Source organism: Streptomyces naganishii JCM 4654 (assembly GCF_014650575.1).
In the GTDB taxonomy this organism is placed as follows: domain Bacteria; phylum Actinomycetota; class Actinomycetes; order Streptomycetales; family Streptomycetaceae; genus Streptomyces; species Streptomyces naganishii.
The window spans coordinates 284,565-513,315 of record NZ_BMVF01000002.1; the positions used below are offsets into that span (position 1 = coordinate 284,565).

The window sequence follows — 228,751 nt, forward strand, 5'->3', positions numbered from 1 at the left end:
GGGTCGCGCGCCAGGTCGGCGCGCAGGGTCTTCACCGCCACGGTGCGGCCGAGCCGGGTGTCGTGCGCGAGGTACACCTCCGCCATGCCACCACGGCCGAGCACCTGGCCCAGCTCGTACCGGCCGCCGAGGCGACGCGGCTCTTCCATAGCTACCTACCAGCCCTCTCCGTCGGTCCCGACCGGCACCACCTGAGTGCCGTCGGAGCTGCCGTCCGGGCCTACCGTACCCGGCTCGCTCTGTGTGACCTGGCCAAGCCCGTCACCCGATACAGGACCGGTATCGCAACGTGCACCGATGTGAAGGGGACGTGAGCGGGGTCACTTCTTGGAGTTGATGACCGCCTCCATCACGCTCTTGGCGATGGGCGCCGCGAGGCCGCCGCCGGAGATGTCGTCGCGGTTGGCGTTCTCGTCCTCGACCACCACCGCCACCGCGACCGGCGAGCTGCCGTCGGGGAGCTTGGCGTAGGAGATGAACCAGGCGTAGGGGTTCGCGCTGTTGGCGACACCGTGCTGGGCGGTACCGGTCTTGCCGCCCACGGTGACGTTCGGGATCTGCGCGTTCTTGCCGGTTCCGTCCTTGACGACGGTCTCCATCATCGACTGCAGGATCTGAGCGTTCTGCGCCGACAGCGGCCGGCTCAGCTCCTGCGGCTCGGTCTTCTCCAGCGGGTCGAGGTTCGGCGTCTGGAGCATGTCGACCATGTAGGGCTTCATCAGCTTGCCGTCGTTGGCGACGGCGGAGGCCACCATGGCCATCTGCAGCGGGGTCGCCGCGGTCTCGAACTGGCCGATGGAGCTGAGCGCGGTCGAGGGCCGGTTCATCTCCTCGGGGAAGTTGGAGGACGCCGTGCGCACCGGCGTGTACTGCTCGGCGTCGAAGCCGAACTTCTTCGCCTCCGTGAGCATCTTGTCCTTGCCGAGGTCGGCGCCGATCTTGCCGAAGACGGTGTTGCAGGACACCCGCAGCGCCTCACGCATGGTGGCGTTCTTGCAGGGGATGTCGCCCTCGTTCTTCAGCTCGGTGTGCGTGTCCGGCAGCGTGTACGGCAGCGGGGAGTCGGTCGCCTCGTCAGCGGACTTGTAGAGCCCGTTCTCCAGCGCGGCCGCCGCGGTGACCACCTTGAACGTGGAGCCGGGCGGGTACGTCTCGCGCAGCGCCCGGTTCAGCATCGGGTCGGCCGGGTTGGCGTTCTTCTGGAGCTTCTTCCAGGCCTCGGCGTCCGTGTTGGAGGCGCCGGCGAAGGACGACGGGTCGTAGGAGGGGTAGGAGGCGAGCGCGAGGATCTTGCCGGTGGAGGGGTCCAGCGCGACCGCCGCGCCCTTGCCGCCGGTCTCCTTCAGACCGTTGTACGCCGCCTTCTGCGCGGCCGCGTTCAGCGTGGTGACCACGTTGCCGCCCTGCTTGGGCTTGCCGGTGATCATGTCCAGGGTGTTGCGGAAGAACAGCCGGTCGTCGTTGCCGGTGAGGATGCCGTCCTCGATGTTCTCCAGCTGGTTGGCGCCGAAGGCCTGCGAGGCGTAGCCGGTGACGGGCGCCCACATGGGACCGTCCTTGTACGTCCGCTTGTACTTGAGGTCGTTGAGGCCGTTGCTCTTGGTCTCGGTCGACCCCGTGACCGGGCTGCCGCCGACGATGATGTCGCCGCGCGGGGTGGAGTAGCGGGCGATGGTGACGCGGCGGTTCTTGTCGTCGTTCTTGAGGCTGTCCGCCTTGACGTACTGGAGCCAGTTGTCGCGGATCAGCAGGGTGAGGACCAACAGGCCGCAGAAGATCGCGATCCGGCGCAGGGGCTTGTTCACGGGCGGACCACCTGGGTCATCTCGGCGTCGGGGTTGGAGGCGGGGGCGGGCGCCGGGCGGCGCGCGGTGTCGCTGATCCGGATGAGGATGCCGACGAGCGCCCAGTTGGCGATCACCGACGAACCGCCGTACGCGACGAAGGGCATCGTCATACCGGTGAGCGGGATGAGGCCCATCACACCGCCGGAGACCACGAACACCTGGAGCGCGAAGGCGCCCGACAGGCCGATGGCCAGCAGCTTGCCGAACGGGTCGCGGGCCGCCAGCGCGGTGCGCACACCCCGCTCCACGATCAGGCCGTAGATCAGCAGCAGCGCCATGATCCCGGCCAGGCCCAGCTCCTCGCCGAACGTGGCGAGGATGAAGTCGGAGTTGGCCGCGAACCGGATGAGGTCGGAGTGGCCCTGCCCGAGGCCGGAGCCGAGGGTGCCGCCGGAGCCGAAGGCCCACAGCGCCTGCATCGACTGCTCGGAGTGGCCGCCGACGCCCGCCTGGCTGAGCGTGTACTCCTTCATCGGGTCCAGCCACGCCTGGACGCGCATCTTCACGTGCGGTTCGAAGCTCGCCACGCCGACGGCGCCGGCCGCGGACATCAGCAGACCGAAGACGATCCAGCTGGTCCGCTCGGTGGCGACGTACAGCATGATGACGAACATCCCGAAGAACAGCAGCGAGGTGCCGAGGTCCGTCTCGAAGACCAGGATGAGGATCGAGATGAACCAGACCACCAGGATCGGGCCGAGGTCACGGCCGCGCGGCAGGTACAGGCCCATGAAGCGGCGGCTGGCCAGGGCGAGCGCGTCCCGCTTCACCATCAGGTAGCCCGCGAAGAAGATCGCGAGCACGATCTTGGCGAACTCGCCCGGCTGGATGGAGAAACCGGCGACCGAGATCCAGATCTTGGCGCCGTAGATGTTGGCGCCCAGGCCCGGCACCAGCGGCAGCAGCAGCAGGACCAGCGCGCCGACCATGGAGATGTACGTGTAGCGCTGCAGGACCCTGTGGTCCTTGAGGAAGATCAGCACCACGATGAACAGGGCGATGCCCATCGCCGTGTAGAGCAGCTGCCGGGGCGCGGCCGTGCCCGCCTGCTTGATGGACTGCAGCAGCTTGGACTGGTCCAGACGCCAGATGACGACCAGGCCGAGCCCGTTGAGCAGGGTGGCCAGCGGCAGCAGCAGCGGGTCCGCGTACGGCGCGAACTTGCGCACGACGAGGTGGGCGACGCCGGCCAGCAGACCCAGGCCCAGGCCGTAGCTCAGCAGCCCCGAGGGCACCTGGTTGTTGATGGCCAGGCCCACGTTGGCGTAGGCGAACACCGGGATGACGACCGCGAAGACCAGCAGCGCCAGCTCGGTGTTGCGCCGGCTGGGCGCGCCGATGGCGCCGATCGTGGACGTGTGGTGCGTCGACGGATTGGTAGTACTGCTCATCGTGTGACAGGGCCTCTCACGGCTTGCCTACTGCTTACCGCACAGCGAGACGACCTTCTGCTCTTCCTCCGAGAGAGTGGGGCCGGGGCTGGGAGTGGGCGCGGTCGCGGACTTGGACGGAGACGTGGACGGGGACGGGGACTTGGCCGACGCCGACGGGTTGGGCGTCGGCGTCGCCTTGGACGTGAAGGCGGTGCGGGTGGTTCCCGTGGTGGCGCCGGCGCCGGTGGTGCCCTTGGCCCTGCCCTGGGCCGTCCTGGAGCTGTTCTGGGACTCGGCGGTGCGCCGCTCGGCCTCCTTCTTGCAGGCGGAGGCCTGCACGGACAGCTCGTCGACCTTCTTGCGGGCCTCGTCCAGACCGCCCTCGGCGATCGTGGCCTTCACCTGCTTCTGCTGGTAGGGCGGCAGGTACTTGAGTTCGATCTCGGGGTGGTCCTTCTGTACCTCGGACAGCTTCACCCAGGCCAGGTCCTGGCTGATGCCCCGGTACAGCGCCACGTGCTCGTCGTTGGCGCCGACGAAGTACTGCGTCTGCGTCCAGCGGTAGCCGCCGTAGAGCCCGCCGCCGATCACGGCGAGCGCGAGGACGCCGTAGAAGGATCTCTTGAGCCACCTGCGGCCCTTCCTCGGCTTGACGAAGTCCTCGTCGTCGTAGCCGCCGAAGCCGGCGGCCGGGACGTAGCCGGTGGTGTCGCCGGAGCCGGGCGGGCCGAACTCGCCGCCCCCGCCGCCCTGTCCGGGCAGCCGGCGGCCGAGGCCGGAGGCGCGGCCGGCCGGGGTCTGCATGATGCCGTTGTCGTGCAGGTGGTTCTGGTTCTCGGCGACCGCGCCGACCACGACCGGGGTGTCGGACAGCTGCCCGGCGAGGGTGTCGCCGGTGTCCAGGTCCAGCACGTCGGCGACGATCACGGTGATGTTGTCCGGGCCGCCGCCGCGCAGCGCGAGCTGGATCAGCTCCTGCACGGTCTCCTGCGGGCCCTGGTAGCTGGCGAGGGTCTCCTCCATCGTCTGGTGGGAGACGACGCCGGACAGGCCGTCGGAGCAGATCAGGTAGCGGTCGCCGGCGCGGACCTCGCGGACGGACAGGTCGGGCTCGACGTGCTCGCCGCTGCCGAGGGCGCGCATCAGCAGGGCGCGCTGCGGGTGGGTGCTGGCCTCCTCCTCGGTGATGCGTCCCTCGTCGACGAGGCGCTGCACCCAGGTGTGGTCCTGCGTGATCTGTGTGAGCACGCCGTCGCGCAGCAGGTAGGCGCGCGAGTCGCCGACGTGCACGAGGCCGAGCCGCTGGCCGGTCCACAGCAGGGCGGTGAGCGTGGTGCCCATGCCCTCGAGCTGGGGGTCCTCCTCGACCATGGTGCGCAGCTGGTCGTTGGCGCGCTGCACGGCCTGGCCGAGCGAGGTGAGCAGGTCGGAGCCCGGGATGTCGTCGTCGAGGGCGACGATGGTGGAGATCACCTCGGAGGAGGCGACCTCGCCGGCGGCCTGGCCGCCCATGCCGTCGGCGATCGCGAGCAGGCGCGGGCCGGCGTAACCGGAGTCCTCGTTGCCCTCGCGGATCATGCCTTTGTGCGATCCGGCGGCGAAGCGCAGTGACAGACTCATGCGCACCTCGCCCGTCGGCTCCGGGTACATCCGCACGGTGCCCACCCTCCGGTCGGGAGCGCGCCGGGGCCCGGGGTGCCGGCCACCGCTGCGTGCTCGCTCCGCTCGCACTCTTTCATGACGTAGTACTACTTCCGCAGCTCGATGACGGTCTTGCCGATGCGGATCGGCGCGCCCAGCGGGATCGGCGTGGGAGTCGTCAGCCGGGACCGGTCCAGGTACGTGCCGTTGGTGGATCCGAGGTCCTCGACGATCCACTGGCCGTCGCGGTCCGGGTAGATCCTGGCATGCCTGCTGGAGGCGTAGTCGTCGTCCAGCACGATCGTGGAGTCGTGCGCGCGGCCCAGGGTGATGGTCTGGCCCTGCAGCGCGACGGTGGTGCCGGTGAGTGTGCCCTCGGTCACCACGAGCTTGGTCGGGGCGTTGCGGCGCTGCCGGCCGCCGCCGCCGGACTGCTGTCCGCGCTGCTGCGGGGGCGCGGCGGCCTGGCGGGCGGCCTGCTGCGGCCGGGCCGCCTCGCGGCGGGCGCCGCGCTGGGTGACGCGCGTACCGAACAGGTCGCTGCGGATGACCTGCACGGCCACGATCACGAACAGCCACAGTACGGCCAGGAAACCCAGCCGCATGACCGTGAGGGTCAGCTCTGACATTGCCCCCGCTTCACCCTTCGGCTTGCCTATAGATAACGGTGGTGCTGCCCACGACGATCCGCGAGCCGTCGCGGAGCGTAGCGCGGGTGGTGTGCTGCCCGTCCACCACGATGCCGTTGGTGGAGCCGAGATCCTGGATCGTCGAGGGCGTTCCGGTCCGGATCTCGCAGTGCCGACGGGAGACGCCGGGGTCGTCGATCCGCACGTCGGCGTCGGTGCTGCGGCCCAGCACCAGCGTCGGGCGGGAGATCTGATGGCGGTTGCCGTTGATCTCGATCCAGTAGCGGGTGCGGCCGCCGGCGCTCGCGCCGGGGGCCTGCGTGGGCCGCTGGGAAGCGGGCTGCGGGTAGCCGTAGCCGCCGGGGCGGCCGGGCGGCGGCGCGGCCGGCATGGGCGGCGCGGCGGCGGGGCCGGCGGCGGGCGGGTAGCCGTAGCCCCCGGGGGCGCCGGGACGGCCGGACGGGCCCGCGGCGGGCCCCTGGGGGGCCTGCTGGCTGCTGGAGGAGGCGAGCGTGCGGCTGCGCACCCGGTACAGGCCGGTGTCGAGGTCCTCCGCCTTCTCCAGGTGGACCTTGATCGGGCCCATGAAGGTGTAGCGCTGCTGCTTGGCGTAGTCGCGCACCATGCCGGCGAGCTCGTCGCCGAGCTGGCCGGAGTACGGGCTCAGGCGCTCGTAGTCGGGCGCGCTGAGTTCGACGATGAAGTCGTTGGGCACGACCGTGCGGTCGCGGTTCCAGATGGTCGCGTTGTTGTCGCACTCGCGCTGGAGCGCGCCCGCGATCTCCACCGGCTGGACCTCGGACTTGAAGACCTTGGCGAAGGTGCCGTTGACCAGACCTTCGAGACGTTGCTCGAACTTCTTCAGGACTCCCATGGGGCACCTCCTCCGTCGTTGCCGTCGTGTTGCGTCCTGCTTACCCGGTACTGCTTACTGATCGTATCCACGCGCCGGTAAATCGGCTGGTTCCCCCTGTCGGCCCCGCCGACCGGTGTCGGCGCCTGCTCCCGCCGTGCTTCTCGCCGTACCTCTGCCCAGGATCGTAGAGGCGGCTGCAGACCAGTGTCCCGCACCCGGCCGTGGACCTCGCCCGCCTCCCGGGACCACCGGTGCTACCGGTACGAGGTTGATACGTGAACAGGCACAGGCTGATACGGAGCGGGGGCCTCCAGGGGAGTGGGCGGGGCCGGTCCTCGCGAGGCCGGCGCGGGTGCTCGGGGTGGCGCATGCCCGGGGGAAAGGGATGTGAACCCACCCCGGACGGCGTGCTAATGTTCTGGATGTCGGAAGGCGCCGGGCCCCAAGGGGCAGGAGCCGGAGGACACACCCAATGCGCGGGTGGCGGAATAGGCAGACGCGCTGGATTCAGGTTCCAGTGCCCGCAAGGGCGTGGGGGTTCAACTCCCCCCTCGCGCACCAGGGAGCACCGATGAGGGTGCTCCGATTGCACCGACGGAACGGGCGGCATCGATCATGATGCCGCCCGTTCCGGTGTTGTGGGCAGAAACACATGGACCGCCGACGGCTGAGGGCCGTCGGCGGTCCGTTCTGTTCAGGCGTCGATCTTCGGTTGCTCTGCTGCGGGCTGCTGTTCGGCCGTGGGCTACGGGTGGCTTGTGAGCAAGGTCTCAGGGCGTTCCGCAGTACCGGTCGGCTACGGGTGGGCGGGATCGCGGTGCGGGGCCGTCCGTTGGACGTTGGCGTGGTCGAGGGCTGTCAGGACGCTGCGGTGGCTGATCCAGCCGATCAGCTGGGTGCGGTCCTCGTCGAGGACGGGCAGGGCTTGGCTGTCGGCGCCGGCGAGAGAACGCAGGGCTCGGTCGAGGGCGGTGGCGGGGGTGACGGCGGCCGGCAGGTGGGCGATCGTGCCGACGGAGGAGGCGGCGTGGGTGTCGTCGGCGAGGGTTTCGGCGACGGTGCGGGCGGTGGCGACACCGCGGTAGGTGCCGTCGGCGGCCAGGACGGGCAGGGCGCCGTGGGGTGATCGGGCGAGCGCGTCGGCGGCCTGGGCGAGCGTGGTGGTCTCCGAGAGGGTGGCGGGGGTGGGTTCCATCGCGTCGCGAACGGTCAGCGCGGCGGCTGGGGTGCCGGGGGCGGGGGAGTCGATGTCGACGCCGCGGCGACGGAGTTTGGCGGTGTAGATGGTCTCGCCGGTCAGCACGCGGCTGACGCCGGTGGCGAGCACGACCGCGGCCATCAGGGGGAGGATGATCGTGTACTCGCCCGTGAGCTCGAACAGGATGATGACCGCGGTGATGGGGGCGCGGGCGGCCCCGGCGAAGACCGCGCCCATGCCGACCAGCCCGTAGGCGCCGGCTGGGCCCGCCAGGTGGGGCAGCAGGTCGCCGGCGGCGCGGCCGAAGAAGGAACCGAGCATAGCGCCGATGAACAGGCTGGGTGCGAAAACGCCCCCGGAGCCGCCGATCCCGATGGTGAGTGAGGTGGCGGCCATCTTCCCCACCAGCAGTGCCAGCAGGAACAGCAGGGCGTAGCGGCCGGCCAGGGCGTCCTGCAGGACGGGATAGCCGACGCCGTACATCTGGGGCAGCACCAGCAGCAGGCCGCCCAGCAGCACGCCACCCGCCGCGGGGCGCGCCCACTCCGGTCCCCGCCAGAACGCGTCGCAGGCGTCTTCGACGCGGTAGAGCACCTTGCTGAACGTCACGCCGACCACTCCGGCGAGCAGGCCGAGCAGCGCGAACAGCCCGTACTGGGCCAGGTGCTGGACATGGAAGGGGGGCAGGTGGAGGAAGGGAGTGTTGCCGAAGGAGGCGCGTCCGATGACGCTGGCGGTGACCGAGGCGAGGACGACCATGCCGAAGGCTTCGGCGGTGAAGTCGCGCAGGATCAGCTCCATGGCGAAGAACACGCCGGCCAGCGGGGCGTTGAAGGTGGCCGCGATGCCGCCGGCCGCGCCGCAGGCCACCAGCACGCGCAGCCGGTCTTCTGCGACCTTGACCCAGGTGCCCAGGGTGGAGCCGAGTGCGGAGCCGATCTGCACGATCGGCCCTTCACGGCCGACCGAGCCGCCGCCGCCGATGCACAGCGCCGAGGCGAGCGCCTTGACGGCCGCGACCTGGGGCGCGATGCGGCCTCCGCGCCGGGCGACCGCGTACATCACCTCGGGCACGCCGTGACCGCGGGCTTCCCGGGCGAAGCGGTGGACCAGCGGGCCGTAGACCAGCCCGGCCAGCACGGGGGCAGCGAGCACGAAGTAACGGCCCAGCCAGGGCGCATGCGGGTTGGCCGCATGGCCGGCGGCCGAGTAGTCGCCGTGGCCGGACAGCCACAGCGTGAAGGTCTCGATGAGCCATCGGAAGACCAGCGCACCGCCTCCGGCTCCTGCTCCGACCAGCAAGGACAGGACAAGCAGGCCGCCTTTGGACTCGCGCAGCGCACTCCAGCCGCGCCGCAGGCCGCGCTGGGCCGTCAGGGGCCCGACCGGTGCACCCGGACCGACGACAGGGGCGGGGAGGGCAGGGGACGCGGTGTCAGTCATAACATGCATTATGCAAAATTTGCCTGGTGCGGGGAAATGAGGCCGGGCCCGGCCGCCCCACCCGACCGGGTAGAACTGGACTCATGTCCGAAGCGAAACCGGCCCCCGCACCCGCCGGAGTCACCGAGATGGTCGCCGCCGTCGTCACCGCATCCCGGGCTCTCGTCGCCGTTTCGGCCCGCTCGCTGGCAGCCGTGGGGGAAGCACTGACCGTGCCGCAGTTCCGCATGCTGGTGGTGCTGGAGGCCGGGGGGCCGGTCAATCTCTCCCGGCTGGCCGAGCACCTGGCGGTCAACCCCTCCACCGCCATGCGCATGGCGGATCGGCTCATCGCCGCCGGCATGGTCGAGCGCACCACCGACCCGGCGGACCGCCGCGCCGCGAAGCTCGCCCTCACCTCCGTCGGGCAGCGCGTGGTGCACCAGGTGACCCGACGCCGCCAAGAGGAGATCACCCGCATCGTGGGGGCCATGCCCGCCGAGCGCCGCAGCGCGATGGTGGAGGCACTGCAGGCGTTCGCCGACGCCGCCGGAGAACCACAGGTCGACCCCGGAACCTACGGAGAGCTGCTGCTGCCCGGCTGGAACTGACTCACCCACCGCTCCGGCTTCCGCGTCAGGGGTGGGTTCCGGGGGTCCGAGTCGGCGCGGCCGCCCGAGCGGTCGGCAGCGCCAGGCCCGGCGACACCTCCTCCGTTGGGCTGTGAGGAAGGTCTCAAGGCCGTCCGGTGTCCGGCGCCGGGTCGAGCCGGTGTGCGGGCGGGCGCCTCCCTGTACGGTCGGGGCGCGTCGGTCCGGCGTGGACATGAGGGGGAGGGCGGTCGGGATGACCGAGGTCACGGCTACGGCCGAAGGCGACGGCGGCGGGCACCCAAGGCGGGTGCCGGCGGTGGCGGGGTTCGCGCGGTGGCCCGCGGACGGCTCGCCCAAGGCGGAGGGCAAGGCGCTGCGGCAGCGCGTCGCGCGGTCCGCGCACGCCGCGTTCGAGGCGGACGCCGGCCGGCCCGGCGCCGTGGCCGCCGTCGAGGAGTCCAACCGGGGCCGCATACCCGAGCTGACGCCGATCCGGGTGGGCAGGATGGCGGCGACCCCGTTCGCGTTCCTGCGCGGTTCGGCGGGCCTGATGGCGTACGACCTGGCGCGCACCCCCGTGACCGGGATCGGCGCGCAGATCTGCGGTGACGCCCACGGGGCCAACTTCGGCCTCTACGGCGACGCCCGCGGCGCACTGGTCATCGACCTCAACGACTTCGACGAGACGGTCCACGGCCCCTGGGAGTGGGACCTCAAGCGGCTCGCCGCCTCGCTGGTCCTCGCCGGGCGGGAGGCGGGCTGCGACGAGGACAGCTGCCGCCGGGCCGCGCAGGACGCCGCCGGGGCCTACCGGCGCACCATGCGGCTGCTGGCCCGCCTCCCCGTCCTGGACGCCTGGAACGCCATCGCCGACGAGGAGCTCGTCTCCCACACCGACGCCCACGACCTGCTCGGCACGCTGGAGCGGGTCTCGGAGAAGGCGCGGGCCAACACCAGCGGACGGTTCGCGGCCCGGTCGACCGAGCCGGCCGAGGACGGCGGGCGCCGCTTCGTGGACGCCCCGCCGGTGCTGCGCCGGGTGCCGGACGCCGAGGCCGCGGCGGTGGCCGCCTCGCTGGAGGCGTACCTCACCACGCTGTCGGAGGACCGGCTGCCCCTGCTGGCCCGGTACGCCGTGCACGACGTGGCCTTCCGGGTGGTCGGCACGGGCAGCGTGGGCACCCGGTCCTACGTGGTGCTGCTCCTGGACCACCGGGGCGAGCCGCTGGTGCTCCAGGTCAAGGAGGCCCGGCCCTCGGCGCTCGTACCGCATCTGGAGGCCACCGGTCTGCGGACCGCCGAGGTGGACCACGAGGGCCGGCGGGTGGTGCTCGGGCAGAAGCGCATGCAGGTGGTCAGCGACATCCTGCTGGGCTGGACGACCGTCGACGGGCGGCCCTTCCAGGTACGGCAGTTCCGCAACCGCAAGGGCAGCGTGGACCCGGCGGCGCTGTCCGCCGACCAGATCGACGACTACGGCCGGATGACCGGCGCGCTGCTGGCCCGCGCCCACGCGCACAGCGCCGACCCGCGCCTGATCTCGGGCTACTGCGGCAAGAACGAGGAGCTCGACGAGGCCGTCGCCGCGTTCGCCGTCGCCTACGCCGACCGCACCGAGGCCGACCACGCCGACCTGGTGGCGGCGGTGCGGTCGGGGAGGGTGGCGGCGGAGCTCGGGGTGTGAGGCGGGGCCGGGGGCCGGGGCGAGGCTGTGGTGCACGGTTCGGCCGGTGGGGCCGGGGTGGGGCTGTGGTGTGGGTTCGGCCGGTGGGGCCGGGGGCGGGTGTGGCGTGGCCTACGCTGGTCGGGTGACGACCCCGGAAGCTGAGCAGGGCGGCGTCGCCGGAGCGGATCGGGCGACGTCCGAGGGCGCTGCGGCACGCCCCGAGGAGCGGCTTGAGCGGGCCGTGCGGGCCGCCGAGCAGGCACTCATCGATTACGAGATCGCGGTGGAGACCTTCCGGGTGGAGGTCGAGAACTTCTCCCGGCTGCACGAGCAGCGCCTCGGCCCCCTCTACGCCCGGCTCGAGGAGCTGGACGTGAGGATCGCCGAGGCCAGGGCCGCGCGCACCGGCGACCCCGAGGACCTGCGCCGGGCGCGCGAGGCGCGGGCGGATCTGCAGCCGATCCCCGGTGTGGAGGAGCTGCTGCACGGCTGGATGGACGGCGAGGGCCTGTTCCCGGAGGCCGGCGCGATGCTCACCGACCAGCCGGTGCGGCCCCCGCAGCGGGTGCGGCCCAGCGAGGAGGCCCGCCGGCTCTACCGCGAACTGGCCCGCAAGGCCCACCCCGACCTGGCCCAGGAGGCCGACGAGCGCGAGCGGCGCGAGGAGTTCATCACCCGCGTCAACGCCGCCTACGCCCGCGGCGCCGAGGACGAGCTGCGGGAGCTGGCCGAGGAATGGGCCGCTGGCCCCAGGCCGCCGGAGCAGCGGCCGAGCGCCGCCGAGGAGCTCTACGCCCGTCTGGAGTGGCTCGCGCAGCGCAAGGAGCTGCTGACGCACGTCGCCAAGCAGCTGGAGGACAGCGCGATCGCGGCGATGCTCCGGCTGGCCCCCGACGACCCCGACCGGCTCCTGGAGGAGATCGCCGAGCAGCTGCGCGGGGACGTGGCCGGCCGCGAGGCCCAACTGGCGTCGCTGCTCGCCGAGGAGTGAGGCCGCTCGGGGCCATCGCGCCGGGTGGTGTCGGGTAGCGTCGGACCATGCATTTCGGAGCTGGTGTACCCACGGTCGAGGTCGGCGACCTCAAGGACGGCGACTTCCTGCTGGACGTGCGCGAGGACGACGAGTGGCGGGCCGGTCACGCCGAGGGGGCGCTGCACATCCCCGTCAGCGAGTTCGTCGCCCGTTACGGCGAACTGACCGAGGCGGCTCCCCAGGACGGGCGGATCCATGTCATCTGCCGTTCCGGCGGCCGCTCGGCCCAGGTCGCGATGTACCTGGCGCAGCAGGGCGTCGACGCGGTGAACGTGGACGGCGGCATGCAGGTGTGGGCGGCCTCGGGCCGTCCCGTCGTGACGGACGAGGGCAAGCCCGGCCACGTGCTGTAGCGGTACGTGCCCAGCTACGTGCTGTAGCGGTCCGAGCCAGCGCGGCCGGGCGTTGTAGCGGGTACCTGTGCGGTGAGGACCGCTCGGGCCGCTCTCGTGCGTCCCGCCGCCTTGCCGCCGGGTCAGTTCGCCGCGTGCGCCGCCAGGAGGTCGCCCAGGGCCTCCTCGTGGGCCGCCGCCGGGCCGAGCGAGAGTTCCAGGTGCTTGGCCCAGGCGTGATAGCGGTGCAGCGGGTAGTCGGTGTCGGCGCCGAACCCTCCGTGCAGGTGCTGCGCGGTCTGGACGACCCTCCGTACGCCCTCCGCCGCCCAGATCTTGGCCACGGTCACGTCCGCGGCGGCGGGCAGCGCACCGGGCGCCCCCGACGAGATCCGCCACGCGGCCTGCCAGAGCGTGGCCTCCATCGCGCTCAGGTCGATGTAACGGTCGGCGGCCTGCATCGCGACGGCCTGGAACGTCGCGATCGGATGCCCGAACTGCTCCCGCCGGCCGGTGTAGTCGGCGGTCATGCGCAGCACCCGGGTGCCGAGCCCGAGCGCCAGCGCGCACGTCCCGGTGGTGAGCAGCTCGCGCAGCCACTCCCAGGCGCCGTCGGCCTCGATCACGTGGTGGGCGGGGATGCGCGCGTTCTCCAGCCGCAGTTCGCCGAGGCGCTCACCGGTGGTGGAGATCTGCTCGGCGAGCCCGGCGCCCTCATGGCCCCGGGGGACCAGCGCGAGGACGCTGCGGTCCGCCGGTTCGCCGGGGGACTCGGCGCCGGTGCCGCCGCTGCCGTCGGTGCCTGCCGCGTCGCCTGCGCCGGTGTGCGCGGGGACGAGGATGGCGTCCGCGCCGTACGCCCAGGCCACCGCCGTCTGCACCCCGTCCAGCACCCAGGCGTCCCCGTCCCGCCTCGCGGTGACGGCGAGTTCGGCGGGGTCGTGGCCGGTGCGGCCGTGCGCGGCGACGGTGAGCACCGTCTCGCCCCGGCCGGCCGCGGGAAGCAGCTCGGACGCCAACTCCTTGGCCCCGTAGGCCTGTACGGCCGCCGCAGCCGCGCTGTGCTCCAGCAGCGGCACCCGTGCCAGCACCCCGGCCGACTCGCGCAGCACCAGGCACAGCGCGACGGCGTCCAGGCCGGCCCCGCCCAACTCCCCGGAGAGCAGCAGGCTCAGCAGATCCGCGTCCGCCAGCCGCGCCCACAGCGCCCGGTCGAAGTCCTCGGCCACGGCGCCGCTGGTGCGCGACGGGCTGGGCACGGCGTCCGGCGCGACCGAGGCGAGGACGCCCTTCGCCGCCTCGGCCGCCGCCTGCTGCTCCTCGGTGAAGGTGAAGTCCACGGTCCCTGCCCTCCCGTGCGCCGCCACTGATCTGACGGGGCGCAAGGTAGAACAGGTTCTAGGAGAAGGGAAGGGCCGTCACGGGCTGCCGGCCGCTAGGGTCTTTCTTCCGGATCAGGCCGGCCCCGAGTCACCTCACCTCTTGGCCGACTCGAGCGGGGTCTGGTGCGTGCAGATGCAAGGCGGAGGAGGGAGCCGACGCGATGGGGGTCCCCCCTTGCTCGTCAAGAGCTTGGGGGAGTCGGCGAGTGACGACAACGCCGCTGGGGGTCCCCCCTGCTCGAAGAGCTTGGGGGAGTGCGTGCCAGCCCCCGCGACCGGCGGCAAGATCCGGAAGAGAGGCCCTAGCGGTCGAAGTCCAGCTCCACCTTCTCCGTGGCCGGGTGGGACTGGCATGCCAGTACGTACCCTGCCTCCGTCTCCTCCGGCTCCAGCGCGAAGTTGCGGTCCATGCGGACCTCGCCCTCGACCAGGAAGGCCCGGCAGGTGCCGCAGACACCGCCCTTGCAGGCGTAGGGCGCGTCGGGGCGGTTGCGCAGGACCGTCTCCAGCAGGGTCTCCCCCTCCTGGACCGGCCAGGTCCCGCCGCGGCCGTCGAGCCGGACGGTCACCGTGCTGTGCGCGGGGGCCGCGACCGCCGGGCCGGGGTCCTTGCCGCCGTCCACGTGGAAGATCTCCTGGTGGATCCGGGCCCGGGCCACCCCGAGGCCCCGCAGCGCCCGCTCGGCGCCCTGCACCAGCCCGTAGGGCCCGCACAGGAACCATCCCGCCACGTCCGCCACCGGCAGCAGCGCCGGCAACAGCCCCTCGAGCCGCTCCTGGTCGAGCCGCCCGGACGGCAGGCCGGCCTGCTGCTCCTCCCGGGAGAGCACCGTGACCAGGTGCAGCCGGTCGGGGTAGCGGTCCTTCAGGTCGGCGACCTCCTCCAGGAACATCGTCGAGGCGGTGGTCCGGTCGCTGCGTATCAGGCAGAAGCGGGCCCGGGGCTCGCGGGCCAGCAGGGTCGAGGCGATGGACAGCACCGGGGTGATGCCGCTGCCGCCGACGACCGCCGCGTACAGACCGGGCGCGGGCTGGAGGGTGAAGCGGCCCGCCGGGGTCATGACCTCCACCCGGTCGCCGAGGTCGATCTCCTTGAGCGCGTAGGTGGAGAACGCGCCGCCGTCCACCAGCCGCACCCCCACCCGCAGGCTGCTGGGCCCCTCGCCGTCGGGGTCCGGGGCCGCCGAGCAGATCGAGTACGTCCGCCGTATCTCCGCCCCGTCGGACACCCGGCGCAGTGCGAGGTGCTGGCCCGGCGCGTGCCGGTACTCCTCGCGCAGCTCCGGGGGCACCGCGAAGGTGAGCGCGACGGAGTCGTCGGTGAGCCGGTCGACCGCCGTCACCTCGAGCGGGTGGAAGCGGGCCATCACACCTCCTTGAAGTGGTCGAAGGGTTCCCGGCAGGCCAGGCAGCGGCGCAGCGCCTTGCACGCCGTGGAGGAGAAGCGGCTGAGCAGCTCGGTGTCGTCCGAACCGCAGTGCGGGCAGGGGACGGGCCCGGAGCCGGGGGCGTGACCGGCGGGGGCGGCGGTCCGCTCCCCGTCCGCCGCGAGCGTGCGCGTGGCGCCGAGCTCCAGCGGGACGGGACCGGAGGCCGCGCGTACGCGCGGGGGAGCTATGCCGAACTCCCGCAGCTTGCGCCGCCCTTCGTCGGTGATGTCGTCGGTGGACCAGGCGGGGGAGAGCACGGTGCGCACGGTGACCTCCCGCATGCCGTGCTCGCGCAGCACGCGCTCGATGTCCAGGGACATCGCCTCGATCGCCGGGCAGCCGGTGTAGGTCGGGGTCATCTCCACCTCGACCGCGTCCGCGCCGCGCAGGTGAACCGAGCGGACCACGCCCAGCTCCAGGAGGGTGAGCACGGGCAGCTCGGGGTCGGGCACCGAACCCGCGAGCCGCAGCAGCTCGCTCTCCAGCGGGGTCGCGGCCGTGGCGGTCACCATGACGCTCCCGGGTGGCTGCGGTGCAGGTGCTGCATCTCGGCGAGCATCCGCCCGAACGGTTCGGTGTGCAGGCCCTGGCGGCCGGCGCCCGCCGCCCACGCCCCGGAGCGGGGGCCCTCGGGCACGGTCAGGGTGGCCCGGCGCAGCACGTCGCTCACGGCGTCCAGCCAGGCGGCCTCCAGGCCCGGCCAGTCGACGTCGAGTCCCCGCACCGGCTGGAACATCTCGCCGGTGAACCGCCACAGCGCCTCGCACGCGCGCCGCATCCGCTCGTGGCTGACGTCGGTGCCGTCGCCGAGCCGCAGCGTCCACTGCTCGGCGTGGTCGCGGTGGTAGGCGACCTCCTTGACGGCCTTCGCCGCCAGCGGCGCGAACCTGCCGTCGCCCCGCGCCAGTTCGGCGTAGAGCAGGTGCTGGTAGGTGGAGAAGTACAGTTGGCGGGCGATGGTGTGGGCGAAGTCGCCGTTGGGCTGCTCGACCAGCTGGAGGTTGGTGAAGGCGCGCTCCTCGCGCAGGAAGGCCAGTTCGTCCTCGTCGCCCGCCATCGACAGCAGGACCCGGGCCTGGCCCAGCAGGTCGAGGGCGATGTTGGCGAGGGCGACCTCCTCCTCCAGTACGGGCGCGTGACCGGCCCACTCCCCCAGTCGGTGGGAGAGCACCAGGGCGTCGTCGCCGAGGGCGAGGGCGGCCGTCGTGGGGACGGGGACGGTGGCGGTCACAGGTGCTTCACCCCTTCCGGGATCTCGTAGAAGGTCGGGTGGCGGTAGGGCTTGTCGGCGGCCGGCTCGAAGAAGGGGTCCTTCTCGTCGGGCGAGGAGGCCGTGATCGCCGCGGAGGGCACGACCCAGATCGAGACGCCCTCGCCGCGCCGGGTGTAGAGGTCGCGCGCGTTGCGCAGGGCGAGCTCCGCGTCCGGGGCGTGCAGGCTGCCGGCGTGGGTGTGGGACAGCCCGCGCCGTGAGCGCACGAAGACCTCCCACAGAGGCCAGTCGCTGTTGGTCATGCCTGCTTCACTCCCGTCCGGCCGGCTACCGCGCCGGTGTGCTCGCCACTGTGCTTGGCCGCGTGGGCCGCGGCCGCCTCCCGTACCCACGCGCCCTCGTCGTGCGCCCGGCGGCGCTGGGTCAGGCGCTGTTCGTTGCACGGGCCGTTGCCCTTGAGGACGTCCCAGAACTCGGTCCAGTCGATGGCGCCGAAGTCGTGGTGCCCCCGCTCCTCGTTCCACTTCAGGTCCGGGTCGGGGAGGGTGAGGCCGAGGCTCTCGGCCTGGGGGACGCATATGTCGACGAAGCGCTGGCGCAGTTCGTCGTTGGAATGGCGCTTGATCTTCCAGGCCATCGACTGCGCGGAGTGCTGGGAGGCGTCGTCGGGCGGGCCGAACATCATCAGCGACGGCCACCACCAGCGGTTCACCGCGTCCTGGGCCATCGCGTGCTGCTCGGGCGTGCCCCGGCTGAGGGCCAGCAGCAGCTCGTATCCCTGGCGCTGGTGGAAGGACTCCTCCTTGCAGACGCGGACCATCGCGCGGGCGTAGGGGCCGTAGGAGCAGCGGCACAGGGGGACCTGGTTGGTGATCGCGGCGCCGTCCACCAGCCAGCCGATCGCGCCTACGTCGGCCCAGGTCAGCGTGGGGTAGTTGAAGATCGAGGAGTACTTCTGGCGGCCGCTGTGCAGCTTGTCCAGCAGTTCCTCGCGGCTGGTGCCCAGGGTCTCGGCCGCGCTGTAGAGATACAGCCCGTGGCCGGCCTCGTCCTGCACCTTGGCCATCAGGATGGCCTTGCGGCGCAGTGAGGGTGCGCGCGTGATCCAGTTGGCCTCCGGCTGCATGCCGATGATCTCGGAATGGGCGTGCTGGGCGATCTGCCGGACCAGCGTCGCGCGATAGGCGTCGGGCATCCAGTCCCGTGGCTCGATGCGCTCGTCGGCGGCCACGGCCGCATCGAAGGCGGCCTGGCGGGCGTCGGTGCCCGCGGCGGCGTCCGAGGCGTCGTGCGCCGGGGTGCCGGCCGTCCGGTGCGCGGCTGCTGTCGCCATTCGGTCCCCCTGACCTCGACTTCTCCATGTCTACCGACCGATCGTTCGGTCCGTCGAATTCAATGGTGCGGTCCGCCGCCGTAGGGTGTCAACCGCTGTGGACAACCGCCGGCGGCACCTGTGGACAAACCCCGCGGTCCCCGCGTGGACCGGTGCGCGGCGGGCGTGCCGCGTCGTCCGGGGGCCGGGGGTATGCCGGGCGGGCTCGCCTGAGTACCGTTCCGTGCGGCGCCGAAGGCGGCCGCCGGCCGTGGGACGGACCGGGAGCGGGAAGCGGGGAACGGGGAGGAATGGACGCGTACGACGAGGACCCGGGCGCGCCGCAGCGGCGGCGTGGGCCGGGATCGCCCGGCGGTCCGGACCGGCCGCCGGCGGACCCGGGCGGCCCCTCGCCCGCCACGGCGGCCGACGACGCCACACCGGAACCGGCCGCGGCCTCCGTCGCCGGGAGTCCGGCGTCAGGCGACGGTGCCGAACGCGGCGGTGAGCCCGCGCTCAGCGATGCGTCCGCGTCCGGCGAAGCGCCCGCACCTGGCTGCGGTCCCGTACCCGGGGGCGGTCCCGCGCTCAGCGATCCCCCCGAGTCCGGTGATGCCTCCGAGTCCGGCGATGACCCTGAGTCCCGTGATGCGCCTGAGTCCGGCGATGACCCTGAGGCCGACGGTGCCGCCGTGCCGGTCGATCGGGCCGCACCCGGCGTGGGGCCCGCGTCCGGCGACGGTCCTGCATCCGGCGACGACCCTGCATCCGGTGTCGGTCCCACACCCGGCGACGCGTCCGTACCCGGCGACGCGTCCGTACCCGGCGACGCGTCCGTACCCAGTGACGGTCCTGCACCTAGTGACGGTCCTGCACCCGGCTGCGGTCCCGTACCCGGCGACGGTCCCGCGCTCAGTGATGTCCCCGGCGTAGCGCCCGCGTCCGGTGAAGGCGCCGGGGCCGGGGGATCGGGCGCTCCCGCGCCGGATGTGCGGCCGGGTTCCGGCGTGGCCGCGCTGTCGCTGCCGTACCAAGTCGGTGCCGCCGCGGTGCTGGCGGTGGTCGCGGTGGTCGCCTGTGTCCATCTCGGCATGGTGTTCCTGCACGTCGCGCCGTCCAACACGCTGACCAGGCAGCACGGCAGGGCCGTGGACGAGTGGATCTACCCGGAGTTCGAACAGAACTGGAAGCTGTTCGCGCCGAACCCGCTCCAGCAGAACATCGCCGTCCAGGTGCGCGCCGAGATCCGCACGTCCGACGGGGCTAGCCGTACCACGGGCTGGTACGACCTGTCCGCCGAGGACGGCCGGGCCATCGACGGCAACCCGCTGCCCAGCCACACGCAGCAGAACGAACTGCGCCGGGCCTTCGACTTCTACGGCTCCTCGCACGACGCCGCAGGCCGGCCGATGGGTCTGCGCGGCGCCCTGGCGGAGCAGTACCTGCGCCGGATCGTCGTGCTGCGCCTGGGCCGGGACCACGCGGCCGGCCCCGGCGACGTCCTCGCGCGCGTGCAGGTGCGCAGCCTGATCACCAGCGTGCCCCCGCCCCGATGGAGTGGTGAGAAGGTGTCGGACAAGCCCGCGTACCGCCAGCTGCCCTGGTGGACCGTCCCGGCCGGCAAGGCAGCCGGAGGTGTGCGGTGAGCACGCTCGCCCAGTCGCTCTCCCGGGGGATCGGCAAGGTCACCGAATCGGCACTCGCCCCTTACCAGAGCGCCGTCATACGCATCGGCTTCTCCGGGACCTGGCTGTTGTTCCTGCTGCGCGAGTTCCCGCACCGCCAGGAGCTGTACGGCCCCGACGCGCCGTGGAACTGGGACCTGGCCCGGCAGCTGACCGAGAACAACGGGGCCTTCACCGTCCTGCTGTGGTTCCGGGGCCGGTTCTGGTTCGAGGCCGTCTACGTGCTGGCGTTGCTGGCGAGCGCGCTGCTGCTGCTGGGCTGGCGCACGCGCACGATGTCGGTGCTGTTCATGCTCGGCGTGCTCTCGCTGCAGAACCGCAGCGTCTTCGTGGGCGACGGCGGCGACAACGTCCTGCACCTGATGTCGGTGTACCTCGTCTTCACGCGCTGCGGCCAGGTCTGGTCGCTGGACGCGCGGCGCGCTGCGCGTGCCCGTGCGCTCCGCGCGCGCGGGCAGCGGCTGCCCGACCGGGCCGGTCCCGTGCTGTGGAGCGTGCTGGGGCTGGCGCTGGCCGCGGTGACCGCGGCGGGGCGGCTCCAGGGCGAGTGGTTCGTGCCGGCGCTGCTGTGGACCGTGTGGCTCGGCCAGGCACTGTGGTGGGCCGCCGGGCGGCGGGCCAGGTGGAACCAGCCGCGGATCCTGTTCGACGTCGTCGGGAGCGTCGTGCACAACGGCGCCCTGCTCGTGATCATGGCCGAGGCGTGCCTGATCTACGCCACCGCCGGCTGGTACAAGATCCAGGGCTCCCGCTGGCAGGACGGCACCGCCGTGTACTACCCGCTGCACCTGGACTACTTCTCGCCCTGGCCCGCGCTGGGCGACCTGATGTCCTCCAGCGGCACGATGGTGATGCTGGTGACCTACGGGACGGTGATGGCGCAGGTCGCCTTCCCGTTCACCCTGTTCAACCGGCGGGTCAAGAACGTCCTGCTGGCCGTGATGATGACCGAGCACGCCGCGATCGCCGTCGTCCTGGGGCTGCCGTTCTTCTCGCTGGCGATGATCACCGCGGACGCGGTGTTCCTGCCCACGCCGTTCCTGCGCCGGCTCGGCGAGGGTGCGGCACGCGCGCGTGCCCGGCTGAGGCGGCACCCGGAGAGCACCGCGCTGCCCGAGCCGCGCTCAGCGGGGGACAGCGAACCGGCGCGCGTAGGCTTCCCGGCATGACCGATCCCGTGGACGCCTGGCGCCGGCTCGCCGGGGCCTGTGTGCTGCTCGACGGCTTCCACGCCCTCAAGCACGCGGTCCGCTTCGGGGCCGAGGTGCCGGTCGCCGTCACCGCCGACCGGCGGGCGGCGCTCGCCCTGGCCGACGAGCTGGCCCCCGACGTGCGCGGGACGCTGGACGCCCTGCTGGCCGAGGTGCCGCCCGGGACGTACGCCTCCCTGGTGCCCCGGCCGCATCCCACCGCGGTGGCAGCGCTCGCCGTACGGCCCTCCAGGCAGGCCAATGTGCGCGCGCTCACCGACACGGCCCGCCGCGCGCCCGTCGTCGTCCTGGACGAGCCGCGCAACCTGGGCAACGCGGGAGCGGTGATCCGCCTGGCCGCCGGTTTCGGCGCCGCCGGGGTCGTCACCACCGGGACCCTGGACCCCTGGCATCCGACGGTGGTGCGAGGCGGGGCGGGGCTGCACTTCGCGACCGCCGTGGAGCGGCTGACGGTGGACGAACTCCCGCGCGGGCCGCTGTTCGCGCTCGACCCGGAGGGCGAGGACATCCGCGGGCTGAAGCTGCCCGACGACGCCGTCCTCGCCTTCGGCTCCGAGCGCAGCGGCCTCTCGGCCGGACTGCGCGTCCGCGCCGACCACCTGGTGGCGCTGCCGATGCGCCCCCAGGTCTCCAGCTACAACCTCGCCACCAGCGTGGCGATGACGCTGTACCACTGGAGCGCCACCGGGGGCGCGGTCCCGTCCTGACCGGTCCCGCTCAGGACCGGCCGCGGACGGTGGTGGACCGGCCGCGGACGGTGGTGGACCGGCCCCGGTCGGCGGTGGACCGGCCGGGGACGGCGGACCGGCCCCGGCCGTCCCGCAGGGCCTACTCCTCCCGCAGGGCCTACGCCTCCCGGCGGACCTCGACCACCCGGAAGCGGTTGGCCACGAACGCCCCGTCGCACAGGGCCGCGTTGGCCGCGGGGTTGCCGCCCGAGCCGTGGAAGTCGGAGAAGGCGGCGGTCTGGTTGACGTACACCCCGCCGGTGAGGTTGAGCGACAGCTGGGCGGCCTCCTCGAGGCACACCTCCTGCACCGCCTGCTCGACCTCCTCGTCGGTGGTGTAGGCGCCGACCGTCATGGCGCCCTTCTCGCGGACCGTGCGGCGCAGCAGCTCCACGGCGTCGGCGGCCGAGTCGACGGCGACGGCGAAGGAGACGGGGCCGAAGCACTCGCTCATGTAGGCGGCCTCGGCGTCGGGCTTCGCGCCGTCCAGCTTCACGATCACCGGCGTGCGCACGACCGCGTCCGGGAAGTCCGGGTTGGCGACCTCGCGGGAGGCCAGGGCGACCTCGCCGAGGGCCGCGGCGGCCTCCAGGCGGGCCTTGACGTCGGGGTTGACGATCGCGCCGAGAAGGGCGTTGGCCCGGGCGTCGTCGCCGAGCAGGGCGTCCACGGACCTGGCGAGGTCGGCGGTCACCTCGTCGAAGGACTTGTGGCCCTGGTCGGTGGCGATGCCGTCGCGGGGGATCAGCAGGTTCTGCGGGGTGGTGCACATCTGGCCGCTGTAGAGGGACAGCGAGAAGGCCAGGTTGGACAGCATGCCCTTGTAGTCGGCGGTGGAGTCCACGATCACCGTGTTGACGCCGGCCTTCTCGGTGTAGACCTGCGCCTGGCGGGCGTTGGCCTCCAGCCAGTCGCCGAAGGACGTCGAGCCGGTGTAGTCGATGATCCTGATCTCGGGTCGGGTGGCCAGCGTCTTGGCGATGCCCTCGCCGGGCCGCTCGGCGGCCAGCGCCACCAGGTTGGGGTCGAAGCCGGCCTCGGCGAGCACCTCGCGGGCCACCTGGACGGTCAGGGCGAGCGGCAGCACCGCGCGCGGGTGCGGCTTGACCAGGACGGCGTTGCCGGTGGCGAGGGAGGCGAACAGGCCCGGGTAGCCGTTCCACGTCGGGAAGGTGTTGCAGCCGATCAGCAGCGCGATCCCGCGCGGGACCGGCGTGAACTGCTTGGTGAGGACGAGCGGGTCGCGTTTGCCCTGCGGCTTGGTCCACTCGGCGGTGTCGGGGGTGCGCACCTGCTCCACGTACGCGTAGGCCACGGCTTCCAGGCCGCGGTCCTGGGCGTGCGGGCCGCCCGCCTGGAACGCCATCATGAAGGCCTGGCCGGAGGTGTGCATGACCGCGTGGGCGAACTCGTGCGTCCGGTCGCTGATGCGCTTGAGGATCTCCAGGCACACCATCGCGCGCGTCTCCGCGCCCGCGTCACGCCAGGCGCGCTGCCCGGCCTTCATGGCGGGCAGCAGCACGTCGATGTCGGCGTGCGGGTAGGTCACGCCCAGTTCGACGCCGTACGGCGAGACCTCGCCGCCGACCCAGTCGTCCGTGCCGGGCTGGCCGAGGTCGATGCGGGTACCGAGGACGGCGTCGAAGGCGGCCTTGCCGGCGCCGGCGTCCAGGCTGCCGTTCTCCCCGTAGGCCTTGGGGTGCTCGGGGTGGGGCGACCAGTACGCGCGCGTGCGGATCGCCTCCAGGGCCTGGTCCAGGGTGGGCCGGTGCCTGGCGATCAGCTCGTGCGGGGTCAGTTCGGCGGCCATACGGGACCAACTCCTCGTCTCGAGGGCTCCTCGTCGAGCCCTGACCTGGGCGGAACCATGGTCACAACCATGGGCAGGAACAGGCGGTCAGGGTTAGAGTAACCGAACGATCGGTCGGGACAAGGGGGTCCGCCGCATCCGTGGACAACGCCGTGCGGGAGGATCGCGCACATGACAGCACTCGACCTCAGCAGCCCCGTGGCCGTCGTCGGCACCGGCACCATGGGCCAGGGAATAGCCCAGGTCGCGCTGGTCGCCGGTCATCCCGTACGCCTGTACGACTCCGTGCCCGGGCGGGCACGGGAGGCGGCCGACGCGATCGGCGCCCGGCTCGACCGGCTCGTCGCCAAGGACCGGCTCACCGGCGCCGACCGGGACGCCGCCCGCGCCCGTCTGAAGCCCGCCGGGAGCCTGGACGAGCTCGCGGACTGCTCCCTGGTCGTCGAGGCCGTACTGGAGCGGCTCGACGTCAAGCAGGAGCTGCTGCGCGCGCTCGAGGACATCGTCACCGACGACTGCCTGCTCGCCACCAACACCTCCTCCCTGTCGGTGACCGCCATCGGCGGGGCGCTGCGCCACCCGGGCCGCTTCGTGGGCCTGCACTTCTTCAACCCGGCCCCGCTGATGCCGCTGGTGGAGGTCGTCTCCGGGTTCGCCACCGACGTCACGTCGGCCACGCGCGCGTACGAGACGGCCCGCGCCTGGGGCAAGACGCCGGTCGCCTGCGCGGACACCCCCGGCTTCATCGTCAACCGCATCGCCCGCCCCTTCTACGCCGAGGCGTTCGCGGTCTACGAGGCGCAGGCCGCCGACCCCGCCACCATCGACGCGGTCCTGCGCGAGTCCGGCGGCTTCCGGATGGGCGCCTTCGAACTGACCGACCTCATCGGCCAGGACGTCAACGAGTCCGTCACCCATTCGGTGTGGCAGTCCTTCTTCCAGGACGTGCGCTTCACCCCCTCGCTCGCCCAGCGGCGCCTGGTCGAGTCCGGCCGGCTCGGCCGCAAGAGCGGACACGGCTGGTACGACCACTCCGACGGCGCCGACCGGCCCGAGCCGCACACCGCCGAGAAGGCGCGGCCGCCCGCGTACGTGGTCGCCGAGGGCGACCTGGGGCCGGCCTCGGAGCTGCTCGCGCTGATCCGCGAGGCGGGCATCCCGGTGCGCGAGGAGGACGAGGACCACGGCACCCGGCTGGTGCTGCCGAGCGGGGGACAGCTGGTCCTCGCCGACGGGCAGACGTCCGTGGAGTTCCGGGACGTCGTCTACTTCGACCTCGCGCTCGACTACCGCCGCGCCACCCGTGTGGCCCTGTCCTCGTCCCAGGACACCGCCGCGCAGACCCTCGCCGAGGCCATCGGCCTCTTCCAGGCGCTCGGCAAGGACGTCAGCGTCATCGGCGACGTCCCCGGCATGATCGTCGCCCGCACGGTCGCGCGGATCGTCGACCTCGCGCTGGACGCCGTGGCCAAGGGCGTGGCCACCGAGGAGGACATCGACACCGCGATGCGCCTCGGGGTCAACTACCCCCTCGGCCCCTTCGAATGGAGCCGCCGGCTCGGCCGGACCTGGGCCTACGACCTCCTGGACGACCTGCATCTGCGCGACCCGTCCGGACGGTACGCCCCGTCGCTGGCGCTGTACCGGCACGCGTACGCCACGGAGAAGCGGGAGGGCGCCTCGTGACCACCGCCAGACGCGACACGTACACGCCCGAGACGCTGCTGTCGGTCGCGGTGCGCGTCTTCAACGAGCGCGGCTACGACGGCACCTCCATGGAGCACCTGTCCCGCGCGGCCGGCATCTCCAAGTCGTCGATCTACCACCACGTGGCCGGCAAGGAGGAGCTGCTGCGGCGCGCGGTGAGCCGGGCGCTGGACGGCCTGTTCGGGATCCTCGACGAGGAGCACGCGCGCGTGGGGCGTGCCGCCGGGCGACTGGAGTACGTCGTGCGGCGCATGGTCGAGGTGCTCATCGCAGAACTGCCCTACGTCACGCTGCTGCTGCGGGTGCGCGGCAACACCGCGACCGAGCGGTGGGCGCTGGAGCGGCGCCGGGAGTTCGACCACCGGGTGGCCGCGCTGCTCGAGGCGGCGGCCGAGGACGGGGACGTGCGCGACGACATCGAGGGGCGCCTGGCGACCCGGCTGGTGTTCGGGATGATCAACTCCATCGTGGAGTGGTACCGGCCCGACGGGCGCGGCGCGGGCGAGCGCGAAGTCGCCGACGCGGTCGCGCGGCTGGTCTTCGGGGGGCTGCGCAAGGACGGCTGAGGGGGCGTGCGCAAGGACGGCTGAGGGAGACTGCGCAAGGACGGCTGAGGGGGCCGCGCGAGCTGTCATCCCTGGGGCTGGGTCAGCCCTGGGGCTCCAGGTCCTCCTCCTCGAAGACCAGCAGGGTGCGGGTGCTGAGGACCTCCGGGATCGCCTGGAGGCGGGTCAGCACCAGCTCCCGCAGCGCGCGGTTGTCCGGCGTGTGGACCAGGAGCAGCACGTCGAAGTCCCCGCCCACCAGGGCGATGTGGGAGGCGCCGGGGAGCTGCCGCAGCTCCTCGCGCACGGTGCGCCAGGAGTTCTGCACGATCTTCAGGGTGATGTACGCGGACGTGCCCTGCCCCGCGCGCTCGTGGTCGACGCGTGCGCCGAAGCCGCGGATGACGCCGTCCTCGATGAGCCGGTTGATACGGGCGTAGGCGTTGGCGCGCGAGACGTGCACCCGCTCGGCGACCGACCGTATCGAGGCGCGGCCGTCCGTCTGGAGCATCTGGAGGATGTCCTGGTCCACCGCGTCCAGCGGGCGCGCCGGCGGAAGGACTGCGCCGTCCGGGCTCTCGGCCATTTGTTCAGGTGCCATGTCCCCCCGCCTCTCCGCCGTGGACGTACTGCGTCCATCCCATGCTGTGGAGAACCGTTTGTCCACAGCCTGAGGCCGCATGTAGCCAAACTGTGCCGACGACCGAACAATCGGTAGGTGAGGCGCCTCACAGCCGACGCGCCTCCCGTAGCCACTCCCATGAGGAGGTGCCGTCATGACGGTCATGGAGCAGCGGGGTGCGTACCGGCCATCGCCGCCGCCCGCCTGGCAGCCCCGTACCGACCCCGCGCCGCTGCTGCCCGACGCGGAGCCGTACCGCGTCCTGGGTACGGAGGCGGCCGCGAAGGCCGACCCGGAGCTGCTGCGCCGTCTGTACGCGCACGTGGTGCGCGGCCGCCGGTACAACGCGCAGGCCACCGCCCTGACCAAGCAGGGCCGTCTGGCCGTCTACCCGTCCAGCACCGGCCAGGAGGCCTGCGAGGTCGCCGCCGCGCTGGTCCTTCAGGAGCGCGACTGGCTCTTCCCCAGCTACCGCGACACGCTCGCCGCCGTGGCCCGCGGGGTGGACCCCGTCGAGGCCCTCACGCTGCTGCGCGGCGACTGGCACACCGGCTACGACCCCTACGAGCACCGGGTGGCCCCGCTGTCCACCCCGCTCGCCACCCAGCTGCCGCACGCGGTGGGCCTCGCGCACGCCGCCCGCCTCAAGGGCGACGACGTGGTCGCACTCGCGATGGTCGGCGACGGCGGGACCAGCGAGGGCGACTTCCACGAGGCGCTGAACTTCGCCGCCGTGTGGCAGGCCCCCGTGGTCTTCCTGGTGCAGAACAACGGCTTCGCGATCTCCGTGCCGCTCGCCAAGCAGACCGCCGCCCCCTCCCTGGCCCACAAGGCCGTCGGGTACGGCATGCCGGGCCGCCTGGTCGACGGCAACGACGCGGCCGCCGTGCACGAGGTGCTCGCCGACGCCGTGCGGCACGCCCGCGCGGGAGGCGGCCCGACCCTCGTCGAGGCCGTGACCTACCGCATCGACGCCCACACCAACGCCGACGACGCCACCCGCTACCGCGGCGACGCCGAGGTCGAGGCCTGGCGCGACCACGACCCGGTCCAGCTGCTGGAGCGGGAGCTGACCGGGCGCGGCCTGCTCGACGAGGCCGGCGTCGCGGCCGCCCGCGAGGACGCGGAGGCGATGGCCGCGCGGCTGCGCGAGCGCATGAACCAGGACCCGCAGCTCGACCCCGCGGACCTGTTCGCCCATGTCTACGCCGAGCCCACGCCCCAACTGCGCGAGCAGCGGGCCCTGCTGGAGGCCGAGCTGGCCGCCGAGAACGAGTCGCGGGAGGGCACTGCCCGATGACCACCGTCGCCCTCAAGCCGGCCACCATGGCCCAGGCCCTCACGCGCGCGATGCGCGACGCGATGGCCGCCGACCCCGCCGTCCACGTCATGGGCGAGGATGTCGGCACCCTCGGCGGTGTCTTCCGTGTCACCGACGGCCTCGCCAAGGAGTTCGGCGAGGACCGCTGCACCGACACCCCGCTGGCCGAGGCCGGCATCCTCGGCGCCGCGGTCGGCATGGCCATGTACGGGCTGCGCCCGGTCGTGGAGATGCAGTTCGACGCCTTCGCCTACCCCGCGTTCGAACAGCTCGTCAGCCATGTGGCCAAGACGCGCAACCGCACGCGCGGGAAGATGTCCCTGCCGATCACCATCCGCGTGCCCTACGGCGGCGGCATCGGCGGGGTGGAGCACCACAGCGACTCCTCCGAGGCGTACTACATGGCGACCCCCGGGCTCCACGTCGTCACGCCCGCGACCGTCGCCGACGCCTACGGGCTGCTGCGCGCCGCGATCGCCTCCGACGACCCGGTCGTCTTCCTCGAGCCCAAGCGGCTGTACTGGTCGAAGGATTCCTGGAACCCCGAGGAGCCGCAGACCGTTGAACCGATCGGCCGCGCGGTGGTGCGGCGCACCGGCCGGAGCGCCACGCTGATCACCTACGGCCCGTCCGTGCCCGTGTGCCTCGAAGCCGCCGAGGCGGCCCGGGCCGAGGGCTGGGACCTGGAGGTCGTCGACCTGCGCTCGCTGGTGCCGTTCGACGACGAGACGGTCTGCGCGTCGGTGCGGCGCACCGGACGCGCGGTCGTCGTGCACGAGTCGGGCGGGTACGGCGGCCCGGGCGGGGAGATCGCCGCCCGTGTCACCGAGCGCTGCTTCCACCACCTGGAGGCGCCGGTGCTGCGTGTGGCCGGGTTCGACATCCCCTACCCGCCGCCGATGCTGGAGCGGCACCACCTGCCCGGCGTCGACCGGATCCTGGACGCGGTCGCGCGTCTGCAGTGGGAGGCCGAGAGCTGATGGCACAGGTGCTGGAGTTCAAGCTCCCCGACCTCGGGGAGGGGCTCACCGAGGCGGAGATCGTCCGCTGGCTGGTCGAGGTGGGCGAGGTGGTCGCCGTCGACCAGCCGGTCGTGGAGGTGGAGACGGCCAAGGCGATGGTCGAGGTGCCCTGCCCCTACGGCGGCGTGGTCACCGCCCGCTTCGGCGAGGAGGGTACGGAACTGCCCGTCGGCGCGCCCCTGCTGACGGTGGCGGTCGGCGAACCGGCCGACGGCGGCGAGCCCGAGGGCTCCGGCAACGTCCTGGTCGGCTACGGCACGGCGGCGCCCCCGGCGCGGCGCCGCAGGGTCCGCCAGGCCCCCGCAGTACGGCAGGCGGCGCACGAGCCGTCGCCCGCGGGGCCCGTGAACGGGTCCCCGGGGTCCTCGCACGCGGGCGCCGACCGGGCGCCGGCCACCGGGCACGCCGAGCGTGCCGTCGGGCACGCCGAGCCCGCCGTCGGGCACGCCGAGCCCGCCACAGGGCGCGGCATACGGGCCGCCGAGCCCGCCCCCTTCGCCGGGCGGCCGGTGGACGGGCCCGTTCCGGTGATCTCGCCGCTGGTCCGCAGGCTCGCGCGGGAGAACGGCCTGGATCTGCGCCGGCTGGCCGGCTCCGGGCCGGACGGGCTGATCCTGCGCGCGGACGTCGAGGACGCGCTCAGGGCGGGCGCCACGGCCGTGTCCGAGCCGTTCCGCGCGGATGACCCGCACGCGCCCGTCCAGGGCAACGCGGCCCGAGCCGGCACGGCCCAGGCCATCGCGTCCCAGGCCACCGCGTCCCGGGCCTCCGGCACCCGCGTGCCGCTCAAGGGCGTTCGCGGGGCCGTCGCCGACAAGCTGTCCCGCAGCCGCCGCGAGATACCGGACGCGACCTGCTGGGTCGACGCCGACGCGACCGAGCTGATGCGCGCCCGCGCAGCCATGAACGCGGCCGGGGGACCGAAGATCTCCCTGCTCGCGCTCCTCGCCCGCGTCTGCACGGCCGCGCTCGCCCGGTACCCGGAGCTGAACTCGACCGTCGACACGGAGGCCAGGGAGATCGTCCGGCTGGACGCGGTGCACCTCGGCTTCGCGGCCCAGACCGAGCGCGGCCTGGTCGTCCCGGTCGTACGGGACGCGCACGCGCGGGACGCCGAGTCGCTGACCGCCGAGTTCGCGCGGCTCACCGAGGCGGCCCGCACCGGCACCCTCACGCCCGGCGAGCTGACCGGCGGCACCTTCACGCTGAACAACTACGGGGTGTTCGGGGTCGACGGCTCCACGCCGATCATCAACCACCCCGAGGCCGCCATGCTCGGCGTCGGCCGCATCGTCCCCAAACCCTGGGTGCACGAGGGCGAGCTGGCGGTACGACAGGTCGTGCAGCTCTCGCTCACCTTCGACCACCGGGTGTGCGACGGCGGCACGGCGGGCGGTTTCCTCCGGTACGTGGCGGACTGCGTGGAGCAGCCCGCGGTGCTGTTGCGCACAGTGTGAGCACAGGGCCCGCCCTCGTTTCCCCGTGGTCGAGGGCGGGACGCATACTCGGGGGGTGACCTCCTACGAGCGGCCCGGCGCCCCCGACGCCGACGACTCGCGGGCCTACGACGCCGTCGTCCTCGCCGGAGGGGCCGCCCGGCGGCTCGGCGGCGCGGACAAGCCCGGCCTGCGGGTCGGCGGCCGCGCCCTGCTCGACCGCGTGCTCGACGCCTGCGCCGACGCCCGCACCACGGTGGTGGTGGCCGGCCCCAGGCCCACCGCCCGGCCCGTTCGGTGGGCACGCGAGGAGCCGCCCGGCGGCGGCCCGGTCGCCGCGCTCGACGCCGGGCTGCGCCGCACCACGGCCGAGGACGTCGTCGTGCTCTCCGCCGACCTGCCGTTCCTCGAGCCGGCCACCGTACGGCGGCTGCTGGACGCCCTGCGCGCCGGGCGTGCCGACGGCGCGCTGCTCACCGACGCCGAGGGCCGGGACCAGCCGCTCGTCGCCGCCTACCGCGCCCAGGCGCTCCGCCGTGAACTGGCCGCGCTCACCGAAGCGGCCCCCGCCGACCGCGCGCCCGCGGATGGCCAAGCGCCCGCGGACCGCCGCGCCCCCGCGGACCGCCTCGCACGGGCGGCCGGTGCGCTCGCGGGGCTCCCGCTGCGCAGGCTGACCGGCGCGCTCGACCTCACTCGCGTCCCCGACCACGTCGCGTCCTTCGACTGCGACACCTGGGACGACATCGCCACCGCCAGGGCACGCATCAGGGAGCATGGGCACGTGTTGGATGAATGGATTTCCGCAGTCAAGGACGAACTGGGCATCGACCTGGACGTCGACACCGGCGTACTGCTCGACCTCGCCCGTGACGCCGCCCACGGCGTGGCCCGGCCCGCGGCGCCCCTGACCACCTTCCTCGTCGGCTACGCGGCAGCGCGGGCCGAGGGCGGCCCCGAGGCGGTCGCCGAGGCCGCCCGCAAGGCCGCCGCGCTCGCCCTGCGCTGGGCGGACGAGGACACCGTCGGGGCCGGGGCCGACGTGGCCCCCGACGCCACGCCCGACACCCGCCCGGACGCGGGATGACCGCCCGAGGCGTGCGGACCGGCGAGGACGCCGAGGACCAGGACTTCGACGTGGAGGAGGCCCTGGCCCTCGTGAAGGGCCCCGAGAGCGCCGCCCCGGGCCACGGCCCGGCCGGCCACGCACCGGCGCCCGGCACCGCCCACGGCGCCCCGCACCCCCGTGAGGGCGCCCGCACGCCGGACGGCGCCCAGCCGTCCGCCGCGCACTCCCCCGACGCCCGCCACCACGCCACCCCCTGGCCGCAGGCGCGGGAGACCGCCGCCCGCGCCGCCCGGGCGGCCGCCCGCCGCGACGCCGTGGCGGTTCCCCTGGACGCGGCCCTCGGGCTCGTCCTGGCGGAGCCGCTGGCCGCCCTCACCGACCTGCCCTCCTTCGACACCTCCGCGATGGACGGCTGGGCGGTCGCCGGTCCCGGGCCGTGGGACGTACGCGACGAGGGCGTGCTGGCCGGGCACGCGCAGCCCGAGCCGCTGACCGACGGCGAGGCGGTCCGCATCGCCACCGGCGCCCGAGTTCCGCAGGACACCACCGCCGTGCTGCGCAGCGAGCACGGCCGCACGGACGCCAAGGACCGGCTGCATTCCACCCGCGAGGTCGAGCACGGCCAGGACATCCGCCCGCGCGGGCAGGAGTGCCGCAGCGGAGACCAGTTGCTGCCTGTCGGCACCCTGGTCACCCCCGCCGTGCTCGGACTCGCCGCCGCCGCCGGATACGACACCCTGACGGCGGTCCCCCGGCCCCGCGTCGACGTCTTCGTCCTGGGCGACGAACTGCTCACCGAGGGGCTGCCCCACGACGGCCGCATCCGGGACGCGCTCGGCCCCATGCTGCCGCCGTGGCTGCGCGCGCTGGGCGCCGAGGTGGCCACCGTGCGCCGGATCGGCGACGACGCCAAGGCGCTGCACAGGGCGATCAGCAGGTCCGAGGCCGACCTGATCGTCACCACCGGAGGCACCGCCGCCGGCCCCGTCGACCACGTCCACCCCACCCTGCGCCGCGTCGGCGCCGAACTGCTCGTCGACGGCGTCAAGGTGCGCCCGGGGCACCCCATGCTGCTGGCCCGTACCAAGGACAGGCAGCACCTGGTCGGGCTGCCCGGCAACCCGCTCGCCGCCGTCTCGGGCCTGCTCACGCTCGCCGAGCCGCTGCTGCGCACCCTGGCCGCGCGTCCCGCCCCGGAGCCGTACACGCTGCCGTTGAAGGACGCGGTGCACGGGCATCCGCACGACACCCGGCTGGTGCCGGTCGTGCTGCGCGGCGACCACGCGGCGGTGCTGCACTACAACGGCCCCGCCATGCTGCGCGGGGTGGCCGCGGCCGACGCTCTCGCCGTCGTACCGCCCGGTGGCGCCCGGCAGGGTCAGGAGACCGAACTCCTCGACCTGCCCTGGGCCGCCGCCGGGATCGGGGTGTGTTTCACGTGAAACTTCCGGGCCATGACGCGATCGCCCGCCAGGCGGACGAACATCTCGTGACCCAACGGGTGAAACTCCCGAGAAAAGTGGTGGAGCGGCCGCTGCGCCAGGTCGCCCAGCGGCTGGCGCTGGCCCTGCTGGTCCTGCTCGTGACCGTGGCGATCGTCTACGCCGACAGCGACGGCTACCACGACAGCGCGGACAGCTCGGTGAGCCTGCTCGACTCCGCGTACTACGCCACGGTGACCCTCTCCACGACCGGGTACGGCGACATCACGCCGGTCAGCGACAGCGCGCGGCTCACCAACATCTTGGTCATCACGCCGTTGCGTGTGCTCTTCCTGATCATCCTCGTCGGCACCACGCTGGAAGTCCTCACCGAGCGCACCCGTGAGGAGTGGCGCATCAACCGCTGGAGGTCCGCCTTGCGCGACCACACCGTCGTCGTCGGCTTCGGCACGAAGGGAAGGTCGGCGATCCAGACCGTCCTCGCGACCGGGCTGAACAAGCAGCAGGTCGTCGTGGTGGACCCCAGCGCCAAGGTGGTCGACGCGGCCACGGCCGACGGATACGCCGGGGTGGTCGGGGACGCGACCCGCAGCGAGGTGCTCAAGCGCGCCGAGGCAGACCGGGCGCGGCAGATCATCATCGCCACCCAGCGGGACGACACGGCCGTGCTGGTGACGCTGACCGCGCGGCAGCTCAACCGGGGGGCGAAGATCGTGGCCGCGGTGCGCGAGGAGGAGAACGCGCCGCTGCTCAGGCAGTCCGGCGCGGACGCCGTGATCACCAGCGCCAGCGCGGCAGGGCGGCTGCTCGGACTGTCGGTGCTCAGCCCGGCCGCCGGCATGGTGATGGAGGACCTCATCCAGCAGGGCACCGGCCTGGACCTGGTCGAGCGGCCCGTCATAAAGGCCGAGGTGGGCCGGAGCCCGAGGGAGACGGACGACCTCGTGGTGAGCGTCGTACGGGGTCACCGGGTTCTCGGGTACGACGATCCGTCGGTCGCGGAACTCCAGCTGACCGACCGTCTGATCACCATCGTGCGCGCCACGCCGGGGACCCGGGTCACCCCGGACATACGGCCGCTGCCGATGGAGTGACCGCCACGGCGTCCTCCGGCGGGGCGAGGGCCGAGGAGTAGCGTCGGCTCCATGCATGCGATCACGATTCCCGAACCCGGTGGGCCCGAGGCGTTGGTGTGGGACGAGGTGCCGGACCCGGTGCCCGGCGAGGGCGAGGTGCTGGTCGAGGTGGTGGCCAGCGCGGTCAACCGGGCCGACATCCTGCAGCGGCAGGGCTTCTACGACCCGCCGCCCGGCGCCTCCCGCTACCCCGGCCTGGAGTGCTCCGGACAGGTCGCCGCGCTCGGCCCCGGCGTGTCCGGCTGGGCGGTCGGCGACGAGGTGTGCGCGCTGCTCGCGGGCGGCGGTTACGCCGAGAAGGTCGTCGTCCCGGCCGGACAGCTGCTGCCGGTGCCCGAGGGTGTGGAGCTGCGGCAGGCCGCCGCGCTGCCCGAGGTGACGTGCACCGTGTGGTCCAACGTCTTCATGGTCGCCCACCTGCGCCCCGCCGAGACCCTGCTGGTGCACGGCGGTTCCAGCGGCATCGGCACGATGGCAATCCAGCTCGCCAAGGCGCTCGGCGCCAGGGTCGCCGTCACGGCCGGCACCAAGGAGAAGCTCGACTACTGCGCCGAGCTGGGCGCCGACATCCTGATCAACTACCGCGAGCAGGACTTCGTGGCGGAGATCGAGCGGGCCACGGACGGGGCGGGCGCCGACGTCATCCTCGACAACATGGGCGCCAAGTACCTGGACCGCAACGTGCAGGCCCTCGCCGTCAACGGCCGCCTGGCGATCATCGGGATGCAGGGCGGGGCCAAGGGCGAGCTGAACATCGGCACTCTGCTGAGCAAGCGGGCCGCGATCAGCGCCACCTCGCTGCGGGCCCGTCCGCTCGGCGAGAAGGCGGCGATCGTCGCGGCGGTGCGCGAGCACGTCTGGCCGCTGTTCGCCGACGGCCACGTCCGGCCGATCGTCGACCGCGAGCTGCCGATGAGCGACGCGGCGTCGGCGCACCGGGTCGTGGAGGAGAGCGGGCACATCGGCAAGGTGCTGCTGGTCGCGCCCTGATCCGTCCGGTCGCCCTCCCGCCGCGCCCGGGCCTGGGCCCGCGCCCGGGCCCGCACCCGCGCCCGGGCCCGCACCCGCGCCCGGGCCCGCACCCGCGCCCGGGCCCGCACCCGCACCCGCGCCCGGGCCGGGCCCGGTTCCGCGTCCGTGCCGGGGCCGGTCAACTCCGGCGCAGCCTGAGGGCGACGAACGCCAGTGCCAGGCCGAGTCCGATCAGGACCAGCCCGCCGCCCAGGGGCAGGATCCGCAGCATGCGCCCGGTGACCGGTTCGCTCTGTGTGACGGGCCGGGGGGTCGTGGTGGCGTCCGTGGGCCCGGCCGGCACCGTAGCGGCCTGCTCGGGCGAGCGGGAGGCGGCCGTCGCCTCCGGGGTGCCGGCCGTGGCCCCGGAGTCCTGGTCGCCGTCACTGTCGCCGTGCCCGTGGTGCGGCCTTCTGATGTCGTCGTCGCCCTCCACCTCCGAGTCCGGCCCCTGCGACCGCCCCGGCCGCTGCCGGCCCTCGCCCGCCAGGCTCCCGGCCCGCGAGGGCCCGGCGGAGACGGAGGCCGAGGCGGAGGGGGAGGCCGGTGACGACGCCGAGGAGGCCGGGGCCGACGGGGACCGGGCCGGCGGGTGGGGCGCCGAGTGCGAGGAGCCCCCGGCCGCGGGATGGGAGGCGGCCCCGGGGGACGTGGACGCGGCATCGGAGGAGGAGGCCGATCCGTCCGGCCCCGGCACCCGTCCCGGCCCCGCCGGCCTGCCACTCGCGCTGTGCCCCGTACTCGCGCCGTGCCCAGGACCCGTACCGCGCCCCGGCAACGCACCCGCACCACGCGCCGCGGAAGCCGACGAAGCCACCGGGGCCGAAGAGGCCGGATCCGGCCTGAGCGCCGACACGGACGCCAAGGCGGGCCCGGCCGGCAGGACGACCACGCCCGGCACGACCACGCCCAGCACGACCAGCAGTTCGCTCGCGCGCAGCGGCGCGCGCAGCCTTGGAGTCACGAGCGGGACCCCCTCACGGTGCCCGGGGTATTGGACCTTTGGAACAACACTCACATCACTGGCCCAATCCGGCATTCCAGGTTCGGCCGCCAGGTCGAATCCGCTGCACAATCCGGATATGTCGATACGTCACGGGCTGCTCGCGCTCCTGGAGCAGGGCCCCGCCCACGGCTCCCTCCTGAGCACCGCGTACGCGGCCCGCACGGGGGCGCCGCAGCCCGCCCTCGGCCGTGTCCACGCCGAGCTGGGCCGCCTCGAGCGCGACGGCATGGTCGTACGCGACGGCGTCGACGGGGCCGGCCGGTGCCGGTACGCGCTGACCGGGGCGGGCCGCGCCGAACTGCGCGACTGGTACGCACGGCCCGCACGGCGGGAGGGCCCGCCGTGCGACGAGTTCGCCCTCAAGCTGGTGCTGGCGGTGCGGGAGGTGCTGACGGCGGGGGCGGCCGCACCGGACGTCGACGTGCGGCGGATCGTCGAGACCCGGCGCCGGCAGGTGTCCGGGGCGCTGCACGACTACGTGCGGCAGCGGGCCGAGGTGCTGGCGCTGCCGCCCGAGCGCCCCGCCGAACTGGCCCGGCTGCTGGTCCTGGAGCAGTCGATCTCCCGCGCGGAGGCCGAGGCCCGCTGGCTCGACCACTGCGAGGCCCGGCTGCTGCGCCTGCACGTCACGGATGCCGCCGAAGGCCCGGCCGGCACGGTGGATCACCCCGCGAGGGGGGCACCGAGGAGGTGAGACTCGGGCGTGCGAGAGAATGGCCGCATGGAGATGCCGAGGAACGAACGGTCGCCGGAGAATCCGCAGATCCTGGTCGTGGGCCAGGACGGAATGGCGCTCGGCGGCGGTGGGGACGACGATCCCCGCGAGACCCCGGTGACGGAGCAGGTGGAGCAGCCCGCCAAGGTCATGCGCATCGGCAGCATGATCAAGCAGCTTCTCGAGGAGGTGCGCGCGGCTCCTCTGGACGAGGCCAGCCGGGCCCGGCTCAAGGAGATCCACGCGAGCTCGGTCAAGGAGCTCGAGGACGGCCTGGCGCCGGAGCTGGTGGAGGAACTGGAGCGGCTGTCCCTGCCGTTCACCGACGAGGGAACGCCGAGTGACGCGGAACTGCGCATCGCCCAGGCGCAGTTGGTGGGCTGGCTGGAGGGCCTCTTCCACGGCATCCAGACCACGCTGTTCGCCCAGCAGATGGCCGCGCGGGCCCAGTTGGAGCAGATGCGCCGCGCCCTGCCCCCGGGCATCGGCCACGAGGGCGGCGACGACCCGCGCACCGGCGGCCATTCGGGCGGCCCCTACCTGTAGTCAGGAGCCTCCCGACAGCCGTGGCGCGAGCCACGACGCGACCCGCACGACGAGGGCCCGGCAGCCTGGCTGCTGGGCCCCGCGCGTCGCCGGATCAGGACGACGGCGGGTTGCCGGTGGAGACGTAGAGCTGGATCTGCGGGACGTTCTTCGGGTCGACGTCCGTGCCGGCCGCGGGGTACTGGTTCATGACCGAGCCCTCGCCGTAGGTGTTCTCGTCGACGCTGATCTTCTTCAGATGCCAGCCCGCGGCCTGCAGGCACTCCTTGACCGAGCCGATGTACTTGAACTGGAAGTCCGGCAGCCGGACCTTCTTGGGGTCGTTGTACGACTCCTGCGGTTCGGTGCACTGGCTCTTGTCGATCACCTTCGACGTGTCCGGGCCGCGGTGGCCCGCGACCGCGGACCTGGAGGCGGCGCGGCTGCCGCTCCCGCCCTGGCCGCCGCCCCCGCCACCGCCGTTGTTGTCCAGTGCCAGGGCGATGATCAGCCCGAACACCGCGACGGCGGCGACGGCTATCGACCCGATCACCACCGGCTTGTTGCTGCGGGACCCGCCGCCCCGACCGGGCGCGGGGGTCTGGTGCTGGGGCGAGACCGTGTACGGCGGCGGGGTCGAGGACTGCTGGGCGTACGGCGACGGGCTGGGCGTCTGGTAGCCGGGCTGCTGCGGATAGCCGTAGGCGGGGGACGGCGCGGACGGGCCCGCGGGGGTCCGGGGACCGTACGGGTTGGGCGCCGGGGCCGGCTGGTAGGGCGTCTGCAGCTGGCCGGAGGGCGCCGGGGCCGCGTCGACCGGCGGGAACACCGCGGAGCCGACGCCCGCGCCGCTCGGGGTGTGCGCGCCGGGCACGATGCTCGGCGGGGCCGCCTGGAAGGAGGCGGCCACGCGCAGGCACTCGTCGCGCATGGCGACGGCGCTCGGGAAGCGCTCGTTCGGGTTCTTCTTCAGGGCGCGGGCGACCAGCGCGTCCACCGCCGGGGGCAGGGAGCGGTTGACCGAGGAGGGCGCGACCGGCTCCTCCTGGACGTGCGCGTAGGCGATGGCCAGCGGCGAGTCGGCGTCGAACGGCAGCCGCCCGGTGACCAGTTGGAACAGCATGATGCCGACCGAGTACAGGTCGGAGCGGGCGTCCACGCCGCGGCCGAGGGCCTGCTCGGGGGAGAGGTACTGAGGGGTGCCGACGACCATTCCGGTCTGGGTCATCGAGGTGACGCCGGACTGCATGGCACGCGCGATGCCGAAGTCCATCACCTTGACCACGCCGCGCTTGGTCATCATCACGTTGCCCGGCTTGATGTCGCGGTGGACCAGCCCCATCTCGTGGCTGATCTCCAGCGCGGCGAGCACGTCCGCGGTGACCTTCAGGGCCTTGTCGGCGGGCATCGCGCCCTGCTGCCGGACGTCCTCCTCGAGCACCGAGCCGAGCGGCCGTCCCTCGATGTACTCCATGACGATGTACGGGGTCGTCATGCCGTCGACGTCGTCCTCGCCGGTGTCGAAGACCGAGACGATGTTCGTGTGCGTGAGCTTCGCCACTGCCTGGGCCTCGCGGCGGAACCGCTCGCGGAAGGCCTGCTCCCGGCCCAGCTCGGTGTGCAGTGTCTTGATCGCCACCTGGCGGTCGAGCACGGAGTCGTAGGCCAGGTGCACCGAGGCCATGCCGCCCTCGCCGAGCAGGTCGCGCAGCTGGTAGCGCCCGCCGGCCAGTGCCCGCCCCGCGAACCGGCCCTGCGCGCCGTCCTGGCTCATGTTCTGCGTCCCCCATAGGCGCGGTGGCAGCGGCTGCCGCGCTCGCGCGATCGACTGTCCACTTGCCGGATACCGTTGTCCACTGGCCGGATCCCGTGACCGGATCGGCGATGATCGACCTGTCATTCCCGGCCAAGTCTGCCCCAGGGCACTGACACGTCAAGCTCGGTGCCCGTTCCGTGACCGTACGCGAAAGAAGCGTCGCGCAAGCGTTACAGCGGGCGTACGGCCGGTACACGGAATTTGCACGACCATACCCTTACGGGGTTTGATGGCCGGTCCGTCTCGGTCCGGTCCGCGCGGCGAACCCGGACCGGCGGCTCGCGCCGAGCCTGTAGCGTGGCCGACGGAAGACCGTGACAACACCGCGCACCGCGGGCAGAAACGACGGCGAGGACTGATGGCACAGACGCAGCGCGCCCAGGGCCCGTCCGACCCCGAGGCGACTGGCGGCGGCGGCATGTCGGACGCGCCGGAGATGTGGGGCAACGGCGGCCTGGTGGGCGACGGCCGGTACCGGCTGACGCGCAGGCTCGGCCGGGGCGGCATGGCCGAGGTGTTCGCCGCCGAGGACGTGCGCCTCGGGCGCACGGTCGCGGTCAAGCTGCTGCGCGCGGACCTCGCCGAGGACCCCGTCTCCAAGGCCCGCTTCACGCGCGAGGCCCAGTCGGTGGCCGGGCTCAACCACCACGCGATCGTCGCCGTGTACGACTCCGGCGAGGACTACGTGGGCGGCCAGTCGGTGCCGTACATCGTGATGGAGCTGGTCGAGGGCCGCACCATCCGCGACCTGCTGCTCAACGCCGAGGCGCCGGGCCCCGAGCAGGCGCTGATCATCGTCTCGGGCGTGCTGGAGGCGCTGGCCTACTCGCACCAGCACGGCATCGTGCACCGCGACATCAAGCCCGCCAACGTCATCATCACCGACAACGGCGCCGTGAAGGTGATGGACTTCGGCATCGCCCGCGCCCTGCACGGCGCGTCCACGACGATGACGCAGACCGGCATGGTCATGGGCACCCCGCAGTACCTCTCCCCGGAGCAGGCCCTCGGCAAGGCCGTCGACCACCGCTCCGACCTGTACGCGACGGGCTGCCTGCTGTACGAACTCCTCGCGCTGCGGCCCCCGTTCGTCGGCGAGACCCCGCTGTCGGTGGTCTACCAGCACGTCCAGGACCTGCCGGTGCCGCCGTCCCGCGTCTCCGAGGGCGCCTGCCCGCCGGAGCTGGACGGCCTGGTCATGCGGTCGCTGGCCAAGGAGCCCGACGACCGCTTCCAGACCGCCGAGGAGATGCGCGGGCTGGTCCAGTACGGCCTGCAGATGCTCTACGACCAGGGCGCCCACACCGGCACCTGGAACACCGGCCCGGTGGAGGTCCACGAGGGCCGGCACACCCCGGCCGCGGGCTTCGCCGGTACGACGGTGATGCCGCACCCGGGCGACGCGAGCCCGGGCACCACCCAGATCCCCGCCCCGATCCTGCCCGGCGGTTACGGCAACCGCGACGACGGCGGCTTCGAGGGGCACGGCAACCAGGGCAGCGGCCGCGGCAAGCTGTGGATCCTCGCCGTGCTCGCGGTGATCGCCGTCGCGGCGGGCGTCGCGCTGGCCCTCCAGAACGCCGGCGGCAACGGCGGCGGAGGCAGCACCGGCACCACCACGTCGCCCTCGGCCAGCCAGACCACGGGCGACCAGCAGCCGAGCTCCACGCCGAGCGACTCGGCCCAGAGCCGTCCCTCGGACACGCAGACGGACCACGGCACCGGCACGGGCGGTACCCGCGGGGACTGGACGCCCTCCACCCAGCCGTCGTTCACGCCCTCGCAGTCGGCGCCGGGCCAGCACTCCAACCAGCCGTCGAACACGCCCAGTTCCAAGCCGTCGGCGACGCCCTCGGGCAGCGGCGGCACGACGACCGGCGGCGGTACGACCACCGGCGGCGGTACGACCACCGGCGGTGGCACGACGACCGGCGGCGGTACGACCGACGGCACCTCGGCGGGCAACAGCGGCGGCGACAGCGCCGGCGGGCCCGCGGGGTCCCTCGCGGGCAACACGACCGGCTGAGCCGGGCCCAGGGCCCCGGGCACGTCCCGCTCAGCCCGTGAACGCCCCGCACACCGCCTCGTACTCCCCGGTCCACCACGACACGAGGGCCGAGGCGGCCGGGAACTGGGGATCCGCGCGGGTGTCGCCGCGCTCGTAGTGCCAGCGCAGCATCCAGAAGTCGTTCAGCCGCTCCCACCACACCCGGTGCACGGCCGCGGCCAGTTCCGCGCGCGTGGCCCCGGCGGCGCGCCGGTACGCGCGCGCGTACGCGCCGGCCTTGGCCAGGTCCAGGGTGCCTTCGGGCCGCAGGAAGAAGATCGCCGCGGCCCGGACCGCCTCCTCCGCGCGGGGCTGCACGCCGAGCCGGTCCCAGTCGACGATCGCGGCGGGCGCGTCTCCCCGGTAGAGCAGGTTGAAGGGGTGGAAGTCGCCGTGCACCCAGCCCACCGGGCCGCCCGGCGGCGGCCGCCGGTCCGCGTGCCGCTCCAGCAGGGAGCGGCGCTCCAGGAGGCGGTGCCGGGCCAGTTCGTCGAAGGCGTCGCGGGGGCGGTGGCGGCGGACGCGGGCGAGCAGGTCGTCGATCAGGGCGAAGGTGGCGGCCGGGTCGGCGCTGTGCACCGGGTGCGGTCCGGCGGCGGGACGGGTGCGGCCCTTGGGCGGCATCACCCGCTCCAGGCAGGCGTGCACGGCCCCCAGGAGGCCGCCCAGGCGGGTGCACTGCCCGGCGGTGAGCTGTCCGCCGTGCCGGTGCCCGCCGTCGACCCAGGGGTGCAGCGCGTAGGCGTGGCCGCCGACGACCGCGACCGTGCGCCCGTCGCGGCGGGGGAGCGCGGGCGCCACGGGCACGCCCAGGTCGGCCAGGCGCTGAGTGGCCCGGTGCTGCCGGGCGATCGCCGCCGGGTCGGCGGTGTCGGGGTCGAAGTGGTGCTTGAGGAAGTAGCGGCCGCGCGTGGTGCGCAGCCGGTAGCCGCGGTTCAGCAGCCCCTGCCCGACCGGCTCACAGGTGAGGGCGCTACCGGCGCTGTACTGGCGCAGCAAGGCGCTCAGAGGGGGCGCGTGGGGTACAGGGGGTGGTACACAAGAGCGCGGCACGCGCCAGATGCTAGGGCACCGCGCCTGGCCCTTGAGCTGGGCCTTGTCACACACAGTCGCCGATGATCGCTTTCGGTCACATGAGGTCGTACGGGCCCCGGACCCGCGCCGTACCCGTCCCCTACCGTCCGGTACGCCCGCCGCGCGGCCGCCGTTCCCCGCGAGGAGCAGCGGCACGCCCGAAGACGGCTCTTCCCGTGGCCGGAATCACGGGATAACGTGCCGGTGTTCCGGCCCCCTGCAAGGCTGTGACCAGCGGCTGGCCCCCATACCGTGCGAGGTACTTGGACGTCCAAGTGAAAGTACTTGGAAATCCAAGGAAAAACGCAGGTCAGAGAGGGTTTCACAGAAATGTGGAGCACTGGGTAACGTGGCTGTTGCAGGGCGCTCGCCGGGGCACCTGTCACGCCTGTTCCCGGCCGAGTGGCACCCACCCCGTGCCCGGTGGTCGAGCAACAGGTGAGCCTCCCCCCAGGCTCCACGAGCAGGGGGGACCCCCAGGCCCACCGGCGACCCCGGGGGCCGGACCGACGGAGGAGCACACGTGACCGTGGAGAGCACTGCCGCGCGCACACCGCGACGCAGCGCCGGGAGCAAGGCCGGAGCGACCGGCACCCAAGCAGCCGGCACCACCGGTACCAAGCGCACCACCCGCACGACCGCCAAGAAGGGCACCGGCGCCCGCAGCAGTGCCGACCCGGAGCTCGTGCAGCTGCTGACCCCCGAGGGGAAGCGCGTCAAGAACGCCGAGTACGACGGCTACGTCGCCGGGCTCACCCCCGAGGACCTGCGCGGCCTGTACCGCGACATGGTGCTCACCCGCCGCTTCGACGGCGAGGCCACCGCGCTCCAGCGCCAGGGCGAGCTGGGCCTGTGGGCCTCGCTGCTCGGCCAGGAGGCCGCCCAGATCGGCTCCGGCCGCGCGCTGCGGGACGACGACTACGTCTTCCCGACCTACCGCGAGCACGGCGTGGCCTGGTGCCGCGGGGTCGACCCGACCAACCTGCTCGGCATGTTCCGCGGTGTGAACAACGGCGGCTGGGACCCCAACGGCAACAACTTCCACCTCTACACGATCGTCATCGGCTCCCAGACCCTGCACGCCACCGGCTACGCGATGGGCGTGGCCAAGGACGGCGCGGACTCCGCGGTGATCGCCTACTTCGGCGACGGCGCCTCCAGTCAGGGCGACGTGGCCGAGTCCTTCACCTTCTCCGCGGTCTACAACGCCCCGGTCGTCTTCTTCTGCCAGAACAACCAGTGGGCGATCTCCGAGCCCACCGAGAAGCAGACCCGCGTCCCGCTCTACCAGCGCGCCCAGGGCTTCGGCTTCCCCGGCGTCCGCGTGGACGGCAACGACGTGCTGGCCTGCCTCGCGGTCACCAAGTGGGCGCTGGAGCGGGCCCGCAGCGGCGAGGGCCCCACCCTGGTCGAGGCGTACACGTACCGCATGGGCGCGCACACCACCTCCGACGACCCGACCCGCTACCGCCACGACGACGAGCGGGCCGCCTGGGAGGCCAAGGACCCGATCCTGCGCCTTCGCCGCCACCTGGAGGCATCGAACCACGCGGACGAGGGATTCTTCGCGGAACTCGAGGCCGAGAGCGAGGCGTTGGGCAAACGAGTGCGCGAAGCGGTCCGTGCCATGCCCGACCCGGACCACTTCGCCATCTTCGAGAACGTGTACGCGGACGGGCACGCGCTCGTCGACGAGGAGCGCGCCCAGTTCGCCGCCTACCAGGCGTCGTTCGCGGACGCAGAGGGGGTCTGAGCATGGCTGCGGAGAAGATGGCCCTGGCCAAGGCGATCAACGAGTCGCTGCGCCGCGCCCTGGACGCCGACCCGAAGGTCCTCGTCATGGGCGAGGACGTCGGCAAGCTCGGCGGTGTCTTCCGGGTGACGGACGGCCTCCAGAAGGACTTCGGCGAGAGCCGCGTCATCGACACCCCCCTCGCGGAGTCCGGCATCGTCGGCACCGCGATCGGCCTCGCCCTGCGCGGCTACCGCCCGGTCGTCGAGATCCAGTTCGACGGCTTCGTCTTCCCCGCGTACGACCAGATCGTCACGCAGCTCGCGAAGATGCACGCCCGCTCCCTGGGCAAGGTCAAGCTCCCCGTCGTCGTCCGCATCCCCTACGGCGGCGGCATCGGCGCGGTCGAGCACCACTCCGAGTCCCCCGAGGCACTCTTCGCGCACGTGGCGGGCCTGAAGATCGTCTCCCCCTCCAACGCGTCGGACGCGTACTGGATGATGCAGCAGGCCATCCAGAGCGACGACCCGGTGATCTACTTCGAGCCCAAGCGCCGCTACTGGGACAAGGGCGAGGTCAGCACCGAGGCCATCCCCGACCCGCTGCACAGGGCGAAGGTCGTCCGCGAGGGCACCGACCTGACGCTCGCCGCCTACGGCCCGATGGTCAAGCTCTGCCAGGAGGTCGCCGCCGCGGCCGCCGAGGAGGGCAAGTCCCTGGAGGTCCTGGACCTGCGCTCGGTCTCCCCGCTCGACTTCGACTCCATCCAGGCGTCCGTGGAGAAGACCCGCCGCCTCGTCGTCGTCCACGAGGCCCCGGTCTTCTTCGGCTCCGGCGCGGAGATCGCCGCCCGGATCACCGAGCGCTGCTTCTACCACCTGGAGGCCCCGGTGCTGCGGGTGGGCGGCTATCACGCGCCGTACCCGCCGGCCCGCCTGGAGGAGACCTACCTGCCGGACCTGGACCGCGTGCTCGACGCCGTCGACCGCTCGCTGGCGTACTGAGGGAGAGGTTCGTGACGACGATGACCGAAACGTCCGTGCGTGAGTTCAAGATGCCGGATGTCGGCGAGGGACTGACCGAGGCGGAGATCCTCAAGTGGTACGTCCAGGTCGGTGACACCGTCACCGACGGACAGGTGGTCTGCGAGGTCGAGACGGCCAAGGCCGCCGTCGAACTCCCCATCCCCTACGACGGCGTGGTCCACGCGCTGCACTTCCCCGAGGGCACCACCGTCGACGTGGGCACGCCCATCATCGCGGTGGGGGTCGCCGGCGCGGCCCCGGCCGAGGCGGAGGTCCCGGCCCAGGCGGCCCCCGCGGCCGAGCCGCAGCAGGCCGAGGAGGCCGAGCCGCAGGGACGCCAGCCGGTCCTGGTGGGGTACGGCGTCTCGACGTCCGCCACCAAGCGGCGCCCCCGCAAGGGCCAGGAGGTGACGGTCCCCCAGGCGGGCACGGCACTTCAGTCGGAGCTGAACGGCCACGCGGGAGCGGCAACCGCTACCGCGCCCGCCGCCCCGGCTCCCGAGCCGGCCGCTCCCGCCCCCGCCGCGCCCGAATCCAAGGAGCGCCCGCTGGCGAAGCCGCCGGTGCGCAAGCTGGCCAAGGACCTCGGGGTGGACCTGGCCACGGTGGTCCCGTCCGGCCCGGACGGCATCATCACGCGCGAGGACGTGCACGCGGCGGTGGCGGCGACGACCGCGCCGCAGGCACCGGAACCGGCGGCGGCCCAGCCCGCGCCCCAGCCCGCGCCCCAGCCGGCCCCGGCGCAGGCGCAGTCGTACGACACGGCCCGCGAGACCCGCGTCCCCGTCAAGGGCGTGCGCAAGGCGACCGCTGCGGCGATGGTCGGCTCGGCGTTCACGGCCCCGCACGTCACGGAGTTCGTGACGGTGGACGTGACGCGCACGATGCGCCTGGTCGAGGAGCTGAAGCAGGACAAGGAGTTCGCGGGCCTGCGCGTGAACCCCCTCCTGCTGATCGCCAAGGCCCTCCTGGTCGCCGTCAAGCGCAACCCGGACGTCAACGCGTCCTGGGACGAGGCCAACCAGGAGATCGTGCTCAAGCACTACGTCAACCTGGGCATCGCGGCGGCCACCCCGCGCGGGCTGATCGTCCCCAACATCAAGGACGCCCACGCCAAGACGCTCCCGCAACTCGCCGAGTCCCTGGGCGAGCTGGTCTCCACGGCACGCGAGGGCAGGACGTCCCCCGCCGCCATGCAGGGCGGCACGGTGACGATCACCAACGTCGGCGTCTTCGGCGTCGACACCGGCACGCCGATCCTCAACTCCGGCGAGTCCGCGATCCTCGCGGTCGGCGCGATCAAGCTCCAGCCGTGGGTCCACAAGGGCAAGGTCAAGCCCCGCCAGGTCACCACCTTGGCCCTCTCCTTCGACCACCGCCTGGTCGACGGCGAGCTGGGCTCCAAGGTCCTGGCGGACGTGGCGGCGATCCTGGAACAGCCGAAGCGACTGATCAGTTGGGCGTGAAGCCCCTGATTCGGTAGTTTGGGACCCCTGAAGGGGACGGCCGCAACTTCGTCTTGCGACCGTCCCCTTCGCTGCTGCCCGGCCTCGTGAGCCGCGGTCTCAGGGCTGATGGAGCACGTACACGGGAGCGCCGTCCGCGGCGCCGCCCCGCGACCGGATGCAGGCGTGCTTGCGCAGCAGCCGCAGACACTCGTTGACCCGGCGGACCGACAGCCCGGTCCGCGCGGCGATCGCCTCCAGCGGCTCCCGGAACTCGCCCTTCTCGACGAGCACGGGCGCGATCACCACCGCCACCGTCCACACGTCCTCCGTCACGGACAGCCGCTGCCGCCAGTCGGCCAGCACCGACTCCGTGGTGGGCCGCACGCCGGACGGGCCGCCGGGCACCGGCCGGCCCGGAGCCAGTACGTCGAGCCGGTCCGCGATACGTCCCATGGCCTCGGCGATGGCCTCCTGCGCGGCGAGCACGGCCCGCTGCGCGGCCAGCGACTCCCTCTGCAGCGCGAGCGATTCACGCTGTGCGACCGCAAGCTCCTGGTCCACCTGGAGGTTGTGCGCCTCGAGCCGGACGATGGCGTCGGCGACCTGTTCCGGCATGGCGTAGGCGACGGCAGCGCCGGGACCGGCCGGCTGCACCTCGGCCTGCTCCAGGCTGTAGGAACCCTCCCGCTGCACGGTCTCGATGACTTCGGCGACCCACTGCTTGAAGGGCGCGCAGGCCGGCTTGGTACAGGCGTTGACGAGCAGCACGAGACCTCGCAGAGAGATGACATTCAGGTCTCGGCGCCACTCTCTGCCTGCGGGAACGCTGAGACCGTAAGCTCCAGTTACGGTCTCGAGAATCTCTCGGTGCCCCTCCGGGACGTGATCGGCGAGCGCCTGCCGGGAGTTCGTGTGCCCGAGTTGCCTGCAGACGTCCACCGCCGGGAACCAGTGGGCCCCGTCCGGCATCGTGAGCCGTCGGACCCTGGCGCCGGTCGCCGCGTACACGAAGTCGCTGACGTCGATCGCCTCACGGGGCTTGCCCGCATCGGGCCGCTTGCTCGGTTCGTTCATGTGAACCACCTCCGCCGCGGAACGTAAAGCGGAGCGAAGTGCATATGCCAGCGCGCTCGGGAATGTTCACGATTGCGAGGGAAGATCATCAAAACCGCTGCCCGGCCGGCCCGGAATGTGCATCAGGCCGGCGGGCCGTAATCGGGTCGAGGGTCGCCGAGCCGGCGGGCGACGAGGGCGAGCCATCCGCTCGGGGAGAAGGGCGCGGGCGGGTCGACCTCCATGCCCAGCTCCGCGAGGGCGAGGGCGTAGTCGGACTCGCCGAGGTCGAGGGCGAGGAGCTCGTGGAGCTCGCCGGCGAGACGGGCGGCCAGCTGGGGGTCGGTGGCGGCGCGGTAGTCGTCGAGGGCCGCGTCGTGGTCGTCGAACTCGTCGGGCATGTCCTGGGAGAACCAGCCGCCGAGGAACTGGCCGAGTTCGGGGAAGCGGGCATGCCACTCCCAGTGGGTCGCGGGGGCGGCCGGGGGCGGGACCCGGCCCTCCTCGACGCTGCGCCTGACGTGGTCGGCGAGGCAGCGCAGCCACTGCTGGACCTGGGAGTCGGGCAGACCGACGTCGGGGACGGCGTAGAACTCGCCGAGGCGCAGGCGCAGCCGGCCCGGCGGGTTGTCGGCGTACTCGCGCAGCTGGCGTTCCGCGACGGCCAGGGCCCAGGGGCGGGTGTGCCAGGTGTGGCGGAGGTAGGCGGTGAGGGCCTCGCCGGGCCGCTCGGGGGTGTCGTCGGCGCTCCGCCCGGCGTAGGCGCGCATGACCTGGTCCAGCTCGCCGTAGCGGCGGTCGTGTTCGAGGGGGCTCAGGGGCACGGTGGTCAGCCTCTGCGGATCGGCGCCACGGGCGCTACAGGTGGATCGGGAAGGTGGCGTGCACGGTGAAGCCGTGGGCACGGGAGGGATCCCGCTTGAGGATCACCCGGGCCGCCCGCACGTCCATGGGCTCGCGGCCGGCCAGCATCATCGCCTGGAGCAGCACCCGCCCGACCGGCTCGGGCCGGGAGGGCCAGGACGCCTCGACGGTCAGCCGCGCACGCGTGGACTGCGCGAGCCAGCGGTGCACGACCTGCTCGTTGGCGGTGACGACCTGCTGCGTCGCCCACTGGGCGGTCTCACGGTCGGGGTAGGTGGCGGAACGGGTGCGCATGGTGGGTCGATCGTCTCCTGTCGTCTCCTGCTCGGTGCTGTCCCGGTGTTCCCGGTGCCTACGCGCGCGGCTCCCACAGCGGCGAGTGCGACTCCCGCAGGTGCTCGACGCACAGGCGCGCGAAGAGCGGGAAGAAGTCGGTGAAGTCCTCGGTGCCGGAACCGCCGGCCATGGCCGCCGAGCTGAAGAACCGGTCCATCTGGTGTTCCGTGTGGAAGACGGCCATGGCCTGGTGGCACTCCGCGACCACGCTCGGCAGGTCCCACGGGCACCGGGGATGGGTTTCCTCGATGTACATGCGGATGCCCTCCTCGGAGGTGGCGTCGTGCATGTCGTCGCTGATCGCGACACCGTCCTGACCGAAATAGATGGGCAGAATCTGACTGAAGCGCGGGAAGCGGAGACTCAACTCCCAGGTGTCCATGGGCCTTGCACAGAACGTCTCCAGGTCCGCGCCCCAGTTGTCGACGTAGTCGGCGATCTCCCGCCAGACGCCGGGTGTGCGCTCCTCGGTGGCCGCGCGGGGCAGGTTCTTCAGCGCCTTGTGCGAACCGTCGGGGAAGGCCTCGAAGAGGTCCGCGGCCAGCCGCAGTTCCGCGGAGATCTCGGCTGGATGGCGTGCGCCGTCGACGCTCGCGGTGCGCAGTCCGCGCACCAGAGTGAACAGGCGCTCCCGCCACTCGGCGGCGTTGTCGGGGATCCTCTTGCTCCACCCCTCGTACGGCGACAGAAGCGTACGGGCTCCGGCCAGTTGCCAGTACTCGACTTCTTTCCCGTGGGTGGGCGTCATACTAACTTCCTGCCTTCTGCGTCAGATTCTTCGGCATCGACGTCATGACGGTGAAAGGGGGATCGAGGTCGTCGTTGTAGACGAGCCGGGTCTCCACACCGTCCACGTATCTCGCTTCGCCGGCCGGGAACGGGTCATTCTGGATCTCGCTCTTGTCGATGCTGCGTCCGCTGTGGCCGTACGGTGTTTCCGAAACGCTCACGTCCAGCCGCGCGCCGTTCGCCGGCTTGCTCCTGATCCAGTCCGAGATCCTGTTGTCATTCTTGTCCAGATTGTATTGAGTCAGCTTCTGTGCGGACTCCATGTCCTGGAATGAGGAAGCCTCCGCGATTTTGGGCTGGCCGTACGGCCATGCGGTTCCCGGCCGGGGTGGTTTCTTCAGGTCGTCGCGCAGGCGCTGCGCCAGCTGGTCGTCGGTGAGGCCGACGTGCTTCGAGGCCGTGTGGGAGTTCTCCAGCCATTCGGTGGACGCCAGGTCCACCGTGTAGACGCCGTCGTCCGTGTCACCGGGCCGCGTCCACACGTGCCCCGGTTTGAAATCGGTCAGGGAACGCGCCCCGAACGCCTCCGCGCGGGCCTCCTCCGCCTCGTAGGTCGGCGCGCTGATGGCCGCCTCCCGGAGTTCGGGGAGCAGTTTGCGGAGTCTGTCCGCGCCCTCGTGGAATGCCTTGTGGCACGCTTCGACGGCCGCGTCGCATCCTGACTTGTCCATGTGCGAGCGGAACTTCAGGACTATTTCCGCGAAGGTCGCGTACGCCGACAGCTTCGTGAACTCCTCCCAGGAGAACCCGTCCGGCGTCATGTCCTTGACGGTCGCCTTCGCGGCCTGCGCCGCCAGACGCTCGGTGGTCCTGCGGCACTTCTCGGCGGCGTCCGCGGCGTCGTGGAAGATCTGCTTCATCTCGTTGCCGGTCTTCTGCAGCACCTCGATGACGGGCCGGCGCGCCGACGGCGCCTCTTTGGGATTCGTCCGCCAGTCACGGCCGCCCGGCCGGGACGGCGGCAGAGCCTCGTTGTCCGTGTCGCGCCGGCCGCCCCAGGCGGTGCTGCCCCAGATCGACTGGCAGAAGGCGTTCATCGCGCTCTGCCAGTCGCTGTCGCCGCCGTCCGTCAGGTACTCGATGCTCCCCGTGAAGGCGTCGGCCGACTTCTTGGCCGACTCCCCGGCGGCCGCCCAGGCGTCCCCGATGCCGCGCATGTCCCCGGTCTGCGCTCCCGGGGTGATCTCGTGGGTCTTGCCGAGCCGGAGACCCTCCTCGATGGCGGGCTTGATCAGGTCGGCCAGGAAGTCGGGGACGTCGCCGATGGCCCCCACGAAGGGCACGTCGGAGTCGTCCCCGGTGCCGGTCCACTTGATCGACGCGACCGGGCCGTAGGACGCCTTGCCGACGCCGACGGGGGGATCCCGGCGAGGGGGCGGTCCCTGGATGCCCCGGGAGGACCAGTCGGCGGCCTGGTAGTGGTTCGCGGTGACGGTCAGTCCGACCGACACGCCACCGATGCTGGCCACGCACCTTGACCAGGTCTCCAGGAACTCCTTGGCCACGTCGTCGTAGGCGGCGGCGAAGTCGTCGGCGCCGCTGCCCTTGCCGGCGGCCTGGCGGTGGTCGACGTCGTGCACGAGCCGCATCGCCCTCTTGTGGAAGTCGACCTGCTCGTCCCGGATCACCGCGGAGGTGTAGTAGACGTGGCCCGGCTTCACGTCGAAGCCGCCACCGCTGTCGGGGGGCGGCTGCTTCAGCTGGTCGCGCTCCCAGCGGCGGCGCGCGTCCGAGGGCAGGCCGTCGCGTTCGGTGGGGGGTGGGGGCGGTGGCTGGTGGTCGGGGTCCGGCGAAGGGCCGGGCTCGGGATCGGGCTCGGGCCGGGGCGACGGGTGACCGCCGCCTCCTGAGCCCGCTCCGGCCGGGGGACTCGCGGACGGGGCGGGCTGCGGGGCGGGCGGCGTGGCCATCAGGCGGCCCCCCACCCGCGCAGGACCGCCTTGTGCGCCGCCGCGTAGTTGGCGTGTCCCGTGGTGACGTACTCGTGGAGCCACTTCTGGGCCGCCTGGAGGTCCTGGGCGCAGTGGTCCCACTCGTCGAGCTTCTGCACGAAGACCTCGCGGGCCTCGCCCTTCCAGGACAGGACGACCGGCTCGACGCGCTCGTAGAGGTCGTCCAGCTTGCCGTTGAGCTTCTTGAGGATGTCCTCCAGCTCGGTGGCCAGCTCGTGGAGGGTGGCGAAGGAGACGGCTATGTGGTCGTCGGCGGCGGGCCCGGTCGACATGTTCCCCCTTGTGTCGATGGCGTGTTCGTCGTCCTCAGTAGGAGTCGAGGCTGCTGCGCGGCGGTGGCGGTGCGGAGGCCTCGCCGGGAGTGGACAGCCTGCCGGCCTCGCTGCCGACGTCCACCCGCACCGACCGCATCTGCTCCAGCACGTCCAGGTCGTGCCGGGAGAAGCCGTCCCGGCTCATCCGCACGGCCTGCTCCAGCAGTTTCATCACCTCGCGGATGCGGACGGCGTCCTCGGCCGCCGCGCGGTGGAACTCGCGGTACGCCGTCGCCGCCGGCCCCCGCCAGCCCGCCTCGATACGGTCCACCAGGCCGTCCATGCGCTTCACCTGCTTGTCCAGGTGGTCCTGCATGTCGTCCAGGTCGCCGGCGAGCTTCGTCAGATCCTTGCCGGAGACGTGCAGGTCGGGCCCACCGCCCCCACCGCTTCCCCGCGTACCCACGTCGGTCCCCGTCCCCGTCGCTTCAGCACTTCAACTACCGTGCGCCCGCGACGGATTCTACGTGCCGCCCGCCGCGATCTGCCGTTCCGCACGGCGAAGGGGCCCGCCGCCCGTGACGTGAGTCCGGGCGGCGGGCCCCTTTCAGGGTGATCGTGGGTCAGCCGAGCCTGGCGAAGCCGTAGTTCAGGAGCTTGGTGGCGTCCGTGGCCCGCTGGCTGATCGAGGACGAGGCCAGGACGGTGCCGATGACCGTCTTGTTGTTGCGGGTGGCGGCGAAGACGAGGCAGTACTTGGCCTCCGGGCCGGAGCCGGTCTTCACGCCGATGGCTCCCGCGTAGCTGCTGAGCAGCGTGTTGGTGTTGGTCCAGGGCGCCATCGTGCGGGTGCTGCCCGTCCTGGTGATGGTCTTGGCCGTGTACGACTTGGTCTTCACGATCGAGCGGAACGTGGAGTTCTTCATCGCACTGCTGGCGATCTTCGTCAGGTCGCGCGGCGTGGAGTAGTTGTTGCCGTTGCCGATGCCGTCGAACGAGTCGAAGTGCGTGTTCTTCAGGTTGAGGCTCTTGGCCGTGCTGTTCATCTTGCCGATGAAGGACTTCACGCGCGCGCTCATCGTGGAGCCCGTGCCGTACTTGTCGGCCAGCGCGTACGCCGCGTCGCAGCCCGAGGGCAGCATCAGCCCGTACAGCAGCTGACGGACGGTCACCTTGTCGCCCACGATCAGGTGGGCCTGGGAGGCGTTGTTCTTCACGACGTAGTCGCTGTACGCCTTCTGGATGGTGACCTTGGCGTCGAGGTTCAGGTTCGACTGCGACAGCACGACCTTGGCGGTCATGATCTTGGTGGTCGAGCCGGTGGAGAGCGGGGAGTCCGCCGCCTTGGTGTAAAGCGACGTTCCCGTGGCGTTGTTCATCGCGTAGCCGCCCTTGGCCACGATCGACGGCGCGGTCACGGCCTGTGCCGGGACGGCGGTGAGCGCTCCGGTGGCCAGCACGGCCCCCGTGGTCACGGCGATCGCGGTGGCTCTGCGGAGGCGGCGGGTGGCCTGGATGCCGGTTTTCAAGTGAGGTACCCCGATTACGTCGAATGCCCCTACGGTGCGGCCGGTTTGGGGGACGGATGGGTGCCCGCAAAGCGGGGCCGCATCTGTCTGACTCGTAACCGACGCAGATGGTTGTGCGGTTGCGGGGGTGGATTTCGCGGCGGCAGGTGGACGTCCGCATGCTGGACGCGACGGGGACATGTGTACGTGTTGTATCTATGCTGTCGGCATGAGCAGTCTGGCCGTGAAACAGTCCGTGAAGCAGCCGCCCGCCGCGGACCGCGTCTACGCCCACGTCAAGCAGGCCGTCCTGGAGCGCCGCTACGAGGGCGGCACCCTGCTGACCGAGGGCGAGCTGGCCGAGGCGGTGGGGGTCTCCCGCACCCCCGTGCGCGAGGCGCTGCTGCGGCTGGAGGCCGAGGGGCTCCTCAGGCTCTACCCGAAGAAGGGCGCCCTGGTCCTGCCGGTCTCCGCGCAGGAGATCGCGGACGTCGTCGAGACCCGGCAGCTGGTCGAGGAGCACGCCGCCAGGAAGGCCGTGCCGGCGCCCGCCGGGCTCATCGAGCGGCTGGAGGAACTGCTGGCGAAGCAGAAGGCGCAGGCCGCCGCCGGCGACTTCGCCGCGGCCGCCGTCACCGACCGCTGCTTCCACGCCGAGATCGTCCGCAGCGGCGGCAACGAGATCCTCTCCCGCCTCTACGACCAGCTGCGCGACCGCCAGCTGCGCATGGGCGTCGCCGTCATGCACTCCCACCCGGACCGCATCGCCAAGACGCTCGCCGAGCACGAGGAGATCCTCCAGGCGCTGCGCGCCCAGGACGCCGAGGCCGCCGTCGGCGCCGTGCACCGGCACGTCAGCTGGTTCTCCCACCTCGCCCGGGGTGAGGTCCGGTGAGCTCGGCCACGGGTTCCGCCGCCCCCGTCGCGCTCCCGGCCGACCCGCCCGGCGGACGCCGCGCGGTCGCCGTGTGGAGCATCGGCGTCGCGGTCTACTTCGTCGCGGTCATCTTCCGTACGTCCCTCGGCGTCGCCGGCCTCGACGCGGCCGCCCGCTTCCACGTGGGCGCCTCGGCGCTGTCCACCTTCTCGATCCTCCAGCTCCTCGTCTACGCCGGCATGCAGATACCCGTGGGCCTGCTGGTCGACCGGCTCGGCACCAAGAAGGTGCTGGGGCTCGGCGCGGTGCTCTTCACGGCCGGGCAACTCGGCTTCGCCTTCTCCCCTTCGTACGGCACCGCCCTCGCCTCGCGCGCGCTGCTCGGCTGCGGGGACGCGATGACGTTCATCAGCGTGCTGCGGCTGGGCACCCGGTGGTTCCCCGCCCGGCGCGGGCCGCTCGTCGCCCAGCTCGCCGGACTGGTGGGCATGGCGGGCAACCTCGTCTCCACGCTGGTGCTGGCCCGGCTGCTGCACGGGCTGGGCTGGACCGCGGCCTTCGCGGGCAGCGCGCTGGCGGGTGTGGTCGTACTGGCGCTGCTGCTGCTCTTCCTGAAGGACCACCCCGAGGGCTTCGAGCCGGCCGCGCCCGCCCACCAGGGTGCCGCCTACGTCCGCGGCCAGATCGCCGCGTCCTGGCGTGAACCGGGGACGCGGCTGGGCCTGTGGGTGCACTTCACCACGCAGTTCCCGGCGATGGTCTTCCTGCTGCTGTGGGGGATGCCGTTCCTGGTCCAGGCGCAGGGGCTGACGCGGGCCGCGGCCGGTGAACTGCTCACCCTGGTCGTGCTGTCCAACATGGCCTTCGGTCTCGTCTACGGCCAGATCGTCGCCCGCCGCCACGCGGCGCGGCTGCCGCTGGCGCTCGGCACGGTAGCGGCCACCGCCGTGATGTGGGCCGCGACCCTGGGGTATCCCGGCGGGCGGGCGCCGGTGTGGCTGCTCGTGGTGCTGTGCGTGGTGCTCGGCGCGTGCGGGCCGGGCTCGATGATCGGCTTCGACTTCGCCCGCCCGGCCAACCCGCCCGAGCGTCAGGGGACGGCCTCCGGCATCACCAACATGGGCGGTTTCATCGCCTCGATGACGACGCTGTTCGCCATCGGCGTGCTGCTGGACGCGACCGGGGACGACTACGTCGTCGCCTTCTCCGCGGTGTTCGTGCTCCAGGCGCTGGGAGTCGGCCAGATCCTGCGGCTGCGGAAGCGGGCGGCGCGGCGCGAACGGGAGCGGCTGGTGGCCAGCCGGGTGGAGACGGTGCACGTGCCGGCGTGAGGACCGCGCACGTGCCGGCGTGACGGCCGGTCACACACCCGTGTGACAGGGCAACGTGCCCGCGTGACGGAGCACGTGCCCTCGGCCGGTCTCGAATCGGGCGAACAACTTACGGAACCGTAACCCACGCCATCGGAACCTGCGTTGCCGTAACCAGGTGGGTCAGGGACGGGGGGTCAGCGCCGGAACGCCGGGGCGGCTTCTCGCGGTCGTCGGGCTGTGGCAGGATGCCGACGACGGACGCGGAGGAACTCCGGTGCGGGCCTCGACGGTCCAATTCCGGGGCGGGCCCGCCACTGTGACCGGGGAGCCGCCTCCCCCTGATGGCCACTGGCAGCCGGCGGGAGCCGGCGCTGGGAAGGCCGGGAGACGGCGTCGGCACTCAGCCCGCGGGGCCGGTGCCGGGATCCGGGAGCCAGGATATTCCGCCCGTCCCGCCGCCAGGCACGTCCAGCCCGGGCGCGGACCGACACGCGGCGGCGTGGAAAACCGCCGAATGCGGAAGGTTCTCCCGTGATGCCCTCGTCCGGCTCCGTCCCGGTTCGTCCGTCTTCTGATTTGTCTCCTGCTTCAGCCTCTGCTTCTGCCTCTGCCTCTGCTTCTGCCTTCGGGGATACGGCCGCTGCCGTCCCCGTCGTGGGCGCGCTGCTGGAGCGGACCCTGGCCGCAATCGAGCCGGCGGACCCCGCCGCCGTCGCGGCGGCTCGTGACCGCCAGAACCACCTGACCAAGCCGCCCGGATCGCTCGGCCGGCTGGAGGAGTTGTCGGTCCGGCTGGCGGGTCTGGCCGGGGTGTGTCCCCCGCCGGTGCCGGAACCGGCCGCCGTCGCCGTCTTCGCCGCCGACCACGGTGTCCACGCCCAGGGCGTCAGTGTCTGGCCGCAGGAGGTGACGGCCCAGATGGTGGCCAACTTCCTGGCCTCGGGCGCCGCCGTGAACGTCCTCGCGGCACAGACCGGAGCCCGGGTGGTCGCGGTGGACGTGGGCGTCGCGACCCCGCTGCCCGGCGAGGACGGCGACTCCGGGATCCTGCTGCGGCGCCGGGTCCGGGCCGGGACGGCGGACATGACCCGCGGGCCGGCGATGACCCGTCAGGAGGCCATCCGCGCCATCGAGATCGGCATCGGGGTGGCCGGGCAGCTCGCCGACGAGGGCTGCCGCTGCCTGCTGACCGGCGACATGGGCATCGCCAACACGACCGCTTCCGCCGCGCTGATCGCCGTGTTCACCGGTGCGCGGCCGGACGACGTCACCGGTCACGGAGCGGGCGTCGACGAGAAGACCCGGCGGCACAAGGCGGACGTGGTGCGCGGGGCGCTGGAGTTGCACCGGCCCGAACCGCGGGACCCCGTGGGGGCCGTCGCGGCGGTCGGCGGCCTGGAGCACGCCGCGCTCGCCGGCTTCGTCCTCGGCGCCGCCGCCCGCCGGATCCCGGTGATCCTCGACGGCGTGATCGCCTCGTCGGCGGCCCTGGTCGCGGCCGCCCTGGCCCCGGACGCCCTGGCCGCCTGCGTCGCCGGGCACCGCTCGGCCGAACCCGGACACACCGTCGCCCTCCGGCACCTCGGCCTGGAACCCCTGGTCGACCTGGGACTCCGCCTGGGCGAGGGCACGGGCGCGCTCCTGGCCCTGCCCCTGCTCCAGTCGGCGGCCCGCACGCTCAGGGACATGGCCACCTTCGACTCGGCCGGAGTCTCCGGCAAGCGGACCTGACCGGCGGACCGCGCCGGCCCGGACGACCGCGTGGTCCCGGCCGCGCGGTCCCGGGTGGCACCGCGCCAACCGCGCGGTGCCGCCGCCCGGCGTTGGTCGCGTGCCACCGCCCGGAGCAACCGCCGGGCGGCGGTTAGCCGCCCCGCGCACGGCGGGCCCTGACGGCGGTGCGCCTACGGGCCCCCGCCGCGTCGGCTCCGGGGGAGGGGATCGACGGGAGACCGCCGCCGGAACGTACGTGTCTCAGTGCGTCACCGCGAAGTTGTCAAGGATCGCTGACGTCAGCGACTGGTCGCCCTCCGCCTTCACGCGGTCCGCCGCCGCCTCCGGGGTCACACGGCCGCAGGCCAGGCGGACGTAGGTCTCCCAGTCGAGGGTGAGGGTCGCGGCGGGGCCGAGCGCGGGGGCCGTCTCGAGGGTGCCGCGGCCCTGGATGTCGACGCGGATCGTGCGCAGGAACTCCACCGGGCCGTGCACGTCGAAGACGATCGCCGAACTGCGCGGGGCCTGCGCCTTCTCCGCCACCACGCCCGGAAGCAGGGCGAGAAGGTGGTCGCGGGCGATGTGGGCGCCCGGCGAGTCCAGGTTGCCGGGCCGGCCGAGGGCCGCGCGCAGGTCCTGCTCGTGCACCCAGATGTCGAACGCGCGGTAGCGCATGGCCTCTTCGAGGGTGATCTCCGCGCCGAGCGGGCCCCGCACCTTGGTGCCCGGGTCACGGTTCTCGTTGCGCAGCTGGCGGTTGCGGCGGATGATCGTGTACTCCAGCTCGGAGGTCATCTCCGGCGCCGTGTGGTGCCGGCGGACGTCGACCTGCATCTCCATGTAGCGCTGGTGCTCGTTGGTGACGTGGAACAGGTCGCGGGGCAGCGAGTGGATGGGGCGCGGGTCGCCCAGCATCTCGCAGTCCATGCCGATGACATGCGAGACGAGGTCGCGGACCGACCAGCCGGGGCACGGCGTCCGCCGGTTCCACTCGCCCTCCACGAGGGGCTGTACCAGCTCGGATATCGCTTCGACGGAGTGGGTCCAGGCGTCGGCGTAGGGCTGGAGGGTGGGATGCAGACTCACGGAACGGGACCCCTCGGCGGTCGGTACACGGGCAGGTTGTGGCGGTATTGCCAGTGGGAGGTGGCGGCGGTCGGCGGGCGTCTTGGAACTCCCCCGAGCTCTCGCTCCGCTTCGAGCAGGGGGGACCCCCAAGTTACGCTGCTGTGAAGCACCCCGGCAGTGCTTTCATGTGACGATCGTAGGCCCGTGTGGACGACTCGAATGCCAGGACGGTGGTAGTGTGCGCGCCTCGCTGATCCAGATCGCCGTGGACGAGGGCGAACCGGTCGAATCCCGGCGGCGGCGAGCGGCCGCGCTGGTACGCGAGCAGGCCGGGGCCGACCTGGTCGTGCTGCCGGAGCTGTGGACGACCGGGGCGTTCGCCTTCGACCGGTTCGCGTCCGAGGCCGAGCCGCTGGAAGGCCCCACCTACGAGGCGATGGCCAAGGCGGCGAGCGACGCGGGCGTGTGGCTGCACGCCGGCTCCGTCCCCGAGCGCGATCCCGAGGGCCCCCTCTACAACACCTCCCTCCTGTTCACCCCGTCCGGCGAACTGGCCGCCGCCTACCGCAAGATCCACCGCTTCGGCTTCGACAAGGGCGAGGCCGTGCTGATGGGGGCGGGGCATGAGCTGGTGACGGTCCGTCTGCCGGACACCACCGTCGGCCTCGCCACCTGCTACGACCTCCGTTTCCCCGAACTCTTCCGCGGTCTGGTCGACGCCGGGGCCCAGACCCTGGTGCTCTGCGCGGGCTGGCCCGAACGCCGTCGTGAGCACTGGACGCTGCTGGCCCGGGCGCGGGCGGTGGAGGACCAGGCCTTCGTGCTCGCGTGTGGAACGGCCGGGACGCACGCCGGGGTTCCGCAGGCGGGTCACTCGATCGTGGTGGATCCGTGGGGCGAGGTGCTGGCGGAGGCGGGCGCCGGTGAGGAGGTCCTCACGGTCGACTTCGACCCGGCGCGGACCGAGGTCACGCGCGAGGAGTTCCCGGCCCTGAAGGACCGCGTCCTGGGCCTGGCCCCACCGCGCCCCTAGGCGGGGAAAGGGCCCGGAGCGGTCACGGCGGCAGCCGCCCCCCCCGCTCACTCCTCCCTCTCCTCCCGCTCCTTCTCCGCCAGGTGGATCACGCACACCGCCACCGCGATCAGCAGCGCCGGGTCGGCGTCGTCCCGTACGACGTCGACGCCGTAGGTCTCCACGACGCTCAGCCAGCGCCGCGAGATCACCGCGAGCAGTTCGCCGTCGTACTCGACGGCGAACTCCCGGTCGAGGATCTTGCCGCTGACGTCGAGCTCGGTGCCGTCGACCAGGGTCACCCGGTAGTGGTTGCGCAGCAGCGACAGCCGCTTGCGGCGGATCTTGGCCAGGGCCTCCCCGCCCCGCTCGATCACCATCGTGTCCCGCAGCGCGAGCATCTTCTGGTGGATGTCGATCAGGACCCGCCCCTGGGCGTCCTTCAGCTCGAAGGTGTCCCGCAGCCGCATGGCCTTGCCGTCGACGAGGAAGACCTTGTTGCCCCGCTCGTCCTCGATCCAGTAGTCGTCCCCGATGCCGAGGATCCGGTCCCGCACGAGAAATCTCATGCCCTCACCGCTTCCCCGGCCACGCCGTGCCGACGCCGCCGGTAGGCCGAGGGGCTGAGCCGGGTGGCCGCCTCGGCCGTTGTCGGTGGCGGGTGGCACCCTTGATCCATGAACGAATCGTCCCCGGCCCCCGCCACCCGACGCCCCCGCGTGCGCGCCCCCGAGCTGACCGGCGCGGGCGGCTGGCTGAACACGGGCGGCAAGCAGTACAGCCTCGCCGATCTGCGGGGACGCATCGTCATCCTCGATTTCTGGACGTTCTGCTGCGTCAACTGCCTGCACGTCCTGGACGAGCTCAGGGAGCTCGAGGAGAAGCACCGGGACACCGTGGTGATCATCGGGGTGCACTCGCCGAAGTTCGTGCACGAGACGGAGCACCGGGCGGTGGCCGACGCCGTGGAGCGGTACGGGGTGGAGCACCCGGTGCTGGACGATCCCGATCTCGCCACCTGGAAGCAGTACGCGGTACGGGCGTGGCCGACGCTCGTCGTGATCGACCCGGAGGGCTACGTCGTCGCGCAGCACGCCGGCGAGGGCCACGCGCACGCCATCGAGCGCCTGGTGGGGGAGCTGGAGGCCGAGCACGCGGCGAAGGGCACCCTGCGGCGGGGATGGGGGCACATCCCGGAGGGAGGGCCGTACGTGCCGCCGGAGCCGGAGCCGACCATCCTGCGCTTTCCCGGCAAGGCGCTGCTGCTGCCGTCAGGGAACTTCCTGGTCAGTGACACCACCCGGCACCAGCTGGTGGAGCTGGCCGCGGACGGGGAGACGGTCGTGCGGCGGATCGGGCAGGGCGGCCGGGGGCTGACCGACGGCCCGGCGGACCGCGCGCGGTTCCAGGAACCGCAGGGACTCGCGCTGCTGCCGGACGGGACCGTGGTCGTCGCGGACACGGTCAACCACGCGCTGCGGCGGTTCGACCCGGCCGGCGGTGGGACGACGACGCTCGCCGGGACCGGGCGCCAGTGGATGCAGGGCGAGGCCACGTCCGGGCCGGCCCGCGAGGTGAGCCTGTCCTCGCCCTGGGACGTGGCCTGGTGGGAGGGCCGGGTGTGGACTGCCATGGCGGGCGTGCACCAGCTGTGGGCGTACGACCCGGCGGACGGCACCGTGTCCGTGACCGCCGGCACCACCAACGAGGGGCTGGTCGACGGGCCCGGCGGTGAGGCCTGGTTCGCGCAGCCCTCCGGGCTCGCGGCCACGCCGGAGCGGCTGTGGGTCGCCGACTCGGAGACCTCCGCGCTGCGCTGGGTGGACCCGGAGGGGCACGTCCACACGGCCGTCGGCACCGGGCTGTTCGACTTCGGGCACCGCGACGGCGACGCCGGTCAGGCGCTGCTCCAGCACCCGCTCGGCGTGACCGCGCTGCCGGACGGCTCGGTCGCCGTCAGCGACACCTACAACCACGCCCTGCGCCGTTACGACCCGGCGACCGGCCAGGTCACCACGCTCGCCACCGATCTGCGCGAGCCGAGCGGCGCCGTGCTCGCGGGCGAGGACATCGTGGTCGTGGAGTCGGCGCGGCACCGGCTGACCCGGCTGCGGCTGCCCGAGGAGGCGGTACGGGTGGAGGCCGTGGCCCACCGCACCCAGAGAGCGGCCACGGAGGTCGCCCCCGGCCCGCTGGAGCTGGACGTGATCTTCCAGGCCCCGGCCGGACAGAAGCTGGACACGCGTTACGGGCCCTCGACCCGTCTGCTGGTCTCCGCGACCCCGCCGGAGCTGCTGCTGAGCGGTGAGGGCGCGGGCACCGATCTGTCCCGCGCCCTGGAGCTCAACCCCGCCGTCCCGGAGGGCGTCCTGCACGTCTCCGCCATGGCGGCCTCGTGCGACGACGACCCGGTGAACGAGTATCCCGCCTGCCATGTGCACCAGCAGGACTGGGGAGTCCCGGTCCGCCTGGCCGGGTCCGGCACGGACCGGCTGCCGCTGGTCCTCGCCGGAATGGACGCCCGGCCGGACGACGCCAGCTGACGTGGTGTCCGCTGACGACGTGTCCGCTGACGACGTGTCCGGTGACGGGGCGTCCGGTGACGGGGAGCGTGCTCACACGCCGTACCCGTCGGTGTAGCCGTCGCGCGTGTGGTGGTGGCGGTCCTCCTCGACCACCGTGGTCGTGGGCGGCACCATCACGCGGCGGCGCCGGGCGATGCTGCTGAAGGTGGTGACGCCGATCAGACCGACGATCATGAGGATGATGCCGACCAGGTCGAGGTTGACCCCTTGCATGTGCCAGTCGGTCGCGAACGTGAGGATGGCTCCCACGGCGATGAGGATGATGCACCCGCCGAGGCCCATGAGTGTCGCCTCCTAGTCCGGTGTCAGGTCCGGTGGTTCCGGCCTGTTCCGGTCCCTTCCGGTCAACTCCGGGTACCCGCTTGCGGGACGCGCATGCGGGCCGGGGAGGCGACTCGCCCACCGGGCGTGGAGCGCGGCGGTCAGCCCTGGAGGAACGCCACCAGAGCGTTCGCCAGCAGGAACGGGTCGTCGGCGGCGCACAGTTCGCGGGCGCTGTGCATGGAGAGGATCGCCACGCCGATGTCCACGGTGCGGATGCCGTGCCGGGCGGCGGTGATCGGGCCGATCGTGGTGCCGCACGGCATGGAGTTGTTGGAGACGAAGGACTGGAAGGGCACCCCGGCCTTCTCGCAGGCCGCCGCCCACACCGCGCGCCCCGAACCGTCCGTCGCGTAGCGGTTGTTGACGTTGACCTTGAGGATCGGGCCGCCGCCCGCGCGCGGGTGGTGGGTCGGGTCGTGGCGCTCGGCGTAGTTGGGGTGCACCGCGTGGCCCGTGTCGGACGACACGCAGACGGTGCCGGCGAAGGCGCGCGCCCGGTCCTCGTACGAGCCGCCGCGCGCGAACACCGAGCGCTCCAGCACACCGCCGAGCAGCGGGCCGTCGGCGCCGGTGTCCGACTGGGAGCCGTTCTCCTCGTGGTCGAAGGCGGCCAGGACCGGGATGTACGGCAGGCCGGCCGCTCCGTCCGCGCTCGCCACCGCCGCGAGGGCCGCCGTGCCGGCGTGCACGGACAGCAGGTTGTCCATGCGCGGGCCCGCCATCAGCTCGCGATCGCGGCCCAGGTAGGCGGGCGGCTCCACGGAGTGCGTCATCAGGTCCCAGCCGGCCACCTCACCCGCCGGCAGGCCCGCCTCCTGCGCCAGGAACGCGATCAGGTCGCCGTCGCGTACGTCGTCGCCGAGGCCCCACACCGGCTGGAGGTGCCGCTGCTTGTCGAGCTTGAGGCCGTCGGTGGAGACCGCGCGGTCCAGGTGGATGGCCAGCTGCGGCACGCGCAGCAGGGGGCGGTCCACGTTCACCAGCCGGGCCGAGCCGTCCCGGAGGGTCAGCCGGCCGGCCAGGCCCAGGTCGCGGTCGAGCCATGAGTTCAGCAGCGGGCCGCCGTAGATCTCCACGGCGACCTGGCGCCAGCCGTGCGCGCCGGTGTCGGGCAGCGGCTTGACGCGCAGGTTCGGGGAGTCGGTGTGCGCGCCGACGATGCGGAAGGGCGTGTGGGGCGCGGCGCCCTCGGGGACGTACCAGGCCACGATCGCGCCGCCGCGCAGCACGTACTTCCCGCCGCTCGTGCCGTCCCAGGCGTCGGTCTCGGCGACCTGGCGGAAACCGGCCTTCTCCAGTCGCCCGGCCGCGTTGGCGACGGCGTGGTACGGCGAGGGGCTGGCGGCCAGGAAGGACATCAGGTCGTCGGTGTGGCCGCGGTCGAAGATCCGGCTTGTACTCATGGGTTCACCTTAACGACGGGACGCGGCGAGGGTCCGCTCCCGGTGCGGGAGCGGACCCTCGTGACGACGTCGTACGCCTGACAGTGATCAGAACGCGGCTTCGTCGAGCTCCATCAGGTCCAGGTCGACGTTCTCCGCGACCTTGCGGGCCAGGGTGACGCCGGGCAGGACGTTGGCCGCGAAGAACTTCGCCGCCGCGATCTTGCCGGTGTAGAACGCCTTGTCCTTGGCGGAGGCGGTCTGAAGCTTCTCGGCGGCGACGGCGGCGCCCCGCAGCAGCAGGTAGCCGACGACCACGTCACCGGAGGCGAGCAGCAGACGGGTGCTGTTCAGGCCGACCTTGTAGATGTTCTTGACGTCCTGCTCGGTGGCCGCGAGGTCGGTGAGCATCAGGCCGACGATGGCCTCCAGCTCGACGGCCGCCTTGGCGAGGTGCTCGCGGGCGCCGGCCAGTTCCTCGCCGCCGGTGCCGAGGGCGAGGAACTTCTTGATGTCCTCGGCGAGCGAGTTCAGCGCCGCGCCCTGGTTGCGGACGATCTTGCGGAAGAAGAAGTCCTGGCCCTGGATCGCCGTGGTGCCCTCGTAGAGGGTGTCGATCTTGGCGTCGCGGATGTACTGCTCGATCGGGTACTCCTGCAGGAAGCCGGAGCCGCCGAAGGTCTGCAGCGACTGGGCGAGCTGCTCGTAGCCCTTCTCGGAGCCGTAGCCCTTGACGATCGGCAGGAGCAGGTCGTTGAGCGCGTGCTCGGCCTTGGCGTCCTCGCCGTTGGCCTCCTTCAGCGCGATGGTGTCCTGCACGGAGGCGGTGTGGAGGACGAGGGCGCGCATGCCCTCGGCGTACGCCTTCTGCAGCATCAGCGAGCGGCGCACGTCGGGGTGGTGGGTGATGGTGACCTTGGGCGCGGTCTTGTCCATGAAGTTCGCCAGGTCGGGGCCCTGGACGCGCTCCTTGGCGTACTCCAGGGCGTTGAGGTAGCCCGTGGAGAGGGTGGAGATCGCCTTCGTGCCGACCATCATGCGGGCGAACTCGATGATGCGGAACATCTGGCGGATGCCGTCGTGCCTGTCGCCGATCAGCCAGCCCTTGGCGGGGTGGCGGTCGCCGAAGGTCATCTCGCAGGTGTTGGAGGCCTTCAGGCCCATCTTGTGCTCGACGTTGGTGGCGTAGACGCCGTTGCGCTCGCCCAGCTCGCCGGTCTCGAAGTCGAAGAGGTACTTCGGGACGAGGAAGAGGGACAGGCCCTTGGTGCCGGGGCCGGCGCCCTCGGGGCGGGCGAGGACGTAGTGGAGGATGTTCTCCTCCATGTCGTGCTCACCGGAGGTGATGAAGCGCTTCACGCCCTCGATGTGCCAGGAGCCGTCCTCCTGCTGGACGGCCTTGGTGCGGCCGGCGCCCACGTCGGAGCCCGCGTCGGGCTCGGTGAGCACCATGGTGGAGCCCCAGGTCCTCTCGACCGCGATCCGCGCCCACTTCTTCTGCTCCTCGGTGCCCTCCTCGAAGAGGATGCGGGCGAAGGCCGGGCCGGAGGAGTACATCCAGATCGCCGGGTTGGAGCCGAGGATCAGCTCCGCGTAGGCCCAGATCAGGGAGGGCGGGGCGGTGGTGCCGCCGATCTCCTCGGGCAGGCCCAGGCGCCAGTACTCGGAGTCCATGAAGGCCTTGTAGCTCTTCTTGAAGCTCGCCGGGACCGGCGCGGTGTTGGTCTCGGGGTCGAAGACCGGGGGGTTGCGGTCGGCGTCCGCGAAGGACTCCGCCAGCTCGTTCTCCGCGAGGCGCGTCAGCTCCTCGAGGATCGACTTGGCGGTGTCGGTGTCCATCTCCTCGAACGGGCCGGTGCCGTACAGCTTGTCGCGGCCGAGCACTTCGAAGAGGTTGAACTCGATGTCGCGGAGGTTCGGCTTGTAGTGCCCCATGGCCACGGCTCCCGTTGAGGACTCGGCGAGGCACTGTCTCCTCGCATCTGGTTCACGTACCAACTAGTAGCTCAGATGATGCTACCCGTCGGTAATAAGACGCAACCCCGATCGGTCATCTGTGACGAGGCTCTACTCCGGGACCGGCGGCCGGCGGCCGGGGGTCGGTGGTCGGTGGCCGAGGGCCGGCGGCTTCTCGGGCGAGGGTCTCCCACGGGCCCGGCCGTTGACTAGTCTTGCGGTCATGTACGGCTACGACCAGAGCGCGGGCGCACAGCAGGGATACGTCCCCCCGCAGCAGCAGATGCCCGGCGGCGTCGGCGGGTACGGCCAGCAGGCGCCGCTCTATCCGGAGCCGTCGCCGCCCTCCCTCGCGGACGCGGTCCGGGCCTTCACCACGGGGCAGATCACCGCCGAGGACTTCCAGCAGACCTTCGCGACCTCCAAGGTCTACTGCCCGCGCGGCGACACCCCGGGCTTCCTGGCGCTGCACAACACGCAGCAGCCGGTGATCCCGATGTTCACCTCCCTCAAGGAGCTGCGCCGGTACGCCGGCAAGGAGTCGAAGTACTTCGTGATCACCGGCGCGGAGGTGATCGACCTGCTGCCGACCGGCTACGGTTTCGTGCTCGACATGGAGGGCGAGCACCGGATCGTCTTCGACGCGAAGTCGGTGGAGCAGATGGTCGATTTCGCCATGCGCCGGATGTACGGCTAGCGCTGCCTGTCACTGGCGGGAGCCCGGAGGGAATGCCCTCCGGGCTTTCTCTGTTGCGGGTGACAGAAAGTTCAACAGTCAACTAAAGTTGGCGCACAAGGAGGTACGGTCACGTACATCATCGACGGGATCTTCGACCACCAGGACTCCAACGGCGGTGGCGGCACCATCACCAACGGCGACACCCAGTGGATGACGGCGGGCGCGGGCCTGCTGCACATCGAGGCGCCGCCGGAGTCCCTGGTCGTGTCGGGCGGCCTCTTCCACGGCCTCCAGCTGTGGGTGAACCTCCCGGCCAAGGACAAGATGATGGCCCCGCGCTACCAGGACATCCGCGGCGGCAACGTCCAGCTGCTCACCTCCCCCGACGGCGGCGCGCTGCTGCGCGTCATCGCCGGTGAGCTGGACGGCCACGCCGGTCCGGGCATCACCCACACGCCGATCACGATGATCCACGCGACGCTCGCCCCCGGCGCGGAGCTGACCCTCCCGTGGCGCGAGGACTTCAACGGCCTGGCGTACGTGCTGGCCGGCCGCGGCGCGGTGGGCGCCGAGCACCGCCCGGTCCGCGCGGGCCAGACCGCCGTCTTCGGCGCGGGCTCCTCGCTGACCGTGCGCGCGGACGAGAAGCAGGACTCCCACACGCCGGACCTGGAGGTCGTCCTGCTGGGCGGGCAGCCGATCCGCGAGCCGATGGCGCACTACGGCCCCTTCGTGATGAACACGAAGGAAGAGCTGATGCAGGCCTTCGAGGACTTCCAGAAGGGCCGCCTGGGCACCGTCCCGGCGGTGCACGGGATGACGGAGGGCGGGCTGTAGGGCGCGTCCGGCCCGCAGAGCCGGCCAACGGAGGACGAGCCCGGTCCGGGAGCACCCGGACCGGGCTCGTCGCGTGTGCGGACGGTGCGGCCGGCGCCTCAGACGGTGGCCTCGGGGTCCGGGGGGCTCAGGTAGTGGACGGTGGTGCCTTCGGCGTGGGGGGCCAGGAGGTCCTGGAGTTCACCGGCGGCGAGTTCGAGGAGGCCGCCGTCGTGGGCGGCGCGCAGTGTTTCGAGGACGAAGGTCACGTGGGCGGAGTCCTCGGTGACGCGGGTGCGGTGGGCGTCGCGGTGGTTCCAGTGGCGGGTGAGGACGCCGGTGGTGTCGGCGTAGACGATCTCGCCGGGCCTGGGGTTCTCGGTGGTGTCCGGTTCGCCCAGCGGGGTGAAGGACTCGGTGCCGTCCGCGGGGCGGATGACGACGTCGCCGGTGACGTGGGCGAGGTCGAAGGCGCCGGCGGGCAGGGCGTGGCGGACCGAGACGGCGTTGCAGGAGTCGACGGCCGGGTTGATGCGCGGCAGGGCGCCCCGCTTGGCGAGGCGGCGGCCGAGGGCGTCGACGCTGGGCCGGACGCGGCGCGGGTTGGTCCCGAAGGAGCGGTAGGCGGTGTGCCAGGCCTCGACGCGGGGGTCGGTCTCGTCGGCGGGGCGCCAGCTGTCCTCGGCGAGCCGGCGCTCCAGGTCCTCCAGGGCGGCGGTGGCCGCCGGCCAGGGCTCGCGGCCGCGCAGGCCGGTGGCGGTGACCAGGGCGATGAGGGTGCCGGGGAAGGCGCCGGCGACGGCGGGGGCCAGGCGGAAGGCGGGCATGCTGCGGGTTTCCGTTTCCGGGGTGCGGTACGTGCGGCGGGGCGGGGTCAGGACTTCCACGGGCCGATGCGGTCCAGGCGGCGCCGCTGCTGGCGGGCGGTGCCGGCGTCGAGGTCCCGGTCGCGGGCGGTGAGCCGGTCGGCGACACGGGCGCGGTGCTCCACGGGCTTGTGGTCGTCGTACTTGAACTTGGCCCGTACGTCCGTGACCTCCAGACGCAGGCCGCGGATGCCGGACAGCATCCGCCCGTACGGCGGCCGGTCCACGGCCACGGGGGCGTGGTCGCCCTCGGGCTGGAAGTGGGCGAGCTGGCGGCGCAGGAGTTCGGCCTTGGCCTCGGGGTCGTCGACGACGTGGGCCCGGCAGGTGAACTGGACGGCCGCGTAGTAGCTGGTGGGGACTCCGTCGGTGGGCGGGACGCCGTCCGCGGCGCGCCAGGGGCCGGGGACGAAGGCGTAGTCGCCGATGACGGTGAGGACGACCGCCGGGTCGTGCTCGATCGCCTCCCAGACCGGGTTGGGCCGGGCCAGGTGGACGAGGAGCCGGTCCCCGTCGCGGCTGAAGTGGGTGGGGACGACCATGGGCGGACTGCCGGGCAGGCCGTTGACGGCCAGCTGCCCGAAGTCGTGGCCCTCGGCGAGCCACGTCTGCCACTCGTCCGCGTCCAGACCGGCGTCCCAGGGGTGTACCAGCATGTTCTCCCTCTCCGGCTCTTCCGCTCTCCGGCTCCGTTCCGTCGCCTACTATGCGGCAGGCGACGGAACGACTGAACAGTACAACGAAACGACTGCCAGGGGGCAGTAGAATGACCGTACGGTCGTTCTGCCACCCCCCACTGCGAGGATGGTGATCAGTGGCCGAGACAGCCGCGGCCCTGCGGACGATCGCGCACAACGTCCGGGCGGCCCGCACCCGCGCGGGCCTGTCCCTGGACGAGCTCGGCAGGCGCGCCCAGGTCAGCAAGGGCGCCCTGGTGGCGCTGGAGAAGGCGCAGGGCAACCCCAACCTGGCCACCCTGGTGCGGCTGGCCGACACCCTCGGCATCACGGTCTCCGCCCTGATGCAGGGCCCGCCCGAGGGCCGGGTCCGCGTGGTCGACGCCGACGCCGTGGCCCCGCTGTGGACCGGGGAGCGGGGCAGCGAGGCCCGGCTCGTGCTGACGACCGGCGGACCCGCGCCCGTGGAGGTGTGGCGCTGGCGGCTGGAGCCGGGCGAGGAGTACCCGAGCCACCCGCACCAGGCCGGTGTCGTGGAGACCGTGAGCGTGACCTCGGGCCGGATGACGCTGGTCGTCGACGGCGCCGAGCACACCGTCGAGGCCGGCCGCACCGCGACCTTCGACGGCGACACCCCGCACACCTACCGCGGCGCGGGCGACAGGCCCTGCCACCTGATCATGACCGTCCAGCTGCCGCCCGGGCCCGCCTGAGCTGCCGCCCGGGCCCGCCTGAGCCGCAGGGGAGCCGTCGCCCGGGCGGACCGGGGGTCACCCGGGCGGCCGGGCGTGCAGGACAGGGCGGCGGAGGCGTGGTGGGCTGGTGGGGTGTCCCTGGTGCCCGAGGCCGTTCGACGGCTAGCCGCCTGGTGTGCCGCCCTGCTCCTGGTGTCCGGGGTGGTGTGGATCGTGGTCCGGCTGTGCGTGGTGTTCCGGACCACGGTGACCCCGGTGCTGCTGGCGCTGCTCGGGACCGCGCTGCTGCGGCCCTTCTTCCGGCGGCTGGCGAGGGCGGGGGTCAACCGGTCGCTGGCCGCCGGGATCACCTGCGTCGCGGTCGTCGTGGTCGTCGGCGGGGCCGTCTGGATCGTGGTCACCGCGCTGATCGACAGCGGCGATCAGATCGTCAACTCGCTGCACATGGCCGCGAAGTGGGTCGCCGCGCGCTTCGGATCGGCCGGCACCTCGCTGGACGACCTGGCCACCAACGGCAGGCGGCTGCTGGAGAAGTTCGGCGGTACGGCCGTCTCCAACGTGATCAGCGGGGTCAGCGTGGTCGGCGAGTACATCGCCATGGCGGTGCTCGCCCTGCTGCTCGTCTTCTTCTTCCTGCGCGACTCCGACCGGGCCCTCGACGCCCTGCGCTCCGTCGCCCCCGGCGGCCGGGCCGACGCCGCCGAGGCCATGGCCCGCAGGGCCTTCGCGGCCGTCGAGGGCTTCATGCGCGGTACGACGCTCATCGCGCTGATCGACGCCGTGTGCATCACCGTCGGCCTGCTCCTACTGCGCGTGCCGGGCGCCATCGGACTGGGCGCGCTGGTCTTCGTCGGCGCCTACATCCCCTATCTCGGCGCGTTCATCTCCGGCGCCGTGGCCATCCTGGTCGCGCTCGCCGACCGGGGTTTCGTGATCGCGCTCTGGGCGCTCGGCGTGGTGGTCGCGGTGCAGTTGCTGGAGGGCCACGTCCTGCAACCGGTGATCCAGAGCCGTACCGTGCAGATGCACCCGGCCGTGGTCCTCCTGGCCATCACCGCGGGCGCCTCGGTGGCAGGAATCGTGGGGATGCTCCTGGCCGTCCCCCTCACGGCCGCCGCCACCGGAATCGGCCACCAGCTCCGCGAGCACCACGGCGCCGGGGCCGCCGACGAGGCCGACGAGGCCGACGAGGAACAGCCGTAGACCGGGGCGCCGCACCCTCCGGGAGGGTCAGCCGAGGCCGGCCGGAGGTTCGTAGAGCTCGAACCAGATGGTCTTGCCCTGGCCCCGGGGCACCACGCCCCAGGCGTCCGCCAGGAGTTCGACCAGCACGAGGCCGCGTCCGGAGGACGCCAGCTCGCCGGGACGGCGCTTGTGCGGGAGGTCGTCCCCGGCGTCGGTGACCTCCACCCGCATCCGCCGCTCGCCCTTCTCCCCGCCGACCTCCGCGATCAGCAGCGCGTCGGTGTCGGTGTGCACCAGGACGTTGGTCAGCATCTCCGACAGCAGCAGCACGGCCGTGTCGACCTGGTCCTCCGAGGACCAGTCGTGCAGCAGCTCCCGCAGCTGCTGCCGGGCCACCGCGACCCGCTCCGGCTCCGCCTGCGCGACCGTCAGCAGGGTGCGCCGGGTCTCCGGCGGCGCCGCCGCCTCACCGCCCGGCCTCTCGCGCCGCCGGCTCAGCAGCAGTACGGCGATGTCGTCCTCGCGGCGGTCGGCCAGCGGGCCCGTGGTGTGGTGCGAGGACGGGCCGTGCACGGCCTGGACCAGCGCGTCGGCGAGCGACTCGGTGTCGCCCTCGTGCTGCTCCAGGATCGTACGGATGCGCTGCCAGCCGGTGTCCAGGTCGTGGCCGCCGGTCTCGATCAGGCCGTCCGTGCAGATCATCATCGTCTCGCCCGGCTCCAGGGTGAACCGGGTGGTCGGGTAGTCGGCGTCCGGGTCGATGCCGAGCGGCAGGCCGCCCGCCGTCGGCCGCAGCAGCACGGTGCCGTCCGCCATGCGGATGACCGGGTCCGGGTGGCCCGCGCGGGCGAGCTCCAGTACGCCACTGCGTGGGTCGACCTCAGCGTACAGACAGGTCGCGAAGCGTATGTCGTCACTCTCGGCGCTGATCCCGTGCAGGAAGCGGGAGACGCGGGAGAGCACCGCGTCGGGGCGGTGACCCTCGGAGGCGTAGGCGCGCAGCGCGATGCGCAGCTGGCCCATGAGCCCCGCCGCCCGCACGTCGTGGCCCTGCACGTCTCCCATGACCAGGGCGAACCGCCCCGACCGCGCCCGGTCCCGGCTGCGCGAGGTGCCGCCGGGCAGCGGGATCATGTCGTACCAGTCGCCGCCGACCTGGAGGCCGCCGCCGGTGGGCACGTACCGGGCGGCGAGGTCCATGCCGGGGACCTCCGGGCCCAGCGTGGGCATCATCGACCGCTGGAGGCCCTCGCTCAGCTCCCGCTCGGTCTCCGCCGTCCCGGCGCGGGAGAGGGCCTGGGCGAGCATCCGGGCCACCGTCGTCAGCACGGACCGCTCGTCGGGCGTGAACGCGACCGGGTAGGAGAACGCGGCCATCCAGGCGCCCATCGTGCGGCCCTGCACGGTCAGCGGCAGGAACGCCCAGGAGCGGCGGTCGAAGCGCTGGGCGAGCGGCCAGGTGAGCGGGTAGCGGGCCTGGTACTGCTGCGGCGAGGACAGATACACGGCACGCCCGGTGCGGACCACCTCGGCGGCCGGGTAGTCCGTCTCCAGCGCCATGTGGACGAAGGGTCCCTCGTCGCCGGCCCGCTGCCCGTGGTGGCCGATGATCGTCAGCCGGTCGGCCTCCACCCCGAAGACGGCCAGCCCGTCCGGCGAGAACCCGGGCATCGACAGGCCCGCCGCCACCCGCAGCACCTCCGCCGTGGAGCGGGCCTCGGCCAGCGCGCGCCCGGCGTCGAGCAGGAACGCCTCGCGCGAGCGCCGCCAGTCGCCGGTGACCGCGCTGCGCCCGGCCGGGGAGCCCGGGGTCGGCTCGGTGACCTCCTGGAGCGTGCCGATCAGCTCGTAGGCCTTCTTGGTCCGGTCGTAGGAGGGGCGGGAGCGGCTGCGCACGACACGGATGATCCGGCCCCGCTCGTCCATGATCCGGATGCGCACCTCGGCGAGGGTGCCCTCGGCGGCGGCGAGCTGCACGACGCCGGTGATCTCGTTCCAGTCGACCGGGTGCAGGCGGGCGCGCACCTGGGCCTCGGTGAGGGTGGTCTGTGCCGCGGGCAGCCCGAGCAGCCGGGCCGCCTCGGCGTCGACCGCGACCAGTCCCGTGGAGGTGTCCCAGTGCCACATGCCGGTCGCGAGGGAGGCGAGGACGTCCCCGACGGCGGGCAGGGGGTCACCAGTGCGCATTGCCCCACTGTAAGAAGATGCGATCGGACACTGCCACCGATGGCGTACGCCCGGCCCCGCCCGTAATGGTGGGGAGGCGATCCTGGCCCGGCCGGTACGCTTGGTGGGTCCGGGCCCTGCCCGCCCGGTCGAGCCGGGGAGCCGCCCCGGCGATTCCACGATCAGCGAAGGCTGGATGAACGACGATGCATCGGTACAGGTCCCACACCTGCGGCGAGCTCCGCGCCTCTGACGTCGGCACCGGCGTCCGGCTGAGTGGCTGGCTGCACAATCGGCGCGACCTGGGCGGCATCCTCTTCATCGATCTGCGCGATCACTACGGCATCACGCAGCTCGTCGCCCGCCCCGGCACGCCCGCCTACGAGGCGCTGGACAAGCTGTCCAAGGAGACGGTCGTCCGCGTCGACGGCGAGGTTGTTTCACGTGGAACCGAGAACGTGAACCCCGAGCTGCCCACCGGCGAGATCGAGATCGAGGTCGGCGAGGTCGAGGTGCTCGGCGCCGCCGCCCCGCTCCCCTTCACGATCAACGCCGAGGACGGGGTCAACGAGGAGCGGCGCCTGGAGTACCGCTTCCTCGACCTGCGCCGCGAGCGCATGCACCGCAACATCATGCTGCGTACGGCGGTGATCTCCGCGATCCGCCACAAGATGGCCGCGCTCGGCTTCAACGAGATGGCGACGCCGATCCTGACCGCCACCTCCCCCGAGGGCGCCCGCGACTACGTCGTCCCCTCCCGGGTGCACGCGGGCAAGTTCTACGCGCTCCCGCAGGCCCCGCAGCAGTTCAAGCAGCTGCTGATGATCTCCGGCTTCGACCGCTACTTCCAGATCGCGCCCTGCTTCCGCGACGAGGACGCCCGCGCGGACCGCTCGCCGGGCGAGTTCTACCAGCTCGACGTCGAGATGAGCTTCGTGGAGCAGGAGGACGTCTTCCGGCCGATCGAGCAGCTGATGACCGAGCTGTTCGAGGAGTTCGGCGGCGGCCGCCACGTCACCTCGCCCTTCCCGCGCATCCCGTTCCGCGAGGCGATGCTGAAGTACGGCTCCGACAAGCCGGACCTGCGCGCCAAGCTGGAGCTCGTCGACATCACCGACGTCTTCGAGGGCTCGGCGTTCAAGGCGTTCGCCGGCAAGCACGTGCGCGCGCTGCCGGTGCCTGCGGTCCAGGACCAGCCGCGCAAGTTCTTCGACCAGCTGGGTGAGTACGCGGTGTCGCTGGGCGCCCAGGGCCTGGCGTGGGTGCGGGTCACCGAGGACGGCTCGCTGACCGGCCCGATCGCGAAGTTCCTCACCGAGGAGAACGTCGCCGAGCTGACCAAGCGGCTCTCCCTGGCCGCCGGCCACGCGGTGTTCTTCGGCGCGGGCGAGTTCGACGAGGTCTCCAAGATCATGGGCGCGGTGCGGGTCGAGGCCGCGCGCCGGGCCGGGCACTTCGAGGAGGACGTCTTCCGCTTCTGCTGGATCGTCGACTTCCCGATGTACGAGAAGGACGAGGAGACGGGGAAGATCGACTTCTCCCACAACCCCTTCTCGATGCCGCAGGGCGGCCTCGAGGCCCTGGAGAACCAGGACCCGCTGGACATCCTGGCCTGGCAGTACGACATCGTCTGCAACGGCGTGGAGCTGTCCTCCGGCGCCATCCGCAACCACGAGCCGGACATCATGCTCAAGGCCTTCGAGATCGCGGGCTACGACCACGAGACGGTGGAGCGCGAGTTCGCCGGCATGCTGCGCGCGTTCCGCTTCGGTGCCCCGCCGCACGGCGGCATCGCCCCGGGCGTGGACCGCATCGTCATGCTCCTCGCGGACGAGCCCAACATCCGCGAGACGATCGCCTTCCCGCTCAACGGCAACGCCCAGGACCTGATGATGGGCGCCCCCACGGAGCTGGACGAGTCGCGCCTGCGCGAGCTGCACCTGACGGTGCGCAAGCCGCAGCCGAAGTAGCGGCCGCCGAACCGACGGCAGCGCCCCGGAGCCCACCAGGACTCCGGGGCGCTGCCGTCGGTCGCCCGGGGCCCGGGAGCTACCTCAGGTGCCGGCGCCTTCGTCTGCTTGGCGCCAGGGCTGCGTGCCCCTTGTTCACGCACGGCGCATGACGTTGTTCTCCGGCGCGAGCAACCAGCGGAAGTGCTCGATCAGAGGTTCCACGAGCTTGGGATCCCGAAGCACCACACCGAGCTCGATGTTGTCGGACAAGGCACGGTCGGTGAGGTTGGCGCTGCCCAGCAGGGCCGTGTGCCGGTCGGCAACGATCAGTTTCGCGTGCAGCACGCCCGCCGCCCCCGCCCTGTGCCAGATGCGCACGCCCCTGGGCAGAGCTGCGAAGGCCGCCGTTGCCTGCGTGGACTCTTCGAGCAGGAGATCGACGTGCACGCCTCGATCGACGGCTCGCGCGATCTCTCCCACGACGTCCCGAGCGCCGTGGGCGGCGAAGCTGGCGATGAGCAGTGACGTGGTCGCCGAGCGGATCACCTCCACGACGACACCGCTCGTCAGCCTCGCCGGGACCGACGCACTCATGGGCCCACTGACGACAACCTGCGGTGGTCCGGGCCGTGGGGACGACTGGGCCGTGGCAAGAGCCAGAGCCAGTCCGGCCCCGGTCAAGGCGGGAGCCTCGGTGCGCCAGGCTCGCATGATCTCCAGGAGCTGCTGTGCCAGGCCGGCGGCGGTCTGGTCCGCGATGAAGCGGCTGACCGCCATGTCGTCCGGGCCGGCCGCCGTCTCGAGGACCTGCCTGACAGAGGCAAGGCGTTCGTCCGGCAAACGCTCGCACAGAGTGGCGAGGAGACCCGGGAGGCGGTGCGGCGGTGTGCCGCTCCGGGCCATCGGCACACCCACCGGGTGGGAGGAACACCCGCTCGGCCCCTCCCGGTCGGGCGTCCCACTCGTCCGGTTCACGGCCTGAACGCGCACTTGTCGTCCGCCAGTGTTTCCACCAGCAGCGCGCGGTCCAGGTAGTGGTTGCCCCGCTCACAGGATGTCTCCGCCGCGAACAGGCAGGCATGACAGGCCGCCCCGTGCAACCGGGCGTGGACGCGCGGGTCGTGCTCGGCGCACATCGGGTCCGAGCTGCACAGCCGTGCTTCCTCGAGGGCCTGGGCGATGGCCGGGCCGAGGCGGTCACGGCGTCCGAGCGAGACCAGCCCGCCCAGGGTTCCCTCGCTGTCGGGGGCCGCGGTGTAGAGCAGGATGCCGGACATGGGGTCGGAGCCGGAACGGGCGTAGATGCGTTCCGCTATGCCTGACGCGCCGTAACCGCACTCGAGCGCGAACTGGCGAATCAGCACATGGGCCAGGGTGTGCAGGAGTACGTACCTGATTCCGGGCCAGCGCGGTTCCACGCCGCGGGCCAGGCACCAGTCCCGGTGTGCGTCCTTGAGGATCCCCTCCCGGGTGAGTACGGCTTCCCGACGCTCCCATTCGGCGAGCTGCTGTTCCTTCAGAGCGAGAAATACGCCCTCGCCTCGCAGTTCGGCGCAGGGGACCCAGGTCGGGTCGTTGCGGCTCAGGGGTGCTCCGGGGCGAGTGCGCAGCTCCTCGTCCGGCAGCCATTCGGGAGCCTCGATCCGGGTGAAGCCGGTGAGTGCCGACACCTCGCGCAGGCGGTGGACCAGAACCACGCTGTCCAGCCACTCGGCCGTCCCGTCGGGCACACGCCGTTCCCGCGCTGTGGTGAAGTCCGGCAAAGCATGGTCGCGTGGATGAGTGAAGGCCCGCCACTCGGGCGTGATGAGGTCGAACTCCTCGTCTTCTTCTTCCGGTCCCCCCGCTCCCGCTTGCGCTTCCTTGGTGATGGCCGTCCAGACCGCGTCCGTCCCGTACTGCTCCAGTTCGGGCCAGCATGCCTGGGTGGGCAGCAGCATCTTCGCGGCCTCCGCGGGGACAGCGGCGAGCGGGGAGAGCAGGCTCCAGTGCTCCTTGACCGCCTGGGTGAGCGGCTCCTCGGCGCGCGGAATGCTGAACACTTTCAACTGGGAGGCGAACCAGCTGTTGGTGGCGCCCAGCACCATGGTCCGTGCGAACTCGCGGCAACCGCCCGGGACGAAGGTGCCGAGGTGCGGGTGGTGGCCGCGGCAGGCCGGCAGGTTGCTCTCCCCGGCCTGGCCGATGGCGTCCGCCATGGAGCGGATCGCGCCGCAGGCGCAGCGCACGAAGACATTGGCGGCTTCGCCGGTGGTGCCCGACTCGGTCAGGCTCAGAGTGGGGTTGTCGCATGCGTCGCTGCCCTTGTGGACGAAGTAGATCCACGGGAAGTCGTCCATGTGGCCGTCCTTGCAGGCGACCAGGAACCGGGCGGGCAGGGCCGTCGGCTGGCCCTTGCCCGGACCACCGCAGTTGGTGTGGACGTACTTGGTCTTCTCCGGCCGGTACAGGTTGGGCCGCAGCTGGAACAGGCCGCTGGAAGCGGGCGCCAACTGGTTGCACCGTTCCCGGGAGCAGCGCAGCCACCGGGGGAACAGGGCGACCGGCACGCCTGTCCTGGTCCAGTCGCCGTACGGGTCGGCCGGATTCTCCGGCAAGTGAGGCGGGGTGCGCAGCGCGGTGACCGAGCCGCCGAGGCGGCGGCGTACGGCTGCCAGGAGGCGGTCCTCGGTCAGGACCCGGGCCCGGACCGGGTCCCAGTCGTCGAGGCCCATCACCATGGTCGAGAGGTTGGGCAGGTCGGTGACGGCGCCGATGCCGTAGGTGTGCAGCAATTGGCTGGGCCGCAGTTCGCCCACGCGCAGTGCTTGGGTGGCGGGGCTGCTCATGTCCTCTCCCAGGGGTCATCGTCACCGTCCGCCGGGCCGGCGTGGTCGTCGTCCTGCGCACGGGGTCCGTAAGGCGGTTCCTCGTCGGGTTCCGGTCCTGTCGCGCCGGTGAAGATCAGTCGGATCGGCGGTTCCACCTCGCGCAGTGAGGTGGGGCAGGTCATGAGCCGCCACGGGCCGCTGTCCGGCTCCAGCAGCAGCGGGGCGACGTCGCCCTGACGCTTGGCCGCGCGGTATCCGAGGACGGCGCCGGGCGCCCGGCGCTTCTGCTCCCAGTAGTCGAGGCGGGCGTCGAGCCGGGTCCGCAGCTCGTTGACGACGTGCTCGTCGGCCAGGACGTCCCGGGCGCGCAGTTCCAGGGAGCGCACGGCATGGCTGACGACCTCGCCGCGGCGGTCCACCCACTGGGCGCCGCGGTTGGGGTTGTAGTCGGGCTTGAGATTGCGGACGAGGGAGGCGAGGACACCGGTCAGTCCCCGGTCCACGGCGCGGTCGGCGAACGGCGTGACAGACAGGGCCTCGACATGCCGGTAGATGCCGGCGTGGAAGGACTCGAAGGTCTCGTAGTGCGAGAGGTCGCGCGGCCGTGCCCAGTTGAGAACGGTGAAGACCAGACCGGGTGCGCGACGGCCTACGCGGCTGGTGGCCTGGATGTACTCGGCGGTCGACTTGGGCTGGTTGTTGACGACCATGACGCCGAGCCGCGAGACGTCGACTCCGACGGCGATCATGTTGGTGGCCAGCAGGACGTCGATGGGCCGGGGAGATCCCTTGGGCCGGCGGCCGAACGTGAGGTCGAGTTTCGCCAGGATGTCGGGGATGGCTTCGGAGGCCATGCGGCTGGTCAGCTCCGCGGGCTCTCCGATGCGGCGGGCGGCCAGCCCCCGGCGGTCGGCCCGCAGCAGCCTCGCCGACACGTCGTCCTCGACGAGCCGCCGCATGCCGCCGAGGTCCCGCAGGCTGTTGAAGTAGCCGACAAGCGTCATGTACGGGTCGGTCAGGTCGCTCGGACCGTAGGTTTCGTACAGGTACTGGGCCGCGGCGAGCTGGGCGACGAACACCCGGATCGCCACGGACTTCGTGCGCACACCCTGCGCGCAGATGCCCACGTAGCGTCGGCCGGGAGTCTCGGCGGTGTCGCGGCGCCGGGCGAAGAACGTGTCGTCGGCGTCGAGTCCGGACGGCGGGAAGACGGCCGTGCGGCGGGCGAAGAGATCGTGGATCTGCCGGTCCGCGCGCCGCACGGTCGCGGTGGAGGCGATGACCTTCGGCCGCACGCTGCGGCCCGGCTCGGGCTCCCAGGTGGACAGCAGGTCCACGGCTGTCTCGTAGAGCCCGGTGAGGGAGCCGAGCGGGCCGGAGATGAGGTGCAGCTCGTCCTGGACGATCAGATCCGGTGGGCGCACGCGCTGGGCGTCCACGGTGGAAGCGGCCTCATGGCCATTGCCCGGTGGATGGCTGGATGACTCCCAGTCGTTGTCGACGGCGGACGGTGTGACGTATCCGTGGCGCGTGCACAGGCGGGAAACCTGGCCGAACAGGGCCTGCGTCTCGCCCCGCCAGGGAAGTTGGGCGAACTTGTCGACCGTGGCGATGACGAGGCTCGGCGGGCGACGGTAGATCTCCTCGTCGACGACGAGGATCGGCAGTCCCCGCTCCTCGGGCGGCAGCCCGAAGGCCACGGCCCCGAAGGGACATTCGTAGGCGTCGGGGCAGGTGATGAGTGTCCGGCGCAGGGTGGGCTCCACGGCGATGTCGCGGCCCGCCTCCATTTTCGCCCCGCACCAGGGGCAGCTGGTGAGCTGGTGCGGTGACCCGGTGCGTCCGAAGCCGCTGAAGCCCTTGTCCTTCTTGCGTTCCTTGACCCACTCGGCGGCCTGGTCGGTGGTGTTGGGGGTGACGCGGCCACCGACCCACAGTCCGATGCGGAACGGGTTGTCGCCCCAGCGGGCCGGCTCCTCGCGGCGGATGACCTCGCAGGCGCAGATCAGTGCGGCGGCGCGCTGGAACTGCTGGATGGTGAGCAGGCGCAGCGTGTACCGCATGATCACAGCCACGCCGTGCTCGGCGTCGAGGCCGCCGAGGTGCGGCTTGCGCCTGCGGATGGCGAGGGTGAACGCGGTCAGGCCGAGGTAGGCCTCGGTCTTGCCGCCACCGGTGGGGAACCACAGCAGGTCGGCCAGCGCCCCGCGGTCGTCGGCGCGCTCCGGGTGGGCGGGGTCCGCGAGCGAGGGAAGGTTGAGCAGCAGGAACGCCAGCTGGAAGGGACGCCAGCTGCGGTTCTCCGGCAGGTCGACGGCCCGCACCGCCTCGTCCAGCGTCAGCGCGGGCGTACGGCGCCGGTCCGCGGCCGCGATGGTGTGCACACGCTGATGCCACATGGCGCGATTGGCGAACCGGAAGGCGTCGAGGGCGTCGGGGTCGTCCCGCAGCACGTCGATGCCGGCCTGGACGCGGTCGGCCGCCACACCGGCGAGCCGCAGGTTCTCCAGAGCCTCGGCCCGGTAGCCGTCGAGGCCGACAGCCGGATCGTCGACGGACCGCCGCTGACGCTCGATCCAGGCCCGGTAGCCGTCTACGAGGGGCTGCAGCGCGGCCCGCAGGGGAGCGGCCTCCAGCCGGCTCAGCTCGCGCATGTCCACTACCAGGTCCCGGAGTTCGGGCAGGTCCTCGTCCCGCGGGTCACGGCGGGGGTCGGGGACGTCGGTGTGCGGGATCTCGTACGACGGTGTGGCCGTCGTGGACAGGCGCACGGCGCGCCGGGGGTCGGCCGGGTCGGGCTCGGCGTGCACACCGGCGCCGTGGCCGACGGCGAACTCGGGGTGGAAGCGGTAGGTCATGGCGAGCGAGCGCCGCTCGTCGTGGTCGTCGCCGGGCAGTTCGACGGCCCGGCGCGGCAGGAACGGGGCGGTGCCGGGGGCGCCGGTCACGGCCATTGACGCCTGGAACATCCAGTGGGTGCAACCGGACTTGTTCTCCTGCCCGTTGACCAGGAACAGCGAGACCAGCCAGGAACCCTCGTGCAGTCGCGCCCGACCGCGCACCACGATGTGGGGGAAGTCCCGTGGGTGCACAGGCTGGGCGGCGAGTCCGCCCTCCGCCAGCTTCACGGTGACGGTGCCCGAACAGGGCACCCGGCGCCACACCCGCCGATGGTTCCCCTCGATCTCCGACTCGCCGCGCTCGTAGCGCGCCCAGGCACAGTCGACCTTCAGCTCCTGGGCGTCGCGCGCCACCCGCAGGGTCAGTCCCAGCGTCGACGGGTGCAGGCTGGGCATGGAGGGCGCGGACGGGTCGGGATCGCCGGCCTCGGGCTCCTGCTCGGGGACCATGCCCGGCTCCTCGAGCGTTTCGGGCTCGACGACCTTGCCGACGGTCTTCAGGTCGGAGTCGCCCTCCTGGCGCACACCACCGGGTGCCAGCCGCCCGATGATGTAGTGGTCCAGGGGGTTGCCCTCCGACAATTCCTCCGGCTCGTCCCCGGTGGGTCCCAGGAGATCGCGCACGACCAGCTCGGCGAGCTTGTCGCGCAGTTGCCGGTGCGTGGGCGCGGACAGCACGGGCGCGGCGGGGTCGGCGGTCGGCTCGGGATCGGAGCCGGAGAGAGGCAGCTGGGTCACGGGCTCAGAGTAGGCGCGGGCACTGACATCGGACACGGACCTCCCGTACCAGAGCCGGTCATCGGGCCGGCGGTCGGTTGTTCTCAGGCTGTTCGACGGACCCTGTGCGGCTTGATTCCGATCACGGCTGTTGGCCGAAGGTGTGACCTTCGTTACCGTGCGTCGCGCGAAGGGTACGCAAGCACATGAAGACGACGCGCGTTGCTGTGTGTGGTGTTCGGGGGTGAGCGGGGGCAGATGACGGACAGCACGACCGGTGGCATCCCGCACCAGCAGCCGAACGACCTGTTGAAGCGCCTGTTCGCCCCGAAACCCGCCGCGCCGAGCGGCCCCCCGCCTCCGCCCGCCTGGGTGCGGGGATCGCAGGGTTTCGGGGACAACGGCCATCGTGGCGCCTTCGGCGAGGAGTTCATCCGCATGCTGGCCACGGCGGCCAACCTCGACGTGACCCGCAAGGAGCGCGACCGGGTCGGTGTCGACTGGCAGTTGGGATATGCGGGACGCCGGGGAACCCGTAGATATCCGGCCATTGAGGCGCAGGTCAAGTGCACGTCGTCCCCGGACGTCCACGACGACCACATCCGCTACCCGCTCAAGGTGAAGAACTACAACCAGCTCGCCGGCAACGACTACGAGATGCCCCGCTTCCTGTTCCTCGTGCTGGCTCCGGCCGACCCCCACGCCTGGTCGCACGCCACAGAGGAGCGGTTACGCCTGAGCCACGCCGCGTACTGGTTGTGCCTGCACGACCAGAAGCCCCTCGCACGCGACAGCACATCGGGTTCGAGTACGCGCACGGTCCACGTCCCGCGTGCCAACCTGCTGACCGTCGACTCCTTGCACGACCTGTTCGCCGAGGACTACCGGGAGCTGGTGGGGGTGGCATGACGGTGATCACCGACGCGGAGTTCGAGCAGGCCGCGACCCTCGCGCCCGAGGTCGTCCGGCGCTACTTGAGCGGAAAGGGCTGGAACGCGGAGCGGGACCTGTCGGGCGCCGAGCTGTGGGAGTGGAAGCCGCGCGACGAGCCGGGCCCGCCCTACGAACTGCTGGTGCCGGTGCGGCGGCGCCGTGACTACGCCGGCCGGGTCGCCGACATTCTGGAGACGCTGGCCGTGGTGGAGGCGAGGCCCGCCGGCGACATCCTGCGGGAGATGCGGTTGCCGCCGGTGGACTGGCAGTTCCTGCGCCTGGTGCCGCCCGGCCCGTCGGGTACGGCTCCCCTGCTCGACCTGGTGTCGGCACTGACCGGTCTGAAGGACCTGCACACGGCGGCGGCGTCCTCGGCGCTGGGCCCTCGCGCGGTACAGCCCGCGCAGAAACCACAGCCGGTGAAGGACCATGTGGCGTCGGTACGGCTGGACCAGACGCGTGTCGGCAGTTACATCGTCGCCACTCACGTCCCCTTGCCGGAGGGTCCCTACGGCCGGCTCGACCGGAGCGGCCAGGGATCTCTTTTCGACGAGACCGAGCTGACCCGGCAGCGCAGCCTGGCGGCGCAGCGGTCCGAACCGTTCGCCCGCCGGGTGTCCCGGGTGCTGTACGCGGGTGTCACCTGCGCGCACGAGGCCGCCGAGCTGACCCTGGCCCAGGACTCCGTGCCGCACGTCGAGCACATGTCGGGTGCCGGCCTGTCCGCGAACCTGTGCGAGGCCCTGGTGAGGATCGCGGGTGAGGAGCGCCGTGACTTCTCCCTCTCCTTCGCGTGGTCGTCCGAGCGGCCGATGGAGCAGCCCTCGCCTCCGGTGGCGATCAGCCGGCGTCACGCGGTGGCGCTGGAGGCTGTGGCGCAGGACCTGCGCGAGCGGCTGGGCCGCGAGGAGGGCGCGGTCCTGCACGGGGTGGTGAAGAAGCTGCACCGGGATGTGCACCCGCGCGAGGCCACGATCTTCGGTTCCTTCCTCCACGACGACTACCGGCGCCAGCGCAGTGTCCGGGTGGAGCTGCGTGCCGAGGACATCGACCGGGCAGCGGATGCGTGGAGGTTCGGGTGGGAGGTGACGGTGACCGGAGACCTGGAGCCGCGGGGGACGGGCGTGCGGATGCGGGGGGTGCGGGAGTTCACGGCGCGGCCGGAGTAGAGGCCCTGCCCATTTCCTCGAGGAGGCGCGCAGCAGTCCCGGCGGTGGTCACCGTCTGCCCCGCTCAGTGCTGCTCGCCGGTCCTGTCCGCATAGCGAGGCAGACCGGCGGTGGAGATGGTCCAGTCGGCGATGGTGACGTCCTCGCCGTAGACGAAGTCCTTGCGGGTGGCGTAGCGGGGGCCGTCGGCGGTGATGTGGATGTCGGTGAGGACGGCGCCCTCGCCTGTGCGTGGGTCGAAGATCGCGTACACAGGGATGCCCATCAGGGGGTAGTCGCGCATCTTGGCGACCCAGTCGTTGTCCGGGTTGGAGCGGGAGACGATCTCGATGGCGGCGATGAGAGTACGGGGATCGAAGGAGCCCGGGACATCCATGTCCTCCATGGTGATCACCATGATGTCAGGGCGGCGCATGAGGCCCTGAGCCTCGTCCTCGACATCCGGTTCGCCCGTGTGAGCCACGATCTCCTCCGGCATCACCCTTTCCAGGCGCCTCCGCAGGTGCACGGTGGTCAGCTCATGAGGGCCGACAGGCGACATCATGTCGTGGACGATCCCTTCCTGGGTGATCTCGAACTTGCCGGGCAGGGTGTCGTCCGCCGACTGAACGAAATCCAGCATGGCCTGGTAGCGGTGCGAAGCGCCCTGTCGCGCGTTGTCCGGTGCGATGGTCATGGCGCTCGCTCCTCGTCTGTGCCCAGGGGCAAGGATCGTCACGTCCATGCTAGGCGGCCTCCGGGAAATCGGGTCGGCAGTCGCGGCAGCGGCCCGGGGCGGGGGCCCGGAAGGCGCGGTCGCAGCCGTCGCAGGTCTGGAGGGGGTGGCGGGGCTCCGGGGCCGGTGAGGCCGGTGGCCGGAACGGCGGTGGGGGCGGTAGCTGGGCGGTCAGGCGGTGGGCGAGGAGGGCGGCCGGGCGGATCAGGGGCTCGTTCGGCAGGTTCGCGGTCAGGGCGTGGCGTACGGCGGTGGGGGTGACCTCGCGTTCCAGCCAGGCGGCGACACCCGGGGCGAGGTGCTCGGCGTCGGTGGCGGACAGGAGCAGGCGGGGGTCGTGGCGGCGCAGGCCGGACAGGACGTCGAGGGCTGCCTGGAGGAGGGCAGCGGCGGGGAACGACGGCTGGGGCACTGCGGGCAGGCGGCGCTTGCGTGGCGCGGGCTCGTCGGGGGACGTGCGCGCGGTGGCCGACCTGCGGGCGGTCGTCTCCCGGGCGGCGTGGTGGCCGGGCCGGTTGCAGGAGACCGTACGGGTCACGATCCGGCCGGCGGGGGTGCGTTCGCGGGTGCGGCGCAGGTAGCCGTGCGCTTCCAGCTCCCGCAGGGCGCCCGCGATCCGGGTGGGGCCCTCGGGGAAGCGGGCGGCGAGGGTCTTGATGTCGACGGCGGTGCCCGGCCGGACGGACTGGATGTAGCAGGCCAGTCCGATGGCCAGCAGCGACAGTTCGGGGTGCTGGGCCAGGTCGTTGCCGATCACCGTGAAGTTCTCGGTGTGGCGGACGTGGTCGTGGGTGACGCCGGCGGGCCGGTGCGCGTCGGGGTGGTTTTTGCCCCGGATACGGGACTGGGCAGGCGTGGCCGCGCTAGGGTTTTCGGTGTCCATCGGGAAGGTCCTGCTTCCTCGGTGGTCAGGCCCTCGCACTGGGATGCCAGTCCCGGCGAGGGCCGTCGCATGTCTGGGATTGTGTGTACTGCTGGCGCTGAGCGTAGGGCAGGCAACGGGTCCAGAATCCAGCTCACTTGGGCATATTCACTCGCGGGGGTGAGTCTGCCCGGCGGGAGGGAGGGGTGGGGCTTGGCGGGGTGCTTTCTCCCCAGTGGGTAGTGCATAGGGAGCGCAGGTCGGGCCGGGTCGCGGGTGTTCACGTTCCGGTGACTGCGGTGCGGGGAGGTCGAATGCGGCCCAGACCGTCTTGCGGGGCGGCAGGCCCTGGGTGACGCCCCAGCGGTCGGCGAGGGCGGCCACGAGGGTCATTCCCCGGCCGCTCTCCTCCGTCGGCTCCATGACGTGGAGGCGTGGGCGCCGGTCACCCCGTGTGTCCGTGACCTCGATGCGGAGGGTTGCGCCGACCACGTAGAGCAGGAGCTTGAAGTTCCGGCCAGGGACGCGGCCGTGGGTGGCGGCGTTGTTCGCGAGTTCCGCCACGATCAGCCGGGCCGGGTCCAACGGAAGTTCCCAGGTGCGCAGTTGTTCGGTGGCGAGCAGACGGGCGAGACGGGCGCCCCGAGGGGTGGGGGACAGCAGGAGGCTGAAGTGGCGGATGGGGCCGCCGGAGCGGGGGAGTTCCTGATTCACGTCACTCAGCGTGGCCGGATGCGCTTACTGTGGGGAGTGACGCTGTGGTCGCGTACGGTGACCGTCCGCTGCTTGTCCGGTGTGTCCGGCCTGTCGGGGCCGTGCGTGTGGGCAGGGCGTCGCTGGCGACAGAGGGTACGACGGAGGGGCGCGCATGTCGGTGGACGGCGAGGTTCGGCAGCTGAGGACCGAGGCTGACGAGCCGGGGTGGGAGGTGGACCCGGACGACGAGTGGGGCGTGGCCGTCGTCGCCACCGTGGGGCGGCAGTTGAAGCTGCGGCGGGAAGCGGTGGGGATGCGCGCCGGCGAGTTCGGCAAGGCCGTGGGGTACGGCGAGGACCTCGTCTACAAGATCGAGAGCGGAAAGAGGATTCCCCGGCCCGAGTATCTGGACAGGGCGGACGAGGTGTTGGGGGCGGGCGGGCTGCTCGCCGCGATGAAGGAGGACGTGGCCAAGGTCCGGTATCCGAAGAGGGTGCGGGACTTGGCGGACATGGAGGCGCGGGCGGTTGAGATCGGGGTGTACGAGTCCAACATCATCGCCGGTCTGTTGCAGACACCGGAGCACGCTCGGGCGGTCATCAAGGCAGCGCAGCCGCCCTACTCACTGGACGATGTGGAGCGCATGGTGGCCGCTCGGCTGGCTCGGCAATCGGTCTTCGACCGGGATCCGGCGCCGTCGATCCACTTCGTGCTGGAAGAGGCCCCGCTACGTCGGCAGGTTGGGGGCACAATGGTGTGGCGGCAGCAGCTCGAACGTCTGTTGGAGGTGGGGCGGTTGCACTACGTCACGCTTCAGGTCATGCCGACGAACACCGAGCCCCATCCCGGACTGGACGGCAGGATCGAGCTGCTGAAGTTCCCGGTCGGTACGGCAGCCGGTCGTTCTGACGGTGCGTTCAACGGGCGGCCGATCACTGACCCGAAGCAGCTACGTATTCTCGAGCTGCGGTATGGCACCATCCGGGCGCAGGCTCTCTCATCGAGGGAGTCGCTGGCCTTCATCGAGCGACTGCTGGGAGACACATGATCCACAAGACCTCAGCCGGGGACGCCTCTGAACTGGCGTGGTTCAAGAGCAGCTACAGCGGTGGCACCGACGGCGAGTCTTGCGTCGAGATCGCTACTTCCCCCGGCACCATCCACATCCGTGACTCCAAGTACCGGGACGCCAGCCCTCGCCTCGCGCTCGCTCCGGAGGCTTGGGCGAACTTCGTGGCGTACACGTTCGGGAGCTGACCCCTCGACTGACATGCCCCGCGCCTGGTGGTCACCGGACGCGGGGCATTGCCGTACTGCTCAGAAGAGTGCGTCGGGCTGGCCGAACAGCGCGCCGTCGTCGAAGCCGTCTGGAGCGGCGCTGGAGTTGCGCTTGGCGGCCCGAGCCTTCGCCTTAGCCTTACGAGCGGCAGCCCGCCGCCGCTTGGCCTCGGGTGTGTGCAGGCCCTTCTCCACCTCTTCCTTGTAGCGAGCGTGGTTCAGCTCAAGGAGCCGGTCCAGGATCTCGGTTTGGATATCTGATGCGATGGTGAAGCGAATACCCTTAGGCGTGCTGTGGAATCCGTGCCTGAGGTCGAGATCGGTCCAGCCGTAGGCGTGGACTACGGCTTCGTCGACTGCAATGTGGGCTTCACGAATGGCTCGAATATCAGCCTCTGATTCGGTCTCGTCGTGGACGAGATTGTACAGATTAGTCAGACCGATCTCCCGTGAAGACATGGCGGCGCGCTGGGCGGATTCCAGGTCAACTCCTGAAGCTGCGAGGCTATTGATTTCCTTAGGCTTCGGGAAGTTTTCGTAGACGTCCGCAGGCGTGTAGCGGATTCGAGTCTCATGCGTGGAGCCCCATTTTAGAACCCATGCTAGGTGTGCGGCGCTCGACAGGAGGCTAAGTTCACCGGTCGAGTCTGTCGGAAACACGACCACTTGCTCGCTCATGACCTGTGCAGTTGATAGTCTTACGGGCACTGCCGCCTTGCTCACGCGTGCAATTGCGTTGACTCGCTCGAGGCCCGACATTAGCAGTGTAAGCATCGGCCTCTTGTCTGCGTACTGCCACCACCGCTGGGGAAGTGGTTTTCGCAAAGCGAACGTCCCATCCGAGTTTCGGCGTTGTCGGACGGGCTTTACATCCCGCTCCAGAATCTCGTACGCGGCTGGATACTCACGAGCCCGTTCCTCGGGCCAGTCGTGAAAGTTGATCACCCAGCGGCTTGCTGAAAAATCGGGGCGAGAGTTGAGATCGTCGCCGTTGAGGTACGGGAAGAGTACGTCGTGATTGCGTTGGTCCTGTTCGATGAGATCCCGAGCAGTCTCGGGGGACAAGACAAACCCCTTCCCCAGGACGATCGATCCCTGGAAAGACTGGTCCTCGTTTGCGGCAAGAGCATACGGCTTGCCGCTTACCCGAGAAGCTCTGTCCAGCCCAGGCGTGATGCCCTGCACCGGATTGCCATCCAGAATGACGGTCTCGTCATCGACGCGTGGTCCCAGCCACACCAGTGACACTTCGAGTGCGGCTGTTCCGGGCCATGGCCTAGACTTGATTGCCCTGTAGATCGACCAGCCAGCGTCAGTGGCTTGATCGAGGCTGACCTCGCGATTCTGATTCTGTGCGAGCGAATTAGTTGCGATGATCCCTGTTCGCCTACCCGGGGCTAGGGTGAGATTGCGTAGCAGGAAGTAAGCGCAGAGGTCAGCTCCGCCACGTACGCCATTACCGATACGGTTGACGAGGTACTCGCGGTAGTCACCACCGACTGCGCCTGTGAGCATCCGTCCACCCACAAACGGCGGATTCCCCACCACCGCATCAAACCCAGCAGCTCCCCCCACCCTCATAACCTCAGGAAACTCCAACGGCCAGTGCAGCGGCCGGACCGCCTCCGCCCGAGGCCCCTTCAGCCACCCCTCCACGATCTCCCGCGCCTGCTCAGCCGCGGCCTCGGCCGCAAACTCGTCCTCCTCCCCCAGAGCCGTGGCGACCAGCCCCGCCACCGCCTCCAGCCGGTACCGGTACGCCCGGCTCTTCGCGTCCTCCTTGGCGTCGCGGAACCGTGCGGCCCCCCGCGCCCCGCCCGCGTTCTCCTCGCCGGAGATCTCGGACGCCTCCTCGTCGGAGATGCCCTCGGCGGCCAGCGCGGCGCCGACCACCGCGTCCGCCGCGAGCCGCAGCTTGCCGCTCAGGGCCCCCGCCTTCGCCAGCAGCTCGGCCTTGTCGCGGACGACCCGGATGTCCGTGACCGCCGTCGACTCGATCTGCCGCCGCAGTTCGGCCGCACGCGACAGCAGTGACTCCGTGTTCTCCAGCGCCCGCGCGACCTCGGGGCTCAACTGCCGGTCCTGCCAGTCCAGATGGAACTGCCGGACCTGGCGCACGTCGATCACGCCGACCAGCGAGTCCCCGCACCGCAGCGCGTGGTCCAGGAACGAGAACGGCCGCCCCTTCGCCAGGGTCACCAGCCACAGCGACAGCTTGGCCAGCTCCACCGCCATGGGGTCGCGGTCGACGCCGTACAGGCACTGGTCGGCCACCAACCGCCGTGCGATCTGGTGCAGTTGCTCGTGGTCGTCGCGGTCCACGTCCCGCGCGATCTCCGGCGGGAGTTCCGGCTCCCGGAGCCAGGCGTCCACCACCCGGTCCGACAGGTACCGGCACGCCGACACCAGGAACGCCCCCGAACCCATCGCCGGGTCCAGTACCCGCAGCTTCAGCAGCTCCTCGGCCTTCTTCGGCCGCCAGACACCGGGATCCGCGCCCTCTGCGGGACCGGGCGAGAAGCACAGCGGGGCCAGCGTGTGCTCCACGACCTCCTCCGCCAGCGCCTTCGGCGTGTAGTGCGTGCCGGTGTCACGGCGGTTTCCGGAGCGGACCATGATGACCGAGCCCGCCGGCCACACCTTCGGCTCGCCGCGCAGGTCGGTGCCGTACAGGCCGGAGAAGGCAGCCGCCCGCTCGACGAGGGCCGGGTCGCTGCCGCACGCCGTCTCCAGCTCGACCGTCACCGTGCCGGACCTGGCCTGCGCCGCCTCCACCGTGGCCGGCTTCGTACCGGCCGCCGCCGCCACCTGGTCGGCGAGCGTCCCGGCCGCCGACCACTCCTCCAGGCGGGCCAGCGGCAGGACCGCCTCGTACTTCCGGTCCCGGCCGAAGGAGACGCCGACGTACGGTTCCTCGGCCCAGTGGCAGCCGTACTCCAGCAGGCCCTCGTAGACGTGGCCGATCTGCTCGACGTCCAGGCCCTTGTACGACAGGCGCTCCTTGCCCTTGAAGCCCTTGCGGGCGCGCAGGGTGAGGAGGGCGTCGAGGATCTCGTACACCACCCGGTCCGTCACCTTGGCCGGGACCAGCCAGGGGAAGCGGGACGGGTCGAAGAGGGAGCCGCCGTACGGCGGGATCCACAGCTGGTCGTGCGTGCTGCCGCCGTGGATCGCGGCGAACACGGCGAGCAGGCGCGGCCAGGTCGCCTCGACCCGGTCGCCCAGCTCGTCGCCGTGCAGGCTCTGCGCCTTCGCCAGCTCGTCGTGGAGGGGGCCGACGGCGTAGGAGGCGTCGTACAGCTCGTCGCCGGAGGGCAGCAGGCGCTGCTCCTCGGCGTAGAGGAGGAAGACGAGGCGCATCATGACGGTGAGCGCGCCCTCGTAGACCTGCTTGGCCGGTACGCCCCGCAGCAGGTCGCCGCCCGACTCGCGGTCCAGCCGGGACACTTCGGCCACCAGCAGGGACACCGCCTCGCGCACCTGGCGGCCCAGGGTGTCGGTGACCTCGGACTGGGCGTCGGCGGTGCGGGCGAACAGGCCCGCCGTGGAGTCGGTCGGCCTGCCCTCCGCGTCCAGCGGCGGGCGGATCACGCGGCTCGCGGTGAGCAGACTCGTGAAGGCGCGGGCGAGGATCGGCTCCTCGGTCCACAGGTCCGCGTCGAAGACGGCGATGGTCGTCGCTTCCTTCGGGCGGGCGTGCACCAGGGCCCACTCGCGGCCGTTCGTCAGCAGGGCGAGCGGCACCTCGCGGGCGCGGCACAGCTCGGCCGCCCGGTCGGCGAGGCCGGGCTGGTCGCCGCGCGGGCGGTTGAGGGGGCCCTCCCAGTCATCCGTGCGGAAGAACAGGGCGCGCGGGGCCAGGCCGCCGGAGCGGCCGGGGCCGACCAGGACCGCGTCGGGCGTGTTCGCGCCGGCGCGCAGTGACTCGGGGACCGCCGCGCCCTCGCGCAGGCCGGGCGCCCGCCAGCCCAGCAGTTCCGCCAGGACGAACGTCTCCCACGCGGAGCGCAGCAGCGCCGGGTCCTCCCGGACCTCCGCCCAGGCCTGCCGCAGCCGCTCCCACGTCTCCGGCGGGATCGTGTCGAGGCCCTGGGGGAACGCGCCGACCAGCACCGGTAGCGAGACGAACGGGCCGTCGGGGCGCAGCAGCCGGAGCCAGTCCTCGTGCTGCTCGGAGGGGGTGGGGACCGAGCCCTTGGGCGGGACCTTCCTGGCGGTGCGGGCGGCGGGCGGCATCAGCGGTTCTCCTGGCGGGCGGTGGCGGAGAGGGAGCGGGGGACGAGGAAGGTCACGGCGACCGGGAACCAGCGGGGCGAGGGATCGGACCAGCGGCGGCGCAGCGCGGCCGTCTCCGTCTCCGTCACCTCGGGCAGCCTTCGCAGCCGCTCCACGAGCGCCTCGCGGTCGGCGCGCAGCTGGCGGCGCTCGTCGTCGACGTCGAAGAGTGACTCCTGCTGCCAGTACCCGGTGTTGTCGAGGCGCGCCCGGATCGAGCGGCCCAGGTCCTCCAGGACCGCGCGCATGCCCTCGACCTCCTGCTCGCAGCGTTCGGCGAGCACGGATTCAAGGGAGCGGAAGCGGCGGTTCGCCCTGGTGTTCAGGGCGCGCGCGAGACGCTTCTCCAACTGGGACCAGAGTTCGGTCAGCTCGGTGAGGACGCTCTCGGCCGGCAGCTCCTCCGTGGCCTCGGCCAGCCACGCGTCGACCTCCTCCATCCTCCCTGCGGCGAACCTGCCGCCCTCGATCAGCCCGCCGGCCGTGATGACCTCCTCGTGCAGCCGGGTTCCGCCGCTGCCGGTGATGACCACACGGCCGTGCGCGACCACCGCCGGCTGGCGCAGCGCACCGTCCGGCACGACCCGGGCCGTCACCCGGGACAGACGCGCCCCGGCGCCGCTCGACCACAGCTCCGCCCGCAGCAGCCGCAGGCACATCTGGACCAGGCGGTGGCCCAGGTGCATGTGGACCACGTCGGTGCGGTCGCGGGCCTCCGCCTCGTCGAAGACGACCGGGCGCTCCTTGCCGGTGAGAGGGTGGCGCAGGCCGTCGTTGCGGGCCCGCGCCCAGGCGCCGGGCAGCTCTGGCAGGCGGAAGCAGCGGGCGCCCCGGTCGGGCTGCGGGTCGGGGACCTCGATGAGGTCCTTGCGGTGGGCGAGCAGCAGGCCCGTGCGGACGACCCGTTCCACGGTCTCCGGGTGCAGGTGCAACTGCTGACGGCTGTCCGTCAGGGCGTCCACCAGGCGTTCCAGGTCACGGGCCAGGTCGCGTTCGACCTTCAGGACGGCCTTGCCCGACCGCTTGGTGATCTCGGCGTCGGCGGTGGTCCAGCTCGAACGCCGCCCCAGCATCTTCTGCTCGACCTGGGAGGCGATCACCTCCCCCGCGCTGCCGAGGTCCTCGCGGATGCGCTCGGTCTTGCGGGCGGCGACGGCGAGGAAGTGCAGCTCGTCCTCCAGGGCGCCGTCCTCGTAGCCGGAGTCCGTGTGGTGGTCGTGGGCCGGGTCGAAGCCCTGCCAGCCGCGCGGCACGAAGTGGTACACGTCCACCTGGTCGGCCTTCTGCCCGTGCCGGTCCACCCGGCCGTTGCGCTGCTCCAGCCGGTTCGGGTTCCACGGGATCTCCCAGTGCAGCACCCGGTGGCAGTGCGCCTGGAGGTTGATGCCCTCGCTGGCCGCGTCGGTGCCGAGGAGGATACGGACCGGGGACAGGTCGGGGCTCTCCTGGAAGACCTGCTTGACCTGCTCCCGCTCCTCCTGGTCCTGGCCGCCATAGAGCTGCGCGATCCGCTCCGCCGGGTATCCGGCGGCGATCAGCTGCCCGTACAGCCAGCGCTGGGTGTCGCGGTACTCGGTGAAGACGATCACCCGCTCCGGCTCCCAGTCGCCCAGCGGGCCGTCGGGGCAGACGATGCCGTCCAGCCACTCCCGGAAGCGGGCGAACTTGGCGTCCGGCCGCTTCCCGGCGTCCACGGCCCAGGCGTCGAGCTCCTTGAGCAGCGTGTGCTCGCGCTCGGAGAGCGGACGCATGGCCTGGCGGGCCGCGGTAAGAGCGCGGGCCGCCGCCTCGGCCTGCTCCTGCTCGCTCTCCTCCTCGGCCTCCTCGACCCCGTCGATCAGAGGTCGCAGCACCCGTACGCTCGGGGCCGGTTCGTGCGCGGGCACTTCGGGGCGTGACGTCATCGTCTTCAGGTGGGTGCTGATCGTCTCCGCGAATGCCTTCGGTGACGACAGGAAGCGCTTCTTCAGCAGGGTGGTCACGAAGTCGGCGGCCGTCTGGCCGGCCTTCCCCTCTCCCTGCCCGTCGCGACGCGAGCGCGCGTACTCCGCCAGCTTCGCGTACGCCTCCCGCGCCGAGTCGCTGTAGTCGACCTCCAGCGCGTGCGGCACCCGCCGGGGGAAGCGCGGCTTGCCGTTCCACAGGGGCGGAAGGTCGGACTTCATGCGGCGCACCATCACCCTGCGCAGTTGCTCCTCGGACGGCTTGACGCCACGGGCGAACCGGTGGTCGTCGAGGAGCTCCAGGAGCGCGGTGAAGGACTCCAGGTAACCGTTGTGCGGGGTCGCGGAGAGGAAGAGGCGGTGCTCGCAGTGCGGCGCGAGCAGCTTCACGGCCCGGGTGCGCTGCGAGTCCACCGCGTACTTGCCCGTGCCGGAGGGCGCGCAGGTGTGCACCTCGTCCACCACCAGCAGGTCGAACGCGCGCGGGTACTCCGGCACCGGCGGCAGCAGTTCCCGCAGCATGCGAAGCGGGCGTTCGCGCTTGAGCCAGTCGATGGAGACGATCAGGCGCGGGTGGTGGGTCCACGGGTTGGCGTACAGCCCGGCCGAGCGGCGCAACTCCCGCAGCATTCGCGTGTTGACGATGCGGAAGTCCAGACCGAACTTGTCGCGCATCTCGTCCCGCCACTGGAGCGTCAGGCCGGCGGGGCAGACGATCAGCATGGAGCGGGCGCGGTGGCGCAGCATCAGCTCCTGCATCACCAGACCGGCCTCGACCGTCTTGCCCAGGCCGACGTCGTCGGCGATCAGCAGGTTCGTGCGCGGCATGGACAGGGCGCGGACCACCGGGTCCAGCTGGTAGTCCTGGATCTCGACACCCGAGCGGAACGGTGCCTGGAGGGCCGTCTTGTCGGCGGAGGCGATGGCACCCCAGCGCACCGCGTCCAGGAAGGCGTCCAGGCGTCCAGGATCGTCGAAGCCGCTCTTCGGCGAAGGCAGCTCGTACTGGTCGTGGACGTCCGTGGCCTGCTCCAGCTCCCAGACCACCCGCAGTTCCTCGTCCCGGCCGTCGCTCTCCAGCGAGGACAGGGTGATCAGGTGGCTGGGAGCAGCTTGCGCGGCACGGGCGGGGTCATCACTGGCGGCGGTGGAGCCGAGGATGTCGGTGACCATCCAAGGACGGTGGCGAACCGTGACGCGCTGCCCGGGTGCCGGCACCGGTGTACTCGACGGCTTCGGATCCGCCTTCGCCGATTGTGCGGCCATCTCGTTCGTCCCCGCAGCTTTCACGGACATCCCCTTCCCCGGCGGTCGTAAAAGTCTAGGTGCGTGGTGGGCGGGGAACGCCCCAACGGAGCGGATCGGACAGATCATGAGATGCGGCAGTGCCCGCAGGCATGAACGCGCCCCGCTTCCGGCTGGCCGGGAGCGGGGCGGGCGGTGGGTGCGGGCCGGGTCACGCCTGCGGATCGCCGCCGAAGCGCTCCTTGTAGGTCTCCAGGTCCTCGTCCGTGAGCTTGGCGAAGAGGACCGGGGGCACGGTGAAGGGGGTGCCGGCCGGGACGGAGTCCAGGGACCTCGCCTCGTCCGCGCTCACCCAGGTCGCCGTGTCGTCCTGGAGGGAGAGCGCGGTGCGCATCGCCTTCGCCGTCGCCGGGATGAAGGGCTCGGAGACGACCGCGTAGAGGTGGATCAGGTTCATCGCGGTGCGCAGGGTGAGCGCCGCGCCGTCCTTGTCCGTCTTGATCTCCAGCCAGGGGGCCTTCTCCTCGAGGTAGGAGTTGCCCGCCGACCACAGGGCGCGCAGGGCGGCGGCCGCCTTGCGGAACTGGAGGGCCTCCATGTGCTCCTCGTACTCGGCGAGGAGACGGGCGATCTCCTCGCCGAGCCGCGTCTCCGCCTCGCCGGGCTCGCTGCCCGCCGGGACCTCCTCGCCGAAGCGCTTGCGGGAGAAGGACAGGACGCGGTTGACGAAGTTGCCCAGAGTGTCGGCCAGGTCCTTGTTCACCGTGGCCGTGAAGTGCTCCCAGGTGAAGGACGAGTCGTCGGACTCGGGGGCGTTGGCGATGAGGAAGTAGCGCCAGTAGTCCGCCGGGAGAATCTCCAGAGCCTGGTCGGTGAAGACGCCACGCTTCTGGGAGGTGGAGAACTTGCCGCCGTAGTACGTCAGCCAGTTGAACGCCTTGACGTAGTCGACCTTCTTCCACGGCTCGCGCACGCCCAGCTCGGTGGCCGGGAACATCACGGTGTGGAAGGGGACGTTGTCCTTCGCCATGAACTCCGTGTAGCGGACCTCGTCGTCGACGTCGTACCACCACGACTTCCAGTCGCGGTGGGCCGGGTCCTGGTCGGCCCACTCCTTCGTCGCGCCGATGTACTCGATCGGTGCGTCGAACCAGACGTAGAAGACCTTGCCCTCGGCCGCCAGCTCCGGCCAGGTGTCCGTGGGCACCGGGACGCCCCAGTCCAGGTCGCGCGTGATCGCGCGGTCGTGCAGGCCCTCGTTCAGCCACTTGCGGGCGATGGAGGAGGCCAGCTGCGGCCACTGCGCCTCGTGGCGCGCCACCCACTCCTCGACCTCGTGCTGGAGCTTGGACTGCAGCAGGAACAGGTGCTTGGTCTCGCGCACCTCCAGCTCCGTGGAGCCGGAGATCGCCGAGCGCGGGTTGATCAGGTCGGTCGGGTCCAGCACCCGGGTGCAGTTCTCGCACTGGTCGCCGCGCGCCTTGTCGTAGCCGCAGTGCGGGCAGGTTCCCTCGACGTAGCGGTCCGGCAGGAAGCGTCCGTCGGCCGGGCTGTAGACCTGGCGGATCGCGCGCTCCTCGATGAAGCCGTTCTCGTTGAGCCTGCGGGCGAAGTGCTGGGTGATCTCCACGTTCTCGGCGGAGGAGCTGCGGCCGAAGTAGTCGAAGGCCAGCGCGAAGCCGTCGTAGACCGCCTTCTGCGCGTCGTGCGCCTGCGCGCAGAACTCGTCGACCGGCAGGCCCTGCTCCTTGGCGGCCAGTTCCGCCGGGGTGCCGTGCTCGTCGGTCGCGCAGATGTACAGCACGTCGTGGCCGCGCTGGCGCAGGTAGCGCGCGTACACGTCCGCCGGGAGCATGGACCCCACCATGTTGCCCAGGTGCTTGATCCCGTTGATGTACGGAAGGGCGCTGGTGATGAGGTGTCGAGCCATCGCGGGCTGCTCCCAAGTCGCTACGCGGGGTGACGCCGGGCGGGTTCTCCCGGCCGTCCGATTCGTCTACGAACCTTGAAATCGTAGCCGACACGGGTACGCCGCCCGCTTCCCGTTTTACGGGCTGGGAAGCGGGCGGCGCGGGACGCCGTACGGCGGGAGCGGTGCGCTACGGGCGCCAGGCCGCGAGCACGCCCTCGTAGAGCTCCTTGTCCGTGAGCTCGCGGGGGGTGGGGCCGGCGTGGAAGAAGGAGGCGTTGCCGGTCTTCAGCTTCCGCAGGTAGTCGAAGGCCTTGTTGTCGTGCTCGCCGAAGGCGACGAAGGAGAAGAACACGGTGGGGTGGTTCTTCGCCGCGTCGGTGAGGGCCTGGGTGGCGGGGGTCTTGGCGTCGGGGGCGCCGTCCGTCTGGAAGATCACCAGTACGGGGTCGCCGGGGCTGGTCTTCTCGTGGTGTGCGAGGACCGCCTCGACCGCCGCGTGGTAGCTCGTACGGCCCATGCGGCCCAGGGTGGCGTGGACCTCGTCGACCTTGTTCTCGTGGTCGGTGAGGGTGAGTTCGGCGGTGCCGTCCACGTCCGTGGAGAAGAAGGTGACCTGGACCGCCGCCTCGGGGTCGAGGTGGGCGGCGAGGGCGAGGGTCTGTTCGGCCAGGGCCTGGGCGGAGCCGTCCTTGTAGTACGGGCGCATGGAGGCGGAGCGGTCGAGGACCAGGTGGACCTTGGCACGGGTGCCGGTGAGGTCGTACTTCTTCAGGGCGGCGGTGGCTGCCTTGTAGGCGGCGGTCAGGCCGGGGGCGCCGGCCTTGACCCTCGCCAGGGTGAGGGCCGGCTTCGCCGTGGGGGCGGTGGCCGGCGGTGCGGTGGCCGGCGGTGCGGTGGCCGACGGCGCGGTGGCCGGCGGTGCGGGCTGCTCGGCCTCGGCCTCGGCTTCGCCTTCGGCCGGGGTGTCGTTCCCACCCGCACCACCCGTGCGGGATTCGTCGTCGGGTGCGGGTGGCCCCTGCGGGGGTGCCTCGCCGTCGGCGGCTTGCGGTTCGTGGACCGCGGGTGCCGCCGGCTTCTCCGCCGCCGGCTCCGCCGGTTCCTCCGCCGCCGGGGCCGGCGGTTCCTCCGCCGCCGGGGCCGGCGGGGTGTCGGCTGCCGGTGCTTCCGGCTCCTCCGCGATCGGCTCCTCCGCCGCCGGTGCTTCCGGCTCCTCTGCGACTGGCGCGTCCGCGATCGGCTCCGCCGCCTGTGCTTCCGGCTGTTCCGTGACCGGTGCTTCCGCGATTGGCTCCGCCGCCTGTGCTTCCGGCTGTTCCGTGACCGGTGCTTCCGCGATTGGCTCCGCCGCCTGTGCTTCCGGCTCCTCTGCGACTGGCGCATTCGTCGCCGGTGCTTCCGGTTCCGTCGTTACCGGTGGTTCCGGGGCTGCCGTGGGCTTCTTCGCTGCCGGCTCCGGCGGTTCTGTCGGTTCCACCGGCCTTGACGGCTGGGGGACCGTGATGTTGTCGAAGGCCGCCGAGACCAGCTCGTGCTCCGTGCGCGGGTCCGGGACGTGGACGCTCGCCGGGGGCTCGGGGGACGGGGAGGGGGACGGCACCTTCGGCTCGGAGCGCCGTGCCACGGGCTCCGCGGCCGGGGCCGGTTCCTGGGTCGGAACCTGTTCCGCACCCTCTGCTTCGGCGGCACGCCCCTTGCGTGACCGGCCGAACGCGTTCCGCAGGCGAGTGAGAATGCCCATGTGCGCAACCCTTCGCGTGAGTTGATCCCGTCGATCCCTGGCCAGGACGGACACGTAAGGTTAGCGGCCCCGAGTGGCGATCTTGGGCAGGGGAGAAGGACGGTGGCCGTACCGTGTCCTGCCTGGGCGAGAACCTCGCCGGTCAGGCCTCGACGCTCGTCGGGGGCTGCGGCTGGGGCTGGGACGTCGGGGCCGGCCCGTTGGGGCGGCGCCGGCGGGTCACGCGGCCGGTGAGCCAGGTGAGCGCGGCGACCGTCAGGCCGAGGCCCACCAGGATCCAGGACGCCGTGCGCAGGGTGGCGGTGAGGGCGTCGTAGACGGCGCCCACGGCAGGGTGGGAGACCTCGTCGGGCAGTCCGGCGAGGGTCAGGCCGCGGCCCACGGCGAGGGCGAGGACGAGCAGGGCGCCGCCGAGCGCGGTGCCGAGCGCGGTCGCGGTGAGCGCCCGGCGGCGGCAGGCGGCCAGCGCGATGCCGGCGACGGCGAACGCGACCGCGGCGACGGGGAGCCAGAATCCGGCCACCTCGAGCACGTCGAATCCCTTCCGCAGGCGGCCCAGGTCCTGGGCCGGGAGCAGGGCGACCTCGGTGTGCTCGACGGGAATGCGGGCGGCGAGCGGTACGTGGTCCTCGGTGAGCTGGGCCTTGACCTGCGCGGTGACCGGGGCGAGGTCGACGGTGACCGGGCGGTCGCGGTCGTCGTCCCCTTCGCGCAGGGCGCGCAGCACGGCGTCGTGCGCGGCCCGGTTGCCCTCGTTCCAGGCCGTGCGGAAGGCCGCGGTCTGGGTGAAGGATCGCACCGCGTCGTGCACGAAGGGGGCGACGGTGCCGCGGGTGACGCGGATGTCCATCTGGTGGTCGATCTCGTCCATGATCCCGTCCCCCACCGTGTCCGCGATCGCCTCCCGTACGTCCGGGTCGTGGGCGAGCGGCGCCATCGTGGTGACGTAGCGGCCGGTGTCGGCGAGGCCGTACGCCGCCCACGCCGACAGCGCGCTGAACGGCACGAGCAGGCACGAGAAGGTGGTCAGCACGGCCGACAGGCCGCTGCGCAGGCGTCGGGACACACCCTCAGGCAATGCCCGCTCGGAAGCCTGTGCCAGCGGGGGGACGGCAATCGGGTGATGACCCACGGCCGTGCCGGTGCGCGCACGGCGGCGGCGGGCCGGGGATCCGGCCCGCCGGGAGAGGGGGTGCGTCAGATGTGGTGGCCCTCGGCGTCCTCGTGCGTGTAGGCCCAGTAGAAGCAGATGAGGCCGGCGATCGCGCCGAGGCCCAGTGACAGGCCGGTGGCCAGCAGCACCGTCTCGCCGCTCTGGCTGTAGAGGAAGCCGAACACGATGCCGATGTAGGCGAACCACAGCAGCGCGTGCAGTTCGCGCGGAAGGCGCGGGCCCAGGCGCAGGACGCCGACCGTGACCAGCGTGAACACGATCGCGGTGATGAAGCCGAAGGCGAGGTTCCAGCCGGTGATCGGGCCGCCGCTGCGCCGGATGGCCGCGGCCCAGTAGCCGTAGATCAGGCCGATGGCGAAGGGCAGTACCCATCGGCCGATCGCGTGGGCGCGCGGACTGAAGATGTCGGGCGGGCGGTGACGGGTGCGGGTGCCACGGGTGGTGACGGCCGCGGTCACGGGTGCCGCGTGAGCCATGGGAGCGCTCCTTCCTCTCGTCGCCTCCGCCTACCAGAGCACACCTGGGAAGGGGCCCTGGCAAGTGCTGGGGACCCGGATGCGTGCGGTGGCCGCCTGTGCTGTGCTGAGGGTCGTGAGCGACGGCGGGATCGGGGGGCAGGAACGGTTCGACGGGTACCAGCGGGCCGGCCGCCGGGGTGCCGGGCGGCGCCATCCGCTGCTGCGGGTGCGGGGACGCAGCGTCGCCTGGATGCCGCCGCTGCTGCTGCTCGTCGGCATCGCCGTCCTGGACTGGAACACCGGCGGAGAGTTCCGGGTCATCTCCTGGATCGTGCTGGTGCCCGGCATCTCCGCGGCGATCTGCGCGGTGTGGACGACCGCGGTCTTCGCCGCGCTGTCCCTCGCCACGTACTACGTGGTGGACGCGTCCTGGCCGCACCAGTACCGCACCGGCGTCCCCGACTTCATCCTCGTCGCCGCGGGCGGCGCGCTCGCCGTGCTGGCGTGCGCGGTGCGGGTGCGCGGGGAGCGGCTGATGCTGCACATGCAGGACGTGGCGGCGACCACGCGCCGTGCCGTGCTGCGCCCGCTGCCGCCCGGCTGGGGCGGGCTGGACCACGCGGGCGTGTACCTGGCCGCGGACTCCGACGCCCGAATCGGCGGGGACTTCTACGACATCCAGCCCGGCCCGGCCGGCACGCGCGTCCTCGTCGGTGACGTGCAGGGCAAGGGGCTCGGCGCGGTGGAGGCGGCGGCCGCGCTGCTCGGTACCTTCCGCGAGGCCGGCTACCACGAACGGGACCTGACTGCGGTCGCCGAGCGCCTGGAGTCGCGCATGGTCCGGCACCGGGAGCACGCCATGGCCATGGGCAGGGACGAGGAGGACCGCTTCGCCACCGCCGTGCTGATCGGCTTCCCGGACGACGACCCGGGCGCGGTCAGGGTCGTCAACTTCGGTCACGAACCTCCCCTGGTCGTGGGACCGCGGGGCGTGCGCCGGCTGCCGCCGGGCGAGGGGCTGCCGCTCGGCCTCGGGGAGTTCTCCACGCACGGGCCGCCGCCGGTGAAGCGGGCGGCGCTCGGGCCCGGGGAGACCCTGCTGCTGTTCACCGACGGCGTGACCGAGGCGCGGGACGGCACCGGTGCGTTCTACCCGCTCGCCCGCGAGGTGGCCCGCGCCCTCGCCGCCGACGCGCGCACCGCCGAGCCGCGCCGCCTGGTGGCCCGCGTGCGCGACGGCACGCTGCGCCACTGCGGCGGGCGCCTCGGCGACGACACCACGATCTTCGCGGTGCGCAGGACGGCGGCGGGTCCCCCGGTGGAGTCCGGGGCGGCCTCCCGTCCCCGGCCCCGGCTGGGCGACGGCACGACGTAGGGCACGGCCGGGGTCCGGCACAGGGTCCGGCACGGGGGAGGAGGCGAGGCGGATGCCCGCCGGCGGGCGGCGTGGGGTGGCGGTCTTGGCTCGGGTGTCGGCCGGGGGCGTGGGGTTGGGGTGGTGCTGGGGTCCGGCACGGGTGAGGAGGCGGTGCGGGTGTCGGCCGGGGGCGTGGATTGCGGTGGTAGTGCGGGTGTCGGCCGGGGGCGTGGGGTTGGGGTGGTGGTGCGGGTGTCGGCTGGGGTCCGGCACGGGTGAGGAGGCGGTGCGGGTGTTGGCCGGGGGGCGTGGCGTCGCGGTGGCGGTGCGGGTGTCGGCCGGGGCGTGGGGTTGCGGTGGCGGTGCGGGTGTCGGCCGGGGGGCGTGGGGTCGCGGTTGTGGTGTGGGTGTCCGCCGGTGGGCCTACGGCTGCGGTGGTGGTGCGGGTGTCGGCCGGGGGGTTGCGGGGCTACGGTGGCGGCGGGTGGGCGTCCGTGCCCCGGCCGCAGCGGTTACGGTGCTGACGTGCGCGGGCGGCCGGCAGGCGTCGGGCGCGCACACGACCGACCGGACCGCCGACGGGGGGACGATGTCCGCAACCGTGCTGCTGCTCGCGGCCTCGCCGATGGGGCGGGGGCGTCTGGTGGACGCCGCCTCCGTGCTCCCGGTGCTCGCCGCCGTCGAACCCTCCGTGCTGTCCGGCGCCGCCGCCGCGACCGTTGTGGAACTCGCCGACCCGCTGGAGCCGCAGGCCGTGCTCACCAGGCTGCGGGCCGCCGCGGCGGCCCCCGGGCCGCTGACCCTGTTCGTCACCGGCCAGCTCCACCTCGACCGCCGCCAGCGCCTGCCCCATCTGGCGCTGGCCCGCACCACGCCGGCCACCGTCCGCTACACCGCCCTGCCCTGGCACTGGCTGCGCGAGGAGCTGCGGCTGCGACCGGAGGGCACGACCACGATCCTGGCCGACCTGCACGCGGACGCGGAGAGCTGGCGGTGGCTGCGGGAGCGGACCCTGGACGCGGGCCCCGGTGTCGCCGTGTACGGCAGGGTCGCGCCGCCGCCGGGCCGGCGCGCGGTGGGGACGCCCGCGTACATGAAGGCGGTGGCGACCATCCTGCGCAGCGGGCACCGGCCGCACCCGGAGCAGCTGCACGAGCAGGCGCTGGCCCGGATGGACGAGGCGGACGGGCCGCCCGGGCTGGTGCTCACCGCGCGGCGGCCCGGGCCGGCCACCGAGCCGCACGCCGCGATCGCGGCCTGCGTGCGCTCCGGGCGGCACGGGGACGCCGACGCGCTCGCCGCCCGCTGGGAGCGCACGGCCCTGCAAACGCACGGTCCCGCCTCCGAGGAGGCGCTGCACTGGGCCGAGGTCCGCGCCGACCTGGCGATGCTCGCGGGCGATCCGGCCCGTAGCTGCCGTGCCTGGCTGACCGTGGCGGCCGCCCGGCTGGCGGTGGGGCAGGAGCGCGACGCCCCGGCGGTCGAGTCCGCCGTCGACCGGGCGCACCACCAGTGGGGGCAGTTGCGCGACCCGGTGCGGGCCCGCGAACTCGGCGCGGTGCTGGCGGAGTTGCGCGGCCGGGTGCCCGGCAGGCGGAGCGGCGCGCTGGACGACGTACGGCGTCAGCTGCGCCGGCTGGAGGGGGCCGGGACCTGATCCGGGAAGGAGACCTCAGCGGGCCTGTACGGACTGCTGGGCCGGTGGGACCGGGTCCGCGGCGCGGGCCGGGCCCGCGTTGGCAGCGGTGATCAGCGCGGCCACGGCTATCACGGCCGCGCCGAATCCCCTGACGTAACGTGCGGAGTTGTTTCCATGGCGCGCGACAGTGCGTCCGGGCACGGCAACCGACCTCGCAACGACAGTGATGGGTTAAGCACGCTTATGCGCTCACCAAACTAGGGGGTAAGGGGCGCGAACGGGAAGTGTGCCAGGGGGAGTTGGGGGCCTTGCGGGCGGAAAGTCCGGTGCCGGCGGGCGGTCGGTGAGCGGACCGGCGTAAGTCGGCTTACTGGCATGATTAAGCGCATGCCGAAGCGGGACGACCCGGAGACCATCGGGCGCAGGGTGCAGCAGCTGCGCCGCGAACGCGGCCTGACCCAGCGGCAGTTGGCCGAGCCCGCGTACACGCCCGCGTACATCTCCACGCTGGAGGCCGGCCGGGTGCGGCCCTCCGACGAGGCGCTGCGGCACATCGCCGGACGGCTCGGCGTCGCCTTCGAGGAACTGGCCACCGGACGCCCCGCCCACCTCGCCACCGACCTGCGGCTGCGGCTGACCGAGGCGCGGCGCACGCTCGCCACCGGCGAGGCCGGCCGGGCGGCCGAGAGCTACGCCCGGCTGCTCGCGGAGGCGGAGCGGCACGAGCTCGCCGAGGTGCGGGCCGAGGCGCTGCTCGGGCTCGGTGAGTGCGCCCTGGAGACGGGTGAACTGGTCGCCGGACGCGAGTACTTCGAGCGGTCGGAGCAGGTGCTCGCCGGTGAGCCGCTGCCCGCCCGGGTGCCCGCGCTGCGCGGCCGCGCCGTCTCCCACTACCTGGCCGGGGAGCTGCGCTACGCCGTCTACCTCTTCGAGTCCACCCTCGACGAGCTCAACCGCTCCGGACTGCACGACCCGGACGCGCTGCTCCTGCTGTACGCCGGTGTCATCGGACCGTACATGGACATGGGGGCGCACGCGCGGGCGGCTCAGGCGGCCGAGTTCGCCCTCGCCCTCGCGCCCCGGGCGGGCGACCCGGCGCTGGTGGCCCGGATGCACCGGTCGGTCGCCCGTACGCTGCTCGCCGAGGGCCGGATCGCCGAGGCCGACGCCTCGCTCGCCAAGGCCGCAGAGCTGTACCGCACCCTGCAACTGCGCACCGAACTCGCCAACTGTCACTGGATGCGCGGGTACGTCTGCGCGCAGAACGGCGAACTGGAGCGCGCGGAGCAGGAGTTGCGCGAAGCCCTCGCCATGCTGACCGCCAAGCGCGCCTCCCTCTACACCAGTCAGGTCGCCGTCGAACTCGCCGACGTGCTGCACCGGCGCGGGATGTCCGAGGAGGCGGCCGGGCTGCTGCGGCAGGTCCTCGGGGACCTCTCCCCCGAGCGGGGCGCGGTCCACGCGGCCGCCGCGCACCGCCTGCTCGGCATCATCGCGGAGGACGCCGGCGACACGGAGGCCGCCGAGGAGCACTACGTACGGGCGCTCAGCCTGCTGGAGCGGGCCGGCGCGGCCGGTGACCTGGCCGACCTGTGCCGTCTGCTGGGCGATCTGCTGCGCCGTACCGGCCGGGTGGAGGCGGCCCTGGACGCCTACCGGACCGGTCTCGGCCACCGCACGGCCCCCGGCACCACCACACTGGGCCCGGCCCCGGCCCAGCCGCTCCTCTGACCGCCGGGATCCGTGGCGTGGGTGTTCACGCCTGGGCGCGGGCCTGCTGGCGGACCGTCGTCAGGCGCCCGGCGGCGAGGCGGGCCGCCTGGGCGGTGGCGTCCGCCGGCAGGGAGCCGAGGGCGCCGTCGGTGACGGTGATCGCGTCGTCGCCGACCCGTACGGCCGCGATCTCCACGGCGAGCGCGTTCGTATCGCCCTGCGGCGACTGGCCGGTGAACACCACGCGCAGTCCCTGGCGGGCGTCTCCGACGGCGGGCAGCGGGAGTTCCTCGACCGTCACCTCCTGCGTGCCCGCGCCGGTGGTGGCCGCGGTGAACCGGGAGCAGGCGCGGGGCAGCGTCCGCAGCCAGGCCAGGGCGCGGTCGACGTCCGCCGCCTTCAGCGCGAGCACCTGCTGGCGCAGTTGGGCCGCGTCGTCGGGGTCGTCGAAGGCGGTGACGGCGTGCGTCGCGGTCGGGGAGCCGAGGGGTTCGTCGGCGTAGAGCGCGTCGAGGAGGCGCTGGCATCCGGTGTCGGTCGTACGCGCTTTGAGGATGCCGTCCCGCCAGGTCGCGGCGCCCTGCGTCGGCTGCCAGGGGCCGCCGAGGTCGGCCTCGGTGAGCAGCGCCGCCGCGGCCTGCGCCGGGGTGAGGACGGTGACGGGACCCGCGGTAGCGGGCCCGGCCGCCGCCGTGGTGGCCGCCTCGGACGGGGCGCCGCCGCCCGCCTGCCGCGCCGCCCCGCCCGAACACCCGGCCAGCACCGGCACCCCGACCACACTGAGCACACATCCGACGAGGAGAGGGACGCCGGGGGTACGGACACCGAGGGCGCGAGCGCCGAATGCCGAGGCTCTGCGGGTGCGGGTGCGGGTGCGGGTGCGGGTGCGGAGGGCGTGGGCGCCGGGCGCCAGGGCCCCGGGGGCGCGGGTGCGGAGGGCCTGGACGCCGGGCGCCAGGGCCCCGGGGGCGCGGGTGCGGAGGGCCTGGACGCCGAGCGCCAAGGCCCCGAGGGCCCAGCCGCCGAGGGCCGGGACGCGGAGGGCACGAGCGCCGGATGCCCAGGCCCGGCGGGCGCGGGCGCGGAGGGTGTGGGTGCCGGGCATCAGGATCCCGAGGGCGCGGGCGCAGGAGGCATGGACGCCGAGCGCCAAGGCCCCGAGAGCCCAGCCGCAGAGGACGCGGGCCCCGAGGGCCCAGCCTCCGAGGACGCGGATGCAGAGGGCCCGGACGCCGACGAGTCGGACGGCGTGCGCGTGGGTGCCGGGGGTGTGGGCGGCCGGGTGAGGGGTCATGGGGCCTCCAGGTGTCGCGGGCCGCGGGGACGGGGGCGGGCGGTGCCCGGTCCTCCCACGGCACCATCGGGGCGCCGGGGCCACCAGCGCGCCGGGCCGTACGGGTGAGGCGCGTGGAAAACCGCTCGCCCGGACGCGTCACGCGTTGCTACCGTCCCCCGCATGAAGCGCGCCCTGCCGTCCCTCATGACGACGACGCCGGAGAGTGTCCCGGCGCGCTGACAGCTGAGCTGAGCGAACAAGCCCCGGGGCGAGCGCCCCGGGGCTTCTTCGCGTTCCCGATCCCCGGCTCCCCTCGCCCACCCCGCCCCGCGAGGAGGACCATCCCATGGACCAGCCCATGGACCACCGCCCCACCGCCGCCCACGACCACCGCCGCCTCGGCCGCGAGCTCGGTCTCTTCGGCACCGACCCGCTGATCGGCGCCGGCCTGCCCTACTGGCTGCCCGACGGGGCCGTCGTACGGCACACCCTGGAGGAGTACGTCCGCGAGGCCGAGCGCGCCGCCGGGTACCGGCACGTGTACTCGCCCGTACTCGCCAAGGTGGAGCTGTACGAGACCTCCGGCCACTGGGCGCACTACCGCGACGACATGTACCCGCCCATGGAGAGCGGCGCCGAACAGCTCGTGCTGCGCCCGAGCCTGTGCCCGCACCACGCCCTCATCTACCGCTCCCGCTCCCGCAGTTACCGCGAACTGCCCCTGCGCATCGCCGAACTCGGCGGCATGTTCCGCTCCGAGCCGTCCGGGGTGCTCGGCGGGCTGACCCGGGTGCGCGCCATCCACCTCAACGACGCCCACGTCTTCTGCACCCTCGACCAGGCCGTCGACGAGGCCCGCGCCGCCCTCGCCCTGATCGCCCGGGCCTACGACGACCTCGGCATCCGGGCCGCCAGGTACCGCCTGTCGCTGCCCGGCGAGGGCGGCAAGTACGTGGCCGGCCCGGAGCTGTGGCGGCGGGCCACCGGGCTGCTGCGCGAGGTCCTCGCCGGCTCCGGGACGGCGTACGAGGAGGCGGAGGGCGAGGCGGCCTTCTACGGGCCCAAGATCGACGTGCAGATCGCGGACGGGGCCGGCCGTGAGTCCACCCTGTCCACCGTGCAGATCGACTTCCACCAGCCTGAGCGCTTCGGCCTGAGCTACGTCGGCGCCGACGGCGCGAGGCACCGGCCGGTCATGGTGCACCGCAGCGTCATCGGCAGCGTGGAGCGTGCCGTGGCGCACCTGATCGAGCGGCACGGCGGGGCCTTCCCGGCCTGGCTGGCGCCCGTGCAGCTGGTCGTCCTGCCGGTGTCCGAGGCGCAGGCGGAGCGGGCCGGGGACGTCGTACGGCAGGCCCTGGCGGCCGGGCTGCGGGCCGAGTTCGCGGGTCAGGAGCGGGGCAGCCTGGGCGCGCGGATCAGGGCGGCGCGGCTCGTGCCGTACCAGGCGGTGATCGGGGAGCGGGAGGCGCAGGACGGCCTGGCCGCCGTACGGCTGCGGGACGGGCGCCGGCCGGGCGCCGTGCCGGTGGCCGAACTGCTGCGCCGGATCAGCGACCGGGTGGCGGCGCGCGGGACCGGCCTGTGGGCCGGAGCATAGGGTCGGAGGACGACGGCCGAGGTTCGTCCGAGGCCCGGCGGAAGGAGCCCGCGTGACCGGTCGGCCGCCCGTTCCGGTGATCATCGACTGCGACACCGGCGTCGACGACGCCCTCGCCCTGCTGTTCGCCGCGCGGCACCCGGGGCTCGACCTGCGCGCGGTGACCTGTGTCGCCGGGAACACGCACGTGGACCAGGTGGTACGCAACACGCTGACCGTACTGGAGCAGGCGGGCGCCCCCGAGATCCCCGTGGGGCGGGGCGCCGAGCGGCCGCTGATCGAGCCGCCGCGCGACGCCCACCACGTGCACGGCCGGGACGGCATGGGCGACCTCGGCCTTCCCGCCCCGGTCCGCCGCCCGGCCGGGGTGGACGCGGTGACGCTGCTGCGCCGCGAGATCCTCGCCAGTGACCGGCCGGTCACGCTGGTGCCCACCGCGCCCCTGACCAACATCGCCCTGCTGCTGCGCACCCACCCGGAGGTGACCGCCAACATCGAGCGGATCGTGTTCATGGGCGGCGCGGTGGCCACCGGGAACGCCACCGCGGTCGCCGAGTTCAACGTCTGGCACGACCCGGAGGCGGCGGCCGTCCTGCTCACCGCCGGGGTGCCGGTCACGATGTACGGCCTGGACGTGTTCGAGCGGGTGCTCGTGCCGCCGCCCGACGTGCGGCGCCTGAGGGAGAGCGCCGAGCCGGGCGCCCGCCTCGCGGGGCGGCTGCTGTCCCACCGCGGTCCGGCGACCGGCGAGCACGATCCGCGCGGCGGTCTCGGCGACGCGGGCGCGGTGTGCTCGGTCGCCGACCCGGCGGGGCTCACCACGCACCGGCTGCCGGTGGAGGTGAACCTCGCCCCCGGCCCGGCCCGCGGACAGACCGTCGTGGACCGCCGGCCGCGGCCGGGCGAGGCGGAGCTGCACGGCGAGATGCGCGAACAGCGCCTGGTGGACGTGGCGTTGGACATCGACGCGGACAGATACGTCCGGCTGTACCTGACCACCGTCGAGGCGGCCGGCCCGCGCGGCCGGCGGGCACCGCAGGACGCGCGCCGCTAGTTGGTGTCGGCGGGACGGACCGCCCACCGCTGTTCCACCTTCGCCACCCTCCAGTACGCCAGCGCCGCCGCCCACACCACGACGAACAGGCCGACGATGACGTAGCCCACGTGGTCCAGGTCCAGCCCGGCGATCCAGCCGGTCAGGTCGTCGCGCAGGCCGAGCTTCTCGTGCAGGACGCCGACGAGTTCGATCGTGCCGATGAGGAAGGCGACCGCGATGGACAGGCCGGTGATGGTGAGGTTGTAGAACACCTTGCGCACCGGGTTGGAGAACGCCCACTGGTAGGCGAAGTTCATGAAGGTGCCGTCCAGGGTGTCGAACAGGCTCATGCCGGCCGCGAACAGCAGCGGGAGGCACAGGACGGCGTACCAGGGCAGCCCGGCCGCCGCGCCGGAGCCCGCCATGACCATCAGGGTGACCTCGGTGGCGGTGTCGAAGCCCAGCCCGAACAGGAAGCCCAGCGGGTACATCTGCCCGGGGCGGGTGACCGACCGGGTGAGACGGCCCAGGAGGCGGTTCATGAAGCCGCGCGAGTCCAGGTGCGCCTCGAGCTCCCGCTCGTCGTAGGCGCCCGCGCGCATCGCCTTGAAGACCCTGAGGATGCCGACGAGGGCGACCAGGTTGAGGGCGGCGATGAGGTACAGGAACGTGCCGGAGATGGTGGTGCCCATGACGCCGAGCACCTGGTGGGTGCGCGAGTGCTCGTTCATGACCTTGCCGGCCAGGGAGGTGCCGCCCGCGATCAGCAGGGCGAGGAGCACGACCACGCTGGAGTGGCCGAGCGCGAACCAGAAGCCCACCGACACCGGCCGCTTGCCGTCGGCCATCAGCTTGCGGGTGGTGTTGTCGATGGCGGCGATGTGGTCGGCGTCGAAGGCGTGCCGCATGCCCAGGGTGTAGGCGGTGACGCCGAGGCCGATGCCGAAGGCCTTGGTGCCGACCTGGTAGTGCTCGGGGACGACGAGGAGGAAGAGGATCCCGAAGGCGACGACGTGCAGGGCGAGGATCACTCCCAGCAGCCCCGCCGTCTTGAGGGTGTCCTCGCGTCGCCAGTGGAAAGTGGACATGCGTTCGGGCAGGGTCATCCGGTTCACGCTCCAGCACCTCGTGGATCACTTCGTGAGCTGCCGTGGCCGGTCTCCTGGCTTACAGGTCGTGCGTTCGCCGCTCCTGCCTTCCCGGTCGTGGGACCAGTGGCCCGGCGGATGCCGGACGGAACGGGAACTCCCTGATCACAGTGGCGAGGGCCGCGTCGACCTTGCATCGACTTCCCGAGCACCACGGCCCGCCCACCGTAGAGGCGCGAGCGGTCGCCTGCATAGCTGCACATCTGCGCAGGTATCCAAGATCACATGGCCGCCTGCGAGGATGGCCGTATGCATCTCGTCCCTGCCGACCGCGCGGACCGCCGCACCATCGACGGTCACCGGGTGTGCGACGCCATCGCGGCCATCGGCGACCCCGGGCACGTGAGGGCCTGGGCCGACCGCTTCGCCCTGCTCGCCGACCCCAAGCGGCTGGCCCTGCTGATCGCCCTGCACCGCACCGGCCCGCTGGCCGTCTCCGACCTGGCCGTCGCCACCGGCATGAACGACCCCGCGGTCTCCCAGGCGCTGCGGCTGCTGCGGGCCGCCGGGGTCGTGGAGGGGGAGAAGGAGGGCCGGATCGTCCGATACCGCGTGGTGGACCCCGACGTCCAGGGCCTGCTGAAGCACTGCGCGGCGGACGGGGGCGATCCCTCGCGCCCGGTGCTTCCGGTCGGTGCGCGCGCCGGCATGCCCGGGTGTTCACTTTTCCGGCGATCTGGACAGGCTTCCCCAGAGCCGATACGCCCCAGAGGAGACCGCGTGACCGACCGCACCACCACGCACGACTCCCCGTCCCCCGCCGCGCACGGGGCCCCTCCCGACCTGTCGTCCCGTGACCCCGGCTGGTGGCGGCAGGCCGTCGTCTACCAGGTCTACCCCCGCAGCTTCGCCGACGCCGACGGCGACGGCCTCGGCGACCTCAGGGGCGTCACCCGGCGCCTCGGCCATCTCGCCGCGCTCGGCGTCGACGCCGTGTGGCTGAGCCCCTTCTACCCCTCCGAGCTGGCCGACGGCGGCTACGACGTCGCCGACCACCGGGACGTGGACCCGCGCCTGGGCACCCTGGACGACTTCGACGCCCTGACCGCCGAGGCCCACCGCCTGGGCCTGAAGGTGATCGTCGACCTCGTCCCCAACCACACCTCCCACCTGCACCCGTGGTTCCAGGAGGCGCTGCGCTCCGCCCCCGGCTCCGCCGCCCGCGCGCGCTACGTCTTCCGCGACGGCCGCGGCGAGCACGGCGAACTCCCGCCCTCCGACTGGCGGTCGGTCTTCGGCGGCAGTGCCTGGCGGCGGGTGCCCGACGGCCAGTGGTACCTGCACCTGTTCGCGCCCGAACAGCCCGACCTGAACTGGCGCCACGAGGAGGTGCGCGCCGACTTCCGCGCCACCCTGCGCTTCTGGTCCGACCGTGGTGTGGACGGATTCCGCGTGGACGTCGCCCACGCCCTGGTCAAGGACCTGGACGAGCCGCTCAGGGACGTCGGGGACATCGGCGTCACCGGCGAGGACGCGCTGCCGCACCTGCCGCCCGGCAGCCACCCGTACTGGGACCGCGACGACGTGCACGAGATCTACCGCGACTGGCGCCGGATCTTCGACTCCTACTCGCCGCCCCGCACCGCGGTCGCCGAGGCCTGGGTGCCCGACAGCCGGCGCGCGCTGTACGCCCGCCCGGACGAACTGGGCCAGGCCTTCAACTTCGAGTACCTGCAAGCCGGGTGGGACGCGGGCGAGCTGCGCGAGGTGATCGCCTCCTCGCTGGCCACCGCCCGGGCCGCGGGCGCCTCGGCCACCTGGGTGCTGTCCAACCACGACGTGATCCGGCACGCCTCGCGCCTGATGCTGCCGCCCGGCACCGACGACAACGCCTGGCTGCTCGCGGGCGGGCGCGCGCCGGCCGTGGACGCGGCCGCCGGGCTGGCCCGCGCCCGGGCGGCGACGCTGCTGATGCTGGCCCTGCCCGGCTCGGCCTACGTCTACCAGGGCGAGGAACTCGGCCTGCCCGAGGTCGCCGACCTGCCCGCCGAGGTCCTGCGGGACCCGATCTGGGAGCAGAGCGGCCACGTCCGCAAGGGCAGGGACGGCTGCCGGGTGCCGCTGCCGTGGACGTGCGCGGGGCCGTCGTACGGCTTCGGGCCGGGCGGCGCCTGGCTGCCCCAGCCCGCGTACTTCGCGGCGTACGCCGTCGAGGCGCAGGACGGGGCCGAGGGCTCGACCCTCGAGCTGTACCGCACGGCGCTGCGGCTGCGCCGCAAGCTGCTCGACGGCGAGGAACTGACCTGGATGGAGGACACCCCGGACGGCGTGCTGGCCTTCGCCCGCTCGGAGGGCTGGCGGTGCGTCACCAACCTGTCCGGCGAGGCCGTGCCGCTGCCGCCGGGCGAGGTGCTGCTGAGCAGCGGTCCGCCCCTCAGGTGCGGCAGGCTGGAGCCGGACACGACCGTGTGGCTCGCCTGACCCGGGCGCACCGGGCGGGACGGCCCCCGCTCAGCCCGTCGTCGGGCTCGGCGCCGGGGCCGGGGCCTGGCCCGGGCCGGTGACCGGGGAGCCGTCGATGACCAGCGGGCTGGAGGTGGCGTTCGGCGGCGGGGGGAGCACCACCTCGGGCTGGCCGGCCGGCGGGGGCGGCGGGGTCAGGTCGGTGGCGGGCAGCTTGGGCGGGGTGGTCTGCTGGAAGAGCACCTGGTCGAAGTTGACCAGGCCCGTCTGCTCCATGACCGTGATGTGGTCGAGCACCGTGGCGTTGGCCTGGTTGGCGAGCTCGCGGACCAGGGTGTTCTTGGTCGTGGAGCGGATCTTCGCGATCGTGTTGAAGATCGACCCGTGGGTCACGCGGAGGATGTTGGCCATGTCGCTGTCGAACTGCTTGCCGGTGTCCGCGTTGAGGGTGTTGACGAAGCCCTGCTGCTGTGGGCTGGCCAGGTTGGGCAGCGTGATGTTCAGCATCGGCGCGATCTTGCGGCAGCTGGCGTCCAGGGCCGCGTGACCGTCGATCAGGTGCCGGCCGGCGGTCACCACCGCCTTGGTCGTGCCCTTCTTGACCGCCATCTGCCCGACGGGGTACTCCCACAGCCCGGCCGCCCGCACCTTCACCACGAAGTCGCGGTCCGACTCGGTCAGCGGCCCCCACTGGGTCTGCGCGATGACGCGTGAGCCGTCGCTGGAGACGTTGCTGACGCCGAGCATGCCGGGGTAGGCGAGCGCGACGAGGGTCAGGCTGAGGGCTCCGCCCACGAAAAGAGTTCCCGCCGCGTTCCGCGAAAAGCGCACCGTGCCTCCTGCCCCGTCATGGATCCCGCCGGATGGGCGGTTCGGACGTACAGGAGTACGGACTCCAGGGCGCGCGGAACCTTTTGATTTGGTAAAAACCCGAGCCGAGGGGGAACGACCCGGAGGGAAAGGCGGCACGGCAACACCCCAGGGTTGACGCAACGTTGACCACGCCGTGGGAGAGCGCTGGTCCGCCCCCGCCCTAGATTCGCCGCATGCCCCCACTGCCCCCCGGCGTGCCCGCCGCGCTTCCCGTGCTGCCCTACCGCAAGCCCACCAAGGGCCGTGACTACTGGGTGATCGACGACGTGCTGCCCGACGCGAGCGCGGTACGCGAACGCTGCCTGGCCCGCGACGACTGGGTCGAGGGATACCCGTACACCTCGCAGACCTGGCCCGGGCTGCGCACCATGCCGGGACTGGAGCCGGGTGAACTGGCGCGCGTGGAACGGCTGGTGCGGCAGGCGACCGGGGCGAAGCGGCTGTGGGTGCAGGAGGCGCCCGGCGGCGGCACCCTGAACCACAACTGCGTCCAGGTCGTCGGCGAGGGCGAGAGCGAGCCGCGCCCGCACACCGACTCACGGGCGCTGTGCCGGTACGCGGCCGTGCTCTACCTCAACCCCTCGGTGCCCAAGGACTGCGGGACCAGCTTCTACCGGCAGTCCCTGCCGGGCGGCCGGCTCGGCGGCAACGTCGTCCAGGCCCCGCACACCAACCTGGTGGAGGCCCTCGGCACCCGGTTCGTCGCCCCGGACGCCTTCGAGGAGGACGTCCGCGTGCCGCACCGGGCCAACCGGCTGCTGCTCTACCACGCCAACCTCGTGCACAGCGCGACCGGTTACACCGGCACCACCCTGGAGGACAAGCGCATGACGGCGGTCTTCTTCTGGATGGCGTGACCCCAACCGGTGGCACCCGGGCGCGGCCGGGCGGCGGTCAGTAGCGCAGGGCGGTGCCCACCTCCGGCTTCACGTCGCCGGAGAGCTTGTGGGTGCTGCGCGCGGTGCCCTTGCCCGTGCGCCCGGCCGGGACGTCGCCCACGGTGACGACGACCGTGTCGAGCAGATTGCCGCCCGCGTCCTTGAAGTTCACCTGCACGGCGAAGGACTTGGCCTTGTCCGCCTTGTTGGCCACGGTCACCGCTACCGTGGTGCGCCCGTCCGCGTCGGTGGCCGGGGCGCCGAGGGTGACGGCGTCGCGGGCGTCGATGCCGTTCTTGATCCCGTCCAGCCGGCGGCCCGCCTCCGCGGTGGCCGACGCGAGGGCGTCACTGGCCTGCGAGGCGAGCGAGGCGGCGGCGGAGGCCGCCCTGCTGGCGGCGCCGGACGGGTTGACGCCGGACGGGTTGGCGCCGGACGGGCTGACGCCCGACGGACCGCCGCCGTCGCCGCCCGAGCAGGCGGCCAGGCCCGCGGCCAGCACCACGACCAGCGCGGCCGTCCCGGCCCGCTCCCTCATCCGGCGTGCCCGGTTCACGGTCATCCTGCCTCCCATCGCCTGCCCCCCAGTGAAGGGCGCGGCGCGGACACCCGCACGTGGAGTTCGGCCGTACGGGCACCCGCACGCGTGATACTCCCCGTATTGGATGCCGCAGGAACGAAGAGGTGGACGACGACATGACCGACGACAGCCGTACCGTGGCCGTCCTGGGCACCGGGATCATGGGCGCCGCGATGGCCCGCAACCTGGCGCGGGCCGGGCACACCGTCCGGGTGTGGAACCGCACCCGCGCCAAGGCCGAGCCGCTGGCCGCCGACGGCGCGCAGGTGACCGCCACCCCGGCCGAGGCGGTGCGCGACGCCGACGTGGTGCTGACGATGCTGTTCGACGGCGACACGGTGCTGGAGGTGATGCGCGAGGCGGCCCCGGAGGTCCCCCAGGGGGCCGCTTGGGTGCAGTCGACCACCTCCGGCCTGCGTTCGGCCGCCGAACTCGCCGCCCTCGCCCGCGAACACGGTCTGCTGTTCTACGACGCGCCCGTGCTGGGCACCAAGCAGCCCGCGGAGGCGGGGCAGCTGACCGTGCTGGCGGCGGGCCCGGCCGAGGGGCGCGACGCGGTGACCCCGGTGTTCGAGGCGGTCGGCGCCCGCACGGTGTGGACCGGGGACGACGGAGCGGCGGCCACCGCCACCCGGCTGAAGCTGGTCACCAACAGCTGGGTCGTCGCGGCCACCGCCGCCACCGGTGAGGTCCTCGCCCTGGCCAAGGGGCTCGGCGTGGACCCGCAGGCCTTCTTCGACCTCATCTCCGGCGGCCCGCTCGACATGGGCTACCTGCACGCCAAGGCCGCGCTGATCCTCGAGGGCGGCCTGCTGCCGGCGAGCTTCGCGGTGACGACCGCGGAGAAGGACGCCCGCCTGATCGTGGAGGCCGGCCGGGAGCACGGCGTCCGCCTCGACGTGGCCGCCGCGAGCGCCGAACGCTTCGCCCGCGCCGCCGCCCAGGGCCACGCGGACGAGGACATGGCGGCGGCCTACTACGCCAGCTTCGAGGGCGAGGCGGGCGCTCACCCCAGGCAGACCACCAGCAGGCAGAGCTGAGAGGGCTGGGAGGCCTGCGAGGACCCGGAGCCCTGGGAGGCCGGTGAGGTCTGCGGGGGCTGGGACGGGGTCGTGCCCGTACCGGCCGGCTGCGAGGCGGTGGAGCCGCCGGATCCGGTCGAGGCCGTGGAGGCGGCGGACCCCGTCGAGCCGGTGGCGTGCTGCGGCACCGTCGTCGTCACGGAACCGGCCGCCGCCGACCCGCCGGACGCGGTGGCCGGGGAACCGCCCGACTGCCGCGTCACCGGGCCGCCGGGGGCCGCGGTGTGCGGGGACGTGACCGCGTTCGAGTGGAAGCCCGGGGCCGAGGCGTCCTGGGACACCACGACCCCGGTCCGGTGCCGCTCGGGCGCGGGGGCGTGGCTGCCGGGCGCGGTGTGTCCGGTGCCGGGGGCCGCCGGGGCCTGACCGGTGTCCGGGGTGGCCGGCAGCCTGCTCACGCTGTCGGTGTGCGGGGCCTGCGGCGCGGCCGCGGCCTGGGCGCGGGCGCCGGACGACCGGTCCATGGAGGCGGCGGTGAGGCCGCCGCCGACCAGGGCCACGGCGGTGGCGAGCAGCGCGCGGCGCTGGGTCTTCTTCCAGCGGGCCTGCTGCCGGCGCCGCGCCGCCCGCCCGGGCCGCGCGCGCTCGGGCGCCGGGTGGATCTCGTCGAGGGCGGCCGGGGCCGCCTCGGGTGCGGGCGCGCCGCCCGCTGCGGGGCCCGGTACGAAGGGCGCGGCGGAGTCGGCGGTGGCGTCCGGGGCTATGTCGGGCGCGTACGCGCCGCAGCCGGGGCACACGAGAGCGCCATTGAGGTGCCGTCGGCACGTGGAGCAGTAGTCCATCCGGTGTTCCGGTTCTTCCCTTGGTAGGCCAGCCGGGCGGCCAGTCACGCTAACAAGGCTTTCGTGGGACTGTGTGCAGCCTGTGTGACGCTCCTGCGGGGATTCGAGGGGCCCTGCGGGGGCCGTGCGTACCCATGTGTGCGCGGACACCACGCTGAACCCCGCCCGCCCGATCCGCATCTGACTGGGCGGACGGGTGTGGAGGAAGGACGGAACGTGCTCAACGGCGAGAGGGCGGCGGCCACGCCCAGCAACGGCGGGCGGTTCGGCCGTATCGGCCGTTATCCGGTGCGGTGGCACACCGCCCTGCTGACCGTGTGGACGGCCCTGTGGTTCCTCGTGGCCGAGCGACACGGCGCCGTGTCCTGGCACTACCTGAGAACCGGCGAGGAGCTGCTGTTCAGTCAGGTGCCCGGCGGCGGTCTCGCCCTGTACGCCAACCACCCCGAACTCCAGATCGGGCCGGTCAGCTTCGTGGTGGCCGCGCTGTTCAGGCCCTTCCCGGCCGCGGCCGGGGAGAACCTCGCCGAGGCGTTCATGTCCGGGCTGGGCCTGTACATGCTGGTCCTGGTGGGGCGTACGGCCGCCGAGCACAACCTGGGCACGGGCGTGAACCACAAGCGCCTCCAGCAGCGGGTGCTGATCGCCGGGGCCGCCTTCATCCCGATGTGGGTGGAGGTCTCGGTGCGGTTCGCGCACCTGGACGACGTGCTGGCGCTGTTCTTCACCACCCTCGCGGTGCGGGCGCTGGTGCGCGGCAACGCCACCGCCGTGGGCGTGATGCTGGCGCTGGCCATGGACTCCAAGCCGTGGGCGGTGGGCTTCCTGCCGCTGCTGCTGGTGCTGCCCCGCCCGGTGCGGCTGCGCGCGACCCTGTGGGCGGTGGGGCTGGTGGCCGTGGCCTGGCTGCCGTTCTACCTCACCCACTTGAACACGTTCGCCGCGGCCCGCTTCACCATCCCCAACCAGCCGGCCTCGGCGCTGCGCTGGTTCGGCGTGAACGACCCGGCGACCCCCTGGTGGGACCGCCCGGCGCAGATGAGCCTCGGCATGGCCCTCGGCGCGCTGGCGGTGCGGCGGCAGCGCTGGGCGGCGGTGGTGTTACTGGCCGCCGACGCGCGCATCGTGCTGGACCCGAGCGTCTACACGTACTACAACGCCTCGGTGCTGCTCGGCACGCTGATCTGGGACTCCATCGGCCAGCGGCGGCTGGTGCCCTGGGTCAGCTGGATAGCGCTGATCTCCCTGTACGGCAGCGTCCTGCTGATCCCCTCCGACTCCGCGCGCGGCCTGATCCGGCTGGCCTTCGCGGTGGGCTCCGCCCTGTACGTCCTGTGGTGGCCCCAGCGCACGCCCCGCAACAGGCGCGCGCCGAGGAGCGAGACCGGGCCGCCGCTGCTGCCGAGGCAGCGCGGTGTGCGCAACCGTCAGGCCAGGTCGGTCAGTTCGTCCGCGTAGACCTGGGACAGCGGCTGCGGGCCCACGTACTGCTGGCAGTTGCACTGCCCGGGCTCGAAGCGCAGCGGCTTCTTGTTCTCGTCCCAGGCGGTCGGCACCTCCACGCGCTCGTGGCAGCGGCCGCTCTTGTCGTGCTTGGACAGATGGTGCGTGCAGCCGCACACCGGCTCGGGCGGTCGCTGCGCGGCCTCGACGGCCAGCCGCTCGGACTTCCTCGCCTCCAGCAACTCCATCCTCCGCTGGTGCCGGTTGCGCATGGCGGTGCGGACGGTGTCGGCGAGCCACGCGAAGCCCCCCGTCCAGAACAGGATCAGCACCCACCAGATCCAGCTCATCGCTCACTCACCCTTCCCCCTGATCAGTTCAGGACAAGCATCGGTGCTGCGGGCCTCCCGCACCAGCACCGCGGGGCCGCCGGTTCGTACGACCGAGGTGCGGCGCACGGGCCGGGGGCGGGCCGCGGCCAGCAGCGCGGTGGCGGGCAGGCGGCGCAGGCCGCGGTTGTGGCACAGGCCCAGGACGATGGCGGCGGCCACCGCGATCAGGTGCTCGCGGCCGGCCAGATTGGGCTTGACGATCGACTCCACCACCATCGATCCGCCGGTGAGGAAGAAGACCACCGGGGCCCGCCGCACGATCGACAGATAGGTGAACAGGCCAACCACGGCGGCGGACGGCCCGGTGTCCAGGACGTGTCCCGCCGAGGGCGGCAGCCCGAGCCCCCACCAGCCGGGCCCGAGCGCGATCATCACCCGCACGGTGAGGGTGCCGGCCAGGGTGGTGACGTAGGAGATGAACAGGGTGCGGCGGCGGCCGAGGGAGAGCTCGGCGAGCGCGAAGGCGAGGAACAGCTGGGTGATGCCCGCCCACACCGGCAGGTCGAGCGCGGGGACGTAGAGCGAGACCGGGGTGCGCAGCAGGGCCAGCCACAGCGGCAGGTCCGCCTGGACGCCGCCGAGGAGGCGTACCGCCGTCGCCCCGGTGGGGTGCTGCGCGATGCCGTGGAAGAAGACCACCCCGAAGGCGGCCACGAAGGCGAGGACGAGGCCGGACAGCCCGCGGTGCGCCAACTCCCGCACGGGGTCCAGGACGATGGCCCGGAACTCGCCGAGCAGGGTGCGTGCGCCGAAGCGCGCGGCCCGGAACAGTGCCGCGCTCCCCCGGGCCACCGCGCCCGCTTCCTCCCCCGGTCTCACCCGATCCCCCCGGACGGCCCGTCGGTCCCGCCGCAGCGCTGTGTCACCGCCGGCTCCTCGAAGCAGTTCCCCCACTCTCGGTCCGCACAACCGTATGGACCGTAATCCGGCCCGGCGCGTTCCACAGCACCGGGCGACGTTGCTCTCACCGGGGCCTCACCGCCGTCTCACCGCACCGGCGCGCCTCCCCGCGACCGGTAGACGACGTAGGGGCGGGCCGCGTAGGCGAGCGGCGCGGCGAAGGCGTGCACGAGCCGGCCGAAGGGCCACAGGGCGAACAGGGCCAGGGCGAGCAGCGCGTGCAGCCGGTAGAGGAGCGGGGCGTGGGCCATGGCGGTGACGTCGGGGTCCAGCGTGAACAGGCTGCGGAACCAGACGGCGACGCCGAGGCGGTAGTCGTAGGGCCGACTCACCGAGGAGGCGGTGGCGGTCAGGCCGGCCAGCAGGACCAGGCTCAGCAGCGGGAGGGTGAGCCGGTCGCCGCGGCTGGTCGCGCGCCGCACGGCGGGCACCCGCAGCCGGCGGTACAGCAGCAGGCCGAGCCCGGTGACCGCCGCGATCCCGGAGGCGCCGCCCATGGTGAGGGCGACCGCGTGGTACTGCTCCTCGCCGACCCCGAGCCGCCGGGTCAGCCACTCCGGCACGAGCAGGCCCATGACGTGGCCGCCGATGACGAGGAAGAGGGCGTAGTGGAAGAGCGGCCCGCCGACCTTCAGCAGCCTTGACTCGTGGAGCTGGCTGGAGCGGGTGGTGAAGCCGAAGCGGTCGTAGCGGTAGCGCCAGGCGCTGCCGGCGACCAGCACGGCCAGGGCCAGGTAGGGCAGGACGCCCCACAGGGCGATGTGCAGGTGTCGCAGCGTGAGATGGGGCCAGGGCGTCATCAGCGGCGCACTCCTTCCTCGCCCGGCGCGTGCCGCAGCGGGTACGGCAGGAGGCCCGGGGCCGGGTCCTCCCGCACGGGTACGGGTGCCGCCGCGGGCACGGCGGGCAGGGTGGTCAGGACGGCGCGCACCACACCGGCGTAGGGGCTGCCGTGGGCGGCCAGGCCGCGGGTGAGCAGGGTGAGCGCGCCGTGGTGCTCCCGCAGCAGGGCGGCGCCGGGGCCGGGGCAGCGGGCGGCGAACTCCAGCAGCGCGGGCAGGTGGTCGGGCAGTTCCCCGCCGGCCGGCTCCCAGCCGTGCTCCCGGTAGCGGGCCTTGAGCGCGGCGAGGGTGGCGCCCCGGCGGCGGGTGTCGCCGTCGGTGTAGTGGGTCAGGTGCAGGGTGCGGCGGCGGCTGCGGTCGAAGGTGGTGACGTAGCGGGCCGCCAGGTCGAGCGGGGGCACGGCGGCGGCCCAGCGGCAGAAGCCCCGCAGCAGGCCGGGCGCCTCGCCGGGGAGTCCGGCCAGGGCCACGGCCACCTGCTCGCGCCGGGCGGGCCAGCTCTCGTCGGGGTAGTCCAGGAGGAGGGAGGCGGCCTGGTGGACCGCGCGGTCGAGGTTCACTCCCCGGCGCTCCGGCGTGCGGGGAACAGGCCGCCGGGGCGTCCGCGGCCGTTCCAGTTGAGCAGGTTGACCCGGCCGCGCAGGGACGAGCCGCCCTGCGGGGCGCCCGCCGTGACGGCCGGGCCGCCGGTGGCCGGGGGCGCGTGGAAGGCCTCCGGGCCGCCGTCCGGCCCGTACATGCCGGGGCCGCCCTCGTGGTCCAGGCTGCAGCCGCCGCGCGCCCGGCCCGCGCCCTGCGCGCCGGCCACGTAGGTGGTGGGGACGACGTAGCGCTCCTCGTACTTGGCGAGCGCCAGCAGCCGGTACATCGCCTCCAGTCCCCGCTCGTCCATGCCGACGCCCCGGGCGATCGCCGGGTCGCGCTCCTCGCCGAGGTTGATCCGCCGCATGTGGGCGCGCATCGCCGCCAGCCGGCACAGGGCCGCCTCCACCGGCGCGGTGTCGCCCGCGGTGAACAGTCCGGCCAGGTACTCCAGCGGGATGCGCAGGGCGTCGATGGCGCCGAACAGGGCCGCCGGGTCCTCCCCGTCGTGCCCGCCCGCGGTCAGCGCCTCCACCACCGGGGACAGCGGGGGCACGTACCAGACCATCGGCATCGTCCGGTACTCCGGGTGCAGCGGCAGCGCCACCCGGTACGTCGTGATCAGGTCGCGCACCGGGGAGCGGCGGGCCGCGGTGATCCAGTCGTGCGGGATGCCGGACTCCTCGGCGGCGCGCGCCACTTCGGGGTCGTGCGGGTCCAGGAAGCAGCCGAGCTGGGCCTCGTAGAGGTCCCTCTCGTCGGGAACGGAGGCCGCCTCCCCGACCCGGTCGGCGTCGTAGAGCAGCACGCCGAGGTAGCGCAGCCTGCCCACGCAGGTCTCGGAGCAGACGGTCGGCTCGCCCGCCTCGACGCGCGGGTAGCAGAAGGTGCACTTCTCGGCCTTGCCGGTGGCGTGGTTGAAGTAGACCTTCTTGTACGGGCAGCCGGTCACGCACATCCGCCAGCCCCGGCAGCGGTCCTGGTCGACCAGGACGATGCCGTCCTCGATCCGCTTGTAGAGGGCGCCGGAGGGGCAGACCGCCACGCAGGACGGGTTGAGGCAGTGCTCGCAGATGCGCGGCAGGTGGAACATGAACGCCTGCTCGTACTCCAGCCGCACCCGCTCGTTCATCTTCTCGCTGATCCGGCGCAACACCGGGTCGCCCGCGAGGTGTTCGGGGCCGCCGCCCAGGCTGTCGTCCCAGTTGGGGCCGCCGGTGACGGCGGTCGGGCGGCCGTCGATCAGGGAGCGGGGGCGTGCGGTGGGCAGGTCGTCGCCCGGCGGGGCGGCGATCAGGGTCTCGTAGTCGTAGGTCCAGGGCTCGTAGTAGTCCTCCAGCAGGGGCAGTTCGGGGTTGGCGAACAGGCGGGCCAGGCGGCGGGCGCGGCCCCCGGAGCGGGGGACCGGGCGGCCCCGGGCGTCCAGGCGCCAGCCGCCCTTCCACTTGTCCTGGTCCTCGTGGCCGCGCGGGTAGCCGAGGCCCGGGCGGGTCTCGACGTTGTTGAACCAGGCGTACTCGGTGCCGGTGCGGTTGGTCCACGTCTGCTTGCAGGTGACCGAGCAGGTGTGGCAGCCGATGCACTTGTCGAGGTTCATGACCATGGCGATCTGGCTCATGACGCGCACGTCAGTACTGCACCTCCTGTGCGCGCCGGCGGATCACGGTGCGGGCGTCGCGCTGGTTGCCGGTGGGGCCGTAGTAGTTGGGGGCGAAGGAGAGCTGGGCGTAGCCGCCGATGAGGTGGGTGGGTTTGATCAGGACGCGGGTGAGGGCGTTGTGGACGCCGCCGCGCAGGCCGGTGGCCTCGCTGCGCGGCACGTTCACCAGGCGTTCCTGCACGTGGTACATGAGCACGGTGCCGGGCGGGACGCGGTGGGAGACGATCGCGCGGGCGACCACCACCCCGTTGGGGTTGACCGCCTCCACCCAGTCGTTGTCGGCGGCCCCGATCGCCTCGGCGTCGGCCACCGCCATCCAGATCACCGGGCCGCCCCGGGCCAGGGTCTGCATCAGCAGGTTCTCCTGGTACTCGGAGTGGATCGACCACTTCGAGTGCGGGGTGAGGTAGCGCACGCTCACCTCCCGCTCGCCCGCGACCGCCTCCGCGGCCAGGTCCAGCGGGGGCCGGTAGACGGGCAGTTGCTCGCCCAGCTCGGCCATCCAGTCGTGGTCGAGGTAGAAGTGCTGGCGGCCGGTGAGGGTGTGCCAGGGCTTGAGGTGCTCGGTGTTGACGGTGAAGGGCGAGTAGCGGCGGTCGGGGGCCTCCTTGCCGGACCACTCGGGGCTGGTGCCGACCTGCACGGGCCGGTCCTGGGTGTCGGAGAACACCACCCGCCGCTCGCGCACGGTCTCGGCGAGCGAGCCGAACCCGGAGGCCGGACCGCAGCGTTCGGCGAGCCGCTCGAACCCCTCGGCGGCCAGCCGCCCGTTGGTGGTGCCGGACAGGGCGAGGATCGCCTCGCACAGCTTCACGTCGGTGTCGAGCAGCGGGCGCCCCCGCGCGGGTCCGGGCCCGGCGGCCGTGCCGCAGCGTTCGGCGAGGCGGCGCACCTCCGGTCCCGGCCGTACGGTGACGCCCTTGACGGTCATGCCCCGCTCCTCGCCGAGCGGGCCGAGCGCGGTCAGCTTGTCGGCCACGGCGGTGTAGTCGCGCTCGACGAGCGTGAACGCGGGCAGGTTCACCCCGGGCCGGGCGGTCGCGCCCTCGCGCCAGTCGGGGACGGTGCCGCCGGGCTGCGCCGTCTCGCCCGGGGTGTCGTGCTGCTGGGGCGTGGCCACCAGGTCGTACGCCACTCCGAGCCGGCCGGTGGCCAGTTCGCTGAACTTGCGGGCCAGGCAGTGGAAGATCTCGAAGTCGGTGCGGGCCTGCCAGGGCGGGCTGATGGCCGGCGAGAAGGCGTGCACGAAGGGGTGCATGTCCGTGCTGGACAGGTCGTGCTTCTCGTACCAGGTGGCGGCGGGCAGTACGAGGTCGGCCATCAGCGTGGTCGAGGTCATGCGGAAGTCGAGGGCGAGCAGCAGGTCGAGCTTGCCGCGTGGCGCCTCCTCACGCCAGGTGACGTCACGGGGGCGCGCGTCCGGCGGGGCCTCGCTCGCGTGCGCGTTGTCGCTCGCGCCGAGCAGATGGCGCAGGAAGAACTCGTTGCCCTTGGCGGAGGAGCCGATCAGGTTGGCCCGCCACACGGTCAGCACGCGTGGCCAGTTCTCCGGCGCGTCCGGGTCCTCGCAGGCGAACGACAGCTTTCCGGCCGCCAGTTGGGCTGTGGCCCACTCTCCCGGCTCGCGCCCGCTCTCGCGCACCGCCCGGCCGAGCTCCAGGGGGTTGGCGGAGAAGGCGGGCGCGGACGGCATCCAGCCCAGGCGCACCGAACGGGCCACCAGGTCGGCGGTGTGCAGCCCGGTGAACAGGCCCTTCGCGGTGGGCGCGGCGAGCGCGTCGGCGCCCTGCCCGTCGTAGCGCCACTGGCCGGTGTGCAGGTACCAGTACGGGGTGCCCGCGACCTGGCGGGAGGGGCGCACCCAGTCGGCGGCGGACTGCAGGTGCTGCCAGCCGGTGTAGGGCCGCACCTTCTCCTGGCCGACGTAGTGCGCCCAGCCGCCGCCGTTGACGCCCTGGCAGCCGGTGAGCAGGAGCAGGGTGAGGAAGGAGCGGTAGATCGTGTCGGAGTGGAACCAGTGGTTGGTGCCGGCGCCCATGACGATCATGCAGCGGCCGCGGGACTTCTCGGCGGTGTGCGCGAACTCCCGGGCGATGCGCACCACCGCGGCCGCCGGCACCGAGGTGATCGGCTCCTGCCAGGCCGGGGTGTGCGGCTGGGAGGCGTCGTCGTAGCCCGCCGGCCACTGGCCGGGCAGTCCGTCGCGGCCGACGCCGTACTGGGCGAGCAGCAGGTCGAAGACGGTGGTCACCCGCCGTCCGCCCACCTCGCGCACCGGCACCGCGCGGGTGACCGGCGCTCCACCGTCGAAGCGGGGCAGGCGGACGGGGGCGCTCGGGTGGCCGCCCCGCCGGTACAGGGTCAGCTCGGGCTCCACGTCGCCGAGGTCCAGGTTCCAGCGGCCCTCGCCCAGCTTGGACCAGCGGTCTCCGAGGGTGCCGCCCGGGACCACGGGACGCCCGGAGACCGCGTCCAGCAGCACCGGCTTCCAGTGGGCGTCCTCGCCCGACTCTTCGTCCAGCCCGAGCATGGCCGCGGTGACGAACTTGCCCGGCACGCACGCGCCGTCGCGCTCCTCCAGCTCGACCAGGAAGGGCAGGTCGGTGAACCGGCGTACGTAGTCGGCGAAGTGGGGCACCGTACGGCGCACGAAGAACTCGGTGAGGATCACATGGCCCATGGCCATGGCCAGCGCCCCGTCCGTGCCGGGGTGCGGGTGCAGCCACTCGTCGGCGAACTTGGTGGCGTCCGCGTAGTCGGGGGAGACCACCACGACCTTCTGGCCGCGGTAGCGGGCCTCGGTCATCCAGTGCGCGTCCGGGGTCCGCGTCACCGGCACGTTCGAACCCCACAGCATCAGATACGCGGCGTCCCACCAGTCGCCCGACTCCGGCACGTCGGTCTGGTCGCCGAACACCTGCGGGGAGGCGATCGGCAGGTCGGCGTACCAGTCGTAGAACGACACCATCGGGGCGCCGATCAGCGACATGAAGCGGGCGCCCACCGCGTGCGAGGCCATCGACATGGCCGGGATCGGCGAGAACCCGGCCACCCGGTCGGGGCCGTACGCGGCGATGGTGTGCACATGCGCGGCCGCCGCGATCTCCAGCGCCTCCTCCCAGCCGACGCGCACCAGACCGCCCTTGCCGCGCGCGGACTGGTAGCGGCGCCGCCGGTCCGGGTCGCCGGTGACCTCGGCCCAGGCGGCCACCGGGTCGCCCAGCCGCTCCCGCGCCTCCCGGTACATCTCCAGCAGCACGCCCCGCACATGGGGGTGGCGCACGCGGGTCGGCGAGTAGGTGTACCAGGAGAACGAGGCCCCGCGCGGGCAGCCGCGCGGCTCGTACTCGGGCCGGTCGGGCCCGGTGGACGGGTAGTCCGTCTCCTGCGTCTCCCAGGTGATCAGGCCGTCCTTGACGTACACCTTCCACGAGCAGGAGCCGGTGCAGTTCACGCCGTGGGTGGAGCGCACCACCCTGTCGTGCGCCCAGCGCTCGCGGTAGGGGCTGTCGTTGACGTCCTGGTCGGTGCGCAGGACCGCCCGCAGGTCGGGTGTGACGGGGGAACGGCGCAGTATCCGGCCGGCCCGCAGCAACTGGTCGGCGGCCAGCGCCGCCACTCGTTCCGCTTCCCGACGGGCACCGCGCCGTCCCACTGTGCTCACATCCCCTGCGAAGTCGGCAAAGCACGCCGGCCCGAGGCCGTGACCAGGGGCGTTCGGCGTTCCGCTGCACTCAGCGTCACGCATGCGCACGATGAGTGCTCGCAGAACTGCGCTGAGTTGAGAGTGCCTATACGGAGCTTTTCTTGCCCTTTGCAATATTTGTGTGGGCCATGTGTCTGTTCGGGCGGGCGCGTGGGGGCCGGGGCGGGCGGCTCAGCCCGCGCGCTGCTGGCAGGGTACGCAGGCGCTCGCGTACGGCAGGATCTCCAGCCGTTCCACCGGGATGGGCCGGGAGCACTCGCGGCACAGGCCGTAGGTGCCCTCCTCCAGCCGCGCGAACGCGGCCTCGATCTCCTTCAGCGCGCGCCCCACCGCCCCGCGCTGCGCGCTCAGCAGGTCGTCGGCCTCCTGGCCGGCCCCCTCGGTGTCCTTCAGGGCCCGCAGCTGGGCGAGGCGCGCGTTGCGCTCGTGCTCCAGCCGCTGCCGCGCCTCGTGCGCGCCGACGCGCGCGGCGGAGGAGGTGGAGCGGGTGGTGTCCCACGACATGACTGTCACGGTCCCTTCTGGCCCCGGGGCCGGCGGACGGGCGGAACTGACGGAACGGCGGACCGCGGGGCGCCGTGCCTACGGCACCCCGCGGTCCGCCTGTCTCCTCCAGCCTGGCCGGACGGCCGCGCCCGGGCCATCGGTCACGGCACCCATTTCCGGCCGGGGCGGTGATGCAGCCGGCCGGGGGCCGCCGCCCCCGGCCGACCGTGTGTCAGGTGCGGGCGGCCGCCCGCCTGTTCGGGCGCGCGCGGCGGGGGCGGCCCCGTCCGCGGGCGTGCAGTTCGACGGCGATCGGGGCGGCCGTGAACACCGAGGAGTACGTGCCGACCACGATGCCGATGAGCAGGGCGAGGGCGAAGTCGGTGAGCGAGTCGCCGCCGAGCACCGCCAGCGAGGCGAGGATGAGCAGCGCGCCCATGCCGGTGTTCACGGTGCGCGGCAGCGTCTGCACGATCGCCCGGTCGGTCACCTCGGCCAGCGGCGCCTTGCGGTCCCGGCGCACCAGCTCGCGGATGCGGTCGAAGACCACCACCGAGTCGTTGACCGAGTAGCCGATCACCGTCAGCAGCGCGGCGAGGAACACCCCGTCCAGCGGTTTGCCCAGCCAGGCGAAGACACCGACCAGGATCACCACGTCATGGGCCAGCGCGCTCACCGCGGCGGTGCCGAACAGCCAGCGGAAGCGGGCCGCGAGGTACAGCAGCTGCGCGCCGAGCGCCACGGCCAGCGCGATGAGCGCGTTGCGGCGCAGCTCGTCGCCCATGCTCGGGCCGATCAGCTCGTCGCGCACCTTCCGCGTCCCGCCGCCGAGCGAGTCCACGGTCCGGGTGATCTCGTCCGCCCGGGCGTCGGTCAGGGCCTGCGTGCGCACGGTCAGGCCCGACTCCCCCGAGGACTGCACGACCGCGCGCGGATGACCCGCCTCGGCGAGCGCGGTCCGCGCGCGCTCGGGGTCCACGGCACGCGCGGTGTCGTACTCCATCAGCCGGCCGCCGGTGAACTCCACGCCCAGGTCCAGTCCGCGTACGGCGATGCCCGCCCCGGCGAGCGCCAGGACCACCGCGGAGGCGGCCAGCCAGCGGCGCGGCCTGCGCATCGGGCGCGGATCGCGGCGCGCGAGGGCGTCGCGGACCCGGCCGGTGGTGGCCAGTCCGGTGAGCCGGGGACGGCGGTGCACCCAGCGGCGGGAGACCGCGAAGTCGGCGAGCACCCGGGTGATCACCAGGGCGCTGACCATGGACGCCACGACGCCGATCCCGAGGGTCACGCCGAAGCCGCGCACCGGCCCCGAGGCCAGGAAGAACAGCAGCAGGGCCGCGATCAGCGTGGTGATGTTGGAGTCGGCGATCGCGCTGAAGGCGTTGCGGAAACCGGCGGTCAGCGCCGAGCGCCCGGTGGGCCGGTGCCGGGCCGCGTGCTCCTCCCGGGCGCGTTCGAAGACGAGCACGTTGGCGTCCACCGCCATGCCGATCGCCAGCACGAAACCGGCCAGGCCTGGCAGGGTCAGCGTGGCGCCGAGGGCGGCCAGGGCGGCGTAGGAGATCAGGCCGTAGGCGAGCAGGGCTACGGCGGCCAGGGCGCCCATCAGGCGGTAGACCACGATGATGAACAGCGCGGTCAGCGCGGTGCCGATGGCCGCGGCCCAGGCGCTGGCCGTGATGGCCTGCGCGCCCAGGGTGGGGCCGACGGTGTGCTGCTCGACGGTCTCCACGGGTACGGGCAGCGCGCCGCCGTTGATCAGCAGCGCCAGCTCGCGCGCCTCGCGGTCGTCGAAGGAGCCGGTGATCTGCGTGGAGCCGTCCGCGATGCCCGTACCGCAGGCGACGGACGGGGCGACCTGCGGCGAGGAGATGATCCTCTCGTCGAGGACGATGGCGACCCGGCGCGTGGGGTCGCCCACCGGGCGGCACGCCGCCTCGCTCGTCAGCTTCGCCCACTGGGTGCGGCCCGCGCGGTCGAAGTCGACGGTGACGTGCCAGCCGGCGCCGGTCTCCTGGTCGAAGCGCGCGTCGGCGCCCTTGACCTCCTTGCCGGTCATGGCCTGGGCCGCCAGCCGCAGCCGCTGCCCCGACTCGTCGGGCAGCACCAGCTCCCCGGCCTTGGCGTCCCCGGCCTTGGCGTCCCCGGCCTTGGCGTCCCCGGCCTTGGCGTCCCCGGCCTTGCCGTCTCCGGCCGGGCCCAGCACCGGGTGGAAGGTCAGCTGAGCCGTGCGGCCCAGCACGTCGGCGGCCTGCTTCGGATCCTGCACGCCGGGCAGCTCGACGATGATCCGGTTCGCGCCGGAGCGCACCAGGGTGGGCTCGGCGACACCGAGCGCGTCGACCCGGCCGCGCAGTACCTCCAGGGTGCGGTCGGTGGCCGCCCGGTCGGCCTTCGTGGCCGGGGTGGAACGGGTCTCCAGGACGATCTGGGTGCCGCCGCGCAGATCGAGTCCGAGTCGGACCGGGACGGTGACGGCGATGTAGACGGACACGGCGATGACGGCGAGGGCGAACAGCGCTCTCACCCGGGCGGAGCGGATCAAGGGATGCCTCCGGCGGGCACACGGGACGGGGACAGGGAGGGGCGTCAGCGGACGGGTGCGTCCGCCGACGGGTGTCGGACGCCGGAGGGTGTGGGTGGCGCGCGGCCCCGGTCGGGGACCGGGGACGGCAGGGTGACGATGAGGGGCGGGAAGCCGGGCGAGGCCCGCGTGGAGACGCGGTCCGGGAGGACCGGGGCGGGGACGGCGACGGCGTGCCGGCCGGGCGGGTCCGGCCGCTCACCGTGCCGGTCGTGGCGGACGCCGGCCCGGCTGACGCACGCGTCGGGGCAGACGTCGTGGGCGTGGGGGGCGGGGGCGGTCAGTACCGCGGTGGTGGCCGTGGTGGCCGCGGTGGCCGTGGTGGCGGCCCGGGCCGGCGCGGTGTCCGCGGGGTACGGGCCGGCGTGCGCGCCGGCCAGGCCGAGCAGGGCCAGCAGTACGGCCGTGAGCACGGCGAGGGCCCTCGGGGCGGTGCGTCGTGCGCGGTGCATGCACCGTCCCCTTCCTCGGTCTTCCCTCGTCGTGCCGGCGGCGTACCCGGGGCCCCGGCCGGGGAGTGGCGGCCGGGACCCCGGGCGGTTCAGGGTTCGACCAGGCCCGCGCGGATGGCGTACCGGGTCAGTTCCAGGCGGTCGCGCAGGCCCAGCTTCTGCAGCAGGTTGGCGCGGTGGCGCTGGACGGTCTTGACGCTGATGAAGAGGATCTCGGCGATCTCCTTGGACGAGTGGCCCTCGGCCACCAGCTTCAGCACCTCCTCCTCGCGCGGCGTCAGCACCTGGTCGGGGGTCTCCTCGCCGTGGCGTACCCGGTCGAGGTAGTTGCGGATGAGCGCGGTCACCGCGCCCGGGTACAGGAACGGCTCGTCGCGCATCGCGGCCCGGCACGCGGCGACCAGGTCCCGGTCGGCGACCGACTTCAGGACGTAGCCGCTGGCGCCGGCCTTCAGGGCCTGGAAGAAGTACTGCTCGTTGTCGTGCATCGTGAGCATCAGGATGCGCAACTGCGGCTTCAGCGCGGCCAGTTCACGGGTGGCCTGGAGTCCGGTCATGCGCGGCATGGCGATGTCCAGGACGGCGAGGTCGATGTCGTGGGTGCGGGCCATCTCGATGGCCTCGGCGCCGTCACCGGCCTCGGCGACCACCTCCAGGTCGTGCTCCTGGTCGAGGATCAGCCGCACTCCTCGCCGTACGAGCGCGTGGTCGTCGGCGAGGAGGATGCGGATCCTGCCGGATGCGGCCCCCGTGACCTGGGTCTGAGCCTGGGCCTGAGCCTGGGCCTGGGCCTGGGCCTGGGCCTGGGCCGGAGTCGGGGTCGGGGTCGGGGTCGGGTCGTCTGACATGGTCAGGGCTGCTTCCTGGGAACGGGCGCGGTGAGCCGGATCCGGGTACCGCCGCCGGGCGCGTCGGTGATGTCGAGCGCGGCCCCGATCAGCAGGGCCCGCTCACGCATGCCGCGGATGCCGGCGCCCTCGCACGCGGCCCTGATCCCGCGGCCGTCGTCGGTGACGGCCAGTTCCACCGTGCCGCCGGTGTGCCGCAGGCCGACCTCGACGCGCCGGGCGTCGGCGTGCCGGGCCGCGTTGGTCAGGCTCTCCTGGGCGACCCGGTAGAGCACCAGCTCGGTCTCCGGCTCCAGGGCGGGCAGGTCGCCGTCGAAGCGGCGCAGCACCTTGAGCCCGGTGTGCGTGGCGAAGTCGGAGGTGAGCGAGGTCAGGGCGCTGACCAGGCCCAGGTCGTCCAGGACGCCGGGCCGCAGCCTGCGCACCAGGCGGCGCACCTCGTCCAGGCTCCCCCGGGTGATCTCCTGCGCCTGGTGCAGTTCCTCGCGCAGGGGTTCTTGGGCCTCGTCCGCGGCCCGCTTGAGGGCCAGCAGGACCGCGGTCATGCTCTGGCCCACCTCGTCGTGCAGTTCCTGCGCGATACGGCGCCGTTCGGACTCCTGGGCGAGCAGCACGCGGGCGCTGCTCGTGGCCCGCTCCTGCTCGAGCCGGTCCAGCATGGCGTTGAACGTGCGGATGAGCTCGGCGACCTCGCCGCCGCCGTCCGCGGGCAGCCGCTGGCCGGGGCGCAGCAGGTCCACGGTCGTCATCAGGCGGGTGAGCCGGTCCAGCGGGGCCAGGCCCCAGCGCAGCAGGGCGGCGTTGGCGACCAGCATGACGACCAGGCCGCCGACCAGGATGACCGCCTCGGTCAGCACGACCGGCACGGAGACGGTCACCGGAGCCCACAGCAGCAGCGCGGTCGCCGAGCCGAGCACCACCGCGTTGAGTCCGAAGATCCGCCAGAACAGCGACACCGGGGTCGCGCCTCCTTCCGTGTGTGCGGCCTGCCTCCACTGTCGGGCATCGCCCTCCACTGTCGGGCATCGCGCACCCCGGTCGAGCCGCGGCCCGGGCCGGGACAGCCTTGCCCGTCCCGGCCCGACTCCGCCAAGCCTGCCCGTGCGCGGGCACCGCGTCGATGGGGTCCGGCGCCCATTTCCCCGGGCGCGGCCTACCCATGTCCCCACCGTGTGAGTCCCGCGACCCCCGGTAAATGGGCTCTGGACCCGATGGGTTCCGGCGGCGGAAGAAGCGAGGGTGGAGTCACGAACCACTCGGCCACCCCCGTCCCCACGAAGACCTGCGAAGACCTGCGAAGCGCCACGAGGCGCCACGGCAGACCCACGAAGACGAACGACAGACCTACGAAGCCCCACGGCAGATCCCCGGAAGAAGAGAGAGGGCCCCGCCATGTCGCCCGATGCCGCCCGGACCGAACCCCGCCTGGAGCGCCTGACCGCTCAGGAGGCCCGCCGGCGCCTCGAGCACGCCCGCGGGACCCGGCTGATCCAGTTGCAGGCCCTCGGCGAGACCGGGCAGAGCGCGGGCGACCCGCTGATGTCCTCGCAGCGGGACAGCATCGAGCGGGTCCTCAAAGAGATCGACGAGGCCTTCGCGCGCGTCGACGCCGGCACCTACGGCACCTGCGTCTCCTGCGCCAAGCCGGTCCCGGTGGAGCGCCTGGAGATCCTGCCTTACACCCGTCACTGCGTCAGCTGCCTGCGCCGCGACGCCTGACGCGACCGCCCGGCACGGGGCGCCGTCACCCACCCGGGCGGCGGTGCCCACGAGGGTGCCGCCGCCCGCCAGGGCCGCACCGCCGCACCTTCCCCCGTACCCGCCTCGTCTTCTGCCCTGCCTGAGGGGTGAAGTGGTGAACCAGCAGATCATCGACGACCCCGACACGCGTCTCACGCCCGAGGACCTCGCCGCGTTCCGCGAGAACCTGCTCGAGCAGCGGCTGTTCCGGCAGGAGCAGTTGCAGCAGATCGCGGCCCCGTCCCGCCTGGACGACCTGCTCCTCCAGCAGGCCGCCTCGCAGGTCGAGGTGCGGGTCAAGCTCGCCGCCTCCGCCCGCATGGTCCTCGCCGACGTCGAGGCCGCCCTCGAGCGCATGGACGGCGGCACCTACGGCAGCTGCCACCTGTGCCGGCGCCCCATCGCGCGCGAGCGCCTGGAGATCGTGCCGCAGGCCCGCTACTGCGCCCGCTGCCAGCAGGTGAGGGAGGCCGGCCGGTGACCACCGCCCACCCCTCCGGCCGCCGCACCGCCCGCCGGTTCCCCGCCCGGCACCGCCCATGGCCGCTGTGCCGGCACTGCTGCGGGATCGCCCTCGACATGGGCAGCGCCCGCACCCGGGCGTGGCTGTCGGGCCGGGGCCTCGTCCTCGACGTGCCCACGGTGACGTTCCCCGGCGCCGGCGCGGTCTACCCGGTGCGGCGCGGCGCCATTGTGGACACCGAGGGAGCGGCCCGGATGCTCGACCGCCTCCTCGGCCACCGCCTGCCCCGCTTCACCCGCCCGCTCGTCGTGGTCACCGCCCCCGTGCTGGACGGGGTCGCCTACCGTGCCGCGGCCCGCACGGCCGTCCAGGTGCTGCGGCCGCGCGGCGTCCTCACCGTGCCGAGCGCGCGGGCCGTCGCACTGGGCGCGGGCGCCGATCTGTCCCGGCCGCTGCTCGTGGTGGACATCGGCGCGCACCTCACCGAGGTGGTGCTCCTCGTGGACGGCGCCGTCACCGACGCCCGCCGCACCGCGCTCGGCACCGGCGACCTCGGCGGCGCGACCCCCGCCGGGATCAGCGAGGCGGTGGCCACCATGGTGACCGCGATGCTGCGCCAGGACCGCACGTCGCTCACCGTCGACGCCCTCCAGCGGGGCGCGCTGCTGGCCGGCGGCGGCGCGCTGCGGCCCGAGATCACCTACCACCTCACCGGCAGGCTGCACGCGCCGCTCAGGGCCGTGGCGGCGCCGCACACCGCCGCCGTGCGCGGCGCCGCCACCCTGCTGCGGTCCGCCCACGCCCACCCCTCGACCGGCGGCCCGGAGGCCTGCGCACCGGACCACGACCGGCCGCCGTCGCCTTGACCCGTGATCACACGTCATCGCTTGTACGTACCAGGCTTCGCCTGGCCGGACAGCCCCCGAGCGAACCGTCCGCCTCGAGGAAGGAGGCATCCCATGGCCCGCGGCATCCCCCGGGCCCAGCCGCCGCCCGACGCCCCGGACGCCCCCGACGACCTCCCGCGCTTCGTGCTGTGGCGGATGCGCCGCAACCCGCTGCGCCGCACCACCGATCTCGTCCAGGCGTGGATCGCCCTCGGCCTCTTCCTGGCCGTGCTGGCGGCCGCGCCCGCGGCCATGTTCCTCGTCGGCGACACCGCGTACCGCCACTACACGGACCTGGCCGAGCACCAGCGGCAGACCAGGCAGCGCACGGCCGCCGTACTCGTCCACGACGCGCCGCGCCATCCCGAGCCGGGCTCGCGGGAGGAGGAGAAGACCCGCTATCCGGTCGAGGTCCGCTTCACCGACCCCACCGGACGCCCGCGCACCGGGAAGACGGACGTCCCCCCGGCGCTCCCCGCGGGCAGCACCGTCGACGTCTGGGCGGCCACCGACGGCACGATCACCGGGCCGCCCCTGACCACCGACCAGATCCGCAGCCGCTGCATGGGCTGGGCGATCGTCTCCGCCCTCGCGGTGGCGGCGGCCGGCGCGGGCGCCCACGGCCTCGCCTGCCTCCTCCTGCGCCGCCGCAACCTCGCCGCCTGGGACACCGCCTGGGCCGGCACGGCCCCGCGCTGGACCACACCCACCTGACCGCGCGGCCGGACCGAGGCCCCCGGCGGCGGACTCCCGGCCCGGACTCCCGGCTCAGGCTCCCGGCGCCGGCGGCGGCCCCGACCGCACCTGCATGCCGGGGCGGCGGCGGTGCACGGTGACGTAGGAGAGCCCTCCGGCGCCCGCGGTGACGCTGCGGGTGGAGCCGTGCGGCAGCCAGAACAGGGTGCCCTCGGTCAGGGGCTGCGGCTCGTCGGCGGTGCCGCTGCCGAGTACCCCGTCCCCGGCGACGACCAGGAGCAGCACGTCGAGATCGCGTTCGGTGTGGGTGTCGATGCGCCGGCCCGCCGGCAACCGGACGACGTTGGCGTCCAGTTGCCGCCCGGACTCGGCCAGCTTCCACACCACCCCGGGCGCGGTGACCGGCCCGCCGGTCAGCGCCGGGATGTCGCACAGCCGTTGCGGCGCCGGCGCGTCGGCCGCCGTGGAGTCGGCCGCAGAGCCGGCCGGGGAGTCCGCGGTGGAGTCGGCCGGGGAGTCCGCGGTGGAGCCCGCCGGGGAGTCCGCGGTGGAGTCGGCCTCAGGCACCGGCCGCCGCCTTCCGCCCGATCAGGATGCGCCACTGCTCGGGCCCCGACTCGACGTACTCCCAGGTGAACGCGTCCGGGTGGGTCGCCTCGAACTCGCGGCGCAGCGGCCTGGGGTCGTGGTTGTTGACCAGCGTGAAGCTCTCCCCGGGCGCCAGCCGCGCGAACCGCGCGAAGATCCGCGGGTGCCGCCGGCCGTGCGGGATCTCCCGTACGTCCACGACCGCCGGGCTCTCCGGCTCCTCGCCCTTCAGCAGCCCCTCCAGATCCGCGACCAGCAGGGGCAGGTCCGCGCCGGGCAGCGCGAGCAGGGCGGGCAGCAGGACCTCCTCCTCCATGAGGAGATGCGCGTCGAGCAGCGCCTCGGGTGCGGGGGCGTCCCCGTCCCCGGAGGCGTCGAGGCGGCGGTGGAGCGCCGAGGCGGAGGTGCGCAGCGCGCGCACCAGCAGCCGGGTCTCGGCGGCGCCCGAAGCGGCGCCGTACAGGGTCCGGTCGCAGGCCTCCAGGTAGCCGCGCAGCTCGTCCGGCCCCGCTCCCTCCCGCAGCCGCTGGTGGATCCGCCGCAGCGCGTGCCGGGCGTGGACGGCCGGATCGGTCTCGGTGGACTCGATGTAGATCTCGGAAGGCGGCGCCATGGTGCTCCCTCATCCTCGCTGCGCGGTCACTGTCCGGCCCCTCGGGCCGCGGCCCTAATTATTACATGTACGATTCGTAAAAAAGCAGCCTCGTGAGAGGAGGCAGGCCATGACCTACGTGATCGCGCAGCCCTGCGTGGACGTCAAGGACAAGGCGTGCGTCGAGGAGTGCCCGGTCGACTGCATCTACGAGGGCGAGCGGTCCCTCTACATCCACCCCGACGAATGCGTCGACTGCGGCGCCTGCGAGCCGGTCTGCCCGGTGGAGGCCATCTTCTACGAGGAGGACCTCCCCGAGCAGTGGAAGGACTACGAGCGGGCCAACGCGGAGTTCTTCGACGTCCTCGGCTCCCCCGGCGGCGCGGCCAAGCTCGGCCTCATCGAGCGCGACCACCCGCTGATCGCCGCCCTGCCCCCGCAGCAGGAGCAACAGCGGCAGCCGTAGCAGCAGCCCTGACCGAACCCGCTCACCAGGAGGAACTCCCATGCACACAGCCCGAGTCGGCACCGGCACCCGCCGTCGCGCCCCCGTCCCCAACGGCCCCACCGCCGAGGTCCTCGTCCCCGCCGGCGCCTTCGAGCAGGTCGCCGTCCTCCACGTCGAACTGCCCCCGGGCGCGGCCCTGCCCGAGCACGACCACGGCGCCTCGCAGATCGCGCTCATCCCCGTCGCCGGCACGGTCGAACTGGGCCACGACGGCAAGTCCCGTACGCTGTCGGCCGGTTCGGTCGCGCACATCGCCACCGGCGAGCGCGTCACCCTCGCCAACCCCGGTACGGAACCCGCCTCGCTGATGGTCGTGGCCTCGCCCCCGGAGTTCGCCGGGCGCCTGGAGTCCTGGCCGGAGGCCTGACCGGCGGCACGGTCCGCGCCCGTGGCACGCCTCACCCGCTCGCCCCGGTGCGCAGCAGGATGAGGGCGATGTCGTCGTGGCGCGGCGCGCTGCGCCGGGCGTGGCGGACCAGGGCGTCCGCGACGTCCTCCAGGTCCTCCCGGCCGCCGGCGCGGGCCAGTTCCCGTACCAGCGCCCCGGTGGCCTCGTCGAGGTCGACGCCCGGCGCCTCGACGAGGCCGTCGGTGTAGAGGGCGAGCACCGCGCCGGGCGGCAGCGGGATCCGTACGGTGGTGTAGCCGGCGTCCGGGTCGATGCCCAGCAGCAGCCCGGGCGGCACGTCCACCACCTCGGTACGGCCGTCCGGATGGCGCAGCAGGGGCGGCGGATGACCGGCGGTGGCGAACCGGGCGTGCCGGCGGCCGGGTTCGAGCTGGGTGATCAGGCAGCTGGTGAACAGGCCGGACTCGAGGTCGTTCAGCAACCGGTTGGTACGGGCGAGCACGTCGCCCGGGGGCGCCCCGCCCGTGGCGTGGGCGTGCACGGCGGTGCGCACCTGGCCCATGAGGGCGGCCGCCGCCGGGTTGTGGCCCTGGACGTCGCCGACGGCCGCGACGGCGGAGCCGGGGTCGCACCGGATCAGGTCGTAGAAGTCGCCGCCGATGTCGAGGCCGTCGCCGGCGGGCAGGTAGCGGGTGGCCGTGCTCAGGCCGGACAGCTTCGGCAGCCTGCGGGGGAGCAGGCTGTTCTGCAGGGCGTGGGCGAGGGTGTGCTTGGCGTCGTAGTGCCGGGCGCGGGCCGTGGACTGGGCGAGCAGCCCGGCCAGTGAGGTCAGCAGGGCGCGCTCGGCGGGGGCGAACGGGTGCGGCCGGTCGTAGCCGAGGACGAGGGTGCCGACCGGGCGGCCGGAGGCGAACAGCGGCAGGAAGGCCCAGGCGGCCATGGTGTCCAGGTACGACACCTCCAGGCGGTCGTCCTCGAGGTCGGCCACGCTGCCGAAGAAGCGGGGCACGCCCGTGGCGAGCACCTGCGCGGTCAGGGTGCCGGAGGCCAGCGGGGCCGCGTCGAAGCGGTCCACGAGCTCGCCGGGCCAGCCGCGGTGGGTGATCACGCGCAGCCGGCCGTCCTCGGCCGCCAGCAGGGCCATCGCGCTCGGTCCGAAGGCGGGCACGATCTGGTCGGCGACCAGTTCGCCCACGTCCCGCACACCGGCGGCCTCGGCGAGCGCGGAGGCCAGGTGGGTGAGGTTGTAGAGGGCCGTGGCGCCCACCTGCGCGGCCCGGGGCGGGGGCGGCTCGCACTCGGGGCCGACCTGATCCGCCGCGGGGGAAGTCCCGGGCGCCGAGGAGGGTGTGATGTGCACGCTGATGCCGCTGTGGTCCGGGTAGAGCTGGAAGCACAGCCGGGTGTCCGGCGGGCGCAGGGCGGTGAAGGAGGTGGGCCGCCGGGCGACCACGGCCTCCCGGTAACGGTCCTCGAACACCGGGTCGCGCAGCCACAGCAGCACCTCCCACGGCCGCCTGCCCAGCAGCACCGCGGCCCCGGCGCCGACCAGGTCCGCGGCCGCGGAGTTGATGAAGGTGATCCGGCCGTCCAGATCGAGCGCGCAGCAGCCCACGGGCAGCCGCTGGGCGAACCCGAGCGCGGCCGCCGCCTGCGCCGGATCGGACTCGCGCGGCACCGGCGAGGAGAGCAGCCGCGGCTCGTCGCCGCTCAGCGGGGGGCGCCCGCCGCCCGCGGCCTCGCGCAGCACCCCGGCGCCGCGTCGGCAGCACGCCTCGATCGTCTCCCGCTCGGCCCGGCTGAGCTGCGGCGGGTGCCACACCGGCCACAGCAGCACGATGCCGCCCCACACGGTCTCGTCGTCCGTGAGCGGAGCGGCGGCCAGCATGAAGTCGTACGGCAGGACGATGCCGAGCCGGGGGTAGCGGCGGGCCAGCTCCTCCTGGCTGTTGAGCCACACCAGCCGCCGCTGCCGCATCGCGTCCGTCACGGGGATGTGCTCCTGGACCGGGATCCGCTCCCACGGGGCGGCGATCCGCCGCGACACCCCGGACGCCGCCGTGAGCCGCAGCATCCGCTCCCCGGGCGGCAGCAGGAACAGCAGCCCCACGGACGCCCCGGTCAGTCCCACCACGTCGGCGAGCACGGAGTCGAGGGCCTCCGCGTGCGTCGCGGGGTCCGCCTGCGTGCCGGTGCGGCGCCGCACGGTACTCACCTGCCCCGGTGCCGGCCCCGGTGGCAATCCCGGTGGCGGTCCCAGTGGCGGTCCCGCTGCGGATGACGAGCACGAACCCCGGCATTCCGCACGACTGCGTACATATACGGACCATACGCCAGCCGCTCGGCACCGGCACCCGTCGCCCCGTGACCGCCCCATGTCAACACACCGGCATCGAGTGGTCCCGAAAAACTGCCGGGAACCGGCAATGCGAATGATCGATCAAAACCGCCATGATGGCGCCGGGGGAGCACTGCGAAGGGTTCCGGTGCCGGACACCGGCAGACGCCCGGGATCCACGGGGGGCAGTGCTCCGCCCAGGCCGCCATGTGCCCGTGCTCGTGCCCGTCGCCCCCGGTCCGTCAGTCGTCGTCACACCGTCGTCGTCAAGGACGTATGCCATGGATGTCATCGGCGCGCTCGCCGCGGCCTGTCTGGTCCTCGTGCTCCTCGTACTGCTCACCTTCTCCCGGCTGTTCCGGAAGGTCGAGCAGGGCAAGGCGCTGATCGTCTCCAAGACCCGCCGGGTCGACGTGACCTTCACCGGGCAGGTCGTGCTGCCGGTGCTGCACAAGGCCGAGATGATGGACATCTCGGTGAAGGCCATCGAGATCACCCGCTCCGGGCGCGACGGCCTCATCTGCCGGGACAACATCCGCGCCGACATCCGCATCTCGTTCTTCGTCCGGGTCAACAAGACCGCGCAGGACGTCATCAAGGTCGCCCAGGCGGTCGGCACCGCCCGCGCCAGCGACCAGTCCACGCTCCAGGAGCTGTTCCACGCGAAGTTCTCCGAGGCGCTGAAGACCGTCGGCAAGCAGATGGACTTCACCGACCTCTACACCAAGCGCGAAGAGCTCCGCTTCCAGATCATCGAGCTGATCGGCGTCGACCTCAACGGCTACCACCTCGAGGACGCGGCGATCGACTACCTGGAGCAGACCCCGCTCGCCCAGCTCGACCCCTCCAACGTCCTCGACGCCCAGGGCATCCGCAAGATCACCGAGCTGACGGCGGTCGAGCACGTGCGCACCAACGAGGCCCAGCGCACCGAGGAGAAGGAGATCACCCGGCAGAACGTCGACGCCCGCGAGGCCATCCTCGAACTGGAGCGCCGGCAGGCGGACGCCGAGATCAAGCAGAGGCGCGAGATCGAGACCTCCCGCGCCCGCGAGGAGGCCGAGACCGCCCGCGTGGTCGAGGAGGAGCGGCTGCGCGCCCAGGGCGCCTTCCTGCGCACCGAGGAACAGCTCGGCGTCCAGCGCGAGAACCAGGCCCGCGAGGTCGCCGTCGCCGCGAAGAACCGCGAGCGGGTCATCGCCGTGGAGAACGAGCGGATCGAGAAGGACCGCATGCTGGAGGTCATCGCCCGCGAGCGGGAGACCCAGCTGACCCGCATCGCCGCCGAGAAGGAGGTCGAGGCGAACAAGCGGGAGATCGCCGAGGTCGTGCGCGAGCGGGTGGCCGTGGACCGCACGGTCGCCGAGCAGGAGGAGTCCATCAAGAAGCTGCGCGCCGTGGAGCAGGCGGAGCGCGAGCGCCAGGCCGTGATCATCGCCGCGGAGGCCGAGGCGCAGGAGAAGCTGGTCAAGGACATCAAGGCCGCCGAGGCCGCCGAGCAGGCCGCCACCCACCGCGCGGCCGAGGAACTCACCCTCGCCGAGGCCCGGTTGAAGACCGCCGATCTCGACGCCCGCGCCCGGCTGCGCCTCGCGGAGGGCGTCCAGGCCGAGGCCGCCGCCGAGGGCCTGGCCGCCGTCCAGGTCCGCGACAAGGAGGCCGAGGTCGTCGAGAAGGCCGGCCGTGCCGAGGCCGAGGCCACCCAGGCCAAGGCGCTCGCCGAGGCCCGGGGCGCCGAGGCCCTGCTGCGCGCCGAGGCGGAGGGTGCCCAGGCCAAGGCGCTCGCCGAGGCCACCGCGATCGGCGAGAAGCTGAAGGCGGAGGCGGCCGGCCTGACCGAGAAGGCGGCGGCGATGGCCGCCCTGGACGAGGCCTCGCGCGGCCACGAGGAATACCGGCTGCGCCTCCAGGCCGAGAAGGAGATCCGCCTGGCCGGCCTGGAGACGCAGCGGCAGGTCGCCGAGGCGCAGGCCACGGTCCTGGCCACCGGACTGGAGAACGCGGACATCGACATCGTCGGCGGCGACTCGGTCTTCTTCGACCGGCTGGTGTCCTCGGTCTCGTTCGGCAAGGGCGTCGACGGGTTCGTCGCGCACTCCGCGACCGCGCGGGCGCTGGCCCAGCCCTACCTCGACGGCTCGGCGAGCCTCGCGGACGACCTCGGCAGGATCCTCGGCCCGGTCTCCACGGCCGACGTGCAGAACCTGACCGTGTCCGCACTGCTGATGCGGCTGATGAAGTCGGACGCCGGCCAGGCCGGGCAGCTCCAGCAACTGCTCGACCGGGCGGGCGAGCTGGGCCTGGCGGACACCCCACTGACCGCGCTCACCGCCGTCAACGGCACCGCGGCCAGGAACTGACCCCGTCCCCGCCGGACGCTCGTCGGCCACTCGCCCGAAGCGCCGGGCACTTCCCTGGACACCTCCTCCGAAGGGACTCAACGACCCATGGCAACGGTCCTGGAGACGGGTCCGCACGACGGCCCGCGGGACGGCCCGCAGGGTGGTCCGCGGGACGGTCACCGCGACGGCGCGCACGGCGGCCCGCGCGATCGGACGCGGAACGAGCGGCACGGCACCGCGCGGACCACCTCCACCGCCGGCGAGGCCGTGCACGCGGTGGATGCCGTGGACACCGTGGACACCGTGGACGCGGTGGACGCCGGAGCGTACGAGATCCTGCGCGACCGCCTCGCCGCCCGGGCCGCCGAGCTCGCCCGCGGCGCCGAACTCCTCAACGCCCGCAGGGCCGAGGAGTTCGGCGCCCCGCGCCTGGAGCTCGCTGGGAGCGGCCGGCTGCGCACCGGCCACCCGTGCGTCCCGCGCGACGTCGTCGCCGTGGCGGGACACCTGCTGTTCGGCTACGACGGCGGCCGCCCCGGCCCGGCTCCGGGCGACGTGCTCGCGCTGTACGACCGCGACCTGAACCGGCTGCCCGAGGACGCGGTGCCCGGACTCCTCGACGACCCGGCGTTCGTACGGGAGTTCGCGGCCCTGCACCGCTACTACCGCCAGGCCCGGCTGCTGCGCCTGCACCGCGTCGAGGACCGCCTGCTCGCCGTCTTCCGCACCGGCGAGAAGGCCGACGACATCCGCGTGCTGCGCTGGGACCTGACCGACGGCGGCGGGGCCGTCTTCCTGGACGCGCGCGGCGAACGCGACCACGTACTGCCGCCCGCCCACGACTTCGAGTGGACCGAGGCGACCCGCGCCGCCCACCGCCCCGGACGGCACCCGCACGTCGCCATCCGCGACGGGGCCGACGAACTGTACGTCTCGACGGTCGGCGGCTTCCTCACGGTGAAGACCGAGGACGACACCGAGACCGGCGAGGGCATCCACAGCGAGCCCGTCGACGATCCGCTCCAGGCGCTCGCCGACGCGGGCATCGCGCACGCGCGCGTGGGCGCGATGATCCTGCTCCGCGTCCGCCCCTACAAGGAGGCCGCGGACCGCCACCTCGTCTTCAACACCCTCACCCGCACAGTCGTCCGGCTCGACGGCATCGGGCAGGGCTGCCGCCGCCTCCCCGAGGACCAGGGCGTCGTCTTCCCCGGCGGCTACTGCCTGGCCGACGGCACCCACAAGACGTACGAACTCGACGCCCGGGGCCTGGAGTTCGAGCGCGAGGCCCGCTCCCCGTACGGGGAGGACGTGCTCTACGCCTTCCACGACCGCGCCGAGGGCCGCAGCCTGCTGCTGTCGTACAACACCCTGCGCAAGGAGGCCGCCACCCCGCTGGTCTGCCACGGCTGGGCCCTGTTCGACGACGGCGCGCTGATGGTCCTGCGCGCCGACCTCTCCGGGGCGGCCGGCTCCGCGCCCGAGCCGGCCCGCGTCCACCCGATCCAGCAGTGGACCTCCCCCTACGTCTCCGACACCCACGCGGCCGCCGTCACGGCGGCCTCCGGCACGAGCCCGCTCGCCCGCGTCGGCAACGCCGACCTCGTGCGCGGCATCTCCGACTGCCTCTCCGTGGCCCGCGCGGCCGCCGCCACCACGCCCACCGTGGAGGTCTACGAGGCGCTGGTGGCCGCCTGCGTCCGCGCCGCCGACACCCACCACTGGCTGGGCGAGGAGGACCTCGGAGGCCTGCGCACCCCGCTGGAGGAGGTGCGCGAGACCGCCGGGCAGGTGCTGGCCGAGTTCCGCACCGTGCGCACGCTGACCGACCGCGCCGCCGAGGCGCTCGACGAGGCCGCCGAGCGGCTGGCCGCGGTGGTGCGCCGGCTGCGCGGCGAGGCCCCGCGCACCGCGGCCGCCTGGGTCGACGGACTCACCGAACTCCGCCGGGCGCAGGGCCACTTGCTGACCCTGAAGGAGATGCGGTACGCCGACACCGCGCGCATCGACGAGCTCGCCGCCGGCGCCGGGGACGACCTGGCCGCGTTCGGCAGGCGCGCGGCCGCCCACCTGGCCCGCGAGGACGCCTTCGCCGAGCACCGGCAGGACGTCGAACGGCTCGCCTCACAGGCCGAGGCGATCACCGGCGCGGCCGAGGCCGGACCGCTCGGGCAACGGCTCGACGACCTCGCCGCCACCCTGCGCACCGTCACCGAGGTCGTCACCGGCCTCGACATCGCCGACGCCACCGTGCGCACCTCCGTGCTTGAGCGTGTCGCCGAGGTGCTGGGCGGCGTCAACCGCGCCCACGCCCTGCTCGCCGCCCGTCGCCGGGAGCTGGGCGAGCGCGAGGGCCGCGCGGAGTTCGCCGCCGAGTTCACCCTGCTCGGCCAGTCGGTCACCGGCGCCCTCGCCGCGGCGGGCACACCCGAGGCCTGCGACGAGCAACTGTCCGGCGCGTTGGTGCGGTTGGAGAACCTGGAGTCCCGCTTCGCGGAGTTCGACGACTTCCTCGACCAGCTGGCGGCCCGGCGCACCGAGGTCCACGACGCCTTCGCCGCCCGCAAGCAGAGCCTGCTGGACGCCCGCGCCCGCCGCGCCGAACGGCTCGCGGCCTCGGCCGCAAGGATTCTGGAGACCATCGGAAGGCGCTCCCCCGAACTCCAGGACACGGATGCGGTCAGCACCTTCTTCGCCTCCGACCCCCTGGTCGCCAAGGTCCGCCGCACGGCGGAGGAACTGCGTGAACTCGGCGACCCCGTAAGGGCTCAGGAGCTGGACGGCTGGCTGCGCGCCGCCCGCGAGGAGGCGGCCCGCGCCCTGCGCGACCGCACCGACCTCTACGCCGACGGCGGCCGCACCATCCGCCTGGGCGGCCACCGCTTCGCCGTCACCACCCAGCCCCTCGACCTCACCCTCGTCCCGCACGGCGACGGCCTCGCCTTCGCCCTCACCGGCACCGACTACCGCACCCCCGTCACCGACCCGGACTTCGCGGCCACCCGCCCCTGCTGGGACCGCCACCTGCCGTCCGAGTCACCCGAGGTCTACCGCGCCGAGCACCTGGCCGCCCGGCTGCTGCGCGAACACGGGCCGGCCGCGCTCAGGGAGGCCGCCGACCTGCCCGCACTCGTCCGCACGGCCGCCGAGGAGGCGTACGACGAGGGCTACGAGCGGGGCGTCCACGACCACGACGCCACGGCCGTCCTCACCGCCCTGCTGCCCCTGTACGAGCGTGCCGGCCTGCTGCGCCACGAGCCGGCCGCCCGCGCCGCCGCCCAGCTCTTCTGGGCCCACGCCACCACCCCCGCCGAACGCGCCGGCTGGACCCGCCGGGCCCTCTCCCTCGCCCGGGCCCGAGCCGTCTTCGGCCCGGGCACCACGACCGCCGTCGCGGAACTGGAGAGGGAACTGGCGGAGGCGATCGCGAGCAGGGAGCGGTCGACCCGGGCCAGGAGCCCGCAGACGACCGGCGACGGCTGGCCTGCGACGACCGGCGGCGGGTGGCCTGCGGCCGGCGGGGAGCGGGCGGTGACCACCGGAGAGCGGCCACCGGCCGGCGCCGGCGGTGAGGCGCCGCCGGCACCCACGGCCCCCGCCGCGCCAGGCTCGGCGCCCGCGCCCACCGGGCCCTCGGTGACCCCGGCCGCCGTCGAGGCGCTGTCCGGGTCCGCAGTCACCGCGCTCTCCGAGGAGGCCGGCTTCACCGCGATCTCCGGGTCCGGGGCCACCGCGCCGTCCGGTTCCGCCGTCGTCGGTGAGCTCGCCGCCTCGGCGGCCGCGTACCTCGTCGAGGAGCTGACGACCGGGCCCGAGGGCTTCGTCGTCGGGGCGGGCACCCGCGCCCTGCTCGACAAGTTCCGCCGTACGGCGGGCGGTTCGGCCTACGACGAGGACCTCGCCGCCCTGGACGACCTGGCCGCGCGCCGGCAGCTCGCCGAGGCCTGGCTGACGGCGTACGTCACCGCGACCGGCGCGAGCGCCACCGAGGGCGACCTCGCCGAGGCCGTGGCGGTGGAGCTCTGCCCCGACCTGCCCCGCTACGAGTCCGAGGTCTCCCCCGAGACCACGGCCGAGGGCCTGCTCGGCACCCACCCGCGCATCACCGGCGGCCGCCTCACCCTGCGGATCGACGAGTTCCTCGCCCGCACCGCCCGCTTCCGGACCCGCGAGGTGCCCGCGTTCCGCGCCTACCAGCGCCGCCGCACCGAACTGGTCGCCGCCGAGCGCGCCCGTCTGCGCCTGGACGACCACCGCCCGCGCGCCCTGACGTCCTTCGTGCGCAACCGGCTCGTCGACGAGGTCTACCTGCCGCTCGTGGGCGACAGCCTCGCCCGCCAGCTGGGCACCGCGGACGGCGGCGGCTGCACCGACACCGGCGGCCTGCTGCTGCTCGTCTCCCCGCCCGGCTACGGCAAGACGACGCTGATGGAGTACGTCGCCGACCGGCTCGGCCTGATGATGGTGCGGATCAGCGGCCCCGCGCTGGGCCGCGGCGTCACGTCACTGGACCCCGCCGAGGCCCCGAACGCCACCGCGCGCCAGGAGGTCGAGAAGATCAACTTCGCCCTGGCGGCCGGCGCCAACACCCTCCTCCACCTGGACGACATCCAGCACACCTCGCCGGAACTGCTCCAGAAGTTCATCCCGCTGTGCGACGCCACCCGCCGTGTCGACGGCGTGTGGGACGGCGAACCGCGCACCTACGACCTGCGCGGCAAACGCTTCGCCGTGTGCATGACCGGCAACCCCTACACCGAGTCCGGCGACCGCTTCCGCGTCCCCGACATGCTCGCCAACCGCGCCGACGTCTGGAACCTCGGCGACGTCCTCACCGGCAAGGAGGACGTCTTCGCGCTCAGCTTCCTGGAGAACGCGCTCACCGCGAACCCCGTCACGGCCCCGCTGGCCGGCCGCGACCGCCGCGATCTGGAAGTCCTCGTCGCGATGGCCGCCTCCCCGCAGGACGCGGCCACCCTCACCGGCCGGCTCACCCACCCCTGCGAACCGGCCGAGCTGGAGCGGATCACCGCCGTGCTGCGGCACCTGCTGGCCGTCCGCGAGACGGTCCTCGCCGTCAACGCCGCCTACATCGCCTCCGCCGCCCAGGCGGACGCCACCCGCACCGAGCCGCCCTTCCGCCTCCAGGGCTCGTACCGGACGATGAACCGGATCGCCCAGCGCGTCCGCCCGGTCATGAACGACGCGGAACTCGCGGCTGCCGTGGAGGACCACTTCGCCGCCGAGGCGCAGACCCTCACCAGCGGCGCGGAGGCCGGCCTCCTCAAGCTCGCCGAGCTGCGCGGCACCCTCACCCCGGAGCAGGCCGCCCGCTGGGCCGAGCTGAAGGACGCGTACACCCGCGTCCGGCCCCTCGGCACGCCCACCGCGGACCCGCTCGACCGCGCGACCTCGGCCCTGGCCCTGCTGGCCGACCGCCTCGCGGCCATCGAGACCGCGCTCACCGCGGCCACCCCGCCCGCCCCCCGCCATCGCGGGGACGGGCAGGACCGCGGCTAGCCGCGGCTAGCCCTGCCGGGCCGGGCGGCCCTGGGGGGTGCCGTATCCCGGGTCCTGGGTGTACTGCTGCTGGTACTGCGCGTACGGGTTGTGCCGGCCCGGCCGCGGGTGCTGCCCGGGCTGGGGGCTCTGTTCGGGCTGGGCGTACCACTGCTGCTGTGGCGCCTCGGCGGCCTCCGGGTACCGGGGCTGCTCGACCTGACCGCCGTAGCTGCCGTAGCCGCCGTAGCCGTCGCCGTACACGCCGCCGTACCCGCCCACGGCCTGCGCGTCCCGTCCGTCCTGTCCGTCCCGTCCGTCCTGCCGGTCCCGTCCGTCCTGCACGTCCTGCACGGCGGGGCCCTGCTGGGGGCGCGACGCGTTGGCCGCGTGCGCGCCGCGTGAAGGAACGGTCAGCAGCGGAGCCAGCGCCCCGCCGCTCAGCCGCTCCACGAGGGGCAGCGCCGCCCGGCGCCCGCCCAGGACGACCAGCAGCGCCATCACGCTTCCGACCACCGCGCCGACCGCCACGTCGTGCGGGTAGTGCGCGCCCACGTACACCCGGGAGGCGCCCATCGCCACCGCCGTCAGCAGCGCGACCGAGCCCAGCCGGCGGCTGACCAGCAGCAGGGCCACGGCGAAGGCGAAGGCGACCGTGGTGTGGTTGCTGGGGAAGGCGTAGTCGTCCATCGGGGGACACGCCTCGATCAGGAAGTCGTGCGGCAGGGCACGGCAGGGACGGGGCTCCTCGAAGTACGACTTGATCCCGCTGTTGGCGACGTACGCGATGACGACGGCGAACGGCACCAGCAGCACGGTGGTCATCGTCGCCGCGCTCCCCTCGCGCCGGGCCCGCCACCAGGCGACCAGCAGGAACACCGCGAACAGGCCGATGCCGTAGCTGGTGAAGGCGGACACCGGGCCGTTGAGCCACTGGGTGTGGCGGGCGAAGTCGGTGACCTCCGTGTAAAGGCCGCCGTCTATGGCCGCGCCGTCGAGGGCCTGCACGGTCGGGGAGGAAGTCGTCATCGAGTGGATCTCCGAGCCATGGTTCAGGTGCGGGCGTGCGGGATGAACACACGATGGCACAGGGCGGAAACCGGGGTGTACGCGAGGCGTCCCAAACATGAACGTCTACAGATCCGTAGACGGTATCAGGCCCGGCCGGAGCCCGCGCCTTCGGCGATCGGCCGGCTCATGGGCCCAGCCGGGCCGGAATCGCGCGGACCAGAACCGTGGGGCCGGGGCCGGGGCCGGCGGCAATGGTGGCGAGCCCTCGCGTGTGCCCCGTGTTCGCGGGTATACGCCTGGAGGGATCAGACGGGGAGGGTTCGGGGTGCGAGGCGGGTCGTATGGAGCAGGCGTCGAGTGGTGAGGGGCGGCAGTCGTCGCCGGTACGGAGGCCGGTGGCGACGTCCGTCGCGTACGACGGGAGCCCGCAGAGCATCGCGGACGCCAGGGCCGTCGCCCGCGAGTTCCTGACCGAGGTGCAGTCCGTCCACGGGCTGCCGGTGTCGGCGCGGGCCATGGGCATGGTGCAGCTGGTGGTGAGCGAGCTGGTGACCAACGCCTGCAAGTTCGCGCCCGGCCCCTGCCTGCTCAACCTGGAGATGGACCAGGGTGCGGTGCAGGTGACGGTCTGGGACACCGACCCCTCGCTGCCCGTGGCCCGGGCCGCCGATCCGGGCCGGGTGGGGCAGCACGGCCTGGAGATCATCATGGCGGTGAGCCAGAGCTTCGAGGTCCATCGGGAGCCGGTCGGCAAGCGGATCAAGGCGGCGGTGGTACTGGCCGACGACCCCGGGGGCGACGCGGCGGGCCGCATGCCCTGAGCCGCCGGTGCGCGCCGTCAGGGGTTCCGGGACGGCACGAGCGGCAGGTCGTCCGTGTAGGCGTTCACGGGCTGCTCCACCTTGCTCACGGTACGGGCGTCGAGCGCGGCCACGGCCGAACGGGTGCCCAGGGCGCCCTGCGGGTGCCAGGTCCCGGTGACGGCGACCCAGGTGTTGGCCGGGAGGGCCGGACCACCGTGGACGCGCACCTTGACGGACTGGGCGTCGGCCGCGCAGCAGGAGATGATGATGCGGGTCAGGTCCCAGCCGCCGCCCTTGGCGGGCGTGACGAACCCGGTCATCCGGACCTCGCGCCCCTTGATCGCCAGCTCGCGGTCCTGCTGCACCCGGCGGGTGAAGTCGCTGAGGGTGATCGGCAGCGGCGAGGTCGCGGGCAGCGGATCGAAGTCCGACTGCCGCGCCACGGCTTTGGGGGCCTCCCGGGAGGCCGTGTAGGCGCCGAGGGCGGGAGGGGCGTAGACCAGCAGGCTGAGCGCGGGCAGGAACAGCAGCCAGGCGACCCGGGGGACACCGGAGTGGTCGTGCCCGTCGTGGCCGTTTCCGTGGCCGTTTCCGTGGTCGTGGTCGTGCCCGTCCTGGCCGTGCCCGTGGTCGTGCCCGTGGTGGCTCCCGCCGCCGTGACCGCGCCGGTCCAGAGCCGCGCTCGCCACCCCGAGCAGGACGAGCACCACCCCCGACGCGATCAGCATGGGCCGCATCTGCTCCTTGACGTACCGGAGGTAGAGGTCGCTGAAGAGGCAGGCGTGCAGGAGGCCGATGCCGCTGAGGACGAGCAGGAGGACCTGAAGGTGCCGTTTCACAGCAGGAATCCCCCGATCAGCACACTGCACAGCACGGCCACGACCATCGTGGCCGCGGAGAAGCGCACCGCGAACGGCCGCCCGAAGGTGCCGGCCTGAAGGGCGATCAGTTTGAGGTCCACCATGGGCCCGACCACGATGAACGTCAGCCGCGCCAGCGGCGAGAACCCGGTGAGCGAGGCCGCCACGAACGCGTCGGCCTCCGAGCACACGGCGAGCAGCACGGCGAGTCCGGCCAGGAAGAGCACCGAAAGCCAGGTGGAGCCGGAGAACGTGTCGAGCACGGAGCGCGGCACGGCCACGTTGAAGGTGGCCGCGGCCATGGCCCCGACGACAAGGAAGCCGCCGGCGTGCAGGAAGTCGTACTGGAATCCGCGCCGGAACTCGTCCCAGCGGCTGTGCCCCTCCTGGTGCCCGCTGTGCCGTACGGCGGGCCGCAGCCACTCCTCGCGGCCGAGCCAGAGCCACAGCCAGCCCATCACGGCCGAGGCGGCCAGCGAGGCGAGCAGCCGGGCCAGGACCATGGCGGGGTCGCCGGGGAAGGCGATGGCGGTCGCGGTCAGCACGACCGGGTTGACGGCGGGCGCCGACAGCAGGAACGCGAACGCGGCCGCCGGGGTGACCCCGCGTCCGATCAGGCTGTTGGCCACCGGTACCGAGGCGCACTCGCAGCCGGGCAGCACCACCCCGGCGATCCCGGCGACCGGGACGGCGAGCGCGGGCCGCTTGGGCAGCATCCGGGTGAACACCCGGGCCGGCACGAAGGCGTTGATGGCGCCGGACAGGGCCGTACCCAGCAACAGGAACGGCATGGCCTGCATGGTGATGGCGAGACAGACGGTCCGCCACGCCTGCACCGCGGGGGTGTCGGACCAGCCGCGGGCGACGAAGAAGACCACGTCGAGGAGGGTGACGGCGCCCAGCGCCAGCACCATCCAGAACCGGAGCCGCCCGCGCCCGGCCCCGGCGCCCGCCTCCAACCCGGCGCCCGCCTCCGCCCCGGCGGTGACCACCGGAGCCGCCGCGGTCACGGTGACCGCCCCGGCCTCCTCGGCCAATCCGTCTGCCCTGTGCATGTCCCAGCTCCGAACGTCGGCTGCGTGGACCGAACATAACCGCTGCGGGTAAGGAGACGCCCCGGCGGCACACCGGGACGGTGAGGGCGTACTGTGCCGTCTGCTGCGCGTGGGCGCAGAGGGATGCCAGGCATCCGAGAGCCTTCCCGGAGAAACCGTGCGGTCACCGATACCGAGCAGGACGACGAAGCGCCACTCCTTCCGCCGCGGTCCGGCCGCCACAGCGGCGGCGCTCGCCGCGACGACGGCGACGACCGCGGCGGCGGCCCTCGCACTCGGCCTGGCGGCCGCTGGCCCCGCGTCGGCGTCGACCTTCGACTGGTCGGTGACCTGCTCCGAGGTGACCGTGGACCTCACGGGCTACAACGGCCTGGTCGTCCAGGTCGTCGAAGTCACTGCCAACGGCAAGGACCTGGCCCCCGCCTCCACCTTCCGCGACGAGTTCCACAAGACCTACGCCGTCCCGGCCCACGCCAAGCCCCTCGCCATCCGCGTCACGGTCAAGGCGGGCAGCGAGGACGGCAAGTCCTTCGACGAGACGAAGCCCTCCCCGACCTGCGACACCCAGTCCTCCACCCCGAGCGCACCGGCACCGGCCGGAACCACGCCGAGCGCACCCGTGCCGGCCGAATCGCCCACCGTGACCGGCTCGACCGGCACCGCCCCCTCCCCGAACGGCGCCGCCCCCACCCCGGCCCCGAGCACGTCACCGACGACCTCGACCCCACCCCTGGCCGACACGGGCACCTCCGACTCGACCCCCCTGATCGCGGCGGCAGCGGCAGCCACGGCCCTGGCAGGCACAGCCCTCCTCCTGACCACCCACCACCGCAGGCGAAAGGCACGCCCCTGACACGGAACCGGCCCGCCCCCCGCCCGAGACCACGCCCCCGCCGGCGGTCAAGTGGCCGGGGAAGCGGTGGCCGCACGGAGCCGCGGCGGACGGCCTGCATACACGGATCCGGTACATGGACTACCGTTGGTACATGTCCATGAAGCGCACCAACGTCTATGCCGACCCGGAAGACCTGGCGATCATCAAGGAAGCCGCCAAGCGCCGGGGGATAAGCGAGGCCGAGATCATCCGCCAGGGGATCCATCTCGCGGCCATGGCGAACCGCGTCTGGGACGAACCGTTGTTCTCCCGCACCTTCGAAGGGCAGGGTCGTACGCCGTCCAAGGCCGAGGTTCGTGACGTGGTCGCCGACGCCGTCCGGCGCGAGGCCGACTCGGGATCCGGAACCGCCACGTGATCATTGTCATCGCCGACACGTCCGGCCTCCTGGCCGCCCTCGACTCAGCGCACCCGGAGCATGGGGCAGCGAACGAAGCGATCATGTCCGCGGGGCTCCTCGTCATGTCGCCGCTCCTGCTGGCGGAACTGGATCACGTCGCCACGCGCGAGCTCGGGCGGGAGGCCGCCCACAGCGCTGTCGACGACCTGCGGCGCTGGATGACGCGAGGCCGCGTCGTCATGCCGGAGGTCACGGAGGATCATCTGGGCGCCGCCCAGTCCGTCCGCCTCCGATACCGCTCACTGGACCTCGACCTGGCCGACGCGGTGAACGTGGCCCTGGCTGCCGACTATGACACCGACGCCATCCTCACCCTCGACCGACGCGACTTCCGCGCCGTACGGCCGCTGGGCCGTCACAAGTCCTTCCGCGTCCTGCCCGACGACCTGCCCCTCTGACAGCTCAATCGCCGGCGAACCACAGGTAACTGCCCGGAGTGGCCGCGCACACGCGACCCTCGACAACAGGGCCTCTCGCCTCTCGCAGGATTCGACAACCGCGAGCTGCCAAGAGGCCCTTCTTCCCCTGCCGGGGCCTCAGTTGCAGGTGCCGCTGCCGGAGTCGCGGTACTGCAGTGCCGTGGAGTCGAAGCCGGGGCCGGGCAGGACGGGCTTGTAGTCCCAGCTGTAGCTGTGGGGCTTGAGGGTGAGCTTCATGACGCCGAAGGCGCCGGCCTGGGCGGTGACCACGTTGGGGTTGTCGTAGTTGCCGGGCGAGCCGGCGAGGCTGTCGAGGGCCTCGCCGCCGGAGCCGACGATGAACTCCGGGATGCCGCGGGCCGGGTCGTACTGGCCGGCGGGGTCCATCGGGCGCAGCCGGGCGTACGCGTGCTCGTGACCGTTGAGGACGAGCGTGGCGTGGTGCTGGTAGAGCAGCTTCCACCACGCGTCGGCCGCCGCGCCCTCGGCGCCGCCGGCGCCCGGTGCGGAGGCGGGCACCGTGGCGGTCGAGGCCGTCGTGGCGCTGAAGGTCGCCTGGTGCCAGTAAGCGATCGTGCACTGCCGCTTGTTGGCGGCCAGATCGTCCGAGAGCCACTTGGTCTCCTGGCCGAGGAGACCGCTGTCCGTCGTGGAGCAGTCGTGATTAAACGCGTCGGAGTTGCACTCGGCGTTGAGCGAGATGATGTGCCAGTTGCCGAGGTTGTAGGAGTACCACCCCTGCTTGGCGGCGGTGTCGTTGCCGGCCTGGCCCTGGGTCTCCGGCGTGCCGGCCTGGTCGTGGCCGTTGAAGTAGCCGAAGTACCCGGCACCGTTCTGCCCGGCCTCGTTGTCGCCCTTCTTGGTGTACGGGTAGTACTCGTGGTTGCCCGGGGCCGGACGTTCGAGCATCCTCAGGCCGCCCCACGCCTGCTCGAAGGACTGCTCGAAGTCGGTCAGCTTGCCGACCTGGTACTGCTCGTCGCCCAGCAGCGCCACGGCGTCCGGGTGCATGTCCGTGGCCTGCTTGGCGGTGGCGAACTCGGCGCTCAGGCCGCCCACGGTGGGGCTGCCGCACTTGAGTGACGCCGGGGTGGCGGCGTTCTCGGCGTCGTCGGGCTCGCAGGCGATGTCGCCGACGGCTGCCAGGGTGTACGAGGCCGCGCTGTGGTGGGCGTAGGGCCAGCCGTTGTCGCTGTGGTTCGCGGCGGCGACGGCGGTGCCGGTGACCGCGAGGACGGCCAGGCCGACAGCTGCGGAGGAGATCTTGGTGACGCGTCTCATGTGCGGTGTCCTTCCACGGCGGGAGTAGCCAACGCACGTTAGGGCAGTCGATCTGTCAGTTGGCACAAACACGTTCCAACGGTTCGGTGAACTCCGTTCGTCGCAGGGCGCCCACGGCATCCCCGCTGTGGACGGCCGCACTTGGCCGTCTGGCGGCTTCTGGCCATAGCGCCTGAGGGTGCGCCGGGGTGTCGCCCTGGAGACCCTGCGGATCCGTGTCCGCCTCGCCGAGCCGGAGCGCCTCGGGACGATGGTGTTCAGGAGATGTCGTGGTAGCCGTTCCAGCCGCTGGTCCCGATCTCGGTACGGGTACCGAACTTGCCGTTCCCCAGGCCCGGGTAGAGCCACAGGCGGCCGGCGGAGTCCACTGCTACCAGGTCACCCTTGCCGTCTCCGGTGAGGTCACCCGGCGCGGCGAGCTTGGTGTAGCCCTGCCACCCGTGGCCGATGTACGTGCGGCCGCCGAACTTGCCGTTGCCCAGGCCCGGGTACAGGTACATGGACCCGCCGGGCGTGGTGGCGACGATGTCCGCGATGCCGTCGCCGGTGAGGTCTCCGGCGCCGACGATCCGGTTGTAGATGTTCCACCCGCCGCCGATGAGGACGGGTTTGCCGGTGATCGCGCCGCCGCTGACTCCCGCGATGAGCCACAGGTCGCCGCCCGTGTCACGGGCGATCACGTCCGCGTGGCCGTCGCTGTTGAGGTCGCCGGGGCCGACCACCGCCGAGTAGTGCTCCGACTGGAAGCCTCCGGTGCCGGTCGCCGCGAGGTTCCACAGCACACCGTTGCTGTCGGAGACGACGAGTCCGCTCCGGCCGTTGTCGTCGGGGGCGACGGTGGAGGTCATCAGGGGATAGTCGGCGACTGTGTAGCCGTTCCCGAGCTGCTGGCGGGCGCGGATGGTGCCGTTCTCCCAGCCTGCGTAGACGTACACATCGCCATTGGTCTGCCGGGCGATGATCTGCCCCTTGCCGAAGTCCGGTTGGTGGCCTTCGCCCGCGATCGCGTTGTAGCTCGCCAAACCGTTCGCGACCTTGGTCCGGCCGGCGTAGCCTCCGACTCCGTTCGCGTAGTAGGCGTAGAGCGTTCCCGCCTCGGTGCGGCCCATGATGTCGCCGTGGCCGTCGCGGTTCCAGTCCAGGGCGATGAGTTGGTTGTACATGTTCCAGCCGGTGCCGATCTGCCGTCGGCCGGAGAGCGAGCCGTTGGAGGCGGCGTCGTACAGCCACAGTCGGCCGGAGAGGTCGCGGGCGAGCAGCGAACCGCGGGCGGCGGTGTCGAAGTTCGCCGCGCCGATGAGCTGGTCGTAGACGTTCCAGTTGGTCCCGACCTGCACCCGCGGCCGGAACGGCTGGCTGAGGCTGTTCTGGCTGGCGTAGTACCAGAGCCGGCCGTGGGTGTCCCGGGCCATCAGATCGGCCCGGCCGTCACCGCTGGGGTCGCCGACGACGGTGACCTGGTTGTAGGTCTGCCACCCGGCGCCAATGGAGATGTACTTCCCGCTGGGCCGGGTGTAGCTGCTGGGGTACAAGCGCAGTTGGCCGGAGGCGGTGACGCCGAGAAAGTCGTCGCCGCTGCCGCTGCTGATGTGGCCGATGTCCAGCAGTTGCCGGAACTCTGCCCCGCCCATGGGAACAAGCTCCGACAAGCCCTGGCCGCTCACCGTGGCCACCGACATGCTGTACTGCTGCACGGTCACGCCGCTGGGTTCGGCCCAGGCGGTCGTCGCTGCCGCGGTGCCGGCGGCCGAGACAGTGAGCGTGAGGGCGCCGAGGCCAAGGGCGGTGCCCGTGGCGAGGGCGACGAGCCGTTTCACGGCCCGACGCGTGCGTAGGGTGAACAAGTTGTCTCCCTGGAATCGGTGCGCCGACGATGCGCCAGACCGGTGATCCATGTGATCAGGGTGAGCATAGTTCGATCACAGTGGCGATCGATCCCACGTTCGGTAAAGACGGTCGCGAGCAAAGGGAGAGGGCGCGGTCGGATCGGCCTTGGCTGATGTGCAGCGCTTTTAGCTTGGGAAGCTCGTGTGCTTCGGCCTTGGCGTTTTCCTGACCTTGGGCGGAGTGGCGTCGGCGCTGGTGGCCGGCCGACTGGATTCCCCTGTGTTCCCCGTGTTTCCCCGCACGATCTGGCACACATATCGGTTGGTGCTGAAGGCCACCTTGTGGGCCACACAAAGGTGCCATCCGTGACCAGGGACCCTGCACCGGTGATCCAGACGTCGTCGGCGATGACGTCGCGCTCGGCGCCCATGGTCGTGTAGATCTCGTGGCTTGCCTCCAGGTACGCCACCAGCCGGTCTTCGTCCCAGTCGCCGGAGCTGCGCGCCGCGTCCCGAAGGGAGGGGGCGGAGGCCGTCTCGTGGCCATGCCCGCCGAGTTCCCGGTAGAACCCCGCCTGCTTGATCACGAATTCTCCAGTCATACCCGGCGTCTCCTAGTGCGCCGTCCGCCGCTCTCGGCCTCGTGTACCGCTGGACCGACCACACCATCAACCCGCGACGGAGTCCTGGCTGTCTCGGAGCTCGTGGCGAACGCGCACGAGCACGCGTGCGGCCCGTACGAGGTACACCTTCCCGCTGCGGTCCGGGAGCTCCTGAGGTGACCGCTCGGCCTCGACTTAGGGCACGCAGAGTGCACGCCACCCTCAAATTGGACTAGACAACAAAGAACCCCCGGGCCACTGGCCTGGGGGTTTCAAGTGGAGCGGGTGACGAGAATCGAACTCGCGCTCTCAGCTTGGGAAGCTGATGTTCTACCATTAAACTACACCCGCGTAAGGCGCCGACCGCCGTCGGTGTCCGGTGCTCGCTCACTTTACCCCATCGCTGGCCCCCGGTGCTGAAACCGAGGGGCCTCGTTGTGTTCGTGGGGGGTAGGAGGGCTGTGGGGGAACGGAGTTGGGGCGTACGGTGAAGGTCTCGGGGAGGCGTCCGGCGGGGTCGGAGTGCCGCCTGGAGGGGCGTCTCTTTGATCCCGTACTGTGGCTTTTGTCGTCAGGCGGCAGAAGGCCAGACGCGGCTCTGGGGAAGGGACTTAAGGGACTTGATGGAGCGCACCGTCGTCCGTTGTGCCGAGGGGCACGTGTTCAGCACCGCTTCGTTCCCGATGCAGCAGGCCGAGCGGCTCGGCCCCGGCCGGCTCGTGCGGTGTCCGCGATGTGCGCGGCTCCGCAGCGCCGTGCCCGTGCCGGTCCCGGTGCCGGCACCGGTGTCCGCGCAGGCGGCCGTGCCGGCGGCCGTGCCGGTCCCCGGTCCCGGCACCGGTGTCCGCGCAGGCGAGCGCACCGGCGTCGGTCCGGCAGCGGTGATCTCGCGGGAGCGGTAGCGCGCGGGGCAGGTACCGAGGTGGCGCGTGGGGTCGTCCGATTGCGGGCGCTCCGCGCGCCTTGCGTATCCTCGGGGCGTGCTTCTCTCAGACAAGGACATCCGGGCCGAGATCGACGCCGGGCGGGTGCGGATCGATCCCTACGACGAATCCATGGTGCAGCCGTCGAGCATCGACGTCCGTCTCGACCGCTACTTCCGGGTGTTCGAGAATCACCGCTACCCCCACATCGACCCCTCCGTCGAGCAGCCCGACCTCACGCGGCTCGTGGAGCCGGACGGGGACGAGCCGTTCATCCTGCACCCCGGGGAGTTCGTGCTGGCGAGCACGTACGAGGTCATCACACTCCCGGACGACCTCGCCTCGCGGCTGGAGGGCAAGAGCTCGCTCGGCCGGCTCGGGCTGGTCACCCACTCCACCGCCGGGTTCATCGACCCGGGCTTCTCCGGGCACGTCACGCTCGAGCTGTCCAACCTCGCCACGCTGCCGATCAAGCTCTGGCCGGGCATGAAGATCGGGCAGCTGTGCATGTTCCGGCTCACCTCGCCCGCCGAGGCGCCCTACGGCAGCGAGCGCTACGGCTCCCGGTACCAGGGGCAGCGCGGCCCCACCGCCTCGCGCTCCTACCTCAACTTCCACCGCACGCGGGTCTGAGGAGCGGCAAGGCATGAGCGACGTACGTGAGAACCTGACCTACGAGCGCTTCGGCACCGCCGTGCGCGAGCTCGCGCAGACGATCGCCGACGACGGCTACGAGCCGGACATCGTGCTCAGCATCGCGCGCGGCGGGGTCTTCGTGGCCGGCGGCCTCGCCTACGCCCTGGACTGCAAGAACATCCACCTCGTGAACGTCGAGTTCTACACCGGGGTGGGGACCACCCTCGAGATGCCCGTCATGCTCGCGCCGGTGCCCAACGCCATCGACTTCACCGAGAAGAAGGTGCTCATCGCGGACGACGTCGCCGACACCGGCAAGACGCTCAAGCTGGTCCGCGACTTCTGCCTCGACACCGTCGCCGAGGTGCGCAGCGCCGTCATCTACGAGAAGTCGCAGTCCCTGGTGAAGTGCGAGTACGTCTGGAAGCGCACCGACGACTGGATCAACTTCCCGTGGAGCGTCCAGGAACCCGTGGTCAAGCGGGCCGGGCAGGTGCTCGACGCCTGAGGACGCGCACGCGGGAGGGGCCCCGGCCGTCCGGCCGGGCCCCCTCCCGCGTGTACTGCCTAGAAGGTGCCCAGCTTCACGATCGACAGCAGCGCGATCAGCTGGATCGCCGACGCGCCCAGGGCCTTGGGCCAGGGCAGGTCGTGGGAGCGGCTGACCATGAGGGTCAGCAGGGCGCCCCCCGCGATCCAGGTGGCCCAGCCGAGCAGCTGCACGAAGCCGGCGTCGCCGCCGAAGAACATCGCGAGGAACAGGCGGGGCGCGTCCGTGATCGACATGATCAGCATGGACAGGCCCACGGTGGGCTGCCAGGCGCCGTCCCCGCCGAGCTGGCGGGCCAGGGTGTGGGTGACCACGCCGAGGACGAAGGAGCTGATCACCATCGCCACGGCGGTGATCAGGACGATCGGGACCGCGTTGGAGAGCGTGGCGTTGATCGCGTCCTTGCGGGCGCCGTCGAAGCCGAAGACCGCGAGCAGGCCGTAGAGGAACGTCACGACGAGGGCGGGGCCCCACATCGTGTAGTCGCGCATCTGGAGGAACGTCTGCTTGGGGGAGAGGACGATCCCGCGCAGCAGGTCCTTCCAGTGCAGGCGCGGGCCGATCGGGCCGGCCGGGGCCGAGCCCGCGCGGTAGGTCCCGCCCTGCGAGTACGGGTCCTCGCCGACCGCGAACGCCTGGGTGTGACCCGGGTTGTTGGCCGCGTACGGGTCGGGGGCGCCCTGCGCGTACGCGCCGCCGTCGCCGAAGTACTCCGGCTCGCCCTGACCGCCGTAGCCGCCCCCGTAGCCGCCTGCCTGGCCGCCGCCCTGGGCCTGTGGCCACCCGCCGCCCGGCCCGCCGGCTCTGCCGCGCCCGGAGCGGGGCTGCGCCTGCGGGTACGGCTGCGGCGCGGGGGGGTAGCCGTACGACGGGGCCTGGGGGGCCTGCTGTCCGTACGGGGGTCGTTGCGGTCGCGCTTGCGGGGCGCGGTTGTCCCGGCCGCCGCGTCCGATCCTGAATCCAGCCACGTCATCGAACGTACCCGGTCCCGGAGAGTGACGTGCGGGGGCCGGGCGTTCGGTGGCCCTTTGCGGCTGAGCTGTGACATCCCCTAAGGGAGCCCCGGGGACGACCCTGAGGGACCCGACCGGGGCGCGCCCGAGGTTGCGTCGTCACGTGTGTTCGAGGAACCGGAGGGGCGCGGGAGCGGGCACCATGGGGGCATGAGCGTAGTCAAGATCAACGTACTGACCGTGCCGGCCGAGCAGCGCGAGACGCTGGAGAAGCGGTTCGCCCACCGTGCCCACGCCGTGGAGAACTCGGACGGCTTCGAATGGTTCGAGCTGCTCCGTCCGGTCGAGGGCACCGACCAGTACCTCGTCTACACGCGCTGGCGGGACGAGGAGTCGTTCCAGGCGTGGCTCGAGGGGCCTATGAGGGCCGCGCACCGCGGTGAGGGCGAGAGCGAGGGCGAGGGCGGACAGCGGCCGCAGCCCGCGGCCACCGGGTCCACCCTGTGGTCCTTCGACGTCGTCCAGCAGGCGGCCCCGAAGGGCGCGTAGCCGCGGGCCGCGCCGGCCTGCGGGCGCGCCGAGCGCAGACGACGGCGGCTCCGGGCGCAGACGACGGCGGCTCCGGGCGCAGACGACGGCGGCTCCGGGCGCAGACGACGGCGGCCCCTGTCCCACCCGGACAGGGGCCGCCGTCACGCCGTCGTCAGGCCGCGGTCACTTCACCGGCTCGGGCTCCGGCTCGGTCTCGCCGGCCACCTCGCCCGCCGGGTCGACCGGCGTCCTGACGGAGTCCAGCAGGAGCTGGGCGACGTCGACGACCTGGATGGACTCCTTGGCCTTGCCGTCGTTCTTCTTGCCGTTGACGGAGTCGGTCAGCATGACCAGGCAGAACGGGCAGGCGGTGGAGACGATGTCGGGGTTCAGCGACAGGGCCTCGTCCACGCGCTCGTTGTTGATGCGCTTGCCGATCCGCTCCTCCATCCACATCCGCGCGCCGCCGGCGCCGCAGCAGAAGCCGCGCTCCTTGTGGCGGTGCATCTCCTCGTTGCGCAGGCCGGGGACCTTGCCGATGATCTCGCGCGGGGGCGTGTAGATCTTGTTGTGGCGGCCCAGGTAGCACGGGTCGTGGTAGGTGATGATGCCCTCGACCGGGGTGACGGGGACGAGCTTGCCCTCGTCGACGAGGTGCTGGAGCAGCTGGGTGTGGTGGATGACCTCGTAGTCGCCGCCGAGCTGCGGGTACTCGTTGCCCAGGGTGTTGAGGCAGTGCGGGCAGGTGGCGACGATCTTCTTCGCCGACTTCGGCTTCCTCGACTCCGGGGTGACCTTGCCCTCGTCGTCCAGCTCCTCGCCGAACGCGGTGTTCAGGGCCATCACGTTCTCCATGCCGAGCTCCTGGAACAGGGGCTCGTTGCCCAGGCGGCGGGCGGAGTCGCCGGTGCACTTCTCGTCGCCGCCCATGATCGCGAACTTGACGCCCGCGATGTGCAGCAGCTCGGCGAAGGCCTTGGTGGTCTTCTTGGCGCGGTCCTCCAGGGCGCCGGCGCAGCCGACCCAGTACAGGTACTCGACCTCGGTGAGGTCCTCGATGTCCCTGCCGACGACCGGGACCTCGAAGTCGACCTCCTTGAGCCACTCCAGGCGCTGCTTCTTGGCCAGGCCCCAGGGGTTGCCCTTCTTCTCCAGGTTCTTGAGCATCGTGCCCGCCTCGGAGGGGAACGCGCTCTCGATCATGACCTGGTAGCGGCGCATGTCGACGATGTGGTCGACGTGCTCGATGTCGACCGGGCACTGCTCGACGCAGGCGCCGCAGGTGGTGCAGGACCACAGGACGTCCGGGTCGATGACGCCGTTCTCCTCGACGGTGCCGATCAGCGGGCGCTCGGCCTCGGCGAGGGCGGACGCCGGGACGTCCTTCAGGGCCTCCTCGGACGCCTTCTCCCCGCCCTCCATGGTCTTGCCGCCGCCGGCCAGCAGGTAGGGCGCCTTGGCGTGCGCGTGGTCGCGCAGCGACATGATCAGCAGCTTGGGGGAGAGCGGCTTGCCGGTGTTCCAGGCGGGGCACTGCGACTGGCAGCGGCCGCACTCGGTGCAGGTGGAGAAGTCCAGCAGGCCCTTCCAGGAGAACTGCTCGACCTGGGAGACGCCGAAGACGTCGTCCTCGCCCGGGTCCGCGAAGTCGATCGGCTTGCCGCCGCTCGTCATCGGCTGGAGGGCGCCGAGCGCGGTCTCGCCGGTGGCGTTGCGCTTGAACCAGATGTTGGGGAAGGCCAGGAAGCGGTGCCAGGCCACGCCCATGTTGGTGGTCAGGGAGACGACGATCATCCACACGAAGGACGTGCCGATCTTGATCATCGCGACCAGGTAGACCAGGTTCTGCAGGGTGGTGACGCCGAGGCCCTTGAAGGCGAGGACCAGCGGGTACGAGGCGAAGTACCCGGCCTCGTAGTGGTCCACGTGGTGCAGGGCGCCCTCGAGGCCGCGCAGGACGTAGATCGCGAGGCCGATGGTGAGGATGACGTACTCGACGAAGTAGGCCTGGCCGGCCTTGGAGCCGGCGAAGCGGGACTTGCGGCCGGGCCGCGACGGCAGGCTCAGCAGCCGGATCGTCATGAGCACGGCGATGCCGAGCACGGTCATCACGCCGATGAACTCGATGTACATCTCGAACGGCAGGAAGTCGCCGATGACCGGCAGCGTCCAGTCGGCCTGGAACAGCTGGCCGAAGGCCTGCGCGAGGGTCGGCGGCAGCGTCAGGAACCCGATCGCCACGAACCAGTGGGCGATGCCGACGATGCCCCACCGGTTCATGCGGGTGTGGCCGAGGAACTCCCGGACCAGGGTCACGCTCCGCTGGTAGGGGTTGTCGGACCGGGCGCCGGCGGGTACGGGCTGGCCCAGCTTGAAGTACCGGACGAACTGGCCGATGGCACGGGCGAGCAGCGCAACGCCGACCACGGTCAGGACCAGCGACACGATGATCGCGGCGAGTTGCATTGGGGCTCCTGAGGCGGCCTCGAGATTACTGAGGAGTTATTACTAAGCGGTAACTTATGCAGTCCGTCTGAGACTACCCCCATCCTCCGTCGCAATGCAGCCGGGTGCGGCGTGATCTGAGTCGCTGAGGGTGGTCCGACGATTCACGATTCAAGCCGATCCCACCCTGTTCTGATCGTGTTATTCACACCCGATCGACCGATATGCACCTAATTTAAGAACCGTGCTCTACGGGATCGCCACCGCCATCACCGCCCTTCTGGCCGCCGCCGCGCTCTCGGCGCTGCTCCGGGTGCTCGCGCTGCGGCTGGGGCTTGTCGACCGCAGGCGGCGGCTGCGCCCCGTACCGCTGCTCGGGGGTCTGGCCGTCGTGGTCAGCACGTGCGTGGTCGCGGCGGCCGGGGGCTGGACCGGCGCGGCGCCGCTGAGCGCGCCCGTGGGACGGCTGCTGTCCGCGGGCGCCGGGGTCGCGGTCCTCGGGCTCGTCGCGGACGTGTGGCGGATCAGGACGCGGCTGCTGCTGGTGGGCACGCTCGTCGCGGCCGCCTTCGTGGTGCCCTACGGCGAGACCGGGCTGCCCATGGGGATCGCCTCGGTGGCCTGGATCGCCTGTGTGGCCGTCGCCTTCCGGGGGCTGGACCACGCGGACGGGCTGGCCGGCACGGTGGGCGTGCTCACCGCCTTCGGCGCGGGCGCGTGCGCGGCGGTGGAGATGATGGACGACCTGGCGGTGCTGCTGAGCGTGCTGGCGGCCGCCCTGACCGGCTTCCTCATGCACAACTGGCATCCCGCGCGGATCGCCTTCGGCGCCTGCGGCTCGCTGTTCACCGGCTTCGTCCTCGCCTCGGCCGCCGTGCTCACCCGGACGGGCTACGACGCGCTGTCCACCGCCGCCGTGCTGTTCGCGCTCACCGCCGTCGCGAGCGCCGACGCCGTCCTGGTCGTGCTCTCCCGGAGGCTCGCGGGGCGCCCCCTGCGGCGTCGCGGCCCCGACCACCTCGCGCACCGGCTGCGCCGGCTCGGGCTCACCGGACCGGGCGCGACCGTGCTGCTCGGCGCCTGGGCCTTCGCGGCCGTGCTGGTCGGCGCGCTGGTCCACGCCGGCTGGCTCGGCCGGGACGCCGTGCTGTGGGTGGCCGGGGTGAGCCTGCCGGCGGTCCTCGGCCTGCTCCGGGTGCGGGTGTACGGGCCCAGGGGGCGGCCGGAGCGGGGCGCGCAGGGGGCGTACGGCACCCAGACGCACCTCACCCGGACCCACGCCACTCAGGGCGGCGCCGCGCAGCACGACACCACCCGGACGGCCCGGGGCCGGGCGGCCGCAGATGTCTACGACGCGCGCTCCCGGGCACGCGTGCGCAAGGACGTGGGACTCCCGGCGCCGCCGCGCTCCGGGGGCCCCCGCTCCGGCACCCGCGCGCCCGCCCGGTCAACCTGAATACGTCACCCGCCACCCTCCGTACCGATCGGCGATCCACCGGCAGCCTGCATAACCGCAGGTCAACGCGGCCATGCGTGTAAGTGCTGGATAAGAGTTGAGCCCGTCCGGCTCAGGTCTGTTGACCCAGCGCGAGGCGTCGTGCACACTTGAGTCCGTTCCACTCAAGTCAGCTGGAGGAAATCACCATGGCACGTGCGGTCGGCATCGACCTGGGCACGACTAACTCCGTCGTCAGCGTTCTGGAGGGCGGCGAGCCCACCGTCATCACCAACGCCGAGGGCGCCAGGACCACGCCGTCCGTCGTCGCCTTCGCCAAGAACGGCGAGGTGCTGGTCGGCGAGGTGGCCAAGCGTCAGGCCGTCACCAACGTCGACAGGACCATCCGGTCGGTCAAGCGCCACATGGGCACCGACTGGAAGATCAACCTGGACGGCAAGGACTTCAACCCGCAGCAGATCAGCGCCTTCGTGCTGCAGAAGCTGAAGCGGGACGCCGAGTCCTACCTGGGCGAGAAGGTGACCGACGCGGTCATCACCGTCCCGGCGTACTTCAACGACGCCGAGCGCCAGGCCACCAAGGAGGCCGGCGAGATCGCCGGTCTGAACGTGCTGCGCATCGTCAACGAGCCGACGGCCGCCGCCCTGGCGTACGGCCTCGACAAGGACGACCAGACCATCCTGGTCTTCGACCTCGGTGGCGGCACCTTCGACGTCTCCCTGCTGGAGATCGGCGACGGCGTGGTCGAGGTGAAGGCCACCAACGGTGACAACCACCTCGGTGGCGACGACTGGGACCAGCGCGTCGTCGACTACCTGGTCAAGCAGTTCCAGTCCGGCCACGGCGTGGACCTGTCCAAGGACAAGATGGCCCTCCAGCGTCTGCGCGAGGCCGCGGAGAAGGCCAAGATCGAGCTGTCCTCGTCCTCCGAGACCTCGATCAACCTGCCCTACATCACCGCGTCCGCCGAGGGCCCGCTGCACCTGGACGAGAAGCTCACCCGCGCCCAGTTCCAGCAGCTGACCGCGGACCTGCTGGAGCGCTGCAAGACGCCGTTCCACAACGTCATCAAGGACGCCGGCATCTCCATCAACGAGATCGACCACGTCGTCCTCGTCGGCGGTTCCACCCGCATGCCCGCCGTCGCCGAGCTCGTCAAGGAGCTGACCGGCGGCAAGGAGGCCAACAAGGGCGTGAACCCGGACGAGGTCGTCGCCATCGGCGCCTCGCTCCAGGCCGGTGTCCTCAAGGGCGAGGTCAAGGACGTCCTGCTGCTCGACGTCACCCCGCTGTCCCTCGGCATCGAGACCAAGGGCGGCATCATGACCAAGCTGATCGAGCGCAACACGACCATCCCGACCAAGCGCTCGGAGATCTTCACCACGGCCGAGGACAACCAGCCGTCGGTGCAGATCCAGGTCTACCAGGGCGAGCGCGAGATCGCCGCGTACAACAAGAAGCTCGGCATGTTCGAGCTGACCGGTCTGCCGCCGGCGCCGCGCGGCGTCCCGCAGATCGAGGTCTCCTTCGACATCGACGCCAACGGCATCATGCACGTGACCGCCAAGGACCTGGGCACGGGCAAGGAGCAGAAGATGACCGTCACCGGCGGCTCCTCGCTGCCGAAGGACGAGGTCGACCGCATGCGCCAGGAGGCCGAGCAGTACGCGGAGGAGGACCACCGCCGCCGCGAGGCCGCCGAGACCCGCAACCAGGGCGAGCAGCTCGTCTACCAGACCGAGAAGTTCCTCAAGGACAACGAGGACAAGGTCCCGGGCGAGGTCAAGACGGAGGTCGAGGAGGCCGTCGCCGAGCTGAAGGAGAAGCTCAAGGGCGAGGACACCGCCGAGATCCGCACGGCCACCGAGAAGGTCGCCGCCGTCTCCCAGAAGCTCGGCCAGGCCATGTACGCCGACGCCCAGGCCTCGCAGGCCGCCGGCGGTGCCGGTGACGCCGGCGCCGGCCAGGCGAAGGCGGACGACGACGTCGTCGACGCCGAGATCGTCGACGAGGACCGGAAGGACGGTGCCGCGTGACGGAGGAGACCCCGGGCTTCGACGAGCAGCAGCCGCAGGCTCAGCCTCAGCAGCCCGACGTCCCCTCCGGCGCCACCTCTGACGACGCCGAGCCGCAGGCCGCCTCCCATGACAAGGGGGCGGCCCCGGCCGGGGACGCGGACCGCACGGCCGCCGTGACGGCCCAGCTGGACCAGGTGCGCACCGCGCTCGGCGAGCGCACCGCGGACCTCCAGCGGCTGCAGGCGGAGTACCAGAACTACCGGCGCCGGGTCGAGCGCGACCGGATCGCGGTCAAGGAGATCGCCATCGCGAACCTCCTGACCGAGCTCCTGCCCGTGCTCGACGACATCGGACGCGCGCGGGAACACGGCGAACTGGTGGGCGGGTTCAAGTCCGTCGCCGAGTCGCTGGAGACCGTCGCGGCCAAGATGGGGCTCCAGCAGTTCGGCAAGGAGGGCGAGCCCTTCGACCCGACGATCCACGAGGCCCTGATGCACTCCTACGCACCGGACGTCACCGAGACGACGTGCGTGGCGATTCTGCAGCCCGGGTACCGGATCGGCGAACGCACCATCCGCCCCGCGCGGGTGGCGGTGGCCGAGCCCCAGCCCGGCGCCCAGACGGTCAAGCCGGGCGAGGAGTCCGGCGCCGCCGAGGGCGACGCGCCGGGCGAGGACAAGGACAGCGGCCCTGAGGAGGGCTGACGTAATAACCAACGGAGCACGAGAGGAGGGACGTCGGGGATGAGCACCAAGGACTTCATCGAGAAGGACTACTACAAGGTCCTCGGCGTCCCCAAGGACGCGACCGAGGCCGAGATCAAGAAGGCGTACCGGAAGCTCGCCCGCGAGTTCCACCCGGACGCCAACAAGGGCAACGCCAAGGCCGAGGAGCGCTTCAAGGAGATCTCCGAGGCCAACGACGTGCTCGGCGACCCCAAGAAGCGCAAGGAGTACGACGAGGCCCGCGCCCTGTTCGGCAACGGCGGCTTCCGTCCCGGCCCCGGGGCGGGCGGCGGCTCCTTCAACTTCGACCTGGGCGACCTCTTCTCCTCAGGCGGCGCCCAGGGCGGAGGCGGAGGCTTCGGCGGCGGGCTCGGTGACGTCTTCGGGGGCCTGTTCAACCGGGGCGGCACGCAGACCGGCACCCGCACCCAGCCGCGGCGCGGCCAGGACATCGAGTCCGAGGTCACGCTGAGCTTCACGGAGGCCATCGAGGGCGCGACGGTCCCGCTGCGCATGTCAAGCCAGCAGCCGTGCAAGGCCTGTTCGGGCACCGGCGACAAGAACGGCACCCCGCGGGTGTGCCCGACCTGCGTCGGCACCGGCCAGGTGGCGCGCGGTTCGGGCGGCGGGTTCTCGCTGACCGACCCGTGCCCGGACTGCAAGGGCCGCGGCCTGATCGCGGAGAACCCCTGCGAGGTCTGCAAGGGCTCCGGCCGCGCCAAGTCGTCCCGGACGATGCAGGTCCGCATCCCCGCCGGGGTGAACGACGGGCAGCGCATCCGGCTGCGCGGCAAGGGCGCCCCGGGCGAGCGCGGCGGACCGGCCGGCGACCTGTACGTGGTGGTGCACGTCGGGGCGCACCCGGTCTTCGGCCGCAAGGGCGACAACCTCACCGTCACCGTGCCGGTCACCTACCCGGAGGCCGCGCTCGGCGGCGAGGTGCGGGTGCCCACGCTCGGCGGGCCGCCGGTCACGCTGAAGTTGCCCCCGGGCACGCCCAACGGCCGTACGATGCGGGCCCGCGGCAAGGGCGCGGTCCGCAAGGACGGCTCCCGCGGCGACCTGCTGGTCACCGTGGAGGTGAGTGTCCCGAAGGACCTGTCGGGGAAGGCTCGTGACGCGCTCGAGGCGTACCGCGAGGCGATGGCGGGCGAGGATCCGCGGGCGGAGCTGTTCGAGGCCGCGAAGGGAGCATGACTGAGATGGACGGCCGTCGTCGCAACCCGTACGAACTCACGGAAGACACCCCGGTGTACGTCATCTCCGTGGCGGCGCAGCTGTCCGGGCTGCACCCGCAGACCCTTCGCCAGTACGACCGGCTCGGCCTGGTCTCCCCCGACCGCACCGCCGGCCGGGGCCGCCGTTACTCGGCCCGTGACATCGAACTGCTCCGCCAGGTGCAGCAGTTGTCGCAGGACGAGGGCATCAACCTGGCCGGCATCAAGCGGATCATCGAACTGGAGAACCAGGTCGCCGCGCTGCAGTCCCGCGTCGCGGAGCTCCAGGCGGCCCTGGAGGGCGCGGCGGCCACCATGCGCCAGCGCGAGGCCGCCGTGCACGCCTCCTACCGCCGCGACCTGGTGCCGTACCAGGAGGTCCAGCAGACCAGCGCGCTGGTCGTCTGGCGCCCCAAGCGGCAGCAGCCGGACTGACGGCAGGCGGACGACGGACCGAGGCCGGGAGAGCCCGAGAAGGGCTCTCCCGGCCTCGGTCCGTCCGTGCCCGGATGCCACTTGGCCGAGTTCTTTCGCTGCCGTGCTCGATGGCCAAAGGTTGTTCGGAACTTTGCGCGAAGATGAACCACGCCTCGATGGAGGGTCCGTAAAGGGCGTTTGGAGGGGGTTCCGCAACGATTTCCAAGGTCTTCACAGGTGCAGCGGAGCGTGGTGTTGTCATCTCGTTAAGTGGTTCCGCTTGACGTCGATGGTCGCCTGCGCGTTGGCTTTTCAGTCACCTGGGTCGCAATGCTGCGTCCTCGTCCGGAAGGCACCAGAAGTGAGCACCTCGATGCGTCGTATCGCCATAGCCGTGGCCGCGCCCACGCTGTCCTTCTCGCTGGCCGCCTGCGGGGCGCTCGGCGGGTCAGGGAGCAGCGCCGATGCGAGCCCGACCAAGGGCGACGACGTGAAGGTGGGTCTGCTGCTGCCGGAGACGGCGAACACGCGCTACGACAAGTTCGACTTCCCCATCATCAAGGACAAGGTCGCCTCCCTCACCCGCAACCAGGGCAAGGTGGACTACGCCAACGCGGGCGCGGACGCGGACAAGCAGGTCAGCCAGATGCAGCGGATGATCGACGAGAAGGTCGACGTCATCCTGCTCGACGCGGTGGACTCGCACGCGATCGCCGGCGAGGTGAAGAAGGCCAAGGACGCGGGCATCCCGGTCATCGCCTACGACCGGCTCGCCGAGGGCCCGATCGACGCGTACATCTCCTTCGACAACGAGCTCGTCGGCGAGGTGCAGGGCCGCTCCCTGCTGGACGCCCTGGGTTCGAGCCGCGACACCTCCTCCAAGATCGTCATGATGAACGGGTCGCCCACCGACCCCAACGCCAAGCAGTTCAAGCAGGGCGCGCTGGCCCAGCTGAACGGCAAGGTGACGATCGCCGCGTCCTACGACACCAAGGACTGGAAGCCGGAGAACGCCCAGGCGAACATGGCCCAGGCGATCAGCGAGATCGGCAAGAACAACATCGCCGGTGTCTACTCCGCCAACGACGGCATGGCCGGCGGTGTCATCAAGGCCCTCAAGGCGGCGGGCGTCACCAGCCTGCCCCCGATCACCGGCCAGGACGCCGAACTCGACGCGGTGCAGCGGATCGTCGCCGGCGAGCAGTACATGAGCGTCTACAAGTCCTACCCGACGGAGGCCGAGACCGCCGCCGAGATGGCCGTCGCCAAGGTCCAGGGCAAGGACATCCAGTTCGACTCCCTGACCCGGGACAAGGTCAGCAGCCCGACCAACAAGGACGTCCCCTCCCAGCTGGTCTCCGTGGTCGCGCTGACCAAGAACAACATCAAGGACACCGTCATCGCCGACGGCATCTACAAGGTCTCCGACATCTGCACGGCCAGGTACCGGTCGGCGTGCGTGGCGATCGGCCTCAGGTAAAGCTCCCGCACGCCTCGTCACCTTGCTGCAACGCGCCAGGCGGAGGCCGGTGCACACCGGGTGAAACCGGTGCTTATGGAGAGCCGGCCCCCAGGGAGCCGTGTTGCACAGCCGGTCCGGTCCGCGCATAGTTGCGCTGCGGAAGAGGCGGAAACCGGGGGTGTGATGGGCCATGGCCGGGCACGGGGCGGAGGAGCATCCACACGGTGCCGACCGACTGTGCGGGGCCGGGGAGCGCGTGTATTCCCGGGCCGTGCGGCGGGGCCGTGTGCCGCGCCGGGACGCCGAGCCGGTGCCGTGCCTGCTTGAACTGGCCCTGCTGCACCCCGACCCCGACGACATGGACTTCCTGGTGCCCACCGCGCCCCAGGAGGTCATGACCCGGCTGCTGCGCGGGATGTACGACGAGGTCAGCGACAGTCACCGGCGGGTGGGTTCGGCGGTGGCCGCCTTCGAGCGGTACGCCGGGCTCGGCCGCCAGGTGCAGCTGTCCTCGGCGGCGGGCGAGGGCACCGCGATCCGGGTGCTGGACGGGCTGTCGCGCATCCAGGCGGCCATGGACGAGGCGACCGAGGCGTGCACCACCGAGGTGCTGACCGTGCAGCCGGGCGGCATCCGCCGCGAGCACGAGCTGACCGAGGGCCTGCACCGGGCGCTGGCGCTGCGCGGGCGCGGGGTGCGGATGCGCGACCTCTACACCCATGTGGCCCGGCACGGCCAGGGCCTGCTCAACTACCTGGAGCTCATGGGCGACGCGGTCGAGGCGCGCACCCTGGACGAGGTCATCGACCGGCTGATCCTGTTCGACCGCACGGTCGCCTTCGTGCCCGCCAACGCCGACCGCACGATGGCGCTGGAGCTGCGTCACCCGGCCCTCGTGGAGTACCTGGTGACGGTCTTCGAGCGGCTGTGGCGGCTGGCGATCCCGCTGACCGCGCCGCTGCCCGACACCGGCATCGAGGGCATCTCCCACCGCGAGCAGTCCATCGCCGCGCTGCTCGCCGAGGGCCATCAGGACGCCGTGATCGCCGAACGGCTGGGCATCAGCGTGCGCACCTGCCGGGCCCACATCGCCCGCCTGTCGGAGACGCTGGGCGCGGCCAGCCGTACGCAGCTGGGCGTGCGGATCGCCCAGGCGGGCCTGGACGGCGCCCCGCGCACGGCCGGGGCGGGCGCGGTCAGCGTTCCCGGTGCTGCGGGTCCAGGATCCCCGACCGGCCGATGAGGTAGCCCAGCTGGGCCCTGCTCTCACTGCCGAGGGTGGCGGCGAGCTTGGCGATGTGCACACGCGCGGTGCGCACGTTCATGCCCAGCCGGTGGGCGATGACGGAGTCGGTGTGCCCCTCCACGAGCAGGCCCGCTATGGCCCGCTGGCGGGGCGTGATGCCGTCCGCGGAGGGCTGCTGGACGGCAGGGGGGTGCATCGGGGTGGCCAGCCGCCAGAACCGCTCGAAGGCGGTGACGAAGTACGTGATGAGGGCGGGGTGGCGGATCTCCAGGGCGAGGGTGCCGTCCTCGTTGGCGGGGACGTAGGCGACGGTGCGGTCGACGACGATGAGCCGGTCGGTGACCTCGTCGAGCGAGCGCGCCTCGACGTCGCCCCTGAGCTGCTCGTAGCGGGCGCGGGCGAGCGGGAGATGGCGGTGCGTGTGCTGGTAGAGGGTGCGGATGCGGCCGCCGCGGTCGAGCAGGGCCTGGTCGCGGACCATGGAGATGGCCTCCGCGGTCTCGGCGCGCTCGTTGCTGACGCGGCGCACGGGCGGCTGGACGCACAGGCACTCGCCGGACGCGTCGGCCATCGCCGCGTCGATGGCCCGGTTGATCCGCTCGGTGCCGCTCAGCAGCCGGAACGCGGAGGTCTCCGGGGTACGCGGCTGCCGGCCGCCGAGGCGCAGCAGGGGCGCGAAGCTCTCCGTGAGCCGCTCCTCCCGGCGCCGTTCGTCCGCTATGCGCTCGGCCGTGGCGCGCAGCAGCCGGTGCAGCGCGGTGGCCGGGGCGACGGGCTCCAGCCGGCCGGGTTCGTCGACCGCGGGGTGCAGCAGCCCGAAGTCGACCAGGCAGGGCGCCTCCTGAGCCTCCTCGGCGGGCAGCCGGCCGTCGCGCAGGGCGCGTTCGTACAGTGCCGTTCCCGCGGAGCACAGGTCGGCCGCGCCGTGCTCCGGATGGGGTGCCGGGCTCACTGGGGTCCCTTCCGTCGGTGTCAGTGCCCCTGCTCCAGGATTCCCGACTGCGCGATGAGATAGCCCAGTTGGGCGCGGCTGCCGCTGCCCAGCGCGGTGGCCAGCTTGGCGATGTGGGCGCGGCAGGTGCGGACGTTCATGCCGAGCCGGCGCGCGATGGCCTCGTCGACGTGGCCCTCGACGAGGAGCTTGGCGATGGAGTGCTGGATCTCCGTGATGCCGTCGGGCGCGGTCTCGTAGGGGGCGCCGGCGCTGAGGGGGACCGCTCGGCTCCACATGAACTCGAAGACCTTGATCAGGTAGCGGACCAGGCCGGGGTGGCGCAGTTCCAGGGCGACCTGCTGGTCGTCCCGGGTGGGGATGAAGGCGACCGTCTCGTCGCAGATGATCAGGCGCTCCACCAGTTCGTCGATGGAGCGGTACTCCACCTTGCCGTCGGCGAGCTGGGCGGCGTAGGCGAGTTTCTCCTGGCTGTAGCGGGCGGTGTGCTGGTACAGGGTGCGGATGCGCACCCCGCGCTCGATCAGGGGGCGGTCGCGCTCCAGGCCGCGCAGGACGCTGCGCTCGGAGACCCGGTCGCTGGGCTGGACGGTGAGCATCTCCGTGTGGCACTGGGCGGTGGCGAGGTTGAGCGCGGTGTTGATCCGCTCGCCGCCCTCGAGGACCGTGATCGAGCCGCCGCCGGACGCCGACTGGCCGCCCAGGGCCATGAACGGCTCAAAGGCGTCCGCGATCTCGCTGGCCGCCTGGCGGCGCTCGTTGATCTCCCGTTCGATGGGGGTGAGGCGCTGGGCCAGGGCGAGCGCCGGAGGCACCGGGCGCAGCCAGTTGGGGTCGTCGGGATCGGGGTGGAGCAGGGCGAACTCCATCAGGCAGGGCGCGGGTTCCGCGTCCGTGCGGGCGATCCGCCCGGCGCGCAGCGCCGCCGCGTACAGACGACTGCCTTCCGGGCACAGCTCGTTCATCGCATGGGGATGTGTCGCTTTTATGTGATTCGTAGCCAAATCTCCACCCCCCAGGGTCCTGAACATGCAGGAACATGATGCACCGATTGTGTGGCCATGACGTGCCCGAATGAGCCATCGTCATACGTGACGGGGGAAAAGGGGACCTTCAAGTGAGGACGAAGCCGATTATGCGTAACAGACTGCTTCGCTCGGTGCTTGTCGCCGCCTTCTCCGCCGTTGTTGCCCTCGGCGCGCTGAGCGGCCTCTCCGGTGCGAAGAGCGATGTTCGGGCGAACAGCACCTGGCCGTTGGTGGCCCAGAACTCCGCGACCGCCGGCGGTGCGAGCGCCGCGACAGGTGGATCCGGGAGCTGATGTGACCACACCACCCGACGACCGGTCCTTCCGTCGAGAGATGGCCACCGCGTACCGCTCCGGCTGGCACTTCATCGACCTGGTCACCGCCATCCCCCACAGCGGTGACTCGCTGATGGTGGCCGTCTTCGGTGAGCCGGTCGTCGTCACGCGGGACGAGGACGGAGACGTACGGGCGTACCGGTGTCTGCGACGTCCTCGGGGGGCGCCGCAGCCGGTACGGTGTGCCATCCGATACGGAATGATCTTCGTCAACCTGGACCAGCGGGACCACCGGCAGGTGGCGCCGGAGCCCGCCGACATCAGGACCATCTCAGCCACCCCCCGCAGTGCCTGACGCGATTCCCCCGTCGTAACAGATCGCTCAGGTGCTTCCCCCCGCAGCGGCGTCACCGTGACCTGAACACGGTGACGCCGCTGCAGCTTTGCCCGGAACATCCGGGTATCACCCCCGCCGCGTCCTGGCCGGAATCCGCCGCTCGCGCGCCCGCCGCCGTCCGGCGGTTCAGCCACGGCCCAGCGCCCTGGTGAGCTCGATCTCGATCACCACGCGGGACGGTTTGGGCGCCGGCGTCCGCTCGTAGCGCTCGGCGTAGCGCCGTACCGCCTCCTCGACGCGGTCCGGCTCGGTGCGGACGTACGCGCGGCCCTCCAGCGTCGCCCAGCGCCGCCCGTCCACCTGGCACACCGCCACCGGCGCCCCCCGCTCGCCGGCCGCCAGCACGTTCGCCGCCTTGGCGCTCGCCTTGTCGGTGATCACCCGCGCCAGCCGTTCCCGCGGGTCGTACGTCACCCCGACCGGGACGACGTGCGGGGTGCCGTCGGGGCGCAGCGTCGTCAGCGTGCACAGGTGCCGCTCCCGCCAGAAGCTCAGGTACGCCGCGTCGGGTGCGCCGGGGTCCAGGGAATACGTGGTGGAGGCCATGCACCGGAACCTAACCCGCCGGCCCTGGCGAGTCCCAGCCGCACGGCATGGCGACCTCTGCCTTGAGTGGAATAGACTCAACTTTGTGTACGCTGTATGAGTCAGCACTGGGAGACGTGGCAGAGCACCGACGCCAAGGAGGAGAGAAGCGACCGTGGACGCCGAGCTGACCAACAGGAGCCGGGACGCCATCAACGCGGCCGGCAACCGGGCCGTGACGGGGGGACATCCCGATCTCACCCCCGCCCACCTGCTCCTCGCGCTGCTCGAGGGACAGGACAACGAGAACATCATCGACCTGCTGTCGGCCGTCGACGCCGACCAGGCGTCCGTGCGCGCCGGCGCCGAGCGCGTGCTCGCGTCCCTGCCCAGCGTGACCGGTTCCACCGTCGCGCCGCCGCAGCCCAACCGTGAGCTGCTCGCGGTGATCGCGGACGCGCAGAGCCGGGCGCGCGACCTCGGCGACGACTACCTGTCCACCGAGCACCTGCTCATCGGCATCGCGGCCAAGGGCGGCGCGGCCGGAGAGGTGCTCGAGCGGCAGGGCGCCGGCGCGAAGAAGCTGCAAGAGGCGTTCCAGAAGGCGAGGGGAGGGCGCCGGGTGACCACAGCGGACCCCGAGGGCCAGTACAAGGCACTCGAGAAGTTCGGCACCGACTTCACCGCCGCGGCGCGTGAGGGCAGGCTGGACCCGGTCATCGGCCGGGACCAGGAGATCCGCCGCGTCGTGCAGGTGCTGTCCCGCCGCACCAAGAACAACCCGGTCCTCATCGGCGAGCCGGGTGTCGGCAAGACCGCCGTGGTGGAGGGCCTCGCCCAGCGGATCGTCAAGGGCGACGTGCCCGAGTCCCTGAAGGACAAGCGGCTGGTCGCGCTCGACCTCGGCGCGATGGTCGCGGGCGCGAAGTACCGCGGCGAGTTCGAGGAGCGGCTCAAGACCGTCCTCGCCGAGATCAAGGACTCCGACGGCCGGATCATCACCTTCATCGACGAGTTGCACACCGTCGTCGGCGCGGGCGCCGGCGGCGACTCCGCCATGGACGCCGGCAACATGCTCAAGCCGATGCTGGCCCGCGGCGAGCTGCGCATGGTCGGCGCGACCACGCTCGACGAGTACCGCGAGCGGATCGAGAAGGACCCGGCGCTGGAGCGGCGCTTCCAGCAGGTGCTGGTCGCCGAGCCGACCGTCGAGGACTCCATCGCGATCCTGCGCGGCCTCAAGGGACGTTACGAGGCCCACCACAAGGTGCAGATCGCGGACAGCGCGCTGGTGGCCGCCGCGACCCTGTCCGACCGCTACATCACCTCCCGCTTCCTGCCCGACAAGGCCATCGACCTCGTCGACGAGGCCGCCTCCCGGCTCCGTATGGAGATCGACTCCTCGCCCGTCGAGATCGACGAGCTCCAGCGCGCCGTCGACCGGCTGCGCATGGAGGAGCTGGCCCTGGACAAGGAGACCGACGCGGCCTCGCGCGAGCGGCTGGAGAAGCTGCGCCGCGACCTCGCCGACAAGGAGGAGGAGCTGCGCGGCCTGACCGCCCGCTGGGAGAAGGAGAAGCAGTCCCTCAACCGGGTCGGTGAGCTGAAGGAACGGCTCGACGACCTGCGCGGCCAGGCCGAACGCGCCCAGCGCGACGGCGACTTCGACACCGCATCCAAGCTGCTGTACGGGGAGATCCCGACCCTGGAGAAGGAGCTGGAGGCCGCCTCGCGCGCCGAGGAGGAGGCCGCCAAGGACACCATGGTCAAGGAGGAGGTCGGCCCCGACGACATCGCCGACGTGGTCGCCTCCTGGACCGGCATCCCCGCCGGGCGCCTGCTGGAGGGCGAGACGCAGAAGCTGCTGCGCATGGAGGACGAGATCGGCAAGCGGCTGATCGGCCAGGGCGAGGCCGTGCGCGCCGTCTCCGACGCCGTGCGGCGCAGCCGCGCCGGGATCGCCGACCCCGACCGGCCGACGGGCTCCTTCCTCTTCCTCGGCCCGACCGGTGTCGGCAAGACCGAACTGGCCAAGGCGCTCGCCGACTTCCTCTTCGACGACGAGCGGGCCATGGTCCGCATCGACATGTCCGAGTACGGCGAGAAGCACAGCGTGGCCCGCCTGGTCGGCGCCCCGCCCGGATACGTCGGCTACGAGGAGGGCGGCCAGCTCACCGAGGCGGTGCGCCGGCGCCCGTACAGCGTGGTGCTGCTGGACGAGGTGGAGAAGGCCCACCCGGAGGTCTTCGACGTCCTCCTCCAGGTGCTGGACGACGGCCGCCTGACGGACGGCCAGGGCCGTACGGTCGACTTCCGCAACACCATCCTGGTGCTCACCTCGAACCTGGGCAGCCAGTACCTGGTCGACCCGGTCACCAGTGAGCAGGAGAAGAAGGAGCAGGTCCTGGAGGTGGTCCGCGCCTCCTTCAAGCCCGAGTTCCTCAACCGCCTGGACGACCTGGTGGTCTTCTCGGCGCTGACCAAGGAGGAGCTGAGCCGGATCGCCGAGCTCGCCATCGGCCGCCTCGCCAAGCGGCTGTCCGAGCGGCGCCTGACGCTGGACGTCACGCCCGAGGCGCTGGCCTGGCTCGCCGACGAGGGCATGGACCCGGCCTACGGCGCCCGTCCGCTGCGGCGCCTGGTGCAGACGGCCATCGGCGACCGGCTGGCCAAGGAGATCCTCTCCGGCGAGGTCAAGGACGGCGACACGGTCCGCGTCGACCGCTTCGGCGACGGGCTGCTGGTGGGCCCGGCGACGGGCAAGACGCTGTAGGGCCGCCCGCCCACGCGCCCGCGCGGCCCGTCACCCGGCAGCCGGGTGGCGGGCCGCCGCGCTCATGTCGTGAACGCCGCGAAGTCGACCAGGGCGGTGCCGGCGTCCTCGTACGTCACGTTCACCTGTACGGCGTCGGCGCCCACCCCTTCCGGCAGGCCCCGCGTGCAGCTCAGCTCCAGACACAGGTCCGCGTCGTCGGCGCAGAACTCCGTCTCCGGCGCCGGGGCGTCCGGGTAGGTGCGGCGCAGCCAGTCGCGGACCCCGGCCCGCGGCATCCGGAAGTCCGCGCTGTAGGAGACGTCCTGCCAGCTCTGCTCCACGCACCCCCCGACCGGCGTGGCGCCGTCGGGAAGGGCCGCCCCGCCGAAGGCCAGCGCCCGCGTGCAGGAGACCGCCTTGGGTCCTCCGCCGAGTGGGTACTCGGAGTCGGAGAAGATCATGCCCAGGAAGGCGACGAGGAAGGGGAGCAGAGCCATGGCCGGCAGCACCGCGACCGCCGCGACCAGCCACCACCTCGTCCGGCCGCGCGGCGCCTTCTCGGCGCCTGGCCGTTCGGCCCTTCCGGTTCGTGTCCGGGACATGACCCCCACCCCCACCCGCCGCCCGACGTCCACCCGTCGGCCGGATCATGTCAGCCCAGGGCTGACAAGCGCCCGGCGGGCTTGCCACGCCCCTCCCCGCATGGGGGAGGATGGCGGGATCCGTACGAAGGGAAAAACACGGTGAGCATCGACCCGTCCTCGATTCCGAACTTCGGGGGCCAGCCCGAGCCGCAGCCCCAAGGACCGGCGGGCCCCGTCGTCCCGGATCAGGACCTCGTGAAGCAGCTCCTCGACCAGATGGAGCTCAAGTACGTCGTGGACGACGAGGGCGACCTCGCGGCGCCGTGGGAGCAGTTCCGCACGTACTTCATGTTCCGCGGCGAGGACGACCAGCAGGTCTTCTCGGTACGGACGTTCTACGACCGGCCCCACAAGATCGACGAGAAGCCGCAGCTGCTGGAATCCATCGACGACTGGAACCGCCGGACGCTGTGGCCCAAGGTCTACAGCCACACCCACGACGACGGCACCGTCCGCCTCATCGGCGAGGCGCAGATGCTGATCGGCATGGGCGTGAGCCTGGAGCACTTCGTCTCCTCCACGGTCAGCTGGGTGCGCGCCGCGATCGAGTTCGACCGCTGGCTCGTCGAGCAGCTCGGCCTGGAGCAGGACGTCAACGAGGCCGACGAGCCCGGGGACGACGAGGAGTAGTCCTCGCACGCGGGCCACGGGCGAGGCGCGTGGCACCCGCGTCAGGCCTTACAACGGCGTGTGCGTGATCACCACGAGATACGCCCCGTAGGCGAACGAGAGCCCGGCCAGGGCGCCGGCCACCGCGGCCGCGTGCCAGGGCCGGGCTCTCGCCGTGCGCACCAGGGCGCGGGCCGGCGGCAGCAGCAGCGGGAAGGCGGGCAGCAGGAAGCGCGGCTTGCACTGGAAGAAGCCCGAGCCGCCGCAGGCCACGACGAGGAGCGCGCCGCTGTGGACGACCAGCGGCAGGGGCGCGAGGTCGAGGATCAGCAGCGCGTACAGCAGCACGCCCGCCGCCACCAGCACCAGGGCCGCGAAGAACAGGAACGCGTCGTGGTGCAGCAGCAGGTGCTTGACGAAGCGCAGCGCGCCGACGCCGAAGTCGAAGCGGGAGCCCCACAGCCGCTGGAGGCGGAAGTAGCCGCCGAGGGTGTCGCCGGTGCGGCGGCCCGCCCACAGCACGTAACCGGTCCAGCCCAGCGGGGCCAGCGCCACGCCCGTCCACAGCCTGTGGGAAACGCGGCCCCGGGCCCGCCACACGGCCGGCGCCGCCGCGGCGAGCACGGCGAGGGCCACCGCGAAGCCGTTGGGCCGCGACAGCCCGGCCAGCGCGGCCAGCGCTCCCGCCCACACCCAGCGCCCGGTGAGCACCGCGTACAGCGACCAGGCGGCGAAGGCGGTGAGCACGGGCTCGCTGTACCCCATCGACAGCACCACCGAGTGCGGCAGCAGGCCCCACAGCACGGTGAGGGCGGTGCCGACGGCCCGCCCGTGCACCCGGTCCCCGACCGCGTAAATCCCCCAGGCGGCCGCGGTCGCCGCCAGCCAGGACACCACCAGGCCGGCCGCGCCCCCGCCCAGCGGGAACACCGTGCGGACGGCGCGGATCAGCGCCGGGTAGAGCGGGAAGAACGCCAGGTCGTTGTGGACGACTCCGGGACGCGGGCGCTCGACGGCGCCGTAACCGTGAACAGCGATCCGCAGGTACCACAGCGAGTCCCAGGACCGCCCGAGCAGCGCGGCCGGATCCTTGCCGTGCGTCCAGGCGGCCACCGCCACGACACCCACCCCGGCGACCCGCACCGCGGTGAACAGCGCGGCCGCCAGGACCGCGGACCGCAGCACCCCCTTCCCCCCGGCCTCCGGCTGGGCGACGGAAAGGGGCGACGGCAGGAGGCTGAGGCGGCTCACATGCGCATATTGCGGTACGGAACCGGCGCACCGCCCCATTGCAGCCCAAGCGGCGGCGTGTCAGCCGGCCAGGGTCTTCAGGCGGGTGGCCGCCTCTTCCAGCAGGGACGGCTGTTTGCAGAAGGCGAAGCGGACGTAGGGGGCGCCCTCGGCGCGGTGGTCGTAGAAGACGGCGTTGGGGATGGCCACCACGCCCGCTCGCTCGGGCAGCGCGCGGCAGAAGGCGAAGCCGTCGGTGACGCCCAGGGGGCGGATGTCGGTGGTGATGAAGTAGGTGCCGGCCGGGCGGAAGACCTCGAAGCCCGCCTCGCCCAGACCCGCGGCCAGCACCTCGCGCCTGGCCCGCATGTCCGCGCGGAACGTCTCGAAGTACGACTCCGGCAGCGCCAGCGCCTCGGCGACCGCGTACTGGAACGGGCCCGAGGCCACGTACGTCAGGTACTGCTTGGCCGAGCGGACCGCGGTGACCAGGCCGGGGGCGGCGGTGATCCAGCCGACCTTCCAGCCGGTGAACGAGAAGGTCTTGCCGGCCGACCCGATCGTCACCGTCCGCTCGCGCATCCCGGGGAGCGTGGCCAGCGGGATGTGCTCGGCGTCGTCGAAGACCAGGTGCTCGTAGACCTCGTCCGTGACCACCAGCAGGTCCCGCTCCACGGCCAGCTCGGCGATCGCGGTGAGCTCCTCGCGGGTGAGCACCGTGCCGGTCGGGTTGTGCGGGGTGTTGACCAGCAGCAGCCGGGTGCGGCCGGTCACCGCGGCGCGCAGCTCGTCCAGGTCGAGCCGGAAGGCGCCCTCGTGCGGGCGCAGCGTCACCGGCACGCGCCGCCCGCCCGCCATCGCGATGCAGGCGGCGTAGGAGTCGTAGTACGGCTCCAGGGCGACGACCTCGTCCCCCGGTTCCACCAGCGCGAGCAGCGCGGCCGCGATGGCCTCGGTGGCGCCCGCGGTGACCAGGACCTCGGTGTCGGGGTCGTAGGACAGGCCGTACCGCCGCAGCTGGTGCTCCGCGACCGCCGTGCGCAGCTCGGGCACGCCGGGGCCCGGCGGGTACTGGTTGCCGCGCCCCTCGCGCAGCGCCCGCACGGCCGCCTCCCGGAGCTCCTCGGGGCCGTCGGTGTCGGGGAAGCCCTGCCCCAGGTTGATCGCCCCGGTCGCCACGGCCAGGGCGGACATCTCGGCGAAGATCGTCGTCCCGAACTCGGCGAGCCGGCGGTTCAGAAGCGGGCGTGCGCTGGAGGTCATGCGGGCCATCCTGCGCCGAAGCTCTGGAGTTCCTCAAGTGTGCTTTGGCCGGGCGGGGCGGCGGGCATCCCCCGGTCACGCGATGAGCGAGGCGCCCGCGGGGGGCCGCTTCGGGGGACCTCCGGACGTCGTGCCGGAGGGGTTCGGAAGGAGGGGGACGCCATGGTCTTCGGTCTGGCGGTGGCGGTGATCGCGGTGCTGCTCGTGGCCTCGGCGGCCGCGAAGGGCCGCAGGAACGCCCAGAGGTCCGGGAGCCGTCCGCGCAAGCGGTCCTACGGCGGGGCCGGCGGCGGTGCGGGGGCGAGCGGCGGCAGCTGGTGGGCGGGGGACGGCGGGTCGTCGTCCGGGGACTCGTCCGGCGGCCACCACTCGGGCGGTCACTCCGGCGGCCACCACTCGGGCGGTCACTCCGGTGGCCACTCCGGCGGTCACTCGGGTGGGCACCACTCCTGTGGTGGTCATTCCTGCGGCGGGCACTCCTCCTGCGGGGGCGGCTCGTCGTGCGGGGGCGGATGCGGCGGAGGCAGCTGACACGGGGCAGCCGAGCTCCAGGGGGGAACCGCGTCCCCCGGCGGCGCCCGTCGGAGACGAGGTCCGGCGGGCGCCCCGGCGCGGATCCGCGTGCCGCAGTGCCGGCCTGCGCGCCAAGGTGCTGACCCGTGCGCCTCTGCGCCCCCGCACGCGCCGGGGCGCAAGCCGTAGTTGAACAGTTGAGCTGTGGGGCCCCCGAGGGGATGTAAACCCCACAAAGTTGGGTAAAAACGCTGTGGTGGCACGGGCGTTCATGATTCCCTCTACAGATACCGACGCAGCCCCTGGGACGTCCCGCGCACACCTCTCCCGATCCGGGCCGACCGGGCCGTTTCCCTCGTGCAGGCCGGGCCGTTTCCCTCGTGTCGACCGGGGTGCGCCGGACCGGACCCCACCTCACTTCTTCTGCGTGCTAGCGGAGCCGACCCATGCTCACGACCCTGAACACCTCCTACACCGACACGCGCGCGGCGGACCTCGCCTGGGCCCTGGGACGCGAGCCGCTGCCCGCACTGGCCACACTCGACCTCGAACTGGACGACGCGAGGCTTCAGTTGAGACTCCTCGGCGCCTCCCACCAGGTGCTCCTGGACGAGGAGCGGGGCACCTGCTCGGAGACGGTGGCATGCCTGGCGGGCTCCAGCACGCCCCTCCCGCTCGGCGTCGCCAAGCGCGTGAACGACTGGGAGTACGAGTTCGCGGCGCGCGTCGAGGTGCTCTCGCCGGGCATGTTCGCGGGCCGCGCCCAGGAGCTGCTGGCCCTGGTCTCCGACCATCCGCACGGCCTGGCCGGCGTCTTCCCCGGCAGCCCGCACGCGTTCACCGCCATGCTCGCGCAGCGGCGCGAGGGCCAGGTGCACTGGCGCACCTGGCACGCCTACCCGCAGGACGGCCAGCTGGTGGCGACCCGGACCAGGGTCGGAGCGCGGCGCTCCGCACCGGCGCGGGCCGCATGAGGAGACACAAGCACCACACGCGGCCGCAACTCCCCTTTCCACACGTGTGGGTGACGAAGCGTCGCGCGTCCGTGACGTAACGTCGCAGTCGTGATCGACCCGCACGCCCCGGCCCCCGGGCAGGCGCCACCCCGTCCGGCGCCCGCCCGGGTCGGACCCGCGCGGCTGCCCGTCCGGCCGGGGACCGGCCGGTTCCTCGTCCTCGCGGGCGTCTTCGTCTGCGCGGCCTGCGGACTCGTCTACGAACTCGAACTCGTCGCCCTCGCCTCGTACCTGATGGGCGACTCGGTCACCCAGGCCTCCGTGGTCCTGTCCGTCATGGTGTTCGCCATGGGCGTCGGCTCACTCCTCGCCAAGCACCTCAGGCGCCACGCCGCGGTGGCCTTCGGCGCCATCGAGGCGACCCTCGCCCTCGTCGGCGGCGGCAGCGCCATGGCGCTGTACGCGGTGTTCGCCTGGACCGGCGGCTGGGGCGGCGTCTGGGCGGACGGCCCGCGCTGCCTGCTCGTCGCCTTCTCGCTGGCGATAGGCCTGCTGATCGGCGCCGAGGTGCCCCTGCTCATGGAGCTCATCCAGCGCATCCGCCGCCAGGACGCGGGCGGCGCGGTCGCCGACCTCTTCGCGGCGGACTACGTCGGCGCGCTCGTCGGCGGCCTCGCCTTCCCCTTCCTCCTGCTGCCCCTGCTGGGCCAGCTGACCGGCACGCTGCTCACCGGCGCGGTCAACGTCGTCGCGGGCGGCGCCCTGGTCCTCGGCCTGTTCCGGCGCGACCTGACCCCGCGCGGGCGCTGGCTGCTCCTGGGCGCCAACCTCGCCGTGCTCGGCCTGCTCGGCACCGCCGCCGCCCTCGCCGGCGACTTCGAACGGGCCGCGCGCCAGGCGGTGTACGGCGACGACGTGCGCGTGGCCCTGCGGACCGGCGTCCAGGAGGTCGTCCTCACCGGCGGCACCCGCGGCCGGCCGCTGAACCTCTTCCTCGACGGCCGGCTGCGCGTCAGCGGCCACGACGAGCGCCGCTACCACGAGGCGCTGGTCCACCCCGCGATGGCCGGACCGCACGCGCGCGTGCTGATCCTCGGCGGCGGCGACGGCCTCGCCGCCCGCGAGGTGCTGCGCCACCCGGGCGTGGAGCGGGTGGACGTCGTCGAACTCGACGCGGGCGTGGTCCGCCTGGCCCGCACCGACCCGGCGCTCACCCGCCTGAACGGCCACGCCTACGCCGACCCGCGCGTCCACGTGACGACCGCCGACGCCTTCGACTGGCTGCGCGGGGCGCCCCCGGCGGCGTACGACGTGGTGATCGAGGACCTGCCCGACCCGGGCATCACGGCGAGCACCAAGCTGTACGCGCAGGAGTTCTACGGACTGGCCCGCCGGGCCCTGGCACCCGGCGGCCGTCTCGTCGTGCACGCGGGCTCCGACTCCCTGCGCCCGCGCGTCTTCTGGACCGTCGACGCCACGGTCCGCGCCGCCGGCCTGCGTACCGTCCCCTACCGCGTGGGCGGCCGCGACCCCGGCTTCGCCGCCGGTCCCGACCGTGCGCCCGGCGCGCGGGGCGCACCCCGCGACTGGGGCTTCGTCCTGGCCGCCCGTTCCACCCCCGTGCTCCGCCTGGACCCGGCCGCCCCGCGCCCGCGCACGCTCACCCCGGCCGCCCTCGCCGCCGACACCCGCGCGGCGCTGCGCACACGGGTGCCGACGGCACGGCCTTCGACGCTGGCGCGTCCGCGGTACTCGGGCTGAGGTGAGGAGGGGAGCGGCAAGGGGGCGGGACGCGCGGATGGCTGGATCGACGTGGCCGCCGACGGGACGGGCGGCCCGTCCCTCCCCCGAAGCGGGACCGGCCGCCGTTTCCCCCGTACCCCCTACCCCACGGCGGGCCGGGTGCGTGTCCCGCGCCGCCGTCGTCCCACGAGCGTAGGGGCGGGCGAGCCGGACCGAATCCCCCTCCGGGTGGACCGTTTCGCGAACTCCCGCGGCAGGCGCGCGGTTCCTGCAACTTCCGCGGTACCGCGAAAGGTTGACGCTAAGCCCCGTACACCGGGTCTACGCTGCGCCGGTGCGGATCCACCCCCTCGCGGTCGACGCCCTGACGGCCCTGGTGCCGGCGACCGTGGCCTGTCTGCTCGGCGCCGAGGCCGCCACACAGGGGTGGCCCCCGCTGGACGCGTCCGCCTGGACGCTCGTCGCCCTGATCAACCTCCCGCTCGTAGTGCGCGGCCGCGCCCCCGTGGGCGTGTTCCTCGTCATCCACCTCGCCTGGATCGTGTACGTCGCGCTCGGCCACTGGCCGGTGGTGAACTCGCCCGCCGCACTGGTCGCCTTCTACACGGTGGCGGCCACGCGCCCGCACCGGACCACCGCCGTGTGCGCGGTGCTGATGGGCGGGGTGTGGGTGTGCGCCGGGCTCATCAGCGACTCCGACGCGATGGCGGCCGTTGTCGGGCAGGCGGTCGGCTATCCGCTCGTCCTGTGGAGGTTCGGGTACCACGCCCGCAGGAGTGCCGAGCTGGCCGTGCGGCTGCGCGCCGAGCAGGCCGAGCGGGCGCGGCGGGAGGTGGCGGAGGAGCGGGTGCGCATCGCGCGCGAGCTGCACGACGTGGTGGCCCACCACATGGCGGTCATCAACGTCCAGGCGGGGCTCGCCCGGTTCGTGTTCGACACCGACGCCGGCACCGCGCGCGGGGCGCTCGGCGCCATCGGTGACGCCAGCGCCGAGGCGCTCGCCGAACTGCGGCGCATGCTCGGCCTGTTGCGTTCGGACTCCACGCCGGACACGGAGGCCGGCGCCCAGGGCGGGGCCGCCGAGCCCACGCCCGGGCTGGACCGGCTGGAGGAGATGGTGGACCGGGTCCGCGCGGGCGGCGTCCCGGTCGACCTCAGGGTGCGCGGCGAGCCGGCACCGCTGTCCTCCGGGGTGCAGCTGTGCGTGTACCGGGTGGTCCAGGAGGCGCTGACGAACGTGCTCAAGCACGCGCCGGGAGCACGTGCGACGGTGGAACTCCGCTACGCCGGCGGACAGTTGACGGTGTCCGTCGCCGACGACGGGAGAGCCGCCGGGAAGGACGAGGGCAAGAGCGAAGGGAAGGGCGAGGGGAAGGGGGTGGATTCGGACAAGATGCGGGAGCACGTCGGTCACGGGTTGATCGGCATGCGCGAGCGCGCCAAGCTCTACGGCGGGACGATCGTCGTCGGCCCGCGCAGCGAGGGGGGATTCGGCGTGCGCCTGACCCTGCCGACGTCGGTACACGCCGCACGCCGGGGAGACACCGTCGCGGAATGATCAGAGTGCTGGTGGTCGACGACCAGTTCCTCGTACGCAGCGGACTGGTCGCGCTGCTGCGCGCCGCCCCGGGCATGGAGGTCGCCGGCGAGGCCGCGGACGGGGCCGAGGCGGTGACCCTGGCCGCCAAGACCCGGCCGGACGTGGTCCTCATGGACATCCGCATGCCCGGGATGACCGGCATCGAGGCCACCCGGCGCATCCTCGCCGAGGCGGTGGAACCGGCGCCCCGCATCCTCATCCTCACCACCTTCGACCTGGACGAGTACGTGTACGGGGCGCTGCGCGCCGGCGCGTCCGGCTTCCTGCTCAAGGACGCGGGACCGGAGCGGCTGCTCGCGGCGGTCACGGCCGTTCACGGCGGCGACGCGCTGTTCGCGCCGGTGGTCACGCGGCGGCTGGTGGAGGCGTTCACGGCCCGTGCGGAGCCGGAGTCGCCCGGGGGTTCCTCGCCGGGGCTGCGCGCGCTCACCACCCGCGAGATGGAGGTGCTGCGGCTGGTCGCGCGCGGTCTGACCAACGCCGAGGCGGCGGACCGCCTCTTCATCAGCGAGGCCACCGTCAAGACCCACCTCAACCGCACGATGAGCAAGCTCAGCCTGAGCAGCCGGGCCCAGGCGGTGGTGCTCGCCTACGAGAGCGGGCTGGTGCGGCCGGGCGGCGACGGCTGAACGGACGCGGCCCTGCCACGCCGGACCGGGCGCCGCGACACGGGGAGCGGGGGAGTCGCGGTCGGGAAGACGGGGGAGTCGCGGCCGGGAACACGGAGGAGTCGGGGCCCAGAACACGGAGGAGTCGCGGCCGAGGGGAGGGTATTACCGGCCACCACTGGGTACGCTCGGCTGACATGGAGCATGAGGTCTTCGTTCCGGTTCCGGCCCGGCAGCTGCGGGCGGCGCTCGCCGACCCCGCGCGGGTCGCCCGGGCGATCCCGGGACTCCAGCGGGAGGCGGGCGAGGACGTCCTGGCCGGCCGCCTGAAGGTGCGCATCGGCAAGCACTCCGTCACCTACCGCGGCAGCCTGCGGGTCACGGGCCGCGACGACGGCACGTACGCCGTGGCGGGCGAGGGGACGGAGGTCCGCGGCACGGGCTCGGCCGGGCTCGCGCTCACGCTCCGCGTCCGGGACGCCGAGGGCGGCGCGGTCCTCGCCTTCGAGGGCACCGCGACGGCCGGCGGCCGTGTCGCCGAACTGGCCCCGGAGTCGGTGAGCACCGCGGTGACCCGCCTGCTGAACCGTTTCGCGGAGGCACTGGCCGAGCAGGGCCCCGCCGAGGACGGGGAGCCCCCGCAGACGGCGGAGACCCTGGCCACGCAGGACTTCGCCCCCCTGGCCACGGGCGACTTCGAGACCACCCCGGACGCGGAGGACGCCCCGGTCCCACCGGCGGCGGCCGAGCCGGCGCGGGACGCGGGGAACGCGTCGTCGCCGCCCACGCGGGAGGCGGGCGATGCCGACGCACCGGAGGGAGCGGGCGCTGGGGACACGCCCGCCGTGCCCGCCGCCTCGTCCGTGTTCGAGGCCGAGGTTCCGCCGCCCTCCCTCGATCCGCTCGCGGACGAGGAGGAGGGGGAGCTGGGCGAGGAGGCGCCCGAGGCCCGGGACGAGGAGGCGGAGGAGCAGGCGGAGCGCGACGACGTACTGGAGCCCGCGCTGCCGGAGGGCGCCGGCGAGGAACTGGGCGAGCCGCTGCCCGAGGACGCCGCCGAGGACTTCGGCGAGCCGGCGGAGCCGCCCGCCGAGGCGGCGCACGCCCGGCGGACGATGATCGGCCGTAGCGCCGAGGAGGTCGACCACGCGCCGCCCCGCGGCCGCTACGCCCCCGTGCCCGCCCCGCTCACCGTCTCCGGCAACCCGGCCCTGCGCTGGGCGGCCCCCGCCGCCGCGCTGGCCGTGGCGTCGGCGATCATCGTGGGCCGCGCCCTCAGACGCCGCCGCTGAGGCGACGACGGGATGCGCGGCGGCCCACCCGCCGCGGCACACCGGCACAGCCCGCACAGCCCGCACAGCCCGCACAGCCCGCACAGCCCGCACAGCCCGCACGGCCCGGCCAACCCGGTCATCCCGCCGCGCGGCTGGACGGGCATACGGCCACACGCCCGTACGGCTACGCGCGCGTACGGCCACGTGGTCGTCCGGCCGGGCACTCAGGCCGCCGTTGCCGCTGAGGCGGTGGTGGGGCGCGAGGCACCCGCCCCACCCGCAGGCCCCGCACACCGGCACGGCCCGCACAGCCCGCACGGCTCCCACACACCGGCCAACCGGTCATCCCGCCGCGCGGCTGGACGGGCATACGGCCACATGCCCGTACGGCCACGTGATCGTCGGTCGGGTTCTCTGGGGCACCCCCGCGCATCCGCACGCCCCGGCCACGGGCCGCCCGGCCGGGCGCGAAACGCCCTCTTGATCGGCCCAGTAGCCTCGACGCGTGAGTAACGAAGACATCACGCTGACCGCGGGCGACGCGGAAGCGACCGTGCAGCCCGGCAACGGCGGCCGCATCGGAGGGCTCCGCGTCGGCGGACTCGAACTGCTGCGCCAGGGCGAGCGGTTCGGCTGCTTCCCGATGGTCCCCTGGTGCGGCCGGATCCGCGACGGCCGTTTCCGGGACGGCGCCGTCGTCCACCAGATGCCGCTCAACTCCCCGCCGCACGCCATCCACGGCACCGCCCGCGACGGCGCCTGGAGCACGGCCCGCGTCTCGGCCGGCGAGGCCGTGATCACCTACGACCTCGTCGAGCCCTGGCCCTACCCCGGCCGGGTCACCCAGGTCGTCGCCCTGACCGAGGACGCCCTGACGCTGTCGATGTCCGTCGAGACGTACGAGTCCTCCTTCCCGGCGCAGATCGGCTGGCACCCCTGGTTCCACCGCAACCTCGGCGGCGAGGACGTACGGCTGGACTTCGAGCCCGCCTGGCAGGAGGAGCGCGGCGCGGACCACCTGCCCACCGGCCACCGCGTCGACCCCAAGCCCGGCCCCTGGGACGACTGCTTCGGCATGCCCGGCGGCGTGGACGTCACCCTCACCTGGCCCGGGCAGCTGCAGCTGAGCGTCACGAGCCCCGAGGAGTGGGTCGTCGTCTACGACGAGCAGGAGAGCGCGGTGTGCGTGGAGCCGCAGACCGGCCCGCCCGACGGCCTCAACACCCGTCCGCGCCTGGTCACCCCGCTGGAGCCGCTCGAGGCCACGACGACCTGGACCTGGCGCCGCGCTTAAGCTGACTGCCATGAGCGACGTTCGCGGCGAGCTGCTGCAGCAGATCAAGGACAAGGCCGTGGTGCACGGCAAGGTGACGCTGTCCTCGGGCAAGGAGGCCGACTACTACATCGACCTGCGCCGCATCACGCTGGACGGTGTGGCGGCCCCGCTGGTCGGTCAGGTCATGCTGGACCTGACGGCCGGCCTGGACTACGAGGCGGTCGGCGGCCTGACCCTCGGCGCCGACCCGGTGGCCACCGCGATGCTGCACGCCTCCGCCGCGCGCGGGAAGACGCTCGACGCGTTCGTCGTGCGCAAGGCCGGCAAGGCGCACGGCCTCCAGCGCCGTATCGAGGGCGCCGAGGTCGCGGGCCGCCGGGTGCTGGCCGTGGAGGACACCTCCACCACCGGCGGCTCGGTGCTGACCGCCGTCGAGGCGCTGCGCGAGGCCGGCGCGGAGGTCGTCGCGGTCGCCACGATCGTGGACCGGGCCACCGGCGCGGCCGAGGCGATCGCCGAACAGGCGGGCGTGCCCTACGTGTTCGCGTACTCGAAGGACGACCTGGGACTGGACTGAGCGCACGGCCGTGTCCCGGCCGGGGCACGGTCACGGTCCGGCCGAAACCAGTGCCGTGGTCCGGCCGGGACCAGGGCTGTGGTCCGCTCGGGGGAGGCCGGTGCGGACGGGTTATCCACAGGCTGGACAGGGTGGCCGAAGCATCGGGCCTCTTCTGCGAAGATGGGGCCGACGATGACGTCACTCCCTAGGTCAGGGCCGTAAGCACGCAGACGCAACCCGCACATACAAGGAGCGGACAGATGCCCATCGCAACCCCCGAGGTCTACAACGAGATGCTCGACCGGGCGAAGGCAGGCAAGTTCGCCTACCCGGCCATCAACGTGACCTCCTCGCAGACCCTGCACGCGGCGCTGCGCGGCTTCGCGGAGGCGGAGAGCGACGGCATCGTCCAGATCTCCACCGGTGGCGCCGAGTTCCTGGGCGGCCAGTACAGCAAGGACATGGTCACCGGCGCCGTGGCCCTGGCCGAGTTCGCGCACATCGTCGCGGAGAAGTACCCGGTCAACATCGCGCTGCACACGGACCACTGCCCGAAGGACAAGCTCGACGGGTACGTACGTCCGCTGATCGCGGTCTCCGAGGAGCGCGTGAAGGCGGGCCGCAACCCGCTGTTCCAGTCCCACATGTGGGACGGCTCCGCCGAGACCCTGGCCGACAACCTGGAGATCGCCCAGGAGCTGCTGGCCCGCGCCGCCGCCGCGAACATCATCCTCGAGGTGGAGATCACCCCCACCGGCGGTGAGGAGGACGGCGTCTCGCACGAGATCAACGACTCCCTCTACACCACGGTCGAGGACGCGATCCGCACCGCCGAGGCCCTGGGCCTGGGCGAGAAGGGCCGCTACCTGCTGGCCGCCTCCTTCGGCAACGTCCACGGCGTCTACAAGCCGGGCAACGTCGTGCTCCGCCCCGACCTGCTCAAGGAGCTCAACGAGGGCGTCGCCGCCAAGTACGGCCGTCCGGCCGACAGCAAGCCGTTCGACTTCGTCTTCCACGGCGGCTCCGGCTCCACGGAGGAGGAGATCCGCACGGCGCTGGAGAACGGCGTGGTGAAGATGAACATCGACACGGACACGCAGTACGCCTTCACGCGTCCCGTGGCCGACCACATGTTCAAGAACTACGACGGCGTGCTCAAGGTCGACGGCGAGGTCGGCTCCAAGAAGACCTACGACCCGCGCACCTGGGGCAAGCTCGCCGAGGCGTCGATGTCCCAGCGCGTCCTCCAGGCCTGCGGCCACCTCCGCTCGGCGGGCAACAAGCTGAAGTAACGAGCGGTACGCGTCACGCGACGCCCGTTGGGCGACACCCGTCACGCGACGTCCGCGAGCCGCCGGTGGCGGTCGTACCTTCCGGTGCGGCTGTCCACCGGCGGTCCGGCCGCCCCTCGGCGGTCCGGCCGCCCCTCGGCGGTCCGGCCGTCCGCCCGCGGCCTGGCCCGTAGCCCGTCCGCGCGGGATGATCCGAGCATGGCCGTCACCGCGCGGACGCGGCAGAACCCCGCCGTACGGATCTCCACGCCCACGGGCAGGTGGATCCTGCTCACCACCGTGCTCGGCTCCAGCATGGCCCTGCTGGACTCGACCGTCGTCAACGTCGCCCTGCCCCGCATCGGCCGCGACCTCGACGCGAGCCTCGCCGCCCTCCAGTGGACCGTCAACGCCTACCTGGTCACCCTGGCCGGCCTGATCCTCCTCGGCGGCACCCTCGGCGACCGCTACGGCCGGCGGCGGATCTTCGTCATCGGCGTCTGCTGGTTCGCCGCCGCCTCCCTGCTCTGCGGCCTCGCACCCGACCCCACGGTCCTGATCGTCGCCCGTGCCCTGCAAGGGGTGGGCGGCGCCCTCCTCACCCCGGGCTCGCTCGCCCTCATCCAGGCGTCCTTCCACCCCGACGACCGGAGCAGGGCGGTGGGCCTGTGGTCCGGGTTCGGCGGCGTCGGCGCCGCCGTCGGGCCGTTCCTCGGCGGCTGGCTGGTGGACGGGCCCGGCTGGCGGTGGGTGTTCCTGCTCAACGTCCCGCTCGCGCTGCTGTGCGCGCCCATCGCCCTGCGTCACGTCCCCGAGTCGGCCGACGAGCGCGCCCACGGCCGCTTCGACGTGCTCGGCGGGGCCCTCGGCGCGCTCTCCCTCGCCCTGGTGACGTACGCCCTGATCGAGGCGGGCCACGACTCCGTGGCCGTCGCCCTGACCGGGACGGCCGGGCTGCTCGCCGCCGTCGCCTTCGTGTACGCCGAGCGGCGCCACCCGGACCCGATGCTGCCGCTGGACGTCTTCGCCTCGCGCCAGTTCACGGCCGTCAACCTGGTCACGCTCTGCGTCTACGCGGCCTTCGGCGGCTTCTTCTTCCTCACCTCCCTCCAGCTCCAGGTGGTGGCCGGTTACTCGGCGCTCCAGGCGGGCACCTCGCTCCTGCCGACGACCGTCCTCATGCTGCTGTTCTCGGCCCGCTCGGGCGCCCTCGCCGACCGCATCGGCCCGCGCCTGCCGCTCACCGTCGGCCCGCTGCTGTGCGCGGCCGCGATGCTCCTGATGCTGCGGGTGGGCGCGGGCGCCGACTACCTCACCGACGTCCTGCCGGCCGTGCTGGTCATGGGCGCCGGCATGGTCACCCTGGTGGCCCCGCTGACCGCCACGGTCCTCGCCTCCGTGGACACCTCCCGCGCGGGCCTGGCCAGCGGCGTCAACAACGCCGCCGCCCGCGCCGCGGGCCTCGTCGCGGTGGCCGCGCTGCCGCTGCTGACCGGGATGGGCCCGGAGGCGTACCGCTCGCCGGACGCGTTCGACGCCGCCTTCCACAAGGCCATGCCGATCTGCGCGGGCGTCCTGGTGGCCGGCGCCCTCCTCGCCGTCACGACGGTGCGCCGCCCGGCCCCGGACTGCCGCCACCCCGAGTGCCGCACGCACGCCTGGACCACGGCACCCCCACTGGAATCCCGCGGCCGCCCCGAGCGCCCCGAGCCCTCCGGGCCCCGCGAGCCCTCCGGGCCCGGTCGGCGAGCGGGGGCCGTGCCGGGTGCGAAGGCCTCTCCCGGCGCGGGGCCGGAGGCGGTGCCTCCCCCGGACGGCGCCCCGCACGACCCCCGCCCCGACTCCCCGCCCGACCCCCGCCCCGACGCCCCGCCCGCCCCCCGCCCCGGGGCCCCGCACGACCCCCCGGGCGATGCCGCAGACTGAGGGCATGAGCATTCACGAGAACCTCCTGGGCGGCCCGCCCCCCACCCACCTCCCCGACGACCCCGGGCCCCGCGAGCTGCTCGCCAAGGGCACCCCGCCCGCCGAGGTCGCCGCGCGGTACCCGGCGTCCTCGCTGGCCTGGGCGCAGCTGGCCGACGACGCCTTCGAGCGGGGCGCGGCCGTCGAGTCGTACGCCTACGCCCGTACGGGCTACCACCGGGGCCTGGACGCCCTGCGCCGCAACGGCTGGAAGGGCCACGGCCCCGTCCCCTGGGAGCACGAGCCGAACCGCGGCTTCCTGCGCGCGCTGCACGCCCTCGCCCGCGCCGCCGGCGCGATCGGTGAGCAGGAGGAGTACGAGCGCTGCACGCAGTTCCTGAAGGACTCCTCCCAGACGGCGGCGCAGACCCTCGGCTGAGCCGCACACCGTTCGCCGGTGCCCGCCCGCGCGACCGGGCGGGCCTTGCGATCTGCGCCCCTGATGCGCAGGATGCCGGTGGGGACCGGGGCCCCCGTGCCGGCATCGGCAGGGGCGGACCGCTACCCGGAGTACAACAGGAGACAGCGATGTCCCAACAGGCTCACTCCACCCCTCGGCCCACGAAGGACGCGCAGTCCGCGCGACCCGTGCAGCCCGCCGAGGAATCTGAGCCCGAGACCCCGCATCTCGACTTCGAAGGCACCACGCCCTACGAGGACTACGTCAAGGCGGACGTGCTCACCCACCTCCAGCACACCCTCTCCGACGACCCCGGAGAGATGGTCTTCCTGGTCACCACCCAGGTGATGGAGCTGTGGTTCACCGTCATCGTCCACGAGTGGGAGACCGCGGCCCGCGCCCTGCGCTCGGACGACGTGCCGACGGCGATCGCCGCGCTGAAGCGTTCCGTGCGGGAGCTGGAGGCGCTGAACGCCTCCTGGAGGCCGCTCGGCCAGCTCACGCCGGCCCAGTTCAACAGCTACCGCGGCGCCCTCGGCGAGGGCTCCGGCTTCCAGTCGGCGATGTACCGCCGCATGGAGTTCCTGCTCGGCGAGAAGTCCGCCTCCATGCTCGTCCCGCACCGCGGCGCCCCGCGCGTCCACTCCGAGCTGGAGAAGGCCCTGCACGACCCCAGCCTCTACGACGAGGTGCTGCGGCTGCTCGCCCGGCGCGGGCACGCCGTACCGGACGCCGTACTGCAGCGTGACGTGTCCCTGCGCTACGAGCCCTCCGAGGCGGTGGAGGCCGTCTGGACCGACCTCTACTCCGGTGACGAGGACGACGAACTCGCGCGGCTGGGCGAGGCGTTGACGGACGTGGCCGAACTCGTGTGGCGCTGGCGCAACGACCACCTGGTCGCCACCCGCCGCGCCATGGGCGCCAAGGCCGGCACCGGCGGCTCGGCCGGAGTGGCCTGGCTGGAGAAGCGCGCGCAGAAGAACGTCTTCCCCGAGCTGTGGACGGCGAGGTCCCATGTCTGACCTCGACACGAAGGCGCGCGAGCTGGACTCGGCGGACGAACTGGCGCCGCTGCGCGACCGGTTCGTCCTGGACGAGACCGTCTACCTCGACGGCAACTCCCTGGGCGCCCTCCCGGCGAACGTCCCCGACCGCCTCGCCGACGTCATCCGGCGCCAGTGGGGCGAGCTGCGCATCCGCTCCTGGGAGGAGAGCGGCTGGTGGACCGCGCCGGAGCGGATCGGCGACCGGATCGCGCCCCTGGTCGGCGCGGCGCCGGGCCAGATCGTGGTGGGCGACTCCACCAGCGTGAACGTGTTCAAGGCGCTGGTGGCGGCGGTACGCATGGCTCGTGCGGACGACGGTGACCGTACGGGCGACGGTGTCCGTGCGGGGGATGACGTCGGTACCGGCGAGGGCGTCCGTGCGGGCGATGACGTCGGTACCGACGAGGGCGTCCGTGCCGGCGAGGGGGCGGGCGGTACGCGTGGCCGGGACGAGATCCTGGTCGACGCGACCACCTTCCCCACGGACGGCTACATCGCGCGGTCCGCCGCCCGCATGACCGGCTGCACGCTGCGCCCGGTGGCGCCCGCCGAGGTCCCCGGCGCGCTGTCGGCCCGCACCGCCGCCGTCCTGCTCAACCACGTCGACTACCGCACCGGCCGCCTGCACGACCTGCCGTCCCTCACGGCCGCCGTGCACGCCGCGGGCGCGTACGCCGTCTGGGACCTGTGCCACAGCGCGGGCGCCCTGCCGGTGGGCGTGGACGAGCACGGCGTCGATCTCGCGGTCGGCTGCACCTACAAGTACCTGAACGGCGGCCCCGGTTCACCGGCGTACCTCTATGTGCGCCGCGAACTCCAGGACCGCTTCGACTCCCCGCTGCCCGGCTGGACCTCCCACGCCGAACCCTTCGGGATGCGCCCGGACTTCGAACCGGCCCCGGGCGCGCTGCGCGGACGCGTGGGCACGCCCGACATCCTCTCCATGCTCGCCCTGGAGGCGGCGCTGGAGGTCTGGGACGGCGTGCCGGTCGAGGCGGTGCGGGCCAAGTCGCTGGCGCTGACGGACTTCTTCCTGGAGTGCGTCGGCGCGTACGTCCCCGACGGGCGCCTGACCTCCCTGACCCCCGTGTCCCACGAGGAGCGCGGGAGCCAGGTCGCCCTGCGGTGCGCGGACGCGGGCGAGGTGATGAAACGGCTGATCGAGCGGGGCGTGGTCGGCGACTTCCGGCACCCGGACGTGCTGCGCTTCGGCTTCACCCCGCTGTACGTCGGCTTCGCGGACGTGGAGCGGGCGGCCCGGGTGCTGGCGGAGGTTCTGGGCTAGCCGGGGCGCGGGCGGGGCGGGGCGGTCCGGGTTCACCGAGCGTGACATCCGCGTGTAGGCGCACGTCGTGGCCCTGATACCGTCCCCGCCAACCGCGGAACCCAACTCCTGGTCCGCCAATTCCGCACTTTCGCTGAGAGGTTGGAGCATGCCGGACGCCGCCGCACCCAGGGACGCCGCCGCCGCGGAGGAGGAGTCGGCCTTCTCGCACGCGCCCGTCGAGCCCGACAGCACGGCGGCGTACGGCGATCACCCCGACCAGGTGATCGACTTCTACGCCCCGCGCGACCCGGACGCCCCGGTGCCCGGGTCGCAGGCCGCCCCGCTCGTGGTGGTCCTGCACGGCGGCGCGTGGCGGGCCCCCTACGACCGCCGTCACATCACGCCCTTCGCGGACTTCCTCGCCCGCCGCGGCTTCGCCGTGGCCAACGTGGAGTACCGGCGGGGCGCTCCCGGTGCTCCGGAGGGCGGGGCCGGGGCCGGCGGTCCGGTCGCGGGGCGGTGGCCGGACACCTTCGACGACGTGGCGGCCGCGCTCGACGCCCTGCCTGACCTGGTGCGGCAGGCGCTCCCGCAGGCCGACGCCCGGCGCACGGTGGTCACCGGTCACTCGGCGGGCGGCCACCTGGCCCTGTGGGCGGCGGCCCGGCACGTCCTCCCGGCGGACGCGCCCTGGCGCACGGACCGCCCGGCGCCGCTGCGGGGCGTGGTCGCGCTCGCCCCGATCGCGGACTTCACGGTCGCCGGGAAACTGGACGTGTGCGGCGGTGCGGCGCAGCAACTGCTCGGCGGCGAGCGGAAGTTCCTGGAACGGCAGCCGTACGCCGACCCGTCCCTGCTGCTGCCGACCGGCATCGCCACGACCCTCGTCCAGGGTCGTACGGACGTGGTCGTACCGCAGGCCGTCGCCGAGTCGTACGCGGAGGCGGCGGCGAAGGCCGGCGAGGTGGTGGGCCTCACCCTTCTGGGGGAGGTAGGACACTTCCCGCTGATCGACCCGGCGGCGGACGCCTGCGCGGTGGTGGCGGAGGAGATCGCACAACTGGCCTGGTGAGAGCCGCTTCCGGGCGCTCGCCCCGGAGCCGGAGGGATGCCGGGGAGTGCCCCTGCCGCGGCCACCCGGTCATACCCGTAGTACCTGAGAGCTACGGCCGGGAACGGCTCTCCGGCGGGACGCGGGCGACAGCCCCCGCTCCGTAATTTCCCTTCCGTGACGACCCGATGGGCGGGCGGCACGGAGGGGGTGACGAGCGATGGGGCTCGAACGGACGGCTCCGGACACGGGCCTCGGACTCACGGCTCCGGACACGAGGGACACCGGTTACACCGGGGACACCAGGACCGGGGAGGGCGCGGGGGACCCGGCCCACAAGCCGCCGCACCGGGATCGCCGTTGGGGCAGGGTGCTGCTCGCCGTGCTCGTCGCCGCCGCCGTGGTGGTGCCCCTGTCGGCCGCGGCCCGCCCGCGGATACCGGCTCCGGCCCCGGTGGTACTCCCCCCGCTCACCCGCGCCACGCTGAACGCGGCCTACGCCGCGAACCGCGCCGACGCCGCCGAGGCGTCCCGCATGGCCGAGGCGCACGGCGACACGGCACGCGCGGCGGTGGACGGTTCGCTGGCGGCCCCCGGCCGCCAACTGCTCGCCTTCGACGGCCGGGGCTCCGGACGCGTGACGGAGGTCGACGGCGACCTCGCGCACGCCGACCGTGTGGCGGTCCTGGTCCCGGGCTCCGACACCTCCCTGGACACCTACGGCCGTTTCCGGCGGACCGCGAGGGCACTTTCCCGGGAACTCGACCGCCAGGCCCCGGCCGGCACCCGCACGGCGGTCGTCTCCTGGCTCGGCTACGAGACACCGGGCACCGTCAGCGCCACCGTCCTCACCACGGGCCGCGCCGAACAGGCGGCCCCGCATCTGCGTGACCTGGTGCGGGAGTTGCGCGCCGTGGTGGGCGAGCGCCCGCACCTGACGCTGGTGTGCCACTCGTACGGCTCGGTGGTGTGCGGCCGCGCCGCCAACGGCCTGGACGTCTGCGACATCGCCCTGATCGGCAGTCCGGGCACGGGCGCCGGCTCCGTGGCCGAACTGCGCACAGCGGCCCGCGTATGGGCGGCCCGGGGCGGCGACGACTGGGTGGCGGACGTGCCGCACGTCCACGCCGACCTCCTCGGCACGACCGTCGGCTTCGGCACCGACCCGATGGACCCGGCGTTCGGCGCCCGCCGCTTCAGTGCCGGCAAGGGCGGCCACAGCGACTACTTCGCCCCCGGCTCCCCCTCCCTGACCAACCTGGCCCGGATCGTCCTGGGCGCCCCGAGCGAGGTGCGAGGTGACTGACCGAACCCCGGCCCCGACAGGCACAGCAGGCGGGGCAGGCACCGCGAGCACCACCGCGAGCACCACCGCCATCCCGCCCGCGCCCGCGACCGCCCGCCTCCTGCCGCGCACCTCCGCCCGGCGGCGCCTGCGGGCCATGGCGCACGACGTGCACCGCCTCACCCCGTCCCACCGCGACCGGGCGGTCGACGCCCTGCGGGCCTTCGCGATCCTCGGCGTGGTCCTCGGGCACTGGCTGGTGACCGCCCTGGTCGCGGACACCGGCGACAGCCCGCACCGCACCCTGCACACCGCGAGCCCCCTCCAGCACATGCCGTATCTGGCCCCCATCTCCTGGGCGTTCCAGACCCTCGCCGTGTTCTTCCTCGTCGGCGGCCATGTGGGGACCCGCGGCTACGCCTCCGCCCGCGCCCGCGGCACCACGTACGGGCAGTGGCTGCGGGCCCGGATGTCCCGGCTGTTCAGGCCGGTCGCCGCCGTGCTCGCCCTGTGGACGGTCGCCGCGGCCGCCCTCCTCCTGGCCGGCGCCGACCTCGGCACGGTGCGCACGCTCGTCAAACTGGCCCTGTCCCCGATGTGGTTCCTGCTGGTGTTCGCGGCGCTGACGGCCGCGACCCCGCTGCTGACCCGGCTCAGCCCGCTGTGGCCGCTGGCCGTCGTCCTCCATGTGGACCTGCTGCGCTTCGGCCTCGGCGCGCCCTCCTGGCTCGGCTGGCTGAACCTCCCCGCCGGCTGGCTGGTGCCGTACACGCTCGGCGCGGCCTGGACCCGGGGTGAGCTGGACCGCCGCCGCGCGGGCTGGATCCTGCTGACCGGCGGCGCGGCGGCGACCGCGGGCCTGGTCGCATGGGCGGGCTACCCGGCGTCGATGGTCGGCGTCCCGGGCGCCGCGGTCTCCAACCTGAACCCGCCGACCCTGGCCGCCGTCACCTTCGGTCTGGCCCAGTGCGGCCTGGCCCTGCTGCTGCGCGCACGGCTGCGCCGCGCGATGCGCCGCCCCCTCGCCTGGGCGGCCGTGGCCCTGGTCAACCTCTCCGCCATGACGATATTCCTCTGGCACCAGACCGCCCTGATGGCGACGACCGCCACCGGCCTGCTCGCGGGCCGCCTGCCCGGCCTGCACACCGTTCCCGACGGCGCCGGCTGGGTGATGGCCCGGCTGGCCTGGCTGCCGGTGTTCGCACTCGCCCTGACGGGGTGCTGGGTGGCGTTCCGCGCCTACGAGCAGCGGCCCCGTCGGACGCGGCACCGCCCCTCCCGAGTCATCCGCGTGCACCGGGGCCGGACCGGTGGCCATATCCGTAGTACCTGAGAGGGATGCCCGATGACCCCCCTCACTGGGGACGACCGCGACCCCCTCCTCCACCTACCGTTTCCATCGTGACCGAGACGACCCAGACGCAGACGACGCCGAACGGCGCCTACGGCGCGTCGCAGCAGCGCAGCCCGGAGTTCCGGCTGGCCGCGGACGCCCTGCGCGGGCTGCGGCAGGACCTGTTCCACGACGCCTTCGCCTACCGCCCGCTTCCCCCCAGGAGCGTCGACGGCCCGCCGAGCCGGAAGCTGTTCTCCGGCCGCACCAGGAAGTACGCCGCCTGGGCGCCGCACGCCGTGGTGGGCGCGGTCGCGCTGGTGTCCCTCCTCGCCGGGTGGGCATCGGCGGACAGGGGGGCGGCGAGTCTGCCGGTCGGCCTGCTGGCCGCGGTCCCGGTACTGCTGACGCTGGTGCGTCCGGTCGGCGCGTTCTGGCTGTCCCTGGCGGCGGCCGCGGTCTCCTCGGCGGTCGTCGGCACTCTCGACTGGCCCTGGCCGCCCGGCGGCTTCATCTCCCACCTGGCGGTGCTCACGGTGGTGGCCATACGCACCCGGCCGCGCACCGCGGCCTGGATGTGGGCGCTCACCGCGGCCTACGGCTTCGTCGCGGACACCCTGTTCGGCGACGGCTTCACCAACAACTCGGCGCCCATGCTGCTACTGGCCGCCCTGCTGCTGCTGGCCGTGACCGTGTGGCACATACGGCGCAGCGCCAAGGAGGAGGTGACCGCCCAGCAGACCGTGACCGCGCACGAGCGCTCCCGCCGCACCCTGCTGGAGGAGCGCACCACGATCGCCCGCGAGCTGCACGACGTGGTGGCCCACCACATGTCCGTCGTCGCCATCCAGGCCGAGGCGGCGCCCTACCGGGTGGAGAACCCGCCGCCCGAGCTGGAGAAGGCCTTCGCCACGATCCGGGAGAACGCGGTCGCGGCCCTGACCGAACTGCGCCGCGTCCTCGGCGTGGTCCGCGCGGAGGACTACGAGGCCCCCGAGGCCCCGCAGCCCACCCTCGCCGACCTCGACACGCTGCTGGCCAACGTCCGGGAGGCCGGCCTGACGGTGGACAAGGCGGTGACCGGAGCCGTGCGCGAACTGCCCCAGGGCGTGGAGCTGTCGGCGTACCGGATCGTCCAGGAGGCCCTGAGCAACACCCTGCGGCACGCCCCCGGCGCGAGCGCCCGCGTCGAGGTGGGGTACGTGCTCGGCGGGCTCGGCCTGCGGATAGTCAACGGCCCGCCCCCCGAGCCGTCCCTGATCAAGCCCTCACCCGGGGCGGGCCACGGCATCACCGGCATGCGGGAGCGGGTCTCGATGCTGAACGGCGAGATGACGGCCGGACCGGCCGGGGACGGAGGGTACGAGGTGGCGGTGTTCCTGCCGGTCCCCTCGGCGGCCGAGCGCGCGGACGACAGCGGGGCCGGTGCATGACGAAGGGCACGATCCGCGTACTCATCGCCGACGATCAGATGATGGTGCGCGAGGGATTCTCCGTCCTGCTGAACGCGATGCCGGACATCGAGGTCGTCGGCGAGGCCGTCAACGGACGCGAGGCGGTGGAGCGGGTGCGCGAACTCGCCCCGGACGTGGTGCTGATGGACATCCGCATGCCGGAGCTGAACGGCATCGAGGCGACCCGCGAGATCGTCGCCGCCGACGGCACGGCGAAGGTGCTGGTGCTCACCACGTTCGACCTCGACGAGTACGTGTACCAGGCGCTCAGGGCGGGCGCCTCCGGCTTCCTGCTCAAGGACGCCTCGGCGCGTCAACTGGCCGACGGGGTAAGGGTGGTGGCGTCCGGGGAGGCCCTGCTCGCGCCGTCGGTCACCAGACGGCTGATCACGGAGTTCTCCAAGCTGTCCGAGCCCCCGCGCACGATGGCGGGAGCGCAGGCGGCCTACGGGGACCTCACCGAACGGGAGACGGAGGTGCTGGTGCTGATCGCGCAGGGCCTGTCCAACGCGGAGATCGCCGGGCGGCTCGTGGTCGCCGAGTCGACGATCAAGACCCATGTGAGCCGCATCCTGGTCAAACTGGGCCTGCGCGACCGGACCCAGGCGGCGGTCTTCGCCTACGAGGCCCGACTGGTGACACCGGGCTGACAGCCGAGCTCGCATGCGGGACTTCAGCCACCGACTGGCGAAGGAACTGCAGTGAACCTTCCCCGCCCTCGCCTTCGTCGCGTTCGTCGAGGGTGTGAAGAGGGGCTCCGGGCTGCCGGACGGCGTCCCTGACGGAGCCTGATCCATCGCCTGGTGAGCTGCTGTGTTCCTCCCGGAAGGGGTGGGCACGGGGCGGGGTGGCGTCCTATCGTCCGTCCATGACGGCTGCAACCGACCTCGCGTTCGATCCCTGGGACCCGGCGTTCGTCGTGGACCCCTACCCCGCCTACGCCGAGCTGCGCGCCCGGGGCCGGGTGCTCTACTACGAGCCCAGCGACCAGTGGCTGGTGCCGCGGCACGCGGACGTCTCGGCGCTGCTGCGGGACCGGCGGCTGGGCCGCACCTACCAGCACCGGTTCACGCACGAGGAGTTCGGCCGCACCGCGCCCCCGCCGGAGCACGAGCCGTTCCACGTCCTCAACGACCACGGGATGCTCGACCTGGAGCCGCCGGACCACACCCGGATCCGGCGGCTGGTGTCGAAGGCGTTCACCCCGCGGACGGTGGAGCAGCTGAGGCCGTACGTGCACCGGCTGGCGGGGGAGCTGGTCGCCGGCCTGGTGGAGGCGGGCGGCGGCGACCTGCTCGCGGACGTCGCCGAGCCGCTGCCGGTGGCCGTGATCGCCGAGATGCTGGGCATCCCCGAGGCGGACCGGGACCAGCTGCGGCCCTGGTCGGCGGACATCTGCGGGATGTACGAGCTGAACCCGTCCGAGGAGACGGCGGCGCGGGCGGTGCGGGCGTCGGTGGAGTTCACGGAGTACCTGCGCGGGCTGATCGCGGCCCGCCGCGAGGAGCCGGGCGAGGACCTGATCTCGGGGCTGATCGCGGCGCACGACGAGGGCGACCGGCTGACGGAGCAGGAGATGATCTCCACGGCGGTCCTGCTGCTCAACGCCGGCCACGAGGCCACGGTGAACGCGACGGTCAACGGCTGGTGGGCGCTGTTCCGCAACCCGGACCAGCTGGCGGCGCTGCGCGCGGACCACTCCCTGGTCCCGTCCGCCGTCGAGGAGCTGATGCGCTACGACACCCCGCTCCAGCTCTTCGAGCGGTGGGTGCTGGACGAGATCGAGATCGACGGCACGGTGATCCCGAGGGGCGCGGAGATCGCCATGCTCTTCGGCTCGGCCAACCACGACCCCGAGGTCTTCGCCGACCCCGGCCGGCTGGACCTCGCCCGCCGGGACAACCCGCACATCTCCTTCAGCGCCGGCATCCACTACTGCATCGGCGCCCCGCTGGCCCGCATCGAGCTGGCCGCCTCCATGACGGCCCTGCTCGAACAGGCCCCGACCCTGTCCCTGGCGGCGGAGCCGGAGCGCAAGCCCAACTTCGTGATCCGGGGCCTGCGCGGGCTGGACGTGGAGATCCGCTGACGCCCGGGCCCGCCCCAGAGCCCGGGAGGCGGTCAGGTCGTCAGGTCGCGTCGGCGCAGGCCGGCCAGGCCGCCCGCCACCAGGGCCGCGGCGAGTGCCAGGAGGACGCCCACCGGGGTCCAGTCCATGGCGCCGCCCGGCAGCCTGGGCAGATGGCCGAAGGGGGAGAGGTCCAGCACCGGCTGGGGGACGCCGAGGGCGGGGCCGATCCAGCCGATCAGCAGAGCCGCGCCGGCCACCCCCCAGGCCGCCACGGCACCCCGGGGCAGCAGCCCGTACAGGAACACGGCGATGCCTCCGATCACCCACACCGCGCTGACCTGCACGAGGCAGGCGCCGAGCACCGGGCCCACCTGCCTGCCGTAGCCGACCGCGAAGCCGAGGCCGGCCAGGAGCATGATCAGGACCGAGCCAGCGAAGGCGATCACCAGATGCCCGGCGGCCCAGCGCAGCCGGCCCACCGCGCCCGCCAGCACCGGTTCGGCGCGGCCCGAGGTCTCCTCGGCGCTCAGCCGCAGCACGGAGGAGACGACGTAGAGCGCGGCGATCAGGCCGAGCATGCCGACCATCGCGGCGAGGAAGGCGTCGGTCAGGCCCGACTGGCCGCCCATCCGCTGGAAGATCTCACGCGCCCGCTCGTTGTCGCCGACCAGCTTGGCCGCGCCGTCCGTCATCCCGCCGTAGACGACGCCCGCGAGGAAGAAGCCCAGGCTCCACCCGGCGACGCCGCCCCGCTGGAGCCGCCAGGCCAGCGCGCCCGCGGTGCCGAGCCGGCCCTCGGCGGGCCCCGGCCGCGTCGGCAGGAAGCTCATGCCGACGTCACGGCGTCCGGCCAGTTCGTAGGCGGCCCAGCCCTGGAGGGCGGTCGCGGCGGCGACGAGGAGCAGCACCCACCAGCGTTCGGCGGCGAAGGCCCGCAGCTCCTCCAGCCAGCCGAGCGGGGAGAGCCAGGTGAGGACGGACGAGCCGTCGGCGGAGGCCGAGTCGCCCGCCGCGCGCAGGACGAACGCGGCGCCCAGCACCGCAGCCGTCAGCCCGCGCGCCAGCCGGGCGCTCTCGGTCAGCTGGGCCACGATCGCCGCCATCGTGGCGAAGACCATGCCCACGCCCGCGATCCCGAGCCCGAGGGCGAGCGCCCCGGCGGCCCCCTGCCCGGCGAGACCGGCGGTGACGACGAGAGCCAGGGCGGCGTTGGCGACCGCGGCCGCCAGCAGGGCCGCGGTCAGCGGTGCGCGGCGGCCCACCATCCCCGAGGACACCATCTCCTGCCGCCCGCTCTCCTCCTCGTCGCGGGTGTGCCGTACGACGACGAGCAGGCTCATGACGGCCGCGAGCGCACCCGCGTACACGCCCACCCGCCAGGCGGTCAGCGCGCCGAGGGAGTCGTCGAAGACCGGGCCGACCATGGCGCGCAGGGAGGTGTTGCCGGACACCTGGTGCAGGAGGCCGGCGCGTTCGGCGGGGGTGGCGTACAGGCCCTTCAGGGCGTTCGGCATGGAGAGGACCATCAGCGCGTTCACCGCGGCCCAGACCGGGATCATCACCCGGTCCCGGCGCAGGGCGAACCGCAGCAGGACGCCCGTACCCGCGAACTGGCGCGATCCGCCCGCTCGCGCGACGGGGGCGGTGGCGGCCGTGGCGGTCATCGGGTCACCGCCGGTTCTCCGGAAGACTCCTCCTGGTAGTGGCGCAGGAAGAGTTCCTCCAGGGTCGGCGGGGTCGAGGTGAGCGACCGCACGCCGGACCCGGCGAGGGCGCGCAGCACCTCGTTCAGCTTGTCGGTGTCCACCTGGAGGCGGACCCGGCGGCCCTGGACGTCGAGGTCGTGGACGCCGGGCAGGGCGCTCAGATCTGCGGGCGGGACGGCGAGTTCGGCGGTGACGCTGGTACGGGTCAGATGGCGCAGGTCGGCCAGCGAACCGCTCTCCACGGTGCGGCCCTTGCGGATGATGCTCACCCGGTCGCACAGTTCCTCGACCTCGCTGAGGATGTGGGAGGAGAGCAGGACGGTGCGGCCGCGCTCGCGTTCCTCGGCCACGCAGCGCTGGAAGACCTCCTCCATCAGCGGGTCAAGACCCGACGTCGGCTCGTCGAGGATCAGCAGGTCGACGTCCGAGGCGAAGGCGGCGACCAGGGCGACCTTCTGCCGGTTGCCCTTGGAGTAGGTGCGGCCCTTCTTCGTCGGGTCCAGTTCGAACCGCTCGGTCAGCTCCGCCCGGCGCCGCCTGTCCAGGCCGCCCGCCCGTCTCCCGCCACCACCCTGCACGACGCGCTGCGCGCGGCCCCCTTGACGCAGCCTGCCGTACAGGTCGATGACCTCGCCCCCGGAGAGGTTGCGCCACAGGGTGACGTCGCCGGGGACGTAGGCGATCCGGCGGTGCGTCTCCACCGCGTCGCGCCAGGGGTCGCGCCCGAGGATCCGCGCGGTGCCGGAGTCGGCGCGCAGCAGGCCGAGCAGGACGCGGATGGCGGTGGACTTGCCGGCGCCGTTGGGGCCGAGGAAGCCGTGGACCTCGCCGGTCTCGACGTCCAGGTCGAGGCCGTCCAGCGCGTGGGTGGCGCCGAACGACTTGTGCAGACCCGAGACGGTGATTGCCTTCGTCATGCTTCGCAACGTACGCTTCTTTCACAAACTTGTGAAGTTAAGGAACCATATAAACTGCGTAGGGAGAGGCCCGGCACACGGCGGCGGTGCGCGAGGGTGATGCCTGGACAGGGGAGATGATCCGGCAATGACGGAGCGGGCGGACAGGGCCGATCGGTCCACGGTGGAGCGGGACCCGGAGGCGGTGTCGCGGTTCGTGGAGCACTTCGCCGCCCAGCTCGTCGAGGCGGGCGTGCCCCGGATGCCGGCCCGGGTCTTCGCCGCGCTCCTCGCCTCCGACTCCGGCACCCTGACCTCGGCCGAGCTCGGTGAGCGGCTGCGGATCAGCCCGGCCGCCGTGTCCGGCGCGGTGCGCTATCTGGCGCAGGTGCACATGGTGTCCCGGGAGCGCGAGCCCGGCTCACGGCGTGAGCGGTACCGGGTGCACGGGGACCAGTGGTACGAGGCGCTGACCAGCCGCGAAACGGTCATCAAGCGCTGGGAGCACGCCCTGCGCGAGGGCGTCGACAGCCTCGGCGCCGCCACCCCGGCCGGCCGGAGGCTGGCCGAGACGCTGGCCTTCTTCGAGTTCGTCGACACGGAGATCGCCGAGATGATGAACCGCTGGCGAGCCCACCGCGAACGCCTCTTCGGCACCCAGGGCACCCACTGACTCCCGGGCGCCCACTGCCCCCGGACACCTGCTGACCCCGGGCGGCCAGGGCTCCCGGCCCGCACCGACCCGCCCCGGCCCACCGGAACCCCGGCCGCGCACCAGCGCCCCGACAGCCCCCTCGGGTTCCGGCCGCCGTCACCCCGTCACCCCGTCACCCATTCACCCCATCGCCCCGGCGACCCGTTCCTCATCACCCCTGCGCCGGCAGCGTCAGCCCCCAGGCCGCCTCCCGCACCCGCCACGTCCGCCTGCGTACCGGCCCCGAGACCACCGCGTCCGCCCGGTAGCGGAAGTCCGCGCCGGTGACCGTCACCGTGCGCCCCTCGGCGAGCAGGGGGGACGCCTCGGCGCCGGGGCCGGACAGCGGGCGTACCTCGACCGCGGCCACCCCGCCGCCGCCCGGCGCGACCGACACTGCCTCCACGGGCTGGTCGAGGTCGACGACCGTCCGCCCGTCGACCTCCACGCGCAGCCGGGCGGCGGCCCCGGACCCGTCGACGGCCGTCGCCCAGGACGCCCAGGACGGCCGCGAGGGCAGGGTCACCAGGGTCCGTACGAGCGACTGACAGGTCCGCAGCCAGTCCCGCCCGGCCCCCGCGCCGGCAGCCGTCACCCCCGCGTCGGCCCCCGCGCGGACCTCCCGCGCGGACAGCGGCGGGATGTGCAGCGCCCCCAGCACCACGCCGTCGCTGTCGTCGACGAGGAGGTCGAGCCGCCGTTCGGCGCCCTCCAGCACCGCCCGCGCCGCCGCGACCGTACCCGTCGGCACCCCCAGCGAACGGGCCAGGGACACGACACCCCCGACCGGCACGACGGACAGGGCGCACTCGGCCAGCTCCCGCTGCCGGTGCAGCACGGACACCGCCCGCAGCAGCGCCCGGTCGTCGCCGACCACCACCGGCCGCCGCGAGCCGCGCCGGGCCAGCGCGCGGGCGAACTCCTCCGGCCCCTCCGGCAGGCACACCTTGGTGGAGGCACCCGCGCTGAGCACGTCCTTCGCGATCCGCACGGACTCCCCGTCCGTCCGCCGGGCGACCGGGTCGATGACCACCAGCAGCTGTCCGGACGTCGGATAAGTCGCCACCTCGGTCCTGCCTCGCTTCCTCGGGTAGCATCTTTGTGCAAGAGCCCCTTGCGCTATTGCGCCAGGGGCTTCGTCTATTCCGGGGCATCCGGTCCGACGGTTGTGCGGCCAACGACGGTCGCGCGGTGCACGCGGCGGTGAACCCGCGTACGCCCCTGACCTTGGACATGCCCCGCCCGGAAGGGGTGTACGCGCGTGCCCGCACTTGTGCTGCTCGGTGCTCAGTGGGGTGACGAGGGCAAGGGAAAGGCCACCGACCTGCTCGGTGGCTCGGTCGACTATGTGGTGCGTTACCAGGGCGGCAACAACGCCGGCCACACGGTCGTCGTCGGCGACCAGAAGTATGCACTGCATCTGCTCCCTTCCGGAATCCTCTCCCCCGGTTGTACGCCCGTCATCGGAAACGGAGTCGTCGTCGACCCGTCGGTCCTGCTCTCCGAGCTGAGCGGTCTGAACGAGCGCGGCGTCGACACGTCGAAGCTGCTGATCAGCGGCAACGCGCACGTCATCACGCCGTACAACGTCACCGTCGACAAGGTGACGGAACGCTTCCTCGGCAAGCGCAAGATCGGCACCACCGGCCGCGGTATCGGCCCGACCTACGCGGACAAGATCAACCGCGTGGGCATCCGGGTGCAGGACCTGTACGACGAGTCGATCCTCACCCAGAAGGTGGAGGCGGCCCTCGACGTCAAGAACCAGATCCTCACCAAGCTCTACAACCGCCGCGCCATCGCCGTGGACCAGGTGGTCGAGGAGCTGCTGGGCTACGCCGAGCAGATCAGGCCGTATGTCGCCGACACCGTGCTGGTCCTCAACCAGGCCCTGGACGAGAACAAGGTGGTCCTCTTCGAGGGCGGCCAGGGCACGCTGCTCGACATCGACCACGGCACGTACCCCTTCGTCACCTCCTCCAACCCGACCGCAGGCGGCGCCTGCACCGGGGCCGGCGTGGGCCCGACGAAGATCAGCCGGGTCATCGGCATCCTGAAGGCCTACACGACCCGTGTGGGCTCGGGGCCCTTCCCGACCGAGCTGTTCGACGAGGACGGCGAGGCGCTGCGCCGCATCGGCGGCGAGCGGGGCGTGACCACGGGCCGCGACCGCCGCTGCGGCTGGTTCGACGCGGTCATCGCCCGCTACGCCACCCGCGTCAACGGCCTGACCGACTTCTTCCTCACCAAGCTCGACGTCCTCACCGGCTGGGAGCAGATCCCGGTCTGCGTGGCCTACGAGATCGACGGGCAGCGCGTCGAGGAACTGCCGTACTCCCAGACCGACTTCCACCACGCCAAGCCGGTCTACGAGACCCTGCCCGGCTGGTCGGAGGACATCACCAAGGCGAAGTCCTTCTCCGACCTGCCGAAGAACGCCCAGAACTACGTCAAGGCGCTGGAGGAGATGTCCGGCGCCCCGATCTCCGCGATCGGCGTGGGCCCGGGCCGCGACGAGACGATCGAGATCAACTCGTTCCTCTGAGCGTCCCTTTCCTGAGGCCCGGGGATCTGATGGGATGGCCGGTGCGGTGAACCCGACCGGCCATCCCATCGTCTACGGCGCCGAGCGGGATGGGGAGACGACCAGTGTGTCCGTCGTTAAGGAAGCGGGATGCTGCTGAGATTCCGAGTGGCCAACGTCCGGTCCCTGCGCGATGAGCAGGAGCTGTCGTTCGTCGCGCCCGAGGACGACGAGAACGAGCTGGCCACGGCGCGCGAGGCGGAACTCTCCGACGGCAGGCGGCTCCCTGTCCACACCGTCCTCGGCGTCTTCGGGGCGAGCCGGTCCTCACCGAGGACGGCTCCCTGGTGGTGGACGGGTGCGAGCTGCGCGTGAGGATCAGTGCTCGGCGCCGCCGCATCGGCCTGACCGTGGAGCGGGACAGGACCCTCACCCTGCACGTTCCCCGAGGATGCGAACTCCGGCGGGTCAGGGAGTTCGTGCGCGGCAGCAGTGCCTGGATCGACGACAAGACGAGGCTCAGCGAGCAACGCCGCCAACTGCACCCGGTCCGTACGCTCCAGGACGGTGAGATCCACCGGTACCTGGGGCGGGACTACCGCCTGCTCGTCGTTGACGGGGAGGGGTCAGCAGGAGGGGAGCCGTCGCGAGTCAACGCATCCCCGGTGCGACTGGTCGCGGGAAGGTTGCAGGTGGACAGCTCGGTCGCCGAGAACCCGGCACTCATCCGTGCGGCTCTCGCGGACTGGTATACCCGGGCCGGGCAGCGCTGGACGCGAGGGCGCCTGCAGCCGTGGGCCGCGCGGATGGACGTCCCTGAGCCGGAGGTCCGCGTGCGCGATCTCGGCCACCGGTGGGGGAGCTACCGTGCCGGACCGGCGAACGGGATCGTGTCGCTGCACTGGGCCACCTTCCAGTTGCCCATTCACCTGGTCGACTACGTGATCGCGCATGAACTCGCCCACGCGAAGGTGTCTGGCCATGGCCCCGACTACTGGCGGTTGCTGGGCCGGGCGCTGCCCGAGTGCCGACAGATCAAGGCGGAGCTGGACGAGCTGGGGCGACGCGTTTGGATGGGCGACCTCTCGACCTGAGTACCAACGGTCGCAGACCTCCGACGGACCGGTCCCAAACTTGCGCGGGCTGGGCCAAAGGCCATCCCGGCTCAACCGGGAGCGAACGGGAAGGCGCTGCCAGACCCGCTTGGCCGGTTGCCGGAAGGGCCGCCAGAACTTCCAGGTCGGTCATGCTCGCGGGTGGCGATGAACAATGATGTCCCTGACGTCGGCGAGCCACTGGCGCAGGGAGACGCCCTCCGGCGGGGGTTCTCTGAGACCGAGTACTGTGGCCGCTTCGGCGAGCTCGTCCTCCGTTGAGTTCAGAGTCAGGAATTCCGTGGCTTCTGATGCGGCTTGTGCCACGTCCTCGTGCGGTTCGCCAGTCAGATAGTCCTGCATCGCTTCCGCATGCGAGTGGTACTCGATTTCGAGACTGTCCTGATAGAAGTAGGCTCCGAGGAAGTGGGCGAGCGCCGGGAAGCGCTCCGTCCATTCCCACGAGGTCTGCGGCCGGACGGTCGGGTCGGGCGCCGGTGGTGCGGTCAGGAATTGGTTCAGGTGATGGCGAACGACCCTGAGGCAGTCCTCCACGCCCGCTCCCCGGGGAGGTTGGATGTGGGGCAGAAGGTCGACGTCGTCGGCAATCTCGTCGCTGAAGAGGCCGACTTCGAGCAGGTCGTCGATTTCGCGCAGCGCGGCCGCGGCTCGGTCAGGGGTGCGGGCCGCTGTGCGCAGGTAGGACTTCAGAGCACGGCCTGGGGCCTCCAGAGTGTCGTCGAAGACCTCGCCGGTTGATTCGTAGGCGCTGAGGAGGCAGCTCAGTTCGTGGAAGCGATCGTCTGAGAGCGCGGTCATGTGTCCCTGGCCGGTTCTAGGAAGGGTAGGAAGTCAGGACTCGGTAGCCGAGAGAAGCAGTCGGGTCGCGCTTGAGGACGACCGTCGCGCCGTCGACCCATTCTGGCGGGAGGCCGTTGCGAAAATTGTATCGACCCAGGCTCAGGCCGGTGTTTTCGCCAAGGTCTTCCACTACGAAGGCTTCCTTGGGTGATCTCTTCGGACTGTTCAGCCAAGCTTCGACCTGCTTTTGACGCTTCAAAAGTACGGCGTCGGTGAACTTCTGGGCGGACTCCTCGTCGATGTAGCGGGAGGCCGTGTTGAGTTTCGGGTTGGCGCGAAGCCGGGCCCGTAGATCTCGTGTGGTCACGGCAACGTGCTTCGCCAGCGTATGGGGCTTCGACTTGGCCGTGCCCTGGCCTTCGTCGCCCGCCAGGTCGGCTCGGTACTTCGGATTGACCGCTCCTTTTCGTTTGCTGCGCGGCCATGCGTTGGGTTCCCCGTCTCCCTTGATGAGCAGGCCGAGGTCGTCGAGAGCGGGCCCCGTTCCATCGGGCATGGCCAACGCGGGACTGAGCGAGGGCAGTTGGACGCCATCGAGCAGCTCCGTGAAGCCGCCTGCGTCACGTGCGGCCCGGACAGTTGCACCGCCCCCGCCGAACGCGCCGCCCAGGAAGGCTCCGTAGAGTGCGGCCTCATGTGCCTCGTCGAGGCTGAGTCCTCCCTTCTGCTCGCCCAGGGCGATGGACACAGGCTGGGTGACGGCGAGATCCACGGTGATGGACTCGACGCCTCCGAAAGCTGCGGTGGCCAAGGTGGTGCCCGCGATGGCGGCGATCTCCTCGGTCACCGCGACACCCAGGCCGGCGGCGAGTTCCGTGACCGTGGCCGCCGCCGCTACTGCCGCCCCCTCCGAGATGCCCGCGGTGAAGATGGCCAGGGCGGTGCCGGCGACGAGCGTGGCGCCGACGATCTCCAGTTCGTGTTCCAGCTTCTTCTTCGCCCCGTGCACGGCGTCCGCGTACGCGTCGAGCGCCTTGGCCATGTCGCGGGCAGCGTCGGCCAGGTCCTTCAGCCAGCCGTGCCCGTCGTGGTAGTAGCGGCGCCAGAACGGGTCGTCGAAGGCGGAGATGGCCTCGCCCTTGTTGTGCTCGATGATGGACCGGGCCGCCTTGTTGGCACCGGCCGTGACATCGTCGACGTCGTCGGCGAAGTCCCGCCACGTCTTTGCCGCATCCCTGAGCCCACCCTCATCGGCAGCCGGCCACCACATGCCGGTCATGTCCTGGACGACCTTGCGGGCCTTGTCCGCGACACTCACCGGCCGTCGCCCTTCGGGTCATGGTCGACATGGATTCGGCTGAACATGCCGCGGATCAGCTCTTCGTTGTCGATATGGCCGTCCGCCATGTCGACCATGGCCTCGTGAATGCCGGCCAGACCGTCGACCAGGATCTGGGCAGCGCTCTCGATCCGCTTGACGTGCGGGCCGTATACCTTGTGGAACTTCTCGCCCTGCTCGTCGTCACCCCAAGGCGCTCCGGCCGCGGCGAGCCCGTGCTTCAGCTTGGTGAGGGCCTGTGCAAGAGCAACGCTCTGATGGCCGAAGTGCGGCGCTGTCGCCTTCAGATCTGCGAGCTTGATGTCGAGTATCTCGCCACTCTCACCCATGACTTGATGTTCTCCCCGCCCGTTGACTGCCCGGTTGTTCGACCCTAACTGTCGATCACTTCTTCACCACCGCATGGAGCAAAAGGGCGGGCAAAGGCGTGTCGGCCGACCGTGAGCTCTCTCACGCTCAATGGGCGTGACGCTGGTGAGTGGGCCCTGCCGCGGGCAAGGCCGAACCTGTTCCAGTTGTCCCTTCGGCGGGCGCTCCTGTGCCGGTGACGTTTCTGGCTCACTCTTGACCTGGACATGGGCATTTTCTGGTTCCCGGCCTCGGCGGCGCACGAGGACGATCTACGCGGGTAGCCCCGCCGCGCGGCCCGCCATCCACTCGCGCCTACGCCAGTCCTCAGGAGCTCAGCATGCCCCTAAGTCCCATGAACCGCCGGGAGTTCGTCAAGAAGTCGGCCGTCACCGGGGCGGCCGTCGCCGCCGCCGGGCCCCTCGCGGCGGCCCCCGCCCGGGCGGCCGAGCAGGAGCACGGACACGGCCACGGGCACCGACCCCGCACCTGGTCCTTCTCCATCCTCGGGACCACCGATCTGCACAGTCACGTCTTCGACTGGGACTACTACAAGGACGCGGCCTACACCGACAAGGCCGGCAACTCCGTGGGGGTGGCGCGGGTCGCCACGCTCGTGAAGCAGCAGCGGGAGGAGAAGGGGGAGGAGCGGGTACTGCTCGTCGACGCCGGGGACATCATCCAGGGCACCTCGCTGGCCTACTACTTCGCCCGCGTCGATCCCATCACCGACGGCGTCAGGCACCCCATGGCCGTCGCCATGAACCACATGCGCTACGACGCCGCCGCCCTCGGCAACCACGAGTTCAACTACGGCATCGACGTGCTGCGGAAGTTCGAGAGCCAGTGCCGTTTCCCGCTGCTCGGCGCGAACGCGCTGGACGCGAAGACCCTGCGGCCCGCCTTCCGCCCGTACACCGTGAAGCGGATCCGCGTCCCCGGCGCCCCCGACATCAAGGTCGGCATCCTCGGCCTGACCAACCCGGGCATCGCCCTGTGGGACAAGGACAACGTCAGCGGCAGGATGGTCTTCCCGGGGCTGGTGGAGCAGGCCAGGAAGTACGTGCCGCGGCTGCGCGCGCTGGGATGCGACGTCGTGTTCCTGACCGACCACTCCGGCCTGGACGGGTCGTCCTCGTACGGCGACGAACTGCCGTACGTCGAGAACGCCTCCAACCTCGTCGCCGAGCAGGTCCCCGGCATCGACGCGATCCTCGTCGGCCACACCCACGTGGAGGTGCCGTCGTACACCGTCAAGAACGCGGAGACCGGTGAGGATGTGCTGCTCTCCGAGCCCTACTGCTGGGGTTACCGGCTGAGCGTCTTCGACTTCGAGGTCGAGCTGCACTGCGGCCGGTGGCGGGTCACCGGCAAGACGGCGCGGACCCTCAACCCCAACACGGTGGACGAGGACCCGGAGATCAAGCGGCTGCTGGAGGCCGACCACGAGCTGGTCGTGAAGTACGTCAACACCCCGGTCGGCACCTGCACCCAGGACCTCTCGGCGGCCGAGTCCTGCTGGAAGGACGTGCCGATCATGGACTTCATCCACAAGGTGCAGTCGGACACCGTGAAGGCCGGGCTGTCCGCGGCCGACGCGGCGCTGCCGCTGATCTCGGTCGCCGCGCCCTTCAGCCGCACCGCCGACATCCCCCAGGGCAACGTCACCATCAAGGACATCGCCGGGCTCTACATCTACGACAACACCCTCTACGGCAAGAAGCTCACCGGCGCCCAGCTCAAGGACTACCTGGAGTACGCGGCGAAGTACTACCACCAGGTGCCCGCCGGCACGAAGGTCGACACCGCCACCCTGACGAACGCCAACAACTTCTGGGACTACATGTACGACACCGCCGCCGGCGTCGACTACGAGATCGACATCGCGCAGCCCGAGGGGTCGCGCATCAAGAACCTCACGTACAAGGGCGCACCCGTCGCCGACGACCAGGTCTTCGTCGTGGCCGTCAACAACTACCGTGCCAACGGCGGCTCCGGCTATCCGCACATCGCCTCGGCCGCGATCGCCTACAGCTCCACCAACGAGATCCGCCAGCTGATGATCGACTACGTGACCGCGAAGAAGACCCTCGACCCGGCCGACTTCGCCGACGTCAACTGGCGGCTGACCCAGGACGGCACCCCGGTGTTCTGACCGCCGGCCGCCCCCGGCCCATCCCGAAGACGGCCCGTCAGCTGAAGACGATCATCGAGCCCTGGGCCAGGCTCCGGGTCGCCGCCGCGTGCAGCCCCAGCCAGACGTGGCGTTCGCGGGCGAAGGGGCTCGGGTCGTACGGGGCCGGGGCCGCCGGCTGCTCCAGTTCCGTGGGGCCCGCCGGCGGCTCCGGCGGCGCCGGGGGGTTGGCCGGGTCGATGCCGAGGGAGGGCGCCACCTGCTCCAGCTCCCGCAGCAGCGCCTGCGAGGACCCCAACGGACCGCCGCCCGCGAGCAGTTCGTCGTTGGACAGGGGCCGCGGGAAGTCCAGGGGCACGTAGGCGCCCGCGTGGTCGTAGTGCCAGACCAGGTGCGACTGCTGGGCCGTCGACTCGAACATCTCCAGCAACTGCTCGTAGTCCCCGCCCAGTTCGTCCACCGGCGTCAGCGGCAGACCGCACACCTGGAGGAGATGGGCGCGGCGCAGGAAGTGCAGGGCGTCGTAGTCGAAGCCGGCCACCGGCGCCACCTCGCCGGACAGGCCCGGCATGTACTGGTACACCGGCACCGGCGGGAGCCCGTTCTCGGCGAGCACCTTGTTGTACTGCGCGAGTTCCTCGGCGAACGGGTTGTCGGGGGTGTGGCACAACACGTCGACGAGCGGTACCAGCCACAGGTCACAGGCCAAAGAGGGCTCCTCGCATAGAGCAGGGCGTCGTGCGTCCGGGGGAGTGTAGAGCGTAGTCGGTCGCGGTCCGGGTCAGCTCCCCTCGTGCGGGCCCCTCCGGGCGGGATCCCGCTCGTGCAGGTCCCATACCCACACCCCGCCGGTCCACTTGCCCTCCCGGCCCACCAGCTCGGTGACGACCTTGCGCAGCCGGTCGTCGTTGTCCTGCGGTACGAGGACGAGGGCGCCCGCGTGCCAGTAGGCGAAGTCCTGCCGCGCCCGGGCCCGCCAGCCGGCGTCGATGACGGGCGCGGAGCCGGTGTAGCGCACGTCCCGCAGCATGTCGGAGGTGTAGCGGGGGGCGGCGCCGTAGATGCCGGCGCGGTCGGGGCCGTAGGGTCCGTTGAAGTAGCCGCCGGGCAGCCTGAAGCCGAGGTGGGCCGCCGTCTGCCAGTGCAGCGCCTCGGCCGCGCCCGGGTCGGGCAGTGGCACCGGCACGAGCGACTCGCCCTCGTGGACGTACGGCTTCCACATCCCCTCGGTGAAGAAGCGCGGCACCGGGACCCGGTCCACCGCCTTCAGCGGCGCCGGGATGACCGGGAGCAGCGCGAGGGCGACGGCCAGCAGACCGCCGTAGAGGGTGGTGACCGCGCGGGCCGAGGCGAGCCGTTCCAGCGCCAGGGCGAGCAGCATGCCGAGCGCTGGCGCGCAGATCATCGCGACCCGGCCCTCGATGACCGACTCGAAGAGCGGCTTGTCCGCGAGCAGTGCCCACGGGCCGGGGTAGACCGTGTCGGTCAGCGGGAGGCGGAACTTCGGGCCGAGCGAGAGCAGGGCCGCGCCGGCCGCCGTCACCGCCAGCGCCCTGACCAGCGGCCGCTCCCACAGCCGTACGGCGATCGCCAGGGCGAGCAGGGCCAGGGGCCAGCCGTAGAAGGCGTTCTGCTCGGTCGGGTTGAGGGACAGGGCGTTCGCGCGGCCCGCGTCGCCCGCGAACAGGGAGCGCTCGGCGAAGGCGAGCAGGGCGAGCGGGCTGTTGCCGGCGTTGTCGCCGTGCAGCACGCTGTGGTAGCTCTGCGGGCCCGCGAACTGCCAGTACAGCGGGTAGGCGACGACCGGCAGGCAGACCGCGCCGGCGATCGCCATGCCCTTGGCCAGCGGCCGCCAGGCCGCCTTCGCCACGTCCCTGCGCGCCAGCGCGTAGGCGGCCGCGAACAGCGCCATGCCCATCGAGGCGAGCAGCAGCGGCTCCTCGCCGAGGAAGATCTGGTACGCCGCCATCAGCCCCAGCACGATCCCGTCCCGCCGCACCCGCGTGCCCTCGCACAGCCGCAGCGCGCGGTCGACGATCAGCGGGATCATGAACAGGACGACGAAGTTGGGGTGCGCGTTGGCGTGGCTGACCATCGGCGGGGCGAACGCGGCGAGCGAGGCGCCGACGAGGGCCGCGCCCCGGTGCCGTACGACCCGCTTGACGATCAGCCAGTACCAGGCGGCGGCCGTGGCGGCCAGGCCCAGGGTCATGCACAGGCTGAGCGCGAGCGCGGGCCCGAAGGCGAGCGTGAGGGGGGCGAAGGGCACGGACAGGCCCAGCATGACCGTGTTGGCCATCAGGTTGACGCCGCCGGGGAAGCCCTGGAGGTCGGTGAAGAACGGGTTGCGCAGATGGGCCACGTTGTCGGCGGTGACCGCGAAGAACCACTCCCACTGGTTCTGGTCCTGGAGCGAGTCGGGCAGATAGCGGTGGGCCGGGTCGAAGAAGCGGCCCGAGTACAGGGCCACCGCCATGAGCAGGAAGCAGACGACGGCCAGCACGTCGGCGGGGCGCACGGAACGGGCCCTGAGGCGGGCGAGTTCGGCGAGGACCCACGCGTAGTCGAGCGGCCCGACTTTGGAGCCGGACTGGTGCGACCAGCGCACGGGGACCTCGGCGACGGACCAGTCGGCGCGGCGGAAGTGCCGCAGCACCTCCACGTCGATGCCCCAGCCGTTGAGCCGGGAGGCGGCGAACGCGGCTCGGGCGCGGTCGCCGTCGAACAGCTTGAAGCCGCACTGGGTGTCCCGTATGCCCGGCACCGCGACCCGGCGTATGAGCAGGTTCCCGGCCCGGCCGAGCAGTTCGCGCACCCGGTGCTGGCGGCTCAGTATCGTCGCGCCCGGCACCGAGCGGGAGCCGATGGCGGCCGCGTTGCCCTCGCTGAGCGCCTTGTCGAGTTGCTGGAGCTCCTCGATCGGGGCCGCGAGGTCGGCGTCGGTGACCAGCACGCGGCCGCCGCGGGTGGCGGCGACGCCGAGGCGCAGGGCGTTGCCCTTGCCCCGGTTGCGGTCCGCGGCCACCAGCCGGACCCGCGGGTCGTCCCAGGCGGTGACGAGGGCGCCGGTACCGTCGGTGGAGCCGTCGTCGGCGACGACGACCTCCCACTCGCCGAAGCGGCTCTCGTTGTCGCTCAGGTACCCGGTGACGGCGTCGAGGGTCGGGCCGAGCCGCCGTTCCTCGTTGTAGGCCGGTATGACGACGGACAGGTCGACGACCCGGGTGGACGTGCCGCTCATCCGGCGGCCAGCCGCTCGACCAGGGCCAGTGAGTGCGCGTTGTACGCGGTGACGACCGCGTGGGCGGCCGAGGTGTCCCGCTTCACCAGGGCGTCCACGAGTTCGGTGTGGCCGCACCACAGCACCCCCCGCAGATCGCCCAGCCGGCGCAGGTGCTGCACCGCGCAGACCCAGGTCTGCACCCGCAGCCGGTGCAGGAAGTCCGCGAGGTAGGGATTGCCGAACAGCAGGGCCAGCTCGCGCCAGAACCGCAGGTCGTAGCCGATCAGCACGGTCAGGTCGCCCGCGCCGGCCGCGCGCTGCGCCTCCTCGCCGCGCCGCCGGACCCCGGCGAGCGTGGTGGCGACCCGCGGCTCCAGCGGATCGCGCAGCGCCTCGTGCCACCCCTCGTGGAGCACCCGGAACATGCCGTCGGTGACCAGGCCCCGGGCCTCGATCATCTCCCGGAAGTCGGCCAGCGAGTACTCCCGCACCCGGAAACCGCGGTGCTGGTCGGCCTCCAGCAGCCCCTGCGCGGACAGGTCGACCAGCGCCTCGCGCACGGGGGTCGCGGACACCCCGTACTGGTCGGCGATCTCCTTGACCGTGAACGCCTGCCCCGGCTGGAGCCGCCCGGCCAGCACCTCGTCGCGCAGTGCGTCCGCGATCTGCTGCCGCAGGGTGCTGCGCGTCACGGCGCCGGTGCCGCTGATGCCGGGCATGGTCGGGGCGTCTCCTCGCGCGTGCGGGTGGCGTGCTCGTACACCTATGTCTACGAGCACGCCACCTTACGCGTTCGGGTTCCGCCGGAGGCCGGGCGATCCCGGGCGGACGGGCGGCGCAGTGTCCCGCCCGGTCCGCTCGTGTCCTACTCGGTGTGCTCGTCGGCCACCGACAGGGCCGCGTCCAGGGCCGCCAGGCCTTCCTTCAGCTCGGCCTCGCTCGCGTTGCAGGGCGGGACGACGTGGGTGCGGTTCATGTTGATGAAGGGCCACAGGCCGCGGGCCTTGGCGGCGGCGCCGAAGGCGGCCATGGGGGCGTTCGCCTCGCCGGCCGCGTTGTAGGGCACCAGCGGTTCACGGGTCTCGCGGTTCTTCACCAGTTCCAGCGCCCAGAACATGCCGACGCCGCGCACCTCGCCGACGCTCGGGTGCCGCTCGGCCAGCTCGCGCAGCGCGGGTCCGACGACGTCGGCGCCCAGCCGGGCCGCGTTCTCGACCACGCCCTCCTCGGCCATCACGTTGATGGTCGCGACGGCCGCCGCGCACGCCAGCGGGTGCCCGGAGTAGGTCAGACCGCCGGGGTAGGCCCGCTTGCCGAAGGTCTCCGCGATCCTCTGGGAGATCGCCACGCCGCCCAGCGGCACGTACCCGGAGTTCACGCCCTTGGCGAAGGTCATCAGGTCCGGCACGACGTTGAACAGGTCGGCCGCGAACCACTCACCGGTCCGCCCGAACCCGGCCATCACCTCGTCGAGGACGAACACGATCCCGTACTTGTCGCACAGCTCGCGCACCCCGGCGAGATAGCCGGGCGGCGGCACCATGATCCCGGCCGTGCCCGGAATGGTCTCCAGGATGATCGCGGCGACGGTCGACGGCCCCTCGAAGGCGATCGTCGTCTCCAGGTGCTCGAGCGCCCGCTCGCACTCCTGCTCCTCGGTCTCGGCGTAGAAGCGGGAGCGGTAGAGGAACGGCGCCCAGAAGTGCACGACACCGGCCGAGCCGTTGTCGGAGGCCCAGCGGCGCGGGTCGCCGGTGACGTTCACGGCCTGCTGCGTACCGCCGTGGTACGAGCGGTACGCCGACAGCACCTTCGGCCGCCCGGTGTGCAGGCGGGCCATCCTGATCGCGTGCTCGACGGCGTCCGCGCCGCCGTTGGTGAAGAAGATCTTGTCCAGGTCGCCCGGCGTCCGCTCGGCGATCAGCCGCGCCGCCTCCGACCGCGCCTCGACGGCGAACGCCGGCGCGAAGGTGGCCAGCTTCCCGGCCTGCTCCTGGACCGCGGCGACGACCTTCGGGTGCTGGTAGCCGATGTTGGTGAAGACGAGCCCGCTGGAGAAGTCCAGGAAGCGCCTGCCGTCGTAGTCCCAGAAGTACGACCCTTCGGCGCCGGCCACGGCCGGCGGGTCGATGAGCTCCTGCGCGGACCAGGAGTGGAAGACGTGCGCACGGTCGGCGGCCTTCACGGCCGCGCCGGCCTCGGGGCGGGGCTGAGCAGAGCTAGGGGTCATGCGGGCGAGCGTAGGCGTCCGGGGTGCGGACGCGGCATGGGCGTCCTGTCTGCGGTCGGCCGGAATTAGCGACAGACTGTCGGGCCCACCCACCGGCTCGGTGGTGGTGTCGCGTGGGTGGGGCGGCGCGGCTCCGGGGGCGGGCAGGCCGCGCCGTTACGGAACCGTAGAGGCGGGCCGTCCCGGGGGCCCGCGCACCGGCACTATCCTCGGTCTGTCGCACAGGGGATATCGGGGGATATCGGGGGGGGAGGCGGTTCAGCCTTGGAGAAGCTCGGGCCCGGCGATCCGACGGGGGTCCCCCCGGATGTTGAGTTCCGGGGGAAGATCGGGGTGTACCGGTTGCTGGCGCGGCTCGGCGCCGGGGGCATGGGGCAGGTGTACCTGGCCCGGTCGGACCGGGGGCGGACCGTCGCGGTGAAGGTGGTGCGGCGCGAGCTCGCCCAGCGGGAGGAGTTCCGGGCGCGGTTCCGGCAGGAGGTGCAGGCCGCGCGCCGGGTCGGCGGCCACTGGACGGCGCCCGTGCTGGACGCCGACACCGAGGCGCCCGTGCCGTGGGTCGCCACCGGATACGTCGCCGGTCCCAGCCTCCAGCAGGTCGTCGGGCACGACCACGGGCCGCTGCCCGAACGGTCGGTGCGGATCCTCGCGGCCGGTCTCGCCGGGGCGCTCAAGGACATCCACGCGGCCGGGCTCGTCCACCGCGACCTGAAACCCTCCAACGTGCTGGTCACGATCGACGGGCCGCGCGTCATCGACTTCGGCATCGCGCGGGCGCTGGAGACCGTCACCGACGGCGGGCTGACCCGGACCGGCGCGATGATCGGCTCGCCCGGCTTCATGGCGCCCGAGCAGGTGCGCGGCGACCGGGTCACCTCCGCCTGCGACGTCTTCTGCCTCGGTTCCGTCCTCGCCTACGCCGCCACCGGCGCCCTGCCCTTCGGCGGCGCCGACAGCGGGGTGCACGCGCTGATGTACCGCATCGCCGAGGAGGAACCCGACCTCACCGGGCTGCCCGAGGGGATCGCCGACCTCGTACGGGCGTGCCTGAGGAAGGACCCGGCGGCCCGGCCCACGCTCGACCAGATCCTGGAGCGCACCGGCGCCGAGGACACGGTGGCCGACGGCCGCTTCCGCGATCCGTGGCTGCCGAGCGCGCTGGTGGCCCAGCTCGGGCGGCACGCGGTGCGGCTGCTGGACACGGAGAACCCGGAGAACCCGGAGGAGCCGGAGGAGCCGGGGTCCGGCCTGGCGGCCGGTACCGATGCCGGTGACGGCCGTCCCGTCGTGGAGCTGACCAAGGGGGCGGCGAAGGCGGAGGGGACCTCCGGGACCGCCGGGACCGCCGGGACCGCCGGGACCGCCGGGACCGCCGCGACTTCGGGAGCCGCCGCGGCCGCCGTGGCCGGCGGTGACGCCCCGACCGCCGTGCAACCCCCCGTCGCCGCCCCCGGCGCCCCGGTGAACCACCAGCCCACCATGGTCGCGGGCCAGGCGCCGCCGCCCCCGGTCCACCCCGCCTACGGCCCTCCCCAGCAGTACGCCCCGCCCCCGCAGCCCCTGTACGGCTCACCGGGCACGACCCCGCCCTACGGTGCGCCGCCGTCCTACGGCTCCTCGCCGTACGGCCCGTCGGCGTACGACCCCGCGCCGGAGCCGCGCCGGGGCGGCCGGTCCACGCTCGCGCTGATCGCGGTCGCGCTCGTCGTGGCGCTCGGCGCGGGCGGCTCGGTGTACGCCCTGATGAAGGGCGGGGGCGGCGACGACAAGAGCGGCGGCCCGGGCCCCTCCCGGACCACCGGCGCGCCCACCACCCCCGGCCCCACCGGCACCGGCCCCTCACCGACGGAGTCCGAGACGGGGACATCGTCCCCGTCACCGACCGGTGGCGTGGTGCCGACCGGCTATCTGGGCAGCTGGACGGCGACGATCAACAACGCGTTCGGCGCCAACAGCCGCCGCCTCACCATCACCCAGGGCGAGGTGGGCGACCCGGTGCTCACGCTGGTCGCGGACGGCCCGACCGGCAACGGCACGTACCACTGCGTGTTCGAGGCCCGGCTCACCCGGCAGCCCGGCGCTGGCGGTCCGCTGGAGATCGGCCCGTCCACCGTCACGACCGGGCGGGCGAGCGAGGGCTGCAACGCGGGCGCGGCCACGGAGGTGACCCTCCAGCCGGACGGCACCCTGGAACGCGTGAACACCGGCAGCGGCGAAAAGCTCGTCTACACCCGGGAGTGAACTCCCGCACCACACCCGCACGTCGGCCCCCGACCGCTCGCCCCGGCCCGGGGCGTCGGCCGTCGACGGCTCACCGCGGCTCGGGAGGGCGCTGTCTCGGCATGTTCGGCCGGGCGGCGCCCGGGGGGAGGGCCGGGCGGCCGAACGGCGCGGTGGCGGTCTCGGCGCGGCCGGCCGGGGGCACGGCCGACTGGATGCCGAGGGGGGCCGGGCCGACGCGGAACTCCACCATCCAGTCGGCGGTCTCGGTGCGCACCAGCTCGGTCACGTCCTCCGAGAAGCGCCGCAGCACCGCCAGGCACCGCTCGGCGGCCTCCCCGGCCGTGCCCTCGGCCGGGCCGAGCACCTCCCGTACGCACTCCGACGCCCAGTCGAACTGGAGCGCCTGGAGCCGCCGCTGCACCGCCTGCGCGGTCGCCACGTCCCGCATCCACCCGGCGGTCACCCCGAAGCACCGGTCGACCCCGACGCACGCCACGGCCAGCAGCAGCGCCAGGTACCCCCAGCGCGCCGCCCCGCCCACCGCCCCGGTCAGGTCCAGCAGCGGCAGCGCCGCCCCGGTCACCGCGCCCGCGGCGGCCCCGCCGCGCAGCGCCCGCGCCCCGCGCCGCTTCCACTCGCGCTCCGCGAGGTACCAGGCCGCCGTGTGCAGCGCGCCCCGCTCCACCCACCGGTACAGCTCGTCCAGCCGCTCGGCCGGCTCGCCCCAGTCACCGAGCGGGAACGGCCGCCCGGTCAGATCGCCCGGCCGGAGCCCGGCCGCCCCCTCGCCCCGCCCGTCCTGCGGCGGACGCTCGGGCTGCATCTCCGGCTGACCCACCCGGCACTCCCTACTGATCACGGTGCGTGAGGCTGTGCTGTGCGGCCGCGGCTCGCCCGCCGTGCCGGACCCCTTCCTACCGCCCAATGGGTGGCGAAGCGGAGCCAAGCGTCGTTTTTCCGCCCGGAAGAGGGTCTTGATCAGGTATAGGACCCATCGCAAACTCACTCGAAAGAGTGGCGGGGCGCTGCCTGCCCGGAGCACGTAGGCTCGTGCCAACGGGGAATCCGGCAGGACGGTCCCCGCCCAGGCAGCCGTACGAAAGCAGGAGCCGATCGTGATTCCCGGTGGTGGCCAGCCCAACATGCAGCAACTGCTCCAGCAGGCCCAGAAGATGCAGCAGGATCTGCAGCACGCGCAGGAGGAACTGGCGCAGACGGAGGTCGAGGGGCAGGCGGGCGGCGGTCTGGTGAAGGCCACCGTCACCGGCGCCGGCGAACTGCGGGCGCTGAGGATCGACCCGAAGGCGGTCGACCCGGAGGACACCGAGACCCTCGCCGACCTGGTCGTCGCGGCCGTGCAGGCCGCCAACGAGAACGCGCAGGCCCTCCAGCAGCAGAAGCTCGGCCCGCTCGCCCAGGGACTGGGCGGCGGCAGCGGCATTCCGGGGCTGCCCTTCTGAGGCGGCCCGCGGGCAACTACCGTACGTACCGAAAGAAACCGTCAGGAAGGGCGGCAGTCCGTTGTACGAAGGCGTGGTCCAGGACCTCATCGACGAGCTGGGGCGGCTGCCCGGCGTCGGTCCCAAGAGCGCGCAGCGGATCGCCTTCCACATCCTCCAGGCGGAACCGGCGGACGTGCGGCGGCTCGCCCAGGCCCTGCTCGAGGTGAAGGCGAAGGTCCGCTTCTGCGCCGTCTGCGGCAACGTGGCGCAGGAGGAGCTGTGCGGCATCTGCCGCGACAGCCGCCGCGACGCGTCCGTCATCTGCGTGGTCGAGGAGCCCAAGGACGTCGTCGCCATCGAGCGCACGCGTGAGTTCCGCGGCCGGTACCACGTCCTCGGCGGGGCGATCAGCCCGATCGAGGGCGTCGGCCCGGACGACCTGCGGATCAGGGAGCTGCTGGCCCGCCTCGCGGACGGCACGGTCACCGAGCTCATCCTGGCCACCGACCCCAACCTGGAGGGCGAGGCGACGGCGACGTACCTCGCGCGCATGATCAAGCCCATGGGCCTGAAGGTCACCCGCCTGGCCAGCGGCCTCCCGGTGGGTGGCGACCTGGAATACGCGGACGAGGTCACCCTCGGCCGCGCCTTCGAGGGGAGACGACTCCTAGATGTCTGACGCCACGCTGCACGCCACCGGCCGGAACCCGGACGACTTCGCGGTGCAGATCGCCGACCAGATCGAGAGCTTCCTGGTCGCGGTCACCGAGGTCGCCAAGGGCGACGAGCCGGACTCGGCGGTGCCCTTCCTGCTGCTGGAGGTGTCCCAGCTGCTGCTGGCCGGCGGGCGGCTCGGCGCGCACGAGGACATCGTGCCCGACGAGCGCTACGAGCCCGACCCCGGCCCGGAGCAGGACGTGGACATCCTCCGTGAGAACCTCGGCCGGCTGCTGGAGCCGATCGACGTCTACTCCGAGGTCTTCGACCCCTACGAGCCGCGCCGGGCCCCCGTGCCCGCGCGCATCTCCGACGACCTGGCCGACGTGGTGGCCGACCTGCGCCACGGCATGGCCCACTACCGCGCGGGCCGCGTCACCGAGGCCCTGTGGTGGTGGCAGTTCTCCTACTTCTCCAACTGGGGCTCGACCGCCTCCGCCACCCTGCGCGCCCTGCAGTCCCTGGTCGCCCACGTCCGCCTGAACCAGCCCCTGGCGGAGCTGGACGGCCTGGACACCGACCAGGGCGTGGGCGACGACACCCTGGAGTTCGAGGCCGGCCAGGTCATGGCCCAGGAAATCGGCGGCCCGCTGGGGATGGGCCCGGTCAAGTAGCCGACTTCGGGAACCGGCCCACCTGTCCCAGCAGCGCGAACAGCTCCGTCGGGGACTGGGTGGTGCCGTCGCCCCCGGCGGCGGCCACCTGCTCCCGGCGTGCTGCCGCGTTCGAACCGCCGTAGACGAAGACCGGGGTCTTGTCGCCGGCCTCGCGGATCTTCCGGATCAGCGTGAGCCCGGCGTCGGGGGCGAACCCCCCGGCCTCGGCGCGGCCCATGTCGGAGATCACGGCGTCGAAGGGCTGCGTTGCCCTCCGCAGGGCCCGCAGACCCTCGTCCGTGGACCGGGCCTGCACGACCTCCACGCCCATCGCCTGCAACTGGCCGGCCTGATAGGCGTTGTTGGCGGGCGTGTCGTCGACCCACAGGATCCTGCGCAGGACGCGTTGCGACCGCGGTTCCGGCTCCTGTCCGGGCCGGGGCCGATCGGTCTGGGCCGTGATGTGCTGCTGGAGCTCCGCGGTGGTCTGGACGATCTGGTCCGTGAACTCCTGGACCGTCAGTTCGTTGTTGCCGACCTTGAGGCTGAAGGCCCGCTTCCTGAGGATGTCCCGGACGTCCGGAAGCAGCTTCCACACCACCCAGACGGCGAACATGGGCCATGCCAGGCCGGTCAGCGCGTGGATCAACACTGCCGCGTCGCGCATCACAGGCCTCCCCGGCCCGGCCCGTACCCTTGCACGATCAACGCTCGTCCCCCGATTCCCCCGCACGTGCCTGCCCGCCAGGGTAGGGCAACTCGACTGTAGGGGAACCAAGTTGGCGTGCCGCTCCCCGCACCACGGTGACCCCCCGGACATCACCGGGCGACCGTTCGGGCCCTTTGTCCTCACGCGATGTCAGAGAGCGGTTACCTTCGGTGGCGGAGGTGGATGCCGTGTCCGGTGAGAGCAACCAGCCGCCCGCCGCGTGGCGCTACGGCGGAGACCAACTCAAGCGCTGGCGCGCGAAGGCGGACGTCACCAGGGAGAAGCTGGCCTCCGCCGCCAACTACTCCCCGGAGACCATCGCCTCGATGGAGCGCGGGGTACGCCGGCCGACCTCACGCGTACTGGACGTGGCGGACGAGTTGTGCGGTGCACAGGGGATGCTGAGTGCCGCGAAGCCGTTCCTGGACCGGGAGCGGTTCCCCGCGCGGGCGCAGGACTTCATGGTGCGGGAGAAGGAGGCGACCAGTATCTGGTCGTACGAAGTCACCTATATTCCCGGGCTGTTGCAGACGGAGAGGTACGCGCGCGAGCTCATCGACAACCATGTGCCGCCGCTCGACGAGGAGACGGTGAACGAGCGGATCGCGGCCCGAATGGAGCGGCAGGCCATCCTCGCGGCCCGGAAGCCGCCTGTGGGTCTCAGCTTCGTCCTCTATGAGGCTGTGCTGCGCAGCCCCCAGGTGGACGCTGAACAATTGCTCCGTCTGCTGGAAGCGGCCCGGCCGCGGAACGTCGTGGTGCAGGTGCTCCCGTTCGAGCGGGCCACCCCTGCGGCGCTGATGGGGCCCATGGTGCTGCTGGAGACCCAGGATTACGAGCGATTCGCCTTCACGGAGGGATCATTCGCCAGCGAGCTTTCGGCCGATCCTGGGGTTGTCAGCCGCGTGACCGAGCGGCTTAGCATGATCCGCACACAGGCCCTCGACCCCGGCGAGTCGGCCCGTTTCATCGAGCGGATGGTGGATCAGCGTGAGTGACCAGCTCAAGTGGTTCAAGTCCAGCTACAGCGACAGTGAGGGCGGCAACTGCGTCGAGGTGGCCCTCTCCACCGCCGTCCATGTCCGGGACTCCAAGATGCCCGCCGGCCCCCGGCTCCGTGTCACCGCCTCCGCCTGGGCGGCGTTCGTTTCCGTGGTCGGCGGGCCGGCCGTGTGACCCCGAGCACGTTCCGAGTGGTGGCGGTGCGGCTGGGCATGAGCCGTGCTGAGCAGGGGGCGTCCGGCCGTCTCACCATGCGGCATCGCGGTGGGAGGATCCGGGCGCTCGATAGACTGAGCCGACCGCACCGCAGCTGCGTATGTGCGGCAGAACACGGACTGAGCGAGGAGCGCACGTGGGCCTTGTCGTGCAGAAGTACGGAGGCTCCTCCGTAGCCGATGCCGAGGGCATCAAGCGCGTCGCCAAGCGGATCGTGGAAGCGAAGAAGAACGGCAACGACGTTGTCGTCGTCGTTTCCGCGATGGGCGACACGACGGACGAGCTGATCGATCTCGCCGAGCAGGTTTCCCCGATGCCTGCCGGGCGCGAGCTCGACATGCTGCTGACCGCCGGAGAGCGGATCTCCATGGCACTGCTGGCCATGGCGATCAAAAACCTGGGGCACAAGGCCCAGTCGTTCACCGGCAGCCAGGCAGGAGTCATCACCGACTCGGTCCACAACAAAGCCCGGATCATCGACGTCACGCCGGGCCGCATCCGCACCGCGCTGGACGAGGGCAACATCGCCATCGTCGCCGGTTTCCAGGGCGTCAGCCAGGACAAGAAGGACATCACCACGCTCGGCCGCGGCGGCTCGGACACGACCGCCGTCGCGCTGGCCGCCGCCCTCGACGCCGAGGTGTGCGAGATCTACACCGACGTCGACGGCGTGTTCACCGCCGACCCGCGCGTGGTGAAGAAGGCCCGGAAGATCGACTGGATCTCCTTCGAGGACATGCTGGAGCTGGCCGCGTCCGGCTCCAAGGTGCTGCTCCACCGCTGTGTGGAGTACGCGCGCCGGTACAACATCCCGATCCACGTCCGCTCCTCCTTCAGCGGGCTGCAGGGCACGTGGGTCAGCAGCGAGCCGATCGAGCAAGGGGACGAGCAGGTGGAGCAGGCCATCATCTCCGGTGTCGCGCACGACACCTCCGAGGCCAAGATCACGGTGGTCGGCGTGCCCGACAAGCCCGGCGAGGCCGCCTCCATCTTCCGGACCATCGCCGACGCCGAGATCAACATCGACATGGTCGTGCAGAACGTGTCCGCCGCCTCCACGGGCCTGACGGACATCTCCTTCACGCTGCCCAAGAGCGAGGGCCGCAAGGCCATCGACGCGCTGGAGAAGAACCGCTCGGGCATCGGCTTTGAATCCCTGCGCTACGACGACCAGATCGGCAAGATCTCCCTGGTCGGCGCGGGCATGAAGACCAACCCCGGCGTCACCGCGGACTTCTTCACCGCGCTCTCCGACGCGGGCGTCAACATCGAGCTGATCTCGACCTCCGAGATCCGCATCTCGGTGGTCACCCGCAAGGACGACGTGCCGGAGGCCGTGCGCGCCGTGCACACCGCCTTCGGTCTGGACTCCGACAGCGACGAGGCCGTCGTCTACGGCGGCACCGGACGATGACCGTCCCACGGCGCGCCCCTCGTCGTACCGCCCGGCGGCGCGTGATCGCCGCCGCTCGCGGCGGAGGCGTACGACGATGACCGTCCGACCGACGCTCGCGGTCGTGGGAGCGACCGGAGCCGTCGGCACGGTCCTGCTCCGGATCCTGTCCCAGCGCGCGGACATCTGGGGCGACATCCGCCTGATCGCCTCGCCCCGCTCGGCCGGCCGCAAGCTGGCCGTGCGCGGCGAGGAGGTCGAGGTGACGGCCCTTGCCGAGGACGCCTTCGACGGGGTGGACATCGCCCTGTTCGACGTCCCCGAGGACATCGCGGCCCAGTGGGCGCCCGTCGCGGCGGCCAGGGGCGCGGCGGTGGTCGACAACTCCGCCGCCTTCCGCCGCGACCCCGACGTGCCGCTGGTGGTGCCGGAGGTGAACCCGGCCGCGCTGCGCAGGCGCCCGCGCGGGATCGTCGCCAGCCCCGACTGCACCACCCTCACCATGATCGTGGCGCTGGGCGCGCTGCACGCCGAGTTCGGGCTGCGCGAGCTGGTCGTCTCCTCGTACCAGGCGGTGAGCGGGGCCGGGCAGGCGGGCATCGAGACCCTGCGCCGCCAGCTGTCCCTCGTGGCGGGCACCCAGCTGGGCACCAACCCCGGTGACGTGCGGCGGGCGGTCGGGGACGGCACCGGGCCCTTCCCCGAGCCGGTCGCGCTGAACGTGGTGCCGTGGGCCGGTTCCCTGTGCGACGAGGGCTGGTCCTCGCAGGAGATGCGGGTGCGCGACGAGTCCCGCAAGATCCTCGGCATGCCCCAGCTCCCGGTCGCCGTGACGTGCGTACGCGTGCCCGTGATCACCACCCACTCCCTGACCGTGCACGCCCGCTTCGAGGGCGAGGTCACCGTCGGCAAGGCGCGGGAGATCATCGCCACGGCCCCCGGCGTGGTGCTGTGCGACGACCCGGCCGCGGGCGAGTTCCCCACGCCCGCCGACGTGGTGGGCACCGATCCGACGTGGGTCGGGCGGGTGCGCCGGGCGCTGGACGACCCGACGGCGCTGGAGCTGTTCGTCTGCGGCGACAACCTGCGCAAGGGCGCCGCGCTGAACACCGCCCAGATCGCGGAGCTGGTGGCGGCCGAGAAGGCGTGACTCCGGCGACCGAGAAGGCGTGACTCCGGCGCCCGGAGCGCGTGACTCCGGTCGCAGCTCGGAGTTACCGGCGGGAAACCCCTGGCCCGGACCGAAAGTGTTTGTAGGATTCAAGTAAGAAATAGGGCCGGAAGTGGTGAGGGCCTTGGTCCGTACCACTTGATCCACGTCGCCTCGGCGTCCGATGATTTCCCTCCCCGTCCTCCGCAACCGCGCGAAGGGCGGGGAGCGTCTTTGCGGTCGCCCTCCGGGGGCGTGGGGACGCGGCGGGGCGTGGGGACGTCCCGCCGGCCAATGACATAGGGGAAGAGCGGGACGCATGAGGGCATCCGAGGCACCGTCCGTTGTGCCGCCTGGCGCGAGAACGTTGTCAGTCGCGTCACTCGGCGCGAAACCGGCGCCCGGCGCGTACAACCCCGGCGGGGGCAGACGTGTCCAACTGGCGTGGCAGAGGTTCTCGACTTCTCCCCCAGTCTCTTCGAGCGGGGGGTATCCCCAGCGGTCGCCCGCGGCACGGCCCTCAGGCCGCCCCGCACGGCGCACCGCCCGCGCATGCCCGGCGCGCCCGGCGGCATGCCGGTGATCGCGCCCATGCCCGCCGCGCGGCCCGCCCGCATCCCGAACCAGCGTGACGGCGCCGCGGACACCGTGGCGGCCGGCACCACCGTCGACCACCTGACCGAGACCTACCGGGCGCACTACCGCTCGCTGCTGGGTCTGGCCGCGCTGCTCCTGGACGACACCGCCTCCTGCGAGGACGTCGTGCAGGAGGCCTTCATCCGCGTCCACTCGGCCCGCAAGCGCGTCCGCGACCCCGAGAAGACGCTCGCCTACCTGCGTCAGACGGTCGTCAATCTCTCCCGCTCGGCGCTGCGCCGCCGCATCCTCGGCCTCAAGCTGCTGTCCAAGCCGATGCCGGACATGGCGAGCGCGGAGGAGGGGGCCTACGACCAGCTGGAGCGCGACTCGCTGATCAAGGCGATGAAGGGCCTCCAGCGCCGCCAGCGCGAGGTGCTGGTGCTGCGCTACTTCGCGGACATGACCGAGGCGCAGGTCGCCGAGACGCTCGGGATATCGCTGGGTTCGGTGAAGGCGTACGGCTCCCGTGGCATCGCGGCGCTGCGCGTCGCCATGGGGGCGCCGGCATGAGCGAGAACGGTGAGGGGCGCGAGTCGCACGAGCGGCACGAGCCCTACGCGTGGCACGAGCCGACGCGGCCACAGGAGCAAGAGCACAGCCAATCGCACGCTGGGAACGACACCGTGAACCACAGCCCCGACGACCTGGGTCCCGGGGGGCTCGACCCGGACGAGCTGGACCTGCGCAGGATGCTGCACCAGGCGGTCGGCGACGTCGAGCCGCGCGAGGGGACGCTGGACCACCTCAGGCGCGCGGTCCCGGCCCGGCGGGCCCGCAAGCGGCAGGCCGCGGTCGGCATGGCCGCCGCCGCGCTGTTCCTCGGCACCGCCGTCCCGGCCCTCGTGCACGTCTCCGACTCCACCGGCTCCGACGCCAACCCCGCCATGGCGGGCCAGGCTGCGCAGTCCCAGGGCGGCACCGGCCAGGGCAAGAACCCGGACGGCGGCCCGAGCGGCGGCGGCGACCCGTCCGGCAAGGCCCCCGACAGGGCCACGTCCGGCAAGCGGGGCGACCAGAAGGGCGGCAAGGGCGCCGGCACGGGCAACGGCACCGGCGGCGGCACCGGCACCCCGTCCACCACCACCGGCACCGGCACGCCCGCGTGCACGGCCGCCCAGCTCGGCTCCCCGACCGCCACCGTGGCCGCCCCGGACTCGGCCGGCATCGTCTACGGCACCTTCCACGTGGCCAACATCTCGTCCGCCAGCTGTACGGTGTCCGGCTCCGGCTCGGTGAGCACCCTGGCTCAGGGCGCGGCCGACGCCACGAAGATCAGCGTGGTGCGGCACTCCGCGGGCGACGCCGCCACCAGCCTGCCCGACCCCTCGACGGAGGCCTCCGGGCTGATCCTGCTGCCGGGCGCGGCCTACGAGGTGAAGTTCGCCTGGGTGCCCTCGGCGGCCTGCCCGAGCACCACCGG

General features: G+C 72.7%; 194 protein-coding genes, 2 tRNA genes, 2 pseudogenes and 2 riboswitches (2 of these 200 only partly in view). Of the genes and pseudogenes, 106 read left to right on the plus strand and 92 right to left on the minus strand.

All coding sequences use genetic code 11. From position 1 onward, the window contains the following. The 6 genes from pknB to IE217_RS04175 form a co-directional block, all read right to left on the minus strand. A protein-coding gene (gene pknB / locus IE217_RS04150; protein WP_190176306.1) for a Stk1 family PASTA domain-containing Ser/Thr kinase crosses the window boundary here: on the minus strand, positions 1 to 149 show its beginning. The gene continues 1,852 nt to the left of window position 1, outside the view; only the first 149 of its 2,001 coding nucleotides appear in the window; it begins with the start codon at positions 147 to 149; its stop codon lies off the left edge, out of view. 171 nt (positions 150 to 320) lie between these two features. Then, positions 321 to 1,805, minus strand: a complete 1,485-nt coding sequence (locus tag IE217_RS04155; protein ID WP_190176307.1) for a peptidoglycan D,D-transpeptidase FtsI family protein — start codon at positions 1,803 to 1,805, stop codon at positions 321 to 323. After that, positions 1,802 to 3,238: an FtsW/RodA/SpoVE family cell cycle protein gene (locus IE217_RS04160; RefSeq protein ID WP_190176308.1), complete on the minus strand. Its 1,437-nt coding sequence runs from the start codon at positions 3,236 to 3,238 to the stop codon at positions 1,802 to 1,804. Before IE217_RS04160 ends, IE217_RS04155 begins: the two co-directional genes overlap by 4 nt. Positions 3,239 to 3,265: 27 nt before the next feature. Further along, the gene (locus tag IE217_RS04165) at positions 3,266 to 4,840 is read right to left on the minus strand and encodes a Stp1/IreP family PP2C-type Ser/Thr phosphatase (protein ID WP_229865014.1); all 1,575 of its coding nucleotides are present in this window, start codon (positions 4,838 to 4,840) and stop codon (positions 3,266 to 3,268) included. 128 nt (positions 4,841 to 4,968) lie between these two features. After that, positions 4,969 to 5,490: an FHA domain-containing protein FhaB/FipA gene (locus tag IE217_RS04170; protein ID WP_190176309.1), complete on the minus strand. Its 522-nt coding sequence runs from the start codon at positions 5,488 to 5,490 to the stop codon at positions 4,969 to 4,971. Between the two features lie 10 nt (positions 5,491 to 5,500). After that, positions 5,501 to 6,364, minus strand: a complete 864-nt coding sequence (locus IE217_RS04175) for an FHA domain-containing protein (RefSeq protein ID WP_190176310.1) — start codon at positions 6,362 to 6,364, stop codon at positions 5,501 to 5,503. Between the two features lie 456 nt (positions 6,365 to 6,820). Here IE217_RS04175 and IE217_RS04180 point away from each other — a divergent pair. Beyond that, a tRNA-Leu gene (locus tag IE217_RS04180) sits at positions 6,821 to 6,907 on the plus strand. Between the two features lie 235 nt (positions 6,908 to 7,142). Here the strand turns inward: IE217_RS04180 and IE217_RS04185 are convergent. Beyond that, the gene (locus IE217_RS04185) at positions 7,143 to 8,987 is read right to left on the minus strand and encodes a chloride channel protein (RefSeq protein ID WP_190176311.1); all 1,845 of its coding nucleotides are present in this window, start codon (positions 8,985 to 8,987) and stop codon (positions 7,143 to 7,145) included. Between the two features lie 83 nt (positions 8,988 to 9,070). Here IE217_RS04185 and IE217_RS04190 point away from each other — a divergent pair, with 83 nt between their 5' ends. From IE217_RS04190 to IE217_RS04205, 4 genes are all read left to right on the plus strand, one after another. Continuing rightward, positions 9,071 to 9,577: a MarR family winged helix-turn-helix transcriptional regulator gene (locus IE217_RS04190; RefSeq protein WP_190176312.1), complete on the plus strand. Its 507-nt coding sequence runs from the start codon at positions 9,071 to 9,073 to the stop codon at positions 9,575 to 9,577. Positions 9,578 to 9,812: 235 nt separating this feature from the next. Beyond that, positions 9,813 to 11,243: a DUF2252 domain-containing protein gene (locus tag IE217_RS04195; RefSeq protein WP_229865015.1), complete on the plus strand. Its 1,431-nt coding sequence runs from the start codon at positions 9,813 to 9,815 to the stop codon at positions 11,241 to 11,243. A 124-nt stretch (positions 11,244 to 11,367) separates the two neighbouring features. Further along, positions 11,368 to 12,216: a hypothetical protein gene (locus IE217_RS04200; protein ID WP_190176313.1), complete on the plus strand. Its 849-nt coding sequence runs from the start codon at positions 11,368 to 11,370 to the stop codon at positions 12,214 to 12,216. Positions 12,217 to 12,263: 47 nt separating this feature from the next. Beyond that, on the plus strand, positions 12,264 to 12,611 hold the full coding sequence (locus tag IE217_RS04205) for a rhodanese-like domain-containing protein (RefSeq protein ID WP_190176314.1): 348 nt from the start codon (positions 12,264 to 12,266) through the stop codon (positions 12,609 to 12,611). Positions 12,612 to 12,733: 122 nt separating this feature from the next. Here IE217_RS04205 and IE217_RS04210 read toward each other — a convergent pair whose 3' ends face one another. The 6 genes from IE217_RS04210 to paaA all read right to left on the minus strand — a co-directional run bounded on the left by IE217_RS04210 (position 12,734) and on the right by paaA (position 17,948). Next, entirely contained in the window at positions 12,734 to 13,930 is a 1,197-nt protein-coding gene (locus tag IE217_RS04210) for an acyl-CoA dehydrogenase family protein (protein ID WP_190176315.1), read from the minus strand. 344 nt (positions 13,931 to 14,274) lie between these two features. Continuing rightward, positions 14,275 to 15,339, minus strand: coding sequence for a 2Fe-2S iron-sulfur cluster-binding protein (locus IE217_RS04215; protein WP_190176316.1), 1,065 nt, complete (start codon positions 15,337 to 15,339; stop codon positions 14,275 to 14,277). Beyond that, on the minus strand, positions 15,339 to 15,914 hold the full coding sequence (gene paaD, locus IE217_RS04220) for a 1,2-phenylacetyl-CoA epoxidase subunit PaaD (RefSeq protein ID WP_190176317.1): 576 nt from the start codon (positions 15,912 to 15,914) through the stop codon (positions 15,339 to 15,341). The genes IE217_RS04215 and paaD overlap by 1 nt, the downstream gene beginning before the upstream one ends. Beyond that, positions 15,908 to 16,633: a 1,2-phenylacetyl-CoA epoxidase subunit PaaC gene (gene paaC / locus IE217_RS04225; protein ID WP_190176318.1), complete on the minus strand. Its 726-nt coding sequence runs from the start codon at positions 16,631 to 16,633 to the stop codon at positions 15,908 to 15,910. The genes paaD and paaC overlap by 7 nt, the downstream gene beginning before the upstream one ends. After that, positions 16,630 to 16,917, minus strand: coding sequence for a 1,2-phenylacetyl-CoA epoxidase subunit PaaB (paaB, locus tag IE217_RS04230; RefSeq protein ID WP_190176319.1), 288 nt, complete (start codon positions 16,915 to 16,917; stop codon positions 16,630 to 16,632). The genes paaC and paaB overlap by 4 nt, the downstream gene beginning before the upstream one ends. Continuing rightward, the gene (gene paaA / locus IE217_RS04235) at positions 16,914 to 17,948 is read right to left on the minus strand and encodes a 1,2-phenylacetyl-CoA epoxidase subunit PaaA (RefSeq protein ID WP_190176320.1); all 1,035 of its coding nucleotides are present in this window, start codon (positions 17,946 to 17,948) and stop codon (positions 16,914 to 16,916) included. Before paaA ends, paaB begins: the two co-directional genes overlap by 4 nt. A gap of 986 nt (positions 17,949 to 18,934) precedes the next feature. Between paaA and IE217_RS04240 the strand changes: the two genes are divergently transcribed. Genes IE217_RS04240 through IE217_RS04250 form a run of 3 tightly spaced genes read left to right on the plus strand, consistent with a single transcriptional unit; the run spans position 18,935 to position 21,530 of the window. Beyond that, entirely contained in the window at positions 18,935 to 19,573 is a 639-nt protein-coding gene (locus tag IE217_RS04240; RefSeq protein WP_373297954.1) for a DUF5819 family protein, read from the plus strand. Beyond that, positions 19,570 to 20,781 carry an HTTM domain-containing protein gene (locus IE217_RS04245; RefSeq protein ID WP_190176321.1) on the plus strand — a complete coding sequence of 404 codons (1,212 nt, stop codon included), beginning with the start codon at positions 19,570 to 19,572 and terminating at the stop codon, positions 20,779 to 20,781. The genes IE217_RS04240 and IE217_RS04245 overlap by 4 nt, the downstream gene beginning before the upstream one ends. Next, on the plus strand, positions 20,778 to 21,530 hold the full coding sequence (locus IE217_RS04250; protein ID WP_190176322.1) for a TrmH family RNA methyltransferase: 753 nt from the start codon (positions 20,778 to 20,780) through the stop codon (positions 21,528 to 21,530). Before IE217_RS04245 ends, IE217_RS04250 begins: the two co-directional genes overlap by 4 nt. Positions 21,531 to 21,669: 139 nt before the next feature. On the opposite strand, the gene paaN is transcribed toward IE217_RS04250, so the two are convergent. Then, on the minus strand, positions 21,670 to 23,361 hold the full coding sequence (gene paaN / locus IE217_RS04255; RefSeq protein ID WP_190176323.1) for a phenylacetic acid degradation protein PaaN: 1,692 nt from the start codon (positions 23,359 to 23,361) through the stop codon (positions 21,670 to 21,672). 171 nt (positions 23,362 to 23,532) lie between these two features. On the opposite strand from paaN, the gene IE217_RS04260 reads away from it, so the two are divergent. Together IE217_RS04260 and IE217_RS04265 are read left to right on the plus strand one after the other, a co-directional pair. Then, positions 23,533 to 25,047: a 3-hydroxyacyl-CoA dehydrogenase gene (locus IE217_RS04260; RefSeq protein ID WP_190176324.1), complete on the plus strand. Its 1,515-nt coding sequence runs from the start codon at positions 23,533 to 23,535 to the stop codon at positions 25,045 to 25,047. Beyond that, a complete protein-coding gene (locus IE217_RS04265) occupies positions 25,044 to 25,634 on the plus strand; it encodes a TetR/AcrR family transcriptional regulator (RefSeq protein ID WP_190176325.1) in 591 nt (196 codons plus the stop codon). Before IE217_RS04260 ends, IE217_RS04265 begins: the two co-directional genes overlap by 4 nt. Positions 25,635 to 25,716: 82 nt before the next feature. Here the strand turns inward: IE217_RS04265 and IE217_RS04270 are convergent, their stop codons facing one another. Further along, positions 25,717 to 26,199, minus strand: coding sequence for an Lrp/AsnC family transcriptional regulator (locus IE217_RS04270; RefSeq protein ID WP_190176537.1), 483 nt, complete (start codon positions 26,197 to 26,199; stop codon positions 25,717 to 25,719). A gap of 190 nt (positions 26,200 to 26,389) precedes the next feature. Between IE217_RS04270 and pdhA (IE217_RS04275) the strand changes: the two genes are divergently transcribed. The 7 genes from pdhA (IE217_RS04275) to IE217_RS04305 are packed head-to-tail and all read left to right on the plus strand — an operon-like array spanning position 26,390 to position 34,651. Further along, positions 26,390 to 27,535, plus strand: coding sequence for a pyruvate dehydrogenase (acetyl-transferring) E1 component subunit alpha (gene pdhA / locus IE217_RS04275; RefSeq protein WP_190176326.1), 1,146 nt, complete (start codon positions 26,390 to 26,392; stop codon positions 27,533 to 27,535). Then, positions 27,532 to 28,536 carry an alpha-ketoacid dehydrogenase subunit beta gene (locus tag IE217_RS04280; protein WP_190176327.1) on the plus strand — a complete coding sequence of 335 codons (1,005 nt, stop codon included), beginning with the start codon at positions 27,532 to 27,534 and terminating at the stop codon, positions 28,534 to 28,536. The genes pdhA (IE217_RS04275) and IE217_RS04280 overlap by 4 nt, the downstream gene beginning before the upstream one ends. Continuing rightward, on the plus strand, positions 28,536 to 30,035 hold the full coding sequence (locus tag IE217_RS04285; RefSeq protein ID WP_190176328.1) for a dihydrolipoamide acetyltransferase family protein: 1,500 nt from the start codon (positions 28,536 to 28,538) through the stop codon (positions 30,033 to 30,035). The genes IE217_RS04280 and IE217_RS04285 overlap by 1 nt, the downstream gene beginning before the upstream one ends. Before the next feature lie 55 nt (positions 30,036 to 30,090). Then, the gene (locus IE217_RS04290) at positions 30,091 to 31,101 is read left to right on the plus strand and encodes an NTP transferase domain-containing protein (protein WP_190176329.1); all 1,011 of its coding nucleotides are present in this window, start codon (positions 30,091 to 30,093) and stop codon (positions 31,099 to 31,101) included. Beyond that, positions 31,098 to 32,525, plus strand: coding sequence for a molybdopterin molybdotransferase MoeA (locus IE217_RS04295; RefSeq protein ID WP_190176330.1), 1,428 nt, complete (start codon positions 31,098 to 31,100; stop codon positions 32,523 to 32,525). The genes IE217_RS04290 and IE217_RS04295 overlap by 4 nt, the downstream gene beginning before the upstream one ends. Beyond that, entirely contained in the window at positions 32,522 to 33,619 is a 1,098-nt protein-coding gene (locus IE217_RS04300; protein ID WP_190176331.1) for a potassium channel family protein, read from the plus strand. Before IE217_RS04295 ends, IE217_RS04300 begins: the two co-directional genes overlap by 4 nt. Positions 33,620 to 33,670: 51 nt before the next feature. After that, a complete protein-coding gene (locus IE217_RS04305) occupies positions 33,671 to 34,651 on the plus strand; it encodes an NAD(P)H-quinone oxidoreductase (RefSeq protein ID WP_190176332.1) in 981 nt (326 codons plus the stop codon). 160 nt (positions 34,652 to 34,811) lie between these two features. Here IE217_RS04305 and IE217_RS04310 read toward each other — a convergent pair whose 3' ends face one another. Next, the gene (locus IE217_RS04310; RefSeq protein ID WP_190176333.1) at positions 34,812 to 35,108 is read right to left on the minus strand and encodes a hypothetical protein; all 297 of its coding nucleotides are present in this window, start codon (positions 35,106 to 35,108) and stop codon (positions 34,812 to 34,814) included. A gap of 646 nt (positions 35,109 to 35,754) precedes the next feature. Between IE217_RS04310 and IE217_RS04315 the strand changes: the two genes are divergently transcribed. Further along, positions 35,755 to 36,372, plus strand: coding sequence for a PadR family transcriptional regulator (locus tag IE217_RS04315; RefSeq protein WP_190176334.1), 618 nt, complete (start codon positions 35,755 to 35,757; stop codon positions 36,370 to 36,372). 27 nt (positions 36,373 to 36,399) lie between these two features. Further along, positions 36,400 to 36,939, plus strand: coding sequence for a bacterial proteasome activator family protein (locus IE217_RS04320; RefSeq protein ID WP_190176335.1), 540 nt, complete (start codon positions 36,400 to 36,402; stop codon positions 36,937 to 36,939). 94 nt (positions 36,940 to 37,033) lie between these two features. Here IE217_RS04320 and IE217_RS04325 read toward each other — a convergent pair whose 3' ends face one another. Beyond that, positions 37,034 to 38,692, minus strand: coding sequence for a protein kinase domain-containing protein (locus IE217_RS04325; protein WP_190176336.1), 1,659 nt, complete (start codon positions 38,690 to 38,692; stop codon positions 37,034 to 37,036). Between the two features lie 400 nt (positions 38,693 to 39,092). Here IE217_RS04325 and IE217_RS04330 point away from each other — a divergent pair, with 400 nt between their 5' ends. Next, positions 39,093 to 40,760, plus strand: coding sequence for a protein kinase domain-containing protein (locus IE217_RS04330; RefSeq protein WP_190176337.1), 1,668 nt, complete (start codon positions 39,093 to 39,095; stop codon positions 40,758 to 40,760). 30 nt (positions 40,761 to 40,790) lie between these two features. On the opposite strand, the gene IE217_RS04335 is transcribed toward IE217_RS04330, so the two are convergent. Next, positions 40,791 to 41,789 carry a phosphotransferase gene (locus IE217_RS04335; protein ID WP_190176538.1) on the minus strand — a complete coding sequence of 333 codons (999 nt, stop codon included), beginning with the start codon at positions 41,787 to 41,789 and terminating at the stop codon, positions 40,791 to 40,793. 589 nt (positions 41,790 to 42,378) lie between these two features. Between IE217_RS04335 and pdhA (IE217_RS04340) the strand changes: the two genes are divergently transcribed. Genes pdhA (IE217_RS04340) through IE217_RS04350 form a run of 3 tightly spaced genes read left to right on the plus strand, consistent with a single transcriptional unit; the run spans position 42,379 to position 46,078 of the window. After that, complete coding sequence (pdhA, locus tag IE217_RS04340) at positions 42,379 to 43,608, plus strand: pyruvate dehydrogenase (acetyl-transferring) E1 component subunit alpha (RefSeq protein WP_190176338.1); 1,230 nt, start codon at positions 42,379 to 42,381, stop codon at positions 43,606 to 43,608. A 2-nt stretch (positions 43,609 to 43,610) separates the two neighbouring features. Then, entirely contained in the window at positions 43,611 to 44,591 is a 981-nt protein-coding gene (locus tag IE217_RS04345; protein ID WP_190176339.1) for an alpha-ketoacid dehydrogenase subunit beta, read from the plus strand. A gap of 11 nt (positions 44,592 to 44,602) precedes the next feature. Beyond that, positions 44,603 to 46,078 carry a dihydrolipoamide acetyltransferase family protein gene (locus IE217_RS04350; RefSeq protein ID WP_190176340.1) on the plus strand — a complete coding sequence of 492 codons (1,476 nt, stop codon included), beginning with the start codon at positions 44,603 to 44,605 and terminating at the stop codon, positions 46,076 to 46,078. A 99-nt stretch (positions 46,079 to 46,177) separates the two neighbouring features. Here the strand turns inward: IE217_RS04350 and IE217_RS04355 are convergent, their stop codons facing one another. The 8 genes from IE217_RS04355 to IE217_RS04390 form a co-directional block, all read right to left on the minus strand. Continuing rightward, positions 46,178 to 47,134 carry a BRO-N domain-containing protein gene (locus tag IE217_RS04355; protein WP_190176341.1) on the minus strand — a complete coding sequence of 319 codons (957 nt, stop codon included), beginning with the start codon at positions 47,132 to 47,134 and terminating at the stop codon, positions 46,178 to 46,180. Between the two features lie 122 nt (positions 47,135 to 47,256). Next, positions 47,257 to 47,937 (minus strand): contact-dependent growth inhibition system immunity protein, encoded by a 681-nt coding sequence (locus IE217_RS04360; protein WP_190176342.1) that lies wholly within the window; start codon positions 47,935 to 47,937, stop codon positions 47,257 to 47,259. Between the two features lie 34 nt (positions 47,938 to 47,971). Then, the gene (locus IE217_RS04365) at positions 47,972 to 48,271 is read right to left on the minus strand and encodes an RNase A-like domain-containing protein (protein ID WP_190176343.1); all 300 of its coding nucleotides are present in this window, start codon (positions 48,269 to 48,271) and stop codon (positions 47,972 to 47,974) included. A gap of 58 nt (positions 48,272 to 48,329) precedes the next feature. After that, positions 48,330 to 49,061: a hypothetical protein gene (locus IE217_RS04370; RefSeq protein WP_190176344.1), complete on the minus strand. Its 732-nt coding sequence runs from the start codon at positions 49,059 to 49,061 to the stop codon at positions 48,330 to 48,332. Position 49,062: 1 nt separating this feature from the next. Next, positions 49,063 to 51,012 (minus strand): RNase A-like domain-containing protein, encoded by a 1,950-nt coding sequence (locus tag IE217_RS35050; protein ID WP_190176345.1) that lies wholly within the window; start codon positions 51,010 to 51,012, stop codon positions 49,063 to 49,065. Then, entirely contained in the window at positions 51,012 to 51,326 is a 315-nt protein-coding gene (locus IE217_RS04380) for a WXG100 family type VII secretion target (RefSeq protein ID WP_190176346.1), read from the minus strand. The genes IE217_RS35050 and IE217_RS04380 overlap by 1 nt, the downstream gene beginning before the upstream one ends. 34 nt (positions 51,327 to 51,360) lie before the next feature. Then, positions 51,361 to 51,774 carry a WXG100 family type VII secretion target gene (locus IE217_RS04385; RefSeq protein WP_190176347.1) on the minus strand — a complete coding sequence of 138 codons (414 nt, stop codon included), beginning with the start codon at positions 51,772 to 51,774 and terminating at the stop codon, positions 51,361 to 51,363. A 157-nt stretch (positions 51,775 to 51,931) separates the two neighbouring features. Continuing rightward, positions 51,932 to 52,837 carry a D-alanyl-D-alanine carboxypeptidase family protein gene (locus tag IE217_RS04390; RefSeq protein WP_190176348.1) on the minus strand — a complete coding sequence of 302 codons (906 nt, stop codon included), beginning with the start codon at positions 52,835 to 52,837 and terminating at the stop codon, positions 51,932 to 51,934. 208 nt (positions 52,838 to 53,045) lie between these two features. Between IE217_RS04390 and IE217_RS04395 the strand changes: the two genes are divergently transcribed. The 3 genes from IE217_RS04395 to cobT all read left to right on the plus strand — a co-directional run bounded on the left by IE217_RS04395 (position 53,046) and on the right by cobT (position 56,737). Beyond that, positions 53,046 to 53,711: a GntR family transcriptional regulator gene (locus tag IE217_RS04395; protein WP_229865016.1), complete on the plus strand. Its 666-nt coding sequence runs from the start codon at positions 53,046 to 53,048 to the stop codon at positions 53,709 to 53,711. Continuing rightward, entirely contained in the window at positions 53,708 to 55,024 is a 1,317-nt protein-coding gene (locus IE217_RS04400; protein WP_190176349.1) for an MFS transporter, read from the plus strand. Before IE217_RS04395 ends, IE217_RS04400 begins: the two co-directional genes overlap by 4 nt. A gap of 246 nt (positions 55,025 to 55,270) precedes the next feature. Then, positions 55,271 to 55,449, plus strand: a riboswitch (cobalamin riboswitch). Between the two features lie 211 nt (positions 55,450 to 55,660). After that, positions 55,661 to 56,737, plus strand: a complete 1,077-nt coding sequence (gene cobT / locus IE217_RS04405; RefSeq protein WP_308432685.1) for a nicotinate-nucleotide--dimethylbenzimidazole phosphoribosyltransferase — start codon at positions 55,661 to 55,663, stop codon at positions 56,735 to 56,737. 243 nt (positions 56,738 to 56,980) lie between these two features. Here cobT and IE217_RS04410 read toward each other — a convergent pair whose 3' ends face one another. Beyond that, the gene (locus IE217_RS04410) at positions 56,981 to 57,805 is read right to left on the minus strand and encodes a maleylpyruvate isomerase family mycothiol-dependent enzyme (protein WP_190176351.1); all 825 of its coding nucleotides are present in this window, start codon (positions 57,803 to 57,805) and stop codon (positions 56,981 to 56,983) included. A 220-nt stretch (positions 57,806 to 58,025) separates the two neighbouring features. Between IE217_RS04410 and IE217_RS04415 the strand changes: the two genes are divergently transcribed. After that, entirely contained in the window at positions 58,026 to 58,820 is a 795-nt protein-coding gene (locus tag IE217_RS04415; RefSeq protein WP_190176352.1) for a carbon-nitrogen family hydrolase, read from the plus strand. Positions 58,821 to 58,867: 47 nt separating this feature from the next. On the opposite strand, the gene IE217_RS04420 is transcribed toward IE217_RS04415, so the two are convergent. Next, the gene (locus IE217_RS04420) at positions 58,868 to 59,368 is read right to left on the minus strand and encodes an LURP-one-related/scramblase family protein (protein ID WP_190176353.1); all 501 of its coding nucleotides are present in this window, start codon (positions 59,366 to 59,368) and stop codon (positions 58,868 to 58,870) included. A gap of 108 nt (positions 59,369 to 59,476) precedes the next feature. On the opposite strand from IE217_RS04420, the gene IE217_RS04425 reads away from it, so the two are divergent. Further along, a complete protein-coding gene (locus IE217_RS04425) occupies positions 59,477 to 61,342 on the plus strand; it encodes an NHL domain-containing thioredoxin family protein (RefSeq protein ID WP_190176354.1) in 1,866 nt (621 codons plus the stop codon). 72 nt (positions 61,343 to 61,414) lie between these two features. On the opposite strand, the gene IE217_RS04430 is transcribed toward IE217_RS04425, so the two are convergent. The 3 genes from IE217_RS04430 to IE217_RS04440 form a co-directional block, all read right to left on the minus strand. After that, complete coding sequence (locus IE217_RS04430) at positions 61,415 to 61,666, minus strand: DUF6458 family protein (protein ID WP_190176355.1); 252 nt, start codon at positions 61,664 to 61,666, stop codon at positions 61,415 to 61,417. A 140-nt stretch (positions 61,667 to 61,806) separates the two neighbouring features. Beyond that, a complete protein-coding gene (locus tag IE217_RS04435) occupies positions 61,807 to 63,111 on the minus strand; it encodes a M18 family aminopeptidase (protein WP_190176356.1) in 1,305 nt (434 codons plus the stop codon). Positions 63,112 to 63,198: 87 nt separating this feature from the next. After that, entirely contained in the window at positions 63,199 to 65,025 is a 1,827-nt protein-coding gene (locus IE217_RS04440; protein ID WP_190176357.1) for an acyl-CoA dehydrogenase, read from the minus strand. Positions 65,026 to 65,269: 244 nt separating this feature from the next. Here IE217_RS04440 and IE217_RS04445 point away from each other — a divergent pair, with 244 nt between their 5' ends. Together IE217_RS04445 and IE217_RS04450 are read left to right on the plus strand one after the other, a co-directional pair. Continuing rightward, positions 65,270 to 65,743, plus strand: a complete 474-nt coding sequence (locus tag IE217_RS04445) for an SseB family protein (protein ID WP_190176358.1) — start codon at positions 65,270 to 65,272, stop codon at positions 65,741 to 65,743. 105 nt (positions 65,744 to 65,848) lie between these two features. Continuing rightward, positions 65,849 to 66,562 (plus strand): annotated as a pseudogene (locus IE217_RS04450) (pirin family protein); the annotation flags it as partial. 98 nt (positions 66,563 to 66,660) lie between these two features. Here IE217_RS04450 and IE217_RS04455 read toward each other — a convergent pair. After that, positions 66,661 to 67,368 carry a B3/B4 domain-containing protein gene (locus IE217_RS04455; RefSeq protein WP_190176359.1) on the minus strand — a complete coding sequence of 236 codons (708 nt, stop codon included), beginning with the start codon at positions 67,366 to 67,368 and terminating at the stop codon, positions 66,661 to 66,663. Positions 67,369 to 67,415: 47 nt separating this feature from the next. Then, positions 67,416 to 68,063, minus strand: coding sequence for an FMN-binding negative transcriptional regulator (locus tag IE217_RS04460; RefSeq protein ID WP_190176360.1), 648 nt, complete (start codon positions 68,061 to 68,063; stop codon positions 67,416 to 67,418). 158 nt (positions 68,064 to 68,221) lie between these two features. Here IE217_RS04460 and IE217_RS04465 point away from each other — a divergent pair, with 158 nt between their 5' ends. Continuing rightward, positions 68,222 to 68,797: a helix-turn-helix domain-containing protein gene (locus IE217_RS04465; protein ID WP_190176361.1), complete on the plus strand. Its 576-nt coding sequence runs from the start codon at positions 68,222 to 68,224 to the stop codon at positions 68,795 to 68,797. A gap of 114 nt (positions 68,798 to 68,911) precedes the next feature. Continuing rightward, the gene (locus IE217_RS04470) at positions 68,912 to 69,982 is read left to right on the plus strand and encodes an AI-2E family transporter (RefSeq protein ID WP_190176362.1); all 1,071 of its coding nucleotides are present in this window, start codon (positions 68,912 to 68,914) and stop codon (positions 69,980 to 69,982) included. A gap of 27 nt (positions 69,983 to 70,009) precedes the next feature. Here the strand turns inward: IE217_RS04470 and IE217_RS04475 are convergent, their stop codons facing one another. Continuing rightward, positions 70,010 to 72,151: a SpoIIE family protein phosphatase gene (locus IE217_RS04475; RefSeq protein ID WP_190176363.1), complete on the minus strand. Its 2,142-nt coding sequence runs from the start codon at positions 72,149 to 72,151 to the stop codon at positions 70,010 to 70,012. Between the two features lie 185 nt (positions 72,152 to 72,336). On the opposite strand from IE217_RS04475, the gene aspS reads away from it, so the two are divergent. Further along, positions 72,337 to 74,100: an aspartate--tRNA ligase gene (gene aspS, locus IE217_RS04480; protein WP_190176364.1), complete on the plus strand. Its 1,764-nt coding sequence runs from the start codon at positions 72,337 to 72,339 to the stop codon at positions 74,098 to 74,100. A gap of 135 nt (positions 74,101 to 74,235) precedes the next feature. Here the strand turns inward: aspS and drmC are convergent, their stop codons facing one another. From drmC to drmA, 3 genes are all read right to left on the minus strand, one after another. Beyond that, positions 74,236 to 74,922: a DISARM system phospholipase D-like protein DrmC gene (drmC, locus tag IE217_RS04485; RefSeq protein ID WP_190176365.1), complete on the minus strand. Its 687-nt coding sequence runs from the start codon at positions 74,920 to 74,922 to the stop codon at positions 74,236 to 74,238. Between the two features lie 131 nt (positions 74,923 to 75,053). Further along, positions 75,054 to 76,910: an MrfA Zn-binding domain-containing protein gene (drmB, locus tag IE217_RS04490; RefSeq protein ID WP_190176366.1), complete on the minus strand. Its 1,857-nt coding sequence runs from the start codon at positions 76,908 to 76,910 to the stop codon at positions 75,054 to 75,056. Further along, positions 76,907 to 80,530, minus strand: coding sequence for a DISARM system helicase DrmA (drmA, locus tag IE217_RS04495; RefSeq protein ID WP_190176367.1), 3,624 nt, complete (start codon positions 80,528 to 80,530; stop codon positions 76,907 to 76,909). Before drmA ends, drmB begins: the two co-directional genes overlap by 4 nt. Before the next feature lie 237 nt (positions 80,531 to 80,767). Between drmA and IE217_RS04500 the strand changes: the two genes are divergently transcribed. After that, positions 80,768 to 81,418 (plus strand): DUF4365 domain-containing protein, encoded by a 651-nt coding sequence (locus IE217_RS04500; protein WP_190176368.1) that lies wholly within the window; start codon positions 80,768 to 80,770, stop codon positions 81,416 to 81,418. Continuing rightward, positions 81,415 to 82,611: a hypothetical protein gene (locus IE217_RS04505; RefSeq protein ID WP_190176369.1), complete on the plus strand. Its 1,197-nt coding sequence runs from the start codon at positions 81,415 to 81,417 to the stop codon at positions 82,609 to 82,611. Before IE217_RS04500 ends, IE217_RS04505 begins: the two co-directional genes overlap by 4 nt. Before the next feature lie 64 nt (positions 82,612 to 82,675). On the opposite strand, the gene IE217_RS04510 is transcribed toward IE217_RS04505, so the two are convergent. From IE217_RS04510 to IE217_RS04520, 3 genes are all read right to left on the minus strand, one after another. After that, positions 82,676 to 83,287 carry a Uma2 family endonuclease gene (locus tag IE217_RS04510; RefSeq protein ID WP_190176370.1) on the minus strand — a complete coding sequence of 204 codons (612 nt, stop codon included), beginning with the start codon at positions 83,285 to 83,287 and terminating at the stop codon, positions 82,676 to 82,678. A 49-nt stretch (positions 83,288 to 83,336) separates the two neighbouring features. Beyond that, positions 83,337 to 84,209 carry a helix-turn-helix domain-containing protein gene (locus tag IE217_RS04515; RefSeq protein WP_190176371.1) on the minus strand — a complete coding sequence of 291 codons (873 nt, stop codon included), beginning with the start codon at positions 84,207 to 84,209 and terminating at the stop codon, positions 83,337 to 83,339. A gap of 147 nt (positions 84,210 to 84,356) precedes the next feature. Beyond that, positions 84,357 to 84,902, minus strand: coding sequence for an ATP-binding protein (locus IE217_RS04520; protein WP_190176372.1), 546 nt, complete (start codon positions 84,900 to 84,902; stop codon positions 84,357 to 84,359). A gap of 154 nt (positions 84,903 to 85,056) precedes the next feature. On the opposite strand from IE217_RS04520, the gene IE217_RS04525 reads away from it, so the two are divergent. Both IE217_RS04525 and IE217_RS04530 read left to right on the plus strand, forming a co-directional pair. After that, positions 85,057 to 85,932 (plus strand): helix-turn-helix domain-containing protein, encoded by an 876-nt coding sequence (locus tag IE217_RS04525; protein WP_190176373.1) that lies wholly within the window; start codon positions 85,057 to 85,059, stop codon positions 85,930 to 85,932. Continuing rightward, positions 85,929 to 86,141 carry a DUF397 domain-containing protein gene (locus tag IE217_RS04530; RefSeq protein ID WP_190176374.1) on the plus strand — a complete coding sequence of 71 codons (213 nt, stop codon included), beginning with the start codon at positions 85,929 to 85,931 and terminating at the stop codon, positions 86,139 to 86,141. Before IE217_RS04525 ends, IE217_RS04530 begins: the two co-directional genes overlap by 4 nt. A gap of 60 nt (positions 86,142 to 86,201) precedes the next feature. On the opposite strand, the gene IE217_RS04535 is transcribed toward IE217_RS04530, so the two are convergent. The 6 genes from IE217_RS04535 to IE217_RS04560 all read right to left on the minus strand — a co-directional run bounded on the left by IE217_RS04535 (position 86,202) and on the right by IE217_RS04560 (position 98,928). After that, on the minus strand, positions 86,202 to 90,398 hold the full coding sequence (locus IE217_RS04535; protein ID WP_190176375.1) for an Eco57I restriction-modification methylase domain-containing protein: 4,197 nt from the start codon (positions 90,396 to 90,398) through the stop codon (positions 86,202 to 86,204). After that, on the minus strand, positions 90,398 to 93,553 hold the full coding sequence (gene drmD, locus IE217_RS04540; protein ID WP_229865017.1) for a DISARM system SNF2-like helicase DrmD: 3,156 nt from the start codon (positions 93,551 to 93,553) through the stop codon (positions 90,398 to 90,400). Before drmD ends, IE217_RS04535 begins: the two co-directional genes overlap by 1 nt. Before the next feature lie 283 nt (positions 93,554 to 93,836). Further along, complete coding sequence (gene metG, locus IE217_RS04545) at positions 93,837 to 95,555, minus strand: methionine--tRNA ligase (protein WP_190176377.1); 1,719 nt, start codon at positions 95,553 to 95,555, stop codon at positions 93,837 to 93,839. 169 nt (positions 95,556 to 95,724) lie between these two features. Further along, entirely contained in the window at positions 95,725 to 97,278 is a 1,554-nt protein-coding gene (locus IE217_RS04550) for a VWA domain-containing protein (protein WP_190176378.1), read from the minus strand. A 142-nt stretch (positions 97,279 to 97,420) separates the two neighbouring features. After that, positions 97,421 to 98,344, minus strand: coding sequence for a hypothetical protein (locus IE217_RS04555; RefSeq protein ID WP_190176379.1), 924 nt, complete (start codon positions 98,342 to 98,344; stop codon positions 97,421 to 97,423). A gap of 131 nt (positions 98,345 to 98,475) precedes the next feature. Next, complete coding sequence (locus IE217_RS04560) at positions 98,476 to 98,928, minus strand: hypothetical protein (RefSeq protein ID WP_190176380.1); 453 nt, start codon at positions 98,926 to 98,928, stop codon at positions 98,476 to 98,478. A gap of 106 nt (positions 98,929 to 99,034) precedes the next feature. Here IE217_RS04560 and IE217_RS04565 point away from each other — a divergent pair, with 106 nt between their 5' ends. Further along, entirely contained in the window at positions 99,035 to 100,285 is a 1,251-nt protein-coding gene (locus tag IE217_RS04565) for a PP2C family protein-serine/threonine phosphatase (RefSeq protein WP_373297960.1), read from the plus strand. A 571-nt stretch (positions 100,286 to 100,856) separates the two neighbouring features. Beyond that, entirely contained in the window at positions 100,857 to 101,924 is a 1,068-nt protein-coding gene (locus IE217_RS04570; protein ID WP_190176381.1) for a hypothetical protein, read from the plus strand. A gap of 15 nt (positions 101,925 to 101,939) precedes the next feature. On the opposite strand, the gene IE217_RS04575 is transcribed toward IE217_RS04570, so the two are convergent. After that, on the minus strand, positions 101,940 to 102,107 hold the full coding sequence (locus IE217_RS04575; protein ID WP_190176382.1) for a hypothetical protein: 168 nt from the start codon (positions 102,105 to 102,107) through the stop codon (positions 101,940 to 101,942). 186 nt (positions 102,108 to 102,293) lie between these two features. On the opposite strand from IE217_RS04575, the gene IE217_RS04580 reads away from it, so the two are divergent. Continuing rightward, positions 102,294 to 103,637, plus strand: a complete 1,344-nt coding sequence (locus tag IE217_RS04580; RefSeq protein ID WP_190176383.1) for a helix-turn-helix domain-containing protein — start codon at positions 102,294 to 102,296, stop codon at positions 103,635 to 103,637. A gap of 25 nt (positions 103,638 to 103,662) precedes the next feature. Here IE217_RS04580 and IE217_RS04585 read toward each other — a convergent pair whose 3' ends face one another. Next, on the minus strand, positions 103,663 to 104,913 hold the full coding sequence (locus tag IE217_RS04585; protein WP_190176384.1) for a hypothetical protein: 1,251 nt from the start codon (positions 104,911 to 104,913) through the stop codon (positions 103,663 to 103,665). A gap of 328 nt (positions 104,914 to 105,241) precedes the next feature. Here IE217_RS04585 and thrS point away from each other — a divergent pair, with 328 nt between their 5' ends. Next, positions 105,242 to 106,495 (plus strand): threonine--tRNA ligase, encoded by a 1,254-nt coding sequence (thrS, locus tag IE217_RS04590; protein WP_229865018.1) that lies wholly within the window; start codon positions 105,242 to 105,244, stop codon positions 106,493 to 106,495. A gap of 52 nt (positions 106,496 to 106,547) precedes the next feature. After that, the gene (locus IE217_RS04595) at positions 106,548 to 107,549 is read left to right on the plus strand and encodes a nucleoside hydrolase (protein ID WP_190176385.1); all 1,002 of its coding nucleotides are present in this window, start codon (positions 106,548 to 106,550) and stop codon (positions 107,547 to 107,549) included. On the opposite strand, the gene nicT is transcribed toward IE217_RS04595, so the two are convergent. Further along, positions 107,546 to 108,637, minus strand: a complete 1,092-nt coding sequence (gene nicT / locus IE217_RS04600) for a Nickel transporter NicT (RefSeq protein WP_229865054.1) — start codon at positions 108,635 to 108,637, stop codon at positions 107,546 to 107,548. The two genes, IE217_RS04595 and nicT, sit on opposite strands and share 4 nt — an antisense overlap. A 29-nt stretch (positions 108,638 to 108,666) precedes the next feature. Continuing rightward, positions 108,667 to 108,850, minus strand: a riboswitch (cobalamin riboswitch). Between the two features lie 78 nt (positions 108,851 to 108,928). Here nicT and IE217_RS34490 point away from each other — a divergent pair. Further along, positions 108,929 to 109,246, plus strand: a pseudogene (locus IE217_RS34490) (ArsR/SmtB family transcription factor); the annotation flags it as partial. A gap of 153 nt (positions 109,247 to 109,399) precedes the next feature. Then, on the plus strand, positions 109,400 to 111,100 hold the full coding sequence (locus IE217_RS04605) for a glycoside hydrolase family 13 protein (protein ID WP_229865055.1): 1,701 nt from the start codon (positions 109,400 to 109,402) through the stop codon (positions 111,098 to 111,100). 30 nt (positions 111,101 to 111,130) lie between these two features. Here the strand turns inward: IE217_RS04605 and IE217_RS04610 are convergent, their stop codons facing one another. Beyond that, complete coding sequence (locus tag IE217_RS04610) at positions 111,131 to 111,877, minus strand: DUF4142 domain-containing protein (protein WP_190176387.1); 747 nt, start codon at positions 111,875 to 111,877, stop codon at positions 111,131 to 111,133. Between the two features lie 251 nt (positions 111,878 to 112,128). On the opposite strand from IE217_RS04610, the gene IE217_RS04615 reads away from it, so the two are divergent. Further along, entirely contained in the window at positions 112,129 to 112,812 is a 684-nt protein-coding gene (locus IE217_RS04615) for a DUF6445 family protein (protein ID WP_190176388.1), read from the plus strand. A gap of 37 nt (positions 112,813 to 112,849) precedes the next feature. Here the strand turns inward: IE217_RS04615 and IE217_RS04620 are convergent, their stop codons facing one another. Then, a complete protein-coding gene (locus IE217_RS04620; protein ID WP_229865019.1) occupies positions 112,850 to 113,395 on the minus strand; it encodes an FxLYD domain-containing protein in 546 nt (181 codons plus the stop codon). A 134-nt stretch (positions 113,396 to 113,529) separates the two neighbouring features. Between IE217_RS04620 and IE217_RS04625 the strand changes: the two genes are divergently transcribed. Next, the gene (locus IE217_RS04625) at positions 113,530 to 114,453 is read left to right on the plus strand and encodes an NAD(P)-dependent oxidoreductase (protein ID WP_190176544.1); all 924 of its coding nucleotides are present in this window, start codon (positions 113,530 to 113,532) and stop codon (positions 114,451 to 114,453) included. Here the strand turns inward: IE217_RS04625 and IE217_RS04630 are convergent. Continuing rightward, positions 114,420 to 115,277: an SCO2400 family protein gene (locus IE217_RS04630; RefSeq protein ID WP_190176389.1), complete on the minus strand. Its 858-nt coding sequence runs from the start codon at positions 115,275 to 115,277 to the stop codon at positions 114,420 to 114,422. The two genes, IE217_RS04625 and IE217_RS04630, sit on opposite strands and share 34 nt — an antisense overlap. Before the next feature lie 216 nt (positions 115,278 to 115,493). On the opposite strand from IE217_RS04630, the gene IE217_RS04635 reads away from it, so the two are divergent. Further along, positions 115,494 to 116,735, plus strand: coding sequence for a hypothetical protein (locus IE217_RS04635; RefSeq protein ID WP_229865020.1), 1,242 nt, complete (start codon positions 115,494 to 115,496; stop codon positions 116,733 to 116,735). Here the strand turns inward: IE217_RS04635 and IE217_RS04640 are convergent. From IE217_RS04640 to IE217_RS04690, 11 genes are all read right to left on the minus strand, one after another. Then, positions 116,705 to 117,070: a hypothetical protein gene (locus IE217_RS04640; protein WP_190176390.1), complete on the minus strand. Its 366-nt coding sequence runs from the start codon at positions 117,068 to 117,070 to the stop codon at positions 116,705 to 116,707. The genes IE217_RS04635 and IE217_RS04640 overlap by 31 nt on opposite strands. A gap of 3 nt (positions 117,071 to 117,073) precedes the next feature. Next, positions 117,074 to 117,904 carry a hypothetical protein gene (locus IE217_RS04645; protein ID WP_229865021.1) on the minus strand — a complete coding sequence of 277 codons (831 nt, stop codon included), beginning with the start codon at positions 117,902 to 117,904 and terminating at the stop codon, positions 117,074 to 117,076. 194 nt (positions 117,905 to 118,098) lie between these two features. Then, positions 118,099 to 118,788: a respiratory nitrate reductase subunit gamma gene (narI, locus tag IE217_RS04650; RefSeq protein ID WP_190176545.1), complete on the minus strand. Its 690-nt coding sequence runs from the start codon at positions 118,786 to 118,788 to the stop codon at positions 118,099 to 118,101. Positions 118,789 to 118,811: 23 nt separating this feature from the next. Beyond that, positions 118,812 to 119,414, minus strand: a complete 603-nt coding sequence (narJ, locus tag IE217_RS04655; RefSeq protein ID WP_190176391.1) for a nitrate reductase molybdenum cofactor assembly chaperone — start codon at positions 119,412 to 119,414, stop codon at positions 118,812 to 118,814. Continuing rightward, entirely contained in the window at positions 119,411 to 121,063 is a 1,653-nt protein-coding gene (gene narH, locus IE217_RS04660; protein ID WP_229865022.1) for a nitrate reductase subunit beta, read from the minus strand. The genes narJ and narH overlap by 4 nt, the downstream gene beginning before the upstream one ends. Position 121,064: 1 nt before the next feature. Then, complete coding sequence (locus IE217_RS04665) at positions 121,065 to 124,715, minus strand: nitrate reductase subunit alpha (RefSeq protein WP_229865023.1); 3,651 nt, start codon at positions 124,713 to 124,715, stop codon at positions 121,065 to 121,067. 258 nt (positions 124,716 to 124,973) lie between these two features. Continuing rightward, complete coding sequence (locus IE217_RS04670) at positions 124,974 to 125,306, minus strand: TraR/DksA family transcriptional regulator (RefSeq protein ID WP_190176394.1); 333 nt, start codon at positions 125,304 to 125,306, stop codon at positions 124,974 to 124,976. Between the two features lie 214 nt (positions 125,307 to 125,520). Beyond that, entirely contained in the window at positions 125,521 to 127,833 is a 2,313-nt protein-coding gene (gene secD / locus IE217_RS04675; RefSeq protein ID WP_190176395.1) for a protein translocase subunit SecD, read from the minus strand. A gap of 44 nt (positions 127,834 to 127,877) precedes the next feature. Further along, positions 127,878 to 128,324 carry a hypothetical protein gene (locus tag IE217_RS04680; protein WP_190176396.1) on the minus strand — a complete coding sequence of 149 codons (447 nt, stop codon included), beginning with the start codon at positions 128,322 to 128,324 and terminating at the stop codon, positions 127,878 to 127,880. Between the two features lie 89 nt (positions 128,325 to 128,413). Then, a complete protein-coding gene (locus IE217_RS04685; RefSeq protein WP_229865024.1) occupies positions 128,414 to 129,172 on the minus strand; it encodes a response regulator in 759 nt (252 codons plus the stop codon). A 2-nt stretch (positions 129,173 to 129,174) separates the two neighbouring features. Then, on the minus strand, positions 129,175 to 130,128 hold the full coding sequence (locus IE217_RS04690; RefSeq protein WP_190176397.1) for a HAMP domain-containing sensor histidine kinase: 954 nt from the start codon (positions 130,126 to 130,128) through the stop codon (positions 129,175 to 129,177). A 436-nt stretch (positions 130,129 to 130,564) separates the two neighbouring features. Between IE217_RS04690 and IE217_RS04695 the strand changes: the two genes are divergently transcribed. The 4 genes from IE217_RS04695 (at position 130,565) to IE217_RS04710 (ending at position 132,976) form a co-directional block, all read left to right on the plus strand. Next, complete coding sequence (locus IE217_RS04695; protein ID WP_190176398.1) at positions 130,565 to 130,891, plus strand: TraR/DksA C4-type zinc finger protein; 327 nt, start codon at positions 130,565 to 130,567, stop codon at positions 130,889 to 130,891. Between the two features lie 133 nt (positions 130,892 to 131,024). Beyond that, complete coding sequence (locus IE217_RS04700; protein WP_190176399.1) at positions 131,025 to 131,393, plus strand: TraR/DksA family transcriptional regulator; 369 nt, start codon at positions 131,025 to 131,027, stop codon at positions 131,391 to 131,393. 98 nt (positions 131,394 to 131,491) lie between these two features. Further along, complete coding sequence (locus IE217_RS04705) at positions 131,492 to 132,241, plus strand: rod shape-determining protein (RefSeq protein ID WP_190176547.1); 750 nt, start codon at positions 131,492 to 131,494, stop codon at positions 132,239 to 132,241. A gap of 93 nt (positions 132,242 to 132,334) precedes the next feature. Then, entirely contained in the window at positions 132,335 to 132,976 is a 642-nt protein-coding gene (locus IE217_RS04710; RefSeq protein WP_190176400.1) for an Rv1733c family protein, read from the plus strand. Positions 132,977 to 133,030: 54 nt separating this feature from the next. Here IE217_RS04710 and IE217_RS04715 read toward each other — a convergent pair whose 3' ends face one another. Beyond that, on the minus strand, positions 133,031 to 133,393 hold the full coding sequence (locus tag IE217_RS04715) for a hypothetical protein (RefSeq protein ID WP_190176548.1): 363 nt from the start codon (positions 133,391 to 133,393) through the stop codon (positions 133,031 to 133,033). Positions 133,394 to 133,517: 124 nt separating this feature from the next. Beyond that, on the minus strand, positions 133,518 to 134,159 hold the full coding sequence (locus tag IE217_RS04720) for a DUF2249 domain-containing protein (RefSeq protein ID WP_190176401.1): 642 nt from the start codon (positions 134,157 to 134,159) through the stop codon (positions 133,518 to 133,520). Positions 134,160 to 134,268: 109 nt separating this feature from the next. Between IE217_RS04720 and fdxA the strand changes: the two genes are divergently transcribed. Then, the gene (fdxA, locus tag IE217_RS04725; RefSeq protein WP_190176402.1) at positions 134,269 to 134,604 is read left to right on the plus strand and encodes a ferredoxin; all 336 of its coding nucleotides are present in this window, start codon (positions 134,269 to 134,271) and stop codon (positions 134,602 to 134,604) included. A 40-nt stretch (positions 134,605 to 134,644) separates the two neighbouring features. Beyond that, the gene (locus tag IE217_RS04730) at positions 134,645 to 135,013 is read left to right on the plus strand and encodes a cupin domain-containing protein (RefSeq protein ID WP_190176403.1); all 369 of its coding nucleotides are present in this window, start codon (positions 134,645 to 134,647) and stop codon (positions 135,011 to 135,013) included. A 31-nt stretch (positions 135,014 to 135,044) separates the two neighbouring features. Here the strand turns inward: IE217_RS04730 and IE217_RS04735 are convergent, their stop codons facing one another. Next, entirely contained in the window at positions 135,045 to 137,201 is a 2,157-nt protein-coding gene (locus IE217_RS04735; RefSeq protein WP_229865025.1) for a SpoIIE family protein phosphatase, read from the minus strand. Positions 137,202 to 137,614: 413 nt separating this feature from the next. Between IE217_RS04735 and IE217_RS04740 the strand changes: the two genes are divergently transcribed. Together IE217_RS04740 and IE217_RS04745 are read left to right on the plus strand one after the other, a co-directional pair. Beyond that, positions 137,615 to 139,693, plus strand: a complete 2,079-nt coding sequence (locus IE217_RS04740) for an SPFH domain-containing protein (RefSeq protein WP_190176405.1) — start codon at positions 137,615 to 137,617, stop codon at positions 139,691 to 139,693. Positions 139,694 to 139,780: 87 nt separating this feature from the next. After that, positions 139,781 to 145,195, plus strand: coding sequence for a DNA repair ATPase (locus IE217_RS04745; RefSeq protein ID WP_190176406.1), 5,415 nt, complete (start codon positions 139,781 to 139,783; stop codon positions 145,193 to 145,195). A gap of 6 nt (positions 145,196 to 145,201) precedes the next feature. On the opposite strand, the gene IE217_RS04750 is transcribed toward IE217_RS04745, so the two are convergent. Then, positions 145,202 to 146,203, minus strand: a complete 1,002-nt coding sequence (locus IE217_RS04750) for a phosphatase PAP2 family protein (protein ID WP_190176407.1) — start codon at positions 146,201 to 146,203, stop codon at positions 145,202 to 145,204. Positions 146,204 to 146,526: 323 nt separating this feature from the next. Between IE217_RS04750 and IE217_RS04755 the strand changes: the two genes are divergently transcribed. Next, positions 146,527 to 147,006 carry an ATP-binding protein gene (locus IE217_RS04755; protein ID WP_190176408.1) on the plus strand — a complete coding sequence of 160 codons (480 nt, stop codon included), beginning with the start codon at positions 146,527 to 146,529 and terminating at the stop codon, positions 147,004 to 147,006. Between the two features lie 17 nt (positions 147,007 to 147,023). Here IE217_RS04755 and IE217_RS04760 read toward each other — a convergent pair whose 3' ends face one another. Further along, positions 147,024 to 147,827, minus strand: a complete 804-nt coding sequence (locus IE217_RS04760; RefSeq protein WP_190176409.1) for a TIGR03943 family putative permease subunit — start codon at positions 147,825 to 147,827, stop codon at positions 147,024 to 147,026. Next, positions 147,824 to 148,903 carry a permease gene (locus tag IE217_RS04765; RefSeq protein ID WP_373297955.1) on the minus strand — a complete coding sequence of 360 codons (1,080 nt, stop codon included), beginning with the start codon at positions 148,901 to 148,903 and terminating at the stop codon, positions 147,824 to 147,826. Before IE217_RS04765 ends, IE217_RS04760 begins: the two co-directional genes overlap by 4 nt. A 157-nt stretch (positions 148,904 to 149,060) precedes the next feature. On the opposite strand from IE217_RS04765, the gene IE217_RS04770 reads away from it, so the two are divergent. The 3 genes from IE217_RS04770 (at position 149,061) to IE217_RS04780 (ending at position 150,596) form a co-directional block, all read left to right on the plus strand. After that, the gene (locus tag IE217_RS04770; RefSeq protein ID WP_190176410.1) at positions 149,061 to 149,756 is read left to right on the plus strand and encodes a hypothetical protein; all 696 of its coding nucleotides are present in this window, start codon (positions 149,061 to 149,063) and stop codon (positions 149,754 to 149,756) included. Positions 149,757 to 149,889: 133 nt separating this feature from the next. Beyond that, positions 149,890 to 150,156 (plus strand): ribbon-helix-helix domain-containing protein, encoded by a 267-nt coding sequence (locus IE217_RS04775; protein WP_190176411.1) that lies wholly within the window; start codon positions 149,890 to 149,892, stop codon positions 150,154 to 150,156. Next, positions 150,153 to 150,596 carry a PIN domain-containing protein gene (locus IE217_RS04780; protein ID WP_190176412.1) on the plus strand — a complete coding sequence of 148 codons (444 nt, stop codon included), beginning with the start codon at positions 150,153 to 150,155 and terminating at the stop codon, positions 150,594 to 150,596. Before IE217_RS04775 ends, IE217_RS04780 begins: the two co-directional genes overlap by 4 nt. Before the next feature lie 138 nt (positions 150,597 to 150,734). Here IE217_RS04780 and IE217_RS04785 read toward each other — a convergent pair whose 3' ends face one another. From IE217_RS04785 to IE217_RS04795, 3 genes are all read right to left on the minus strand, one after another. Then, a complete protein-coding gene (locus IE217_RS04785; RefSeq protein WP_190176413.1) occupies positions 150,735 to 151,898 on the minus strand; it encodes a metallophosphoesterase family protein in 1,164 nt (387 codons plus the stop codon). 257 nt (positions 151,899 to 152,155) lie between these two features. After that, the gene (locus IE217_RS04790) at positions 152,156 to 153,715 is read right to left on the minus strand and encodes an FG-GAP repeat domain-containing protein (protein ID WP_190176414.1); all 1,560 of its coding nucleotides are present in this window, start codon (positions 153,713 to 153,715) and stop codon (positions 152,156 to 152,158) included. Between the two features lie 888 nt (positions 153,716 to 154,603). Next, positions 154,604 to 154,677 (minus strand) — tRNA-Gly (locus IE217_RS04795). Between the two features lie 629 nt (positions 154,678 to 155,306). Between IE217_RS04795 and dcd the strand changes: the two genes are divergently transcribed. Beyond that, a complete protein-coding gene (gene dcd, locus IE217_RS04800; RefSeq protein WP_190176415.1) occupies positions 155,307 to 155,882 on the plus strand; it encodes a dCTP deaminase in 576 nt (191 codons plus the stop codon). Positions 155,883 to 155,895: 13 nt separating this feature from the next. Beyond that, positions 155,896 to 156,393, plus strand: coding sequence for a phosphoribosyltransferase (locus tag IE217_RS04805; protein WP_190176416.1), 498 nt, complete (start codon positions 155,896 to 155,898; stop codon positions 156,391 to 156,393). 59 nt (positions 156,394 to 156,452) lie between these two features. On the opposite strand, the gene IE217_RS04810 is transcribed toward IE217_RS04805, so the two are convergent. Continuing rightward, on the minus strand, positions 156,453 to 157,403 hold the full coding sequence (locus tag IE217_RS04810) for a Yip1 family protein (RefSeq protein ID WP_190176417.1): 951 nt from the start codon (positions 157,401 to 157,403) through the stop codon (positions 156,453 to 156,455). 195 nt (positions 157,404 to 157,598) lie between these two features. Here IE217_RS04810 and IE217_RS04815 point away from each other — a divergent pair, with 195 nt between their 5' ends. After that, complete coding sequence (locus tag IE217_RS04815) at positions 157,599 to 157,937, plus strand: antibiotic biosynthesis monooxygenase family protein (RefSeq protein WP_190176418.1); 339 nt, start codon at positions 157,599 to 157,601, stop codon at positions 157,935 to 157,937. Positions 157,938 to 158,102: 165 nt separating this feature from the next. Here IE217_RS04815 and IE217_RS04820 read toward each other — a convergent pair whose 3' ends face one another. After that, entirely contained in the window at positions 158,103 to 160,385 is a 2,283-nt protein-coding gene (locus tag IE217_RS04820; RefSeq protein WP_190176419.1) for a (Fe-S)-binding protein, read from the minus strand. A gap of 223 nt (positions 160,386 to 160,608) precedes the next feature. Here IE217_RS04820 and IE217_RS04825 point away from each other — a divergent pair, with 223 nt between their 5' ends. The 7 genes from IE217_RS04825 (at position 160,609) to IE217_RS04855 (ending at position 168,902) form a co-directional block, all read left to right on the plus strand. After that, entirely contained in the window at positions 160,609 to 161,820 is a 1,212-nt protein-coding gene (locus IE217_RS04825) for an MraY family glycosyltransferase (RefSeq protein WP_190176420.1), read from the plus strand. 188 nt (positions 161,821 to 162,008) lie between these two features. Continuing rightward, entirely contained in the window at positions 162,009 to 163,856 is a 1,848-nt protein-coding gene (dnaK, locus tag IE217_RS04830; RefSeq protein ID WP_190176421.1) for a molecular chaperone DnaK, read from the plus strand. Beyond that, the gene (gene grpE, locus IE217_RS04835; protein ID WP_190176422.1) at positions 163,853 to 164,542 is read left to right on the plus strand and encodes a nucleotide exchange factor GrpE; all 690 of its coding nucleotides are present in this window, start codon (positions 163,853 to 163,855) and stop codon (positions 164,540 to 164,542) included. The genes dnaK and grpE overlap by 4 nt, the downstream gene beginning before the upstream one ends. 39 nt (positions 164,543 to 164,581) lie before the next feature. Continuing rightward, positions 164,582 to 165,760, plus strand: coding sequence for a molecular chaperone DnaJ (gene dnaJ, locus IE217_RS04840; protein ID WP_190176423.1), 1,179 nt, complete (start codon positions 164,582 to 164,584; stop codon positions 165,758 to 165,760). A 5-nt stretch (positions 165,761 to 165,765) separates the two neighbouring features. After that, positions 165,766 to 166,215, plus strand: coding sequence for a heat shock protein transcriptional repressor HspR (locus tag IE217_RS04845; RefSeq protein ID WP_190176550.1), 450 nt, complete (start codon positions 165,766 to 165,768; stop codon positions 166,213 to 166,215). A 355-nt stretch (positions 166,216 to 166,570) separates the two neighbouring features. Further along, positions 166,571 to 167,677: a sugar ABC transporter substrate-binding protein gene (locus tag IE217_RS04850; RefSeq protein ID WP_190176424.1), complete on the plus strand. Its 1,107-nt coding sequence runs from the start codon at positions 166,571 to 166,573 to the stop codon at positions 167,675 to 167,677. Between the two features lie 172 nt (positions 167,678 to 167,849). Further along, on the plus strand, positions 167,850 to 168,902 hold the full coding sequence (locus tag IE217_RS04855; RefSeq protein ID WP_190176425.1) for a helix-turn-helix transcriptional regulator: 1,053 nt from the start codon (positions 167,850 to 167,852) through the stop codon (positions 168,900 to 168,902). Here IE217_RS04855 and IE217_RS04860 read toward each other — a convergent pair. Together IE217_RS04860 and IE217_RS04865 are read right to left on the minus strand one after the other, a co-directional pair. Then, positions 168,856 to 169,857: a helix-turn-helix domain-containing protein gene (locus tag IE217_RS04860; protein WP_190176426.1), complete on the minus strand. Its 1,002-nt coding sequence runs from the start codon at positions 169,855 to 169,857 to the stop codon at positions 168,856 to 168,858. The two genes, IE217_RS04855 and IE217_RS04860, sit on opposite strands and share 47 nt — an antisense overlap. A gap of 20 nt (positions 169,858 to 169,877) precedes the next feature. Then, positions 169,878 to 170,822 (minus strand): helix-turn-helix domain-containing protein, encoded by a 945-nt coding sequence (locus tag IE217_RS04865; protein WP_229865027.1) that lies wholly within the window; start codon positions 170,820 to 170,822, stop codon positions 169,878 to 169,880. A 357-nt stretch (positions 170,823 to 171,179) separates the two neighbouring features. Between IE217_RS04865 and IE217_RS04870 the strand changes: the two genes are divergently transcribed. Further along, positions 171,180 to 171,515 carry a Rieske (2Fe-2S) protein gene (locus tag IE217_RS04870; RefSeq protein WP_190176428.1) on the plus strand — a complete coding sequence of 112 codons (336 nt, stop codon included), beginning with the start codon at positions 171,180 to 171,182 and terminating at the stop codon, positions 171,513 to 171,515. Positions 171,516 to 171,683: 168 nt separating this feature from the next. On the opposite strand, the gene IE217_RS04875 is transcribed toward IE217_RS04870, so the two are convergent. Then, positions 171,684 to 172,103 carry a pyridoxamine 5'-phosphate oxidase family protein gene (locus IE217_RS04875; protein ID WP_190176429.1) on the minus strand — a complete coding sequence of 140 codons (420 nt, stop codon included), beginning with the start codon at positions 172,101 to 172,103 and terminating at the stop codon, positions 171,684 to 171,686. 154 nt (positions 172,104 to 172,257) lie between these two features. Between IE217_RS04875 and clpB the strand changes: the two genes are divergently transcribed. Continuing rightward, on the plus strand, positions 172,258 to 174,855 hold the full coding sequence (clpB, locus tag IE217_RS04880) for an ATP-dependent chaperone ClpB (RefSeq protein ID WP_190176430.1): 2,598 nt from the start codon (positions 172,258 to 172,260) through the stop codon (positions 174,853 to 174,855). 62 nt (positions 174,856 to 174,917) lie between these two features. Here the strand turns inward: clpB and IE217_RS04885 are convergent, their stop codons facing one another. After that, entirely contained in the window at positions 174,918 to 175,439 is a 522-nt protein-coding gene (locus IE217_RS04885; protein WP_190176431.1) for a hypothetical protein, read from the minus strand. A gap of 141 nt (positions 175,440 to 175,580) precedes the next feature. Between IE217_RS04885 and IE217_RS04890 the strand changes: the two genes are divergently transcribed. Next, positions 175,581 to 176,111: a type III secretion system chaperone family protein gene (locus IE217_RS04890; RefSeq protein ID WP_189706624.1), complete on the plus strand. Its 531-nt coding sequence runs from the start codon at positions 175,581 to 175,583 to the stop codon at positions 176,109 to 176,111. 48 nt (positions 176,112 to 176,159) lie between these two features. Here IE217_RS04890 and IE217_RS04895 read toward each other — a convergent pair whose 3' ends face one another. Further along, positions 176,160 to 177,341, minus strand: coding sequence for a putative hexosyltransferase (locus IE217_RS04895; RefSeq protein ID WP_229865028.1), 1,182 nt, complete (start codon positions 177,339 to 177,341; stop codon positions 176,160 to 176,162). A gap of 60 nt (positions 177,342 to 177,401) precedes the next feature. Next, a complete protein-coding gene (locus IE217_RS04900) occupies positions 177,402 to 178,592 on the minus strand; it encodes a pyridoxal phosphate-dependent aminotransferase (RefSeq protein ID WP_190176432.1) in 1,191 nt (396 codons plus the stop codon). Between the two features lie 153 nt (positions 178,593 to 178,745). Here IE217_RS04900 and IE217_RS04905 point away from each other — a divergent pair, with 153 nt between their 5' ends. The 19 genes from IE217_RS04905 to IE217_RS04995 all read left to right on the plus strand — a co-directional run bounded on the left by IE217_RS04905 (position 178,746) and on the right by IE217_RS04995 (position 200,273). Next, the gene (locus tag IE217_RS04905) at positions 178,746 to 179,114 is read left to right on the plus strand and encodes a hypothetical protein (protein WP_190176433.1); all 369 of its coding nucleotides are present in this window, start codon (positions 178,746 to 178,748) and stop codon (positions 179,112 to 179,114) included. A gap of 428 nt (positions 179,115 to 179,542) precedes the next feature. Further along, complete coding sequence (locus IE217_RS04910) at positions 179,543 to 180,070, plus strand: DUF2617 family protein (protein ID WP_190176434.1); 528 nt, start codon at positions 179,543 to 179,545, stop codon at positions 180,068 to 180,070. A 90-nt stretch (positions 180,071 to 180,160) separates the two neighbouring features. Then, on the plus strand, positions 180,161 to 181,813 hold the full coding sequence (locus IE217_RS04915; protein WP_190176435.1) for a polyamine aminopropyltransferase: 1,653 nt from the start codon (positions 180,161 to 180,163) through the stop codon (positions 181,811 to 181,813). Between the two features lie 316 nt (positions 181,814 to 182,129). Beyond that, the gene (locus IE217_RS04920; protein WP_190176436.1) at positions 182,130 to 183,353 is read left to right on the plus strand and encodes a sensor histidine kinase; all 1,224 of its coding nucleotides are present in this window, start codon (positions 182,130 to 182,132) and stop codon (positions 183,351 to 183,353) included. After that, entirely contained in the window at positions 183,350 to 184,024 is a 675-nt protein-coding gene (locus IE217_RS04925; RefSeq protein ID WP_190176437.1) for a response regulator, read from the plus strand. The genes IE217_RS04920 and IE217_RS04925 overlap by 4 nt, the downstream gene beginning before the upstream one ends. A gap of 176 nt (positions 184,025 to 184,200) precedes the next feature. Next, complete coding sequence (locus IE217_RS04930) at positions 184,201 to 185,295, plus strand: SRPBCC domain-containing protein (protein ID WP_190176438.1); 1,095 nt, start codon at positions 184,201 to 184,203, stop codon at positions 185,293 to 185,295. Positions 185,296 to 185,782: 487 nt separating this feature from the next. Beyond that, a complete protein-coding gene (locus tag IE217_RS04935; RefSeq protein ID WP_190176439.1) occupies positions 185,783 to 186,571 on the plus strand; it encodes an aldose epimerase family protein in 789 nt (262 codons plus the stop codon). 10 nt (positions 186,572 to 186,581) lie between these two features. Further along, the gene (gene pyrE, locus IE217_RS04940) at positions 186,582 to 187,130 is read left to right on the plus strand and encodes an orotate phosphoribosyltransferase (RefSeq protein ID WP_190176440.1); all 549 of its coding nucleotides are present in this window, start codon (positions 186,582 to 186,584) and stop codon (positions 187,128 to 187,130) included. A 242-nt stretch (positions 187,131 to 187,372) separates the two neighbouring features. After that, positions 187,373 to 188,404, plus strand: a complete 1,032-nt coding sequence (gene fbaA, locus IE217_RS04945) for a class II fructose-bisphosphate aldolase (protein WP_190176441.1) — start codon at positions 187,373 to 187,375, stop codon at positions 188,402 to 188,404. Between the two features lie 198 nt (positions 188,405 to 188,602). Further along, complete coding sequence (locus IE217_RS04950; protein WP_190176442.1) at positions 188,603 to 190,309, plus strand: MFS transporter; 1,707 nt, start codon at positions 188,603 to 188,605, stop codon at positions 190,307 to 190,309. A gap of 4 nt (positions 190,310 to 190,313) precedes the next feature. After that, complete coding sequence (locus IE217_RS04955; RefSeq protein WP_190176443.1) at positions 190,314 to 190,727, plus strand: DUF3151 domain-containing protein; 414 nt, start codon at positions 190,314 to 190,316, stop codon at positions 190,725 to 190,727. 149 nt (positions 190,728 to 190,876) lie between these two features. Continuing rightward, entirely contained in the window at positions 190,877 to 191,770 is an 894-nt protein-coding gene (locus tag IE217_RS04960; RefSeq protein WP_229865029.1) for a tryptophan 2,3-dioxygenase family protein, read from the plus strand. Continuing rightward, positions 191,763 to 193,079 (plus strand): kynureninase, encoded by a 1,317-nt coding sequence (locus IE217_RS04965; RefSeq protein WP_229865031.1) that lies wholly within the window; start codon positions 191,763 to 191,765, stop codon positions 193,077 to 193,079. Before IE217_RS04960 ends, IE217_RS04965 begins: the two co-directional genes overlap by 8 nt. A gap of 148 nt (positions 193,080 to 193,227) precedes the next feature. Then, positions 193,228 to 194,133, plus strand: coding sequence for an alpha/beta hydrolase (locus IE217_RS04970; protein WP_190176444.1), 906 nt, complete (start codon positions 193,228 to 193,230; stop codon positions 194,131 to 194,133). A gap of 199 nt (positions 194,134 to 194,332) precedes the next feature. Beyond that, positions 194,333 to 195,418, plus strand: a complete 1,086-nt coding sequence (locus IE217_RS04975; protein ID WP_190176445.1) for an alpha/beta hydrolase — start codon at positions 194,333 to 194,335, stop codon at positions 195,416 to 195,418. Between the two features lie 136 nt (positions 195,419 to 195,554). Continuing rightward, complete coding sequence (locus IE217_RS04980) at positions 195,555 to 196,730, plus strand: acyltransferase family protein (protein WP_190176554.1); 1,176 nt, start codon at positions 195,555 to 195,557, stop codon at positions 196,728 to 196,730. Positions 196,731 to 196,798: 68 nt separating this feature from the next. Next, positions 196,799 to 198,163 (plus strand): sensor histidine kinase, encoded by a 1,365-nt coding sequence (locus IE217_RS04985; protein WP_190176446.1) that lies wholly within the window; start codon positions 196,799 to 196,801, stop codon positions 198,161 to 198,163. Next, complete coding sequence (locus IE217_RS04990; RefSeq protein WP_190176447.1) at positions 198,160 to 198,834, plus strand: response regulator; 675 nt, start codon at positions 198,160 to 198,162, stop codon at positions 198,832 to 198,834. Before IE217_RS04985 ends, IE217_RS04990 begins: the two co-directional genes overlap by 4 nt. Positions 198,835 to 199,052: 218 nt before the next feature. After that, on the plus strand, positions 199,053 to 200,273 hold the full coding sequence (locus IE217_RS04995; protein ID WP_190176448.1) for a cytochrome P450: 1,221 nt from the start codon (positions 199,053 to 199,055) through the stop codon (positions 200,271 to 200,273). Positions 200,274 to 200,305: 32 nt separating this feature from the next. Here IE217_RS04995 and IE217_RS05000 read toward each other — a convergent pair whose 3' ends face one another. Together IE217_RS05000 and IE217_RS05005 are read right to left on the minus strand one after the other, a co-directional pair. Further along, positions 200,306 to 201,919 carry an ABC transporter permease gene (locus IE217_RS05000; protein WP_190176449.1) on the minus strand — a complete coding sequence of 538 codons (1,614 nt, stop codon included), beginning with the start codon at positions 201,917 to 201,919 and terminating at the stop codon, positions 200,306 to 200,308. Beyond that, complete coding sequence (locus tag IE217_RS05005) at positions 201,916 to 202,878, minus strand: ABC transporter ATP-binding protein (RefSeq protein WP_190176450.1); 963 nt, start codon at positions 202,876 to 202,878, stop codon at positions 201,916 to 201,918. The genes IE217_RS05000 and IE217_RS05005 overlap by 4 nt, the downstream gene beginning before the upstream one ends. A 127-nt stretch (positions 202,879 to 203,005) precedes the next feature. On the opposite strand from IE217_RS05005, the gene IE217_RS05010 reads away from it, so the two are divergent. Then, positions 203,006 to 203,530, plus strand: a complete 525-nt coding sequence (locus IE217_RS05010; RefSeq protein ID WP_190176451.1) for a GbsR/MarR family transcriptional regulator — start codon at positions 203,006 to 203,008, stop codon at positions 203,528 to 203,530. A gap of 193 nt (positions 203,531 to 203,723) precedes the next feature. Here IE217_RS05010 and IE217_RS05015 read toward each other — a convergent pair whose 3' ends face one another. Continuing rightward, positions 203,724 to 204,617 (minus strand): diacylglycerol kinase family protein, encoded by an 894-nt coding sequence (locus IE217_RS05015; RefSeq protein WP_190176452.1) that lies wholly within the window; start codon positions 204,615 to 204,617, stop codon positions 203,724 to 203,726. 195 nt (positions 204,618 to 204,812) lie between these two features. Here IE217_RS05015 and IE217_RS05020 point away from each other — a divergent pair, with 195 nt between their 5' ends. The 3 genes from IE217_RS05020 to IE217_RS05030 all read left to right on the plus strand — a co-directional run bounded on the left by IE217_RS05020 (position 204,813) and on the right by IE217_RS05030 (position 207,169). After that, the gene (locus tag IE217_RS05020; protein WP_190176453.1) at positions 204,813 to 206,096 is read left to right on the plus strand and encodes an adenylosuccinate synthase; all 1,284 of its coding nucleotides are present in this window, start codon (positions 204,813 to 204,815) and stop codon (positions 206,094 to 206,096) included. Positions 206,097 to 206,225: 129 nt separating this feature from the next. Then, positions 206,226 to 206,450, plus strand: a complete 225-nt coding sequence (locus tag IE217_RS05025; RefSeq protein ID WP_190176454.1) for a hypothetical protein — start codon at positions 206,226 to 206,228, stop codon at positions 206,448 to 206,450. Further along, positions 206,447 to 207,169 carry a M48 family metallopeptidase gene (locus IE217_RS05030; RefSeq protein ID WP_229865032.1) on the plus strand — a complete coding sequence of 241 codons (723 nt, stop codon included), beginning with the start codon at positions 206,447 to 206,449 and terminating at the stop codon, positions 207,167 to 207,169. Before IE217_RS05025 ends, IE217_RS05030 begins: the two co-directional genes overlap by 4 nt. Before the next feature lie 150 nt (positions 207,170 to 207,319). Here the strand turns inward: IE217_RS05030 and IE217_RS05035 are convergent, their stop codons facing one another. From IE217_RS05035 to IE217_RS05045, 3 genes are read right to left on the minus strand one after another with little or no spacing between them, the layout of a single operon-like run. Beyond that, complete coding sequence (locus IE217_RS05035) at positions 207,320 to 207,988, minus strand: contact-dependent growth inhibition system immunity protein (RefSeq protein ID WP_190176455.1); 669 nt, start codon at positions 207,986 to 207,988, stop codon at positions 207,320 to 207,322. Between the two features lie 16 nt (positions 207,989 to 208,004). Then, entirely contained in the window at positions 208,005 to 209,288 is a 1,284-nt protein-coding gene (locus IE217_RS05040) for an RNase A-like domain-containing protein (RefSeq protein WP_190176456.1), read from the minus strand. Continuing rightward, positions 209,285 to 209,638 carry a hypothetical protein gene (locus IE217_RS05045; protein ID WP_190176457.1) on the minus strand — a complete coding sequence of 118 codons (354 nt, stop codon included), beginning with the start codon at positions 209,636 to 209,638 and terminating at the stop codon, positions 209,285 to 209,287. The genes IE217_RS05040 and IE217_RS05045 overlap by 4 nt, the downstream gene beginning before the upstream one ends. Before the next feature lie 359 nt (positions 209,639 to 209,997). Between IE217_RS05045 and IE217_RS05050 the strand changes: the two genes are divergently transcribed. Then, positions 209,998 to 211,812 carry a bifunctional metallophosphatase/5'-nucleotidase gene (locus IE217_RS05050; protein ID WP_190176458.1) on the plus strand — a complete coding sequence of 605 codons (1,815 nt, stop codon included), beginning with the start codon at positions 209,998 to 210,000 and terminating at the stop codon, positions 211,810 to 211,812. Between the two features lie 37 nt (positions 211,813 to 211,849). Here IE217_RS05050 and IE217_RS05055 read toward each other — a convergent pair whose 3' ends face one another. The 4 genes from IE217_RS05055 to IE217_RS05070 form a co-directional block, all read right to left on the minus strand. Continuing rightward, complete coding sequence (locus tag IE217_RS05055) at positions 211,850 to 212,500, minus strand: putative DNA-mimic protein (RefSeq protein ID WP_190176459.1); 651 nt, start codon at positions 212,498 to 212,500, stop codon at positions 211,850 to 211,852. 72 nt (positions 212,501 to 212,572) lie between these two features. Beyond that, positions 212,573 to 215,032: a dolichyl-phosphate beta-glucosyltransferase gene (locus IE217_RS05060; RefSeq protein WP_190176460.1), complete on the minus strand. Its 2,460-nt coding sequence runs from the start codon at positions 215,030 to 215,032 to the stop codon at positions 212,573 to 212,575. Next, positions 215,029 to 215,733, minus strand: coding sequence for a GntR family transcriptional regulator (locus IE217_RS05065; RefSeq protein WP_190176461.1), 705 nt, complete (start codon positions 215,731 to 215,733; stop codon positions 215,029 to 215,031). Before IE217_RS05065 ends, IE217_RS05060 begins: the two co-directional genes overlap by 4 nt. A 146-nt stretch (positions 215,734 to 215,879) precedes the next feature. Further along, positions 215,880 to 217,244: an aspartate aminotransferase family protein gene (locus IE217_RS05070; protein ID WP_190176462.1), complete on the minus strand. Its 1,365-nt coding sequence runs from the start codon at positions 217,242 to 217,244 to the stop codon at positions 215,880 to 215,882. Between the two features lie 264 nt (positions 217,245 to 217,508). Between IE217_RS05070 and IE217_RS05075 the strand changes: the two genes are divergently transcribed. Continuing rightward, entirely contained in the window at positions 217,509 to 219,485 is a 1,977-nt protein-coding gene (locus IE217_RS05075; protein WP_373297956.1) for a serine/threonine-protein kinase, read from the plus strand. 70 nt (positions 219,486 to 219,555) lie between these two features. Here the strand turns inward: IE217_RS05075 and IE217_RS05080 are convergent, their stop codons facing one another. Further along, entirely contained in the window at positions 219,556 to 220,305 is a 750-nt protein-coding gene (locus tag IE217_RS05080) for an SLATT domain-containing protein (RefSeq protein ID WP_190176463.1), read from the minus strand. Between the two features lie 277 nt (positions 220,306 to 220,582). On the opposite strand from IE217_RS05080, the gene IE217_RS05085 reads away from it, so the two are divergent. From IE217_RS05085 to IE217_RS05095, 3 genes are all read left to right on the plus strand, one after another. Beyond that, complete coding sequence (locus tag IE217_RS05085; RefSeq protein WP_190176464.1) at positions 220,583 to 220,927, plus strand: YbaB/EbfC family nucleoid-associated protein; 345 nt, start codon at positions 220,583 to 220,585, stop codon at positions 220,925 to 220,927. A gap of 61 nt (positions 220,928 to 220,988) precedes the next feature. Continuing rightward, a complete protein-coding gene (recR, locus tag IE217_RS05090; protein WP_190176465.1) occupies positions 220,989 to 221,588 on the plus strand; it encodes a recombination mediator RecR in 600 nt (199 codons plus the stop codon). Continuing rightward, positions 221,581 to 222,240 carry a DUF5063 domain-containing protein gene (locus tag IE217_RS05095; protein WP_190176466.1) on the plus strand — a complete coding sequence of 220 codons (660 nt, stop codon included), beginning with the start codon at positions 221,581 to 221,583 and terminating at the stop codon, positions 222,238 to 222,240. The genes recR and IE217_RS05095 overlap by 8 nt, the downstream gene beginning before the upstream one ends. Here the strand turns inward: IE217_RS05095 and IE217_RS05100 are convergent. Then, positions 222,233 to 222,889, minus strand: a complete 657-nt coding sequence (locus tag IE217_RS05100; RefSeq protein ID WP_190176467.1) for a response regulator — start codon at positions 222,887 to 222,889, stop codon at positions 222,233 to 222,235. The two genes, IE217_RS05095 and IE217_RS05100, sit on opposite strands and share 8 nt — an antisense overlap. 230 nt (positions 222,890 to 223,119) lie before the next feature. Here IE217_RS05100 and IE217_RS05105 point away from each other — a divergent pair, with 230 nt between their 5' ends. The 6 genes from IE217_RS05105 to IE217_RS05130 all read left to right on the plus strand — a co-directional run. Beyond that, the gene (locus IE217_RS05105) at positions 223,120 to 223,929 is read left to right on the plus strand and encodes a helix-turn-helix domain-containing protein (RefSeq protein WP_190176468.1); all 810 of its coding nucleotides are present in this window, start codon (positions 223,120 to 223,122) and stop codon (positions 223,927 to 223,929) included. Next, complete coding sequence (locus tag IE217_RS05110; RefSeq protein WP_190176469.1) at positions 223,922 to 224,107, plus strand: DUF397 domain-containing protein; 186 nt, start codon at positions 223,922 to 223,924, stop codon at positions 224,105 to 224,107. The genes IE217_RS05105 and IE217_RS05110 overlap by 8 nt, the downstream gene beginning before the upstream one ends. Positions 224,108 to 224,285: 178 nt before the next feature. After that, complete coding sequence (locus IE217_RS05115) at positions 224,286 to 225,563, plus strand: aspartate kinase (protein WP_190176470.1); 1,278 nt, start codon at positions 224,286 to 224,288, stop codon at positions 225,561 to 225,563. Between the two features lie 76 nt (positions 225,564 to 225,639). Continuing rightward, positions 225,640 to 226,692 (plus strand): aspartate-semialdehyde dehydrogenase, encoded by a 1,053-nt coding sequence (locus tag IE217_RS05120; protein WP_190176471.1) that lies wholly within the window; start codon positions 225,640 to 225,642, stop codon positions 226,690 to 226,692. A 444-nt stretch (positions 226,693 to 227,136) separates the two neighbouring features. Beyond that, positions 227,137 to 227,841, plus strand: a complete 705-nt coding sequence (locus IE217_RS05125; RefSeq protein ID WP_373297957.1) for a SigE family RNA polymerase sigma factor — start codon at positions 227,137 to 227,139, stop codon at positions 227,839 to 227,841. Positions 227,842 to 227,954: 113 nt separating this feature from the next. Then, positions 227,955 to 228,751, plus strand: the 5' portion of a protein-coding gene (locus IE217_RS05130) for a hypothetical protein (protein ID WP_308432688.1). It continues 262 nt past the right edge of the window; 797 of the gene's 1,059 nt are visible here — the first part of the coding sequence; it begins with the start codon at positions 227,955 to 227,957; its stop codon lies beyond the right edge, outside the window.

Excerpts from the sequence above, each read along its gene's own strand:
- IE217_RS04750 (WP_190176407.1), bottom strand. The coding sequence starts at position 146,203 with ATGACGACTTCCTCCCCGACCGTGCAGGCCCTCGACGGCGCGGCCATA.
- drmD (WP_229865017.1), bottom strand. The coding sequence starts at position 93,553 with ATGGTCACCGACATCCTCGGCTCCACCGCCGCCAGTGATGACCCCGCC.
- IE217_RS04730 (WP_190176403.1), top strand. The coding sequence starts at position 134,645 with ATGCACACAGCCCGAGTCGGCACCGGCACCCGCCGTCGCGCCCCCGTC.
- nicT (WP_229865054.1), bottom strand. The coding sequence starts at position 108,637 with ATGACCCTGCCCGAACGCATGTCCACTTTCCACTGGCGACGCGAGGAC.
- IE217_RS04270 (WP_190176537.1), bottom strand. The coding sequence starts at position 26,199 with ATGGCCGAGAGCCCGGACGGCGCAGTCCTTCCGCCGGCGCGCCCGCTG.
- metG (WP_190176377.1), bottom strand. The coding sequence starts at position 95,555 with ATGGCTCGACACCTCATCACCAGCGCCCTTCCGTACATCAACGGGATC.
- IE217_RS04905 (WP_190176433.1), top strand. The coding sequence starts at position 178,746 with ATGGTCTTCGGTCTGGCGGTGGCGGTGATCGCGGTGCTGCTCGTGGCC.
- paaD (WP_190176317.1), bottom strand. The coding sequence starts at position 15,914 with ATGGTGACCGCCACGGCCGCGACCCCGCTGGAGAGCGAGCTGCTGCGG.
- IE217_RS04625 (WP_190176544.1), top strand. The coding sequence starts at position 113,530 with ATGACCGACGACAGCCGTACCGTGGCCGTCCTGGGCACCGGGATCATG.
- IE217_RS04785 (WP_190176413.1), bottom strand. The coding sequence starts at position 151,898 with ATGAGACGCGTCACCAAGATCTCCTCCGCAGCTGTCGGCCTGGCCGTC.
- IE217_RS04775 (WP_190176411.1), top strand. The coding sequence starts at position 149,890 with ATGTCCATGAAGCGCACCAACGTCTATGCCGACCCGGAAGACCTGGCG.
- IE217_RS04365 (WP_190176343.1), bottom strand. The coding sequence starts at position 48,271 with ATGCGCACCCGTTCCGCCACCTACCCCGACCGTGAGACCGCCCAGTGG.
- IE217_RS05120 (WP_190176471.1), top strand. The coding sequence starts at position 225,640 with ATGACCGTCCGACCGACGCTCGCGGTCGTGGGAGCGACCGGAGCCGTC.
- IE217_RS04330 (WP_190176337.1), top strand. The coding sequence starts at position 39,093 with ATGGCACAGACGCAGCGCGCCCAGGGCCCGTCCGACCCCGAGGCGACT.
- IE217_RS05035 (WP_190176455.1), bottom strand. The coding sequence starts at position 207,988 with ATGACCGCGCTCTCAGACGATCGCTTCCACGAACTGAGCTGCCTCCTC.
- IE217_RS04205 (WP_190176314.1), top strand. The coding sequence starts at position 12,264 with ATGCATTTCGGAGCTGGTGTACCCACGGTCGAGGTCGGCGACCTCAAG.
- IE217_RS05095 (WP_190176466.1), top strand. The coding sequence starts at position 221,581 with ATGTCTGACGCCACGCTGCACGCCACCGGCCGGAACCCGGACGACTTC.
- IE217_RS04990 (WP_190176447.1), top strand. The coding sequence starts at position 198,160 with ATGACGAAGGGCACGATCCGCGTACTCATCGCCGACGATCAGATGATG.
- IE217_RS04620 (WP_229865019.1), bottom strand. The coding sequence starts at position 113,395 with ATGACCGTGAACCGGGCACGCCGGATGAGGGAGCGGGCCGGGACGGCC.
- IE217_RS04970 (WP_190176444.1), top strand. The coding sequence starts at position 193,228 with ATGCCGGACGCCGCCGCACCCAGGGACGCCGCCGCCGCGGAGGAGGAG.
- IE217_RS04380 (WP_190176346.1), bottom strand. The coding sequence starts at position 51,326 with ATGTCGACCGGGCCCGCCGCCGACGACCACATAGCCGTCTCCTTCGCC.
- IE217_RS04280 (WP_190176327.1), top strand. The coding sequence starts at position 27,532 with ATGACCACCGTCGCCCTCAAGCCGGCCACCATGGCCCAGGCCCTCACG.
- IE217_RS04355 (WP_190176341.1), bottom strand. The coding sequence starts at position 47,134 with ATGAACGAACCGAGCAAGCGGCCCGATGCGGGCAAGCCCCGTGAGGCG.
- IE217_RS04315 (WP_190176334.1), top strand. The coding sequence starts at position 35,755 with ATGTCGATACGTCACGGGCTGCTCGCGCTCCTGGAGCAGGGCCCCGCC.
- IE217_RS04305 (WP_190176332.1), top strand. The coding sequence starts at position 33,671 with ATGCATGCGATCACGATTCCCGAACCCGGTGGGCCCGAGGCGTTGGTG.
- IE217_RS04955 (WP_190176443.1), top strand. The coding sequence starts at position 190,314 with ATGAGCATTCACGAGAACCTCCTGGGCGGCCCGCCCCCCACCCACCTC.
- thrS (WP_229865018.1), top strand. The coding sequence starts at position 105,242 with ATGGACCAGCCCATGGACCACCGCCCCACCGCCGCCCACGACCACCGC.
- IE217_RS04425 (WP_190176354.1), top strand. The coding sequence starts at position 59,477 with ATGAACGAATCGTCCCCGGCCCCCGCCACCCGACGCCCCCGCGTGCGC.
- IE217_RS04215 (WP_190176316.1), bottom strand. The coding sequence starts at position 15,339 with ATGGCCCGCTTCCACCCGCTCGAGGTGACGGCGGTCGACCGGCTCACC.
- IE217_RS04160 (WP_190176308.1), bottom strand. The coding sequence starts at position 3,238 with ATGAGCAGTACTACCAATCCGTCGACGCACCACACGTCCACGATCGGC.
- IE217_RS05010 (WP_190176451.1), top strand. The coding sequence starts at position 203,006 with ATGACGGAGCGGGCGGACAGGGCCGATCGGTCCACGGTGGAGCGGGAC.
- IE217_RS04530 (WP_190176374.1), top strand. The coding sequence starts at position 85,929 with ATGATCCACAAGACCTCAGCCGGGGACGCCTCTGAACTGGCGTGGTTC.
- IE217_RS04680 (WP_190176396.1), bottom strand. The coding sequence starts at position 128,324 with ATGCACCGCGCACGACGCACCGCCCCGAGGGCCCTCGCCGTGCTCACG.
- IE217_RS04345 (WP_190176339.1), top strand. The coding sequence starts at position 43,611 with ATGGCTGCGGAGAAGATGGCCCTGGCCAAGGCGATCAACGAGTCGCTG.
- IE217_RS04515 (WP_190176371.1), bottom strand. The coding sequence starts at position 84,209 with ATGGACACCGAAAACCCTAGCGCGGCCACGCCTGCCCAGTCCCGTATC.
- IE217_RS04980 (WP_190176554.1), top strand. The coding sequence starts at position 195,555 with ATGGCGCACGACGTGCACCGCCTCACCCCGTCCCACCGCGACCGGGCG.
- IE217_RS04500 (WP_190176368.1), top strand. The coding sequence starts at position 80,768 with ATGACGGACAGCACGACCGGTGGCATCCCGCACCAGCAGCCGAACGAC.
- IE217_RS04420 (WP_190176353.1), bottom strand. The coding sequence starts at position 59,368 with ATGAGATTTCTCGTGCGGGACCGGATCCTCGGCATCGGGGACGACTAC.
- IE217_RS04705 (WP_190176547.1), top strand. The coding sequence starts at position 131,492 with ATGGGCAGCGCCCGCACCCGGGCGTGGCTGTCGGGCCGGGGCCTCGTC.
- IE217_RS04505 (WP_190176369.1), top strand. The coding sequence starts at position 81,415 with ATGACGGTGATCACCGACGCGGAGTTCGAGCAGGCCGCGACCCTCGCG.
- IE217_RS04440 (WP_190176357.1), bottom strand. The coding sequence starts at position 65,025 with ATGGGGCACTACAAGCCGAACCTCCGCGACATCGAGTTCAACCTCTTC.
- paaA (WP_190176320.1), bottom strand. The coding sequence starts at position 17,948 with ATGGCGACAGCAGCCGCGCACCGGACGGCCGGCACCCCGGCGCACGAC.
- drmB (WP_190176366.1), bottom strand. The coding sequence starts at position 76,910 with ATGAGCAGCCCCGCCACCCAAGCACTGCGCGTGGGCGAACTGCGGCCC.
- fbaA (WP_190176441.1), top strand. The coding sequence starts at position 187,373 with ATGCCCATCGCAACCCCCGAGGTCTACAACGAGATGCTCGACCGGGCG.
- IE217_RS04570 (WP_190176381.1), top strand. The coding sequence starts at position 100,857 with ATGTCCGCAACCGTGCTGCTGCTCGCGGCCTCGCCGATGGGGCGGGGG.
- IE217_RS04805 (WP_190176416.1), top strand. The coding sequence starts at position 155,896 with ATGAGCGACGTACGTGAGAACCTGACCTACGAGCGCTTCGGCACCGCC.
- IE217_RS04430 (WP_190176355.1), bottom strand. The coding sequence starts at position 61,666 with ATGGGCCTCGGCGGGTGCATCATCCTCATCGCCGTGGGAGCCATCCTC.
- pdhA (WP_190176326.1), top strand. The coding sequence starts at position 26,390 with ATGACGGTCATGGAGCAGCGGGGTGCGTACCGGCCATCGCCGCCGCCC.
- IE217_RS05045 (WP_190176457.1), bottom strand. The coding sequence starts at position 209,638 with ATGGGTGAGAGTGGCGAGATACTCGACATCAAGCTCGCAGATCTGAAG.
- IE217_RS05025 (WP_190176454.1), top strand. The coding sequence starts at position 206,226 with ATGCTGCTGAGATTCCGAGTGGCCAACGTCCGGTCCCTGCGCGATGAG.
- IE217_RS04995 (WP_190176448.1), top strand. The coding sequence starts at position 199,053 with ATGACGGCTGCAACCGACCTCGCGTTCGATCCCTGGGACCCGGCGTTC.
- IE217_RS04580 (WP_190176383.1), top strand. The coding sequence starts at position 102,294 with ATGCCGAAGCGGGACGACCCGGAGACCATCGGGCGCAGGGTGCAGCAG.
- IE217_RS04175 (WP_190176310.1), bottom strand. The coding sequence starts at position 6,364 with ATGGGAGTCCTGAAGAAGTTCGAGCAACGTCTCGAAGGTCTGGTCAAC.
- IE217_RS05060 (WP_190176460.1), bottom strand. The coding sequence starts at position 215,032 with ATGAGCGGCACGTCCACCCGGGTCGTCGACCTGTCCGTCGTCATACCG.
- IE217_RS05065 (WP_190176461.1), bottom strand. The coding sequence starts at position 215,733 with ATGCCCGGCATCAGCGGCACCGGCGCCGTGACGCGCAGCACCCTGCGG.
- pyrE (WP_190176440.1), top strand. The coding sequence starts at position 186,582 with ATGAGCGACGTTCGCGGCGAGCTGCTGCAGCAGATCAAGGACAAGGCC.
- IE217_RS04850 (WP_190176424.1), top strand. The coding sequence starts at position 166,571 with ATGCGTCGTATCGCCATAGCCGTGGCCGCGCCCACGCTGTCCTTCTCG.
- IE217_RS04285 (WP_190176328.1), top strand. The coding sequence starts at position 28,536 with ATGGCACAGGTGCTGGAGTTCAAGCTCCCCGACCTCGGGGAGGGGCTC.
- IE217_RS04745 (WP_190176406.1), top strand. The coding sequence starts at position 139,781 with ATGGCAACGGTCCTGGAGACGGGTCCGCACGACGGCCCGCGGGACGGC.
- IE217_RS04975 (WP_190176445.1), top strand. The coding sequence starts at position 194,333 with ATGGGGCTCGAACGGACGGCTCCGGACACGGGCCTCGGACTCACGGCT.
- IE217_RS04185 (WP_190176311.1), bottom strand. The coding sequence starts at position 8,987 with ATGACTGACACCGCGTCCCCTGCCCTCCCCGCCCCTGTCGTCGGTCCG.
- IE217_RS04720 (WP_190176401.1), bottom strand. The coding sequence starts at position 134,159 with ATGGCGCCGCCTTCCGAGATCTACATCGAGTCCACCGAGACCGATCCG.
- IE217_RS04925 (WP_190176437.1), top strand. The coding sequence starts at position 183,350 with ATGATCAGAGTGCTGGTGGTCGACGACCAGTTCCTCGTACGCAGCGGA.
- IE217_RS04820 (WP_190176419.1), bottom strand. The coding sequence starts at position 160,385 with ATGCAACTCGCCGCGATCATCGTGTCGCTGGTCCTGACCGTGGTCGGC.
- IE217_RS05100 (WP_190176467.1), bottom strand. The coding sequence starts at position 222,889 with ATGCGCGACGCGGCAGTGTTGATCCACGCGCTGACCGGCCTGGCATGG.
- IE217_RS04455 (WP_190176359.1), bottom strand. The coding sequence starts at position 67,368 with ATGCCCGCCTTCCGCCTGGCCCCCGCCGTCGCCGGCGCCTTCCCCGGC.
- IE217_RS04950 (WP_190176442.1), top strand. The coding sequence starts at position 188,603 with ATGGCCGTCACCGCGCGGACGCGGCAGAACCCCGCCGTACGGATCTCC.
- IE217_RS04435 (WP_190176356.1), bottom strand. The coding sequence starts at position 63,111 with ATGAGTACAAGCCGGATCTTCGACCGCGGCCACACCGACGACCTGATG.
- IE217_RS04710 (WP_190176400.1), top strand. The coding sequence starts at position 132,335 with ATGGCCCGCGGCATCCCCCGGGCCCAGCCGCCGCCCGACGCCCCGGAC.
- IE217_RS04550 (WP_190176378.1), bottom strand. The coding sequence starts at position 97,278 with ATGGGCATTCTCACTCGCCTGCGGAACGCGTTCGGCCGGTCACGCAAG.
- IE217_RS04325 (WP_190176336.1), bottom strand. The coding sequence starts at position 38,692 with ATGAGCCAGGACGGCGCGCAGGGCCGGTTCGCGGGGCGGGCACTGGCC.
- IE217_RS04685 (WP_229865024.1), bottom strand. The coding sequence starts at position 129,172 with ATGTCAGACGACCCGACCCCGACCCCGACCCCGACTCCGGCCCAGGCC.
- IE217_RS04670 (WP_190176394.1), bottom strand. The coding sequence starts at position 125,306 with ATGTCGTGGGACACCACCCGCTCCACCTCCTCCGCCGCGCGCGTCGGC.
- IE217_RS04320 (WP_190176335.1), top strand. The coding sequence starts at position 36,400 with ATGGAGATGCCGAGGAACGAACGGTCGCCGGAGAATCCGCAGATCCTG.
- IE217_RS04165 (WP_229865014.1), bottom strand. The coding sequence starts at position 4,840 with ATGAGTCTGTCACTGCGCTTCGCCGCCGGATCGCACAAAGGCATGATC.
- IE217_RS04445 (WP_190176358.1), top strand. The coding sequence starts at position 65,270 with ATGTACGGCTACGACCAGAGCGCGGGCGCACAGCAGGGATACGTCCCC.
- IE217_RS04535 (WP_190176375.1), bottom strand. The coding sequence starts at position 90,398 with ATGCCGCCCGCCGCCCGCACCGCCAGGAAGGTCCCGCCCAAGGGCTCG.
- IE217_RS04900 (WP_190176432.1), bottom strand. The coding sequence starts at position 178,592 with ATGGCCCGCATGACCTCCAGCGCACGCCCGCTTCTGAACCGCCGGCTC.
- paaB (WP_190176319.1), bottom strand. The coding sequence starts at position 16,917 with ATGACCAACAGCGACTGGCCTCTGTGGGAGGTCTTCGTGCGCTCACGG.
- IE217_RS04695 (WP_190176398.1), top strand. The coding sequence starts at position 130,565 with ATGTCGCCCGATGCCGCCCGGACCGAACCCCGCCTGGAGCGCCTGACC.
- IE217_RS05000 (WP_190176449.1), bottom strand. The coding sequence starts at position 201,919 with ATGACCGCCACGGCCGCCACCGCCCCCGTCGCGCGAGCGGGCGGATCG.
- IE217_RS04475 (WP_190176363.1), bottom strand. The coding sequence starts at position 72,151 with ATGCGCACTGGTGACCCCCTGCCCGCCGTCGGGGACGTCCTCGCCTCC.
- IE217_RS04370 (WP_190176344.1), bottom strand. The coding sequence starts at position 49,061 with ATGACGCCCACCCACGGGAAAGAAGTCGAGTACTGGCAACTGGCCGGA.
- IE217_RS04755 (WP_190176408.1), top strand. The coding sequence starts at position 146,527 with ATGGAGCAGGCGTCGAGTGGTGAGGGGCGGCAGTCGTCGCCGGTACGG.
- IE217_RS04960 (WP_229865029.1), top strand. The coding sequence starts at position 190,877 with ATGTCCCAACAGGCTCACTCCACCCCTCGGCCCACGAAGGACGCGCAG.
- IE217_RS04630 (WP_190176389.1), bottom strand. The coding sequence starts at position 115,277 with ATGGACTACTGCTCCACGTGCCGACGGCACCTCAATGGCGCTCTCGTG.
- IE217_RS04250 (WP_190176322.1), top strand. The coding sequence starts at position 20,778 with ATGACCGATCCCGTGGACGCCTGGCGCCGGCTCGCCGGGGCCTGTGTG.
- IE217_RS04865 (WP_229865027.1), bottom strand. The coding sequence starts at position 170,822 with ATGAACGAGCTGTGCCCGGAAGGCAGTCGTCTGTACGCGGCGGCGCTG.
- IE217_RS04845 (WP_190176550.1), top strand. The coding sequence starts at position 165,766 with ATGGACGGCCGTCGTCGCAACCCGTACGAACTCACGGAAGACACCCCG.
- IE217_RS04585 (WP_190176384.1), bottom strand. The coding sequence starts at position 104,913 with ATGACCCCTCACCCGGCCGCCCACACCCCCGGCACCCACGCGCACGCC.
- paaN (WP_190176323.1), bottom strand. The coding sequence starts at position 23,361 with ATGGCCGCCGAACTGACCCCGCACGAGCTGATCGCCAGGCACCGGCCC.
- IE217_RS04295 (WP_190176330.1), top strand. The coding sequence starts at position 31,098 with ATGACCGCCCGAGGCGTGCGGACCGGCGAGGACGCCGAGGACCAGGAC.
- IE217_RS35050 (WP_190176345.1), bottom strand. The coding sequence starts at position 51,012 with ATGGCCACGCCGCCCGCCCCGCAGCCCGCCCCGTCCGCGAGTCCCCCG.
- IE217_RS04875 (WP_190176429.1), bottom strand. The coding sequence starts at position 172,103 with ATGGCCTCCACCACGTATTCCCTGGACCCCGGCGCACCCGACGCGGCG.
- dnaJ (WP_190176423.1), top strand. The coding sequence starts at position 164,582 with ATGAGCACCAAGGACTTCATCGAGAAGGACTACTACAAGGTCCTCGGC.
- IE217_RS04930 (WP_190176438.1), top strand. The coding sequence starts at position 184,201 with ATGGAGCATGAGGTCTTCGTTCCGGTTCCGGCCCGGCAGCTGCGGGCG.
- IE217_RS04395 (WP_229865016.1), top strand. The coding sequence starts at position 53,046 with ATGAGCAGTCTGGCCGTGAAACAGTCCGTGAAGCAGCCGCCCGCCGCG.
- IE217_RS04910 (WP_190176434.1), top strand. The coding sequence starts at position 179,543 with ATGCTCACGACCCTGAACACCTCCTACACCGACACGCGCGCGGCGGAC.
- IE217_RS04260 (WP_190176324.1), top strand. The coding sequence starts at position 23,533 with ATGACAGCACTCGACCTCAGCAGCCCCGTGGCCGTCGTCGGCACCGGC.
- dnaK (WP_190176421.1), top strand. The coding sequence starts at position 162,009 with ATGGCACGTGCGGTCGGCATCGACCTGGGCACGACTAACTCCGTCGTC.
- IE217_RS04525 (WP_190176373.1), top strand. The coding sequence starts at position 85,057 with ATGTCGGTGGACGGCGAGGTTCGGCAGCTGAGGACCGAGGCTGACGAG.
- IE217_RS04510 (WP_190176370.1), bottom strand. The coding sequence starts at position 83,287 with ATGACCATCGCACCGGACAACGCGCGACAGGGCGCTTCGCACCGCTAC.
- IE217_RS04965 (WP_229865031.1), top strand. The coding sequence starts at position 191,763 with ATGTCTGACCTCGACACGAAGGCGCGCGAGCTGGACTCGGCGGACGAA.
- fdxA (WP_190176402.1), top strand. The coding sequence starts at position 134,269 with ATGACCTACGTGATCGCGCAGCCCTGCGTGGACGTCAAGGACAAGGCG.
- IE217_RS04170 (WP_190176309.1), bottom strand. The coding sequence starts at position 5,490 with ATGTCAGAGCTGACCCTCACGGTCATGCGGCTGGGTTTCCTGGCCGTA.
- IE217_RS04740 (WP_190176405.1), top strand. The coding sequence starts at position 137,615 with ATGGATGTCATCGGCGCGCTCGCCGCGGCCTGTCTGGTCCTCGTGCTC.
- IE217_RS04190 (WP_190176312.1), top strand. The coding sequence starts at position 9,071 with ATGTCCGAAGCGAAACCGGCCCCCGCACCCGCCGGAGTCACCGAGATG.
- IE217_RS04885 (WP_190176431.1), bottom strand. The coding sequence starts at position 175,439 with ATGTCCCGGACACGAACCGGAAGGGCCGAACGGCCAGGCGCCGAGAAG.
- IE217_RS04855 (WP_190176425.1), top strand. The coding sequence starts at position 167,850 with ATGGCCGGGCACGGGGCGGAGGAGCATCCACACGGTGCCGACCGACTG.
- IE217_RS04560 (WP_190176380.1), bottom strand. The coding sequence starts at position 98,928 with ATGGCTCACGCGGCACCCGTGACCGCGGCCGTCACCACCCGTGGCACC.
- IE217_RS04640 (WP_190176390.1), bottom strand. The coding sequence starts at position 117,070 with ATGAGCTGGATCTGGTGGGTGCTGATCCTGTTCTGGACGGGGGGCTTC.
- IE217_RS05070 (WP_190176462.1), bottom strand. The coding sequence starts at position 217,244 with ATGACCCCTAGCTCTGCTCAGCCCCGCCCCGAGGCCGGCGCGGCCGTG.
- IE217_RS04815 (WP_190176418.1), top strand. The coding sequence starts at position 157,599 with ATGAGCGTAGTCAAGATCAACGTACTGACCGTGCCGGCCGAGCAGCGC.
- IE217_RS04615 (WP_190176388.1), top strand. The coding sequence starts at position 112,129 with ATGCCCCCACTGCCCCCCGGCGTGCCCGCCGCGCTTCCCGTGCTGCCC.
- IE217_RS04195 (WP_229865015.1), top strand. The coding sequence starts at position 9,813 with ATGACCGAGGTCACGGCTACGGCCGAAGGCGACGGCGGCGGGCACCCA.
- IE217_RS05050 (WP_190176458.1), top strand. The coding sequence starts at position 209,998 with ATGCCCCTAAGTCCCATGAACCGCCGGGAGTTCGTCAAGAAGTCGGCC.
- IE217_RS04460 (WP_190176360.1), bottom strand. The coding sequence starts at position 68,063 with ATGCTGGTACACCCCTGGGACGCCGGTCTGGACGCGGACGAGTGGCAG.
- IE217_RS04765 (WP_373297955.1), bottom strand. The coding sequence starts at position 148,903 with ATGCACAGGGCAGACGGATTGGCCGAGGAGGCCGGGGCGGTCACCGTG.
- IE217_RS05005 (WP_190176450.1), bottom strand. The coding sequence starts at position 202,878 with ATGACGAAGGCAATCACCGTCTCGGGTCTGCACAAGTCGTTCGGCGCC.
- aspS (WP_190176364.1), top strand. The coding sequence starts at position 72,337 with ATGCATCGGTACAGGTCCCACACCTGCGGCGAGCTCCGCGCCTCTGAC.